Source organism: Streptomyces flavidovirens DSM 40150 (assembly GCF_000429085.1).
In the GTDB taxonomy this organism is placed as follows: Bacteria; Actinomycetota; Actinomycetes; order Streptomycetales; family Streptomycetaceae; genus Streptomyces; species Streptomyces flavidovirens.
Genome location: NZ_AUBE01000002.1, coordinates 40,824 through 271,509, shown reverse-complemented (window position 1 = coordinate 271,509; position 230,686 = coordinate 40,824). Strand labels below are relative to the sequence as shown.

The 230,686-nt window shown below is 70.9% G+C and carries 203 protein-coding genes, 2 tRNA genes, 3 pseudogenes and 1 riboswitch (1 of these 209 running past the window's edge); of the genes and pseudogenes, 128 read left to right on the top strand and 80 right to left on the bottom strand.

The features are described from left to right. Positions 1-477, bottom strand: the beginning of a protein-coding gene (locus G412_RS0103930; protein ID WP_051338149.1) for a potassium/proton antiporter. Its footprint begins 1,032 nt before the window's first position; only the first 477 of its 1,509 coding nucleotides appear in the window; it begins with the start codon at positions 475-477; its stop codon lies off the left edge, out of view. Positions 478-679: 202 nt separating this feature from the next. On the opposite strand from G412_RS0103930, the gene G412_RS0103925 reads away from it, so the two are divergent. Then, the gene (locus G412_RS0103925) at positions 680-3,466 is read left to right on the top strand and encodes a penicillin acylase family protein (RefSeq protein ID WP_028810924.1); all 2,787 of its coding nucleotides are present in this window, start codon (positions 680-682) and stop codon (positions 3,464-3,466) included. Between the two features lie 11 nt (positions 3,467-3,477). Here G412_RS0103925 and G412_RS0103920 read toward each other — a convergent pair whose 3' ends face one another. After that, complete coding sequence (locus G412_RS0103920) at positions 3,478-4,068, bottom strand: 5-formyltetrahydrofolate cyclo-ligase (RefSeq protein WP_279626753.1); 591 nt, start codon at positions 4,066-4,068, stop codon at positions 3,478-3,480. 86 nt (positions 4,069-4,154) lie between these two features. On the opposite strand from G412_RS0103920, the gene galU reads away from it, so the two are divergent. From galU to G412_RS0103885, 7 genes are all read left to right on the top strand, one after another. Then, a complete protein-coding gene (gene galU, locus G412_RS0103915) occupies positions 4,155-5,066 on the top strand; it encodes a UTP--glucose-1-phosphate uridylyltransferase GalU (protein WP_028810922.1) in 912 nt (303 codons plus the stop codon). Then, entirely contained in the window at positions 5,063-6,364 is a 1,302-nt protein-coding gene (glp, locus tag G412_RS0103910) for a molybdotransferase-like divisome protein Glp (RefSeq protein ID WP_028810921.1), read from the top strand. The genes galU and glp overlap by 4 nt, the downstream gene beginning before the upstream one ends. 62 nt (positions 6,365-6,426) lie before the next feature. Continuing rightward, entirely contained in the window at positions 6,427-6,906 is a 480-nt protein-coding gene (gene moaC / locus G412_RS0103905) for a cyclic pyranopterin monophosphate synthase MoaC (protein ID WP_028810920.1), read from the top strand. Beyond that, entirely contained in the window at positions 6,903-7,514 is a 612-nt protein-coding gene (locus G412_RS0103900) for a MogA/MoaB family molybdenum cofactor biosynthesis protein (protein ID WP_078606775.1), read from the top strand. Before moaC ends, G412_RS0103900 begins: the two co-directional genes overlap by 4 nt. Beyond that, a complete protein-coding gene (locus G412_RS0103895) occupies positions 7,511-8,137 on the top strand; it encodes a GNAT family N-acetyltransferase (RefSeq protein WP_028810918.1) in 627 nt (208 codons plus the stop codon). The genes G412_RS0103900 and G412_RS0103895 overlap by 4 nt, the downstream gene beginning before the upstream one ends. A 163-nt stretch (positions 8,138-8,300) precedes the next feature. Beyond that, entirely contained in the window at positions 8,301-9,425 is a 1,125-nt protein-coding gene (sepX, locus tag G412_RS0103890; protein ID WP_028810917.1) for a divisome protein SepX/GlpR, read from the top strand. Between the two features lie 61 nt (positions 9,426-9,486). Beyond that, a tRNA-Ala gene (locus G412_RS0103885) sits at positions 9,487-9,560 on the top strand. Between the two features lie 143 nt (positions 9,561-9,703). Here G412_RS0103885 and G412_RS0103880 read toward each other — a convergent pair. After that, entirely contained in the window at positions 9,704-10,186 is a 483-nt protein-coding gene (locus tag G412_RS0103880) for a GNAT family N-acetyltransferase (protein ID WP_028810916.1), read from the bottom strand. Between the two features lie 65 nt (positions 10,187-10,251). Between G412_RS0103880 and G412_RS0103875 the strand changes: the two genes are divergently transcribed. After that, positions 10,252-11,061: an exodeoxyribonuclease III gene (locus G412_RS0103875; RefSeq protein WP_028810915.1), complete on the top strand. Its 810-nt coding sequence runs from the start codon at positions 10,252-10,254 to the stop codon at positions 11,059-11,061. On the opposite strand, the gene G412_RS0103870 is transcribed toward G412_RS0103875, so the two are convergent. Continuing rightward, the gene (locus G412_RS0103870; protein ID WP_425274441.1) at positions 11,058-11,831 is read right to left on the bottom strand and encodes a MerR family transcriptional regulator; all 774 of its coding nucleotides are present in this window, start codon (positions 11,829-11,831) and stop codon (positions 11,058-11,060) included. The two genes, G412_RS0103875 and G412_RS0103870, sit on opposite strands and share 4 nt — an antisense overlap. Positions 11,832-11,962: 131 nt before the next feature. Between G412_RS0103870 and G412_RS0103865 the strand changes: the two genes are divergently transcribed. The 4 genes from G412_RS0103865 to G412_RS0103850 all read left to right on the top strand — a co-directional run bounded on the left by G412_RS0103865 (position 11,963) and on the right by G412_RS0103850 (position 15,664). Then, positions 11,963-13,510: a flavin-containing monooxygenase gene (locus G412_RS0103865; protein ID WP_028810913.1), complete on the top strand. Its 1,548-nt coding sequence runs from the start codon at positions 11,963-11,965 to the stop codon at positions 13,508-13,510. Further along, positions 13,507-14,463 (top strand): alpha/beta fold hydrolase, encoded by a 957-nt coding sequence (locus G412_RS0103860; protein ID WP_028810912.1) that lies wholly within the window; start codon positions 13,507-13,509, stop codon positions 14,461-14,463. The genes G412_RS0103865 and G412_RS0103860 overlap by 4 nt, the downstream gene beginning before the upstream one ends. Continuing rightward, positions 14,460-15,341 (top strand): SDR family oxidoreductase, encoded by an 882-nt coding sequence (locus tag G412_RS0103855; protein WP_028810911.1) that lies wholly within the window; start codon positions 14,460-14,462, stop codon positions 15,339-15,341. Before G412_RS0103860 ends, G412_RS0103855 begins: the two co-directional genes overlap by 4 nt. Before the next feature lie 107 nt (positions 15,342-15,448). Next, positions 15,449-15,664 carry a hypothetical protein gene (locus G412_RS0103850; RefSeq protein ID WP_028810910.1) on the top strand — a complete coding sequence of 72 codons (216 nt, stop codon included), beginning with the start codon at positions 15,449-15,451 and terminating at the stop codon, positions 15,662-15,664. Positions 15,665-16,390: 726 nt separating this feature from the next. Here the strand turns inward: G412_RS0103850 and G412_RS33185 are convergent. Continuing rightward, positions 16,391-20,026, bottom strand: a complete 3,636-nt coding sequence (locus tag G412_RS33185) for a S41 family peptidase (RefSeq protein ID WP_244282841.1) — start codon at positions 20,024-20,026, stop codon at positions 16,391-16,393. 132 nt (positions 20,027-20,158) lie between these two features. Here G412_RS33185 and G412_RS0103840 point away from each other — a divergent pair, with 132 nt between their 5' ends. After that, a complete protein-coding gene (locus G412_RS0103840; protein ID WP_028810909.1) occupies positions 20,159-20,734 on the top strand; it encodes a TetR/AcrR family transcriptional regulator in 576 nt (191 codons plus the stop codon). 146 nt (positions 20,735-20,880) lie between these two features. After that, positions 20,881-23,091 carry an MMPL family transporter gene (locus tag G412_RS0103835; protein WP_028810908.1) on the top strand — a complete coding sequence of 737 codons (2,211 nt, stop codon included), beginning with the start codon at positions 20,881-20,883 and terminating at the stop codon, positions 23,089-23,091. 141 nt (positions 23,092-23,232) lie between these two features. Here the strand turns inward: G412_RS0103835 and G412_RS0103830 are convergent, their stop codons facing one another. Further along, positions 23,233-23,616, bottom strand: coding sequence for an SsgA family sporulation/cell division regulator (locus tag G412_RS0103830; protein WP_037647593.1), 384 nt, complete (start codon positions 23,614-23,616; stop codon positions 23,233-23,235). Positions 23,617-23,772: 156 nt separating this feature from the next. Here G412_RS0103830 and G412_RS0103825 point away from each other — a divergent pair, with 156 nt between their 5' ends. From G412_RS0103825 to G412_RS0103810, 4 genes are all read left to right on the top strand, one after another. Continuing rightward, entirely contained in the window at positions 23,773-24,846 is a 1,074-nt protein-coding gene (locus tag G412_RS0103825; RefSeq protein ID WP_028810906.1) for an energy-coupling factor ABC transporter permease, read from the top strand. Position 24,847: 1 nt separating this feature from the next. Next, a complete protein-coding gene (gene cbiQ, locus G412_RS0103820) occupies positions 24,848-25,609 on the top strand; it encodes a cobalt ECF transporter T component CbiQ (protein ID WP_028810905.1) in 762 nt (253 codons plus the stop codon). Positions 25,610-25,614: 5 nt separating this feature from the next. Beyond that, positions 25,615-26,364, top strand: coding sequence for an energy-coupling factor ABC transporter ATP-binding protein (locus G412_RS0103815; protein ID WP_425274450.1), 750 nt, complete (start codon positions 25,615-25,617; stop codon positions 26,362-26,364). Between the two features lie 80 nt (positions 26,365-26,444). Beyond that, positions 26,445-27,602 (top strand): serine hydrolase domain-containing protein, encoded by a 1,158-nt coding sequence (locus G412_RS0103810; protein WP_028810903.1) that lies wholly within the window; start codon positions 26,445-26,447, stop codon positions 27,600-27,602. Positions 27,603-27,677: 75 nt separating this feature from the next. Here the strand turns inward: G412_RS0103810 and G412_RS0103805 are convergent, their stop codons facing one another. Both G412_RS0103805 and G412_RS0103800 read right to left on the bottom strand, forming a co-directional pair. Next, the gene (locus G412_RS0103805; RefSeq protein WP_028810902.1) at positions 27,678-29,306 is read right to left on the bottom strand and encodes a penicillin-binding transpeptidase domain-containing protein; all 1,629 of its coding nucleotides are present in this window, start codon (positions 29,304-29,306) and stop codon (positions 27,678-27,680) included. 125 nt (positions 29,307-29,431) lie between these two features. After that, complete coding sequence (locus tag G412_RS0103800) at positions 29,432-31,153, bottom strand: dolichyl-phosphate-mannose--protein mannosyltransferase (RefSeq protein ID WP_028810901.1); 1,722 nt, start codon at positions 31,151-31,153, stop codon at positions 29,432-29,434. 61 nt (positions 31,154-31,214) lie between these two features. Between G412_RS0103800 and rsmI the strand changes: the two genes are divergently transcribed. From rsmI to G412_RS0103725, 15 genes are all read left to right on the top strand, one after another. After that, positions 31,215-32,108 (top strand): 16S rRNA (cytidine(1402)-2'-O)-methyltransferase, encoded by an 894-nt coding sequence (rsmI, locus tag G412_RS0103795; protein ID WP_028810900.1) that lies wholly within the window; start codon positions 31,215-31,217, stop codon positions 32,106-32,108. Between the two features lie 151 nt (positions 32,109-32,259). Beyond that, positions 32,260-32,667 carry a hypothetical protein gene (locus tag G412_RS0103790; protein WP_037647590.1) on the top strand — a complete coding sequence of 136 codons (408 nt, stop codon included), beginning with the start codon at positions 32,260-32,262 and terminating at the stop codon, positions 32,665-32,667. A gap of 116 nt (positions 32,668-32,783) precedes the next feature. Further along, the gene (locus G412_RS0103785; RefSeq protein ID WP_037647589.1) at positions 32,784-33,653 is read left to right on the top strand and encodes a TatD family hydrolase; all 870 of its coding nucleotides are present in this window, start codon (positions 32,784-32,786) and stop codon (positions 33,651-33,653) included. Positions 33,654-33,774: 121 nt separating this feature from the next. After that, positions 33,775-35,130: a resuscitation-promoting factor gene (locus G412_RS33180; protein WP_051338113.1), complete on the top strand. Its 1,356-nt coding sequence runs from the start codon at positions 33,775-33,777 to the stop codon at positions 35,128-35,130. 326 nt (positions 35,131-35,456) lie between these two features. Beyond that, entirely contained in the window at positions 35,457-36,344 is an 888-nt protein-coding gene (gene rsmA, locus G412_RS0103775; RefSeq protein WP_028810897.1) for a 16S rRNA (adenine(1518)-N(6)/adenine(1519)-N(6))-dimethyltransferase RsmA, read from the top strand. Then, complete coding sequence (locus G412_RS0103770; RefSeq protein WP_028810896.1) at positions 36,341-37,240, top strand: 4-(cytidine 5'-diphospho)-2-C-methyl-D-erythritol kinase; 900 nt, start codon at positions 36,341-36,343, stop codon at positions 37,238-37,240. Before rsmA ends, G412_RS0103770 begins: the two co-directional genes overlap by 4 nt. A 77-nt stretch (positions 37,241-37,317) precedes the next feature. Beyond that, on the top strand, positions 37,318-38,652 hold the full coding sequence (locus G412_RS0103765) for an acyltransferase family protein (protein WP_028810895.1): 1,335 nt from the start codon (positions 37,318-37,320) through the stop codon (positions 38,650-38,652). Positions 38,653-39,106: 454 nt separating this feature from the next. Continuing rightward, a complete protein-coding gene (locus G412_RS0103760) occupies positions 39,107-40,906 on the top strand; it encodes an ABC-F family ATP-binding cassette domain-containing protein (protein ID WP_028810894.1) in 1,800 nt (599 codons plus the stop codon). 230 nt (positions 40,907-41,136) lie between these two features. Beyond that, positions 41,137-42,945, top strand: a complete 1,809-nt coding sequence (locus tag G412_RS0103755) for an outer membrane protein assembly factor BamB family protein (protein ID WP_028810893.1) — start codon at positions 41,137-41,139, stop codon at positions 42,943-42,945. An 84-nt stretch (positions 42,946-43,029) separates the two neighbouring features. Next, positions 43,030-44,763: an outer membrane protein assembly factor BamB family protein gene (locus tag G412_RS0103750; RefSeq protein ID WP_028810892.1), complete on the top strand. Its 1,734-nt coding sequence runs from the start codon at positions 43,030-43,032 to the stop codon at positions 44,761-44,763. Between the two features lie 236 nt (positions 44,764-44,999). Beyond that, complete coding sequence (locus G412_RS0103745; protein ID WP_028810891.1) at positions 45,000-45,674, top strand: response regulator transcription factor; 675 nt, start codon at positions 45,000-45,002, stop codon at positions 45,672-45,674. 73 nt (positions 45,675-45,747) lie between these two features. Continuing rightward, the gene (gene galT / locus G412_RS0103740) at positions 45,748-46,794 is read left to right on the top strand and encodes a galactose-1-phosphate uridylyltransferase (RefSeq protein ID WP_028810890.1); all 1,047 of its coding nucleotides are present in this window, start codon (positions 45,748-45,750) and stop codon (positions 46,792-46,794) included. Further along, positions 46,791-47,762: a UDP-glucose 4-epimerase GalE gene (galE, locus tag G412_RS0103735; protein ID WP_028810889.1), complete on the top strand. Its 972-nt coding sequence runs from the start codon at positions 46,791-46,793 to the stop codon at positions 47,760-47,762. The genes galT and galE overlap by 4 nt, the downstream gene beginning before the upstream one ends. Beyond that, positions 47,759-48,925 (top strand): galactokinase, encoded by a 1,167-nt coding sequence (gene galK / locus G412_RS0103730; RefSeq protein WP_028810888.1) that lies wholly within the window; start codon positions 47,759-47,761, stop codon positions 48,923-48,925. The genes galE and galK overlap by 4 nt, the downstream gene beginning before the upstream one ends. 381 nt (positions 48,926-49,306) lie before the next feature. Further along, positions 49,307-50,080: a response regulator transcription factor gene (locus G412_RS0103725; RefSeq protein WP_028810887.1), complete on the top strand. Its 774-nt coding sequence runs from the start codon at positions 49,307-49,309 to the stop codon at positions 50,078-50,080. Here G412_RS0103725 and tamR read toward each other — a convergent pair. Further along, positions 50,039-50,536, bottom strand: coding sequence for a MarR family transcriptional regulator TamR (gene tamR, locus G412_RS0103720; protein ID WP_028810886.1), 498 nt, complete (start codon positions 50,534-50,536; stop codon positions 50,039-50,041). The genes G412_RS0103725 and tamR overlap by 42 nt on opposite strands. Positions 50,537-50,856: 320 nt before the next feature. Between tamR and G412_RS0103715 the strand changes: the two genes are divergently transcribed. Genes G412_RS0103715 through G412_RS0103695 form a run of 5 tightly spaced genes read left to right on the top strand, consistent with a single transcriptional unit; the run spans position 50,857 to position 54,816 of the window. Continuing rightward, complete coding sequence (locus tag G412_RS0103715) at positions 50,857-51,042, top strand: hypothetical protein (RefSeq protein ID WP_028810885.1); 186 nt, start codon at positions 50,857-50,859, stop codon at positions 51,040-51,042. 37 nt (positions 51,043-51,079) lie between these two features. Beyond that, complete coding sequence (locus tag G412_RS0103710) at positions 51,080-51,769, top strand: hypothetical protein (RefSeq protein WP_244282840.1); 690 nt, start codon at positions 51,080-51,082, stop codon at positions 51,767-51,769. Positions 51,770-51,772: 3 nt separating this feature from the next. Then, positions 51,773-52,774 carry a DUF6895 family protein gene (locus G412_RS0103705; protein WP_341860523.1) on the top strand — a complete coding sequence of 334 codons (1,002 nt, stop codon included), beginning with the start codon at positions 51,773-51,775 and terminating at the stop codon, positions 52,772-52,774. Then, positions 52,771-53,700 carry a DUF6895 family protein gene (locus G412_RS0103700; protein ID WP_028810882.1) on the top strand — a complete coding sequence of 310 codons (930 nt, stop codon included), beginning with the start codon at positions 52,771-52,773 and terminating at the stop codon, positions 53,698-53,700. The genes G412_RS0103705 and G412_RS0103700 overlap by 4 nt, the downstream gene beginning before the upstream one ends. A gap of 9 nt (positions 53,701-53,709) precedes the next feature. Then, a complete protein-coding gene (locus G412_RS0103695; protein WP_051338112.1) occupies positions 53,710-54,816 on the top strand; it encodes a serine hydrolase domain-containing protein in 1,107 nt (368 codons plus the stop codon). Here G412_RS0103695 and G412_RS0103690 read toward each other — a convergent pair. Both G412_RS0103690 and G412_RS41530 read right to left on the bottom strand, forming a co-directional pair. Beyond that, positions 54,788-55,375, bottom strand: coding sequence for a Uma2 family endonuclease (locus G412_RS0103690; RefSeq protein ID WP_037647587.1), 588 nt, complete (start codon positions 55,373-55,375; stop codon positions 54,788-54,790). The genes G412_RS0103695 and G412_RS0103690 overlap by 29 nt on opposite strands. A gap of 35 nt (positions 55,376-55,410) precedes the next feature. Next, positions 55,411-56,208, bottom strand: coding sequence for an ATP-binding protein (locus G412_RS41530; RefSeq protein ID WP_157839052.1), 798 nt, complete (start codon positions 56,206-56,208; stop codon positions 55,411-55,413). Between the two features lie 433 nt (positions 56,209-56,641). Between G412_RS41530 and G412_RS0103680 the strand changes: the two genes are divergently transcribed. From G412_RS0103680 to G412_RS0103670, 4 genes are read left to right on the top strand one after another with little or no spacing between them, the layout of a single operon-like run. Continuing rightward, positions 56,642-57,508: a helix-turn-helix domain-containing protein gene (locus G412_RS0103680; protein WP_028810879.1), complete on the top strand. Its 867-nt coding sequence runs from the start codon at positions 56,642-56,644 to the stop codon at positions 57,506-57,508. Continuing rightward, the gene (locus G412_RS37670) at positions 57,505-57,735 is read left to right on the top strand and encodes a DUF397 domain-containing protein (RefSeq protein WP_244282839.1); all 231 of its coding nucleotides are present in this window, start codon (positions 57,505-57,507) and stop codon (positions 57,733-57,735) included. The genes G412_RS0103680 and G412_RS37670 overlap by 4 nt, the downstream gene beginning before the upstream one ends. Continuing rightward, complete coding sequence (locus tag G412_RS37665) at positions 57,735-57,977, top strand: DUF397 domain-containing protein (RefSeq protein WP_078606772.1); 243 nt, start codon at positions 57,735-57,737, stop codon at positions 57,975-57,977. The genes G412_RS37670 and G412_RS37665 overlap by 1 nt, the downstream gene beginning before the upstream one ends. Further along, positions 57,974-58,195, top strand: a complete 222-nt coding sequence (locus tag G412_RS0103670; protein WP_028810877.1) for a DUF397 domain-containing protein — start codon at positions 57,974-57,976, stop codon at positions 58,193-58,195. Before G412_RS37665 ends, G412_RS0103670 begins: the two co-directional genes overlap by 4 nt. 75 nt (positions 58,196-58,270) lie before the next feature. Here G412_RS0103670 and G412_RS0103665 read toward each other — a convergent pair whose 3' ends face one another. Both G412_RS0103665 and G412_RS0103660 read right to left on the bottom strand, forming a co-directional pair. Further along, positions 58,271-58,960, bottom strand: coding sequence for a TetR/AcrR family transcriptional regulator (locus G412_RS0103665; RefSeq protein ID WP_037647586.1), 690 nt, complete (start codon positions 58,958-58,960; stop codon positions 58,271-58,273). Next, positions 58,957-59,940: an acyl-CoA desaturase gene (locus tag G412_RS0103660; protein ID WP_028810875.1), complete on the bottom strand. Its 984-nt coding sequence runs from the start codon at positions 59,938-59,940 to the stop codon at positions 58,957-58,959. Before G412_RS0103660 ends, G412_RS0103665 begins: the two co-directional genes overlap by 4 nt. 224 nt (positions 59,941-60,164) lie before the next feature. Here G412_RS0103660 and ppc point away from each other — a divergent pair, with 224 nt between their 5' ends. Beyond that, complete coding sequence (gene ppc / locus G412_RS0103655) at positions 60,165-62,891, top strand: phosphoenolpyruvate carboxylase (RefSeq protein WP_028810874.1); 2,727 nt, start codon at positions 60,165-60,167, stop codon at positions 62,889-62,891. Positions 62,892-62,959: 68 nt separating this feature from the next. On the opposite strand, the gene G412_RS0103650 is transcribed toward ppc, so the two are convergent. From G412_RS0103650 to G412_RS0103620, 7 genes are all read right to left on the bottom strand, one after another. Continuing rightward, a complete protein-coding gene (locus G412_RS0103650) occupies positions 62,960-63,733 on the bottom strand; it encodes an LPXTG cell wall anchor domain-containing protein (RefSeq protein ID WP_244282838.1) in 774 nt (257 codons plus the stop codon). Positions 63,734-63,932: 199 nt separating this feature from the next. Then, complete coding sequence (locus G412_RS0103645; RefSeq protein WP_028810872.1) at positions 63,933-64,400, bottom strand: hypothetical protein; 468 nt, start codon at positions 64,398-64,400, stop codon at positions 63,933-63,935. 66 nt (positions 64,401-64,466) lie between these two features. After that, positions 64,467-65,057, bottom strand: a complete 591-nt coding sequence (pth, locus tag G412_RS0103640) for an aminoacyl-tRNA hydrolase (protein WP_028810871.1) — start codon at positions 65,055-65,057, stop codon at positions 64,467-64,469. A 102-nt stretch (positions 65,058-65,159) separates the two neighbouring features. Continuing rightward, positions 65,160-65,744 (bottom strand): 50S ribosomal protein L25/general stress protein Ctc, encoded by a 585-nt coding sequence (locus tag G412_RS0103635; RefSeq protein WP_028810870.1) that lies wholly within the window; start codon positions 65,742-65,744, stop codon positions 65,160-65,162. 189 nt (positions 65,745-65,933) lie between these two features. After that, a complete protein-coding gene (locus G412_RS0103630) occupies positions 65,934-66,911 on the bottom strand; it encodes a ribose-phosphate diphosphokinase (protein ID WP_028810869.1) in 978 nt (325 codons plus the stop codon). A 109-nt stretch (positions 66,912-67,020) separates the two neighbouring features. Beyond that, the gene (glmU, locus tag G412_RS0103625; protein ID WP_028810868.1) at positions 67,021-68,472 is read right to left on the bottom strand and encodes a bifunctional UDP-N-acetylglucosamine diphosphorylase/glucosamine-1-phosphate N-acetyltransferase GlmU; all 1,452 of its coding nucleotides are present in this window, start codon (positions 68,470-68,472) and stop codon (positions 67,021-67,023) included. 208 nt (positions 68,473-68,680) lie between these two features. Further along, a complete protein-coding gene (locus tag G412_RS0103620) occupies positions 68,681-69,538 on the bottom strand; it encodes a hypothetical protein (protein ID WP_028810867.1) in 858 nt (285 codons plus the stop codon). Between the two features lie 154 nt (positions 69,539-69,692). Between G412_RS0103620 and G412_RS0103615 the strand changes: the two genes are divergently transcribed. Continuing rightward, positions 69,693-71,036 (top strand): sensor histidine kinase, encoded by a 1,344-nt coding sequence (locus G412_RS0103615; RefSeq protein WP_028810866.1) that lies wholly within the window; start codon positions 69,693-69,695, stop codon positions 71,034-71,036. Positions 71,037-71,248: 212 nt separating this feature from the next. Here the strand turns inward: G412_RS0103615 and G412_RS0103610 are convergent, their stop codons facing one another. Next, positions 71,249-71,791 carry an SUKH-3 domain-containing protein gene (locus G412_RS0103610; protein WP_037647585.1) on the bottom strand — a complete coding sequence of 181 codons (543 nt, stop codon included), beginning with the start codon at positions 71,789-71,791 and terminating at the stop codon, positions 71,249-71,251. A 10-nt stretch (positions 71,792-71,801) separates the two neighbouring features. Next, the gene (locus G412_RS33165) at positions 71,802-72,428 is read right to left on the bottom strand and encodes a YwqJ-related putative deaminase (protein WP_051338110.1); all 627 of its coding nucleotides are present in this window, start codon (positions 72,426-72,428) and stop codon (positions 71,802-71,804) included. A gap of 238 nt (positions 72,429-72,666) precedes the next feature. Between G412_RS33165 and G412_RS0103600 the strand changes: the two genes are divergently transcribed. The 3 genes from G412_RS0103600 (at position 72,667) to G412_RS0103590 (ending at position 77,744) form a co-directional block, all read left to right on the top strand. After that, positions 72,667-73,650, top strand: coding sequence for an SMI1/KNR4 family protein (locus G412_RS0103600; protein ID WP_078606771.1), 984 nt, complete (start codon positions 72,667-72,669; stop codon positions 73,648-73,650). Positions 73,651-73,657: 7 nt separating this feature from the next. Then, positions 73,658-76,567 carry an SUKH-4 family immunity protein gene (locus tag G412_RS33160; protein WP_037647584.1) on the top strand — a complete coding sequence of 970 codons (2,910 nt, stop codon included), beginning with the start codon at positions 73,658-73,660 and terminating at the stop codon, positions 76,565-76,567. A gap of 283 nt (positions 76,568-76,850) precedes the next feature. After that, positions 76,851-77,744 carry a coiled-coil domain-containing protein gene (locus G412_RS0103590; RefSeq protein WP_028810862.1) on the top strand — a complete coding sequence of 298 codons (894 nt, stop codon included), beginning with the start codon at positions 76,851-76,853 and terminating at the stop codon, positions 77,742-77,744. Between the two features lie 496 nt (positions 77,745-78,240). Here the strand turns inward: G412_RS0103590 and G412_RS0103585 are convergent, their stop codons facing one another. Further along, positions 78,241-78,990: an enoyl-CoA hydratase/isomerase family protein gene (locus G412_RS0103585; protein WP_244282837.1), complete on the bottom strand. Its 750-nt coding sequence runs from the start codon at positions 78,988-78,990 to the stop codon at positions 78,241-78,243. Positions 78,991-79,254: 264 nt separating this feature from the next. Between G412_RS0103585 and argJ the strand changes: the two genes are divergently transcribed. From argJ to G412_RS33150, 4 genes are all read left to right on the top strand, one after another. Continuing rightward, the gene (argJ, locus tag G412_RS0103580; protein WP_028810860.1) at positions 79,255-80,412 is read left to right on the top strand and encodes a bifunctional glutamate N-acetyltransferase/amino-acid acetyltransferase ArgJ; all 1,158 of its coding nucleotides are present in this window, start codon (positions 79,255-79,257) and stop codon (positions 80,410-80,412) included. A 547-nt stretch (positions 80,413-80,959) separates the two neighbouring features. Further along, positions 80,960-82,390, top strand: coding sequence for an asparagine synthase-related protein (locus G412_RS0103575; RefSeq protein ID WP_167546438.1), 1,431 nt, complete (start codon positions 80,960-80,962; stop codon positions 82,388-82,390). Beyond that, the gene (locus tag G412_RS33155; RefSeq protein WP_051338109.1) at positions 82,387-83,862 is read left to right on the top strand and encodes a class I adenylate-forming enzyme family protein; all 1,476 of its coding nucleotides are present in this window, start codon (positions 82,387-82,389) and stop codon (positions 83,860-83,862) included. The genes G412_RS0103575 and G412_RS33155 overlap by 4 nt, the downstream gene beginning before the upstream one ends. 48 nt (positions 83,863-83,910) lie before the next feature. After that, positions 83,911-84,735 carry a TauD/TfdA dioxygenase family protein gene (locus tag G412_RS33150; protein WP_037647717.1) on the top strand — a complete coding sequence of 275 codons (825 nt, stop codon included), beginning with the start codon at positions 83,911-83,913 and terminating at the stop codon, positions 84,733-84,735. An 86-nt stretch (positions 84,736-84,821) separates the two neighbouring features. On the opposite strand, the gene G412_RS0103560 is transcribed toward G412_RS33150, so the two are convergent. Genes G412_RS0103560 through G412_RS0103545 form a run of 4 tightly spaced genes read right to left on the bottom strand, consistent with a single transcriptional unit; the run spans position 84,822 to position 89,340 of the window. Next, positions 84,822-86,084, bottom strand: coding sequence for an MFS transporter (locus G412_RS0103560; protein ID WP_028810858.1), 1,263 nt, complete (start codon positions 86,082-86,084; stop codon positions 84,822-84,824). A gap of 3 nt (positions 86,085-86,087) precedes the next feature. Beyond that, positions 86,088-87,287 carry an argininosuccinate synthase gene (locus tag G412_RS0103555; RefSeq protein ID WP_028810857.1) on the bottom strand — a complete coding sequence of 400 codons (1,200 nt, stop codon included), beginning with the start codon at positions 87,285-87,287 and terminating at the stop codon, positions 86,088-86,090. Between the two features lie 38 nt (positions 87,288-87,325). After that, the gene (gene argH / locus G412_RS0103550; protein ID WP_028810856.1) at positions 87,326-88,738 is read right to left on the bottom strand and encodes an argininosuccinate lyase; all 1,413 of its coding nucleotides are present in this window, start codon (positions 88,736-88,738) and stop codon (positions 87,326-87,328) included. Further along, positions 88,735-89,340, bottom strand: a complete 606-nt coding sequence (locus G412_RS0103545; protein ID WP_028810855.1) for a GNAT family N-acetyltransferase — start codon at positions 89,338-89,340, stop codon at positions 88,735-88,737. The genes argH and G412_RS0103545 overlap by 4 nt, the downstream gene beginning before the upstream one ends. Positions 89,341-89,533: 193 nt before the next feature. On the opposite strand from G412_RS0103545, the gene G412_RS33145 reads away from it, so the two are divergent. Continuing rightward, entirely contained in the window at positions 89,534-90,742 is a 1,209-nt protein-coding gene (locus tag G412_RS33145) for an MFS transporter (protein ID WP_051338108.1), read from the top strand. Here G412_RS33145 and G412_RS0103535 read toward each other — a convergent pair. The 3 genes from G412_RS0103535 to G412_RS0103525 form a co-directional block, all read right to left on the bottom strand. Further along, on the bottom strand, positions 90,705-92,012 hold the full coding sequence (locus G412_RS0103535) for an MFS transporter (protein WP_028810854.1): 1,308 nt from the start codon (positions 92,010-92,012) through the stop codon (positions 90,705-90,707). The genes G412_RS33145 and G412_RS0103535 overlap by 38 nt on opposite strands. Next, positions 92,002-92,937, bottom strand: a complete 936-nt coding sequence (locus tag G412_RS33140; protein WP_208857836.1) for a DMT family transporter — start codon at positions 92,935-92,937, stop codon at positions 92,002-92,004. Before G412_RS33140 ends, G412_RS0103535 begins: the two co-directional genes overlap by 11 nt. A gap of 104 nt (positions 92,938-93,041) precedes the next feature. Further along, entirely contained in the window at positions 93,042-94,022 is a 981-nt protein-coding gene (locus G412_RS0103525; RefSeq protein WP_028810853.1) for a TauD/TfdA family dioxygenase, read from the bottom strand. Between the two features lie 422 nt (positions 94,023-94,444). Here G412_RS0103525 and G412_RS0103520 point away from each other — a divergent pair, with 422 nt between their 5' ends. Genes G412_RS0103520 through G412_RS0103480 form a run of 9 tightly spaced genes read left to right on the top strand, consistent with a single transcriptional unit; the run spans position 94,445 to position 104,944 of the window. Next, entirely contained in the window at positions 94,445-95,470 is a 1,026-nt protein-coding gene (locus G412_RS0103520) for an Lrp/AsnC family transcriptional regulator (RefSeq protein WP_028810852.1), read from the top strand. Then, positions 95,467-96,768: a M20/M25/M40 family metallo-hydrolase gene (locus tag G412_RS0103515; protein WP_028810851.1), complete on the top strand. Its 1,302-nt coding sequence runs from the start codon at positions 95,467-95,469 to the stop codon at positions 96,766-96,768. Before G412_RS0103520 ends, G412_RS0103515 begins: the two co-directional genes overlap by 4 nt. Before the next feature lie 51 nt (positions 96,769-96,819). Next, positions 96,820-98,070, top strand: coding sequence for an ATP-grasp domain-containing protein (locus G412_RS33135; protein ID WP_051338107.1), 1,251 nt, complete (start codon positions 96,820-96,822; stop codon positions 98,068-98,070). A 4-nt stretch (positions 98,071-98,074) separates the two neighbouring features. Next, entirely contained in the window at positions 98,075-99,295 is a 1,221-nt protein-coding gene (locus G412_RS33130; RefSeq protein WP_051338106.1) for a lysine N(6)-hydroxylase/L-ornithine N(5)-oxygenase family protein, read from the top strand. Positions 99,296-99,302: 7 nt separating this feature from the next. Next, positions 99,303-99,668 (top strand): cupin domain-containing protein, encoded by a 366-nt coding sequence (locus G412_RS0103500; RefSeq protein WP_051338105.1) that lies wholly within the window; start codon positions 99,303-99,305, stop codon positions 99,666-99,668. After that, positions 99,658-100,767, top strand: coding sequence for an NAD(P)/FAD-dependent oxidoreductase (locus G412_RS0103495; RefSeq protein WP_051338104.1), 1,110 nt, complete (start codon positions 99,658-99,660; stop codon positions 100,765-100,767). Before G412_RS0103500 ends, G412_RS0103495 begins: the two co-directional genes overlap by 11 nt. Next, positions 100,764-102,401, top strand: coding sequence for a class I tRNA ligase family protein (locus G412_RS0103490; RefSeq protein ID WP_028810848.1), 1,638 nt, complete (start codon positions 100,764-100,766; stop codon positions 102,399-102,401). The genes G412_RS0103495 and G412_RS0103490 overlap by 4 nt, the downstream gene beginning before the upstream one ends. Before the next feature lie 55 nt (positions 102,402-102,456). Further along, entirely contained in the window at positions 102,457-103,695 is a 1,239-nt protein-coding gene (locus tag G412_RS33125; protein WP_051338103.1) for an ATP-grasp domain-containing protein, read from the top strand. Beyond that, positions 103,682-104,944 carry an MFS transporter gene (locus G412_RS0103480; protein WP_028810847.1) on the top strand — a complete coding sequence of 421 codons (1,263 nt, stop codon included), beginning with the start codon at positions 103,682-103,684 and terminating at the stop codon, positions 104,942-104,944. Before G412_RS33125 ends, G412_RS0103480 begins: the two co-directional genes overlap by 14 nt. Before the next feature lie 11 nt (positions 104,945-104,955). Here G412_RS0103480 and G412_RS0103475 read toward each other — a convergent pair whose 3' ends face one another. Next, the gene (locus G412_RS0103475; RefSeq protein WP_028810846.1) at positions 104,956-105,981 is read right to left on the bottom strand and encodes a hypothetical protein; all 1,026 of its coding nucleotides are present in this window, start codon (positions 105,979-105,981) and stop codon (positions 104,956-104,958) included. 290 nt (positions 105,982-106,271) lie between these two features. Between G412_RS0103475 and G412_RS37085 the strand changes: the two genes are divergently transcribed. After that, on the top strand, positions 106,272-107,177 hold the full coding sequence (locus G412_RS37085) for a helix-turn-helix transcriptional regulator (RefSeq protein ID WP_157839051.1): 906 nt from the start codon (positions 106,272-106,274) through the stop codon (positions 107,175-107,177). A 53-nt stretch (positions 107,178-107,230) separates the two neighbouring features. Here the strand turns inward: G412_RS37085 and G412_RS33115 are convergent, their stop codons facing one another. The 3 genes from G412_RS33115 to G412_RS0103455 all read right to left on the bottom strand — a co-directional run bounded on the left by G412_RS33115 (position 107,231) and on the right by G412_RS0103455 (position 111,138). Further along, the gene (locus G412_RS33115) at positions 107,231-108,856 is read right to left on the bottom strand and encodes a sodium/solute symporter (protein WP_051338101.1); all 1,626 of its coding nucleotides are present in this window, start codon (positions 108,854-108,856) and stop codon (positions 107,231-107,233) included. Next, positions 108,853-109,257 carry a DUF485 domain-containing protein gene (locus G412_RS0103460; RefSeq protein ID WP_028810845.1) on the bottom strand — a complete coding sequence of 135 codons (405 nt, stop codon included), beginning with the start codon at positions 109,255-109,257 and terminating at the stop codon, positions 108,853-108,855. The genes G412_RS33115 and G412_RS0103460 overlap by 4 nt, the downstream gene beginning before the upstream one ends. Before the next feature lie 246 nt (positions 109,258-109,503). Next, positions 109,504-111,138, bottom strand: a complete 1,635-nt coding sequence (locus tag G412_RS0103455) for an MFS transporter (RefSeq protein WP_078606803.1) — start codon at positions 111,136-111,138, stop codon at positions 109,504-109,506. A gap of 296 nt (positions 111,139-111,434) precedes the next feature. Between G412_RS0103455 and G412_RS0103450 the strand changes: the two genes are divergently transcribed. Both G412_RS0103450 and G412_RS0103445 read left to right on the top strand, forming a co-directional pair. After that, on the top strand, positions 111,435-112,223 hold the full coding sequence (locus G412_RS0103450; protein ID WP_028810843.1) for an ABC transporter ATP-binding protein: 789 nt from the start codon (positions 111,435-111,437) through the stop codon (positions 112,221-112,223). After that, entirely contained in the window at positions 112,220-114,805 is a 2,586-nt protein-coding gene (locus G412_RS0103445; RefSeq protein ID WP_028810842.1) for an ABC transporter permease, read from the top strand. Before G412_RS0103450 ends, G412_RS0103445 begins: the two co-directional genes overlap by 4 nt. 246 nt (positions 114,806-115,051) lie before the next feature. Here the strand turns inward: G412_RS0103445 and G412_RS0103440 are convergent, their stop codons facing one another. Beyond that, positions 115,052-115,303 (bottom strand): type II toxin-antitoxin system RelE family toxin, encoded by a 252-nt coding sequence (locus tag G412_RS0103440; RefSeq protein ID WP_028810841.1) that lies wholly within the window; start codon positions 115,301-115,303, stop codon positions 115,052-115,054. Then, positions 115,300-115,554 carry a type II toxin-antitoxin system Phd/YefM family antitoxin gene (locus G412_RS0103435; protein WP_028810840.1) on the bottom strand — a complete coding sequence of 85 codons (255 nt, stop codon included), beginning with the start codon at positions 115,552-115,554 and terminating at the stop codon, positions 115,300-115,302. The genes G412_RS0103440 and G412_RS0103435 overlap by 4 nt, the downstream gene beginning before the upstream one ends. 165 nt (positions 115,555-115,719) lie before the next feature. On the opposite strand from G412_RS0103435, the gene mfd reads away from it, so the two are divergent. Beyond that, the gene (gene mfd / locus G412_RS0103430) at positions 115,720-119,250 is read left to right on the top strand and encodes a transcription-repair coupling factor (RefSeq protein WP_028810839.1); all 3,531 of its coding nucleotides are present in this window, start codon (positions 115,720-115,722) and stop codon (positions 119,248-119,250) included. A gap of 90 nt (positions 119,251-119,340) precedes the next feature. On the opposite strand, the gene G412_RS0103425 is transcribed toward mfd, so the two are convergent. Both G412_RS0103425 and G412_RS0103420 read right to left on the bottom strand, forming a co-directional pair. Continuing rightward, positions 119,341-120,636, bottom strand: a complete 1,296-nt coding sequence (locus G412_RS0103425; RefSeq protein ID WP_028810838.1) for an SGNH/GDSL hydrolase family protein — start codon at positions 120,634-120,636, stop codon at positions 119,341-119,343. A gap of 180 nt (positions 120,637-120,816) precedes the next feature. Next, positions 120,817-121,419: a TetR/AcrR family transcriptional regulator gene (locus tag G412_RS0103420; RefSeq protein WP_028810837.1), complete on the bottom strand. Its 603-nt coding sequence runs from the start codon at positions 121,417-121,419 to the stop codon at positions 120,817-120,819. Between the two features lie 99 nt (positions 121,420-121,518). Between G412_RS0103420 and G412_RS0103415 the strand changes: the two genes are divergently transcribed. The 4 genes from G412_RS0103415 (at position 121,519) to G412_RS0103395 (ending at position 124,744) form a co-directional block, all read left to right on the top strand. Then, the gene (locus G412_RS0103415) at positions 121,519-122,394 is read left to right on the top strand and encodes an SCO6745 family protein (protein WP_028810836.1); all 876 of its coding nucleotides are present in this window, start codon (positions 121,519-121,521) and stop codon (positions 122,392-122,394) included. A gap of 55 nt (positions 122,395-122,449) precedes the next feature. Further along, complete coding sequence (locus tag G412_RS33110; RefSeq protein ID WP_425274438.1) at positions 122,450-122,770, top strand: hypothetical protein; 321 nt, start codon at positions 122,450-122,452, stop codon at positions 122,768-122,770. 10 nt (positions 122,771-122,780) lie between these two features. Next, positions 122,781-123,551, top strand: coding sequence for an HNH endonuclease family protein (locus G412_RS33105; protein WP_037647581.1), 771 nt, complete (start codon positions 122,781-122,783; stop codon positions 123,549-123,551). Between the two features lie 65 nt (positions 123,552-123,616). Further along, on the top strand, positions 123,617-124,744 hold the full coding sequence (locus tag G412_RS0103395) for a DUF6183 family protein (protein WP_028810834.1): 1,128 nt from the start codon (positions 123,617-123,619) through the stop codon (positions 124,742-124,744). Positions 124,745-124,859: 115 nt separating this feature from the next. Here G412_RS0103395 and G412_RS0103390 read toward each other — a convergent pair whose 3' ends face one another. The 3 genes from G412_RS0103390 to G412_RS33095 are packed head-to-tail and all read right to left on the bottom strand — an operon-like array spanning position 124,860 to position 128,787. Further along, positions 124,860-125,459, bottom strand: coding sequence for a DUF6262 family protein (locus G412_RS0103390; RefSeq protein WP_051338099.1), 600 nt, complete (start codon positions 125,457-125,459; stop codon positions 124,860-124,862). Further along, entirely contained in the window at positions 125,456-127,660 is a 2,205-nt protein-coding gene (locus tag G412_RS37080; RefSeq protein ID WP_051338098.1) for a tyrosine-type recombinase/integrase, read from the bottom strand. The genes G412_RS0103390 and G412_RS37080 overlap by 4 nt, the downstream gene beginning before the upstream one ends. After that, positions 127,657-128,787, bottom strand: a complete 1,131-nt coding sequence (locus G412_RS33095; protein ID WP_051338097.1) for a tyrosine-type recombinase/integrase — start codon at positions 128,785-128,787, stop codon at positions 127,657-127,659. Before G412_RS33095 ends, G412_RS37080 begins: the two co-directional genes overlap by 4 nt. Before the next feature lie 122 nt (positions 128,788-128,909). Here G412_RS33095 and G412_RS33090 point away from each other — a divergent pair. Beyond that, a pseudogene (locus tag G412_RS33090) lies at positions 128,910-129,416 on the top strand (HNH endonuclease family protein); the annotation flags it as partial. 112 nt (positions 129,417-129,528) lie between these two features. Here the strand turns inward: G412_RS33090 and G412_RS0103370 are convergent. Then, positions 129,529-130,374 (bottom strand): DUF4190 domain-containing protein, encoded by an 846-nt coding sequence (locus G412_RS0103370; protein WP_028810831.1) that lies wholly within the window; start codon positions 130,372-130,374, stop codon positions 129,529-129,531. Positions 130,375-130,572: 198 nt separating this feature from the next. Between G412_RS0103370 and G412_RS0103365 the strand changes: the two genes are divergently transcribed. From G412_RS0103365 to G412_RS0103355, 3 genes are all read left to right on the top strand, one after another. Continuing rightward, a complete protein-coding gene (locus tag G412_RS0103365; protein ID WP_028810830.1) occupies positions 130,573-132,654 on the top strand; it encodes an N-6 DNA methylase in 2,082 nt (693 codons plus the stop codon). 123 nt (positions 132,655-132,777) lie between these two features. Continuing rightward, positions 132,778-133,437: a hypothetical protein gene (locus G412_RS0103360; protein WP_028810829.1), complete on the top strand. Its 660-nt coding sequence runs from the start codon at positions 132,778-132,780 to the stop codon at positions 133,435-133,437. After that, positions 133,434-134,969, top strand: a complete 1,536-nt coding sequence (locus G412_RS0103355; protein WP_028810828.1) for a serine/threonine-protein kinase — start codon at positions 133,434-133,436, stop codon at positions 134,967-134,969. Before G412_RS0103360 ends, G412_RS0103355 begins: the two co-directional genes overlap by 4 nt. A 37-nt stretch (positions 134,970-135,006) precedes the next feature. Here the strand turns inward: G412_RS0103355 and G412_RS0103350 are convergent, their stop codons facing one another. Continuing rightward, positions 135,007-135,918, bottom strand: coding sequence for a class I SAM-dependent methyltransferase (locus G412_RS0103350; protein WP_028810827.1), 912 nt, complete (start codon positions 135,916-135,918; stop codon positions 135,007-135,009). Positions 135,919-135,981: 63 nt separating this feature from the next. Then, positions 135,982-138,633 (bottom strand): YfhO family protein, encoded by a 2,652-nt coding sequence (locus G412_RS0103345; RefSeq protein ID WP_028810826.1) that lies wholly within the window; start codon positions 138,631-138,633, stop codon positions 135,982-135,984. Positions 138,634-138,832: 199 nt separating this feature from the next. Here G412_RS0103345 and G412_RS0103340 point away from each other — a divergent pair, with 199 nt between their 5' ends. The 11 genes from G412_RS0103340 to G412_RS0103290 all read left to right on the top strand — a co-directional run bounded on the left by G412_RS0103340 (position 138,833) and on the right by G412_RS0103290 (position 149,394). Beyond that, positions 138,833-139,804 carry a glycosyltransferase family 2 protein gene (locus G412_RS0103340; protein WP_028810825.1) on the top strand — a complete coding sequence of 324 codons (972 nt, stop codon included), beginning with the start codon at positions 138,833-138,835 and terminating at the stop codon, positions 139,802-139,804. Then, positions 139,801-140,259, top strand: coding sequence for a GtrA family protein (locus G412_RS33085; RefSeq protein WP_037647578.1), 459 nt, complete (start codon positions 139,801-139,803; stop codon positions 140,257-140,259). The genes G412_RS0103340 and G412_RS33085 overlap by 4 nt, the downstream gene beginning before the upstream one ends. A 71-nt stretch (positions 140,260-140,330) precedes the next feature. Then, complete coding sequence (locus G412_RS0103330) at positions 140,331-140,981, top strand: SurA N-terminal domain-containing protein (protein ID WP_028810824.1); 651 nt, start codon at positions 140,331-140,333, stop codon at positions 140,979-140,981. Positions 140,982-141,100: 119 nt separating this feature from the next. Continuing rightward, positions 141,101-142,120 carry a nucleoside triphosphate pyrophosphohydrolase gene (locus G412_RS0103325; RefSeq protein ID WP_051338096.1) on the top strand — a complete coding sequence of 340 codons (1,020 nt, stop codon included), beginning with the start codon at positions 141,101-141,103 and terminating at the stop codon, positions 142,118-142,120. Between the two features lie 58 nt (positions 142,121-142,178). Then, a complete protein-coding gene (locus tag G412_RS0103320; RefSeq protein ID WP_051338095.1) occupies positions 142,179-143,411 on the top strand; it encodes a cytochrome P450 family protein in 1,233 nt (410 codons plus the stop codon). 113 nt (positions 143,412-143,524) lie between these two features. Next, positions 143,525-144,517 carry a LysM peptidoglycan-binding domain-containing protein gene (locus tag G412_RS0103315; protein ID WP_028810821.1) on the top strand — a complete coding sequence of 331 codons (993 nt, stop codon included), beginning with the start codon at positions 143,525-143,527 and terminating at the stop codon, positions 144,515-144,517. A gap of 268 nt (positions 144,518-144,785) precedes the next feature. After that, positions 144,786-144,956, top strand: a riboswitch (cyclic di-AMP (ydaO/yuaA leader). Between the two features lie 3 nt (positions 144,957-144,959). Beyond that, positions 144,960-145,643: a LysM peptidoglycan-binding domain-containing protein gene (locus G412_RS0103310; protein WP_028810820.1), complete on the top strand. Its 684-nt coding sequence runs from the start codon at positions 144,960-144,962 to the stop codon at positions 145,641-145,643. A gap of 299 nt (positions 145,644-145,942) precedes the next feature. Further along, positions 145,943-147,223 carry a phosphopyruvate hydratase gene (gene eno, locus G412_RS0103305; RefSeq protein WP_028810819.1) on the top strand — a complete coding sequence of 427 codons (1,281 nt, stop codon included), beginning with the start codon at positions 145,943-145,945 and terminating at the stop codon, positions 147,221-147,223. 117 nt (positions 147,224-147,340) lie between these two features. Beyond that, positions 147,341-147,817 (top strand): FtsB family cell division protein, encoded by a 477-nt coding sequence (locus G412_RS0103300; protein ID WP_028810818.1) that lies wholly within the window; start codon positions 147,341-147,343, stop codon positions 147,815-147,817. 60 nt (positions 147,818-147,877) lie between these two features. Next, the gene (locus tag G412_RS0103295; protein WP_028810817.1) at positions 147,878-148,435 is read left to right on the top strand and encodes a DUF501 domain-containing protein; all 558 of its coding nucleotides are present in this window, start codon (positions 147,878-147,880) and stop codon (positions 148,433-148,435) included. Next, the gene (locus G412_RS0103290; RefSeq protein ID WP_028810816.1) at positions 148,432-149,394 is read left to right on the top strand and encodes a Ppx/GppA phosphatase family protein; all 963 of its coding nucleotides are present in this window, start codon (positions 148,432-148,434) and stop codon (positions 149,392-149,394) included. Before G412_RS0103295 ends, G412_RS0103290 begins: the two co-directional genes overlap by 4 nt. A gap of 26 nt (positions 149,395-149,420) precedes the next feature. Here G412_RS0103290 and G412_RS0103285 read toward each other — a convergent pair whose 3' ends face one another. Continuing rightward, positions 149,421-149,852: an ATP-binding protein gene (locus tag G412_RS0103285; RefSeq protein WP_028810815.1), complete on the bottom strand. Its 432-nt coding sequence runs from the start codon at positions 149,850-149,852 to the stop codon at positions 149,421-149,423. Positions 149,853-150,070: 218 nt separating this feature from the next. Here G412_RS0103285 and G412_RS0103280 point away from each other — a divergent pair, with 218 nt between their 5' ends. The 4 genes from G412_RS0103280 (at position 150,071) to G412_RS0103265 (ending at position 154,468) form a co-directional block, all read left to right on the top strand. Next, the gene (locus G412_RS0103280) at positions 150,071-150,934 is read left to right on the top strand and encodes a DUF5753 domain-containing protein (RefSeq protein WP_028810814.1); all 864 of its coding nucleotides are present in this window, start codon (positions 150,071-150,073) and stop codon (positions 150,932-150,934) included. Next, positions 150,931-151,146, top strand: coding sequence for a DUF397 domain-containing protein (locus G412_RS0103275; RefSeq protein WP_028810813.1), 216 nt, complete (start codon positions 150,931-150,933; stop codon positions 151,144-151,146). Before G412_RS0103280 ends, G412_RS0103275 begins: the two co-directional genes overlap by 4 nt. A 355-nt stretch (positions 151,147-151,501) precedes the next feature. Further along, positions 151,502-152,896, top strand: a complete 1,395-nt coding sequence (locus G412_RS0103270; RefSeq protein WP_028810812.1) for an NAD(P)/FAD-dependent oxidoreductase — start codon at positions 151,502-151,504, stop codon at positions 152,894-152,896. Between the two features lie 261 nt (positions 152,897-153,157). Next, positions 153,158-154,468, top strand: coding sequence for an SAM-dependent methyltransferase (locus tag G412_RS0103265; protein WP_028810811.1), 1,311 nt, complete (start codon positions 153,158-153,160; stop codon positions 154,466-154,468). 67 nt (positions 154,469-154,535) lie between these two features. On the opposite strand, the gene G412_RS0103260 is transcribed toward G412_RS0103265, so the two are convergent. Beyond that, entirely contained in the window at positions 154,536-157,085 is a 2,550-nt protein-coding gene (locus tag G412_RS0103260; protein WP_028810810.1) for an ABC transporter permease, read from the bottom strand. A gap of 63 nt (positions 157,086-157,148) precedes the next feature. Next, the gene (locus G412_RS0103255) at positions 157,149-157,925 is read right to left on the bottom strand and encodes an ABC transporter ATP-binding protein (protein WP_028810809.1); all 777 of its coding nucleotides are present in this window, start codon (positions 157,923-157,925) and stop codon (positions 157,149-157,151) included. A gap of 390 nt (positions 157,926-158,315) precedes the next feature. Between G412_RS0103255 and G412_RS0103250 the strand changes: the two genes are divergently transcribed. After that, positions 158,316-158,400 (top strand) — tRNA-Leu (locus tag G412_RS0103250). Between the two features lie 161 nt (positions 158,401-158,561). Here the strand turns inward: G412_RS0103250 and G412_RS0103245 are convergent. Then, the gene (locus G412_RS0103245) at positions 158,562-158,768 is read right to left on the bottom strand and encodes a hypothetical protein (RefSeq protein WP_028810808.1); all 207 of its coding nucleotides are present in this window, start codon (positions 158,766-158,768) and stop codon (positions 158,562-158,564) included. Positions 158,769-158,958: 190 nt separating this feature from the next. Between G412_RS0103245 and G412_RS33080 the strand changes: the two genes are divergently transcribed. Next, entirely contained in the window at positions 158,959-160,101 is a 1,143-nt protein-coding gene (locus G412_RS33080; RefSeq protein WP_051338094.1) for a helix-turn-helix transcriptional regulator, read from the top strand. Here the strand turns inward: G412_RS33080 and G412_RS0103235 are convergent. From G412_RS0103235 to G412_RS33045, 11 genes are read right to left on the bottom strand one after another with little or no spacing between them, the layout of a single operon-like run. Continuing rightward, on the bottom strand, positions 159,997-160,560 hold the full coding sequence (locus G412_RS0103235; RefSeq protein WP_028810807.1) for a hypothetical protein: 564 nt from the start codon (positions 160,558-160,560) through the stop codon (positions 159,997-159,999). The genes G412_RS33080 and G412_RS0103235 overlap by 105 nt on opposite strands. Beyond that, positions 160,557-160,784: a chorismate mutase family protein gene (locus G412_RS33075; RefSeq protein WP_051338093.1), complete on the bottom strand. Its 228-nt coding sequence runs from the start codon at positions 160,782-160,784 to the stop codon at positions 160,557-160,559. Before G412_RS33075 ends, G412_RS0103235 begins: the two co-directional genes overlap by 4 nt. A gap of 49 nt (positions 160,785-160,833) precedes the next feature. After that, on the bottom strand, positions 160,834-162,165 hold the full coding sequence (locus G412_RS33070; protein WP_078606762.1) for an MFS transporter: 1,332 nt from the start codon (positions 162,163-162,165) through the stop codon (positions 160,834-160,836). Positions 162,166-162,198: 33 nt separating this feature from the next. After that, positions 162,199-162,981: a cyclase family protein gene (locus G412_RS0103220; protein WP_051338092.1), complete on the bottom strand. Its 783-nt coding sequence runs from the start codon at positions 162,979-162,981 to the stop codon at positions 162,199-162,201. 1 nt (position 162,982) lies between these two features. Continuing rightward, positions 162,983-163,930, bottom strand: coding sequence for a branched-chain-amino-acid transaminase (ilvE, locus tag G412_RS0103215; protein ID WP_028810805.1), 948 nt, complete (start codon positions 163,928-163,930; stop codon positions 162,983-162,985). A 30-nt stretch (positions 163,931-163,960) separates the two neighbouring features. Further along, positions 163,961-165,622, bottom strand: coding sequence for an FAD-dependent monooxygenase (locus G412_RS33065; RefSeq protein ID WP_051338091.1), 1,662 nt, complete (start codon positions 165,620-165,622; stop codon positions 163,961-163,963). Continuing rightward, positions 165,619-166,917, bottom strand: coding sequence for a tryptophan 2,3-dioxygenase (locus G412_RS33060; RefSeq protein ID WP_244282836.1), 1,299 nt, complete (start codon positions 166,915-166,917; stop codon positions 165,619-165,621). Before G412_RS33060 ends, G412_RS33065 begins: the two co-directional genes overlap by 4 nt. Beyond that, on the bottom strand, positions 166,914-168,164 hold the full coding sequence (locus G412_RS33055; RefSeq protein ID WP_244282835.1) for an aminotransferase class V-fold PLP-dependent enzyme: 1,251 nt from the start codon (positions 168,162-168,164) through the stop codon (positions 166,914-166,916). Before G412_RS33055 ends, G412_RS33060 begins: the two co-directional genes overlap by 4 nt. After that, positions 168,161-168,958, bottom strand: a complete 798-nt coding sequence (locus tag G412_RS33050; RefSeq protein WP_244282834.1) for a tryptophan 2,3-dioxygenase family protein — start codon at positions 168,956-168,958, stop codon at positions 168,161-168,163. Before G412_RS33050 ends, G412_RS33055 begins: the two co-directional genes overlap by 4 nt. A gap of 10 nt (positions 168,959-168,968) precedes the next feature. Further along, positions 168,969-170,228, bottom strand: a complete 1,260-nt coding sequence (locus G412_RS0103190; RefSeq protein ID WP_028810804.1) for an ATP-grasp domain-containing protein — start codon at positions 170,226-170,228, stop codon at positions 168,969-168,971. After that, the gene (locus G412_RS33045; RefSeq protein WP_051338090.1) at positions 170,225-171,586 is read right to left on the bottom strand and encodes a hypothetical protein; all 1,362 of its coding nucleotides are present in this window, start codon (positions 171,584-171,586) and stop codon (positions 170,225-170,227) included. The genes G412_RS0103190 and G412_RS33045 overlap by 4 nt, the downstream gene beginning before the upstream one ends. 426 nt (positions 171,587-172,012) lie before the next feature. Between G412_RS33045 and G412_RS0103180 the strand changes: the two genes are divergently transcribed. The 9 genes from G412_RS0103180 (at position 172,013) to G412_RS0103140 (ending at position 181,037) form a co-directional block, all read left to right on the top strand. Further along, positions 172,013-172,582: an NADPH-dependent FMN reductase gene (locus G412_RS0103180; protein WP_028810803.1), complete on the top strand. Its 570-nt coding sequence runs from the start codon at positions 172,013-172,015 to the stop codon at positions 172,580-172,582. Positions 172,583-172,593: 11 nt separating this feature from the next. Further along, complete coding sequence (locus G412_RS33040; RefSeq protein WP_078606761.1) at positions 172,594-173,928, top strand: ATP-grasp domain-containing protein; 1,335 nt, start codon at positions 172,594-172,596, stop codon at positions 173,926-173,928. Next, the gene (locus tag G412_RS33035) at positions 173,847-175,433 is read left to right on the top strand and encodes an anthranilate synthase component I family protein (protein ID WP_078606800.1); all 1,587 of its coding nucleotides are present in this window, start codon (positions 173,847-173,849) and stop codon (positions 175,431-175,433) included. The genes G412_RS33040 and G412_RS33035 overlap by 82 nt, the downstream gene beginning before the upstream one ends. Continuing rightward, complete coding sequence (locus G412_RS33030; protein ID WP_051338089.1) at positions 175,430-176,065, top strand: anthranilate synthase component II; 636 nt, start codon at positions 175,430-175,432, stop codon at positions 176,063-176,065. The genes G412_RS33035 and G412_RS33030 overlap by 4 nt, the downstream gene beginning before the upstream one ends. Next, positions 176,062-177,087, top strand: coding sequence for an anthranilate phosphoribosyltransferase (trpD, locus tag G412_RS0103160; RefSeq protein ID WP_106964002.1), 1,026 nt, complete (start codon positions 176,062-176,064; stop codon positions 177,085-177,087). Before G412_RS33030 ends, trpD begins: the two co-directional genes overlap by 4 nt. A gap of 28 nt (positions 177,088-177,115) precedes the next feature. After that, positions 177,116-177,943 carry an indole-3-glycerol phosphate synthase TrpC gene (gene trpC / locus G412_RS0103155; protein WP_425274437.1) on the top strand — a complete coding sequence of 276 codons (828 nt, stop codon included), beginning with the start codon at positions 177,116-177,118 and terminating at the stop codon, positions 177,941-177,943. After that, a complete protein-coding gene (trpB, locus tag G412_RS0103150; protein WP_028810800.1) occupies positions 177,940-179,199 on the top strand; it encodes a tryptophan synthase subunit beta in 1,260 nt (419 codons plus the stop codon). Before trpC ends, trpB begins: the two co-directional genes overlap by 4 nt. Continuing rightward, positions 179,196-180,026 (top strand): tryptophan synthase subunit alpha, encoded by an 831-nt coding sequence (gene trpA / locus G412_RS0103145; RefSeq protein ID WP_028810799.1) that lies wholly within the window; start codon positions 179,196-179,198, stop codon positions 180,024-180,026. Before trpB ends, trpA begins: the two co-directional genes overlap by 4 nt. A 123-nt stretch (positions 180,027-180,149) precedes the next feature. Next, positions 180,150-181,037 (top strand): Bax inhibitor-1/YccA family protein, encoded by an 888-nt coding sequence (locus G412_RS0103140; RefSeq protein WP_028810798.1) that lies wholly within the window; start codon positions 180,150-180,152, stop codon positions 181,035-181,037. A gap of 95 nt (positions 181,038-181,132) precedes the next feature. Here the strand turns inward: G412_RS0103140 and G412_RS0103135 are convergent, their stop codons facing one another. Beyond that, positions 181,133-181,363, bottom strand: a complete 231-nt coding sequence (locus tag G412_RS0103135; RefSeq protein ID WP_028810797.1) for a DUF4287 domain-containing protein — start codon at positions 181,361-181,363, stop codon at positions 181,133-181,135. Positions 181,364-181,463: 100 nt separating this feature from the next. Between G412_RS0103135 and G412_RS0103130 the strand changes: the two genes are divergently transcribed. Then, on the top strand, positions 181,464-181,787 hold the full coding sequence (locus G412_RS0103130) for a hypothetical protein (RefSeq protein ID WP_028810796.1): 324 nt from the start codon (positions 181,464-181,466) through the stop codon (positions 181,785-181,787). 27 nt (positions 181,788-181,814) lie between these two features. Here the strand turns inward: G412_RS0103130 and G412_RS0103125 are convergent, their stop codons facing one another. From G412_RS0103125 to G412_RS0103115, 3 genes are all read right to left on the bottom strand, one after another. Next, on the bottom strand, positions 181,815-182,654 hold the full coding sequence (locus G412_RS0103125; RefSeq protein ID WP_028810795.1) for a hypothetical protein: 840 nt from the start codon (positions 182,652-182,654) through the stop codon (positions 181,815-181,817). 247 nt (positions 182,655-182,901) lie between these two features. Further along, the gene (locus G412_RS0103120) at positions 182,902-184,122 is read right to left on the bottom strand and encodes an acetyl-CoA C-acetyltransferase (protein ID WP_028810794.1); all 1,221 of its coding nucleotides are present in this window, start codon (positions 184,120-184,122) and stop codon (positions 182,902-182,904) included. Positions 184,123-184,398: 276 nt separating this feature from the next. After that, on the bottom strand, positions 184,399-185,400 hold the full coding sequence (locus G412_RS0103115; protein WP_028810793.1) for an SGNH/GDSL hydrolase family protein: 1,002 nt from the start codon (positions 185,398-185,400) through the stop codon (positions 184,399-184,401). Between the two features lie 174 nt (positions 185,401-185,574). Here G412_RS0103115 and G412_RS0103110 point away from each other — a divergent pair, with 174 nt between their 5' ends. After that, entirely contained in the window at positions 185,575-186,972 is a 1,398-nt protein-coding gene (locus G412_RS0103110) for a cystathionine beta-synthase (RefSeq protein ID WP_028810792.1), read from the top strand. Between the two features lie 313 nt (positions 186,973-187,285). On the opposite strand, the pseudogene G412_RS33025 reads toward G412_RS0103110, so the two are convergent. The 5 genes and pseudogenes from G412_RS33025 to G412_RS33020 all read right to left on the bottom strand — a co-directional run bounded on the left by G412_RS33025 (position 187,286) and on the right by G412_RS33020 (position 192,179). Continuing rightward, positions 187,286-188,709 (bottom strand): annotated as a pseudogene (locus G412_RS33025) (purine-cytosine permease family protein). Between the two features lie 13 nt (positions 188,710-188,722). Then, positions 188,723-189,658: an ABC transporter substrate-binding protein gene (locus tag G412_RS0103100; protein WP_028810791.1), complete on the bottom strand. Its 936-nt coding sequence runs from the start codon at positions 189,656-189,658 to the stop codon at positions 188,723-188,725. 11 nt (positions 189,659-189,669) lie between these two features. Then, entirely contained in the window at positions 189,670-190,341 is a 672-nt protein-coding gene (locus G412_RS0103095; RefSeq protein ID WP_028810790.1) for an ABC transporter permease, read from the bottom strand. 3 nt (positions 190,342-190,344) lie between these two features. Continuing rightward, complete coding sequence (locus G412_RS0103090; RefSeq protein WP_028810789.1) at positions 190,345-190,989, bottom strand: ABC transporter permease; 645 nt, start codon at positions 190,987-190,989, stop codon at positions 190,345-190,347. Further along, positions 190,986-192,179, bottom strand: a complete 1,194-nt coding sequence (locus tag G412_RS33020) for an ABC transporter ATP-binding protein (RefSeq protein ID WP_425274436.1) — start codon at positions 192,177-192,179, stop codon at positions 190,986-190,988. Before G412_RS33020 ends, G412_RS0103090 begins: the two co-directional genes overlap by 4 nt. A 104-nt stretch (positions 192,180-192,283) precedes the next feature. Between G412_RS33020 and G412_RS0103080 the strand changes: the two genes are divergently transcribed. The 3 genes from G412_RS0103080 to G412_RS33015 all read left to right on the top strand — a co-directional run bounded on the left by G412_RS0103080 (position 192,284) and on the right by G412_RS33015 (position 195,378). Next, a complete protein-coding gene (locus tag G412_RS0103080; protein ID WP_037647569.1) occupies positions 192,284-193,750 on the top strand; it encodes an aromatic amino acid ammonia-lyase in 1,467 nt (488 codons plus the stop codon). Positions 193,751-193,823: 73 nt separating this feature from the next. Beyond that, the gene (locus tag G412_RS0103075) at positions 193,824-194,660 is read left to right on the top strand and encodes a MurR/RpiR family transcriptional regulator (protein WP_028810787.1); all 837 of its coding nucleotides are present in this window, start codon (positions 193,824-193,826) and stop codon (positions 194,658-194,660) included. A gap of 103 nt (positions 194,661-194,763) precedes the next feature. Continuing rightward, entirely contained in the window at positions 194,764-195,378 is a 615-nt protein-coding gene (locus G412_RS33015) for a hypothetical protein (RefSeq protein ID WP_051338087.1), read from the top strand. Here the strand turns inward: G412_RS33015 and G412_RS0103065 are convergent. The 6 genes from G412_RS0103065 to G412_RS0103040 form a co-directional block, all read right to left on the bottom strand. Next, complete coding sequence (locus tag G412_RS0103065) at positions 195,347-195,721, bottom strand: hypothetical protein (protein WP_028810786.1); 375 nt, start codon at positions 195,719-195,721, stop codon at positions 195,347-195,349. The two genes, G412_RS33015 and G412_RS0103065, sit on opposite strands and share 32 nt — an antisense overlap. A 65-nt stretch (positions 195,722-195,786) precedes the next feature. After that, on the bottom strand, positions 195,787-196,212 hold the full coding sequence (locus tag G412_RS33010) for a roadblock/LC7 domain-containing protein (RefSeq protein WP_051338086.1): 426 nt from the start codon (positions 196,210-196,212) through the stop codon (positions 195,787-195,789). A gap of 40 nt (positions 196,213-196,252) precedes the next feature. Then, complete coding sequence (locus G412_RS0103055) at positions 196,253-197,014, bottom strand: hypothetical protein (protein WP_028810785.1); 762 nt, start codon at positions 197,012-197,014, stop codon at positions 196,253-196,255. Further along, positions 197,011-197,385, bottom strand: coding sequence for a roadblock/LC7 domain-containing protein (locus G412_RS0103050; RefSeq protein ID WP_028810784.1), 375 nt, complete (start codon positions 197,383-197,385; stop codon positions 197,011-197,013). The genes G412_RS0103055 and G412_RS0103050 overlap by 4 nt, the downstream gene beginning before the upstream one ends. 132 nt (positions 197,386-197,517) lie before the next feature. Beyond that, the gene (locus tag G412_RS0103045; protein WP_028810783.1) at positions 197,518-198,870 is read right to left on the bottom strand and encodes an APC family permease; all 1,353 of its coding nucleotides are present in this window, start codon (positions 198,868-198,870) and stop codon (positions 197,518-197,520) included. A gap of 78 nt (positions 198,871-198,948) precedes the next feature. After that, positions 198,949-200,331 carry a type III PLP-dependent enzyme domain-containing protein gene (locus tag G412_RS0103040; RefSeq protein ID WP_028810782.1) on the bottom strand — a complete coding sequence of 461 codons (1,383 nt, stop codon included), beginning with the start codon at positions 200,329-200,331 and terminating at the stop codon, positions 198,949-198,951. A gap of 119 nt (positions 200,332-200,450) precedes the next feature. Between G412_RS0103040 and hutU the strand changes: the two genes are divergently transcribed. From hutU to hutI, 4 genes are all read left to right on the top strand, one after another. After that, a complete protein-coding gene (gene hutU / locus G412_RS0103035) occupies positions 200,451-202,109 on the top strand; it encodes a urocanate hydratase (RefSeq protein WP_028810781.1) in 1,659 nt (552 codons plus the stop codon). Between the two features lie 53 nt (positions 202,110-202,162). Then, positions 202,163-203,362, top strand: coding sequence for an allantoate amidohydrolase (locus G412_RS0103030; RefSeq protein WP_028810780.1), 1,200 nt, complete (start codon positions 202,163-202,165; stop codon positions 203,360-203,362). Continuing rightward, positions 203,353-204,687, top strand: a complete 1,335-nt coding sequence (locus tag G412_RS0103025) for a formimidoylglutamate deiminase (RefSeq protein WP_028810779.1) — start codon at positions 203,353-203,355, stop codon at positions 204,685-204,687. Before G412_RS0103030 ends, G412_RS0103025 begins: the two co-directional genes overlap by 10 nt. 466 nt (positions 204,688-205,153) lie before the next feature. Next, on the top strand, positions 205,154-206,353 hold the full coding sequence (hutI, locus tag G412_RS0103020; protein WP_028810778.1) for an imidazolonepropionase: 1,200 nt from the start codon (positions 205,154-205,156) through the stop codon (positions 206,351-206,353). 84 nt (positions 206,354-206,437) lie between these two features. On the opposite strand, the gene G412_RS0103015 is transcribed toward hutI, so the two are convergent. After that, positions 206,438-207,355, bottom strand: a complete 918-nt coding sequence (locus G412_RS0103015) for an RNA polymerase sigma factor SigF (protein WP_028810777.1) — start codon at positions 207,353-207,355, stop codon at positions 206,438-206,440. 251 nt (positions 207,356-207,606) lie between these two features. On the opposite strand from G412_RS0103015, the gene G412_RS0103010 reads away from it, so the two are divergent. The 6 genes from G412_RS0103010 (at position 207,607) to G412_RS0102985 (ending at position 213,178) form a co-directional block, all read left to right on the top strand. Beyond that, positions 207,607-207,975 (top strand): STAS domain-containing protein, encoded by a 369-nt coding sequence (locus G412_RS0103010; RefSeq protein WP_028810776.1) that lies wholly within the window; start codon positions 207,607-207,609, stop codon positions 207,973-207,975. 196 nt (positions 207,976-208,171) lie between these two features. Beyond that, positions 208,172-208,663: an ATP-binding protein gene (locus G412_RS0103005; RefSeq protein ID WP_028810775.1), complete on the top strand. Its 492-nt coding sequence runs from the start codon at positions 208,172-208,174 to the stop codon at positions 208,661-208,663. Between the two features lie 150 nt (positions 208,664-208,813). Beyond that, positions 208,814-209,515 carry a hypothetical protein gene (locus G412_RS0103000; protein WP_028810774.1) on the top strand — a complete coding sequence of 234 codons (702 nt, stop codon included), beginning with the start codon at positions 208,814-208,816 and terminating at the stop codon, positions 209,513-209,515. Positions 209,516-209,523: 8 nt separating this feature from the next. After that, a complete protein-coding gene (locus G412_RS0102995) occupies positions 209,524-210,477 on the top strand; it encodes a COG1470 family protein (RefSeq protein ID WP_051338143.1) in 954 nt (317 codons plus the stop codon). Positions 210,478-210,749: 272 nt separating this feature from the next. Continuing rightward, a complete protein-coding gene (locus tag G412_RS0102990; RefSeq protein ID WP_028810772.1) occupies positions 210,750-211,799 on the top strand; it encodes a hypothetical protein in 1,050 nt (349 codons plus the stop codon). A 14-nt stretch (positions 211,800-211,813) separates the two neighbouring features. Then, complete coding sequence (locus tag G412_RS0102985; RefSeq protein ID WP_028810771.1) at positions 211,814-213,178, top strand: hypothetical protein; 1,365 nt, start codon at positions 211,814-211,816, stop codon at positions 213,176-213,178. 219 nt (positions 213,179-213,397) lie between these two features. On the opposite strand, the gene G412_RS0102980 is transcribed toward G412_RS0102985, so the two are convergent. Then, a complete protein-coding gene (locus tag G412_RS0102980; RefSeq protein WP_028810770.1) occupies positions 213,398-213,622 on the bottom strand; it encodes a hypothetical protein in 225 nt (74 codons plus the stop codon). Between the two features lie 119 nt (positions 213,623-213,741). On the opposite strand from G412_RS0102980, the gene G412_RS0102975 reads away from it, so the two are divergent. Beyond that, complete coding sequence (locus G412_RS0102975) at positions 213,742-214,566, top strand: helix-turn-helix domain-containing protein (RefSeq protein ID WP_028810769.1); 825 nt, start codon at positions 213,742-213,744, stop codon at positions 214,564-214,566. After that, positions 214,553-214,861, top strand: a complete 309-nt coding sequence (locus G412_RS0102970) for a DUF397 domain-containing protein (RefSeq protein ID WP_037647566.1) — start codon at positions 214,553-214,555, stop codon at positions 214,859-214,861. The genes G412_RS0102975 and G412_RS0102970 overlap by 14 nt, the downstream gene beginning before the upstream one ends. Positions 214,862-214,954: 93 nt before the next feature. On the opposite strand, the gene G412_RS0102965 is transcribed toward G412_RS0102970, so the two are convergent. Next, the gene (locus G412_RS0102965) at positions 214,955-216,454 is read right to left on the bottom strand and encodes a peptide MFS transporter (protein WP_028810767.1); all 1,500 of its coding nucleotides are present in this window, start codon (positions 216,452-216,454) and stop codon (positions 214,955-214,957) included. Positions 216,455-216,829: 375 nt separating this feature from the next. On the opposite strand from G412_RS0102965, the gene G412_RS0102960 reads away from it, so the two are divergent. Both G412_RS0102960 and G412_RS0102955 read left to right on the top strand, forming a co-directional pair. Beyond that, entirely contained in the window at positions 216,830-217,507 is a 678-nt protein-coding gene (locus G412_RS0102960) for a response regulator transcription factor (protein WP_028810766.1), read from the top strand. A 15-nt stretch (positions 217,508-217,522) separates the two neighbouring features. Further along, positions 217,523-218,812 (top strand): ATP-binding protein, encoded by a 1,290-nt coding sequence (locus tag G412_RS0102955; protein ID WP_028810765.1) that lies wholly within the window; start codon positions 217,523-217,525, stop codon positions 218,810-218,812. 33 nt (positions 218,813-218,845) lie between these two features. Here G412_RS0102955 and G412_RS0102950 read toward each other — a convergent pair whose 3' ends face one another. Beyond that, complete coding sequence (locus G412_RS0102950) at positions 218,846-219,361, bottom strand: GtrA family protein (RefSeq protein WP_028810764.1); 516 nt, start codon at positions 219,359-219,361, stop codon at positions 218,846-218,848. 173 nt (positions 219,362-219,534) lie between these two features. Here G412_RS0102950 and G412_RS0102945 point away from each other — a divergent pair, with 173 nt between their 5' ends. The 5 genes and pseudogenes from G412_RS0102945 to G412_RS37655 form a co-directional block, all read left to right on the top strand. Next, a complete protein-coding gene (locus G412_RS0102945; protein WP_028810763.1) occupies positions 219,535-220,653 on the top strand; it encodes a 5-(carboxyamino)imidazole ribonucleotide synthase in 1,119 nt (372 codons plus the stop codon). Then, positions 220,650-221,222, top strand: a complete 573-nt coding sequence (purE, locus tag G412_RS0102940) for a 5-(carboxyamino)imidazole ribonucleotide mutase (protein WP_051338085.1) — start codon at positions 220,650-220,652, stop codon at positions 221,220-221,222. The genes G412_RS0102945 and purE overlap by 4 nt, the downstream gene beginning before the upstream one ends. Then, positions 221,219-222,424, top strand: coding sequence for a dipeptidase (locus G412_RS0102935; protein ID WP_244282833.1), 1,206 nt, complete (start codon positions 221,219-221,221; stop codon positions 222,422-222,424). The genes purE and G412_RS0102935 overlap by 4 nt, the downstream gene beginning before the upstream one ends. Before the next feature lie 928 nt (positions 222,425-223,352). Further along, positions 223,353-224,555, top strand: coding sequence for a dipeptidase (locus G412_RS0102930; protein WP_028810760.1), 1,203 nt, complete (start codon positions 223,353-223,355; stop codon positions 224,553-224,555). A gap of 33 nt (positions 224,556-224,588) precedes the next feature. Continuing rightward, positions 224,589-224,726: pseudogene (locus G412_RS37655) on the top strand (CGNR zinc finger domain-containing protein); the annotation flags it as partial. 87 nt (positions 224,727-224,813) lie between these two features. On the opposite strand, the gene G412_RS0102920 reads toward G412_RS37655, so the two are convergent. Beyond that, positions 224,814-226,160 (bottom strand): UDP-glucose dehydrogenase family protein, encoded by a 1,347-nt coding sequence (locus G412_RS0102920; protein ID WP_028810759.1) that lies wholly within the window; start codon positions 226,158-226,160, stop codon positions 224,814-224,816. A 176-nt stretch (positions 226,161-226,336) separates the two neighbouring features. On the opposite strand from G412_RS0102920, the gene G412_RS0102915 reads away from it, so the two are divergent. After that, complete coding sequence (locus G412_RS0102915; RefSeq protein ID WP_028810758.1) at positions 226,337-227,494, top strand: acyl-CoA dehydrogenase family protein; 1,158 nt, start codon at positions 226,337-226,339, stop codon at positions 227,492-227,494. Here G412_RS0102915 and G412_RS39545 read toward each other — a convergent pair. Then, on the bottom strand, positions 227,440-227,916 hold the full coding sequence (locus tag G412_RS39545; RefSeq protein WP_157839049.1) for a hypothetical protein: 477 nt from the start codon (positions 227,914-227,916) through the stop codon (positions 227,440-227,442). The genes G412_RS0102915 and G412_RS39545 overlap by 55 nt on opposite strands. 197 nt (positions 227,917-228,113) lie before the next feature. On the opposite strand from G412_RS39545, the gene G412_RS0102910 reads away from it, so the two are divergent. The 3 genes from G412_RS0102910 to G412_RS0102900 are packed head-to-tail and all read left to right on the top strand — an operon-like array spanning position 228,114 to position 230,552. Then, positions 228,114-229,379, top strand: coding sequence for a hypothetical protein (locus G412_RS0102910; RefSeq protein ID WP_028810757.1), 1,266 nt, complete (start codon positions 228,114-228,116; stop codon positions 229,377-229,379). After that, positions 229,376-229,861: a hypothetical protein gene (locus G412_RS0102905; protein WP_028810756.1), complete on the top strand. Its 486-nt coding sequence runs from the start codon at positions 229,376-229,378 to the stop codon at positions 229,859-229,861. The genes G412_RS0102910 and G412_RS0102905 overlap by 4 nt, the downstream gene beginning before the upstream one ends. A 25-nt stretch (positions 229,862-229,886) precedes the next feature. After that, on the top strand, positions 229,887-230,552 hold the full coding sequence (locus tag G412_RS0102900; RefSeq protein WP_028810755.1) for a vWA domain-containing protein: 666 nt from the start codon (positions 229,887-229,889) through the stop codon (positions 230,550-230,552). Positions 230,553-230,686 lie beyond the last annotated feature (134 nt).

Below are 230,686 nucleotides of genomic sequence, written 5' to 3'. Positions count from 1 at the left end.
GCCCGACTCCGCTTCCAGCACCCCGGTGATCCGTGACGGCAGGGGCACCTTGCGCAGTACGGAGAAGACCGCGGCGGCGTCCGTCGAAGAGACGACCGCGCCGATGATCAGTGACTGCCGCCAGTCGAGACCGACGAGATAGTGCGCACCGGCCGCCGTGACGCCCACGCTCACCGCGACACCGACGGTCGACAGGACGACCGCGGCGGGCAACGCGGGTTTGACTTCCTTCCACTTCGTGCCCAGGCCGCCCTCGGCCAGGATCACCACAAGCGCGGCATAGCCGATCACCTGCGTCAGTTCGGCGTTGTCGAACTTGACGTCGAAGAAGCCGTCCTGCCCTATGGCGATCCCGATCCCGAGGTACAGGAGCAGGCTGGGAAGCCCGCTGCGGGAGGAGATGCGTACCGCCGCGACGGCGATGAGCAGAACGAGCGAGCAGATGAGCAGCAGTTCATTGAGCTGGTGGACAGTCAGCGGCCGTTCCTTCCCTCGCACGCCTGCCGGATCGTTCCTCCGGCGGCCGGTACTTCGTTACCTTACCTAATCTTTAACGCTTCCTTGACGCGCCTGATCGTCCGTACGATCGCCGTTGGAGGCACCGCGTCCAGGCCGCCGGAGCGCTGCGCCTATGGTTGCTCCAGCACTCAAGGACCACCCTGCCCCTCGAAGGACAGCGATGCCCGCCAACACCACCGCCTCTTCCGGCAAGAAGAAGAAGGGGCGTCGCGCCCGCCTGATCGTGATCGTGCTGGTGTTGGCCCTTGTCGCGGGTGTCGGCTACGGCACGTACTGGAGCATCAGCACGGTGCGTGCCTCCTTCCCGCAGACCACGGGGTCGATCGAGCTCGACGGTCTCTCGGGGCCCGTCGACGTCAAGCGCGACAGTTACGGCATTCCGCAGATCTACGCGGACACCGATGAAGACCTCTTCCGCGCCCAGGGCTTCGTCCAGGCGCAGGACCGCTTCTACGAGATGGACGTCCGCCGTCACATGACGTCGGGCCGGCTGTCCGAGATGTTCGGTTCCGACCAGGTCGACACCGACGCGTTCCTGCGCACGCTGGGCTGGCGCCAGGTCGCACAGCAGGAGTACGACACCAAGCTGTCGCCGGAGACGAAAAAGAACCTCCAGGCGTACGCGGCGGGCGTCAACTCCTACCTCGAAGGCCGCGAGGGCAAGGACATCTCCGTCGAGTACGCCGCTCTGGGCTTCGTGAACGACTACAGGCCCGAGAAGTGGACGCCGGTCGACTCGGTGGCCTGGCTCAAGGCGATGGCCTGGGACCTGCGCGGCAACATGAAGAGCGAGATCGACCGTTCGCTGATGACGAGCCGGCTGAGCGCGAAGCAGATCAAGGACTTGTACCCGCCGTATCCGTACGACCGGAACAAGACGGTCGTCGAAGAGGGCGCGGTCGACGAGACGACGGAGAAGTACGACCCGAAGGCCACCGGCACCTCCGGCACGGGCACGGGCTCCGGTACAGGCACGGGCACCGGCACCGGTACGGGCACCGGCACCGGCGCCGGCACCGCGGGCAACTCCGCCGCCGGCGCCACCCAGGGCCTCCAGTCCCAGCTCTCCGGCATCTCCGACGCCCTCGACGAGATCCCCGCCCTGTTCGGCCCGAACGGCAGCGGCATCGGCTCCAACTCCTGGGTCGTCTCGGGCCAGTACACGACGACCAAGAAGCCGCTGCTCGCGAACGACCCGCACCTCGCGCCGCAGTTGCCGTCGCTCTGGTACCAGATGGGCCTGCACTGCCGGCAGATCTCCAGCACCTGCAAGTACGACACCGCGGGCTACACGTTCTCCGGAATGCCCGGCGTGATAATCGGTCACAACCAGGACATCGCCTGGGGCTTCACCAACCTCGGCGCCGACGTCAGCGACCTCTACCTGGAGAAGGTCTCCGACGAGGGCTACCTCTACGACGGCAGCACGAAGCCCTTCAAGACCCGCGAGGAGACCATCAAGGTCGCCGGCGGCAAGCCGAAGAAGATCACCGTCCGCTCCACCGGAAACGGCCCGCTCGTCTCCGACCGCAGCGACGAACTCGGCAAGGTCGGCGAGAAGGCCCCGGTCAACAACGCCGCCCCCGACCGCGGTGACGGCTACGGGATCTCCCTCAAGTGGACCGCGCTGATGCCCGGCAAGTCCATGGACGCCGTGTTCGAGCTGAACCGTGCCACGGACTTCAAGAGCTTCCGCGCCGCCGCCGCCCACTTCGAGGTCCCGTCCCAGAACCTCATCTACGCGGACACCAAGGGCCACATCGGCTACCAGGCCCCCGGCCGCATCCCGGTCCGCAACGCGGGCGACGGCACCATGCCCGCCGCCGGCTGGGACTCGCGCTACCGCTGGAAGGGCTTCATCCCGCAGGACGAGCTGCCGTACGAGTACGACCCGGAGCGCGGCTACATCGTCACCGCCAACCAGGCCGTGACCGACAAGGAGAAGTACCCCTACCTCCTCACCGAGGACTGGGGCTACGGCGCCCGCAGCCAGCGGATCAACGACCTCATCGAGTCGAAGATCGCCGACGGCGGCAAGATCTCCACCGACGACATGCGCACCATGCAGATGGACAACAGCAGCGAGATCGCCAAGCTGCTCACGCCCCACCTGCTGAAGATCGACGTGTCGGACCCGAACGTCCGCGAGACGCAGAAGCTGCTCGAAGGCTGGGACTACACCCAGGAGCCGGATTCGGCGGCCGCCGCGTACTTCAACGCGGTGTGGCGCAACGTCCTCAAGCTGGCCTTCGGCAACAAGCTGCCCAAGGAGCTGCGGGTCAAGGGCCAGTGCCTCTCCGTCCGGCCCGCCGACAGCACGGGGCCGCTCGACGACCTCAACGAGCGGGTCCGCGAATGCGGTCAGCGCGCCAAGGACTCGGCGCAGCCGGACGGCGGCGACCGCTGGTACGAGGTCGTCCGCAAGATGCTCAAGGACGAGAAGAACGAGTGGTGGCGGGCGCCGAGCACCCGCCTCGACAAGGCCGCGGACACCCGTGACGAGCTGCTCGCCCGCGCCCTGAAGGACGCCCGCTGGGAGCTGACCGCCAAGCTCGGCAAGGACGTCGACTCCTGGAGCTGGGGCCGCCTGCACCAGCTTGAGCTGAAGAACCAGACGCTCGGTACGAGCGGCCCCGGCCTCGTCCAGTCGCTGCTCAACCGCGGCCCCTGGAACCTGGGCGGCGGCGAGGCCGCGGTCAACGCCACCGGCTGGAACGCGGCGGGCGGCTACGAGGTCATCTGGGTGCCCTCCATGCGCATGGTCGTGAACCTCAACGACCTCGACAAGTCCCGCTGGATCAACCTCACCGGCGCGTCGGGTCACGCGTACAGCGCGCACTACACCGACCAGACCGACAAGTGGGCGAAGGGCGAGCTGCTCGACTGGTCGTTCAGCGACGAGGCGGTCGAGAAGAGCACCACCGACAAACTGGTGCTCAGGCCGTAGCAGCGCGGGTGTCAGGCCGTGAAGCGCCTGACACCGCCCGGCGTCACCACGGCGCTCACGGGGTGGTCGTGCGGTTCCCTCGGGACCCGCGCGACCACCTCTTCGTCGTACAGGAGCACCACCAGGTGAGGCCGCGCGCCCGCCGCCTCCAGCCGGGCGAGCACCCGGTCGTACGAGCCGCCGCCCCGCCCGAGCCGCGTCCCGCGCCCGTCCACCGCCACGCCGGGCAGCAGCACCGCGTCGGCCTCCAGGACGGCCTGTACGCCGAGCCGCGCGCCCTGCGGTTCGAGCAGCCCGAGCCGGGCGCGCGCGAGCCGCTCGGCGCCCTCGTACTCGGCCCAGTCCAGATCGTTGTCCGCCAGGAGCACGGGAAGCAGCACCCGTACGCCCCGCTCGCGCAGCGCGTCGAGCAGCGCGCGGGTGCCGGGCTCACTCCCGATGGAGACGTACGCGGCGACTGTCCCGGCGTCCGCGAGCTCCGGCAGCTCCAGTGCCCTGCGGGCCAGAACCGTTCCGGCCTTCTCGACGTCATCCCTGGTCAACCGGGACCTCATGCCGAGGAGTTCTTCTCGCAACCCGGCCTTGTCAGGCTCGTCAGACAACACAGCGGCTCCACAAAACGCCTCGTATGAGAATTTATTGACCGGAGCCTAATCTTCCGCCCATACGCAACGGATATCGTTCGCCCATGACTCAGTCGCACTCCGGGATCAGCAAGGCTGTCATCCCTGCCGCCGGCCTCGGCACCAGGTTCCTGCCGGCGACAAAGGCCACTCCAAAAGAGATGCTGCCTGTCGTCGACAAGCCGGCCATCCAGTACGTGGTCGAGGAGGCGGTGACCGCGGGTCTCTCCGACGTCCTCATGGTCACCGGCCGCAACAAGCGTCCCCTTGAGGACCATTTCGACCGCAATTACGAGCTGGAATCGGCCCTCGGCCGCAAGGGTGACGCCGAACGGCTGGCCCGGGTGCAGGAGTCGAGCGACCTCGCCACCATGCACTACGTCCGCCAGGGCGACCCCAGGGGCCTCGGCCACGCCGTCCTGTGCGCCGCGCCGCACGTCGGCGACCAGCCCTTCGCCGTACTCCTCGGTGACGACCTGATCGACCCGCGCGACCCCCTGCTCTCCCGGATGATCGAGATCCAGGGGCAGTACGGCGGCAGCGTCATCGCCCTCATGGAGGTCGACCCCGCCCAGATCCACATGTACGGTTCGGCGGCCGTCGAGCCGACCGCCGAAGGCGATGTCGTACGGGTCACCGGCCTGGTGGAGAAGCCCGAGCCGGCCGACGCGCCCAGCAATTACGCCATCATCGGGCGCTATGTGCTGGATCCGGCTGTTTTCGAGATACTGCGCAAGACCGAGCCGGGCCGTGGCGGTGAGATCCAGCTCACCGACGCCCTCCAGCACCTGGCCGAGGACGAGAAGGTGGGCGGCCCCGTGCACGGCGTCGTCTTCAAGGGCCGCCGCTATGACACCGGCGACCGCGGCGACTATCTGCGTGCCATTGTCAGACTCGCGTGCGAACGTGAAGACCTGGGGCCGGAGTTCCGGACCTGGCTTCGCAGTTATGTGACCGAGGAGATGCAGGCACCTTGAGCAGCACGATCTGGTCTGTCGACGAGCACCTTGAGGACATCCTCGCCGCGGTGAGCCCGCTCGAGCCCATCGAGCTGCAACTCCCCGACGCGCAGGGCTGTGTCCTCGTCGAGGACATCACGGTCCAGATCGCCCTGCCGCCTTTCGACAACAGCTCGATGGACGGTTACGCGGTCCGTACGAGCGATGTGGCGGGCGCCAGCGAGGAGTTCCCCGCCGTCCTCACCGTCATCGGTGACGTGGCGGCGGGCAGCGGCCGGACGCTCACCGTCCGCCCCGGCGAGGCAGCCCGCATCATGACCGGCGCCCCGCTGCCGCCCGGCGCCGAAGCCGTCGTCCCGGTCGAGTGGACCGACGGGGGTACGGGCGGCGGCCCGGCCGCCACCATGCGCGCCGCGAGCGGCGCCCCCGAGGGCGCGTCCGGCGAGGTCCGCGTCCACCGCCCCGTCGAGGCGCGGGCACATGTCCGCGCGCGGGGCAGCGACGTCCAGGCCGGCGACCTGGCCCTGGAGGCCGGTACGGTCCTGGGCCCGCCCCAGATCGGCCTGCTCGCCGCCATCGGCCGCGCCACCGTCAAGGTCAGGCCCCGCCCCCGCGTCGTCGTCCTGTCGACCGGCAGCGAACTCGTCCAGCCCGGCGAGCCGTTGGCGGCCGGCCAGATCTACGACTCCAACAGCTTCGCGCTGACCGCCGCCGCCCGCGACGCCGGAGCCATCGCCTACCGCGTCGGCGCCGTCACCGACGACGCCGAAACGCTGCGCGCCACCATCGAGGACCAGCTGATCCGCGCCGACATGATCGTCACCACCGGTGGCGTCAGCGTCGGCGCGTACGACGTCGTCAAGGAAGCACTGTCGTCCGTCGGCGGCGAGGACGAGCCCGGCAGCGGCGTCGACTTCCGCAAGCTCGCCATGCAGCCCGGCAAGCCGCAGGGCTTCGGCTCCATCGGCCCCGAGCACACCCCGCTGCTCGCCCTGCCGGGCAACCCGGTCTCGTCGTACGTCTCCTTCGAGCTCTTCGTACGCCCGGCGATCCGCGCGCTGATGGGCCTGAAGGACGTGCACCGTCCGTTGGTCCGCGCGGCCCTGAGCGCGGACAAGCCCCTTTCCTCCCCGTCCGGGAAGCGCCAGTTCCTGCGCGGTACGTACGACGAGGAGTCGGGCACCGTCACCCCTGTGGGCGGCGCCGGATCGCATCTGATCGCGGCCCTCGCCCGCGCCGACGCCCTCATCACCGTCCCGGAGGACACGACCGAGGTCGAGCCCGGCACCGAGGTCGACGTGGTCCTGCTCGGCTGACCGGGGCCCGGCGGGGGTACCGTGTCAGGTCTCACAGGCCCTGACCGGGAGCGCCACACGTAATGAGTACGCACGAACGGCTCACGCACATCGACGAGGCGGGAGCTGCCCGCATGGTCGACGTCTCGGAGAAGGACGTCACCGCGCGCACCGCGCGCGCCACCGGACGCGTCCTCGTCGCGCCGCGCGTCGTCGAGCTGCTGCGCGGCGAGGGGGTCCCCAAGGGGGACGCCCTCGCCACCGCCCGCATCGCGGGCATCATGGGCGCGAAGCGCACGCCCGACCTGATCCCGCTCTGCCACCCGCTCGCCCTGTCCGGCGTGAAGCTCGACCTCACGGTCGCCGACGACGCGGTCGAGATCGCCGCGACCGTGCGTACGACGGACCGTACGGGCGTCGAGATGGAGGCACTGACCGCCGTCACGGTCGCCGCGCTCACCGTGATCGACATGGTGAAGGCGGTCGACAAGGCCGCGGTCATCACCGACGTACGGGTCGAGGAGAAGACGGGCGGCAAGTCCGGCGACTGGAGCCGGGCATGAGCCCCGCTCCCCGCGCCGGAGAGGTGTACAGCCACAGCCACGAGTCGGCCGCCGGGCCCGCCGCCCCCGCCCCGGACGCGTCCGCACCCCGGCCGCCACGCCGCGCCCTGGTGGTGACGGCCTCCAACCGGGCCTCCGCCGGCATCTACGCCGACCGGGGCGGCCCGATCCTCGCCGACGGCCTGCGCGGCCTGGGCTTCGAGGTTGAGGGGCCGCAGGTGGTGCCCGACGGTGACCCGGTGGAGCAGGCCCTGCGCGCCGGGGTCGCCGCCGCGTACGACGTCATCCTCACCACCGGCGGCACCGGCATCTCACCGACCGACCGCACCCCCGACGCCACCCGCCGCGTCCTCGATTACGACATTCCGGGCATCCCGGAGGCGATCCGCGCCGAGGGCCTCGCGAAGGTCCCGACCGCCGCGCTCTCCCGAGGCCTCGCGGGCGTCGCGGGCCGGACGCTGATCGTGAACCTGCCGGGCTCCACGGGCGGCGTGCGGGACGGACTCGCGGTCCTGGAGCGCCTCGTGCTCCACGCGGTGGACCAGATCCGGGGCGGCGACCACCCCGGTTCCGGATCCGGCTCCCCCCGACCCGGGAGCCCGAGCTGAACGTCTCGTCCTGGCCCGTCGAGCTGGTGGACGGCGATGTCACCCTCCGCCCGATAAGGCTGCGCGACCAGCGGGCCTGGCGCGAGGTGAACCGGCGCAACCGCGACTGGCTGCGCCCCTGGGAGGCGACGATCCCGCCGCCCGCGCCCGCGGGCCCGGTGGCCCAGCGCCCCACGTACCGTCAGATGGTCCGCCACCTGCGCTCGGAGGCGAACGCCGGGCGGATGCTGCCCTTCGTCATCGAGTACCGGGGGCAGCTCGTCGGCCAGTTGACGGTCGCCGGGATCACCTGGGGGTCGATGTGCTCGGGGCACGTCGGTTACTGGGTGGACCGGGAGGTGGCGGGCCGCGGCGTAATGCCGACGGCGGTCGCGCTCGCCGTCGACCACTGTTTCCGTACGGTCGGTCTGCACCGCGTCGAGGTGTGTATTCGCCCCGAGAACACGCCCAGTCGCAGGGTCGTGGAAAAGCTCGGATTCCGCGAGGAAGGGCTGCGTCCCCGATACCTTCACATCGACGGTGGGTGGCGTGACCATCTGGTCTACGCGCTGACGGCTGAGGAAGTGCCCGAGGGGCTGCTGAACCGCTGGCACCAGGCACGACCCGGCACCTCACATAAATGAGATAAGTGTTCGAATTTAAAGGGCCGTACTGACCGCGAGGGAACTCCCAAAGCGGTTCGTTGATCCGATCAGCAACAAAAAAGTTCGAGTTATCAGCCAGATCGTGCGACACACCGGCTCAATTGGCGGATGGGCTTGCGCGAACCCCTCTACGGTGTGGGGTGTGAGCAGCAGCGGCCTGATTTACGCAGTCATCGTCGGGGCCTGGGCCGCCTATTTGGTGCCGATGTGGCTCCGCAGGCAGGACGAGCTCAACGAAGCCCGTCCGACGGAACGCTTCAGCACCGCCATCCGGCTGCTGTCCGGACGGGCGGCAATGGAGCGCCGATATGCCAGGGAGCTGCGGGAGCGCGCCGCGGATGAGGCGGAGCCCGACGTGGACCCGGACGCCGTCACGGACCGGTTGAGTTCCGTGGACGTCCGGGCCTTCGCCGTGCCCCCGACGCAAACGGAGCGCCCGGCTGCGCGGCAGGACGTACGGCAGGACGCGCGGCAGGATGCACGGCAGGACGCGCGCGAGAGTGCCCGCGAGAGCGTCCGCGAGGAACGGCGCGTGCGCACCGCGAGTGCCGCCGCCGAACGCGCCCGGCGCTCGAAAGTCCTCGCGCGCCGTCGGCGCACCACTGTGATCCTCTTCCTCGCCTTCACCCTCGGCGCGATCGTCGCGGCGGTCGGCGGGCTCCGGTTCCTCTGGGCGCCGGCCGTCCCCGCCGTACTGCTGAGCACGTACATCGTGCATCTGCGGGCCACCGAGCGGCGGCGCTTCGCCTTCACCATGGACCGGCGCAGGGCGGAAGCGGCGGCGCAGCGGCTGCGCGAGCGCCGCCCGCACCCCGGCCGCCGGCCGGTCTCGGCAGACCCGGACGAGGAGCCTGTCGTACGCCCCGAACCCGAGCCGGCGCCCGCGGTCTCGCCGCAGGAGGCGGGCCGCCGCGCGCTGGTGGAGCAGACCGACCATGCGGAGTGGGTGGACCAGCAGCGCGAGCGTGAGCGGGGTTCGGCCCGCGGCGAGAGCTGGGACCCGGTCCCGGTCCCGCTGCCGACGTACGTCACCGCTCCCGTCGCCCCGCGCGCCACCGGCAGCGTCGACTTCGGCGACCCGGGCACCTGGAGCTCGGCCCGCTCCAGCACCGCCGAGCCGACCCCCGCCACCGACCCCCCGCCCGCCGCCGAACCGGCCCCGGCCCGCCGCCCCGCGAACCCCGCCCGGCGCGACCGCGGCCACGGCCGCACGCCGCTCTTCGACCAGTACGAGGAAGGCGACCGACCGCGCGCGGCCAACGAGTGACCTGCGAAGGAACGGATTACCGAGCACCCCGATCGAGGTGCTAAAGTTTCACTCGTTGCAAGGGCCTGTGGCGCAGTCTGGTAGCGCACCTCGTTCGCATCGAGGGGGTCTGGGGTTCAAATCCCCACAGGTCCACCGCAGCTCAGAACCCCTGCCGGGGAAACCCGGCAGGGGTTCTTCGGCGTTGTGCGGTGCGATCGATTCGTGGCTGTCACCTTGTCAGGTCGCGGTGGGTTGTGGCACGGCGGGAGTCGTGGGCGTGGTGCGCGTGGTGTGCGTCACGGCTTCAGTGGCTTGGCGAAGCAGCGGCTGTCTTCGTACGCGCGGAAGTGGCCGAACTTCTTGGCCGGGGCGTAACCGCTCGACGTGTAGAGGCTGATGGCCTCCGGCTGTTGCGTGCCCGTCTCCAGGACCATCCGGCTGCGGCCGGCCGTGCGGGCGTCTGCCTCCAGGGCGGCGAGGATGCGGCGGGCCAGGCCGAGGCCGCGGCACGCGGGGACGACGTACATGCGCTTGAGTTCGGCGTCGCCGTCCGAGTAGCCCTCGCCGTTCTCGTCCTGGGTGCGCCAGGCGCCGGTGGCGACGGGGCGGTCCTGGTCGTCGTACGCGATGAGGAAGAGGCCGCCCGGCGGCCGGAACATGGCGGGGTCGAGCGGCGTCGTGTCGCCGTCGCCGTTGTAGCGCTCGATGTACTCCTGCTGCACTTCGGCTTCGAGCTTGACGGCGTCGGGGTGGTTGTACGGGCGCGGGCGGATATGCATGCGGAAGAGCGTACTTCTATGCGGTGCGCTGCGGCGAGCGGCTTCGGTGTCTGTATTGTGCCGGGATGCTCACTGTGACCTCCGTGAATGTTAACGGCCTGCGCGCCGCCGCCAAGAAAGGCTTCGTGCCGTGGCTGGCCGGGACCTCCGCCGATGTGATCTGCCTCCAGGAGGTACGGGCCGAACCGCAGCAGCTCCCGGAGGAGGTCCGGGACCCCGAGGGCTGGTTCGCCGTGCACGCCCCGGCCGCGGCCAAGGGGCGGGCCGGTGTTTCGCTTTACACGCGGCGGGAGCCGGAGCGGGTGCAGGTCGGGTTCGGCAGTACCGAGTTCGACGGGAGCGGGCGGTACGTCGAGGCCGACCTGCCCGGCGCCACGGTCGCCAGCCTGTATCTGCCCTCCGGTGAGGTCGGTACGGAGCGGCAGGACGAGAAGCTGCGGTTCATGGGGGAGTTCCTGCCGTACCTGAAGGGGCTGAAGGAGCGCGCGGCGGCGGACGGGCGCGAGGTGCTGGTGTGCGGCGACTGGAACATCGCCCACCAGGAGGCCGATCTGAAGAACTGGAAAGCCAACCGGAAGTCCTCCGGATTCCTGCCGGAGGAGCGGGCCTGGCTGACGCGGGTGTTCGAGGAGGCGGAGTACGTCGATGTGGTGCGCGCACTGCATCCGGACCAGGACGGGCCGTACACCTGGTGGTCGTACCGGGGGAAGGCCTTCGACAATGACTCGGGATGGCGCATCGACTACGCGGTGGCGACGCGGGGTCTCGCGGGCCGGGCGGTCAAGGCGTACGTGGAGCGGGCGGCCAGCTATGACCTGCGCTGGTCGGACCATGCTCCGGTGACAGCGGTGTTCGAGCAGCCGCTCGGGGGTTAGGCGTCCTTCTCGGCCCTGACCAGGCGGTCCAGGGCCATGGAGAGTTCCGCCTCGACGACGCTCTTGGCGAGCGGGCGCAGGCGTTCCAGGGCGGCGGCGGGGGTGGCGGGAGTGGCTGGGGTGGCTGGGGTGGCGGGAGTGGCTGGGGTGGCTGGGGTGGCGGGCGCGGTGGGGGCGTCGCTCGTCGCTTCCTCGCCCAGGTGGTTGCGGACCATGGTCGCGAAGATCTCCGCCATGGCCGTCGTGTGCTCCCGCACCTCCCTGCCCGCCTGGAGTACGGCGGCCAGCGGGACGCCCTCGCGCACCAGGGCCGCCGACACGTCCAGCAGGCGGCGGCTGATGTGGACGATCTCCTCGCCGTCGATGGCCAGGTAGCCGAGGTCGAGTGCGGTGGCCAGGTTCTCCGTGGTGACCTCGCCCGCGAAATAGTCGGCCAGGTCCTCGGGGGTGAGGCGGACCGGGGTCTCCTCGGTCCAGGTGGCGGGGGCGGCGTCCTCACCGAGACCGAAGAGCTCGCCGACGTCGCGGCCGCTCTCGAAGGTGGTGGCGAGGTCCGCGATGCCGTTCAGGGTGTGGCCGCGCTCCAGCAGGGCGGCGATGGTGCGCAGCCGGGCGAGGTGGCGGTCGTCGTACCAGGCGATGCGGCCCTCGCGGCGGGGTGGCGGCAGCAGTTTGCGCTCGCGGTAGAAGCGCAGGGTGCGCGCGGTGATGCCGGCCTTCCTGGCCAGCTCCTCCATGCGGTACTCACGGGCTTCTGCGGCTTTGTCCACGGCAGAACCCTATGTCGTACCGGCGGTAACTTTCTGGCGTCCGACCCCTACCCATCAGTACGCCCCTGCTCTACTCTCCCAATCGTGCCAGTGATTGCTGGCAGAGTCGTGGGATTGCGGGAGGCGTCGGCATGGCCGAGCACGAGCACGTACGAGTGGCGGTGATCGGATCCGGATTCGGTGGCCTGGGCGCTGCCGTCCGGCTGCGCCGCGAGGGGATCACCGACTTCGTCGTCCTGGAACGCGCCGATGCGGTGGGCGGCACCTGGCGCGACAACAGCTATCCGGGGTGCGCGTGCGACGTACCGTCCCATCTGTACTCGTTCTCGTTCGCGCCCAACCCCGACTGGCCGCGCACCTTCTCGGGACAGGAGCACATCAGGGCGTACCTGGAGCACGTCACCGACACCTTCGGGCTGCGGCCGCACATCAGGCTGAACCACGAAGTGAAGATGATGCGCTGGGATGGCGACGAGCTGCGCTGGGAGATCGAGACCGCGCAGGGGACGATCGCCGCGGATGTGGTGGTGTCCGCCACCGGGCCGCTGTCCGATCCCAAGATTCCGGACATTCCCGGCCTCGACGGCTTCCCCGGCAAGGTCTTCCACTCGGCGCGGTGGGACCACGACTACGACCTGCGCGGCAAGCGCGTCGCGATGATCGGGACGGGCGCGTCCGCGATCCAGATCGTGCCGTCGATCCAGCCCGACGTCGCAAAGCTGACGGTATTTCAGCGAACGCCGCCGTGGGTGATGCCGCGCATGGACCGGGCCATCACCGGGCCCGAGCGGTGGCTGCACCGGCAACTGCCGTTCACCGGGAAGGCGCGGCGCGGACTGCTCTTCGGTATACGGGAGTTGCAGGTCACCGCGTTTACGAAGCATCCGAACCAGCTGGGTGCCATCGAGTCGCTCGCCAAGGCCAACATGACCAGGGCGATCAAGGACCCTGAGCTGCGGGCCAAGCTGACGCCGTCGTACCGGATCGGCTGCAAGCGCATCCTGCTGTCGAGTTCGTACTACCCGGCGCTCGCGAAGCGGAATGTGGATGTGGTGGCCTCGGGGCTCAGGGAAGTGCGCGGCTCCACGGTCGTGGCGGCCGACGGGACCGAGAGCGAAGTCGACGCGATCATCTTCGGGACGGGCTTCCACGTCACAGACATGCCGATCGCCGAGCGGGTCGTGGGCGCGGACGGCATCACGCTCGCAGAGGCGTGGAAGGACGGGATGGAGTCGCTGCGCGGCGCGACGGCGGCGGGCTTCCCCAACTGGATGACGATCATCGGCCCCAACACGGGGCTCGGGAACAGCTCGATGATTCTGATGATCGAGTCCCAGCTCAACTACATGGCCGACTATCTGCGGCAGTTGAGGGTGCTGGGCGGCAGGGCGGCTCTCGGGGCGCGCGCTTCGGCTGTGCATGCGTGGAACCGGCGGGTGCAGGACCGGATGAAGCGGACCGTGTGGAACACGGGCGGCTGCGATAGCTGGTATCTGGACGCGAACGGTCGCAACACCACCATCTGGCCGGGCACGCCGAGCGAGTTCCGGCGCGCGACGCGGCAGGTGAACCTCGCGGAGTACGAGGTCATCAGGGTGCGGGGGGCTCAGGAGGCGGGCGGCGACAAGGCTGGGGCTGGGGCCGGGGTCGGGGCCGAGGGCGCGGAGGTCGTCGCGTGAGCCGGCTGATGAGTGTTGTGGGGCAGCCGCTCGTCGCCTCGCGCGAGCTGACCGCCGTCTCCGCCGACGGATCGCGCCTGCATGTCGAGGTGTACGGGCCCGAAGGTGCCCCCGCGCTCGTCCTGGCGCACGGCTGGACCTGCTCGACGCTCTTCTGGTCGGCGCAGATCCGGGAGCTGGCCGGTTCGGGTGCCGGTGCGTACCGGGTCGTGGTGTACGACCAGCGGGGGCATGGGCGTTCGCCGGCCGTCGGGCGCGACGGTTACAGCACCGACGCTCTCGCCGACGACCTCGAAGCAGTGCTAGCCGCCGCACTCGCGCCCGGCGAGCGGGCCGTGGTGGCCGGGCACTCCATGGGCGGCATGACGATCATGGCTGCCGCTGGGCGGGCCGGGTTCCGCGAGCACGTGGCGGCCGTTCTGCTGTGCAGTACGGGCAGTTCGCGGCTGGTCGCGGAGTCGCTCGTACTGCCGATGCGGGCGGGGCGGCTGCGGACGCGGATCACGCGGGCGGTGCTGGGGGCGCGGGCGCCGCTGGGGCCAGTCACGCCGCTGTCGAAGAAGATCCTCAAGTACGGGACGATGGGGCCCGGGGCGTCGCCGGAGCGGGTGGCTGAGTGCGCTCGTATCGTCCACGCCTGTCCGCGTGCGGCGCGGGTGGCCTGGTCGCATGTGCTCGGGGAGCTTGACCTCAGCGCGAGCGTACGGGAGTTGACCGTACCCACCGCCTTCATCGCGGGGTCCGCCGACCGGCTGACGCCGCCTGTCCACGCCCGCGAGATTGTGGCCGCGCTGCCGCATTCGCTGGGGCTCACCGAGCTGACCGGCGTCGGGCACATGACGCCGGTGGAGGCGCCGGAGGCCGTCACGGCGAAGCTTCGGGAGCTTGTGCGCACGTACGTCGCCGTTCCGGTTGTGGTGACCGAAGAGGGAGAGAAGGAGCAGGCCGTATGAGCAGCAGGCAGAGTCTCGAAGGGCAGGTCGCGGTCGTCACCGGCGCGGCGCGCGGAGTCGGCGAGCTGCTGGCCCGCAAGCTGTCGGCGCGCGGCGCGAAGGTGGCGCTGGTCGGCCTGGAGCCGGACGAGCTGAAGCAGGTGGCGGGGCGGCTGCACTCCGAGGCGGACTGGTGGTACGCCGATGTCACGGACCACGAGGCGATGGCGCAGGTGGCGCGGGAGGTGAAGGAACGCTTCGGGAAGGTCGACATCGTTGTGGCCAATGCGGGCGTTGCGGCTGGTGGGCCGTTCGTGGACTCCGATCCGGTCGCCTGGCGGCGGGTCATCGAGGTTAATTTGGTGGGCGGGGCGGTGACGGGGCGGGCGTTCCTGCCGGTGCTCATGGAGAGCCGGGGCTACTTCCTCCAGATCGCGTCGCTGGCCGCGATCACGCCGGCGCCGATGATGACGGCGTACTGCGCGTCGAAGTCGGGCGTCGAGGCGTTCGCGCATTCGCTGCGGGCCGAGGTCGGGTATCGCGGGGTGCGGGTCGGGGTCGGGTACCTGTCGTGGACCGACACGGACATGGTGCGGGGCGCGGACCAGGACGACGTGATGCGGGAGTTGCGGCAGCGGCTGCCGTGGCCGTCGAACCGGACGTATCCGCTCGGTCCGGCGGTGGACCGGATCGTCGCCGGGATCGAGCGGCGGTCGTCGCACGTGTACGCGCAGTGGTGGCTGCGGGGTATGCAGTCCGTGCGTGGGTATCTGCCGGCGGTCATCGGGGCGGTGGGACAGCGGGAGATGAAGCGGTTCGAGCCTCGGCTGGCGGGGGTCTCGAAGGGGCTTGTGGGGGCGGGGGGCGAGGCGGACGAGAAGGCGCGTACGCAGCGTTAATGATCGAAATGCGTTGAATGTCGCGTCGTGTCAGTCTGGTCGAGGCCCAGGGGTGCTACGCCCCGGAGTCATCCCTTCACAACCCGTCCCCAGTAGGAGTGAACCTCATGGGTATCAAGGACCAGTTCAAGGACAAGGCGCAGGAGCTCGCGGACCAGGCGAAGCAGGCCAAGCAGGGTAAGCAGGGCGGTCAGTCCTCGCGCGGTACGCAGGACGAGGCGTCGGAGCGGCTGCGCAGGGCGCGCGAGGACCGGGACCTGGGGCAGGGCCGGGACGTGCTTGACGACGACACGGGCGAGGGTCCGGAGCGCTACCGGGCTTGATGGCGGGGCGGCTGCGGATCGCGGATCGCGGATCGCGGATGGAAGGGTGCACCCGGTTCATTGCCGGGTGCGCCCTTTGCGCGTGGCGGGGCGGTGGGGTGGCGTAGGGGTGGCCGACCGCTGCGCGGGCCGGCTGCGGGGCGGGGCTTCGCCCCACGCCCCGCCCCGCGTGCACGGCGCTGCGCGCCGGATGCGACCCCGGCGCTACGCGCCGGCCCTGCCCCACCCCGCCCACCCGTTGGAAGAGAGCTGCGGGAGGTGCGGGTTTCCGGTGGGTGGCGGGGGCATCGTCGGCGGGTGCGGGTGCGGGTGCGGGTGCGGGTGCGCCCGGCCGTCGGCGGTGCGGGTGCGGCGGCCGCAGGCGGTGCGGGCGGAGCGTCGCCGGTGGGTGCGGGTGGGGTGGCCGTCGGCGGGTGGGGGCGGGCGTCGTTGGTGGGTGCGGGTTGTGGGCGGGTTTCAGCGCTGGGTGACTGCGACGCGGCGGCGTGCCGCACCTCAGCGCGGCGCGATGCGCCGTCGGAGCCGGTGCCGACGTGGCATCCCCCCGGTGGTAGCCGACCGTCCCTACGGGCGGGGGCTTTGGCATTTACCTTGTGGTGGCCGATGGTCCCCACGGGCTGGGAGCTTCGTGGTGCGCCTTGCGGTAGCCGACAGCCTTCACGGACTGGGGACCTGAGCTTCCCCCGCGCCCCGTCCCCGTCCCGCGCAGGGGGCCTTTGCCTTTGGTCACCTTGGCCGCGGGGGTAGGTTCGGGCGGGTTTTGCTGGGGACGTTTGTGTATGTGGGTGGGGTTGCTGCTGGGTGGGTGGACAGGAGGTCCAGGGCTACCTCGACCGCGTCGGCCAGTTGGGCGTGGCGGCCCTCCGCCCAGTCGAGTGGTGTGCGCAGTATGGCGATGTCCGGTTCCACGCCGTGGTTCTCCACCGACCAGCCGTACGCGTCGAACCACGCCGCGTTCATCGGCACCGTGATCACCGTGCCGTCGCCCAGCGTGTGGCGTCCTGTCATGCCCACCACGCCGCCCCACGTGCGCTGGCCCACCACCGGGCCCAGGCCCAGGAGTTTGAACGCCGCCGTGATCATGTCGCCGTCCGACGACGTCGCCTCGTCGGCCAGGGCGACCACCGGGCCCCGCGGGCCGTTCGAGGCGTACGACACCGGCTCCGCGTCACGCGTGAGGTCCCAGCCGATGATGGTGCGGGTGAGTTTCTCGACGACCAGTTCGCTGATGTTGCCGCCCGCGTTGCCCCGTACGTCGACGATCAGTGCGGGGCGCGACACCTCCATCCGCAGGTCGCGGTTGAACTGCGCCCAGCCGGAGCCCCCCATGTCCGGGATGTGCAGGTAGCCGCACGTGCCGCCGCTCAACTCCCGCACCACTTCCCGGCGTTTGGCCACCCAGTCCTGGTAGCGCAGCGGACGCTCGTCGATCAGCGGGACGATCGCGACGCGGCGCGCCGGGCCGTCGCCCTCGGCCGGCTTGAACGTCAGCTCCACCGTCGTGCCCCCGGCCGCCGCGAGGAGGGGGGACGGGCCCGCCACCGGATCCACCGGGCGGCCGTCCACGTGGGTGAGTACGGCGCCCTCCCTGATGCCCGTACCGGCGAGTGGCGAGCGCGCCTTGGAGTCGGACGACTCGCCGGGGAGGATGCGGCGTACCAGCCACTTCCCGTCACGGCACACGAAGTTCGCGCCCAGCAGCCCCATCGCCCGCTGGTAGTGCGGCGGTCCTTCGTTGCGGCGCGCGGCGGCGACGTACGCGTGCGACGTGCCCAGCTCGCCGAGGACCTCGCGGAGAAGGTCGGCGAACTCGTCGGGGGTCGCCACGCGTTCGAGGAGCGGGCGGTACTGGTCGAGGATTTCGTCCCAGTCGATGCCGCACATGTGCGGCTCCCAGAAGTACGCCCGTACGATGCGGCCCGCTTCCGCGTACGCCTGCCGCCACTGCGCCTCCGGGTCGACCTGGTGCAGGATGCGGCGCAGGTCCAGGTAGACCGTCGAGTCGCTGTCGCCGGTCTCGGTTGCGGGTACGGCGCGCAGTTCGCCCTCGTCCATCACCACCAGGCGCGTACCGTCGCCGCTCACCGCGAACCAGTCCAGATGGTCGACAAGTTCCGTCTTGCGCGCCTTGGTGAGGTTGAAGTGTTCGAGGGTGGGGCGGCCCGACATGTCCGCCGGGTTCGCGAACGTCTCGCCCAGCGCGCCCGAGATCGGCCAGCGCAGCCAGACGAGGCCGCCGCCGGAGACGGGTTGTAGTCCCGAGTACTTGGAGGCGGACACCGGGAACGGCGTCACCCGGTTCGGCAGGCCCTCGACCTCCACCAGCACCGTCATGCCGTCGGCGCTCTCGGCCTCCTCGCCCTCCACCGGGTCGAGGCCGCCCGCCGCCGGGCGGCCTTCCGCGGACAGGGCGAAGGGGGACGGCGTCGCCGAGGAGAGTGGGACCAGGTAGGGGCGGCAGCCCAGGGGGAACGACAGGTCGCCGGTGTGGACGTCGTACACCGGGTCGAAGCCGCGCCAGGAGAGGAAGGCCAGGTAGCGGCCGTCGCTCGTGAAGACCGGGTTCTCGTCCTCGAAGCGGCCGTTCGTGACCTCGATGATTTGCTTCGTCTTGATCTTCGCCAGTTTGATCTGGCGCAGGGAGCGGCCGATGCCGGGGTGGGACCAGGTCAGCCAGGCGCCGTCCGGGGAGAAGGCGAGGTCGCGGACCGGGCCGTTTGTGGAGCGGGTCAGTTCCGTTACGCCGGTGACGCCGGTGTTGGGTTGGGTTGCCTCTGGGTCCGTTACGCCGGTGTTGGGTTGGGTTGCCCCTGGTTCCGTTACGCCCGTGCTCGGCTCGGCTGCTGTGGGTTCTTGCACGGTGTCCACCAGGAGCAGGCGGCCGTCGTGTGAGGCGATCGCCAGGCGTTCGCCCTCCGGGTCCGACACCATCTCGTGTACGCGCCCGAGTTGCCCGGACGCAAGTCGGCGCCGCTCGCGGTCGCCGCTCGCGCGCGGCAGGTACGCGATCTCGATCGCGTCCTCGCCCTCCGCGTCCGTGATGTACGCAACCTGGCCGCCGCCGCCGAGCATCTGGGGCAGGCGGGCCCGTACGCCGGGAATGTCCGTGATCGTGCGGGCCGGGCCGTCGCGGTGAGTCAGCCAGTACAGGCTGCCCCGGACGACCACGGCGCTGGCGCGTCCGGTCGTGTCCACGGACAGGCCGTCCACGTTGGTGGCCGCCGGGACGTGGTACTTGCGCCGGCCGGCGCGGGGGCCGCCGACGCGGACGTCCAGGCGGCGCGGCTTCGCCTCGGGAGACAGGTCGTCCACCAGCCACAGGTCGCCCGCGCACTGGTAGACCACGCGGGTGCCGTCACTGGAGGCGTGCCGGGCGTAGAACGCGTCGTGGTCGGTGTGGCGGCGGAGGTCGGTGCCGTCGTACGCGCAGGAGTAGAGGTTGCCCACGCCCTCGTGGTCGGAGAGGAACGCGATGCGTCCGTTTATGAACATGGCGCAGTCGAGGTGGCCGTTGAGGTCGGGAAGCAACTGCTTGCCGTGCAGCCACAGGCGGCCTGTGGCGCCGCCTCGGTAGCGCTTCCACGCGGCGGGCTCGTGCGGGGGCTTTCCGGTGAGCAGGAGCGTACGGCGCTCGCCCTCGATGTCCGCGACCGCGATGTCGGAGACCGGGCCCCAGGGCAGCTTCGCGCCGGGGCTGCCGTCGGTGGGGAGGGTGTACGCCCAGGAGAAGTGCGAGAACGGCTGGCCGTGCGAGGCGACGGCGAGGATGTGCGGGGGGTGGTCGGGGGATTCGGGGGTCCAGCCGCAGACGCGGGTGTCCAGCGAGCCCCAGTGGCTGAGCCTGCGGGCGGGGCCGCCGTCCACCGGGGTGAGGTGGACCTCGGGGTCCAGGCTGCGCCAGGTCGTGAACGCGATGTGGCGGCCGTCGGGGGAAAAGCGGGGGTGGGAGACCTTCGTACGGTCGACGGTGATGCGCCAGGCGCGGTCCGGCTGCTTGCCGGCGGGGACGATGGGGGCGAGCCAGAGGTCGTCCTCCGCTGCGAAGCAGAGGAGGTCGCCGTGGAGGTGCGGGAAGCGGAGGTACGCGGAGGTGTGGCCGGGGGTCGCGTGCGCGGTGGCTTCGGGGGCGGTGCCGCGCCGGGGCGTCTCCTCGGGCGTCGAACGTTCGGGTACTGCGTTGGATCGTTGGCGGTGGTTGCGTTCAACGCCCTGCGGGGAGCGCCCCGACACGTCCCCGCCCGGCACCGTGGCTTGTGCGGCGGGGGTGTGGGGGGAGCGGGCCGGGGTGTCCCCTCCCGGCACCGTTGGCTGGTGGGCGGGGGTGGGGTCTTGTGGGCCGGTGGGTCCGGGTGCGTCGCTCACCCCACAATGCTTTCCCCGGCGAGGGGGCGCGGCAACTTGTGGCGCAGGACACCATCGAAACGGTTTCGTTTCGGTGGGTGGGGGCGTACCGTGGGGGCGTACGAAACGGTTTCGTTCAGTTGGAGGGTTGCAATGGCGCGTACGCGGCTCACGGCTGAGCGTGAAGGCGAGTTGTACGACGCCGTGCTGGACATGCTGCGTGAGGGCGGTTACGACGGCCTCACCATGGACGCCATCGCGTCCCGCACCCGGTCCAGCAAGGCCACCCTCTACCGCCAGTGGGGAAGCAAGCCCGAACTCGTCGTGAGGGCGCTGCGCCACAACAAGCCCGTCAGCGTCGGTGACATCGACACCGGCACGCTGAGGGGTGACTTCCGTGCCCTGGTGGAGCGGACCGACGACTGCCGGCTGGAGAGGGACTCCGCGCTGATGCGGGGTCTCGCCCAGGCCGTGCACGAGAACCCCGATCTCCACCAGGCGCTGCGGGAGCAGCTCATCGCGCCCGAGCTCACCGGGCTGGACGGCATGCTGCGGCGTGCTGTCGACCGGGGGGAGATCCCCGCCGAGACCGCCGCCCTGCGGTACGTCCCGCACATGCTGGTCGGCGCCTTCGTCGCCCGGGAACTCATCGAGGGCCGGTCGCCCGACCGGGCCTTCCTCTCCGACTACATCGATGCCGTGGTGCTGCCCGCCCTGGGTGCCGCCTGACGTGTAGTGCCATCGCGGCGCCGTGGAGTCCCCACCCGGCGTTCGTCCCCGCAGCAAAGCTCCACCTGACGCGTACCGCTCTCGTCGTCGGGCTGGTCACACCCATGCCCTGTACGTACCAACGACCTGACCGGGAGTACGCCCTCGTGGCCACATTCCTTTACAAGATGGGCCGGTTCGCCTTCCGCCGCCGCCCCTTCGTCGCCCTCGCCTGGATAATGCTGCTGGTGCTGGCCGGTGTCGGCGCCGCTTCGGCGTCCACCGCTACCTCCAGTTCGTTCTCGATACCGGGGACCGAGGCTCAGAAGGCATTCGATCTGCTGGACGAGCGCGTTCCCGGTGCCGCCGCGGACGGTGCCACCGCCCGCGTGGTGTTCAAGGCTCCCGCGGGGGAGCGGATGACCGACGCCGGCCACCGGGCGGAGGTGGCGAACGTCGTGGCCGGCCTGAAGTCGGGGGCCGGTGCCGATCAGATCGCCTCGGTCGTCGATCCGTACGCGGGCAAGGCGGTGAGCCGTGACGGTACGACCGCCTACACCCAGGTCTCGTACAAGGTCAGCGGCATGGAGCTCACCGAGGCGGCGCGGGAGGCCCTGGTCGAAGCCGGCGACGAGGCGCGGGACGCCGGGCTGACCGTCGAGATCGGCGGTGACGCTCTGCAGGCCGTGCCCGAGACCGGGGCGGGGGAGATCGTCGGCGTCGTGGTCGCCGCGATCGTGCTGGTGATCACCTTCGGGTCGCTGGTCGCCGCCGGGCTGCCGCTGCTCACCGCGATCATCGGTGTGGGTATTGGTGTCTCCACCATTACCGCGCTCGCCCGTGTTCTCGATCTTGGATCTACCACCTCGACGCTCGCGATGATGATCGGCCTCGCGGTCGGCATCGACTACGCGCTGTTCATCGTTTCGCGTTATCGCGCCGAGCTGGCCGAGGGGCGTGAGCCCGAGGACGCCGCCGGGCGGGCCGTCGGGACCGCTGGGTCCGCCGTGGTGTTCGCCGGACTGACCGTCGTGATCGCGCTGGTGGGGCTCGCCGTTGTCAACATACCCATGCTGACGAAGATGGGCTTCGCCGCGGCCGGGACGGTCGTGATTGCTGTTCTCATCGCGCTCACGCTGGTTCCGGCGCTGCTCGGGTTCGCCGGCAGGAACGTCTTCGGGCGTAAGGAGCGGAAGCGGCAGGGGGGTGGTGTTGCTGAGAGTAAGGCCAATATGGGGACGCGGTGGGCCCGGTTCGTGCTGCGCCGGCCGGTTGCCGTGCTGGTCACCGCCGTCGTGGGGCTGGGCGTGGTCGCCGTACCCGCCGCCTCGCTGGAGATGGGGCTGCCCGACGACGGGTCGCAGCCGGTCAGTACCACTCAGCGCAAGGCGTACGACCTTCTGTCGGAAGGGTTCGGGCCCGGTTTCAACGGGCCCTTGATGCTCGTGGTCGACGTTGAGGGAGCCGAGCGGCCGCAGGACGCGGTCGGGCGGGTCACCGACCTCGTGAAGGGCATGGACGGCGTCGCCGCCACTGTGCCGGGGCCGCTGAACAAGGCCGGTGACACGTCGGTCATCACGGTCGTGCCCAAGGACCGGCCCAGCTCGCAGGGGACCGAGGATCTCGTACGCTCCATCCGCGGGGCCGGTGCGGGGGTCGAGGAGGAGACCGGCGCCCAGGTGCTGGTCACCGGGGCCACGGCCATGAACATCGACTTCTCGCAGAAGATGAACGACGCGCTGCTGCCCTACCTCGCGCTCGTCGTCGGTCTGGCGTTTCTGCTGCTGATGCTGGTCTTCCGTTCGGTTCTCGTCCCGCTCAAGGCGGCGCTCGGGTTCCTGCTGTCCGTGGTGGCGGCGCTCGGCGCGGTGGTCGCGGTCTTCCAGTGGGGCTGGCTGGCGGACGTGATGGGTGTTGAGCAGACCGGGCCCGTGATGTCGATGATGCCGATCTTCATGGTGGGCGTCGTGTTCGGTCTCGCCATGGACTACGAGGTCTTCCTCGTCACGCGCATGCGTGAGGCGTACGTCCACGGGGAGCGGCCGGGGCAGGCCATCGTCACCGGCTTCCAGCACGGCGCGCGCGTCGTCACCGCGGCGGCCGTGATCATGATGGCCGTCTTCGCCGGGTTCATCGGGTCCAGCGAGTCGATGGTCAAGATGATCGGTTTCGGGCTGGCGATCGCCGTGTTCTTCGATGCCTTCGTCGTACGGATGGCCATCGTGCCCGCCGTGCTGGCGCTGCTCGGCAAGAAGGCGTGGTGGCTGCCGCGCCGGCTGGACAAGGCGCTGCCGAATGTGGACGTCGAGGGCGAGCAGCTGCGCAAGGCGCTGGGTGACGGTGCCGACGAGGGGGAGCGGGAGCTGGTACGGGCGTAGGCGCTGGGTACGTCGCGGAATGAACTCCGGGGCCGCTCCTTGAGCGGAGGGCGGTCCCGGTCGCGCACCGGCTCGTGGGGACGGGTTCCGGTGCGGCGGTGAGGTCCCCCCGGCCGAAAAGGCTGGGGGGACCTCACCGTTTCAGTGGGTGACCTCAGGGGTGACGGGCTCCTCGGCCGCGTGCGTACGGCGCAGGAAGCGGAGCAGCGGCTTCCGGTCGAACTGGATCACGGCCATGCCCTGTTCCGAACGCAGTTCCATCACGGCCTGCACCCTGCCGCACGGCCACACCCGTACATCACCGCTCTCGGTTTCGGCCGGACGGGTCATGCCCGCCTCCAGCAGGGCCCGGGTGAAGACCCATTCGTTCTCCGCGCCGTCGGGCGAGACGTCCGGCGGGAAGGTCAGGCGCACCGCGCGCGGGTCCTCCTCCGGGTCGTAGCGGAGGGCGACGGGGACGGCGTGGCGCTGGGGTCCGTCCGTGACGAGGCAGGCCCGTGCGTGGTCCTCAATTACTGGATGCATCGGGCTGCTCCTCAGGTTCGGGGGCTTTTGACCTCTAATGTCCCATATTTTGGGGCGCGCGTTCCGCTCTATTCGTGACCTGTGCGCTCTTGCGACCTCTTTGCAAGAGGGCAATCATCGAACGGTTAATCACACCGCAGGAAGCGGAGCCTCCCCATGCATGTCCCCGACGGATTCATCAACACACCTGTCTCGGCTGTGGCGGGTGTCGCAGCGGTGGGCGCCGTCGCCGTCAGCCTGCGCGGCGCACGCCGTGAACTGGACGAGCGAACGGCCCCGCTCGCCGGGCTCGTCGCCGCGTTCATCTTCGCCGTACAGATGCTCAACTTCCCCGTCGCGGCCGGCACCAGCGGGCATCTGCTCGGGGGCGCGCTCGCCGCGATACTCGTCGGCCCGTTCACCGGTGTGCTGTGTATCTCCGTCGTGCTGCTGATGCAGGGCATCCTCTTCGCGGACGGCGGGCTCACCGCGCTCGGCGTCAACATCACCGTCATGGGCGTGGTGACGGTCGTCGTCGCCTATGCGCTCTTCCGTGGACTCGTGAAGGTGCTTCCGCGCCGCCGCTCGTCGGTCACCGCCTCCGCGTTCGTCGCCGCCCTGGTGTCCGTCCCCGCCGCGGCCGCCGCCTTCACGCTGATCTACGCCGTCGGAGGCACTACGGACGTGCCGATCGGGAAGGTGCTGACCGCCATGGTCGGCGTACACGTCCTCATCGGCATCGGCGAGGCCGCGATCACCGCGCTGACCGTGGGCGCCGTCATCGCCGTACGCCCCGACCTGGTGCACGGCGCGCGCGGGCTCTCCGCGCCGCTCAAGCTGCTGGTGGGCGGTGAGCTGGTGGACGCGGCTCCCGCGCAGGCCCCGGCTCCGGCCGCCGCCCGCTCCACCCGCAAGGTGTGGGGGGCGGGGCTGGCCGCCGCCCTCGTCCTGGCGGGGTTTGTCTCCTTCTACGCCTCCGCCAGCCCCGACGGTCTGGAGAAGTTCGCCGCCGACCAGGGCATCGACAAGAAGGCCGAGGACCACGCCGCCGCGGACTCCCCGCTCGCCGACTACAGCATCAGCGGCATCAGCGACGGCCGGATCTCCGGCGGCCTCGCGGGCGTCGTAGGCGTCGGCGCGACCGTCCTCGTCGGCAGCGGTGTCTTCTTGACGGTGCGGCGCCGGCGCGGGCAGCAGCAGCCGGCGGTCGTGGCCACGTCGGCCCGTACCGGGGCAAAGGAAACGGCCTGACATGGGCGCGGGGCACGCACACAAGCTCTACCGCCACGGGCACAGCGTGGTGCACGCCCTGCCGCCGCACTGCAAGCTCGCCGCCGTCTTCTGCTTCGTGCTCGTCGTCGTCTCCACGCCGCGCGAGGCGATGTGGGCGTTCGCGCTGTACGCCGCACTGCTCGGCGGGGTCGCGTACGCCGCGCGCGTGCCGACCGGGTACCTGCTCAAGCGGCTGCTCATCGAGGTGCCGTTCGTGGCGTTCGCCGTCCTGATGCCGTTCGTGGCCCAGGGGGAGCGGGTGGAGGTGCTCGGCATGTCGCTGAGCGTCTCGGGCCTGTGGGGCGCGTGGAACGTCCTGGCCAAGGGCACGCTCGGCGTCGCCGCGTCCGTGCTGCTCGCGTCCACGACGGAGCTGCGGTCTCTGCTGCTGGGGCTCCAGCGGCTGAAGCTGCCGCCGCTGCTCGTGCAGATCGCGTCGTTCATGATCCGCTACGGCGATGTGATCACGGACGAGATGCGCCGGATGTCGATCGCGCGGCGCTCGCGCGGATTCGAGGCGCGGGGCGTGCGGCACTGGGGCGTGCTCGGCAAGACGGCGGGTGCGCTCTTCATCCGCTCGTACGAGAGAGGCGAGCGGGTGCATCTGGCCATGGTCAGCAGGGGGTACACCGGCACCATGCCGGTGATCGACGAAGTGACCGCGACGCGGGCGCAGTGGTCGTACGCTGCGGCGCTCCCGGTGTCCGCGCTGGCCGTCTGTCTGCTGGGATGGAACCTATGACCCCCATGACCATGTCTCTTGAGGTGAGCGGCCTCGCGTACGCCTATCCGGACGGCCACCAGGCGCTCTTCGGCGTCGACCTGAACGTCGCGCGCGGCGAGCGGGTCGCGCTGCTCGGCCCGAACGGCGCGGGCAAGACCACGCTCGTACTGCACCTCAACGGCATCCTCACGGCCGGCGCGGGTTCCGTGACCGTGGCGGGGCTGCCGGTCGGGAAGCGGCACCTCGCCGAGATCCGGCGCCGGGTCGGCATCGTCTTCCAGGACCCCGACGACCAGTTGTTCATGCCGACGGTCCGCGAGGACGTGGCCTTCGGCCCCGCGGCGGCCGGGATGCGCGGCGCGGAGCTGGAGGCGTGTGTGACGGCGGCGCTGGAGCGGGTGGGCATGGCGCGGTACGCCGACCGGCCGCCGCACCACCTGTCGTTCGGGCAGCGGCGCCGGGTGGCGGTCGCGACCGTACTGGCGATGGAGCCGGAGATCCTGGTGCTGGACGAGCCGTCGTCCAACCTGGACCCGGCGTCCCGGCGCGAACTGGCGGACATCCTGCGGTCGTTGGACGTGACAGTGCTGATGGTCACGCACGACCTTCCGTACGCCCTTGAGCTGTGCCCGCGTTCGGTGATCCTCAGTGGCGGAGTGATCGTGGCGGACGGGCGGACGCAGGAGCTGCTGTCGGACGAGGCGGTGATGCGGGAGCACCGGCTGGAGCTGCCGTTCGGGTTTGACCCGGCTTCGGTGCGGGTGGAGGTGTAGGGGGGCGGGCGGCGGCAGGGGGTGCGTACCCCGTCCGCCGGGGCCATTGTCACCATGGGGGCATGAGCGCGAGCGCAGTAGTGGATGCACAGGGCACGGTGGCTGCCGGATTCGAACCGGTCAAGGACGCGTTCGTACGCAACTTCGGGCAACGCGGCGAGCGCGGCGCCGCCGTCGCCGTCTACCGGCACGGCCGCAAGGTCGTCGACCTGTGGGCCGGGACCCGCGACGTGGACGGCGCGGAGCCGTGGGCGGTCGACACCGCGCAAGTCGTACGGTCCGCCACCAAGGGGATCGCGGCGGCGGTGCCCCTGCTGCTCCATCAGCGCGGGCAGATCGACCTGGACGCCCCCGTGGCCACGTACTGGCCGGAGTTCAAGGCGAACGGCAAGGAGCGTGTGCTCGTACGGCATCTGCTGTCCCACCGGGCGGGAGTGCCGGTGCTCGACCGCCCGTTGACGCCCGCCGAGGCGATCGACGGCGTCAGCGGCCCGCGCGCCGTCGCCGCCCAGGCGCCCGCCTGGGAGCCCGGCACCGACCACGGCTATCACGCGCAGACGTACAGCTGGCTGATCGGTGAGCTCGTGAAGCGCGTGACGGGGCGAACCGTCGGACGCTGGATCGCCGAGGAGATAGCCCGGCCGCTGGGGCTCGACTTCTGGGTCGGGCTGCCGGCGGACGAGGCGCACCGCGTGGGCCGGGCCGGACCCGTCGAGGCGCCGCCCCTGGACGGCGGGGCGCTGCGGCTGCGGCCCAAGCGGAGCGTGAGCGAGGCGTACGCGGACCCCCAGTCGCTCACCCGGCGCGCGTTCGGGGCGATCGATCCGCTCGCGGACGAGAACGCCCCGGCGTACCGGGCAGCCGAACTCCCCGCGTCGGGCGGGATCTCCACCGCGCGGGCGCTGGCGCGGTGTTACGCCGCGATGATCGGCGAGGTGGACGGGCTCCGGCTGTTCGCCCCGGCGACGCTCACGCTGGCGCGCACCGAGGAATCCTCGGGCCCGGACCGGGTCCTGATCGTCAACACCCGCTTCGGGCTCGGCTTCATGCTGCACGGCTCCGGCGCGCCGCTGCTCGCCCCCGGCTCGTTCGGGCATCCGGGGCGCGGCGGCTCCCTCGGGTTCGCCGATCCCGAGTCGGGGATCGCCTTCGGATACGTAACCAACGGGCTCCAGAAGGGAGTCACCGCCGACCCGCGCGCCCAGGCGCTGGTCCGGGCGGTGCGTTCCGCTCTGTGACCGGCTGACGCGGACGACACGTTTTGAGGGGTACGGCGGTCTGCGGGCCAGGTGAACCGGTGGTGCCGCCGTCCGTCAGCCGGCGCGCAGCACCGACGCCACCAACGGGCCCGCCGCGTCGCCGCCGTGGCCGCCCGACTCGACGGACGCCGCCGCCGCCACGTCGTCGCTGAACCCGGCGAACCAGCTGTTGGACTTGCCCTGCCCGTCGACCTCCGCCGAACCGGTCTTCGCGCCCTTGTCGCCGCCGACCGAGGCCATCGCCTTCGTGCCCGTGCCCCAGGAGGCCATCGCCGTCTGGCGCATCATGCCGACCAGCTGGCTGTGCACGGAGGGAGACATGGAGCGGGACGCGACGGCCACCTCCCGGTGGTCCAGCGACCGTGGCACGATGATCGGCTGCCGGAACGTACCGGCCTTGGCGGTGGCGGTGACCGACGCCATGTTGAGGGCGTTCATCTGGATCGTGCCCTGCCCGATGTACTGGGCCGCCGCCTCGCCGCCGGTCGCCTCGGGCACGGAACCGTCGGCGGTGGCGATCCCGGTCTGCCAGTTGTCGAGGCCGAGACCGAAGACCTCACGCGCGGTCTTGGGGAGCGCCGCGTCGTCCTTGGCGTCGTCGATCAGCTTGATGAAGGCGGTGTTGCAGGACCGGGCGAAGCTGGTGGCGAAGGTGCCGTCCGGGATGTCGAAGCCGTCCAGATTCCTGAAGGTGTTGCCCTGGTACATCGCGGTCTTCGGGCACTCCACCTTCTGGTTCGCGCCCGTCAGGCCCTTCTCTATCAGCATCGCCGCCGTCACGATCTTCATCGTCGAGCCCGGTGCCTGCTTGCCCTGGACCGCCGCGTTGAAGCTGTCGGAGCGGTTGTTGGCGATGGCCAGGATCTCGCCCGTACTCGGCTTGACCGCCGCGACCGACGCCTCGCTGTGCTGCTTGACCGCCGTCTCGGCCGCCGCCTGCACGCCCGCGTCCAGCGTCGTCGGCAGCTTGCCCGGCTTGCCCTTGGTGAGGGTGAGCAGGGTGCGCGGGGCGGCACCGCCGCTGCTCTCGATCGCCAGCTCGACGCCGGGTTTCCCGCCCGCGTGGTCGCCGTACTTCTCGCGCAGCGCGTCCAGGACGGGCCCGAGCGACGGGTACTTCTCCTTCGTCAGCTCGGTGCCGTCGCGGTCGACGGCCTTGACGGGCGGGGCCGAGGCCTCGCCCGCTCTCAGTACCTCGCCCTCCCGCAGGTCGGGATGGACGACCGACGGCTTCCAGTCGACCAGCGCCTTGCCCGAGGTCAGGCCGCGCACGACGGTCAGCTCCGACGCGTACGAGAAGGGCTTGCTCCGGCCCTTGTACGTCACCGTCGCGTCGGCGGTGAACGGCACCTTCGCACCCACCGCCGTGCCCGGCGTCAGCTTCACCTCGCTGATGCGCGCCTCGTCGCGGTAGGCGAACAGCGCGGGCTGCGCCTCGGCGGCGTTGTTGGTCAGATCGGCGGCCAGCCGGGCGTCGCCCTTCGCCCAGGCGGCGAGGAAGTCCTTCGCGGTCTGTCCGACCTCGTCCGCGCTCGGCGGACCCGACTTCTTCGGCGCCGCGAGAGTCTCGGCGTCCGGACCGCCGCTCTCGCCGCTCACCACGGAGTACGCCCCGTAGCTCACCCCTGCGGCCATGGCCAGGAACACTCCGCCGACCACGACGACTTTCGCTCCGCTGCGCATGCTGTGCAGTCCCCTCCCCAGGAGTCCCCGCTGAACTGAACGTGTTCAAGAGGTCTTACCGCACTGTACGGGACGGTAGGGGCACCTGAGGTGACTGTTACAGGACCGGGACGGACGCCGGTTCGTCACACCCAGGTGTCGAGCCAGATGCGGTCGCGCCACTCGTCTATCGGGAGGGTCTGGCCGGTGTAGATGGGCCAGAAGTAGATGAAGTTCCAGGCGATGAGCAGTACGAGCACTCCCGCGCCCACCGCCCCCGCCACCCGCCGCCGCTCGTGCGCGCCCGGTGGCCCCAGCATCGCGCCGATCATCATGGCCACCGCCAGGCACAGGAACGGCAGGAACACGACGGCGTAGAAGAGGAAGATCGTCCGCTCCTGGTAGAAGAACCAGGGCACCCAGCCCGCCGCGATCCCGCAGGCGATCGCCCCCGCCCGCCAGTCGCGCCGAAACGCCCAGCGCCACAGCACGTACACGACCGCGAAGCACGCCGCCCACCACAGCAGCGGGGTGCCGAGCGCCAGCACCTCCTGGGCGCAGTCGTTCGTCTCGCTCGCCGGGCAGCCCTCGTGGCCGGGCTTCGGCGACTCGTAGAAGTACGACACCGGGCGGCCCAGGACGATCCAGCTCCACGGGTTCGACTGGTAGGTGTGACCGGACGTCAGGTTGATGTGGAAGTTGTAGACCTCGGTCTCGTAGTGCCACAGGCTGCGCAGCCAGTCGGGCAGCCACGTCCAGTTGCCGCCCTTGCCGTCACCCCGGGCCCAGTTCCGGTAGTAGCCCTCCTTCGTGACGATCCAGCCCGTCCAGGAGACGACGTACGTCACGACGGTGACCACGACCGTTGCCACGAACGCCGGCGCGACGTCCCGCTTCAGTACCGCGGCGTACGGCCGCACCGCGCCCGCCGTCCGGCGCGCGCCCACGTCCCACACCACCGTCATCAGGCCGAACGCCGCCAGGATGTACAGGCCGTTCCATTTGGTCCCGAACGCCAGGCCGAGGCACACGCCCGCCGCGATCCGCCACGGCCGCCGGCCGAGCCGCAGCCGCTCCGCGACTTCGGAGTCCGGGCGCAGTACGCCCTCGCCGTCCGACGGGAGCGCCGCCGCCAGCCTGCGCCGCGCCCAGTCCCGGTCGATCAGCAGACAGCCGAACGCGCCGAGCACGAAGAACATCAGCACCTGGTCGAGCAGCGCCGTGCGGCTCATCACGAAGTGCAGGCCGTCCACCGCGAGCAGCGCGCCCGCCAGGCACCCCAGGAACGTCGAGCGGAAGAGGCGGCGTCCGATCCGGCACAGCATCAGGACCGACAGCGTGCCGAGTACGCACACCATGAAGCGCCAGCCGAAGGGCGTGAACCCGAAAAGCTGTTCGCCGGCACCGATGACCCACTTGCCGACCGGCGGATGCACCACATAGCCGGGGTCGGCCGGGACCGTGACCGACGACGGATCGGCGAGGATCGACTTGTCGATGTCCTTCGGCCACTGTCCCTCGTACCCCTGGTGAATGAGCGCCCAGGCGTCCTTGGCGTAGTACGTCTCGTCGAATATCACCGCCTTGGGGCTGCCCAGGTTCCAGAACCGCAGCAGCCCGGCGACGAGCGCCACCAGCAGCGGCCCGCCCCACGCGGCCCACCGCAGCAGGTGTCCGGCGAGTACGGGCGGCACGCCGAGCACGTGCCAGATCTGGGTGCCGGGCCTGCTGTACGGCGGCACGAGCCGTTCCCGCAGACCGATGACGGGCCGGGGCGCGTAGCCGAATCGGCGCAGCCGTCGCTGCCACGACGGTAGCTGTTCCCCCGGGGCCCGGCTCTGCTGGGCTTCTGACGCGGTACTGGTCACCGCGCCATCGTAGGGAACACATCTGTGCGCGTCGTGTGCGCGCCCTGCGAGGATGGCTCATGTGACTGGAACGACTGGAACGACTGGAACGCTTGTACTCGCCGGGACCCCCATCGGCGACGTCGCCGACGCGCCGCCCCGCCTCGCCGCCGAACTCGCGACGGCCGACGTCGTGGCAGCCGAGGACACCCGGCGGCTGCGCCGCCTGACGCAGGCGCTCGGGGTGCAGACGACGGGGCGTGTCGTGTCGTACTTCGAGGGCAACGAGAGCGCCCGTACGCCCGAACTCGTCGAGGCGCTGGAGGACGGGAAGCGGGTGCTGCTCGTCACCGACGCCGGCATGCCGTCCGTCTCGGACCCCGGCTACCGGCTGGTCGCCGCCGCCGTCGAGAAGGACATCAAGGTCACGGCGGTGCCCGGCCCGTCGGCCGTGCTCACCGCCCTCGCCCTGTCCGGGCTGCCCGTCGACCGTTTCTGCTTCGAGGGCTTCCTGCCGCGCAAGGGCGGCGAGCGCCTCGGCAAGCTGCGCGAGGTCGCCGGTGAGCGGCGCACGATGGTGTTCTTCGAGGCCCCGCACCGGCTCGACGACACCCTCGCCGCGATGGCCGAGGTCTTCGGCGACGAGCGCCGGGCCGCCGTGTGCCGCGAGCTGACCAAGACGTACGAGGAAGTGAAGCGCGGCCCGCTGAAAGCGCTCGCCGAGTGGGCGGCCGAGGGGGTGCGGGGAGAGATCACCGTCGTGGTGGAAGGTGCCCCCGACGTCGCCCAGGAGCTCGATCCGGCGGAGCTGGTGCGCAGGGTGCGGGTGCGCGAGGAGGCGGGGGAGCGGCGCAAGGAGGCCATCGCGGCGGTCGCCGCCGAGGCGGGACTGCCCAAGCGCGAGGTGTTCGATGCCGTTGTCGCGGCAAAGAATGCGGCACGGACAGGCTCCGCGGACGGCAAAGGACTATCGTGAATAGCTAAAGCCGGACCTAAAGACGGCTAAAGGACAGACCGCGCACCGGGCCTTTTTTCCATGGAAAGGCTAAGACCGGTCCATGTATTGACAGAGACCGATGCGCTCCCGCCTGAACAGGCGTCCACTGGACCAGTGGAAAGGAGCTGGCATGAGCGAGATCGCAGACACCGCCGGCGCAGGAACCACCGTTCACGAGGCCTACGCCTTCGCCTGCATGAGGTGTGGGCACGGGTGGGAGCAGTCCTTCGAGATACATCACCACGTCGACGGCAACGGCCACGCGTTCGTGACCTACACGGCTGACGGCGAGCGCGTTCCCTCGCCGCTGTCCCGCCCCACCTGTATCAACTGCGGCGGACATGTCGTACGGATCATGAAGGCGGGCCAGGTCTCGTCGATCAGGGAGATGCTGCGGGCGGCCGTGGTGGACGCCCCCATGGGCGGACCGGTCGTGGGCATCGCCGGGCCGGCCCTTGAGGACGCACCCGGCCCGGTGCGGGTGAAGCACGAGTGGCACCTGTCCGATCTGCTGCATCCCCTGAAGCGCCGGAAGTAGACGCCGCCGCGCCGGCTCGCACGCACGGGGGCGCGACCTCCGTACAGGGGGGACCTCCGTACGGGGGCGCGACCTCCGTACGGCTTTCGTACGGCGGCTTTCGTACGATCGTGACCATGAGCCCCAAGGACGCACCTCCGCCGCTGCCCGAGCCTCTCCGGGGAGAGGTAGCCGATTCACACACCCACCTGGACATGCAGGACGGCACCGTCGAGGAGGCCCTGACGAAGGCCGCCGCGGTCGGTGTCACGACCGTCGTCCAGGTGGGCTGCGACGTGAAGGGCTCGCGGTGGGCGGCCGAGACAGCGGCGGCGTACGAGAACGTGCACGCCACCGTGGCCCTGCACCCCAACGAAGCCCCCCGCATCGTCCTGGGAGACCCCGACGGCTGGTCGCGCCAGGGCGCACGGCCAGGGGGCGGGGACGGCGCCCTGGACGACGCGCTCACCGAGATCGACCGGCTGGCTTCCCTGCCGTACGTACGGGGGGTGGGCGAGACCGGTCTCGACTACTTCCGTACCGGCCCCGAGGGCATGGCCGCCCAGGAGCGGTCCTTCCGGGCCCACATCGAGATCGCCAAGCGGCACGGCAAGGCGCTCGTCATCCACGACCGCGACGCGCACGAGGACGTACTGCGGGTCCTCGACGAGGAGGGCGCGCCCGAGTGCACCGTCTTCCACTGCTACTCGGGTGACGCCGCGATGGCCGAAATCTGCGGGCGCAAGGGCTACTTCATGTCCTTCGCCGGAAACGTGACCTTCAAGAACGCCCAGCCGCTGCGGGACGCGCTCGCCGTCGCGCCGCTGGAACTGGTGCTCGTGGAGACGGACGCGCCCTTCCTGACGCCGGCGCCGTACCGCGGACGGCCCAACGCGCCCTATCTCATCCCGGTCACCGTGCGCGCGATGGCGGCGGTCAGGGGCATCGAGGAGGACGTCCTGGCGACAGCGCTGGCCGCGAACACGGCACGCGCGTTCGACTACTGACGGCGGTTGAGGCAACCGACTACGACGCTGTGTAGTCGTGTTGCTTTGGAGAGTGACGGCCGCTCCGCTAGTGTCCCGGCCCGCAGCGTCATCGGTGGGCGGACCGGACTTCTGGAGCGTCGTGGGCAATTCGCAGGGCAGTCACCGGGCGGCGCGTCGCGGCAGTGGCCGCCACACGGTGGAGTACGTGGAGGTCGCGGCGTACGCCGACACCTATGCGCCGTCGTACGAGCTCCAGCAGCCGCGGCTGCCGCACCAGAACCCCGGTGCGGTCGCGGCGGCGGACACGGTGGGGGGTGGCGCGCGGGGTGACGCGCGCGGCGGCGGGCACGGTGGCAGGGCGGCGGCCCGCCGGGCCGCCCGGCACCGCAAGGAGGCCGGGCGGCCCGAGGCGCTGCGCCGGCTCGTGCCCCGGGCGCTGGTCGTCGCGTTCCTGGCCGGTGGCACCTCGGCGTTCGTCGCCAGCGACAAGGCGGTCAAGCTCAGCGTCGACGGCGTACCGCGCACGATGCACACCTTCGCCGACGACGTCACCGAGCTGCTGGAGGACCAGGGGGTGGAGGTGGGGGCGCACGACCTCGTCGCGCCGGCCCCCGGCACGGAGCTGGCCAGCGGTGACGAAGTCGTCGTCCGGTACGGCCGCCCCCTGACGCTGACCCTGGACGGGCGGCGGCACCGCGTGTGGACCACCGCCCGTACGGTCGAGGGCGCACTGCGCCAGCTCGGGGTGCGCGCGGAGGGCGCGTACCTCTCCGTCTCGCGCTCCCTGGCGATCGGGCGGGCGGGCCTGGCGCTGGACGTACGCACCGAGCGGACCGTGACGTTCATGGCGGACGGGCGCGAGCGGACCATCCGTACGAACGCCGCGACGGTGGGGGCCGCGCTGGCGGAGGCCGGCATCAGCCTGCGCGGCCAGGACACCACCTCGGTGCCGGCCGAAAGCTTTCCGCGCGACGGGCAGAGGGTCACCGTGATGCGGATCAGGGGGGCGAAGGAAGTGCGCGAGGAGCCGATCCCCTTCGAGGTGATCAAGACCGAGGACGCTTCCCTCTTCAAGGGCACCGAAGTCGTGGTCCAGCCGGGTGAGGTCGGGTCGAGGAGGGTGACGTACTTCGTGCGTACGGTCAACGGGGTGCGGCAGAAGCCGAGGAAGGTCGCGGAGGAGATCGCGCGGGAGCCGGTCGCGCGGCGGGTGATGGTCGGCACGAAGGAGAAGCCGGCGTTCGTGGCCGGGGCCGACGGGCTCAACTGGAACGGGCTCGCCCAGTGCGAGTCCGGGGGGCGGCCCGGCGCGGTGGACCCCACGGGCAACTACGGCGGGCTCTACCAGTTCGACACGCGGACCTGGCAGTCGCTGGGCGGCAGCGGGCGGCCGCAGGAGGCGAGCGCCGAGGAGCAGACGTACCGGGCGAAGAAGCTGTACGTGCAGCGGGGGGCCAGCCCTTGGCCGCACTGCGGCGACAGGCTGCGGGGCTGAGGCGAGTGCGCCGGGGCCGGGGTGGAGCGGTGGCTTCGGGGTCGGTGCCGCGGGTCCTTGAACGGCGCGGGCGGCGGAGCGGTGGCTTCGGGGTCGGTGCCGCGGGTCCTTGAACGGCGCGGGCGGCGGAGCGGTGGCTTCGGGGTCGGTGCCGTGCCGGGGCGTCTCCTCGGGTGCCGAACGGGCGGGGGGTTGCTTCGCGATGCCCAAACTGTGTTCGACACCCTGCGGGGAGCGCCCCGGCACGTCCCCTCCTGGCACCTCGGGTCCTTGAACGGCGGCGGGCGGGGGGCCAGGCGGGTGCCGGGGACCTTTACGCTTGAGCGGTGAGCAGCACTGAGCCTTCTGAGACGCCTCCCCCGCATGACCTGCTGGGTCCCGCCGACATCCGGGAGCTGGCGGCGGCGCTCGGCGTACGCCCGACCAAGCAGCGCGGTCAGAACTTCGTCATCGATGCCAATACCGTGCGGCGGATCGTGCGGACGGCCGGTGTGCGGGCCGATGACGTGGTGGTCGAGGTCGGGCCCGGCCTGGGGTCGCTGACTCTCGCGCTGCTTGAGGCTGCCGAGCGGGTGGTGGCGGTCGAGATCGATGAGGTGCTCGCCGCCGCGCTGCCCGCGACGATCGCGGCGCGGATGCCGGAGCGGGCCGACCGTTTCGCCTTGGTGCACTCGGACGCGATGCACGTCACCGAGCTTCCCGGACCGCCGCCCACCGCGCTGGTCGCGAATCTTCCGTACAACGTCGCGGTGCCGGTACTGCTCACCATGCTGGAGCGTTTCCCCAGCATCGAGCGGACGCTCGTCATGGTCCAGGCCGAGGTCGCTGACCGGCTCGCGGCCCGGCCCGGCAACAAGGTGTACGGCGTGCCGTCGGTCAAGGCCTGCTGGTACGCCGACGTCAAGCGGGCCGGGGCGATCGGGCGCAACGTCTTCTGGCCCGCGCCGAATGTCGACTCCGGGCTGGTGTCGCTCGTGCGGCGGGCCGAGCCGGTCAAGACCTCTGCCTCGAAGGAGGAGGTCTTCGCGGTGGTCGACGCTGCGTTCGCGCAGCGCCGCAAGACGCTGCGGGCCGCGCTTGCGGGGTGGGCGGGATCGGCCCCGGCGGCGGAGGCGGCGCTGGTCGCGGCCGGGATTTCGCCCCAGGCGCGGGGCGAGTCGCTGACGGTGGAGGAGTTCGCCCGTATCGCGGAGAACAAGGGGGTGGCGGCATGACGGTCACCGTCCGGGTCCCGGCGAAGGTCAACGTCCAGCTCGCGGTGGGCGGGGCGCGGCCCGACGGCTTCCACGACCTGGCGAACGTGTTCCTGGCGGTCGGCCTGTACGACGAGGTCACGGTCACGCCGGCGGATTCCCTGCGGGTCACCTGCTCGGGGCCCGACGCGGGGCAGGTGCCCCTGGACCGTACGAACCTGGCGGCGCGGGCCGCGATCGCGTTGGCCGAACGCCGGGGTCTGTCGCCCGATGTGCACATCCACATCGAGAAGGACATCCCCGTCGCGGGTGGCATGGCGGGCGGCAGCGCGGACGGCGCGGGTGCGCTGCTGGCGTGCGACAGGCTGTGGGGTACGGAGTGCTCGCAGACCGAATTGTTGGGTATTTGTGCGGAATTGGGTAGTGACGTGCCGTTCAGTCTGGTGGGCGGGGCGGCGCTGGGTACGGGGCGCGGCGAGAAGCTGACGACTCTTGAGGTAAGTGGGACGTTCCACTGGGTGTTCGCCGTGGCGGGCGGCGGGCTGTCGACACCGGCGGTGTACGGCGAGTTCGACCGTCTGACGGCGGGGAGTGACGTTCCGGCCCCCGAGGCTTCCCCGGTTCTGCTGGACGCCCTGCGTGCGGGTGATGCGGCGCTGCTGGCGGGCGCCCTGGTGAACGACCTCCAGCCCGCGGCCCTGTCCCTGCGGCCCTCCCTGGCCGCCACTCTTGCGGCGGGCACGGAGGCGGGCGCGCTGGCGGGCCTGGTCTCGGGGTCGGGCCCGACCACGGCGTTCCTGACCAAGGACGCGGAGGCGGCCGAGGCGGTGGCGGCGGCCCTCATCGCTTCGGGCACCTGCCGTACGGCGCGGGTCGCCCAGTCCCCGGCGACGGGTGCGACGGTCGTCGGAGCCTGAGCACGGGCGCTGTACTCAGAAGGAACTGAGTACGGGCGCCCTGCCGGGAGGCTGTGCGGGGGCGGGAGCGTACCCGCATGGGAAACAGTGTTCGCGAGCTCGCCGACCGGACGCCCGCAGGGCGCGACCGGTACGTAGACCTGCTGCGCGTCGCCTCACTCGGCACCGTCGTCGCCGGGCACTGGCTGATGGCCGCCGTATCCGCCGACGGCGGGGTGGGCAATCTTCTCGCCGTCGTGCCGGGGCTTCAGATCCTCACGTGGGCGTTGCAGGTCATGCCTGTGTTCTTTTTCGTCGGCGGGTTCTCGCACGCGCTGTCCTATCGGTCGCTGAGTCGCAGGCACGAGGCGGTGTACTCCGTGTTCGTACGGGCCCGTCTCCAGCGGCTGCTGCGGCCCACCATGGTGTTCGTGCTGGTCTGGGGCGCCGCCGCGCTCGTACTGCAGCTCCTCGGCAGTCAGCAGGGGCTGACCGGTGTCGCTCTTCGCCTCGTCGCTCAGCCGCTCTGGTTCATCGGGATCTACCTGGCGATGGTGGCCTTCACCCCGCCCCTGCTGAAGCTGCACGAGCGGTATGGCTGGGGCGCCTTCGCCGCGCTCGCCCTCGCCGCCGCGGGCGTCGACGTGCTGCGCTTCGCGTTCGGCGTGCCGTACGTCGAGTTCCTCAACTTCGCCTTCGTCTGGCTCGCCGTCCACCAACTGGGCTTCCTGCGCGCCGACGGGCGCATCCGCAGGCCCGGTGTTCTCGCGGCCGCCGGGTTGGCCGCTGCCGCCGCGCTGGTCGCCTTCGGGCCGTATCCGCTGAGCATGGTGGGAATGCCCGGCGAGAAGGTCAGCAACATGGCCCCGCCCACGCTCGCGCTCCTCGCCCACGGCCTGTGGCTGGCCGGCGCGGTCGAGCTGCTGCGCGCTCCCGGCGCACGCCTCGTCGCACGGCCACGCGTCTGGCGGACCGTCGTCGCCGCGAACGGTGTCGCGATGACGGCGTTCCTGTGGCACCTGACGGCGATGCTCGGCCTGTACGGCGCGATGCTCGCCCTGGACCTGCCGCTGCCCGCACCGGCGAGCGGGGCCTGGTGGGCGCAGGTGCCGCTGCGGTTCGCCGCGGCGGCGGCGCTGACCGCGCTGTGCGTGGCGGCGTTCCGGGCCTTCGAGCGGCCTGCGGGGGGCGGTGGTCTGCCGGCGGCCTCTCCCGGTCGCCTGGCGGGCCCCGCTGCCGCGGCCGGCGTCACGCTGTGCCTGCTCGGGGTGCTGGGACTGTCGATGGTCGGCTTCGCCGGCCTCCTCGAAGGCCGTACGGCCCTGCTCATCGCCGTACGGATCAGCGCTCCGGTCGCGGTCCTCATGGCCCTCGCGGGCTGGCTCCTGGTGGAGACGGCGGCCCGCCCCCGACCCGCCCCGCTCACCCGCTGACTTTCACCCCGTCCGGCGTCCGAGAACCGGAGCCCGGGGCGGCACCCGGTGACGGCACCTCCGCGCCCACCGGTGCGGCACCTCGGCGTTCACGGGGGCGGCCGCCGCGCGCCCACGGGGCGGGATGCGCGCCCACGAGGCGGGACCCGCGCGCCCACGGGGGCGGGACCCGCGCCACCACGGGGGCGGTGGCCGCGCGCCCACGGGGGCGGGACCGGGGCGCCCACCGGGGCGGTGGCCGCGCGCACACGGGGGTGGTGGCCGGGCGCCCACGCGGGTGGGATCCGGGCGCCCACCGCGGTGGGACCCGGCGCCCACCGGGGCGGTGCCCCCGCGCCCACCGCGCGGCCACCACGCCCCCCGCCGGTGGCGGGGACCGGGTGGTCGTCGGAGGGGTTCGGTGGGCGACTACGCTTGAGCGTCTGTCCCTTTCCCGTCCCTGGAGCGCGCACCCATGGCCGTCAACCTGGTCAATGTCGAGGCAGTCAGCAAGGTGTACGGCACCCGTGCCCTGCTCGACGGCGTGTCCCTCGGCGTATCGGAGGGCGACCGGATCGGTGTCGTCGGCCGTAACGGCGACGGCAAGACGACCCTCATCCGCATGCTCGCCAAGCTGGAGGACGCCGACGGCGGCCGCATCACGCACAACGGCGGCCTGCGTCTGGGCGTACTCACGCAGCACGACTCGCTCGACCCCGCCGCGACCGTCCGCCAGGAGATCATCGGCGACCTCGCGGACCACGAGTGGGCGGGCACCGCCAAGATCCGCGACGTGCTGAACGGTCTCTTCGGCGGCCTCAGCCTGCCCGGCTTCGAGCACGGCCTGGAAACGGTCATCGGGCCGCTGTCGGGCGGTGAGCGCCGTCGTATCGCGCTCGCCAAGCTCCTCATCGAGGAGCAGGACCTGCTGGTCCTCGACGAGCCGACCAACCACCTCGACGTCGAGGGCATCGCCTGGCTCGCCCAGCACCTTCAGGACCGCAGGTCCGCGCTGGTGTGCGTGACCCACGACCGCTGGTTCCTCGACCAGGTCTGCACCCGCATGTGGGACGTGCAGCGCGGCGCCGTGCACGAGTACGAGGGCGGTTACTCCGACTACGTCTTCGCCCGCGCCGAGCGCGAGCGCATCGCCGCCACCGAGGAGACCAAGCGCCAGAACCTGGTCCGCAAGGAGCTGGCGTGGCTGCGCCGCGGCGCCCCCGCCCGTACGTCGAAGCCGCGCTTCCGCGTTGAGGCGGCCAACGAGCTGATCGCCGACGTACCGCCGCCCCGCGACACGTCCGAGCTGATGAAGTTCGCCAACTCGCGGCTCGGCAAGACCGTCTTCGATCTTGAAGATGTCACCGTCCAGGCCGGGCCGAAGGTGCTGCTCCAGCATCTGACGTGGCAGCTCGGGCCCGGCGACCGCGTCGGCCTCGTCGGCGTGAACGGCGCGGGCAAGACGTCGCTGCTGCGCGCCCTGGCCGACGCGGCGCGTACGCAGGGCGACGCCCAGCCGGTGGCCGGCAAGGTCGTCGTGGGCAGGACCGTGAAGCTCGCGTACCTCTCGCAGGAGGTCGGCGAGCTCGACCCGAAGCTCCGGGTGCTCGAAGCCGTTCAGCGCGTACGGGACCGGGTGGACCTCGGCAAGGGCCGCGAGATGACGGCGGGCCAGCTCTGCGAGCAGTTCGGGTTCACCAAGGAGAAGCAGTGGACGCCGGTCGGTGACCTGTCCGGTGGCGAGCGGCGGCGGCTGCAGATCCTGCGGCTGCTGATGGACGAGCCGAACGTGCTGTTCCTGGACGAGCCGACCAACGATCTCGACATCGAGACGCTGACGCAGCTCGAGGACCTGCTCGACGGGTGGCCGGGCTCGATGATCGTCATCTCGCACGACCGGTTCTTCATCGAGCGGACCACGGACAAGGTGTACGCCCTCCTCGGCGACCGCACGCTGCGCAACCTGCCGCGCGGTATCGACGAGTACCTGGAGCGCAGGCAGCAGATGATCGAGGCCGCCACCCCGGCGCCCGCCGCTGCCGCCCCCGTGAAGAAGAAGGCCTCCGGCGACGCCCGCGCCGCGCAGAAGGAAATGCAGAAGATCGAGCGACAGCTCGGCAAGCTCTCTGACAAGGAGACCAAGCTGCACGCCCAAATCGCGGAAAACGCGACGGACTTCGAGAAGGTGGCCCTGCTCGACGCCGAGTTGCGCGAACTCGTCGCCGGGCGCGACGAACTTGAGATGCGCTGGATGGAACTCGCCGAGGACGCGTAGCGATTGGGCGAAGCCGAATAACGAGCGCGTCACGGGCCGGTCCTCCCTTGGGAACAGGGGCGGGGCCGGGCCCTCGTCCGAGGGGGGCCGAGTGATAGAAAGAAGCCCCGCTCGACTGACGTAGACCTGCGGGGCTCAAGCCCGATTCGCTCCATTCTGGGGGAGTTACGCCGCCGGAATCGCGGGGGAGACCGAACGGGCGGCGGTCTCGTGTGAAGAGGTAAGCGCTGATGTCTCAGCCGCCCAACCAGCCGCCGCAGGGCGGCTTCGGAGCCCCCCAGGACCCCCGGCAGCAGCCGCCCCAGCCGCCTGCCCAGCCACCGCAGATGCCCCCTGCCCCGCCCGGCCCGCCGGCCCCGCCCCAGCAGCCCCCGGCGCAGCCCGGATACGGCTACCCGCAGGCGCCGCCGCAGCAGGCGCCGCAGCCGGGGTACGGCTACCCGGGCCAGCCGGGTCAGCAGCCGGGCCAGGCGGGCCCGTACGGCCAGCAGCAGCCCGGACCGTACGGCCAGCAGCCCGGTCCGTACGGTCAGCAGCAGCCGGGTCCTTACGGCGGCTTCCCCGGTGCGCCCGCACCGGGCACCGGCGGCAGCGGTGGCCCCTTCAAGGGCAAGACCGCCGTCATCATCGGCGCGGCCCTCGCCGCGGTCCTCGTCGTCGGCGGCGGCATCTACTACATCGCCACCAGCGGTGACGGCGGCAAGGAGAAGCCCGTCGCCAACGGCAACAAGGAGAACGGCAAGCCGGGTGGTCTGCCCTCCGGCGACACCGGTGACGACTCGGCCGGCGGCCGCGACGCCGGTGACGACCTCAACGCGGGGCGCCAGGCGGGCGAGGCCAAGGTCCTGTGGCTCCAGAAGAACAGCGTGGACCTGCCGCGCAACGGCGCCGACGTGTACGGCCCGTGGTTCACCGACGGCCTCGTCGTCAAGGCGATGTACAAGACGGTCGCCGCCTACGACACCACCGACGGCAAGGAGAAGTGGAACCTTCCGCTCGCCACCGAGATCTGCGCGGCGCCCGTCAAGGCCGCCGAGGACGGCAAGATCGTCATCGGTGTCAAGGGCGGCACCACCGAACGGGCCAAGTGCAGCCGGCTCCAGATGGTCGACCTCAAGACCGGCAAGGCGGGCTGGCAGGCCGAGGTGAAGAAGGCGGGGGCGTTCGACATCCTCTCCGACATCACGCTGGCGATCAGCGGCAACACCGTCACCGCCGGCCGCACCGGCCACTCCACCGCCTTCAGCATGACGGACGGCAAGGAGCTGTGGGGCAAGCTCCCCGGTGAGTGCCAGCCGTACGCCTTCACCAGCAGCACCAAGCTGATCTCCGCCGCCGCCTGCTCCACCGGCGAGGCCGCCAGGAACCACGAGCGGATCCAGGAGCACGACCCGGCCACCGGCAAGGTCAAGTGGAGCTACCCGCTGGCCAAGGGCTGGCAGGTCGACAAGGTCTACTCCGTCTCGCCGCTCGTCGTATCCGTGCAGGAGCGCCAGAAGAAGACCTGGAGCGTCATCGCTCTGACCGACAGCGGCAAGCTGCGCTCGGAGATCGACGGCGGCAAGGACAAGTTCCAGCCCCGGTGCGGCGGCAGCTTCGTCGTCTTCGGCCGCAACCTCGAAGGCTGCACCGGCGTCGCCGCCGACGCGGACACCTTCTACATGGCGACCGCCGAGAAGACGAGCGGCCTTCAGCGCACCAACGAGGTCGTCGCCTTCAACCTCGACACCGGCAAGCCCAAGTGGCGTTCGGCGGGCGAGCGGGCCATGATGCCGCTGAAGATGGAGGGCGGAGAGGTCCTGGTCCACACGGCGGCGTCGTACGACAAGGGCGGCGCACTCGCGACCATCCCTTCGTCGGGCGGCAAGCCCAAGACGCTGCTCCAGAACCCGCAGTCGACCGCCCAGATCGAGAACGGCTTCTTCACGACGAAGATCGCCTACGAGGACAGCCGGCTCTTCATCGTCAACTCCCGCGTCAGCGCCTCCAACGACGAGGAGGAGAAGGAGACGAAGACCATGATGGTCTTCGGCAAGTGACGGCCAGTGACTGAGCGGGCCAGTGACTGAGCCCAGGGTCTTCTCGCACGTCTTCGACTCCCCTTCTCCAGAGGTACGCACGCCATGACGCAGCCACCGCCCCCGCCGCCGAACGAGCCCCCGCAGGGCGGCTTCGGCGCACCGCCGACCCCACCCGCGGGCGGCTTCGGCGCCCCGACTCCGCCCCCGCCCGCCGATCAGCCGGGTTACGGCTACCCGCAGGCGCCCCCGGCGCCACCCGCCCAGCCCGGCCAGCAGCCCGGTTACGGCTACCCGGCCCAGTCCGGCCAGCCCCATCCGTACGGGCAGCAGCAGCCGTACGGCCAGCAACAGCCGCCGTACGGCTACCCGCAGGGCATGCCCCCGCAGGGCGGCGGCGGCAAGAAGGTCAACACCACCACGGCCGTCGTCATCGCGGCGGTCGTCGCCGTGGCGCTCATCGTCGGTGCCGGCGTCTGGTACGTGTCCGGCAGTGACAGCGGCAAGGACGATCCGGCCCAGAACTCCTCCGCGGGCTCGACCGGCGGCGCAGGCGGCGACGACGCCAAGCCCGCCCCGGACGGCGCGGGCAAGGAGGAGCAGCCCTCCAACACCAACTCCAAGTTGCTCTTCCAACTGCCCGCCCCCGAGGTGACGGGAACCGTCGCCGGCGTCAACGGCTCCTGGATCACCGACAAGGCGTACGTCAAGAGCGGCCTCAACGAGGTCGTGGGCCGTGACCTGGACAAGGGCACGGAGCTGTGGACGATCCCGCTTCCGGGCGAGGTCTGCGCGGCGACGCCGCACGTCACCAAGGACAACAAGACCGCGATCCTCTTCGCCGGGCCGATGCCGGCGGGCGCCACGTATTCCCCCTGCACCGAGGTCGGTGTGATCGACATCGACGCGGGCAGGCTGGTGTGGCAGAAGTCGGTCAAGGACGGTGACGACAAGGTCATCTTCGGTGAGGTCACGATCGGCGGCGACGCGGTCGGCGCGGGCGGCACCCGAGGCGGCGCGGCCTTCGACGTCAACACCGGCAAGGTCCGCTGGCAGCCGAAGGCCAACGCCGAACAGTGCCGCGACGTGGGCTACGCGGGCGGCGAGGCACTCGCCACGGTGCGCAGCTGCGGTTCGGTCAGCTCCCCCCAGCTCTCCATCGAGTACCTGAACCCGAAGACCGGCGCCCCGCTCGCCAAGTACAAGATGCCCAGCGGTGTGGACCAGGCGAGCATCGTCTCCACCAAGCCGCTGGTGGCCGCCGCCGACGTCGGTGACACCGCCGGTGACGGCAGCGGCGTGTCCGACTTCTTCTCGATCGACGAGAAGACCGGCAAGCTGCGTGCCAGGATCCCGGCCGATGCCGAGAAGTACGCCCCGAGGTGCCGGGACACCGAGGGCTGCACCAAGGTCGTCGTCGGCAACGGCAGGATCTACCTGCCGACCGAGGAGCACGAGGGCGGCACCGAGGGCGGCCGTACGAACGAGATCGTCTCCTTCGACCTCGCGACCGGCAAGCTGACCAGCGACCGGGCCGACGCGGGCGACCGCTACACGATGCACCCGATCCGCATGGACGGCGGCAACATCATCGCGTACAAGTACCCGCCGTACGACAAGGGCGGCCAGGTGGTGAGCCTCAACGGCAGTTCCATGAAGGAGACGCTGCTGCTGGAGAACCCGGCCGACCGGGCGGTCCGCGAGGTGTCGACGAGCTTCACGGTGGACGCCGCCGAATTCCGGTACGCCGACGGCCGCCTGTTCATGGCGACGCGCCTCATGAGCGCGCAGAGCGCCGGCTTCAAGCGGTACCTTGCGGTCGGCTTCGGCGCCCGCTGAAGCGCCTGGCACAACTGACCCACAGGTCACAGCGGCCCCGGCAGTGGTTTGTTTCCACTGCCGGGGCCGTCCCATGTCACATCCGGCCCGGCAAGTAGTCCTGAATCGCGAGGAATTCGACAATCCGGGGGGCTTCTTACCAGTAAGGGGCGCGCACCGTCGAACAAGCGTGTAGCTTGCCGGGGCAGGAGGGCCGGGGGGCCAGCTCCAGGGGCAGGGGTATGGGGGGTTTCTCTATGGGCGTGCGGCTCATGGTGGTTGACGACCACCGACTGCTCGCCGAGGCGCTCGCCTCGGCACTCAAGTTGCGCGGGCACCGGGTGCTCGCCGCGGCCGCCCCGACCTCGGGGGCGGCGGAACTGGTCGTCAGCAGGGCCCCCGAGGTCTGTCTCTTCGGTACGGCGGCTCCCGCCGAACCAGGGGTGTTCGACCCAATCGTCCGGATCAAGCGCGAACGGCCGCAGGTGGCCGTCCTCGTGCTCGGCCCGGTGCCCAGCCCGCGCGGCATCGCCGCGGCCTTCGCCGCCGGGGCGTCCGGTTACGTACGCCACGACGAGCGCATCGAAGGTGTCGAGCGCGCCATGGTGAAGGCACGCGCGGGGGAGACGGCGGCGGCGCCGCAGCTGTTGCAGGGCGCTTTCGCCGAGCTGCTCAACCCCGCCGCGCAGCCCGACGACGAGGGCCAGCGGCTGCTCCAGATGCTGACGCCGCGCGAGGCCGAGGTCCTGATGCGGGTCGCGGACGGCGAGGACACGCGGCTGATCGCGGCCGGCATGGGCATCGCGCCGAGCACCGCCCGTACGCACGTCCAGCGGGTCCTGATGAAACTGGGCGTCGGCTCCCGCCTGGAGGCGGCGGCGCTCGCGGCACGCACGGGGCTGCTGGACCGCGCGGAGACGGACCACCATTGACGCCCACTGTTGAGACATGATTGATTGTGTTCAATTATGTTGTTCGGTGGTGGGTGTGATGAGGAGCCTGCGTGTGAAGAAGACGTCGACTCGGCTGGCCGACGGTCGCGAGCTGCTCTACTACGACTCCCGCGACGACGCCGTGCGCGATGCCGTTGATCCGCGGCCCCTCGACCCGGTCGCGACCACCTCGCAGATTCGCCGCGACCCGCTCCTCGGAGACTCTGTCGCCATCGCCTCGCACCGCCAGGGCCGCACCTACCACCCGCCCGCCGACGAGTGCCCGCTCTGCCCCTCGCGCGACGGCCGGCAGAGCGAGATCCCGGCCGCCGAGTACGAGGTGGCGGTCTTCGAGAACCGCTTCCCGTCGCTGGCCGGGGACGCGGGGCGCTGCGAGGTGGTCTGCTTCACCTCCGACCACGACGCGTCCTTCGCCGACCTCACCGAGGAGCAGGCCGCTCTCGTACTGGAGGCGTGGACCGACAGGACGGCCGAGCTGGCGGAGCTGCCCGGAGTCCGGCAGGTGTTCTGCTTCGAGAACCGGGGCGCGGAGATCGGCGTCACCCTCGGCCACCCGCACGGCCAGATCTACGCCTACCCCTTCGTCACCCCGCGCACGGCCCTGATGCTGCGTTCCCTGGCCGCGCACCTCGCGGAGACCGGCCGCAACCTCTTCGACGACGTCGTGGCGCGGGAGCGCGCCGAGGGGACGCGGGTGGTCCTGGAGGGCGAGCACTGGGTGGCCTTCGTGCCGTACGCCGCGCACTGGCCGTACGAGGTGCACCTCTACCCGAAGCGGCGCGTGCCCGACCTGCGCGGACTCGACGACGGCGCGCGCACAGAGTTCCCACAGATCTATCTGGAACTGTTGCGCAGGTTCGACCGGATCTTCGGCCCCGGCGAGCCGCCGACGCCGTACATCTCCGGATGGCACCAGGCACCGTTCGGCACCTCCGGCTTCGCACCCGAGTTCGCACTGCACCTCGAGCTTTTCACCGTCCGACGTACTTCGGGCAAGCTGAAGTTTCTCGCGGGTTCCGAATCCGGCATGAATGTGTTCATCAACGATGTGCCGCCGGAGACCGCGGCAGCGCGACTGCGAGAGGTAGCGAGCGAGTGAGTCAGCACAAGTACTTGGTCACGGGCGGTGCGGGGTACGTCGGCAGCGTGGTCGCGGCCCATCTCCTGGAGGCCGGCCACGAGGTGACCGTCCTCGACGACCTCTCCACCGGCTTCCGCGAGGGCGTCCCGGCCGGCGCGGCGTTCATCGAGGGCCGCGTCCAGGACGCCGCGCGCTGGCTGGACCCCTCGTACGACGGCGTCCTGCACTTCGCCGCGTTCTCGCAGGTCGGCGAGTCCGTCGCCGACCCGGAGAAGTACTGGACGAACAACGTCGGCGGGACCATGGCGCTGCTCGCCGCGATGCGTGGCGCGGGCGTGCGGAAGCTGGTCTTCTCCTCGACGGCGGCGACGTACGGGGAGCCGGTCTCCACGCCCATCACGGAGAGCGCGCCGACCGCGCCGACCAGTCCGTACGGCGCCTCCAAGCTGGCCGTCGACCACATGATCAGCGGCGAGAGCGCCGCGCACGGCCTGGCGGCGGTGTCGCTGCGCTACTTCAACGTCGCCGGCGCCTACGGCACCTGCGGTGAGCGCCACGACCCCGAGTCCCACCTGATCCCGCTCGTCCTCCAGGTCGCGCAGGGCCGGCGCGAGTCGATCGCGGTGTACGGCGACGACTACCCGACGCCCGACGGCACCTGCGTCCGCGACTACATCCACGTCGCCGACCTGGCCGAGGCACACCTGCTGGCACTGGACGCCGCCGAGCCGGGAAACCACCTGATCTGCAACCTCGGCAACGGCAACGGCTTCTCGGTCCGCGAGGTCGTGGAGACCGTACGGAAGGTCACGGGGCACCCGATCCCGGAGACCCCGGCGCCGCGCCGGGCCGGCGACCCCGCGGTGCTCGTCGCGTCCGCCGACACGGCGCGCGAGAAGCTCGGCTGGAAACCGTCCCGCGCCGACCTCGCGGGCATCGTCGCGGACGCGTGGGCGTTCGCCCGCCGGGAGGAACAGGACGTATGACCGACGACGCAGTCGCCGCCGCCGTCGCGCGGGCGTTCACCGAGCTGTACGGCGCCGGGCCGGACGGGGTGTGGGCCGCCCCCGGCCGGGTCAACCTCATCGGCGAGTACACCGACTTCAACGACGGCTTCGTGATGCCGCTGGCGCTGCCCCACACGGCGGTCGCGGCGGCCCGGCGCCGCGACGACGGCGTGCTGCGGCTGCACTCGGCGGACGTCGACGGCGGCATCGTCCAGTTGCGCACCGACGAGCTGGCGCCGCCGCTCGCCGGCGGGAGCTGGGCGGCGTATCCGGCCGGTGTGGTGGGGGCGCTGCGGGAGGCGGGCCACGCGGTCGGCGGCGCGGACATCCACCTGACGTCGACGGTGCCGACGGGGGCGGGGCTCTCGTCGTCCGCCGCGCTGGAGGTGGTCACGGCGCTGGCTGTGAACGACCTGTACGAAATCGGGCTTTCCGGCGCCGAACTGGCGGTCGTCGCCCAGCGGGCCGAGAACGCCTTCGTCGGGGTGCCCTGCGGGATCATGGACCAGACGGCGTCGGCCTGCTGTACGGAGGGCCACGCGCTGCACCTGGACACGCGGGACCTCACGAGCCGTCAGGTCCCGTTCGACCTGGCCGCCCACGGCCTCGAACTCCTCGTCGTCGACACGCGCGTCAAGCACGCGCTGGGCGACGGGGCGTACGCGGAACGGCGCGAAGGGTGCGAGGCGGGGGCCCGGGCGCTGGGGGTGGCGGCGTTGCGTGATGTGCCGTACGCGGGGCTGGCGGAGGCGCTGGCGTCACTGGGCGACGAGCGGATACGCCGCTACGTACGCCACGTGGTGACCGAGAACCACCGGGTGGAACGGGTGATCGCCCACCTGGACGCCGGCGCCCCGCGAGCGGTGGGCCCGCTGCTGACCGAGGGGCACGCGTCGCTCCGCGACGACCTGCGGGTCTCGTGCGCCGAGCTGGACCTGGTGGTCGAGTCCGCCGGTGCGGCGGGGGCGCTGGGGGCGCGGATGACGGGGGGCGGGTTCGGTGGCTCGGCGATCGTCCTGGCCGAGTCGTCGGCGTCGGACACGATCACCAAGTCGATCGGGGCGGCGTTCGAGGCGACCGGCCTGACGCCACCGCGCGTCTTCCCGGCAGTGCCGTCCCGCGGAGCGCGCCGCGTGGCGTGAGGCGGGATTTCCGGGGCTTCCCCCAGCCCGCCCCGTGCGGCTCGGGCTCGTTCGCCCGGCACAGTGTGTCGTTCTTTGTCGACTTCTGTCTCCATACGAAACAGGAGACACACCTTGAACACCGCCGCCCATCAGTTCTGTGATTTACCTTCCGCTCCCCGCCCCCGGCCGTACGCTGAAGCAGAGCGCCGGTGGGGGCCGGTGCTTGATCAGGGGGCGAGGCAGTCGGGTACGTCGTCCGGGGTGGGCAGTGGTCAGTGCGTCACGGCGGCGGCCGTGCGCGCCTGAAGTGCCGTCCCTCCGGGCGTCGTACCCGCACACGGTCCGCCTCTCCGGGGGTCCACGGGGGACACTTCGGAACGATGCGGCATGGGGGTGTCTGTGGCTCGTATCCGGGTACTGGTGGTGGACGATCACCGCATCTTCGCCGAGTCGCTCGCCGCGGCCCTCGCCGCCGAGCCCGACGTCGACGTGTCCGCGGCCGGCAGCGGCCCGGCCGCCCTGCGCACGCTGGAGCGGGCGGTGGCGGAAAGCCGCAGATTTGACGTGATGCTCGTCGACGCCGACCTCGGCACCTGCGCCGCGCAGCCCGCCCGCGCCGTCCACGTGCCGGAGCCGGGCGACGACAGCCTGGTGGACGGCATCTCCCTGGTGGCGGGCGTCCGGTCCGGACAGCTCGCTGTCCGGACGGTCGTACTGGCCGAGAAGGACGACCCGCGCCGTGCCGCCCTCGCCCTCCAGGCCGGGGCCGCCGGCTGGGTCGCCAAGGACTGCTCGCTGCAACGCCTGCTCACCGTCATCCGCGGCGTACTGCGCGACGAGACCCACCTGCCACCGGCGCTTCTGACGGGCGTACTGCGGGAGTTGACGGCCGCCCGCAAGCACCGTACCGAGAGCGAGCGGCTCGTCGAGTCGCTGACTCCGCGCGAGCGCGAGGTGCTGCGGTGCATGGTGGCGGGGCTGGGCCGCAAGGCCGTCGCCGAGCGGCTGTTCCTCTCCCCGCACACCGTCCGCACGCACATGCAGAACGTGCTGGGCAAGCTCGGCGTGCACTCCACGCTCGCCGCCGTCGCGCTGGCGCGCCGCGCCGGAGTCGGCCCGGCGGACCTGGGGCTAGCCGGGGATGTTGTCGAACGGGGCGGTCAACTGGCGTAGCAGCCCGGCCAGTTCGCCGCGCTGCGCGCGTGAGAGCTCGCCGAGGATCGCCCGCTCCTGCGCGAGCAGCCCGGCGAGCGCCTGGTCGGCCCGGTCGCGCCCTTCGGCGGTGAGCCGTACGAGCACGCCGCGGCGGTCGCTCGGATCGGGCAGCCGCTCGACGAGGCCCTTCTTGGCGAGCCGGTCGATGCGGTTGGTCATGGTGCCGGAGGTGACCAGGGTCTGGGTCAGCAGCTGGCCCGGCGAGAGCTGGTAGGGGGAGCCCGCCCGTCGCAGTGAGGTCAGTACGTCGAATTCCCATGGCTCGAGCTGGTGCTCGGCGAACGCTATGCGGCGGGCGCGGTCGAGGTGACGGGCCAGCCTGGAGACACGGCTGAGGACCTCGAGTGGTTCCACGTCGAGGTCGGGGCGCTCGCGGCGCCATGCAGCGACCAGTCGGTCGACCTCGTCCTCCATGACGATCAGTGTAGTTGGTGTGTCGACATGAAGTCTCTTGAGGTCAAGCATCTCGACATCGAGAGACCTGCCTCGCCGCGCTGCGAGGCCGATGTGCGGGAGTCGACGTACGGGAGTCGACGTACTTTCAGGTCCGCTGGGCGAGGCTCCGGTCCTGAAGGGATTGGCATATGCCAGCGGCCTACGCGCCGCGTATTCGCTTGGCTCGCAGGGTGTGCGCAACCCCCTGAATCCATGCGCCCGATATCCCCCACTTGCACCCAATTGTGACTCATGTAAGCCTAGTTACACCAGCCGAGCCGCAATAAGGAGATGGTCCAATGCTTAAGGACCGGACTTTGGTCGAGTCGGGCACCTTGACCGACGAGGTCGAGAGCCTGCTGGACCCAGCCGAGCCAGAGGGCGTCTTCCACGACACCCGCGAGTGCGCAGCCAAGACATTGCTTCTCGGCGCGCTGCTGGCTTCACCGCCCACGCCGCGCCCGAAAAAGACGGAAACCCGTTAAGGGGCAGGCGTTGGACGAGAAAGCGGCGCAGGAAACCATGCCACTGAGTGCCGTGGTCGCAGACGTCGCAACGGGAGTCGTCCTCGCCCTTCGGGGTGGGGGCGACCCTTATGCGCTCTCCCGCGTCCTCCCGCAGGACGACCCGCTGGCGCCGGCCGCGATCCGGGTGCTGGGCGCCGACGTGCTCGCGCCGTACGCACTGGATCACCGATCCGCACCCGCCGGCGCGGACGACGAGACGGTGGTGCGGCAGGCACTCGCCGCTTACCCGCCCGGACCTGACGCCTCGGAGGTGTCGGTGTGGACGTACCGGGGCCTGATCGAGGCCTCGCGCGCCCTTCTTCCCGGTGACCCCGGCGACGCGGACCGTGCCTGGCCGCAGGTGCCGCGCGCCGGAGCCGCCTGGATCACCACCGATCCGTGGCCGAAGCTCGCCTTCCGGGCCTCGCAACTGGCCGCGCTCGCGTTCCCGGGCCTCGCACCGGACCTGGCCGACGGGCTGGCGGCGCGTACCGACGACCTGGCTCGCGGATTCGTCCGGGCGGTACGCCGCCGGGACTGGCTCCAGGCGGCGGGTCTCGGGCGTTGGCTGGCCCGGCTGCCACATGTGCCGCCGACTCTCGGCCTCGACAGCGGGCTGGTGTTCGTGCAGCAGATGAGCGACGGCGACGCCCGGGTGGCGCTGCACGTCGTGGCCGCCCGGCAGTTCTACGGCCGGGGCGGCTGACCGGTGACAGCGACAGCCGATCGCGGCGCCGCCCACGCCGCCGCAGCGACACTGCTCGACCGTATGGTCCGCGACAGCCTGCGCTGGCTGGACGGAGCGCGCCCGCATTTCCGGCTGCCTCCCGACGTGGCGACGGGCGCCGATCCCAACCTCACCCTCAAGCCCCTCGGCGAACTGGCCGAACTGACGCACCTGATCCGCACATCGCACCCCCGCGCGGACATCCGGGCGGCGGCGGACGGTCTGTTCACCTTCGCCTGGAACGAGACCCGGGAGGGCGAGCTGTTCGCCGAACTCGTCCGCGGCGAGCCGCATGCGACGTACCCGCTGGAGATCTACGGCGTCTTCGCGTATGCGGGGCTGCGCAACACCGCCGTGGAGGCGATACTGCCGACGACCACAGGGCTGCGCAGCTGGCGGGTGGCCCGCGAGGACCACACCCGTACGCTCAGTGTGCTCGACGCTGAGCGGCGGACAGGTCTGCGCCAACACGCCGATTTCGACACCGTGCTGGGCCTCACCGGCCTGGGCCTCATGGCGGAGCCGTGGGCGCTGGACCGCATGGCGGTGTACGGCATCACCCATGACGTCTTTCACCTCACCGATTGGGGGCGCGAGCGCCGGCGGGTGCCCGCGGCGTTGGCCGACTACCTGCGTCTGTGGCTGCCCTCCTGGCTGGACAGCTGGCTGGAGGAGCAACTGTGGGACCTGGTCGGCGAACTGCTGGCCGTGGCCGCCTGCCTGCCGTCGGCTCCGTACGATCCGGTGGCCTGGCAGCGGCTGGCCGAGGCACAGGCGGCCGACGGCAGCGTGCCGGAAATGGGTGCGGCGCCGGAATCGGGCGACGCCGCCGAGGTGTTCAAGGCCTGTTACCACTCCACCCTGGTGACTGCCTTCGCGGGAACGCTGGCCCGGACCGGGTTGGAGGTGTCGGCAGCGGCGGAGGCGGGGCAGGCGCAGGCGGTGGCCGGGCGGACCAGGTACAAATCGGAGGAGCCTTCATGACAACAGCCGCAGTCGCCGCAGCCGCACCCCCCGCGCTGCTGCACGCTGTCGGTGACCGGGCTCTGACCTGGCTCGACAACCACCGTGAATTCTTCCGGCTGACCGCCGAAGAGCGCGCCAGCGGCACCGTCTTCGAGCGGCTCAAGCCCATCGGGGAGTTGGCGCTCATCATGCAGGTGCTGTTCCGGGAGGGCGTGGCAGGCTCGCGCCAGCACACCCGCGCAAGCCGCCTGCTGGACTTCGCCTGGCGCGAGCTGCTGGACGGCGGCACTGTACTGACTGAGCTCCAGCGCGACGAGCCGGTCTCTCCCGTGGCCCTGGAGGTCTACGCGACCTTTCGCCAACTGGGCTATCGCGCCCCCGCTCTGGAGGCGGCGGTGGAAGTCAGCCGGCGCACCACCACGTGGAAGACGCTGGAGATGATGCCCAACCGACGACTCGGCGTGCTCAACGCCGAGCGCAAAGCGGGCCTCGCGCCCAGCGAGGACTTCGACGGGGCAGTGAGCCGTACCTGGCTGGGCCGGCTGCCCGAGCCGTGGACGGTGCAATACAACATCGCGTACGACATCACGCACACCGTCTTCCACCTCACCAACTGGGGCGAGGCACCGGACCGTATCCCTCCAGAAATCGCCTCCTACCTCACGCTGTACCTGCCCGCCTGGATGGAGGACTGGCTGGACGCCGAGAACTGGGATCTGCTCGGCGAACTCCTCGTCGTCGACACGTGCTTGCCGCACCCCACGCTGGACGCGCGGATCTGGGAGCGGTACGCCGCCGCACAGTCCGACGCCGGGGCGATGCCCGCTCAGCGGGGCATGCCGGAGGGCGACACGTCGGATGTCTTCGACGACGTCCACCACCCGACGCTGATCGCGGTGTTCGCCTCCGCGATGGCCACCTCCCGTGCCCTGCAGTCGGCCTGAGGGACACTCATGAGCACCCACGCGAGGACGCCCGCCACCACCGCTGCGGATGACCGCCTCCCGATCAGTGTCACGAACCGCGTCGCGGACGCGCTGGCCGTGATCGAAGCGCCGGACGTGGTGCTGGCGGTCTCCCGCCGAGGCCGACGGACCATGATGACCGCCGGTACCCGCACACCCCCCACAACGACCCCACCGCGCACCCCACGGGACGAACTGCGCTATGAGATCGGCTCACTGACCAAGACCTTCACCGTCCTGCTCCTCGCCGACCTGGCCCGCGCCGGTGTCCTGTCCCTCGACGACCCGCTCGCCGCCCACCTGCCGGCCCTGCCGCTGCCCCACCCCGACTCGCGGCGGATCACCCTCCGCCACCTGGCGACCCATACCGCTGGCCTGCCCCGTATCCCGGCCGACCTGGTGCCCGGCGCCCTGCTGCACCCGTACACCAGCGGCTACGCCCGATACGACACCGAGCGCCTGCTGCGGACCTTCGCCCGCACCCGCCCCCGCCACCGGCCCGGAACCCGCTGGCACTACTCCAACTTCGGCGTCGCGCTGCTCGCCCCCGCGATGGCCACAGCCTCGGGCACCGACTACCCCACGCTGCTCACCACCCGTGTGCTGCACCCCCTGGGCCTGACCGGCACCACTCCGGGCCCCGCCCCCACCGCCGGCGCCGTCGGCCACCGCAGGGACGGCCGCACACCGGCCCCCGCCATGGACATGGGAGCCTTCACCGGCTGCGCGGGGGTGCACTCCACCCCCGGAGATCTGCTCACCTACGCGGAAGCGCACCTGACCCCCGAGGCCACACCGCTGTCCCTGCCCCTGCGAGACGTCCAGATCCCGCAACTGCGCTGCGGCTGGCGGCATCGCGAAACCCACACGCTGACCTGGTACCACCACCCGACCCCGAACGGCCCGTTGCTCTTCCACAGCGGAGCCACCTTCGGCCAGCAGACCTTCCTGGGTTTCCACCCGCCGACCCAAACCGCCGTAGCCGCCGTCGCCACCCGCCGGGGCGGCCGCTGCCGCCTGGTAGAAACCGCGTACGGCCTGCTCTACGAACTAGCCGCCGACCCGCTCAGAGCTGATGGAGTGCGTCCAGCGTGATGTCGATGTCGATCGTGTACGGGACACCGGTCTTGACCCGGTCGTGGTGGATGCCGGACACGGCGTACGTCTTGGACAGCGGGTCGAGTTCGTAGACGCGTACAACGGGGTGCTGGTCGGCTCCGGCCATCTCGACCAGCCAGAAGTTCGGGATGCCTGCCGCGGCGTATTTGCGGGGCTTGGTGTCGCGGTCGCGCGCCTCGGAGTCCGGGGAGACCACCTCGATGGCGAGAAGGATGTCGGCCGCCTGGAAGCGGGTCTGCTCAAGACCGGTGACCGCCTCGGCGCGGACGACGCAGACGTCGGGCTCGGGGCCGTTGCGACGGTCCAGGACAATGGTCATCTCGCGCTCGATCTTCAGTCCCTCGGCGACGGTGTGGCGCAGACCGTTCATCAGCAGGTCGATCATGCGGCTGTGGAAAAGTCGCTGCGGACTGACGAAGACGAGGCTCCCGTCGATCAGCTCGGTGTGCGGCGGGAGATCGGGCAGCGTGTACAGGTCGTCCACGGTGTAGCCGTCCTGCGGCGGCACCGGCCAGCGGCAGCCCGGCTCGGTCATGGTTCCTCCCACAAGCGGGATTCTGACCTGTTCCCTCACGGTAACGGTTGGAACCCAACCGCGTCATCACAAAGAGTGATGACGGGCCCGGCTGTGGTGATCTCGGCCCAGACCGTGAGCCCGCCGCGTGTCCGCCGTTGCCCCCAGCGGGCGGCCAGCGCGCCGACGATCAGCAGCCCTCGCCCGCACTCCTGCTCAGGCCCCGGCGCATCCGGCACGGACACGCACTCCTGGCCTTCGTCGCTCACGCTGACGACGACCGCCGAGGCGGTACGGGACAAGGCGACGGTGATGGAGAGGCTCGCGCTGTACTCCAGTGAGTTGGCGGCGAGCTCCCCGGTGATCGTTTCCAGGGCATCTGCCGTGTCCGGCGGCAACCCCCACGCCACCGTTACCACCCGTACATAGCGCCGTGCGGCGCCCGCCGAGGCGAGGTCCCCGCCGGGGAGCGAGAGCAGGCTCAGAGCTTGCGGCGCGGCGGGACAGTGAACCAGTGCGTCCTGGGCGACCTCGACGAGTGGGGGCACGGCGGGAACTCCTTCAGGGGCGAGGCGGGCGCCACGGCTCTCCGCGATGAGCAGCGCGTCGCCCAGGGCGTCCGTCAACCGGCTGACCAGAAGGCGGAGTTCCGTGGCGGTGGCGGGCCCGGCTTCGGCGATCCGACCCCGCGCGTGGTCGAGAAGCCGGCCCGCGAGGCCGAGCTGTACGAACTCGACACGGTCGGCGAGCCGGGACAGCGGGCCGTCGCCGTCCGTGGAGAGGTAACAGGGCCGGCCGTCCTCACCGGTCCAGGGAAGCAGCCGGTCGACTGCGCGGGCGGCGAAGTTGGTCATGAGCCCAATTCCCCTTCTGTGGGGTGAGTAAGGGGACAGCCTTCGCAGACCTTCACGGCCCATCCGAGCCGCCCGCCGCCGGGGCTGCGGGTGTACGCGTGGCCGCCGGGTCGGAGCGGGGCGGTACTGCCGCACCGGGCGCAGGCGAGTCCGGCGAGACGGAGGTGAGCCTCGGTAGTGAGGGAGAGAAGGTCCAGGACCTCGGTGCGGAGGTCCGCAGGGGTGTGCAATGCCATGGCCGCTCCTCTTGGCGCACCGCAGACGCTCACTTTGAGCTATTGCGTCAGCTCCTTGTGTTACGGCAATGAGCTTGGCGGCGAGAAAGGTTTCTCGGCAAGATGCTGGGGGAGCTTTCATTCGAGTGGGTGAAGATGGCATATGCCGGGTGGGGGCGTGTGTGTAAAGTCCCCGCCAGAGAGGCGGTGATTGACGCATGGCTGATGCTCGTCCGAACCTGATGCGTCGTCGGCTTGGCCTCGCGCTGCGCACACTGCGCCAGCGCGCGGGTCTCAACCTCCCTGATGCGGTAGCGAGATTGGGCCTCTCCGGCCCGTCCGCGCTCAGTAAGATCGAGAACGGTAAGCAACGCGTCCCCTCGGCGGCCCTGGGAAAGTACTTCGACGCCTACGGTGTCGAAGACGCCCAGCGCATCGAAGAAATCCGGAAGTTGGCGTCCCTCGCTTCGTCATCGCGCAGTACCAACCTGTTCAACCAGTACCGCGACGCTGTCCGTGATCCCTTCGCCGACTACCTCGAACTCGAAGAGTTGGCCGCGCACGCGGACTGGTATGCGGTCCAGCTGATTCCCGGACTGCTCCAGACCCCCGAATACGCGCACGCAGTCGTCGACGGAAGCGGCAAGTGGCGCACGGCACGAGAGGTACGCACTTTCGTCGAATTGCGCATGAAGCGCCAGGAGGTCCTGCGCCGGGAGAGCCCTCTGTCCCTATGGTGCGTGCTGGACGAAGCTGCGTTGCGCAGGGCGATTGGCGGGCCGCAGGTGATGGCCGGGCAACTACGCCACTTGCTCGACGTCACCGAAGAGTTGCCGGGGGTCGAGATCCAGGTGCTGCCGTTCAGCGCTGGTGTACATGCGGGAATCGACGGTGCCTTCACTGTCTTCCGGTTCGACTCCGGGGACCCGTTGGCTGTGGTGGAGCCACTGACAACCTCTCTCTACCTGGAGGAAGATGTTCACGTGGGTCGCTACGACGTCGCCTTCAATCACCTGCGTGCCCGAGCACTGGACATCCCGGCATCACGCGACTTCATCAAAGACCTCACCAAGGAGGAAGCGTGACTGGTAAGACTGTCGGCCTGAGCGCCGCCAACTGGACAAAAAGCAGCTTCAGCTCAGGAGGAGACAACTGCGTCGAGGTTGCCTTCGCTGACGGCACGACCGGCATCCGAGACTCGAAGGTCGTGCAAGGCCCGGTTCTTGCTGTCACCGCCGATGCGTTCACGGCGTTCCTCGGAGGGGTCAAGCGCGACGAGCTGTCGGTCATAGCGCGACAAGGGCGCCCTTGATGAACAAAGCACCAACCGCCGCTCAGCTCGCGGCTGCGGGCTGGTTCAAGAGCAGCTACAGCGGTGGCGAGGGAAACGAGTGCGTAGAAGTTGCTGCCCTTGGCTCCCGAGTAGCCGTCCGTGACTCCAAGATCACACAAGGCCCCGTGCTCGCCGTCACCGCCTATGCCTTCGCGGCGTTCCTTGGAGGGGTCAAGGGTGACGAGCTGTCGGCCGCAGCACGACAGGAGCTCCCTCGATGAGCAAAGCACCAACCGCCGCTCAGCTCGCGGCTGCGCGCTGGTTCAAGAGCAGCTACAGCGCGGCCGACAACGAGTGCGTCGAGATCGCGCATGCCCGGTCGTGGGTCGGGGTTCGTGACTCCAAGATCACGCAAGGCCCCGTGCTCGCCGTCACCGCCGCTGCCTTCGCCGCGTTCCTCGGCGGAGTCAAGGGCGACCGGGCGGACCGTACCGTCTGACGCGAACGCCTTCGGAGGCAGGCGACGTGAGCGGGCCGCCCCCCGGCAGGGCGGCCCGCTCACACGGTTCGGGGGTCAGCTCTTCCTGTGGCCTATCAGGCGGGGCTTCGCCTCCAGGTTCTCCAGGCCGTGCCAGCACAGATTGACCAGGTGCGCCGCGACCTCCGCCTTCTTCGGCTTGCGCACGTCCAGCCACCACTGGCCCGTCAGCGCGACCATGCCGACCAGGGCCTGCGCGTACAGCGGGGCCAGCTTGGGGTCGAAGCCGCGGGCCTTGAACTCCAGGCCCAGGATGTCCTCCACCTGGGTGGCGATGTCACTGATCAGGGAGGCGAAGGACCCGGTCGACTGGGCCACCGGCGAGTCGCGGACCAGGATCCGGAAACCGTCCGTGTACGTCTCGATGTAGTCGAGCAGGGCGAACGCGGCCTGTTCGAGAAGCTCACGCGGATGGCCCGCCGTCAGCGCACCGGTGACCATGTCGAGCAGGCGGCTCATCTCACGGTCGACCACCACGGCGTACAGACCCTCCTTGCCGCCGAAGTGCTCGTACACGACCGGCTTGGAAACCCCCGCCTTCGCCGCGATCTCCTCCACCGACGTGCCCTCGAAACCCTTCTCGGCGAAGAGGGTGCGGCCGATGTCCAGCAGCTGTTCGCGGCGTTCCTTGCCGGTCATCCGGACGCGTCGGGCACGCCGGCTCGGAGTGGGCCTGCTCTTCTCGCTGTTCGTACTGCTGCCGTCGATCGCCACGTCACCCATCATGCCGCTTCGGAGGGCTCACTCTTGCGCCGGGAGTCGATACGGTCCGCGCTCGGCCACCGCACGTCGTACGCCCAGCCGGCCTGCTCGAACCAGCGGATCAGGCGGGCACTGGAGTCGATCTGCCCCCTCATCACACCGTGGCGCGCCGACGTCGGGTCGGCGTGGTGCAGGTTGTGCCAGGACTCGCCGCAGGACAGTACGGCCAGCCACCACACATTGCCGGACTTGTCGCGCGACTTGAACGGGCGCTTGCCCACCGCGTGGCAGATCGAGTTGATCGACCACGTGACGTGGTGCAGCAGGGCCACCCGCACCAGCGAGCCCCAGAAGAACGCCGTGAACGCGCCCCACCACGACATCGTGACCAGGCCGCCCACCAGCGGCGGAATGGCCAGCGACAGGATCGTCCAGTACGCGAAGTCGCGCGAGATGCGGCGGATCGCCGGGTCCTTGATCAGGTCCGGTGCGTACTTCTCCTGCGACGTCTGCTCCTCGTCGAACATCCAGCCGATGTGCGCCCACCACAGGCCCTTCATCAGCGCCGGGAGCGTCTCGCCGAACCGCCACGGGGAGTGGGGGTCCCCTTCGGCGTCCGAGAACTTGTGATGCTTGCGGTGATCGGCGACCCACCGGACCAGCGGGCCCTCGACCGCCATCGAACCCATGACCGCCAGGGCGATACGCAGCGGGCGCTTCGCCTTGAAGGAGCCGTGGGTGAAGTAGCGGTGGAAGCCGATCGTGATGCCGTGGCACCCGAGGTAGTACATGAAGACCATCAGGCCCAGATCGAGCCAGCTCACACCCCAGCCCCAGGCCAGCGGCACAGCCGCCAGCAGGGCCAGGAAGGGGACGGTGATGAAGAGGAGAAGCGCGAGCTGCTCGATGGAGCGCTTGGACTCCCCACCGCGCGTCGCGGAGGGGGCCGAGGTGTCGTCGCCCGCCTCGCGGGCATCTTCGAGCACGTCGGAACGAGTGGTCATGGGGTCCCCTGTGGGGTGAGGGAAGTGGTGGAAGCGGAAACTCTTACCGCGCAAGCTTTGGCTACGGATGCGTAACCTACGGCGTCGTAAGTATGGCAGCGCTTTGCCCGGCGGCAAGAGGCCGCGGGGAAAGGGTTCGGCCGCGCCGCATATCCTGGGTGCCGTCGGACAGCGTGGTCCACAAAACCTCCAGACGTGCTCAAACACTGCAAGGAGCCGCACCTGTGAGCAGTGCCGACCAGAACCCCAACACCAGCGCTGAGCTGCGTGCCGACATCCGCCGTCTCGGCGACCTGCTGGGCGAGACCCTCGTACGGCAGGAGGGCCCCGAGCTCCTTGAGCTGGTCGAACGGGTGCGCGCCCTGACGCGCACCGACGGCGAGGCCGCCGCGGAACTGCTCGGCGACACCGACCTGGAAACCGCAGCCAGGCTGGTGCGCGCCTTCTCGACGTATTTCCATCTTGCCAACGTCACCGAGCAGGTGCACCGCGGTCGCGAGATGCGCGCCAAGCGCGCCGAAGAGGGCGGACTCCTCGCCCGTACGGCGGACAAGCTCAAGGACGCCGACCCCGAGCACCTGCGCCACACCGTCAAGAACCTCAACGTCAGGCCCGTCTTCACGGCGCACCCGACCGAGGCCGCGCGCCGGTCCGTACTGAACAAGCTCCGGCGCATCGCCGAGCTTCTCGAAACCCCCGTCATTGCCTCCGACAGGCGACGGCACGACCTCCGTCTGGCCGAATCCATCGACCTCATCTGGCAGACGGACGAACTGCGCGTCGTACGCCCGGAGCCCGCCGACGAGGCGCGCAACGCGATCTACTACCTGGACGAGCTGCACGCCGGCGCGGTCGGTGACGTCCTGGAGGACCTCGCCGCCGAGCTGGAGCGGGTGGGCGTCGAGCTGCCCGCCGGCACCCGGCCGCTCACCTTCGGCACCTGGATCGGCGGTGACCGCGACGGCAACCCGAACGTCACGCCCGCCGTCACCTGGGACGTGCTGATCCTTCAGCACGAGCACGGCATCACCGACGCCCTGGCGCTCGTCGACGAGCTGCGCGGCCAGCTCTCGAACTCCATCCGCTACACCGGCGTCACCGACGAGCTGCTGGCCTCCCTCCAGGCCGACCTGGAGCGGCTGCCCATCAGCCCCCGCTACAAGCGCCTGAACGCCGAGGAGCCCTACCGGCTCAAGGCCACCTGCATCCGGCAGAAGCTCGTCAACACCCGCGAGCGCCTCGCCAAGGGCACCGCGCACCAGCCCGGCATCGACTACCTCGGCACCGGCGAACTGATCGCCGACCTCGCGCTCATCCAGACGTCGCTGCGCCAGCACCGCGGCGGCCTCTTCGCCGACGGCCGCATGGACCGTACGATCCGCACCCTCGCGGCGTTCGGCCTCCAGCTCGCCACCATGGACGTACGCGAGCACGCCGACGCGCACCACCACGCCCTCGGACAGCTCTTCGACCGCCTCGGCGAGGAGTCCTGGCGGTACGCCGACATGCCGCGCGAGTACCGGCAGAAGCTCCTCGCGAAGGAACTGCGGTCCAGGCGGCCGCTGGCCCCCACCCCGCCGCCGCTGGACGCCGCCGGGCACAAGACGCTCGGCGTGTTCACCACGGTCAAGGAGGCGCTGGAGCGCTTCGGGCCCGAAGTCATCGAGTCGTACATCATCTCGATGTGCCAGGGCGCGGACGACGTCTTCGCCGCTGCCGTCCTGGCCCGCGAGGCGGGTCTGGTCGACCTGCACGCGGGCTGGGCGAAGATCGGCATCGTGCCGCTCCTCGAAACCACGGACGAGCTGCGCGCCGCCGACGTCATCCTCGACGAAATGCTCGCCGACCCGTCCTACCGGCGGCTCGTGTCCCTGCGCGGCGACGTGCAGGAGGTCATGCTCGGCTACTCCGACTCCTCCAAGTTCGGCGGCATCACCACCAGCCAGTGGGAAATCCACCGCGCCCAGCGCCGCCTGCGTGACGTCGCGCACCGGTACGGCGTACGCCTGCGGCTCTTCCACGGCCGCGGCGGCACCGTCGGCCGCGGCGGCGGCCCCTCGCACGACGCGATCCTCGCCCAGCCGTGGGGCACGCTGGAGGGCGAGATCAAGGTGACCGAGCAGGGCGAAGTCATCTCCGACAAGTACCTCGTGCCGTCCCTGGCCAGGGAGAACCTGGAGCTGACGGTCGCCGCCACACTCCAGGCGTCCGCCCTGCACACCGCGCCCCGCCAGTCCGACGAGGCACTCGCACGCTGGGACGCGGCGATGGACACGGTGTCCGAGGCCGCCCACACGGCGTACCGGCGGCTCGTCGAGGACCCGGACCTCCCGGCGTACTTCTTCGCCGCGACACCCGTCGACCAGCTCGCCGACCTGCACCTGGGCTCGCGCCCCTCGCGCCGCCCCGACAGCGGCGCCGGACTCGACGGCCTCCGGGCCATCCCGTGGGTCTTCGGCTGGACCCAGTCACGGCAGATCGTGCCGGGCTGGTACGGCGTCGGGTCCGGCCTGAAGGCGCTGCGCGAGGCGGGCCTCGACACGGTCCTGGAAGAGATGCAGGAGAACTGGCACTTCTTCCGGAACTTCCTCTCCAACGTCGAGATGACGCTCGCCAAGACCGACCTGCGCATCGCACAGCACTACGTCGACACGCTCGTCCCGGACGACCTCAAGCACGTCTTCGAGACGATCCGCGCCGAGCACGAGCTCACGGTGGCGGAGGTCCTGCGGATCACCGGCGGTGAGCGGCTGCTCGACTCCAACCCCGTGCTCCAGCAGACGTTCGCCATCCGCGACGCCTACCTGGACCCGATCTCCTACCTCCAGGTCTCGCTGCTGGCCCGCCAGCGCGCGGCGGCCGAGCGCGGCGAGGAGGCGGACCCGCTGCTGGCCAGGGCCCTGCTGCTCACGGTCAACGGCGTCGCGGCGGGCCTGCGCAACACGGGCTGACACGGCGGTACGGACAACACGAACGGCGGTGGTCCCGGAGGGGGACCACCGCCGTTCGCGTTTGCTGATCAGCTCTGCTGGGCGGCCTTGCGGCGGCGCATCACCAGGTAGCCACCGGCGCCGAGCAGCGCGGCGGCGACGGCGGAGAGAGCGGCGACGGGCGCGCCCGAACCGGTCTCGGCGAGGTCACCGGAGGGATCGTCCTGACCGGCCGGGGCCGGCGACGCCGGTGCGGACTCCGCCGGGGAGACGTCCCCGGTCGGCTGCTCGGCGGCCGGGGCGGGCTCGGCGGAGGGCTTGTCGGCAGGCTCGGCGGCCGGCTTGTCGGCGGGCTTGTCGGCGGGCTTGTCGGCGGGCTTGCCGGGCTTGTCACCGGCCTCGCCCTGGTCCTCACCGGCCTCGTCGTGGTCCTGACCGGGCTCGTCCTGGTCCTGACCGGGCTCGGCCGGAGTGTTCTCCTGAGCCGGGCAGGTGTGCGACAGGTTGAACTTCTTCAGAGCGCCGCCCTCAACCTCGGTAACGACGGAGGTGAGCGTGGCCCCCGGCGCCGAGGCCACATAGGCGTGCTTGTCGGAGGGCGGACCGAAGGCGGTAACAACCTGCTGCCCGCCGGGCTCGAACGTCACCGTCAGCTTGACGAAGTGCGAGTCGTTACCGGGCAGCACGAAGTGCCAGCCGTCTTTGTCCTCCGGGATGCCGGGACAGTTGCTCTCCTGCGGAGCGCCACCGTCCTGCGTGGTTGCGGTACGCGGAAGCTGCTGACGCAGCTCGACGGTGTACGTGTGGTCAGTGGCGAGCGCGGGGGAAGCGGTCAGCAGGGAGAAGGCCGCTGCCGTCGCCACAGCGCCAATGGAAGAACGAACGCGCATGGGCAAGTCCATCGTGAGAGGGGAGGGTGCCGTGGGGGGCGGCTCAGCCTCCTGTTAACGTGCCGGGCCCGTCAAGGTGCGTTGTGACGCTTCCGTACCCAGAACGTCCACTCGTCCGGGTAGTCCTCGATAACGATCGGGTGAATGCGGCACTCCGCTTAACCGGACCGGCTCAGAGTGCGATGAACGCCGCCCCCAGCAGTGCCCCGCCCGCCAGGGCCGACGCCCACGCCAGCCGGGTCAGCCGCAGGCCGCCCGCGATGACCAGGGCCGCGAGCAGCAGGGCGCCGCCCAGGGGCGCCCAGGCGTGCAGAAGGCCCCCGGGTCCCGTGCGTACCGCTTCGGTCGTGCCGGGCTTCAGGACGACCAAGAGCGTTGCCCCCTTCTTCACGGCGATCGACTTGTCGATGGACACGCGCGGGTGGTCGGGCGTACGGCCATCGGGCGTGTACGCGCCGGTGCACGTCTCGGCGTCGCACTCGGCGACCCTCATCGTGCCGTGCTCACGCCCCTTGGCGAGCATGACGTGCTGGGCCGCGCCCCAGGACGAACGGACGCCCGCGACGAGCAGCAGCAGGGCGACGCCGGCCATCGCCGCACGTCGGGCGTACAGGAGGGCTAGAGTCCGCTTCGAGGCCATGGACCGCGATCCTTGGCCATATGACCGCGCTCGGTCAACCTATGGCCAAGGTGGCTGAGCCGATTGTTATGAGTTGTACGCGCTCTGCGCGCGCTCAAGCCCCTCGGCCACCAGACACTCCACCGCGTCCGCCGCCCGGTCCACGAAGTAACCCAGCTCCTTGCGCTCCGTCGACGAGAAGTCCTTCAGCACGAAGTCGGCCACCTGCATCCGACCCGGCGGCCGCCCGATCCCGAAGCGCACCCGGTGGTAGTCCGGCCCCATCGACTTGGTCATCGACTTGAGGCCGTTGTGCCCGTTGTCGCCGCCGCCCAGCTTGACGCGCAGCGTCCCGTAATCGATGTCCAGCTCGTCATGGACCGCCACGATGTGCGCCGTCGGGACCTTGTAGAAGTCACGCAGCGCGGTGACCGGGCCACCGGACAGATTCATGTACGACTGCGGCTTGGCCAGCACCACACGCCGGTTCGCGGGGCCCGGCGCACCCATGCGGCCCTCGACGACCTGGGCCCGCGCCTTGTGCGCCTTGAACGGCGCCCGCATGCGCTCCGCGAGCAGGTCGACGACCATGAAGCCGACGTTGTGCCGGTTGGCCGCGTAATCAGGACCCGGATTGCCCAGACCCACGATCAGCCAGGGATCGGCTGCGTCCGTCATCTGCATGTCTCCTTCATACGCCGGTTCCATACCGGTTCATACGCCAGCCGCCGTCCCGCGCGCAGAGGCGCGGAACGGCGGCTGGACGGTGAGCAGCGAGGCTCAGGCCTCGGAGCCCTCGGACTCACCCTCGGCCGGGGCCTCCTCGGCCTGCGGGGCCAGAACCTGGATGACGATGGCGTCCGGGTCGGTGACCAGGGTCGTGCCCTCGGGCAGCGGAACGTCCTTGGCGTGGATCGAGGCACCGGCCTCAAGGCCCGCGATGGAGACCGTGACGGACTCGGGGATGTGCGTGGCCTCGGTCTCGACCGACAGCGTGTTCAGCACGTTCTCCAGCAGGTTGCCGCCCGGGGCCAGCTCGCCCTCGGTGTGCACCGCGACCTCGACCGTGACCTTCTCGCCCAGCTTGACCGCGAGCAGGTCGACGTGGGTGATGGTGCGCTTGATGGCATCACGCTGGACGGCCTTGGGGATGACGAGCTCGGTCTTGCCGTCCACGTCGAGGCTCAGCAGCGCGTTGCTGGTCTTGAGCGCCATCATGAGCTCGTGACCCGGCAGGCTGACGTGTACGGGGTCGGCACCGTGGCCGTAGATGACGCCGGGAACCTTGTTGGCGCGGCGGGTCTGACGGGCAGCGCCCTTGCCGAACTCGGTACGGACTTCAGCGGCGATCTTGATCTCAGCCATGGCTGCACTCCTCGCGGGTGACGAAAAAACGGATGGGTCACCCGGCCACGAAACGGCCTGCTACGAAGAGCGCGTCGATAACGGATGCGCCGTACTGAAATGAGTACGGCCTCCCTCGCCGAGCAACTCAGGGAGTCTACCCGGCGGGAAGGCCGTACCAGAAATCGATCTACGGATCAGACGACGGCGTTACGACTGCTCCTCGAAGAGGCTCGTCACCGAACCGTCCTCGAAGACCTCACGCACTGCACGCGCGATCGTCGGCGCCATCGACAGCACCGTGATCTTGTCGAGCTCCAGCTCGCCCGGCGTCGGCAGCGTATTCGTCAGCACGAACTCGCTGACCTTCGAGTTCTTCAGCCGGTCCGCCGCCGGACCCGAGAGGATGCCGTGCGTCGCGGTGACGATGACGTCCTCCGCGCCGTTGGCGAACAGCGCGTCCGCGGCGGCGCAGATGGTGCCACCCGTGTCGATCATGTCGTCGACCAGGACACACACCCGGCCCTTGACCTCACCGACAACCTCGTGGACGGTCACCTGGTTGGCGACGTCCTTGTCGCGGCGCTTGTGAACGATCGCCAGCGGCGCGTCCAGCCGGTCGCACCAGCGGTCCGCGACCCGCACCCGGCCGGCGTCCGGGGACACGATCGTCAGCTTGCTCCGGTCCACCTTCGCGCCCACATAGTCCGCGAGGACCGGCAGCGCCGACAAGTGATCGACCGGGCCGTCGAAGAAGCCCTGGATCTGGTCCGTGTGCAGATCGACCGTGAGAATACGGTCCGCGCCCGCGCACTTGAGCAGGTCAGCGATCAGGCGGGCCGAGATCGGCTCACGGCCACGGTGCTTCTTGTCCTGACGGGCATAGCCGTACGACGGGATGATCACGGTGATGCTCCGCGCGGAAGCCCGCTTCAGAGCATCAACCATGATCAACTGCTCCATGATCCACTTATTGATCGGAGCCGTGTGGCTCTGGATCAGGAAGCAGTCCGCACCACGCGCCGACTCCTGGAAGCGGACGTAGATCTCACCATTGGCGAAGTCGAAAGCCTTCGTCGGCACGAGGCCGACACCCAGCTGATGTGCGACCTCCTCGGCCAGCTCGGGGTGGGCGCGGCCGGAGAAGAGCATGAGCTTCTTCTCGCCGGTCGTCTTGATCCCGGTCACAGCACTGTCTCCTCAGACGTGTCCTCTGGCCGCGAGCCACTTTCGCGCGAACCAGCCGAATTTGTGTGCACGTATCACGGTACGCCGAGTTCGACGCACCTGTTCCCGGTCAGCTTTCGCCGTCGGCCTGTTCGGTCACGGCGGAAGCCGCCTGCGCGGCGGCACTTCCCGGACGCTTGCGCGCCACCCAACCCTCGATATTCCTTTGCTGCCCACGGGCGACGGCGAGGGAACCAGGCGGCACATCCTTGGTGATGACAGAGCCGGCAGCGGTGTACGCTCCGTCCCCCACCGTGACAGGCGCCACAAACATGTTGTCCGAACCCGTCCGGCAGTGCGAACCGATCGTCGTGTGGTGCTTGGACTCACCGTCGTAGTTCACAAAGACGCTCGCAGCGCCGATGTTCGTGTACTCGCCGATGGTCGCGTCGCCGACGTACGACAGATGCGGCACCTTCGTGCCCTCGCCCACAACGGCGTTCTTCATCTCCACGTACGCACCGGCCTTCGCCTTCGGGCCGAGCCTCGTACCGGGCCGCAGGTAGGTGTACGGGCCGACCGTCGCGCCCTCACCCACCTCTGCGCGCTCCGCCACCGTGTTGTCCACCCGGGCACCCGCACCGACGACCGTGTCCGCCAGCCGCGAGTTGGGACCCACCTCACACCCCTCACCGAGGTGCGTCGTACCGAGCAACTGCGTACCCGGATGCACAACCGCGTCCTGATCGAACGTCACCGTCACGTCGATGAACGTCGACGCCGGGTCGACAACCGTCACACCGCCGAGCATCGCGCGCTCAAGCAGCCGCACATTGAGCAGCCTGCGCGCCTCCGCGAGCTGAACACGGTTGTTGATGCCCAGGATCTCCCGGTGATCGGCCGCCACCGCGGCACCCACCCGGTGACCGGCCTCACGCAGGATGCCGAGCACATCAGTGAGGTATTCCTCACCCTGGCTGTTGTCCGTACGCACCTTGCCCAGCGCGTCCGCGAGCAGCCGCCCGTCGAAAGCGAACACCCCGGAGTTGATCTCACGGATCGCACGCTGCGCGTCGGTGGCGTCCTTGTGCTCGACAATCGCGGTGACCGCGCCGCTGTCCCGGTCCCGCACGATCCGCCCGTACCCCGTCGAATCGGGAACCTCGGCGGTCAGCACGGTGCAGGCGTTGCCGTCGGCGGCGTGCGTCCGCGCGAGGCGGGCCAGGGTGTCACCGGTCAGCAGCGGGGTGTCGCCACAGACGACGACGACAGTCCCGTCGATCCCACTGCTGCCGAGCTGCTCAAGCCCCATACGGACGGCGTGCCCGGTGCCCTTCTGCTGCTCCTGGACGGCGGTACGGACCTCGGCGTCGATCTCGCCGAGGTGAGCGGCGACCTGCTCGCGGGCGTGGCCGACGACCACGACGAGGTGCTCGGGGTCCAGCTCACGGGAGGCGGCGACGACGTGGCCGACGAGCGAGCGCCCGCTGATCTCGTGCAGGACCTTCGGGGTGGCCGACTTCATGCGGGTGCCCTCACCCGCTGCGAGGACGACGACGGCGGCCGGGCGGTTGGCGCTCACGGTGATGCCCTTCGGCTTCGGGTGGTGGACATCCGCAGGATACCGGGGGGTGTCATGCCCGAAACGCGGGCGGGTCCTGACCTGTGTGGTCAGGACCCGAACCTAGAAGCTCCCCCACCAGGATTTGAACCTGGACATACAAGACCAAAACTTGCAGTGCTGCCTGATTACACCATGGGGGATAAACCCGGCTAAACCGGACACTAGGTCAGGTCGCCGGACCGGCACCACACACTATGCCGTACCAAGCCCCTTCCATGCGACGGTAGAGATCGGCGCTTTTGGTGACGTAGATGATGAGGCAGCCTCGGTATGCCTCGGCGGTGTTCTTTCGCGTCGTCCTCGGGTTGTGCCTCTTGAGCGTTGCCCTCTGGAAGACGGAAACGTCGACGCCTGCCAGGTCTGCCCAGAAGCTTTCGGCATCGAGGACGTTCGCCGACTCGTGGATGCTGACGCGGAAGTGCATGCGCTTGCGGGTGACCCCGAGAATTTCGAGCCAGCGTAGATACACCCGGATCATGTTGGGGTCACTGTTGATGAACTGGAGCTTCTCCGAGCGTCGGTAGTCCTTGTCCTTGGCTCCCTCGGCCCAGTACAGGCCGACGCCGACCAGGAACAGCTCCCGATCGGAGAGCTCGCCGACCTCGTCGCGGGCCTTGCGCTTCGTTTCCTGACGCTCTTGGTCTTGGGCTGAGCGCAGATGGGCGAGACCCGCGTTCATACGCGTGCGGCGCTCCTCGTCTGTGAAGCGCGGCTCCGGCTTCGGCAGGTCCCGTACCCACAGCGAGATCGAACTCTTCGAGCAGCCCAGTTCCACCTGGATCTGGTCGTACGTGAGGCCCTGGAGGCGCAGCTCTCGCGCCTTCGCCCGGAGGTCGTCCTTCGCGTTCGGGCGCTTCGTCCATTCCGGGGCGGGTTCGCCGTCGAGGAGGCGGTTGAGGATGTCGTTGTTGTCGACCTGGATGCGATCGCGGATCTGGCGGCGGCTGAGGCCCTCGCGGCGGAGCGCGATCGCCTGCTCGCGGAGGCCTTCGAAGTCGGCGTACTTGCCGAGGATTTCCGTCATGCGAGCAGCTTTGTTCGGTATGCGGACTCGCGGGCCGAAAGCGCGGTCGATTCAACAGTTCGTGTGGACAACACATGTTTCGTGAGCCAACGGCTGTTTCCGCACTCATCCGGTCGCCGGATATTGGGTGGTGGGCGCCCGTAGGGTGGATGGCATGACCGTAACGGGGGCAGAACAGGACGCCACGGGCATGACCGCCCGGCGTTACTGGTGGTGGGACAGGCGGCGCGGTGTCGTTCTGGATGTGGGGCTGGCGCTGGCTTCGGCGCTTGAGTGTGCGTTGGAAGGGGTGGGGTTCGCGGGGGATGCGGGGCTGCCGGTCCCGTTGGGGGTGGTGTTCGGGCTGGTCGTGGGGTCCGCGCTGGTGGTGCGGAGGCGGTGGCCGATCGCCGTGGTGCTGGTGTCGATCGCCGTGACGCCGGCCGAGATGGGCTTCCTGATGGGCATCGTGTCGCTGTACACGCTGGCCGCGTCGGAGGTGCCGCGCCGGATCACCGTGGTGCTGGCGGGGATGTCCTTCGCCGGGACGCTGATCGTGACGTTCGTACGGACCCAGCAGGACGTGGCGAACGCGGCGGACGGGGACTTCCGGCCCGGTCCCTGGTACGTGCCGCTGATGTCGCTCTTCATGTCGCTCGGACTGACCGGGCCGCCGGTGTTGTACGGGCTCTATATAGGGGCGCGCCGGCGGTTGATGGAGAGCTTGCGGGAGCGGGCCGATTCGCTGGAGCGGGAGCTGTCGCTGCTGGCGGACCGGGCGGAGGAGCGGGCCGAGTGGGCGCGTACGGAGGAGCGGACGCGGATCGCGCGTGAGATGCACGACGTGGTCGCGCACCGGGTGAGCCTGATGGTGGTGCACGCGGCGGCGATCCAGGCGGTGGCGCTGAAGGATCCGGCCAAGGCGGTGAAGAACGCGGCGCTGGTCGGTGACATGGGGCGGCAGGCGCTGACGGAGCTGCGGGAGATGCTCGGCGTGCTGCGTTCGGGGGACGCGGGGAGCGCGAGGGAGCGGCAGGGGCCGGTGGCGTCTGCTGTGCCGCTGGCGGCGGTCGGTGTCGCGGCTGCGGCCGCTGCGGCGGCCGAGGCGGAGGACGGGCCGTGTCTGGTTGATCTCGATGCGCTGGTGGGGCAGTCGCGGCAGGCGGGGATGGTCGTGGAGCTTTCGGTGGAGGGTGACCCGGTTGCCTGCGGGCCGCTGGTGGAGCAGACGGCGTACCGCGTGGTGCAGGAGGCTCTGACGAACGTGCACAAGCATGCGGCCGGTGCGAAGACGTGGGTGCGGGTGGCGCACCGCGGCTCGGAGGTCGCGATGCAGGTGGAGAACGGGCCGTCGGACGGTGGGGCGGCGGACGCGGGGCTGCCGAGCGGGGGGAATGGTCTGGTGGGGATGCGGGAGCGGGTGACGGCGCTGGGGGGTGTCTTCGTGTCCGGCCCGACGGACGCGGGCGGCTTCCGCGTCTCGGCGGTTCTCCCGGCCCGGCCGCGCGGGGTGGCGTAGTCCGTTTCCGGGTGGGGTGCGAGCTGCTTCCGGGTGGGGTGTGAACTGCTGCTACTGGGTGCGGTGTGAGCTGGCGTGTGCGGGCCGCTGGTACGGCCTGGTTACGGGCTGTCGCCTCCCGGCGCGGGGTCGCGCGGGGCCTGCCAGGGTCTGCCGGGCGGGGGTACGTCGGTTCCCGCCCGGCCCCGCCGCCCCGCCCCCCGCCGTGGGGCTTACGCCGGGGTCAGGCGGCTTGGCTGGGTGCCGGTGATCAGGGTGGACAGGGCCTGGTCGAGGTCGGGGCCCAGGTACCAGTCGCCCGTGTGGTCCAGGCTGTAGACGCGGCCCTCCACGTCGATCGCGAGCACTGCCTGGCCCTCGTCCCCCTCGCCGCCGAGTTCCGTGCCCAGTGGGCAGACCTCTGTGCCGAGTGCCCGGCCGAGGTCGGCGAGCGTACGGGCGTGGTGCAGCCCGCTCAGGGGATCGAAACGTACCGGTGTGGGAGCGATCTGCCGGCCGGGCCCGGGCGGCGTGATGTGCAGTCCGCCGAATTCGGCCCATGCCTCGACCGCCGCCGGAAAGACGGCGTGCCGGTGGCCCGCCGGGGAAGTGTGCGCGCGCAGGGTGTCGGCCCAGTGCTCCGCCTGCCGTATGTCCCAGCGCCCCGGCTGCCAGCCGGCTGTGCGCAGGGCGACGTCCACGGCCACCGGGAAGCGGGTGGTGCTGGTGTTGGGGTGGGCGGGGCCGCTGGTGTTGGTGTGGTGGGGGGCCGGCATCGGCTGCGGGTCAGCCCTTCTCGGTAGTGGTCGCGGTCAGGTCTACGGCACGTACACCGAAATGGGCGAGCATGGGCGTACAGGAGCGGCACGGCGGCGCGTAACTGCCGTGCAGCGGGTCCCCGTCCTCGCGGATGCGGCGCGCCGTGAGCTTGGAGTGCTTCAGGGAGCGGCGGGCCTCGCCTGTGGTGAGGGGCTTGCGGGAGGCGCGCTTGGAGCGTGATCCCTCGGTGGCGGTGATGTGGCGGGAGAGGAGGATCGCTTCCGGGCAGCGGCCGGTGAAGCGTTCCCGTTGGCCGCTGCTGAGGGTGTCGAGGAAGTCTTGGACGAGCGGGTGCAGCGGGGGCGGCTGGTCGCCTCTGCCCGCGGTGCACGTCAGCGTGTCGGTGCCGCGCACGGAGAGTGCGGCGGCGACTGTCGGGAGGATGCCGTCGCGGCGGTGGCTGATCGCGGGCACGCGGGTGGGTTCGGTGCTGCTCCAGGTGAGGCGCGGGTCTCCGGCGGTTCCTGTGGCCGTGCCCGATCCTGTGCCTGCGTCGGCGCCTGTGGCCGTCGCTGTCGCCGCCGTCGGTGTCGCTGTCGTCGTCGTGGCCGTGCCCGTCGGTGTCGTCGTAGCGGCTGTCTGTGCGATGTGCATGGTGGTGCTCCCCTCCCGTGCCCGCGACGGTAGCCGCTGGTGTGCACGCCCCCGCGTTGCTGGACAGCCTGCCAAATGTGTCCAGTGGTACGGAAGCTGGGTCAGTGAATCTTGTACGTGTGTGGCCGGGTGGTGACCTCGGTGTGACGGTTCGTTACGCAAGGCGAGGGGCGGGACCGCCTGGTGCCCCACCGCATAGGCTGTGCGAACCAGCCAGACGCAGCAGGGGGCATCCGCCATGACGACAGGTCGGCTCGGGCAGCAAGCCGCGCCACCGAACGCGGCCTACGCCGGGCAGCTCGTGCATTTCCCGGATCCGGTCCGGGCTGCCCGCCACCCGCGGGGTGTGCGTGTGGACGACGACGGCTTTCCGGTTTTCACGCCGTACGCGCGTGCCGCCGCGGAGATCGCCGAGCCCCCGGAGGGCTTCGGTGTCGACGAACTGCGGCTCACCGACTACGTGTCCGCCAACGCGGCGCTGGCTGCCGCCGGGCACGACCTGTGGGACACCATTCCGGCGGTCGCCACTCCGCACGGCTGGACCTGGCACCACGTGCCGAACACCCGGCGGATGGAACTCGTACCCGTAGAGGTGAAAGCGCTGCTGCGCCACCACGGCGGGCTCGCGACGGCTGCCGTCGATCAGGAGAAGCGGGGCACGCGCCCGTTGCAGGAGACGCGGCCGGCCCATTTCGGGCTGCCGAAGGGTTCTGTATCGGTGACTGAGCAGCAGATCCTGGGCGTGGAGGAAGACCTCGGTTACCGGCTGCCGGGTGCGTACCGGTCCTTCCTGAAGGCGGCGGGCGGCTGTGCGCCGGTGGGCGCGGCGCTGGACGCGGAGCTGGGGCTGCTGGTCGACCAGCCGTTTTTCACGGTGCGGGACGAGGCCGCTGTGAACGATCTGGTGTACGTCAACAAGTGCCTGCGCGACCACATGACCAAGGACTACCTGGGTGTCGCCTTCGTGCAGGGCGGTCTGCTGGCCGTGAAGGTCAGGGGCGAGGGTGCCGGGTCGGTGTGGTTCGTCGCGTACGACGACGCGCGGGACCGCGACGGCTGGACGGTGCACGAGCGCGTGGAGCGGCTGCTGCTGCCCTGCGGCGACGACTTCGACGCCTTTCTGCAGCGGCTGGCGGGCAACCCGCCGGAGCTGGAGACCGTGGCGAACCTGATGGTCGACGGCGGCTTCGCGCGCGCCGTCCCGGTTTCGGACGAGGGGTGACGGTCCGGTGGTGACCTTCGCGCAGGCGCAGGAGCGCGCGGAAGAGTGGGTCAACGGGGACGTGCCCGTGCCGTCGCACCGTGAGGTGCGGGTGCGCGAGTTCGAACTCGGATTCGTGGTCTGGGCGGAGGACCGTGCGGGTGGTCCCGCCTCCGGCGGCAGGCAGCGCCTGGTCATCGCGCGGGACAGCGGCGAGGCCACGCTGTGGCCCGGTCTGCCGGTGGGTGAGGTGATCCGCCGGTACGAGGAGGAGTACGGGGCGCCGGGCACGTCACCGGCGGCGGACGTGGGGCCGGCTCCGGCGCAGCGGGTGGATCTGGAGCAGACGTCGTTCCTGTTGACGCCGCCGGAGTGGCTCCAGGACGCGGCGGACAAGATGGGCATTCCGGATCGTGGCGGGGCGGGGGCGGACGCGCCTGCTATGGGGGCGGGGGGTGCGGGTGGGGCCGGTGCGCGTGCGTCTTCTTCGGCGGATGGCGACTGGCCTCTCGCCGGTTCCGCCGGATCTGCTGGATCTGACGGTTCTTCCGGTGCTCCCGGTTCTGCCGGTGTGGTCGGCAACGGGCCGCAGGGCGGGGCCGGTTCGGCGTCGTCGCGCGGTGACTGGGCCGACGCCTTGAGTGCGGGGGCGGCTTCCGCCACGGCGGGTGGGGACTTGGGCGGTACGGGGGGTGGGCGCGGCTCGTCCTCCGGTGCCGGTTGGGGCGGCGCCGGTGGCCAGGTGGCACCCGGTGACGCCCGTTCGGTGCCCGTCGGTGGGAATTTGGGTGGGGCCGGTGTCCGCGGGGTGTCGGGTGACGCCAGTTCGACGGCCGGTGCCGGGAGTTGGGGCGGCGTCGGAAGTGAGAACGCTTCGCAGGCCGAACGCGGGGCCAGTGGTACTTCCTGGCCCACCGCGGGCCAGGGTGACCATGAGCCGACCGCTTCCGACGGGGTCCCCGCGGCGCCCGCCGGGGCGACCCCCTGGGCCGGGACCGACACCAACTCGGCCACCGGCTCCGACGACGCGTCCGTTCCGCTGCCGGCGACGGTTTTCGCGCCGCCGCTCAGCGGGTCCGACGAGGACGACACCCCGCCGCCCGGCGTGCCGCCGGAGGCCAAGACGGCGCTGATGTCCGGCGGCAGTGGCTTGCCCTCGACCACGGTCGCCCCCGCGGTGCCCGGTGCGGCTCCGCAGCCGCCCGCGACGCCCGTACGCCCCGGTGGGCCCCGGTCCGACGCCGAGGAGATCGCCGACGCCGCGACCGGCAAGGCCGCGGTGCCGGGCGCCGGGCGTGGGAGCGGTTCGACGCCTCCGCCGCCGCCTGGCGCCCCCGGTACGCCGGGCGCGCGCGCCGGTGCCGTTCCGCCGCCTCCCTCGGGGCCGGGCACGCCCGGTGCCCCGGCGGGTGGGTACGTACCGACGCAGTTCGTTTCGTCGTTGGGTCCCGAGGGGGCGCAGCCGCCTGGTGCGCCTGGTGCGACTCCGCCGCCTGGTGGGGGCGTTCATCATGCGGCGACGATGCTGGCCGGCCCGAGCCAGGGTGGCGGCATGCCCGGCGCCCCGCAGCCTCCTGGGCCGCCGGGTGCTCCTGGTCAGCCGACTCCGCCCGGTCCGCCTGGTCCGCCCGGACCGCCCGGTGCGCCTGGTTCGACTCCGCCGCCCGGTGGAGGCGTTCATCATGCGGCGACGATGCTGGCCGGCCCGAGCCAGGGTGGCGGCATGCCCGGCGCCCCCCAGCCTCCCGGCCCGCCCGGCGGCGGTGTGCATCACGCGGCGACCATGCTGGCCGGTCCCGGCCAGGTCGGTCCGCCGCCCGGCGCGCCGCAGCCTCCGGGGCCTCCCGGCCCGCCCGGCCCGCCGGGAATGCCGCCCGGCGCCGCGCCGATGCCGCAGCCTCCGCAGCCGCAGCGCCAGGGCTACGGCTATCCGCAGCCCCAGCCGACCGGGCTGCCGACGGTCGGCCCCGGCTATCAGGCCGTATTGCGCTACCGCGCCCAGGACGGCAGCGAGCAGCAGCTCATCCGCCGCTCCGCGCCCGGCACCCCGCACCCGGAGTGGCAGATGCTGCACGAGCTGCGCGCCATGAACGTGCCGCCGCAGCAGGTGCTGGAGCTGCACACGGAGCTGGAGTCGTGCGAGCTGCCCGGTGGTTACTGCGCCCGCATGATCCGCGAGACCTGGCCGCAGGTGCGGATCACGAGCGTGGCGCCGTACGGGAAGGATCACGCGAGCCGCCAGCAGGGCATGCGGCATCTCCTCACCCATCAGGGGGAGTTGCACCAGGTCGCGGACGGTCCGGCGCGCCCGGCGCCGGTGCGCGTGCCGTTGCCGCCGCCGGGTCAGCTGATGCAGGCGCCGCCGATTCCGCCCGAGGGCATCGCGCACGAACTGCTGGGGGCCTTCGGGCCGCAGGGCATCTTCCGCTTCGACCAGGCGGCGGTGTCGCGTCAGGGCGTACCGGAGATCGTGGCCCGCACGCTTGTGTGGGCGGGTCTGCCCGTCGATTTCGGGCCGTTCTTCTGGGCGCAGGCGGTGCCGGGCCAGCCGGTGCCGACGCTTGCGGAGCTCGCGGCGCAGCGCGGGGTGCAGGCGGCCTCGGACGCGGGCTCGTACCTCGTCATGGGCAGTGACTTCGGCAGGGCGGTCTGCGTGCAGTACGGCACGGCGAACATCGTGGCCGTACCGGTGGAGGCGGGTCCGGGCGGGCAGCCGGTGCCGCCGCAGTTCGTGAACACCGGGTTGCCGGAGTTCACCCGTTCGCTGGCGCTGCTCGGGCACATGTGGCGACTGCGCTTCGGCCTCACGCCCGAGCAGGCCGGACGCTGGACGGTCGACTTCCAGGCGCAGCTGGCCGCGCTGGACCCGGCGGCGCTGGCGTCGCCGGAGAGCTGGTGGTCGGTGCTGCTGGAGCAGATGTGGGACGGACTGCTCTGAGCGGACGACTGACGGTCTGAGGCCTGACGGATCGTGGAATTCGGGGCGCTCGACCCGCATGGCGGGTCGGGTGCCCTGGTCATGTTCTTATGGCGCGCCGTCGGGCGAGTCGGCGGCCGAAAAGCTCTTCGGCGCGTCGCCCGACGACGTACCGATTCGGACTTCTGACGGTAAATGGCGCACGCTTGACCGGAGCGATCAGGCGGAGTGTCGGGTTTTGGGCGCTTGAGTGTGATCCGCCAAGATGACGACGGATTGTGTCGTGCGTCGAAGGGGTTCAAGGATGAGTGCATCGGTTTCACCGTCACCTCACGGCTTCGTCGCCGGACGGGGCCGCGGCTACCGTCCGGACCAGGTGGAGCGGTACGCCGCCGGGCTCTCCCAGGACCGCGACGCCGCATGGGAGCGCGCCGCGCGCCTCACCGTCCTGACCAGGGAGATGGAGGCGGAGGCGGCGCGGATGCGCGAACAGGCCGACGGGCTCCCTCCGCAGACGTACGAGGCGCTTGGTGAGCGCGCCCAGCACCTGCTCGCGGTGGTCGAGGAAGAGGCGGCGCAACTGGCGGCCGCGGCACGCGACGAGGCCCAGGCGCTGCGCGACGAGGCTGCGGCGGCGGCCGCCGCGGCCCGTGACGCGGCCCGTGAGCACGCCCAGACGGTACTGGCGGACGCCGAGACCCGCGCCCGGCAGATCATTCTCGGAGCCCAGGGCGCCGCCGACGAGATCAGGACCGGGGCACGCCGGGACGTGAAGGAGTGGCGGGGCGAGGCCGTCGCGGCGCTCAAGGAGATGCGGCAGCGTACGGCCGCCCTGCTCGCCGAGCAGGAGAAGGAGCACGCGGAGCGCTGGGAAGGCGCCGAGCGCGAATTCGCTGGGCGGGCGGCGGAGTTGGACGCCCGCCACGCCGAGCTGACTGCTCTGGCGGAGGCCGGCCTCGCTGACGCGAAGCGGGCCATGACGGAGGCGGAGGAGGCGGCCCGTCACGACCAGGAGAACGCGGAGGCGCAGGCCGCCGAGATCCTCGCCCAGGCGCGGGTGCGCGAGGAGCGCGTCGTACGGGAGACGGAACGCGTCCTGCGCGAGCACGAAGACGCACGCGAGGAGATGCAGGCCCACATGACCCACGTCCGCACCAGCCTGGCCACCCTGACCGGCCGCGCCCCGGCAGAGGGCTGACCGGGCACGCGGCGCAGGCGGCGACGTTCGGCACCGTTCCGGGCGCAGCCCGACGCGCGCGCACGGCTCGCGCCCCTCGGACCGCCCCCGCGTCGGCCTGCGGCGGGTGGGCCTGCGGAGGGGTTGATCTGAGCCTGCGTCGGCCTGCGGCCGGGTTGGTCTGTGCCCGCGTCGGCCTCCGCCCGCGTTGGCCCGCACCCGCGTCGGCCTGCGGCGGGGTTGGTCTGTGCCCGCGTTGGCGTGCGGCCGCGTCGGCCTGCGGCCGGGTGGGCCTGCGACGGGTTGGTCTGGGCCCGCGTCGGCCTCCACCCGCGTCGGCCTCCACCGGCGTCGGCCTGCGGCGGGGTTGGTCTGTGCCCGCATTGGCCTGCGCCCGCGTCGGTCTGCGCCTGCGTCGGTCTGCGGCCAGGTGGGCCTGCGCCCGCGTGTGGACGTGGAGGGTGGGCAAGAGGGCCCGGTCGGCGAGGGGTCGGACCGTCGCGTCGGGGGTCGGGCTTCAGGTCTTGCCGATGATGCGGCGCATACGCTGTTGAGCTTCGCCGGTCGAGAAGGCTGTGCGGTGCGAGCGCTTGCCCTCCTCCCGTACGCGCATCAGGCCCTCGATGTAGGGGCCGTTGACGCGGGGGCGGGTGGAACGGACGGCTGCGGCGGTGTAGCCGGCGATCCGCCGTGCGTGGGTGATCGCGCGGTCCAGCAGGGCGGCGGGTTCCGTGACCTCGTGGAGGAGGCGGTCGGCGAGGGCGCGGTCGGCGGGCCACTCGGCGCAGGTGTACAGCATGTCCTGCATGACGCTGCGGCCCACCACGGTCTCCAGCATGTAGCCGCCGAAGTTGCAGGCGATGCCCACCCGGAACTCCGGCATCACGAGTTTCGCTTCGCGGCTGCCGATACGGAAGTCGCAGCAGAGCGCGATCTGGAGGCCGACACCGATCGCGTAACCGTCGATCGCCGCCACGACGGGCTTCGATATGCCGGCGATGGTCGTGTACAGGTCGGTGATGTCGTCGATCCAGCCGTCGACCTCGTCTCCGCCGGTGAACTCGGACACCTCGTTGAAGTCGCCGCCGGCACCGAAGGAGCGCCCCGGTCCGCCGGTGAGGACCACGCACGCCACCGAGTCGTCCGCGTCCAGCGAGCGGAGCAGACGCGTGAGTTCCCGCATGCGGGCCCTGCTGAACGGGTTCTGTTCGTGTGCTTCGGAGAACTCGACGAGAGCCACCGCTCCGGGGAGTGTCTCGCATCTCATGCTCATCGTCTCAGGATTGCTCGTAGGCACGCGGCCTCCCCTTTCGGAGGATAAGTATGCGGCAGTCAGCATGCTCAATCGGGTGGGCGGTCAAACGCAATGGGCGTCCACCATGCGGACCGGCGTGGGTAGTTGGCCTCCGGTGGCCGTTTTGGACTGGTCGACGCAGGAGTGGAAACGTACGGTGCCTGGAATTTTCATGCGTTATGGTCGGGCGCATCGCACTCGTACGGCCGCCTCGGCGGCCACGCATGGAGGTCGGCCATGGACGACGCCGCGGTCCCCCGGGGCTTTCGCAGCATCACGCAGAACATGGGGCTCAAGGACATCGGCGACGACTTCGCGGTCGTCGTCTCGGAGGTTCCGGCTAGGTCGGCGGCGGTGTTTACGCGCTCACGCTTCGCCGGGCCCAGCGTTGTGCTCAGCCGGGAGGCCGCGGCTGCCCGGCGGGGCCGGGGCATGGTCGTCCTGTCGCGCAACGCGAACGTCGCGACGGGCCGGGCCGGGGCCGAGCACGCCGCCGAGGTCCGGCAGCGGGTCGCGGAGATCATCGGTATCGCCCCCGAGGAACTGCTCATCGCCTCGACCGGCGTGATCGGCCGCCGCTACCCGATGGACAGCATCCGAACCGGGCTTGACGCGCTGCGCTGGCCATTTCCGGACGCGGACTTCCGCAAGGCAGCCGGCGCCATCATGACGACGGACACCCGCGCCAAGCACTGCTCCGTACCGTGCGGCGAGGCCGTGATCACCGGGATCGCCAAGGGGGTGGGCATGATCGAGCCCAATATGGCCACCCTGCTGACGTTCTTCTTCACCGACGCCGACGTGCCCGCCGACCAGCTCGACGCCGTGTTCCGGCGGGTCATGGACAGGACGTTCAACGCGCTCAGCATCGACACGGACACCTCGACGAGCGACACCGCCGCCATCTTCGCCAACGGCCTGGCGGGGGGCGTCGACCCGGACGCCTTCGAGGAAGCTCTGTACCGCTGCGCACTCAGCCTCGTGCGGGACATCGCCTCCGACGGCGAGGGGGCGTCCAAGCTCATCGAGGTGCACGTCACCGGTGCCCGTGACGACGCCCAGGCCAAGCGGGTCGGCAAGAGCGTGGTCAACTCCCCGCTGGTCAAGACCGCCGTGCACGGGGCCGACCCCAACTGGGGCCGGGTGGCGATGGCGGTCGGAAAGCTGCACGACGAGACGGACATCGACCCCGAGCGCCTGACTATCCGCTTCGGTGACCTCCCGATGTACCCGCAGGAGCCGGACGACGCCCTGCTGGCGAAGACCTCCGCGTACCTGAGGGGGAGCGAGGTGGTCATCCAGGTGGACCTGGGGATCGCCGACGGCGCCTTCACCGTGTATGGCTGCGACCTCACCGACGGGTACGTGCGGATCAACGCCGACTACACGACCTGACGCACCGGCCGACTACACGACCTGACGCGCCGGCCGGCTTCACGCGCCGGCCGACCTGCCGGCTGACCTGACGCGCCGGCCGACCTGACGGCTCACCTGCCGGCAGGCCGGTCGGCGTTTTCCGTGGACGGCCGCCGGCGAGTGGGGACGGAAGGGCACGGCCGGATACGCCGGCCGCCGCACGGTGACCTCACCCGGCGGCGGTCACGCGAGCGGGAGGCGGGGCTGTCAACCTCAGGCCACGGCACCAAGTGGACAGGGTCACGCCCTTGATGGGGCAGCCGTACCGGACGAGAGTTGCTGCGTGCACGCATGCCGACGCGGCCACGCCCGGCAGCCCGGGCGGCGCGCCCGGTGCCACGCTGCGGGAACGCCGGGCAGTGCCGGCGACGCCGCGTTCAGCATGCGGATCGCTTCCTCACCGGACGGGTCCTGGGAACCGTGGTACCACGCCGGGCGGCGGAACGTACCGGCGCTCCATCCCGCGCCGGCGGTTCGCCCACAGCAGCGTGCGCCCCCTTCACGAACCGAGCTGAAAGGTTCCTTCATGGCAGCCAGTACATGGGTCGTAGTGGCGAACTGCAAGATTCCCGAGCTGGAGGGCATCTCCACCCGGATCGACGCGGACCGGTTCCACCTCTACCACCAGGGTCTCGAACTGCCGACATCCGTGCTGCCGTCTTTCGACGTGGACGTACGCACCATGCGCGCCGCCGCGTCGGACCACCTGCCCTACAGCGCGCCCCGGATGGCGCACACCAGCATCCGGCTGGACGAGGACGTGGTCGCTGTCGCGACGTCGGCCTTCAACGAGGACCCCGTCTACACCGCTTCGGGACGGCTGAACGGACGGTTCGCCTACTTCACCGATCTTTTCCTCGCCCCGCTGATCCTTCCGTCGCTCGGACTGCCCGTCGTACAGCGGCACGTGGCCGCCGCGCCCGTCGAGGACGAGACCCTGATCGAGCACGTCCGCCGCGTCAGCTACAACACCGTTCAGGAGACCCGGCGCACCAGCCGCGGGTGGGTGACCAGGACGGTGCACGGCGACGATCCGCTCAACCGCTACTGGCGGCCCACCCGGCACAACCCCATGCGGGCCGGCAACGATCAGCTCCAGGCCCTGCGGCAGGTCATCGGTGACTACGCCGCCGCCTCGCCGCACACCGCGTTCACCACGCTGCTCTCCGGCGGTATCGACTCCGGCGCCGTGACGTTCCTGGCGGCCGAACTCGGCCTTCCCGTCGTGGCGTGCAGCGTGGGATCCACCTGGGGCAACGAGTTCGAGGGGGCCAGGCAGCTTGCCGGACTGGCCGGTGTGGAGCTGATGGAGGCGGAGCTGTCCGAAGACGCCTTCGTCAGGGCGATACCCGACACGGTGCGCTGGCTCGGCGGCATCGCGCCGGAGGTCGTGGAGGTGGCCCTGACCGCCACAGCGGTACACCGCGACGGCGTACTGCCCCCGGACCGGGCTCTGTTGACCGGGTACGGCAGCGACCTGATCAACGCCGGCCTGTATTCCCCGTACGACTCCGACAAGGAACTGATAGCCCAGGTGCTGGAGGCCGTGCACCGTACCCGGTTCACGGAGGAGCTCAACAGCCGGTCGGCGCTCGCCCATGGGCGGCCGGTGTTCCATCCGTTCTGGGAGTGGCCGGTCATGAAGGTGGCGCTGGAGACGGCACCGGGCTGCAAGGTCCGTGAGGGCCGGGAGAAGTTTCACCTTCGCACCGCTTTCAACGCGTCCGTGCCCTACGAGGTGGCCTGGCGGCAGAAGATCGCCGTACACCACGGCGGCGGGTTGCAGGCCGGTGTCGCCCGCAGACTGGCGGCCGACACCGGCCACGACGACCGCCGGCGCGTCTACCACCACTGCTTCGCCCTGCTCCTGGAGAGGGCGGCGGACGGCCACCTCGACGACTGGGAGTCCGAGGACATCTACGAGCGTGCCGCGCACGCGGCCAAGGCGACGCTGTGAACCGCGACGTGAACCGCGACGTGAACAAGGAGCAGTCCGTGCTGTTCGACGCCTTCCGCGAGATGGCCGCGGAACGTCATGACCAGGTGGCCGTCCGCACGACGAGCGGCGAGATTCTCACGTACGGGGAACTGTCCGTGTACGCCCAGCGCCTGGCCCGGGGCCTGGCGCGGCACGGCGTGCTGCCGGGCACCGTCGTCGCCACGCGACTGGAGAACAGCCCCGGTTACGTCGCCCTGATGCTCGCCCTGTGCCGGCTGGGCGCCGTCCACCTGCCGATCAGCCCCGCGTCCCCGCCCGCCCGCGCCCAGTGGCTCGCCGACCAGGCGCGCCCCGCGCTGCTCGTCACCTCCGGCGATCCCGCCGCCGCCCCGCACGGCCCGCGGGCCGTCGCGTTGGCCGGGATACGGCAGGCGGGCGAGGGAGCACCCGAGGTGCCGCCGGTGCTGCCGGATGCCGGGGACGTTCCGTTCCGGCTTCTCGAAACGTCCGGGTCGACCGGCAGGCCCAAGTTGGTCGCCTGGCGCCAGCCGGACCTGCTGAGCGACCGGACCGAGTGGATTCGGCTCCTCGGTATCGCGCCCGGCGACGTGCTGGGCTGCATGCACCCGCTGGACGTGGCGCACGGGACGGACGTCCACATGTGGCCGGCCCTGCTGTCCGGCGCCGAACTGCTCCTGGTGTCGCCCGCCGCCCCCAGCGACGTACTGGCCGCGTTGCGCGAGCACGCGGTGACGGTGTTCAGCGCGCTGCCCCGGCACTACGAGCAACTGGCCGAAGCGGCCGGCGCACTGGGTGGCGTACCGCTGCCCCACCTGCGCCTGCCGCTGTCCGGCGGCGCCTACCTGGGCGGCTCGACGGTGCGGCGGGTCAGGAAGACCCTCGGGGTGGGCATGCGGCGGATCTACGGGTCCACCGAGTTCGGCATCGTGCTGGGCAACTTCGACGGCGAACACCAGGAGGAGCGGGGCATGCGCCCGCTGCCGGGGGTCGAGGTCAGGCTGGCACCCCTGCGGCCGGGCACCCCCCGGCTCGGGGAGCTCATCGCCAGGTCGGCGGCCACGGCCTCGGGTTACTACGGGAACCCCGAGGCCACCGCGGCTTCCTTCCAGGACGGCTGGTACCACACCGGGGACGTGGCCGAACTGGGCGCGGACGGGGAGTACCGCCTGCTCGGCCGGGTCGGTGACGCGATCGCGGCCGGTGACGGGGTGGTGTTCGCACCCCCGTTGGAGGAGACCCTGGCGGACCGCTGCCCGGTGCGCGAAGTGGTCGTACTGGCCGGTGCGACGGGCGGCGTGCTGATCGTCGCGGCGCCGTCGCCAGGTGTGCCGGCGAACGAGGCGGCCGACAGCCTGACGGCGGTACTGGAGGACGTCGGGATCGCGGCGCCCGTCCGCATCGTCGACGAGATCCCGCACACGCCGGTGGGGAAGCCGGACCGGCCACGTGCACGCGAACTGTACGGCTGACCGGCCGGGTTCGATGCGAGGAACGCTGCTGACAACGAAGGAGATGGCATGACCAGCCAGTCCGTACAGTCCCGCCGGCTCACGGAGTCGGGCATGGGAGAGCTGCTGTCCCTGCCGCCCGCGGTGACCCCCGAGGACATCGGCAAGCAGGTACGGGAAGCCGCGGTCAGCTCGGGGTGTGTCCTGGTCCGGGAGCGGTCGCTGGACCAGGACGAGTTCCTGCGGCTGGTGGCGGCCGTGGGCGACAAGGTGGAGTACAAGCTGGGCGAGGGCCGGTCGGACCTGCTGATGCTCAACGCCTCCCGCGACAAGGACAAGGTCGTCACGGGGCGGGGGCCGCTGCCGCTGCACACCGACGGGGTGCTCGTGGGCACCCGTACCGACCTGATCATCCTGTACGCGGTCGACTTCAAGGACACACCGGGCTCCGGCGAGACCTACGTCGTCGACCAGATGGCAGCCTGGAAGGAGATGCCCGAGTCCCTGCGGTCGGTCGTCGAGGAGCGCGATTTCGAGTACCGCGTCGAGGAACCGGACTTCTACCCCACCGCACCGGCGGGCTGGTACGCGGTTCCCAACTTCCGTACCTACGGGGACGGTCACCGGGCGCTGAACCTCTCGACCGGTTACCAGGCGGACGCACAGCCGCGCTCCTGGAGCGTCAGAGTGCCCGGAATGACGGCGGAGGAGTCACGGAGCTTCCTTGCGGAGCTCGACGGCTTCCTCAGAAGCCCCCGCTACACCTACCAGCACCGCTGGCAGAGCGGTGACCTGCTGCTCATCAACAACCAGCGCACCATGCACGGCCGCACGCCGATCAGCCCGGACGGCGTCCGGCTCCTGTGGCGCGGTCAGGTCGCCGAAGTGGCCTGACCGGCACCGAACGTCGCCGCCGCGGCGGGACGCCCGTACGCCGGCCCCCTCACCACAGGGGAGTGAGGGGGCCGGCGGAAGCGGGGTCACTGATCACGGCCGGCGACGGCGTCGGTGGGCACCGGCTCACGACCGGGCCCGCCGACGCCCACCACGGCCTTTCCACGGCCGGCCGCGAACGCTCCGGCGGTCACCACCAGGGCCACCAGCCACAGGGCTGTCAGGGACCAGGGCATGCCGTCGACACCCAGCCAGTCCGTCGCCGCTCCGGTGTACGGCGGCCCCAGTACTCCGCCCACGCCCCAGACGATCGCGAAAGCCGTGTTGGCCAGCAGCAGGCTGGTACCCCGCAGCCCCTCACCCAGGAGCGTGAGCACCAGTGGGTACCCGGCGAAGGCGATGCCTCCCCACAGGGCCACCGTCGGGTACAGCCACCCCGGCCCGCCGTCGACGGCGAAGGGCAGCAGCAGCGCGCCCAGCGCGCCGACCAGGAGTGAGAGCAGCAGCGCGGTCCGTGCCCCCAGCCGGTCGGCGAGCCAGCCCAGCGGGAACTGGAAAAGTATCTGCCCGATGAGCAGCGCGGTCAGGGCGAACGCCGCCTGGCCGGAGGTGAGTCCCGCCGCCTCGCCGTAGAGCGGCAGGAACTGGAGCGTGACGGCGTCGAAGACCGACACGGTCAGCACCGCGACGAGCAGCACGGACAACTGCCGGGCGAGCGCCCCGACGGGTACCGCTCCGCTCGCCGCCATGCCCGGTACTCGGCGGCGGCCGGTGCACAGAGGCCACAGCGCCAGCAGCGGGCTGGCGACCGCGACGGTGAGCGCGGGACCCGGAGCGTTGCCGGACACGGTCAGCACGGCCGGTCCGATGCAGAAGCCGAGGGCGAGCACGGAGGTGTACGCCGTGAACAGCCTCGCCCGGTTGGCGTCGGAGGCGATCGCGCTGATCCAGGTCTCGCTGAGGATGAACATGGCGACGGCGCAGGCGCCCAGCACGAAGCGCAGGACGAACCACAGTCCCAGGCTGTCGGTGAGCGCCAGTACGGACAGGATCGCCGACGTGCCCACCGACGCGCTCACCATGACCGTCCACGGGCCCCATCTGCGTACCGCCGCCGGGATCAGCGCGGCGGTCAGGACCATGCCGAGCGGCGTCATCGCGCCGTTGAGGCCCACGACGGTGCCGGAGACCCCCTGCCGCTCCAGCATGAGGGCGAACAGGGGGTACGTGATGCCGAGCGTCACACCGAACACGCCGATGATGACGACAGGACCGACGGCCCCGGCAGCCCCGGCGGCGCCGGGGCGAGCGGTGGTGGCGGGGCGCCGCCCCGGCGGGTTGTCACTCATGAGTCAGCCGTTCACCTGGTTCCACACCCGGCTGGGCAGCCCGAAGATGTCGATGAAGCCCTCGGCGCTGGCCTGGTTGAAGGTGCAGTCCGATCCGTACGTCACCAGCTCGTGCTGGTACATCGCCCGCTCCGCGACGCGCGATGCGATCGTGGCCCGGCTCTTGAAGAGGCGCAGGGTGATCTCCCCGGTGACGTACTGCTGGGTGGAGTCCATGAAGGCGTCGAGGGCCGCACGGAGCGGGCCGTGCCACAGACCGTCGTACACGACCTTGGCGTACGCGGTCTCCAGGGGCTTCTTGTGGGCGAGGACGTCCGCCGGCAGGACCAGGCCCTCCAGCTCCCGGTGTGCCTGGATGAGCAGCAGCATGCCCGGCGCCTCGTACAGCTCACGGGACTTGACGCCGACGACCCGGTTCTCCAGCATGTCGATCCGGCCGATGCCGTGGCGCCCGCCCAGCGTGTTGAGCCGGGCTATCAGCTCACGTGGTGCCAGTGGAGTCCCGTCCAGGGTTACGGGGACGCCTTCGGCGAACCCGATCGTCACGTACTCGGGGGTGTCGGGCGTCTCCTCGACCGGGCGGGTCAGGCTCCACACCTCCTCCGTGGGTTCCCAGGTGAGGTCCTCGATCAGCCCGGCCTCGACGTTGCGGCCCAGGACGTTGAGGTCGATCGCCCACGGCTTCTCCTTGGTGACATGGGGTGCGATCCCGTGCTTCTCGGAGTAGGCGATCGTGTCGGCGCGGCTGAACTTCCACTCCCGTGCCGGGGCGAGGATCCGCAGGGAGGAGTCCAGGAGTGCCACGGTCAGGTCGATGCGCACCTGGTCGTTGCCCTTGCCGGTGCATCCGTGGGCGACCGCGCCGCAGTCGTACGCGTGCGCCGCCTCCACCAGCAGGTCACCGATGAGCGGGCGGCCGAGTGCGGAGGACAGCGGGTACTGGCCGTCGTAGAGCGCGTTCGCCTTGACCGAGCGGAACCCGTAGTCGCGTACGAAGCGGTCCTTGGCGTCCACGACGATCGACTCGTCCGCGCCGGCCTGTAGCGCCTTTTCACGCAGGGCCTCCAGCTCGTCGCCCTGGCCGAGGTCCGCGGCCATGGCGACGATGTACGAACAGCCCATCTCGTGGCGCAGATAGGGAATGCAGGCAGTGGTGTCCACACCACCCGAGTAGGCGAGTACCACGCGGTCGGTGGAAGCCATGAGAACTCCTGTGTGTGCTGAGGAAAGAGGGACCGGGGTCAGGGGGAGGGAACGAGCCGCTCGTTGCGCCGGCGCAGTTCCGCGGCCGCCTCCCGTACGAGAGCGGGTGCGGTGCCGCCGGGTGAGCGGCGGCGGTCCACCGCGTGGTCGACGGTCAGCACCTCGGCGGGCAGCCCCGCGAGGCGGGAGTCGAAGGAGGCGAGCTCCTGCGGTGAGGCGTCCTTGAGTTCCTTGTCCCGCGCCTGGAGCCAGGCGACCAGGCCGCCGACGACGCTGTGGGACTCGCGGAAGGGCAGTCCCTTCTCGGTGACCAGCCAGTCTGCGAGATCGGTGGCCACGGTGTTGCCCAGCTCGGCGTCGTGCCTGGTCTTGGCGGGGACGAAGGTGATGCCCTGAAGCATGGCCGCGGTGGCGCGTACGCACAGTTCGAGGTGGTCCGCGGAGTCGAAGAGGGCTTCCTTGTCCTCCTGCATGTCCCGGCTGTACGCGAGCGGCAGGCCCTTCATCACGGTGAGCAGGGCCATGAGATTGCCGAAGATCCTCCCGGACTTGGCCCGCATCAGCTCGGGCAGGTCGGGGTTGCGCTTCTGCGGCATGATCGACGAGCCGGCGCAGAGGTCCTCGGGGAGCTTGATGAAACCGAACTGCGGGGTGCTCCACAGGACGAGTTCCTCCCCGAGCCGTGAGATGTGCACGGCAAGGGTCGCTCCGGCGGACAGGTAGTCGAGGACGAAGTCACGGTCGGAGACGGCGTCCAGCGAGTTGCGTGCCGTCCGCTCGAAGCCCAGCCGCCGTGCGGTGGAGGCGGGGTCGATGGGGTAACCCGTGCCAGCCAGGGCGGCGGCGCCCAGCGGGGATTCGTCCAGCCTGCGGCGGGCGTCGCGGAGCCGGTCGCGGTCCCGGAGGAACATCTCGCCGTACGCCAGCAGATGGTGGCCGATGGTGACCGGCTGCGCGCACTGGAGGTGGGTGAAGCCGGGCATGACGTCGGCGTGGTGGACCGCTGCCCGGTCCGCCAGGATGCCGATCACCCCGGCCAGCAGGGCGTCCATCCGGTCGATCGCGTCCCGTACCCACAGCCGGGTGTCGACCGCGACCTGGTCGTTGCGGGACCGGCCGGTGTGCAGGTGCCCGGCCGCCGGGCCGATCAGCTCGCGCAGCCGGGACTCGATGTTCATGTGTACGTCTTCGAGAGCCGGATCGAAGACGAAGGTGCCCGCCTCGATTTCGGCCTGTACCTGTTCCAGTCCGGAGATGATGGACGCGGCGTCCGCGGCGGAGATGATCGATTGTTCACCGAGCATGGCGGCGTGCGCCTTGGATCCCTCGATGTCCTGTGTCGCGAGCCTCCGGTCGAAGCGGACCGAGGCATTCATCTCTTCGAGGAGGGAATGCCCACCGGTGAGCCAGCCGTCCCAGATTCCGGATTCCTGCGGGGGTTTGCTGCTCATTTCTTGATTCCTTCGGTGTGGAGGAAGGCGACCTTGAAGTCGAAGGTGCAATCCAGTTCCCGGCGTTTGCGCCGCATTTCGCGAATGCGGTAGAAGCTGCACAGCCACTGGAATTTGTAGATGTATTTGAGAAAGACGCGTCGCCCCGGCATCCCCCGTACGAACGCGTCTTCGCCGGCATGGATCTCGAATCCGTGGTCCCGGGCCAGAGCGCCCATCGGACCGCCCTCCGAGTAGAAGAGGAGCAGTCGCTTCCTGGTGCCCGCCATCATGTCCAGCGCGCCCGCCAGGAGCTGTCGGCCGTACCCTCTGCCCCGGTGTTCCTCCAGCACGAACACCACTGCTATCTCGGCCCACCGGCCCGCCAGGTGGTGGACGAGCAGGGCGCCGACGAGTTCGCCCCCGTCCCGGCGGACCAGTGCGAAGGTGTCCCGGCGGCCCTGCCACTCGGACCGGCTGTAACCGGTGATCTTCGGTGAGCGCCGGATCTGGGCGACGACCTCGTCTGCTTCCGCACGGGTCAGCGGACGCCTTTGGAGTACGCATTCCACGGGGACCGGACCGGCGGCACCGATGCTGACCGAATCGCTGTACGCGGGCACGGAGTTGACTCCCTCTCGGGCGTGGACAATGGCATCGAGTCATCATCCTTTCGCCGCTCATCGGGGGCGTCCACACAGGCGGCTGGCCGGAATGCGTCATGTCCGCGAACGGACAGGCTTACGGCGCTTCGCGTCTCGCCATATGAGCAAGACTTGACCTTCCGTTGCTGAACGCCCCGAGGGAGTGGGAAATTTGAGGGAAAGGGGCGGTGAACCTCACTGGTCCGTATTCGCCGCTGCCGGGGCGGCGATCATCGCGGTGTGCTACGGGTTCGCGCGGTACGCCTATGGACTCTTCGAGCCGACATTCCGTGAGGTCTTTTCGCTGTCGGGCGCGGGGCTGGGACTCCTGAGCGGTCTCGCCACGACGGGGTACGCCCTCGGACTGCTGCTCGGGCCGGTGGTGGCCGGCCGTTCGCCCAGAGGAACGGTGCTGGCCTCGGGGGCGCTGGCGGCGGGCGGAGTGGCGACGGTGGCCATGGCACAGCGGGTACCGGTGCTGGCGGTGGGCGCCGTGCTCGCCGCGAGCAGCGCGGGGCTGGCGTCGACCGGGGTGGCACAACTGATCAGCCGGCGCGTGGCCGGCGCCGGTCACCGGCCGGCGCAGACCTGGGCCAACACGGGGACGAGTTTCGGGCTGGTGCTGTCGGCGCTCACCCCCCTGATCTCAGTGGGCTGGCGCTGGAGCTGGGCGTCCTTCGCGGTGATCGCCGCCCTGGCGACGGCGGTGACGTGGCTCGTGCTGCCCGCACGCCGGGACGCCGGGCAGCACGAACCCGAAGGCCTCCCGGTCTCCGCCGGCGGTGGCCGGGGACCGGCCTGGCGGGACTGCGATGTACGGCGGCTGGTGGCCAGCTCGCTCGTCCTGGGCGCGACGTCCGCCCCGTACTGGAACTTCTCGCAGGGGCGGCTGGTGGAGGCCGGTCTGGCGGGGGTGCCCGCCGCCGTCTGCTGGTGTGTGATCGGCGTCGGCGGTCCGCTGGGCGGACTGACCGGCCGGCTGACGCAGGCGGCCGGCCCGCGCCGCGCCGCGGTGATCCTGTGGCTGCCCTGGTCGCTCAGCCTCGCCCTGCCGGCGCTGCCGGGGCCGGTCCTGCCCGTGGCGCTGGTATCGGCGGCCCTGTTCGGCGCGGCCTACATGGGGCTGAGCGGACTGTTCATCCTGTGGGCGGTGGAGCTGTTCCCCCGCGCCTCGCAGGGGGTCACCGTGTCCTTTCTCGCGCTGGCCGCGGGGCAGGCCGCGGCGGCCCCGGTGGCCGGCCTGCTGGGTGACCGGGTGGGCCTGGGCCCGGTGTTCGGGCTGGCGGCGGTGGGCGGGCTCGCCGGTCTCGTACTGCTGCCACGGCGCAGGCGGCAGCCCGGACTCACCTCGGCTCCGCCCCCTTCGTCTCGCGCATGGTGACGTAGACGACGGTCGAGATCAGCGTCAGCCCGGAGACGTACCAGCCGAACCACTCGCCGTGGCCGCTGTCCATCAGGGCGGTGGCCAGGTACGGGGCGGTGCCGCCGAACGCGGCGACCGTGGCGGCGTACGGCAGACCGATGCCCGCGGTGCGCACGCGGGCGGGGAACAGCTCCGCCATCACGGCCGCGCTCACCGCCGTGTAGCCGGTGAGCAGCACCATCCCCGCACAGCTGATCAGCAGCAGGCTCCAGAAGGAGTCGCTCAGCAGCTCCAGCATCGGCACGGTCAGGACGGTGAAACCGGCGCCGAAGGTGATCAGCAGGGGCTTGCGGCCGATCCGGTCCGACAGCAGTCCGGCCAGCGGCTGGATGGCCGTGAAGAACGCCAGCGCGAGGGTGCTGACCGTGAGTGCTGAGGCCGGGTCGAAGCCGACAGCGAGTTCGGCGTACGTGGGCAGGAAGGTGGTCCAGGTGTAGAAGGTGACCGTGGCGCCCAGGGTCATGCCGACGATCAGCGCGGCTTCCCGTGGATTGCTGCGCAGGAAGTCGAACAGCCGCGGCCGGGCGGCCCGCTCCGCGAGGGCGGGGTGGGTCTCCTCCGTACCGTGGCGTACCCAGAAGCCGGTCAGACAGGCGACCACGCCGATACCGAAGGCGACGCGCCAGCCCCAGGAGTGCATCTGCTCCGTACTGAGCTGCGCGGCGAGCAGTGCGGCGACGCCCGCCGCCAGGAGCTGACCGAGGTTCGCGCTCACGTAGCTGACGCTGGAGTAGAGGCCGCGGCGCCGGGGCGGGGCCGACTCCACGAGGAAGACCGCGGCGACGGCGAACTCACCGCCCACGGAAAGCCCTTGGACCAGTCGGATGACGACCAGCAGCACCGGCGCGGCCATGCCGATCTGGTCGTACGTCGGCAGCACGGTCATCGCGAGCTGTCCGGCACCCATCAGGGCGATCGTCGCGGTCATCGCCGTGCGGCGCCCGTGCCGGTCGGCGAGGACACCGAGCAGCAGGCCGCCGGCCGGACGGGCGGCGAAGCCCACCGCGAAGACCGCGAAGGAACTCAGCGCCAGTACGACCGGTCCGCCGCCGGGCGGGAAGATCTGGTCGGCGAAGTAGGTGGCGAGGTAGGCGTAGGCGAGCCAGTCGTACCACTCGACGAGGTTGCCGGCGGAAGCCGCGAGCAACTGGCGCCTGCGGTTCCTGACCGGTGGCGGGGCGCCCGGTGGCGAGGCGGGGGAAGGTCCGGGTGCGGCGTCAACGCTCACGGGGCGTCTCCGTGGCCGGGGCGGCGGCGGTCGTGGTCAGTTCGCGGTCGGCGGCGGCTGGGGCCATCTGGTCCGCGAGCTCCGGTTCGGATCCGCCGCCGCCCGCCGAACCGAGCTCGATGACGTACATCGCCGCGAGCACGAGGGCGGCGCCCAGCAGTTGGAAGGCGGTGAGCTCCTCGCCGACCAGCCGCCCGATGAACGCGGCGAACACCGGCTCCATGGTCATGACGATGGCGACCCGCGTGGCACTGATCCGGGTCTGCGACCACGTCTGGATGACAATGCCGACGGCCGTCGCCAGGACGCCGGTGTACAGCACGCCGAACCAGGCGCCCGCGTCCGGCGGGACCATCTCCAGACCGCCCGGCGCCGCGGCGACCCCGCACACCACGGCGACGGTGGCCATCTGCACCAGGACCAGGGCGTACGGATCGCGTCCCCCCACCCACTCGCCGGTGCCGACGATCTGCAGGGCCAGACACAGGGCGCAGCCCAGGGTCAGCAGTTCCCCGATCCCGATGGAGAAACCGCGCAACGTCAGCAGCGCCAGGCCGGCCAGGGCGAGCACCATGGCGGCCCAGGTGCCCAGTGACAGCCGGCGGCGCAGGACGACGGCGGTGATCAGCGGCGTGAACACCACGAACATGCCGGTCACGAAGGCCGACACCGTCGTGGAGGTGTAGAGAAGGCCGTACGTCTGGAACAGGTAGGTGCCCGCCAGCGCCAGGCCGAGCAGCACACCCCGCACCAGCCCGCCGCGGTCCAGCGACCACAGCGCCCGCGGCCTGATGACCACCAGGACCAGGGCGGCGACCGCGAACCGCGCGGCGGTGAAGTCCAGCACCGGCATGCGGTCGATCGAGTCCTGGATGATCACGAAGGTGGAGGCCCATACGGCCGTGACCGCCACCATCAGGAGCACGGCACTGGACGCTCCGCGTGACCGTGGTGCCGGAGCCGTGGTGTCAGGAGTCATCCGAGGGTCTGTCCTTCGTACGGGGGCGGGGTGCGGACGCCGGGAACGGCTCAGGCCAGCACGCGGGAGCGGGACCGCTCGTGCACGTAGCTGCGCCGCAGGTCGCGCACCATGCTGGTGCGCTTGAGCCAGCGGTCCTCGCCGTCGTAGCGGGGGGTGAAGACCTCGCGGCCGTGTATCACCCGGTAGTTGTCGAGGAAGGCCGCCTCGCCCGGCTCCAGCACCAGCCGCTCGGTCGCCGCGGCCAGCGCCTGCGAGCAAAGGCGCAGCGCCTCTTCGGCCTCAATGTCACCGGGTACGGCGACGGTGAAGTCCGGGTCGATGCGCAGGTAGTGGTCGTCGGCCGGGCCGAAGAGCACCGGTCCCTGCTCGTACGGCCGGTCCGTGAGCGCCACCGCCGGCGCGGCCGCGTCGGCCGGGACGGTGATGTGCGAGTCGTCGGGGTAGAAACGGAAGCGGCTCTGCCGCAGCACGTCCATGACCCCTTCCGGCAGCATGCCGGGCAGGACCCGGGCGACGGTGGTGCCGACCGCGTCGGGATTGCGCAAGCACATCAGGGCCACGTAGTCACCGCGGCAGGCGTGGAAGACGTCTTCGGTGTGCAGGGTGAGCTGCGTCTGGCTGCTCGCGCTGGTCAGTGAGTCCTCCAAGCCCTTGGAGGGGCAGACGTCGTGGACCAGCCGGCCGTCCTGCTGGTTGGCCCACGAGAAGGGGTCGCCGAGAAGCGAGGCGCACAGCAGCAGCGTGACCTCCTCCAGCCGGCCGGCGTCCGCACGCTCGGCGTCCCGCCAGTTGGCGGGCGTCGGTGCCAGGTCAGGGGAGACCGGCAGATTCGCGAGCGTGATGACGGCGTCTTCCCTCGTCCGCGCGTCCACGAGGAACTTCCGTACCCCCACGGGAAGCTCCTCGGCCTCGGTGCGCAGATCGTCGATGGCGGCCAGCGGACGCCAGGGCTGCTTGTTCCGCAGGAACTTGTCGGCGATCTCCGCGATGTGTGAACTCTCACTGTTGTCAAGGACGTAGCGGCTCATGGCAAATCACCTCTCTGGTGTGCGGGTGCGTGGCATCGGAAAGGGGCTCGCCGGAGCATCAGTTGTCCCCGTTTTTCAGGTGTGCGTATGCGGACATGACGACGCGGCACCACTGGCGGTCCGCGAGACGATGCTCGCCGGGTCTGGTCAGGATCCGGGGCGCCCATGCCGAAAAGCGATTGGAGCATCACCCTAGGCTTGACGATCTGTCAACCCCCTCTCTCGGTCCGTGAACACCGCGCCGCCAGGAGGCGTCGGCCCAGTGGTGCGGTGTCGCGAAGGTCATGCCGCGGCGCCACCTGTGTGTCATCTCGCTCTCGCCATAAGTTCGTTAGGATCCGTCGCCAAGACGCGCATGACATGATAGAAATCGCCACCGGACGCTCTTTCGATTGAGGAAAGCGCTACGGAGGAAGACGCGGATGTTCGGCACGGAAACGCTCGACGCGCTCGATCAGCGCATTCTCAACGCCTTCCAGATCGATCCGCGCGTCAGCTGGGGCAAGCTGGCGGAGGTACTCGGCGAGAACGACCGCACCGTCGCCCGCCGGGCGCAACGCCTGCTCTCCGGCGGGGTGTCGCGCATCACCGCGATCCCCGACGACCAGCGGTACGGGAGCCGCGTTCCGATCCACATCTGCGCCCAGACCCCCATGGGCGAACTGGACCGCGTAGCCGAGGAGTTGGCACAGCGCGGCGATGTCCGGACCGTGCTGGCGACGACCGGTGACGAGGGCCGGCTGTGGTTCGAACTGGTCGTGCCGGAGCGCGCCCTTATCCACTCGATCCTCGCCGACGAGCTTCCCGCGCGGTTCCCGCTGCGCGGCATGCGCTCGCACGTCGTCCTGCGGATGTTCAGCGCCACGAGCCAGTGGTACGCCCGCCATCTCACCGACGAGGAGATCGCGGCTCTGCGCCGCGGATCCCCCGCGTACCAGGACGACACGCAGCCGTCCCCCGCCACCGGCACCGGCCGGGACCGGATGGACGAGCTGGACGTACGGATCGCCAAGCTGCTCCAGCGCAACGGCCGGGCGACGATCAGCGGAATCGCCGAGGAGCTCAAAACCTCAGTGCCGACGGCGAGCCGCCGGCTGGAGGCCATGCTGGCCCGCCGGCATGTCCAGCTCCGCGCCGAGATCGCGTCCACACACCTGGGCCTGTCCGTGGAAGCCCAGCTTCACCTGACGGTCAACCCCGGGGCGGTCGAGGAGACCGGGCGTTACCTGGCCACCCTGCCCGAGGTGCGCTACTGCGTGGCGGTGACGGACAGCCGGGCGCTGCTCCTCGACATCGCCGTGGCCACGGAAGAGGACGTCTACCGGTTCATCAGCCATGTCTCCGGCGAGCTGCCGGGCATCGTCGGCTTCGAGGTGTCGCTGATCACCAGGACCTACAAGCGTGGTGGCCTCCGCAGGGACGGCTCACTGATACAGGAGTACGCATGATCACAGGCGAGGATGAAGTCGCCCGCCTCTGCTCGGAACTGATACGCATCGACACCTACAACCACGGCGACGGCCGTGGCGCCGGGGAACGCCTCGCCGCCGAGCAGGTCGCCACCTGGCTGACCGAGGTGGGACTGGACCCCGTCTACGTCGAAAGCGCCCGGCGGCGCGGCAACGTCGTCGTCCGCCTTCCGGGCACCGACCCCACCCTGCCGGGGCTGCTGATCCACGGTCACCTGGACACGGTGCCCGCCATCGCCGGAAGCTGGACCGTTCCGCCGCTGTCCGGCGAGATCATCGACGACTGCGTGTGGGGCCGCGGCGCGGTCGACATGAAGAACATGGACGCGATGATGCTCGCGGTCCTGCGCGATCTCGTACGCAGTGGCCGCCGCCCCCGGCGGGACCTGGTGTTCGCCTGGCTGGCCGACGAGGAGGCGGGTGGCGAGTTCGGCGCCCGCCACCTGGTGGAGCACCGGCCCGATCTCTTCGAGGGTGTCACCGAAGCCATCAGTGAGGTGGGCGGCTTCTCCGTCCAGGTGGACGCCGGAGTGCGGCTGTACTTCATCGAGACGGCGCAGAAGGGACTGCTGTGGCTGCGCCTGACGGCCGAGAACCGGGCCGGACACGCGTCGCTGATCCACCCGGACAACGCCGTGACCGAACTGTGCGCCGCGGTCGTCCGGGTCGGCCGCCACCCCTGGCCCTTCCGGCTCACCCCCGCCAGCCGCACGCTGCTGCGGGAGCTGTGCGACGCGTACGGGCTCGCGTACGACGAGGAGGACCCCGGCCCCGCGCTGGCGGCCCTGGGCCCACTCGCCCGGCTCGTCGGCGCCTCCCTCACCCACATCTCCAACCCCACCCGCCTGCACGCCGGTTACGCGACCAACGTCATTCCGGAGACGGCGACGGCGGAGGTGGACGGCCGCTTCCTGCCCGGCGCCGAGAAGGACTTCCTGGACACCCTCGGCGAGCTGCTGGGCCCGGGCGTGCGGCACGAGGTCATCGACCGGGACCCCGGCATCGAGGCCCCGTTCGACGCACCCCTGGTGGACTCCATGCTCACCGCCCTGCAGAAGGAGGACCCGGGCGCCCGGATCGCTCCCTACTGCCTGCCGGCCGGCACGGACAACAAGGCCTTCCACCGGCTGGGTGTGCGCGGTTACGGATTCGTTCCGCTGCGCCTGCCCCCGGAGCTGGACTTCGCGTCGATGTTCCACGGCGTGGACGAACGGGTGCCCGTGGAGGCCCTGCGCTTCGGGGTCCGCGTTCTCGACCGGCTGCTGACCACCTACTGAGTACGGACCGAACACCGCCTGACCGGCAACCGACCGCAGTGAGGAAGAACGATGCAGCATCTCTCCACCCGGCGCGTACTCGTGATCGAGGCGATCTCCGCCGGTGCCGCGGTCACCAGGACCGCACACGCCCTGGGCATACCCGTCGTTCTGTTCTCCCACGACGCGGGTGACCGGAAGGTCCCCGACGATCTGCGGGAACTCGTCGACACCCTGGTCGTCGTCGACACCAACGACCGCGCCGCCCTGGAGCGCGCCGCCAAGGAACTGCACGCCCGTACGCCCGTCTCGGCCGTCCTGCCCGGATGCGATGTGTACGTGCCGGCCGCGGCACGTGTGGCCGCGGCGCTGGGGCTTCCCGGACTGGCCGCCGACACCGTGGACGAGGTCAGGGACAAGGCCCTGATGCGGGCGCGCACCGCCGCCGCCGGGCTGCTGGTGCCCCGCCACGCCGAGGTCACCTCCGCCGATGAGCTCGCCGCGGCGGCCGCGGTGACCGGGTTCCCCTGCGTGCTGAAGCCGGTGGACGAATCGGGCAGCATCCACGTCAGCCGCGCCGACGACCGGGCCGCGCTGGCCGCCGCGTACGACCGGCTCGTCACGGACCCCCGGCTCGACCTCGGCCGCCCGCTGTCCGGACGGGCGCTGGTGGAGGAGTACGTGAGCGGCGACGAGTACAGCGTCGACGGCTATGTGCACGACGGCGACGTCCATGTCCTGGCCGTCACCCGCAAACTGCTCGGCCCCGAACCGTACTTCGTCGAGACCGGCCACCTCACCCCCGCGCGGCTGGAGCCGTCCGTGGCCGACGAGACACACGCCTATGTGCGCCGGGTCGCCGAAGCGGTGCATCTGACCACCGGTCCCTTCCACTGCGAACTGCGGCTGACACCCAGGGGCCCGGTGCTCATCGAGATCGGCGCGCGGCTGCCCGGTGACTACATCACCGAGCTCGTGGAGCTGACCACCGGTGTGGACCTGTCGAAGGTCGCCCTCGCCACCGCGCTGGGCGTCGACCCGGACGAGCTCGGCGCGCGCGGCCCGGCGCGGGTGCCCAGTGCCGGAGTACGGTTCTTCACCGCACCGCCCGGCACGCACCACTACCGGGAGCTGACCGGATGGCAGGAACTGGGGCGGCGGGCCGAAGTGCTGCGCACCGCCCTGGCGATCGGCCCGGGCGAGCCCATACCCGAGCCCGGGGACTTCCGGTGCCGCATCGGGCACGCGCTGTTCACGGCCGGTTCCCCGGCGGAGGCCGAAGAGACCTGGCAGGCGCTCGGCGCCGCCGTCACGGTGGTGTGACCTGATGGACGAGACGGTTTACGACTACGTCGCGGTCGGTGTCGGTCCCGCCAACCTGAGCCTGGCGGCGCAGGCCTACCAGTGGGACACGGTGTGCGGGCTGCACCTGGAGCGCAAGGAGTCCTTCTCCTGGCACCCCGGTCTGCTGCTGCCGGAGGCCACCTTGCAGATATCGCCGCTGAAGGACCTCGTCACCCCGGTCGATCCCACCAGCCCCTTCTCCTTCCTCGCCTTCCTGGCCGACCAGGACCGGCTGTACGAGTTCCTCACGGCCGACTTCCCCGCCGTGTACCGCACCGAGTTCAACCAGTACCTGACCTGGGTGAGCGAACGGCTGCCGAGCCTCAGGTTCGGCGCGGAGGTACGGGAGGTGAGCTTCCGCGACGGTGCCTTCGTCATCCGTACCGACGACGCGCAGACCCGTTCACGGCACCTTGTCCTGGGCACCGGCCTCACACCGCGGGTCGACGAACGCTTCCGGACGCACCTGGGGCCGACGGCCTTCCACGCCGGGGAGTTCCTCACCCGCGGGCCACGGACGGCGGGCCGGCAGGTGGCCGTGGTGGGCGGCGGCCAGTCCGGCGCCGAGATCGTCCGCCACCTGATGACCCGGCCGGACCCGCCGCGCGGCATCACCTGGATCAGCCGCCGCCCCTCGTACCTGCCGCTGGACGACTCGCCCTTCACCAACGAGTTCTTCTTCCCCGACCGGGCTCGCGCGTTCCACCGCCTGACCCCGGAGCACCGCGCGCGGCTGCTGGGCGAGCAGAAGTACGCCAGCGACGGCATCGACCTGCCCACGCTGGAGGAGATCTACCGGCGGCGCTATGTGGCCGAGCGGATCGAGGGCCGCACGGACTGGCTCACTCTGCTGCCCGCCTGCGAAATGACCGAACTCGCCGGGGAGCAGGGCCACTGGAAGCTCACCGTCGAGGGGGCCGACCCCGCCGACTCGCGGGTGCTGGACGCCGACCTCGTCGTGTTCGCCACGGGCTACGGCTACGAGCTGCCCGCCTTCATGGCCCCGCTCGCCCCGCGGCTGTCCCGTACCGGCGGACTGCTCGACGTCCACGACGACTTCCGCGTCGGATGGGACGGGCCGGCGGCCAACCGGATCTACCTCCAGAACGGAGCGCGGCACGCCTGGGGCATCGCCGACCCCAACCTCAGCCTGCTGGCCTGGCGCAGTTCCCTCATCCTGCACAGCATCCTCAAGGACCGGTGAGACGCACATGACCGACGCCGCCCGGAGCACGTACGGTCCGGCCGTACCCTTCCTGCCCACCGAGACCGACCCCTGCGGGATGATCCTCAACGAGGCCGACTTCTCCCGCTCCGCCGTGCCCGACGCCCCCTTCAAGTCCGCCCGTTTCACCCTCCCCGCCGGAAGCAGCACCCCGCCGGACGCGCACGACGAGTCGGAGGTGTGGTTCGTCGTCGCCGGTGCCGGGTCCGTCGCGGTCGACGGAGTACGGCGTCCCGTGACGGCGGGGGACATGGTGTCCTTCGCCCCCCGCCAGGGGCACGTGGCGGCCGCCGACGCCGGGGAGGACCTGGTGGTGCTGTCGATGTGGTGGGGCGGCCCCGATGACCGGTGACACGCCGGCGGGGGCCGTGCCCTTCGACCTCGCCGTCGTCGGCACCGGCATCCTCGGGGCGATGGTGGCCTACCGGGCGATGCTGCGGCACCCGCAGTGGCGGATCCTCGCCGTCGACCGGCAGCGGGTGGGCGCCGGGGCGACCGGCATGTCCGCCGGGTTCGACGTGCCGACCGGACGCGGCGAACGGCAGCGCTCGATGGCGGCCAGGAGCACCGCGTTCTACGCGGAGCTCGCCGGCCGGCGGGCGGCGTCGGCCCGCCGGGCCGTCGACGTGTTCTGGCTGGTGAGCGCGGGCGGCCGGCAGGCCCTGGCGGACACCGTGCACGGCAGCCCTCCCGAGGAGGTGGGGGCGGCCCGCGCGAAGGAGCTGGCAGCCGTCTTCCCCGGACTGGCCCCCGGCCCGGAAACCGTTCTGCTCGCCACCGGTCCGGGCAGCAGGGCCGTACCGGCCACGGTGGCCCGCGACCTGCTGCGCGAGGTGCGCGGCACACCGGGCAACGCCGTCCGGGACGGCTGGCACGTACGGGCCGTCGAACCGGCGTACGACGGGCTTGCCCTGCTGAGCTCGGACGGCACCGGCGTCACCGCCCGGCGCGTGGTGGTGGCGACCGGCCCCTGGGCGGTGGACGGACCGTACGGGGACCGGGCGGCCGCTCACGGCGTGCGGACCAAGAAGGTCGTGGCCTTCCACGTCCAGTCACCGCCACCGGCCGGGGCTCCCGCGCTGGTCTTCGAGGACGAGGACGCCTTCCTGCTGCCGCAGCCCGAGCACGGGCGGTGGCTGCTGAGCATCACCTCCCAGGAGTGGGACGTCCCGGCCACCCGGCCGGACCGCCTCGTTCTGACCGCGCAGGACCGGGACATCGCACGGGCCGTCCTGGACCGCCATGTGCCCGGCTTCGGCGCCGGCCTGGCCGGTGGCCAGGTGCACTGCGACAGCTATCCGCCGGACGGCCTGCCGCTGGTGACGCGCGCCGACGACACCGGAAGGGCCGTGCTGGCCGTCGGCGGCGCCGGAGCGGGGTACCGCCTGGCTCCGGCCGTCGCCGAGGACGCACTGAACCTTTTCGAACCCGAGGGACCTGATACCGCATGAACGCCAAGCTGGGCGCGGACTCCCGCCCACCCCGGAACTACCTGCTCACCCTGCCCGAGCCGACCCCGAACGGGCCCTTCCACCTGGGTCACATCGCCGGGCCGTACCTGCGCATGGACGTCATCGCGCGCTTCCTCCGGTGCCGCGGTGACCGGCCCGTCGTCGTCTCCGGCAGCGACGTCTACGACCCGTGGGTGCCGCTCAAGGCAGGGGAGGAGGGCACCACCCCGCGCGAGGTGTCGGCGCGGTACCACGCCCGTATCTCCAGCGACCTGGCCGACCTGGCGATCACGACCGACGCGTTCATCAACGTGGCGGAGGAGCCCTGGCGCGAGCGCTTCGAGCGGGAGGTCGATCACTCGCTGGCCCACCTCCGCGGCCGCGGAGCGGTCGTCGAACGCACCGAACGGGTCCTCTACAGCGAGTCGGCACGACGCCACGTCGTCGGCGCGTGGCTGCTGGGCCGATGTCCCGACTGCGGTGCCGGCACCGCCAGTTACTTCTGCGAGGAATGCGGTGCGCACTTCCTTCCGGAGAACGTTGTCGAACCGCGCTCCCGCAACGACGACGGCCCCCTTGCCTGGCGTGAGATCGACAGCCTCTTCCTCGCCCTGCCCGACGCCGAGCGGCTCGACGCCCGGCTGGCACGGATGTCGGTGCCCGAGCGGTACCGCGCCACCGTCCGGCGCTTCCTGGCCAGGGAAGGTCTTTCCGTACGGCTGAGCGCTCCCCAGGAGTGGGCCGTCGACCTCGGGCGCACCGAACCGCAGGTGCCGCGCGGACTGTTCTCGTACACCGGCACGTTCATGTTCACCCGCCTCGCCGGGGAGATCCACGGCATGCTCACCGGCACCGGTGTGAACGCCTTCGCCCCGGAGTCCGACGTGGTCACCGTCACCAGCCTGGGCATCGACAACGTGATTCCGGTGCTGGTGGGTATCGTCGGCACCTCCCTCATGTATGAGGACATGCGGACCTACGACCGGTGCCTCATCACCGACTTCCACCAGCTCGCCGGAGAGAAGTTCTCCACGAGCAGGCGGCACGCCATCTGGGTGGCCGACATCGCGCGGGCCCGCAACGTCAGCGTGGACGCCGTGCGGTACTTCCTCGCCAAGGTCAACCCCGAGGCGGGCCCGGCGAGTTTCGAACCGGCGGAATTCCTCGCGGAAGCGGGCGACCGGCTGAGCGGACGGTTCGGCGCGAGCCTCGCCGCCTGCCACAAGCGGCTGCCGGAGCGGCCCGGCGCCCCCGACGGCAGACTGATGGCACGGCTGGACGCGCTGCTCGGCGACCAGGAGCGGGCACTGGACTCGCCCCAAGTGTCGACCGCCGCCGCGGTACGCGCCTTCGACACCTGGTGCGACACCGCTCCTGGCCCCGACGCGCACCCGGACACCGCCTATTGGTGGCTCAAGGGAGCGGCGGTGCTCGGCTGGCCGGTCATGCCCGGCTTCGCCCAGCAGACCTGGACCACCCTGGGCGGCGACGGCGAGCCGAGGCTCAGCGCCTTCCTCCACCCCACGGCGCCGGCCACCGCCGGCGGGCCGGTGGTGTTCCCCCGGCCGACCGCCGCTGATCTGGCGCCCTGCCTGCCGCAGACGCTCGCGAGCCCGGCGAACCCGGTCTCGTGACCGCTCCCGCCGCGAACGGTCCCGCGCCCACCAGCCCCGCACGGAAGGCACAGCCATGACAGGTCCTGCCGCACCGACCGCCCGCTACCTCGTCCTCAACCGCTTCGACGACGAGTTCGGCGCCTACCACCGGTACCTCGACACCACCCGGTTCGCGCTGGCGTACCTCACGCTGGCCGACTGTGCCGGCGTACTGGACCGCGACAACGCGCTCGACACCGTCGTGGTGCCCGACCTCGCCTTCGAAACCCTGCTGCCGGAGGCCCGCAGGCTCCACGAGCGCCACGGCTTCGACGGGATCGTCGGACTGTCGGAGTACGACCTGCTGACGGCGGCCCTCCTGCGGGCCGAGCTCGGCGTGAGCGGGTGGAGCCCGGATTTCGTACGCGACTTCCGGGACAAGCCCCGGATGAAGCAGCGGGTGCGTGCCGCGGGCCTGCGCGTACCGCGCTTCCTCGAACTGGACGCCGATACCGGTGCCAACCGGGTCATCGACGAGCTCGGCCTGGCCGTCGTCCTCAAGCCACGGGCCGGCGCCGCCTCCCAGGGGGTGGTCCTGGCCACCGGGCGCAACGAGCTCGCCCGGGCCCTGGCCTCGGTCGACCCGGCCGAATACCAGTGTGAGGAGTTCGTGGCGGGTTCGATCCTCCATGTCGACGGTGTCCGGCGCGGCGGGGGCTTCCACTTCGTCAGCGCCTCCCTGTACGTGAACACCTGCCTGGCGTTCGCCGCCGGAGAGCCGCTCGGCTCGGTTCTGCTGGACGACGGGCCACTGCGCCGGCGCGTGGTGGAGTTCGCCGCCGCGTGCCTCGACGCTCTCAACCTGTCCGACGGAGCCTTCCATCTCGAACTGCTCCACAGCGCGTCGTCGGACGAACTGTTCTTCATGGAGGTCGGCCTGCGGCCCGGTGGCGCCGAGATCCCCCTGCTGCACCGCGACCTGTTCGGCGTCGACCTCATGGGGGAGGCGTTCCGGGCGACCGTGGGGCTGCCGCCCGTCGGCGACCCCGCCGACTTCCGTACCGCCCCCGGTGGCGGCTGGGTCCTCATCCCCGAGCCCCGGCCGTTCCCCAGCCGCATCCTGTCCCGCACCCCGCTCGTGGGCAAGCTGCCCGAGGTGTACGCGGAGACCGTGCCCGAGGTCGGGGAGGTGTTCGACGGGGACGGCGGGTACCTCCACGTCGGCGGATCGTTCCGGTTGCGCGGGCCCGGACAGGCGGCTGTGCACCGTGCCGTCCTCGACGTCATCGACCGCTACGAGCTGATCGCCGAGCCGGTCCATGACCACGGCTGAGCGTCTCCCCTCGCCGCTGCGGGTCCCGGCGTTCCGCAGCCTGTGGCTCGGTGAGACCGTCGCCGGACTGGGCTTCCAGAGCACGCAGTTCCTGCTGCCGCTGCTCGCGCTCACCGCGGCGGGCAGCAGCGCGACGGGCGCGGGACTGGTCTCCGCCGCGCAGTTCCTGCCGGTCGTCGTGTTCTCGCTGGTCGCGGGCGCCGCCGTCGGCAGGGTCTCCGTGAAGGCGCTGCTGATCACGTGCAACGTACTGCGCGGCCTGACCATGGGTGTGCTGGGCATCGTCTGCCACGCCGCCGGGCCGGGCATCGGGCTGCTGATGGCGGTGGCTTTCGTCATCGGCGCCCTGACGGTCTTTCACGACATCGGACACCAGGCTGCCGTGCCCCACTCGCTGGCGGCCGGCCGACTCACCGAGGGCAACGGGCTGCTGGAGGCGAGCTACTCGGTGGCGCAGATGGCCGGCCCCGCCGCCGCCGGGTACACCGTCCAGGAATTCGGCCTTCCGGCCACCGCGGCGGCCACCGCCGTGGTGTTCACCGTCGCGCTCCTGTGCTTCCTGCCCCTGCGCCTGCCGACGGTGGCGGGCGCTGAGGCGGCGCCCGCTGTGCGGTCGGTGCTCAAGGGGCTGCGCTTCACCTGGCGCCACCGTGCGCTGCGCGACCTGTGTGTGCAGTCCGCCCTGTTCAACCTCCACGAACAGGCCCTCGTCACCGCGTTCATGGTGTTCGCGGTGCGGTCACTGGGCCTGTCCAGCGGCATGGTGGGCGTCATCGTCGGACTGGGGAGTGTGGGCGCGCTCGCCGGGTCCCTCTGGGTGGGGCGGTACGCCGCCCGGCTGCACGTCGGCGCTGCCGTCACCTGGTCGCTCACCGTGTCGGCGCTCTCGCTGCTGGCGGGCGTGCTCCTGGCCCTGACCGGGCCGGCCGTCCCCGCGCTGGCCGGGGCCTTCGTCGTCAACGGTCTGGCGCTCGCCGTCTACAACGTCTACGCCCTGAGCCTGCGCGGGGTGCTCGCGCCCCCCGAGCGCCTGGGGGTCGTCATGGCGGGCTACCGGCTGGTGTCGATGGCCCCGATCCCGCTGGGCGCGCTCATCGGCGGTGCACTGGCCCAGTCCGCCGGACCGGGCGCCGCGATGGTCGTCATCACCGCATCCCTGACGCTGGCCTCCTTCGCGCTGCGACGCTCACCACTGCGTCGCATCCGGCGGCTGACCGACCCTGCCGAGCCGTCCCTGGAGCGAAGATGACCTGCCGGCCCTCACAGCCGCCGGCTCAACTGGAAGACGACGGAACCGTCTCCGGTCGCCCGCTCGGCCACCACCTTCATTCGCCCGGACGCCTCACGCAGTTTCCGGTATTCCTCCGCGGCGAATTTCAGGCAGTAGTTCGTCACGAACACCTCGTTCACCCGCGTCCCGTTTCCGGGAATGACCTGGGCGGTCACCGCCGCCATGGTGGGCGCGCCGTCGCCGCTCAGCGCGAGTGGCGTCAGGTAGACACCGTATTGGGATTTCCGTACGCCGGGCCGGCTGCGCTCCAGCGCGAGCTGGGAGAAGCGGCGCATCAAGTCGCACTGGTAGAAATTGAATACGTGCTGCCAGCCGGCTTCGGAAAGCACCTGCATTTCGGAGAGGAAGAGGTCGCCGGGCCGCAGGATCTCGTCGAGCATCGCGCTCACCGCCGCCGGGTGCTCGTTCCCCTCCTCGAACCCCAGCATGGTGACCAGATTCCTGGTGCCCGGCAGCCGGTAGTCGAGCCGCCCGAGTTCCTCGAAGAGCGTGTGATGGTAGGTGAACCGGCCGGCCGCGAGCACCGGCGCGAGTTCCCGCTCCATCGTGGCGCGCGAGGCCGGGTTGATGTCGACGCCGTTGTAGCGCCGGACGTCGACGCCGCGCTCCCGCAGCCGCCGCAGGACGAGACCCGTCTTGACCGGCTCCGGCCCCAGCTCCGTGTACTGGATCGGTTCCCCCTCCAGGCCCTGGCAGAGGTCGTCGACCACGTGCTTGAGAGCGCTCCTGAGCGAGTGGCCGTCGCCCTCCGCGCACCCCAGGCGGGCATCCGCCATGCCGCGCTCATTGAGGGACCGCATGAGGTGGAACACCTCCTCCAGGGAGGTGCCGGCGGTGCGGGGCGCGGCCTCGTCGTAGTACTTCTCGGCGTTCTCCGGAACCGTGACGCGCGATGCGGGGACCCGCAGCAGCGCCGCCAGGGAGTTCCGTATCCGTTCGGTCAGAGGCTCGGCCCGGAGGACCGGTTCGAGCGGGTGCACAGACGACGACTTCACAGACGACGACACCACAGACGAATGCACAGAGCGGCTCCGGGAGATCGAGGACTGTTGACCACGCCGCCGAAAGGCGGTTGGAGAAAGCCTGTTGACTTCCCAGCCACCCGTCTACGCATGACAGGAGGCCGACTCCGGACATGTCCAGTGCCGGACAATCGACCCTTCGCGACATGAGACAACCAGGGGGATTTATGACCAACGACGCAGTTGTTCAGGCACAGCGGTTGTTCCGATTCATTCTGACCTCACCGGAATGGTCCGCCACGACGGCCCGCGAGAAACTCGGCATGACCCAGTTGCAATTCGACCTGGCCCAGTACTTCCTCGTGGAGGCCGGCCTCCTGCGCGCATCGGACGAGCCGTCCGGGTACACCCCGGTCTCCCCGGAGGCCGCGGTCGCGCGGCTGCTGGAATGGGAGGAGCAGGTCGCCACCCATCAGCTCTCCACGGTGCGGGAACTGCGCTCCACCATGTCCACGCTCGCCGCCAACCTGACGCTGCTCCAGGCCAACGCACGCGGTGAGACCGGGGCCAAGCTGCTGATCGGGGAGGAAAACATCTGCGCGGCCCTGGAGAGCGCTTGCGTGCGGGCCCGTACCGAGGTGCTGAGCATGTGGGCACACCCCGCCCCGGCCCAGGACGCGCTCGACGACGTCGTGCGGTGCACCCGCCTGGCGCTGGACCGGGGGGTCGTGGCGCGCACGATCCACCTGGAGGCGATGACCAAGGTGCCGCACGGCATGTCGTATCTGGAGGAGCTCCGGGCCTCGGGGTGCGAGGTGCGGCTCGCCGCGGTCCTGCCGTTCCAGCTCATCCTGGTGGACGACTCCCTGGCGTACGTCTCGACTTCGTCGCGCGAGGGCTGGAGCGCGGCCCTGGAGGTCGAGTCCCGCGAGCTGGGCCGGCTGATGCGGCACACCTTCGAGTACTGCTGGGTGCACGGTTCGACCCCGCTGGAGCCCGTCGACCGGCCGGACAGTCCCCTGGAGCCGTCCGCGCGGGAGGCGGCCGTTCTCCGGATGCTGGCCATCGGCAGGACCGACGAGGCCATCGCCCGGTCCCTGGGCGTCTCCACCAGGACTCTGCGCAGGATGATGACGGGGCTCATGGACAAACTGGGGGCCGAGAGCCGCTTCCAGGCCGGCGTGCAGGCGGCGGCCCTCGGGCTCGTCGACTACGCCCACAGCCGGTGACGTACCTGCGGTCTCCCCGGTCGCGGCGGCCGTAGCGGTGTCGGCGCACTCGCTCATTCCGCGGGGGATCTGCCGGGCGCGCCGTCCTCCGCGCCCGCCAGAATCCACGCCTCCACCGCCTCGTACCGGCGCCGTTGCCGCTCGCCCGAGCCCCGGTGGCTCAGGAACGTACCCAGCCAGCCCATGAAGAAGCCGAAGGGGATCGACACCAGGCCCGTCGTGGTGAACGGGTACCAGTTGAAGTCCTGGGCGGGGAACACCGATTGCGGGGAGCCCGAGACCAGGTTGGTGCCCGTCATGAGGACCATCACGCACAGCGTGCCGCCGATGAGCGTGCACATCAGGCCCGTGCGCGTGAAGCGGCGCCAGAAGAGGCTGAAGACCAGGGCCGGGGCCAGCGCGGAGGCGCCGATGCAGAAGGAGAGGGTGACCAGGGGCTGTACGTTCCCGTGACGGGCCAGCACGCCGAGGGCGATCGCGGGGATGCCGACGGCGACCGCCGCCGCTCTCGCCACCGCCATCTCGGTCGCGCCGCCGGCCGTGGACGTGCGGACGCCGTGCGCGAAGAGGTCGTGGGCAAGCGAGTTCGCGCAGGCCAGGATCATTCCGGCCACCGAGGCGAGCAGCGTCAGGAAGATCGCTGTCGTGACGCAGGTGAAGACGAGGGTTTCGAGCGAAGACGTGTCGCCGCCCACCAGCGCCTGGCTGAGCAGCAGGATCGACGTATCACCCTGCGGGTCGGACGCGGTGATCGTCTCGCGGCCGACGAGCGCCGCCGCGCCGAAGCCGATCACGGCGATGAGCAGGCAGAAGACGACTACGGCCGAGACCGCCCAGGACATCGAGCGGCGTACGGCGAGCGCGTTGCGCGAGCTGTACATGCGCATCGTGATGTGCGGCAGGCACGCGGCGCCGAGCACCACCGTCAACTCCGAGCTGATCATGTCGAGTTCGTTGCCGCCGAACTGAAGACCCGACATCAGGAACGCGTCGCCCACCCCGCTGCCGTCCTTCGCCGCGCCGAGGAGTCGCGCCGTACTCCAGTCGAAGCGGCCCAGGATCAGCACGCAGAGGATGACGCCGGTGCCCAGCAGGAACACGGTCTTGATGATCTGGATGAGGGCCGTGCCCTTCATGCCGCCGATGGCGGCATAACTGATCATCAGTACGCCGAGGACGACGATGCAGCCGGTCCGGAAGCCCGAGCCCTCGAAGCCGAGAATGAAGGAGAGGAGATGGCCCGCCCCGGCGAGCTGTACGACCATCATCGGGAGCAGCGCGGCGAGGGTGACGGCGCTCGCGGTGATGCGTACGGCGCGGCTCGGCGCGCGGTGGGCGAAGGCGTCGCCCATGGTGAACCGGCCCGCGTTGCGCAGGGGTTCGGCCAGCAGGAACATCAGGAGGACGAGGGAGAGTGCTGTGCTCAGGGCCAGCACCACGCCGTCGTAGCCGGTGAGGGCGATGACGCCGATGGTGCCGAGGACGGTGGCGGCCGAGATGTAGTCGCCGGCGATGGCGAGGCCGTTGCGCATGGGCGAGAGCGAGCGGTAACCGGTGTAGAACTCGGCGAGGTCGTCGCGGTCGGGCCCGGTCATGACGCACAGGAGGAGCGTGACCGTGGCCACCGCTATGAAGGCGACCAGGGACGTCTCCTGGGCGGAATCGCTGAATCCGGTCACTGGGCTGCCCGCCGGACAAGGCGCTGCCGGCGGAGGTTCTCGGCGAGCGGGTCGACGCGGTGGCGGGCGGACTGCTCGTACACGGCGATGGCCACGAGGGTGACGGGGAGCTGGCACAGGCCGAGCAGGAGGCCGGTGTTGAGGCTGCCGGGCAGCTCGCTGCCCATCAGGCCGGGTGCGAGGCCGGAGAGGAGGAGGAAGAGCGTGAAGTAGCCGAGGGCGGTGAGGCTCGCCACGCGGCGCAGCCGGCGGTACGCCGAGCGGAGCCTGCGCAGGTCGCTGTGGCGGCCGGGGACGTACTGGTGGACGGGGGCGGGCTGTGGGGGGAGGGGGTGTGGGGGGAGCGGCGGTGCGGGCGGGGAACTCTGCCAGGGGTACAGGTATTCCGGGTAGTGCGACATGTGCGGGCTGCTCCTTGCGCGGCTGGGTCCCGAGCGGACTGCAGGGAGAAGCGCGACCGGGGCCGGGGAGCGGCGGCGGGGCGCTCGGGCCGCGTACGTTACCCATCGGTATCCCCGCCGGGGAGGCTTTCGTGCGAACTGGCGTGGCGGATCGGGCCGTTACCGCGGGTAATCCGATCGGCACGGTTCCTTACTGGCGGTAACGGGGGCGGCCCACCGGGGAAGACCCACCGGGGAAGACCGCTTTCAGTCGGCTGGTGCTTCCTCGGTGATGACGGGGAAGCGGCGCGGAGCCACGAAGACAAGGGCGAGCAGGGCCAGCACCGCCGCGATCGCCGCGCCGATGTAGACGTGGTCGACGGCCGTGTCCACGGCCCGGCGCAGATAGTCGGCCGCCTCCGCGGTGAGCGAGCCCGGATCGGCCAGCGCGTGCGAGACGGAGTCGAGGTCGCCGGGGAGCCCCTCCCGTATGCCGTCGGGTGCGGCGGCGAGCCTGGACGCGAGGGTGGCGTTGGCGACCGCGCCGAAGAGGGCCGCGCCGACGGACTGGCCGACCTGGCGGCAGAAGAGTACGGACGCGGTCGTCGTACCGCGCTCCGCGTACCCGACCGTCGACTGGACGCCGACGATCAGGGGGAGTTGGAAGAGGCCGAGCGCCGCGCCGAGCAGCAGCATGATCAGGGCGGGCTGCCAGGCCGCGCCGGGGAACGGGAGGAGCGGGAAGGCGAGCAGGATCAGCGCCGAACAGGCGATGCCGATGATCGCCGTGAGGCGGAACCCGATGCGGTTGTACGCGTGCTGGCTCAGCGCCGCCGACACCGGCCAGCTCAGCGTCATCACCGACATGACGAAGCCGGCGGCGATCGGGCCGAGTCCGAGGACCGCCTGCGCGTAGGTGGGGAGGAAGACCGTCGGCGCGACCATGAGCAGGCCGAGCGCGCCGAGGGCGAGGTTGACGGCGGCGATGGTGCGCCTGCGCCACACCCAGCCGGGGATGATCGGCTCGGCGGCGCGGCGTTCGATGGCGACGGTGGCGGCGGCCAGCAGCGCGCTGGCGCCGAACAGGGCCAGTGAGGGCGCGGAGAGCCAGGGCCAGGCGACGCCGCCCTGGACGAGGGCGAAGAGCAGCAGGCCGCCGCAGGCGAACACGGCCAGGGCGCCCGCCCAGTCGATACGGGGGCGGGAGGCCGCCGCGGTCTTCGTGCGGGACGGTTCGTGCAGGTGACGGGCGATCAGCCACAGGGCCGTGGCGCCCACCGGCAGGTTGATGAGGAAGATCCAGCGCCAGTCCGCGTACGCCGCGAGCAGCCCGCCGACCGCCGGTCCTGCGACGGCCGACACCGCCCACACGGTCGACAGTTTCGCCTGGATCTTCGGGCGTTCCCTGAGGGGGTAGAGGTCGGCGGCGATCGTCTGGACCGTGCCCTGGATGGCGCCGCCGCCGAGGCCCTGGACGACGCGGAACGCGATCAGGCTGCCCATGTTCCAGGCACAGGCGCACAGCAGTGAGCCGATGAGGAAGAGGACGATGCCCGCGATCAGCACCGGCTTGCGGCCGAAGGTGTCGGAGAGCTTTCCGTACACGGGGAGGGTGACGGTGACGGCGAGGAGGTAACCGGAGAAGAGCCACGAGAAGACGGCGAAGCCGCCGAGGTCGCCGACGATCTGGGGGACGGCGGTGGAGACGATCGTGCCGTCGAGCGCGGCGAGGGCCATGCCGAGCATCAGCGCGGCGACGACGGGGCCGCGCCGGGCGTTCGCGTGCGCGGAAGTCCCTCCGGCCACCGCCGGCCGGCCGGGGGCGCCCCCGCCGCCGGGTATCGCGCTGGTGCTGTCCGCGTTTCCGGTACTGCCGCCCGCACTGCTTCCGGTGCCGCTCACCAAGATCCCTTCACCGTGCACGTATCTGGCCCCCGACACCTTCTCACTTGCAGGTCACGCAGGGGGAGGGTGCAGGCTGCCCGGAGTCGGGGTCCACCCGAGGGTGGAGAGCCCCTAGGGAGTTCTCCTTACTTCTGGCCAGAGGGTGTTCGTCCCGGTGGAGGACGAGGCGCACGCGTCCGTTCTTTAGCTTGGTTTTACGGCGGCCTTACGGACCACCGCCACCGCACCTCGGGGGGTGCGGCTGGGGTTACCGCCGGGCGTTTTCGCTGCTCACACGACTTAGGAGACCGACCGTGACAACGGCTATGACCATTCCCAGGCACGGGGGCACTGGAGGGCGTACGGCCGTTGCCGCGAGCGCGCGGCAGGTCGTCAAGGCGTACGGGTCGGGGGAGACCCGTGTCGTCGCGCTCGACCACGTCGATGTGGACATCAACCGGGGGCAGTTCACCGCCATCATGGGCCCGTCCGGCTCCGGCAAGTCCACGCTCATGCACTGCCTCGCCGGTCTGGACACCGTGACGTCGGGCGAGATCCACCTCGACGAAACCGAGATCACCAAGCTCAAGGACAAGAAGCTCACGCGGCTGCGCAGGGACCGGATCGGCTTCATCTTCCAGGCGTTCAACCTGCTGCCGACGCTGAACGCCCTGGAGAACATCACGCTGCCGATGGACATCGCGGGCCGTAAGCCGGACGCGCCGTGGCTGAACCGGGTGGTGGAGACGGTCGGCCTCGCGGACCGGCTCAGGCACCGGCCCACCGAGCTGTCCGGCGGTCAGCAGCAGCGGGTCGCGGTGGCGCGGGCGCTGGCCGCCCGGCCCGAGATCATTTTCGGTGACGAGCCGACCGGAAACCTCGACTCGCGGGCCGGCGCCGAGGTGCTGACCTTCCTGCGGAAGTCCGTCGACGAGCTGGGCCAGACCATCGTGATGGTTACGCACGACCCGGTCGCCGCGTCCTACGCGGACCGGGTGCTGTATCTCGCGGACGGCCGGATCGTGGATGAGATGTTCTCGCCGACCGCCGACCAGGTCCTCGACCGCATGAAGGACTTCGACGCGCGCGGGCGGACGTCATGACCGTCCTCAAGACCTCCATGCGCAACTTCGTCGCGCACAAGGGACGCATGGCGCTCTCCGCCGTCGCGGTCCTGCTCTCGGTGGCGTTCGTGTGCGGCACGCTCGTTTTCACCGACACCATGAACACGACCTTCGACAAGCTCTTCGCCGCCACCTCGGCCGACGTAACGGTCACGCCCAAGTCGGCCGAGGGCGATGACCAGGGCCCGCGGACCGGCAGGCCCGAGGCGCTCCCCGCGTCCGCCGTCCAGCAGGTGACGAAGGCGGACGGCGTGAAGTCCGCCGAAGGCGCCGTCGTCAGCCTGTCGGTGACCGTCGTCAACAGCGACAACAAGAACATGGGCTCCGACAACGGCGCCCCGACGATCGCCGGCAACTGGACGCACAACGACCTCAAGTCGATGGACATCACCTCCGGGCACGCCCCGCGCGGACCCACCGACGTGATGGTCGACGCCGACACCGCCGACAAGCACGGCCTCAAGCTGGGCGACGAGCTGCGCACCATCGCCGTCACCGGCGACATCACCGCCAGGATCTCCGGCATCGCGTCCTTCAAGATGACCAACCCGGGCGCGACCGTGGTCTACTTCGACACCGCGACCGCCCAGCGGCGGCTGCTGGGCAAGCCGGACACCTTCACGCACATCGCCGTGACCGCCGAACGGGGCGTCAGCGACACGCGGTTGAAGCAGGAGGTCGCCGGTGTGCTCGACGCGGCCGCCGGTGGTCCGTACAAGCTCCAGACCGCGAAGGAAGCGGCGGACTCCGGCCGTGAGGAGCTCGGCTCCTTCCTCGACGTGATGAAGTACGCGATGCTCGGCTTCGCCGGAATCGCCTTCCTCGTCGGCATCTTCCTCATCGTCAACACGTTCTCCATGCTGGTCACCCAGCGCACCCGCGAGATCGGCCTGATGCGGGCCATCGGCTCCAGCCGCAAGCAGGTCAACAGGGGCGTGCTGGTGGAGGCGCTGCTGCTCGGCGTCGCCGGCTCGGTCCTCGGTGTCGGCGCCGGTGTCGGCCTCGCCGTAGGCCTGATGAAGATCATGGGGTCGATGGGCATGGAGCTGTCGACGAAGGACCTGACCGTCGCCTGGACGACCCCGGTCGTCGGGCTCGCGCTCGGCATCATCGTCACGGTCGTAGCCGCCTACGTCCCGGCCCGGCGGGCCGGCAAGGTCTCCCCGATGGCCGCGCTGCGCGACGCCGGGACTCCGGCGGACGGCAGGGCCGGCTGGATACGGGCCGGAATCGGCCTGGTCCTGACCGGTGCGGGCGGCGCGCTGCTCTACGTGACGACACAGGCGGAGAAGGCGAGCGAGGGCTCGCTGTTCCTGGGCGGCGGTGTCGTTCTCACCCTCATCGGCTTCATCGTCATCGGTCCGCTCCTCGCGGGCGTCGTGGTACGGGCGATCAGCGCGGTGGTGCTGCGGATGTTCGGCCCGGTCGGGCGGATGGCCGAGCGCAACGCGCTGCGCAATCCGCGGCGTACGGGAGCGACGGGCGCCGCGCTGATGATCGGCCTCGCGCTGGTCGCCTGCCTGTCGGTCGTCGGGTCCTCGATGGTCGCCTCGGCCACGGAGGAGCTCGACAAGTCGGTCGGCGCGGACTTCATCATCCAGAGCGGCCCCAGCGGCCCGATCGTGCCCGAGGCCGAGAAGGCGCTGCGAGCGGCTCCCGACATCGAGCACGTCACCAGCTACAAGATGATCAAGGCGGAGCTGACCTCCCCCGACGGGAAGAGGGAGACGGAGGAACTGGCGGCGGCAGACCCGACGTACGCCCAGGACCTGCGGCGCGAGACCGTCGCGGGTGAGCTGAGCGCGGCGTACGGCAAGAACGCCATGTCCGTCGGCAGCGACTACGCCGAGCGGCACGGCATCGAGGTCGGTGACACGATGACCGTCGCGTTCAACGGCGGCGAGACCGCGAAGCTGAAGATCGCGGCGATCACCTCGGACGAGTCGAACGTCGACAAGGGGGCGATGTACACCAACGTCACGACCGCCGCTCAGTACCTGCCGGCCGACCGGGTGCCGCCGAACCTGATCATGTTCGCGAAGGCGGTGGACGGCAAGGAAGACGCGGCGTACGCCGGGCTCAAGAAGGCGCTGGCCGAGTACCCGCAGTTCACGGTGCAGGACCAGACCGACTTCAAGCAGGACCTGAAGGACGAGGTCGGCCAGCTGCTCAACATCGTCTACGGCCTGCTGGCCCTCGCGATCATCGTCGCGGTCCTCGGTGTGGTGAACACCCTCGCCCTGTCGGTCGTCGAGCGGACCAGGGAGATCGGCCTGATGCGGGCCATCGGCCTCTCACGCAGGCAGCTGCGCCGCATGATCCGCCTGGAGTCGGTGGTGATCGCCCTCTTCGGCGCGCTGCTCGGCCTCGGCCTCGGCATGGGCTGGGGGACGGCGGCGCAGAAGCTGCTGGCGCTGGAGGGCCTGGGCGTGCTGGAGATCCCGTGGTCCACGATCCTCACGGTCTTCGTGGGCTCGGCGTTCGTGGGTCTGTTCGCCGCCCTGGTCCCGGCCTTCCGGGCGGGTCGGATGAACGTACTGAACGCGATCGCCACGGAGTAGCGGAGTAGCGCAGTGGTGGTGGCGGACCCGGCCCAGGGGTGTTCCTGCGAACACCCCTGGGCCGGGCTTGCTTATTCGTCTTTGCCGAAGAATTCGTCCCAACCTTCAGGCATGTCATCGAAGTCTTCGGCGATGCGGATCTTTCCGCGGAGCGAACCACGATCTGTCCGATTGACCTTGGGCCGAGGCTGATCGTCCTCGTGAGCAGGTTCAGCGGGGGCAGCTTTTTCCGGTGGTTCGGCGCTCTCAGGCGATCCGGCCAACGTTCATCACCACAATCGTGACCGTGGACTCTGTGATCTCGTAGAGGATGCGGTATCGGCCCACGTGCATACGGCGCAGGTCCGGCGAGCCGTATGCGGTGGAGCCCGTCGGCCTGGGGTCGTCGACCAGCAGATCAACCGCTGCGAAGACTTGTCGCAGGCCGTCGGGGTCGTCCTTGAGGTAGCGGGTGGCGGCATCGGTTGCCCCGAGCCGCCAGATGATCTCGTAGCTCACTCACGCCCCAGGCCCAGTCGCGCACGGACTTCTTCGTGCGGGACGCCGACGAACGTCCCAGCTGCCTGTTCCGCCCGGTACTCCGCGAGGGCCAGGGCATCCTCGAGGTCGGCCAGTTCCTGCGGGTTTATCAGCACGGCCGCAGGCTGGCCGTGGTCGGTGATCATGATGCGCTCGCGGGCGTGTGACGTCCGGCGGACCAGCGAACCGAAGCGGGCGCGGGCTTCGGTGATGGGCAGCGTGTCATTCATGTAAGGAACTGTACACTTCGCGCTGGTTCTGGGGGTGCGGATCCCCGGAGCGGTTGTCAGCGGCGGGCCGTAGGCTAGAAATCCCCCGGCCCGTGAGACGTGTCGGGCCCTTCGCGTTGTCCACCACGTCACCACGTCACTTCGTTACCTGGACGGAAGCCCTTCATGAGCCTGCACGGTCTGCTCGATGCCGTAGTACGAGACCCGGCGCTCGCCGAAGCGGTGAAGGCCGCCACCGACGGCAACCGCATGCACATCGACCTGGTCGGCCCGCCCGCCGCGCGTCCCTTCGCGGTGGCCGCGCTGGCCCGCGAGAGCGGGCGTACCGTGCTTGCCGTCACCGCGACCGGCCGCGAGGCCGAGGACCTGGCCGCCGCGCTGCGCACGCTGCTGCCGGAGGAGGGGATCGTCGACTACCCGTCGTGGGAGACGCTGCCGCACGAGCGCCTGTCGCCGCGCAGCGACACGATGGGCCGGCGCCTCGCCGTCCTGCGCCGCCTCGCGCACCCCCGCGCCGACGACCCGTCCGCGGGCCCGGTGAGCGTGATCGTGGCTCCCGTACGGTCGGTGCTCCAGCCGCAGGTCAAGGGGCTGGGGGACCTGGAGCCGGTGTCCCTGCGGACCGGGCAGAGCGCGGACCTGGGGGACGTGACCGCCGCGCTCGCGGCAGCGGCGTACCAGCGCGTCGAACTGGTCGAGAAGCGCGGCGAGTTCGCGGTGCGCGGCGGCATCCTCGACGTCTTCCCGCCGACCGAGGAGCACCCGCTGCGCGTGGAGTTCTGGGGCGACGACGTCGAGGAGATCCGTTACTTCAAGGTCGCCGACCAGCGCTCGCTCGAAGTGGCCGAGCATGGCCTGTGGGCGCCGCCCTGCCGTGAGCTGCTGCTGACCGACAGCGTGCGGGAGCGGGCCGCCGCCCTCGCCGAGGCCCACCCCGAGCTGGGCGAGCTGCTCGGCAAGCTCGCCGAGGGCATCGCCGTGGAGGGCATGGAGTCCCTCGCCCCGGTCCTCGTGGACGACATGGAGCTGCTGCTCGACGTACTGCCCATGGGCTCCATGGCGCTGGTGTGCGACCCCGAGCGGGTACGGACCAGGGCGGCGGACCTGGTGGCGACCTCGCAGGAGTTCCTCCAGGCGTCCTGGGCGGCCACGGCGGGCGGCGGCGAGGCCCCGATCGACGTGGGCGCGGCCTCGCTGCGGGGGATCGCGGACGTACGGGAACGGGCCCGTGAGCTGGACATGCTGTGGTGGTCGGTGGCGCCGTTCGCCGCCGGCGAGGAGCTTTCCGCGGACACGCTCAAGCTGGGCATGCACGCCCCCGAGGCGTACCGCGGCGACACGCAGAGAGCGCTCGCCGACACCAAGGGCTGGCTGGCCGACGGCTGGCGCACCGTGTACATCACGGAGGGCCACGGCCCGGCGGCCCGCACCGTGGAGGTCCTCGGCAGCGAGGGCATCCCGGCCCGCCTGGAGGCGGACCTCGCCGAGATCACCCCGTCGGTCGTCCATGTCGCGTGCGGCCTGATCGACCACGGCTTCGTCGACCCCGGCCTGAAGCTGGCCGTACTGACCGAGACCGACCTGACCGGCCAGCGCACCGCCAGCAAGGAACTGGGCCGCATGCCGGCCCGCCGCCGCAAGACCATCGACCCGCTGACACTCCAGGCCGGTGACTTCATCGTCCACGAGCAGCACGGCGTCGGCCGCTACATCGAGATGGTCCAGCGCACGGTCCAGGGCGCGACCCGCGAGTACCTGCTCGTCGAGTACGCCCCCGCCAAGCGCGGCCAGCCCGGCGACCGCCTCTACATCCCCACCGACCAGCTGGAGCAGGTCACCAAGTACGTCGGCGGCGAGGCCCCGACCCTTCACCGGCTCGGCGGCGCGGACTGGACGAAGACCAAGGCGCGCGCGAAGAAGGCCGTCAAGGAGATCGCCGCCGACCTGATCAAGCTGTACTCGGCGCGCATGGCGGCCCCCGGCCACACCTTCGGCCCCGACACCCCGTGGCAGCGCGAGCTGGAGGACGCCTTCCCGTACGTCGAGACGCCCGACCAGTTGTCCACCATCGCCGAGGTGAAGGAGGACATGGAGAAGTCCGTCCCCATGGACCGCCTGATCTGCGGCGATGTCGGCTACGGCAAGACGGAGATCGCGGTCCGCGCGGCCTTCAAGGCGGTCCAGGACGGCAAGCAGGTCGCCGTCCTCGTCCCCACGACGCTGCTGGTGCAGCAGCACTTCGGGACGTTCTCCGAGCGGTACGCCCAGTTCCCCGTCGTCGTGAAGGCGCTCAGCCGCTTCCAGTCCGACACCGAGGCGAAGGCGACCCTGGAGGGCCTCAGGGAGGGCTCGGTCGACATCGTCATCGGCACCCACCGGCTCTTCTCGTCCGAGACGAAGTTCAAGGACCTGGGCCTGGTCATCGTCGACGAGGAGCAGCGCTTCGGCGTCGAGCACAAGGAGCAGCTGAAGAAGCTGCGCGCCAACGTCGACGTACTGACGATGTCCGCGACCCCCATCCCCCGTACGCTCGAAATGGCGGTCACCGGCATCCGCGAGATGTCGACCATCACGACACCGCCCGAGGAGCGCCACCCGGTGCTGACCTTCGTCGGCCCGTACGAGCAGAAGCAGATCGGCGCCGCGATCCGCCGCGAACTCCTGCGCGAGGGCCAGGTCTTCTACATCCACAACCGGGTCGAGTCGATCGACCGGGCGGCCGCGAAGCTGCGCGAGATCGTGCCCGAGGCGCGGATCGCGACGGCACACGGGCAGATGGGCGAGAGCGCGCTGGAGCAGGTCGTCGTCGACTTCTGGGAGAAGAAGTTCGACGTACTGGTCTCGACGACGATCGTCGAATCGGGCATCGACATCTCCAACGCCAACACCCTGATCGTCGAGCGCGGCGACAACTTCGGGCTGTCGCAGCTCCACCAGTTGCGCGGCCGGGTCGGCCGTGGGCGCGACCGTGGTTACGCGTACTTCCTCTACCCGCCGGAGAAGCCGCTGACCGAGACCGCGCACGAGCGGCTCGCGACGATCGCCCAGCACACCGAGATGGGCGCGGGCATGTACGTGGCGATGAAGGACCTGGAAATCCGCGGCGCGGGCAACCTGCTGGGCGGCGAGCAGTCCGGGCACATCGCGGGCGTCGGCTTCGACCTGTACATCCGCATGGTCGGCGAGGCGGTCGCGGACTACCGGGCGGCGGTGGACGGCCAGGCCGAGGAGGAGCCGCCGCTGGAGGTCAAGATCGAACTCCCGGTGGACGCGCACGTTCCGCACGACTACGCGCCGGGCGAGCGGCTGCGTCTCCAGGCGTACCGGGCGATCGCCTCGGCGAACTCCGAGGACGACATCAGGGCCGTACGCGAAGAGCTCACCGACCGCTACGGCAAGCTCCCCGAGCCGGTGGAGAACCTGCTCCTGGTCGCCGGCCTGCGCATGCTGGCGCGCGCCTGCGGCGTCGCGGACATCACCCTGGCGGGCCCCAACATCCGCTTCGGACCGGTGGAACTGCGCGAGTCGCAGGAGCTGAGGCTGAAGCGCCTTTACCCCCGTACGGTGCTGAAGCCGGCCACGCACCAGATCCTGGTGCCGCGTCCGACGACGGGGCAGATCGGCGGCAAGCCGGTGGTCGGACGGGAACTGCTGGCTTGGACGGGCGAGTTCCTTACGACGATCCTGGGGTCGTAGCAGGCAGATAGCAGGCAGGTAGCGGGCCCGTAGCAGCCCGCGAAGCCGGTCGTGCCGCGAGTCGGCAGGCACGGCCGGCTTCGCAGTCCGTCAGAGCGTGTCGAGGTCGAGCGCCCCGGCCATCACCCGGAACCCGGCGTCGTTCGGGTGCAGGGCGTCGCCCGAGTCGTAGGCGGGGAGCATGCGGTCCCGGTCGGCGGGGTCGGCGAGGGCACGGTCCAGGTCGACCACTTCGTCGTACTCACCGGACGTACGGATCCACTGGTTGACCGCGTCCCGCTTGGCCTCGTTGGCCTCGGTGTAGTACGCGGAGCCCTTGACGGGGGTCAGGGTGGCGCCGACCGCCTTGATGCCCTTGGCGTGTGCCTGGCGGATCAACGTGCGGTGACCTTCGATCAGCTGCTTCGCCGACACCTCGGGTGTCGGTCCGCCCGGAACCCCCTGCCAGCCGCTGCCACCGATGTCGTTGATGCCTTCCAGCACGATGACCGTGCCGATGCCCGGCTCGCTGAGGACGTCCTTCTTGAAGCGGGCCACAGCCTTCTCGCCGGCCCAGGCCGTGTCGTTGGTGACCTGGTTGCCGCCGATCCCGTGGTTGAGGACGCTGCGCGGCTTGCCGGTGGCGGCGAAGCGCTCGGCGAGCTCGTCGGGGTAGCGGTTGTCCGTGTTCAGGCTGGAGCCGACACCGTCGGTGATGGAGTCGCCGAAGGCCACCACACCGTCGCGGCGCCCGGACCTCTCCCCGCCGCTGACCTCGACGCCGGACAGGTAGTACCAGGAGTCGCTGGTCTCCTTGAACGCCGTACCTTCGCGGTCCGAACGGTGGTCGCCGTCGGCCCGGTAGCTGGTCGCGGACGAAAAATGGTGGAACGTGGCAGGTCCCGTCGGCCCGGCCAGATACAGCGTGACGGTCACCGACTCCAGCGCCTTGACCCTGAACGGCACCCCGTCGCTGAGCACCTTGCCACCCGCCGGGATGGTCACCGACCGGCCCTTCCCGAAGGACAGCTCCCGGACCGAACCGGCCCGCACCGCGGCGCCCTTGTCCGTACGGGCGACCGTCGCGCCGGTGATGCGCAGCGGGGTGGAGCCGTAGCGGTTGGACAGTTCGATACGGGCCTTGGTGCCGCCGGTGCTGACCCGGACCACCTGCCGCACCGTGTGGTTCGCGAAGCCCTGCTCGGACCAGTTCGGCCCGAACGGCGTCGTCGGAGCCTGCGGCGAAGCGGCCCAGCCGCCCTGCCACACCGTCCCGCCGCGCTGTTCGGCCGCGACGGCGACGCCGGATCCGGTGAACCCCTGCGCGCCGACTACCGGCAGAGCCGCCAGCACGGCCGCGGAGAGCACAGCAACACTCGTACGCCGTACAGAACTTGAGGAACTCATCTTGTCCCGCCCCTGGTTGTCTTCCGATGTCCATGTCGTTGATCACGTGCACGCGACACGGTCAAGCACGGATCGGCTTCGGCTATTCCCGCGGGCGGGACAGGATGCGCGGCGTCGCCCGGCCGCTACCGGACGTCGACGAAGTCCTGGCGGCCGTAGTCGGCGTAGTGCGACGTTGATCTATCGCAGGTCTGTCCTCCCGGCCGCCCCGGTGGTTGTGCTGCCGCTCTTGAACAACGCGGCGGTCAGGGCCCGGAACACCTCGTCCGGGGTGCGGTCGGCCAGGGCGAGGTCCAGGTTGTGGGTCAGGAGCAGGGTGGCGAAGCCGTGGGCGGCCGACCAGGCGGCGATGCCGGTCAGCTCCGGGTCGGTGGTGCGGTCGCCGGGGAGGGCGGCTACAGCGGCGCGGAGTTGTTCGTACGAGCGTGCCTTCGCGGCCAGGAGTTCCGGGTCGTCGGCGCGGAGCAGGTCCGGCTGGAACATGACCTGGAAGTGCGCCGGGTGGTCGACCGCGAAGCGGACGTAGCGAACGCCCGCGTCGCTCAGGTCTGCCGCGTCGCAGAGCGCTGCCGTCAGCAGGTCGTGGCCCTCGGTGGCGATCGCGGTCAGCAGGCCTGTCCGGTCCTTGAAGTGGTGGGCGGGGGCCGCGTGGGAGACGCCCGCGCGGCGGGCGAGGTCGCGGAGCGACAGGGCTGCCGGACCCTGGGTGCGGATGACGTCGAGGGCCGCGGCGAGGAGCGCCCGCCGCAGGTCGCCGTGGTGGTACGTGTCGCGGCTGCTCATGGTCAGCAGATTACGCCGGATCTAGCCGTTGACAAGTTTGGTGCTGACGAGGAATCTAGTCGGTGCCTAGATGGGCGGGGTGCGGCCGGAGGAGGAGTCATGGCTGAGGAAGTTGTGGAGCTGGGGCGTGTGCGGCAGATGTGGCACCTGCTGGAGCCGCTGCACGCCGTCGTCTACTACGCGCCCGAGGTCTTCGAGGAAGCCGAGAAGCTGGGGTACGCGACGGATGTCCGCTGGCCGGGTTACTTCGCCTGGCGCCCCGCACCGCTGGGGGCCGTGAGTGCCGACGTCGTCGCGGCGGCCTTCTACAGCTTCAGCCCCGCGATGGTCGCGGAGTACGTCCCGGCGGGATGGGGCATCGCGGACCCGGCCGAGGTCCTGGCCGCGCGGACGCGCGGCATGGACGGGGCGTACCGCGCGCTCTTCGGCGAGCGCGTCGACGGGCCCGAGATCGCCGAGGCCGCCGCCTTCGCCCGCCGGGCCGCCGAGGCCGCGAACACCGCGGGCCGGCCGCTCGCCGCCGCCAACGCGTCGCTGCCCTGGCCGGACGCCCCGCACCTCGTCCTGTGGCAGGCGGCGACCATCCTGCGCGAGCACCGCGGCGACGGGCATGTCGCGGCGCTGCTCACCGCCGGGCTCGACCCGGTCGAGGCTCTCGTCAGCTTCGCGGGCATCGGAGCGGCTTGCGCCGATACCTTCCGCAGCCGGGGATGGGGCGACGGACAGTGGGCCGCCGCGCGTGAACGGCTTGTCGAGCGCCGGTTGTTGGACGGGGAGGGTGTGGCCACTGAGGCGGGTCGCGCGCTGCGCGCCGAGGTGGAGCGGGTCACCGACGAACTGGCCGCCGCGCCCTGGCGGGCCCTCGGCTCGGAAGGGACCGCGCGGCTGGCCGAGTTGACCGGTCCCTTGTGGGTGGACGTGCTGGGCTCGGGACTGCTGCCGTCCGAGAACACGTTGGGTATCGGCAAGGTGTAGTGCGCGCCGTGGGACTCTGGGGGGCATGCACACCGACCCGCCAGGACGGATCGCCTTGACAGGTATACGTACGCTCAGGACCGCTCTTCCCGCAGCCGCCCTGGTCGCGGCCCTCGCCGCTACTGGCTGCACCCCGGAGGGGGCGGGCGGCAGTAGCGGAGGGCAGGCTTCCGGGTCGGCCGGGTCGGCGCTCGCCGCTGTTGAGGAACTCACCGTCAAGGGGCGCGCCCCCAAGACCGGTTACGAGCGGGAGGCTTTCGGGAGCGCCTGGGCCGACACCGACGAGAACGGGTGCGGCACCCGCGTTATCTCTACGCTTCGCGCCGTGACGGGCATGTTCTCGCAGTGTATGCAGGGTGTGGTCAGCTGTGCGTAGTGAGAGGCACATGAGTCACGGTCTCCTGCGGACTCGCAAGAAGACAGCCGTGCTCACGGTCGTCGTTGTCGCCGCGTTCGTCGCGGGCTGTGATGGTCTGGAGCCGGGCGGAAGCTCCGCAGGGTCCGGACTGGACGCAGCTGCCGGCCAGGCGGTGAGCCCGCTGACGAATCCCGACGGGACGAAGCCGGGGCTCGCCGCGCTCACGTCGGAAGCGGACAAGGCCGACGCACGCAAGCTCATCCAAGGGCTCACCACAAAGGGGCGCGGGCCGAGGACGGGCTATGAGCGGGATGAGTTCGGCTATGCGTGGATGGACACGGCGGACGGGGTACCGCTGGCGAGGAACGGTTGTGACACGCGGAACGACTTGCTGAAGCTCCACGGCCGGGATGTCCGGTTCCGGGATGGTTCCGACTGCGTAGTCGTTGCGATGGACCTGTACGACCCGTACACCGGCAAGGACATCGCCTGGAAGAAGGCGAAGGCGGCCGAGGTGCAGATCGACCACGTGGTCCCGCTGTCCTACAGCTGGCAGATGGGCGCCGCCCGATGGACGGAGAGCAAGCGCGAGCAGCTGGCGAACGACGTGCTCAATCTGCTTCCTGTCGAAGGGCGCGCCAACTCGGCGAAGCGGGACTCGGGGCCCGCGTCCTGGCTGCCGCCGAACAAGAAGATCCGCTGCTCGTACGCGGTGCGGTTCGCGCAGGTCGCCGATAAGTACGAGCTCCCGGTGACGACGACGGACAAGGCGATGATGCTGAAGCAGTGCGAAGGCTGATCGAGCCGCAGCGACCTGGGAAAATGCCATCGCTTCCGGCCTGTGGGACACATACGCTGCCTACCGTGGCTGACCCCATACAGAAGATCGTGACGAAGCTGCCGGGACTGAAGAGCGTCACCGGCATATGGGAGACGGCTGACCGCAGTCTGGCGCGGGGTGATGCTGCCTTCCTCGCGGATCTCGGCATAGCGCTGGCCGGCGCTTACGCCTCCGACGCCGGGCGGATTTGGCAGTACGGGAGCGTCTTCGACTACCTGCTCCGGTTGCTGTCCACCATGCCCGGCCCCGGGAACGTCGCCGCGGCGCTGCGGCTGGTCTCCTTGACGCAGACCGCTGACAGGAAGCTGGACCGTTATGCGGCCTCTCTGCTGGCCTCAAGCCAGCCGGTGGAGGAACTGGCCGTGGCGTTCACCGGGCACGCCTCGGAGGAACTGCGCGCCTGCCTCCTCCACGAACTGGTGCTCAGGGGCGCCGACGTCACGGAGACTCCGGGGATCGCAGGATGGGCGACGTCGCCGCACTGGAGGCACCACCCGCTGGGGTGGCTGCCGTTGGCGCTGTCCGATGTGGAAGGACAGCCGGATCTGCCGAGCTACAGCGCTCGCGGCGGCAGCCACTCGATGCCGTTCGGCTCGCCGGCGAATCGCGCGATGCGGGCCGATGCCGGGGCGCATGTGCCGTCGGTCGAGGAAACGACGACCGAAGCCGCCACCAAGGGCATCGGCACCGCCGTGGCGAACTGGGCTGAGGAGTCGAACGGCCGGATCGAGGCGCGGGTCTTCGACCTGGCAACTCCTCTGGTAGCCGAGTCGGTACCGAGCATGTTGCTGGGACTGGGCCTGGAATGCCTGAAGGGTGCAGGGAAGAAGACCACCTTCTCGGTCGCGGCCTGCCCGCCGGACCAGGCATGGAGGGTCCTCTTCGCCGCCGCGTCCAGGGGAGGTGCCTATAACTCCGGCGCACGCGGTGCTTACGGACGGCTGGCCGCGTGGCAGTCCCTGGCAGGCCTCTCCGGTACTGCCGAGGGCGCCCCCGCGGAGGAGGTCGAGGCATGTGCACGGGAGTGCGCCTGGTACAGCTTCGGGGCCGACACCAAGTGGTTCGAGCGCGTGGCCTGGGACATCGGCCTGACCTCGGTCTCTCCAGGACGCCGACGACTGGCGGTGTTGGCCGCGACGGACACCGATTGAGCATGCCCGGAGCCCGCTGCGGTGAAGTTCTCACCGTGGGGACGTCGTGCCTTGTGGCTGTCCGGTCAACGGGGTGAGAGCCGGACAACCACAAAGCGGGGCCATGCAGCACGGGTTACGGGGTCGGAACGGACCGCATGGCACGGCGGAGACTGGCTCGTGCGGCGGTGAGGTCGTCCTCCGCCCCACGCAGTTGGCCCTCCAGGGCCGCGATCTGATCCCTGGCCTCTGACAACGCTTGCTCCAACGCAGTATTCCGCTGTTCGATCTGCTGTACCCGCTCGATCAGCTCATTCCGGTTCACGCCCTCCAACTCGGCGCCGAGAGACAGCCTGACCCGGTTACGGAGCCGATCGCGCTCCTTCTTGAGGTCCTTGATCTCTTCGCGGGCCAGTGCAAGATCCGTCCGCAACCCGGCCGGAGACACCTGAGATGCCTCAGGAGCGAGGGAGTTCTGGCGCCCCCGCGCTCGCTGGGCGGTGATGCCGTCCTGAACGGCCTGGTGCACCTGAGGCTGGTTGTAGACGAACCACGTGGACACCGAGGCTTCCCGCGCCACTTGGGTGACGGTGATCCGTCGTCCCGAGCGGAGAAGGCCCTCTACGGCTTCGAGCGCACGCCTGGTCTTGTCTTCGCTGTCCTTGGCGCGGCTGACGCGCAGGCGCTCGACTCGGGCGTCCCTGTCGTTGCCGCCGGAAGCGGCGGGGCGCGTCATTCGGAACTCCGTGTGGTCAGTGCCTGCAGAGGGACGAAGGCCGCAGCGGAACGTGCCTTGCGCAGCTCACGCGAGGCGGATTCGACGGCGGCCCGCTCCTCGAGGGGCAGCGCGTCGAGTTTCCGCCGCATCTCGTCGGCCGACTTCGAGTAGGCGCGGATCTGGTCGTCGAGATTGCGCACGACCCAGTCGGCGGCCTCCATCGCGAGGGCGGCTTCCTTGTCGGCCCGCAGGTCCGTGATCTGCTGTTCCAGGGCAGGCAGGTAGGAGGGATCAGGCCGGTAGAAGTCGCATCCGGCGCACTGGAAGCGGATGCGGCAGTGGCCACCGCCGGCCTTGACGTTGCTCGGTTCGGTGCAGCCGCCGTACGGAACCCCGACGCTCTCCACCTCGTAGGCGAGGGGATCGCTGAAGCCGTGGGCTGTGCCGTGCCGGTCGACGGCGAGCGCCGCGACCGTTCGTACGGCCTCCTGTTTCCGGGTGAGGGAGACCTTGTAGTAGCCCATGGTCACGTCCAGTGAACGGTGGTCCATGAGTTCCCGCAGGACATCGGGGCGGGTGCCCGCGTCCGCATGGCGCTGGGCGTACGCGTGGCGGAAGCCGTACGGGACGATCTGGGTGCGGTCGTAGGCGAGCGGGGCGCCGTCCTCGTCGAGCCTGTCGTCCACGAGGTCCGGGATCAGCTCATCGACCCAGTCACGGAAGATCCGGTTGCAGAACTGCGCGGCCTTCAGATGACCGCGGCGTGGCCGATTGCGCTGCCCCGGCGAGGGGAACAGCCACTGGCCACACCCCGGTACGGCTGGCAGCGCATCGAGTTCCTTCTGCCAGGTTTCGATCAGCTGGGCGGTGCTTTCGGAGACAGGCAGGCGGCGGCCGTGGCGCCGCCGCTTGTGGTTGTCATAGATCAGCGTCGGCTTGCCGTCCACCCGCTCCAGGCAGTCGCGGCGCAGGCTGGTGGCCTCCCCTGGGCGCCGGCCAGTGTCCCGAAGGACCGCGTAGACCACCTGGTACATCCGCGCGAAGTCGGCTGCCGCCCAGCCGCCGCTCGCGTATGCCGTCGAAGTGCCCAGCAGGGCGAGGTGCGCATCGAGCTGAGCGATGACGTGCTCGGGGATCGCACGGCCGAGATCGTCCTCGGTCACCTCTGCGGCGGCGATGGTGTGGAAGCGGGGATTCACCGCGAACCCACCCGGCACATGATCCATCATGCCGGCCTGGCGGGCGTAGTCCAGAAACGTGCGCCAGTGGCGGAGCAGTGCCCTGCGGTGGCTGGTGGAGTAGTCGTGACCGTCCTCGGGCCGCTTGGTGATCCGGAAAAGGTCCACCACAGCGTTTATGTCGGCCATGGTGAGCGCCTCAGGCTCCTCGCTGTGCGGCCTGCCCGCCAGCGCGGAGGAGGCGATGGTGGCTGCATATACGGTCTGCCGGAGATCGAGGACCGCCGGGCGCGCGGTGCGGCCGTATTCCTTGACCAGTTCTCGCAGCCAGCGCTGCTTCACCGGACGGAAGTCGATGTCGCCGTGCACAGCGGCGTACTTGCGACCGCGACCGGCCGTCAGCCCGATGAGCGCGCACTCCCATACGTCGCCCGAGGTCGGATCGGTGCCCTCGAACCCGACGCGTGCACGGCGGACGTGCAGAAGAACCCCGTTCAGCACACCGGCGCTCGCAGCCGGAAGCCTGGTGGGGAAGGAGGTGTCCAAGTCGAGGAGCGAGCCGAGTCCGGCGGGGAGGCCGGCCACAATGCGGCGTACCCGTTGGGGGACCAGGCTGATCCCGGCGTCGTCTCGTTGTTGGAGCCCGTACAGGAGTTCCTGGCGGACCGTAGGGCTCACCCCGGCGAGCGAGAACTGGGAGACGCCCGGCATCGCCCCGTCAGCGGAGGTGTTGGGCCTGCGGAGGGACGGATCCGGGGCGTGCGTGGTGTCGAAGTCCGAGGGGTTCCCCAGGAGGTAGCGGGCCTTCCGGCAGGCGTCGCAGCGGGTTCCGTTGCTCGCCACATGGGTGGCGCAGGCGACCACGGAGCAGACGAACACGTTGGTTGCCGAGTTGCCGGGATCGGCAGTGAACAGTGCCTGTACGGGGTCCCACTCACCCGTGCGCCAGCCCGAAGGCAGGCGTGCCGCGAGCCACGACGGCCACTCCGGGGTACCGGAAACGGAGGGAACGGCAGCGGAGCGGAGGAGCGCAACGGTCATCGCAACAGCTCCGGCGCGAGGCTTTCGACGGCCGCGACGGCTGCGCGGAGGTCCTCGTCCTGGGCGTGCAGGTACACGGCCGTGCTCGCCGAGGAGGCGTGCCCCAGGAGGGTCTGCACGACGTCCGGGGCGACCCCGTTGCGGATCCAGCGGGTGGCGGCTGTGTGCCGCATCATGTGCGGCCGGGCGGTCAGACCACAGCGCCTGCCGATCCGTTCAATCACTTGCTTGGTATTGGAGTACGAGAGCGGACGCCCCGCGTGGACGCCGACGAGGTTGAGGAAGACGTAGTCACAGTCGGCGGCACCGACCACCTGTTCACGCTCGGCGAGATGATCGCGGTATCGGTGCACCACTTCCGGTGTGAGTGGGACCATGCGAGGGCGCCCGGCCTTGGCCCGCGCCCCGTTGACGTTGTCCTGACGGGGCCTGACGTGCAGGTGCGCGCCACCGGTTCGGCAGCCCAAGTGCGTGGAGTCGGGGAGTAGATGCATGTCCTCACGCCGCAGTCCAAGGGCTTCGCCGATGCGAAGGCCCGCTTCCACCAGGACGGTCAGCAGCAGCCGGTCACGCGCAGTGCGAGCGGCGTCGATGACCTGCTCCGTCTGGACGCCAGTGAGCGTCTGTGGTGCCCGCTCGATCTCCGGCGCCTTCAGGACGCGGGCTTTGACCATCAGGTGCTGGCCGCCCTCGCCGGGATCGAAGCCGGCCGGGGCGTGGGCGAGGAAGCGCGGCTCGCTGAGACGCGCGGCGACTTCGTGATCCACGTGCCCCTGGACGGCGCAGAAGCGGAGGAACTCACACACCGCCGTGAGCGTGGCGTTGACGGTCTTGCCGGACGGAGGCCGTCCGTACTGGGTCGGTGTCCGTTCGATGTGGAACTTGAACAGACTCATGTCCCCGAGCCGGACGGTCCTCCAGTCGGTGACCCGCTCTGCGCACCAATTGAGGAAGCGGCCGATTCTGGGGATGTACGCGCGCTGTGTCTGCGGTGACCGCCCGGCTCCGCGCAGATACAGGGAGAACTCACGGGCTTCGGGGTGAGGTGCGTACGTTTCTTCGTCGACCAGGAGCCAAGTGGTCTCGCCGGTGGTGGGCGAGACGGCCTTCTCTGTGCATAACGTCATGGATCTGCTTCCTGTCTCCGATGTCGCTCATGTGCCTCACGGCATGACCGATAACGGCGAGGGACAGGAATGGGTTACGGCTGTGCCTCATGTGCATCGCATCGATGAAGGGGCTGCAGATAACCCGCGACGACATACTGAAGCGGGATCTGGCCGGCGTGCGGTTCAGGGGCGGTGGTGGTGACAGCGGCGGTGCGGCGGCCTGCAAGGTGGCCGCCGGGACGCTCACCGAGGACCCGTACACCGGGCGGCGCGTGGAGTTCGTGCGCGGGCGCAGCAAGGTCGACATCGACCATGTCGTCGCCCTCTCCGACGCCTGGCAGAAGGGCGCCCACACGTGGCAGCGCCGCAAGCGGGTCGCCTTCGCCAACGACCCGCTGAACCTGCTGGCCGTCGACTCCTCCGCCAACCGCCGCAAGAGCGACGGCGATACGGCGACCTGGCTGCCCGGCAACAAGGCGTACCGCTGTGTGTACGTGGCCCGTCAGGTGTCCGTGAAGAAGAAGTACGAGCTGTGGGTGACCGGCGCCGAGCGGGATGCGATGAGGCGTGTGCTGTCGCGGTGCCCGGACGAGCGGCTGCCGTCCGGCGGCGGTCCGACCGAGGCGCCGACCCGTTTCGGGCGGTGAGGCGCGAGAAGAGCCTGAACGCGTGAGGCATGGAAGTGTCCGGCCCACTCGCGGGGGGTGCGCGAGTGGGCCGGACGGTCTTCGGTGATACGAGTGATGCGGTGATGCCTGATCAGAGCTTCAGGTTCCACTGCGACGTGTCGTGGGAGAAGTCGGGGGAGATCTCGACGAGCAGGGTCTTGGCGTCGGCGGGGGTGTCGAAGGCGTACACCACGGTGGCCTTCTTGCCCGGCATGACCGTGCCGGTGAAGACCTCGCCGACCTCTTCGTCGAAGATCTGCTCCGCCTTCACGCCGTCCTTGCCGGCGCGGGCCTCGGCGGTGACGAGGGCGGCGTCGAACTTCTCCTTGCCGGCGTTGTCGATGACGACCGTGACCTTGTAGGCCTTGTTGCCCTTGGTGTGGCCGATCGCGTACTCGCTGGGGGAGTACGCCTCGGGGGCGGACATGGTGACGGTCAGCTTGTCGTCGTAGACGGCCGAGTCGCCGGCTTCCAGCGTCTCGGCGTCCTTACCCGTGTCGCTGCCCGCGCTGCCGCCCTTGCCCTGGTTCTTGCCCTTGTCCTTGCCGCTGCCCTTTGCCGAGCCGTCGCCCGGCTCCTTGCTCGCCGACGAGCCGCTGGTCGCCTTGTCGATGTCCTTCACCGCGTCGTCCACGGCCTTGAAGAGGATCACCGCGCCGACCACCGACATGATCAGCGAGATCAGGCCCAGGATGGCGCCCGCCAGGGCGACCCCCTTGTTGGTGGCACCGCCGCGCTTGGCGCGGCCCCGGCCGGCCAGGCCCATGATCAGGGCGATGACGCCGAGGATGCCGGCGAGCCAGAAGAAGAACGGGATCAGACCCGACAACGCGCCGATGATGCCGAGGATCAGGGCGGCGGTGCCCAGGCCGTTGCGGGCCTGTGCGGCCGGCGTCGGTCCCTGCGGGAACTGCGGCTGCTGCGTGTACTGAGACATGGATGTCCTCCGGACAAGGGTGTGCGGGACTGCCTTGCCGCCCCGTTCTGCTGCGATGGGTCAATCACAGCAGAGCTTGTGAACCGAGTCAACACGATTCACGCTTGGACTTGGATTCACGCCGTGAAGCGGCCCGTCTTGCGGGCATGGGTATGCTCGGTGCACAAGCAGGCGCAGGTGTACGAGGGGAGCCGGCCGGTGCCGGACAACGCAGCAGAAGTGACCGCCGCCCAAATCGCCCGGCTCGCCGGCGTCGGCCGCGCCGCCGTGAGCAACTGGCGCCGTCGCCACCCCGACTTCCCCAAACCCGTGGGCGGCACCGAGACGAGCCCCTCGTTCGCCCTCGCCGAGGTGGAACAGTGGCTGCGCGACCAGGGGAAAATCGCCGAGGTTCCCCTGCGCGAGCGGGTCTGGCAGCAGCTCGCCGGCCACCCCGCGGGCGCCGCCCCGGCCCTGATCCACGCGGGCTGCGTGCTCCTGCTCGTACGCGACAGGCCGACCGCCTGGCTCCAGCTCTCCGCCGTCTCCGACGAGAAGCTCGCGTTCCTGCTGTCGGCCGCCCTGGAGGAGATCCTCGCCCCCCGCTTCGGCCCGCACCGCGCCGTTCACACGCCGGGCCAGCCCGAGCTGACCCCGTCCGTCCCCCTGCTGCGCGCGACCGCCGAGCTCGCCGCCGAGCTCGGCGCCGGTCAGACGTACGAGTTCCTGCTCGGCCGCCACCTCGACGCCAACCCGCGCCAGTACACACTCACCCCGCCGGGCCCGGCGGCCCTGATGGCCGCCCTCACAGGCAGCCCCCGCACCGTCCTCGACCCGGCCTGCGGCACCGGGACCCTGCTGCGCGCCGTCGCCAGTGCCGCCGGGGCCGCATCCGCCGATGACCGGTCCGCCGGCACCCGGGAAGCGCGGGCCGTCCACGGCCAGGAAACCGACCCGGACCTGGCCGCCCTCGCCGCCCTGCGCCTCGCCCTCCAGACCGAGACCGGCACCACCGAAGTGCGCGTCGCCGCCGCCGACGCCCTGCGCGCCGACGCCTTCCCGCACCTGGCCGCCGACGCCGTGCTCTGCCACCCGCCGTTCAACGAACGCAACTGGGGCCACGACGAGCTGGCGTACGACGCCCGCTGGGAGTACGGCTTCCCCGCCCGTACGGAGTCCGAACTCGCCTGGGTCCAGCACGCACTCGCCCGGCTGCGCGAAGGCGGCACCGCCGTCCTCCTCATGCCCCCCGCCGCCGCGTCCCGCCGCTCCGGCCGCCGCATCCGCGCCGACCTGCTGCGCCGCGGCGCCCTGCGCGCCGTCGTCTCGCTCCCGGCCGGCGCCGCACCCCCGTACGGCATCCCCCTCCACCTGTGGGTGCTGCGCAAGCCCGCGCCCGACGGGCGGCCCTCCCACGAGCTGCTGCTCGTCGACACCGCCGACCTCTCCGCCGCGGGCCGCGACAAGCTCGACTGGCAGGCCCTGCACTCCACCGTCCTCGACACCTGGCAGGCCTTCGACCGCCACGGCACCGTCGAGGAACGGCCGGGGATCAGCCGCTCGGTGTCCGTCATCGAACTGCTCGACGACGACGTGGACCTCGCTCCCGCCCGCCACCTGCCGCCCCCGGCCGCGGGCGGAGGCGCCGCCGAACTCGCGCGCGTACGGGAGCGGCTGGCCGAAACACTGCGGCAGACCACCGATCTCACGCCCCCCGCCGGGGAGCCCGCGCAGCCCCCGCGCTGGCCCACCACGACCGTCGGCGAACTCGCCAGGGCGGGCGCCCTCGTGCTGCGCGCGGGCGGCGCCGGAGCCGGTTCCGGCGGACGGGTCCTCACCGAGCAGGACGTGCTCGCCGCGACCGCGCCCTCAGGCACCCTCCCCGAAGGCCCGGCGGAAGACCCCGTTCTCGTGGAGACGGGCGACGTGGTCGTGCCCGTGCTCGGCGGCGGCACGGTCGCCCGCGTCGTCGACGAGGCCACCGCGGGCGCCGCTCTCGGCCGCAGCCTCCAACTGCTGCGCCCCGACCCGGCGGCCCTCGACCCCTGGTTCCTCGCCGGATTCCTGCGCGGCACCGCGAACAACCGCCAGGCCAGTAGCTACGCCTCCACCTCGACCCGGCTCGACGTACGCCGCCTCCAACTGCCCCGGCTGCCACTCGCCGACCAGCGGCAGTACGGCGAACGCTTCCGCACGCTGGCGGAGTTCGAGGAAGCGCTGCGGCGAGCGGGACGGCTCGGCGAACAACTCGTGCAGGGCCTGTACGACGGCCTGACCGACGGGACCGTACGCCCGCAGTGAGCCGCGCCATATTCGATCCGTACAACCCGTGGGCCGTTGTCGGTGTCGGTGTATACGCTCAAAGCGCTCACCGCACCGAGTGTCTGTCCCCACGTACGTCTCACCAGGTCTTCAGGAGCAGCCATGCACGGCTCCGGCACCACGCCGCCAGTCCGCAGTGACGGCGTCGTCATCACCATGCGCGTGCTGTTCCTCATCTGTGCCGTCTTCAGCTGCGGCGTCCTGTCCTGCGTTCCGCTGCTGCGCATCGCGATCCTGCGCGGGCGCTGGTACGACTGGGCGGCAGCCTGGGCGAGCATCCCGGTGGCGATCGCGGCCTTCGCGGTCGTCGGTTCGCTGCCCGAGGGTGACGTGAGGACCGACATAGCCCTGGCGTGCGTCCTGCTCCTCGGAGCCGTGACCGCCGGTTACTTCCTGACCTTCGACATCCGGCACTACGCGCGGCTCTCGGCCACCGGCGGCCCGCACACCGCCACCGCCCCACGCGCGCCCTACGGCCCGTACGCCCCGCAGCCGCAGCAGGCACCGCAGCCCCCGTACGTCCAGCCGGCCCCGCAGCCGCAGTACGGCTACCCGAACCCGTACGCGAGCACTCCGGCGGTCAACCCGGCCCCGTTCCCACAGCCGCAGCAACAGCCGCAACAGGAGCAACCACAGCCGCACCAACACCCCCACCGCATGGACCAGGTCCGCGCCGAGCTCGACGAGCTCAGCGACCTCCTGCGCAGGGACCAGCAGGACCAGCGGGACCAGCCGGACCAGCGGGGTGACCGGGACCGGTGAACGGACGGATCATCGCGGGCCGTTACGAGCTGTCCACCGTCATCGGCCAGGGCGGCATGGGCCAGGTCTGGACGGCGTACGACCAGCGCCTCGACCGCCGCGTCGCCGTGAAGCTGCTGCGCCCCGACCGGATGGCCGCCGCCACCGCCGCCGACGAGATGCGCCGCCGCTTCGTCCGCGAGTGCCGCGTCACCGCCCAGGTCGACCACCCGGGCCTCGTCACCGTCCACGACGCGGGCAGCGAGGACGACGACCTCTACCTCGTCATGCAGTACGTCAAGGGCGCCGACCTCGCCGACCACCTGGCCGAGCACGACCCGTACCCCTGGCCCTGGGCCGTCGCGGTCGCCGCCCAGCTCTGCGCCGTGCTGTCCGCCGTGCACGCCGTGCCGATCGTCCACCGCGACCTCAAGCCGCGCAACGTCATGATCAAGCCCGAAGGCACGGTCACCGTCCTCGACCTCGGCGTCGCCTCCGTACTCGACACCGACACCACCCGCCTCACCCACACCGGCTCACCCATCGGCAGCCCCGCGTACATGGCGCCCGAGCAGGCGATGGGCGGCGCGGTCGGCCCGTACACCGACCTCTACGCGCTCGGTGTCCTCCTGCACGAACTGCTCAGCGGCAACGTCCCGTTCGCCGGATCGACCGTCCTCGGCGTCCTCCACCGTCACCTGTACGAGCCGCCGCTCCCCGTCCGCCAGCTCCGCCAGGACATCCCCGAGCCGCTCGAAGCCCTGGTCCTGCGGCTGCTCGCCAAGGACCCGCAGCACCGCCCGTCGTCCGCCCAGGAGGTCTACGAGGCCCTGGCCCCGCTGCTGCCGGCGCACGGCGGCGCACCGTCGGGCCCGCTCGACCCGACCCGCCCGTTCCTGCGCCCGCACGCCCCCTGGCCCGACCGCGCCACCACCCCGCCCGTCGCGCAGCCCACACCCGCGCAGGCGCAGCCGGACGTCGCGGGCGCCGTCGACGAGGTCAAGCAACTCCTCGGCGAGGGGCGCATCACCCAGGCCGTCGACATCCTCGGCGGCATCCTCCCGGCGGCCGCCGCCCAGCACGGTGAGCGCTCCCCGGTCGTCCGCATCCTGCGCAAGCAGTACGCCGCGACGCTGCTGGACGACGGGCAGTACCGCCGCGCCCTGCCCGAGCTCCGCCGCCTCGCCGACGACCGCGCCGCCGAGTCGGGCCTGGCCGATCCACAGGCGCTCCAGTTCCGGTACGACGCCGCGCAGTGCCTGGAGCAGCTCGGCGAACCGGCCGCGGCACTCGCCGAGTACCGCGGCCTGCTCCCGTACTACGAGAACCAGTACGGCACCGGCGTCGCCACCGCGCCCGACGCCGTCGCCCGCGCCTTCGACATCCGCCACCGCACAGCGAACCTGCTGCTCGCGATGGGCGACCACACCGCCGCGCACGCCCAGTTGCAGAGCCTGCTGTACGACGCCGAGCGCACGTACGGCCCGTACCACCCGCTGCCGGCCGAGCTGCGCCGCGCCCTCGACCGGCACCAGCGGATGCGGGACGTCTGAGACCCCACCCGAGCCGGGGCGGGACGCCGCGGCCGCCTCAGCCGGCCCGCAGGAAGGCGGAGGTGGCGACCCGGCCTGCCATCGTGAGCCGGCTGTCGCCGCCCGCCAGGTGCTTGTCCAGGGCTTCCTTGACGCCGGGCCAGCGCGCGTCGCCGTAGTCGTCGAGGACGACGACCGCGTCCGGCGCGGCGATCTGTTCCACCCACTCCAGATCGGCGAGGACGCCCTCGAAGGAGTGGTCGCCGTCGACGACGATCACGCCGTACTTCCGGTCGGACACCTCCGCCCGCACCCGCGGGTCCCCCGAGAAGCCCTGGCGGATCCGCGCGCCGGTGCCCGGACGGCCGCCGCCGAGTGCCAGGTTGGCCCGTACGACGTCCTCCCGCACCGGCGTCCCCGTCGGCTCCTCGTGATCGGTGGTGCCCGGCTGGAGCTGCGAGCCCGCCAGCGGGTCGACGATCGTCAGCGTCGCCTCGATGCCCGTCCGGTGCAGCATCCGCATCAGGGCTGCCGCGAACAGGCCGTGCAGGGTGCCGATTTCGAGCACTTCCAGTACGTGGCGGTCCTTGCCCTCCGGCCGCGCGAGCAGCGGTATCGTCGCCAGCTTGCCGCACACATTGGACGTACCGCCCGCCATCCGGCCGACGCCCAGCGCCTCCAGTGCCACCACATTGCGGTAGGCGACGGTCACATTGCGGCGGGCCCGCTCGCCCGCGTCCGTCGCGGCGTCGACCTCACGTACCAGGGTGTCGATCTGGTCGGGCGTGGGCATGCGGTGCTGGCCGCGACCGGTGCGGTCGAGCAGCATGCTGACGCCGTGCTGTTTGCGCCGCAGTTCGGTGACTTCGCGGCGGAGCCCCGCGGTGTGACGTGAGATGCGCTGGTCGACGAGCGCGGCGACGGGGCGCAGGGCCCACTTCGTCAGCCGGTTGCTCAGCAGAGATGGCATGCGGATTCGCCTCTGGCCTCGGTCCTGTGGGTGGGGGGCAGGCGGCCGACCGTACGCCGCAGCTCATGCCGTGCGGGCCACGAGCCGATGGTCGTCGGGTGAAGTCTTCGTGTGGCTCCTGCGACGCCGGGCCGGCGCACGGGGCAGCACGCCCACCACGATGAGCACGAGCAGCGACAGTCCGCCGGCGAGCCCGCCGATGCGCAGCCCAGGTGGAGTGAAGTCGCAGGTCACAGCAGATGTGCGGCCGTCCAGGGGGACGGCGACCAGGCCCAGGTAGGAGGCGGCGGGGCGGGCCTTCGCGCCGTCCGTGCGGCAGCTCCAGCCGGTGATGCGCGGCATGGCGAAGACGGCCGTTCCCCTCGCGCCGGGCGGCAGCGCGGCCCGTACGCCGCTGTCGGTGACGCGTACCGTGGTCGCGCCGCCCGAGCGCAGGCCGTCGACCGCGTCGGCCAGCCGGTCCCGGTCCAGGCATCCGACGCTCTCGCGCGGAAGCTTGCCGGCTCCCGCGCCCTTCAGCGTGATCACGACGCGGCCGTCTTCCCCGGCCGCTCCGAGCGGCTGCATCGCGGCCCGCCGCGCGGGGAGGCCGCCGCGCAGCTCGGCCGCCGTACCGCCGCGTCCGAGTCGCGCCGTACCCAAGAAGCCGGGAGCCCAGAGGAAGACCTCGCTGCGGGCGGGGCAGGCGGCGGTCAGCGTGCCGTCGCGCAGGGCGGTGCGCGGGAGGGTGTAGACGCGGGCGCCGAGGAGCTTCTCCTGGTTGTGGAACGGGGAGGCGGCGAAGCGCGGCTCGGGGCCGGGCGGGCGCACGGTGACCAGTTGCGGCGTCGCGGCGCGCGTGACCGTCATCTTGCGGTCGTCGGGCGTTGACCAGCGCTGATGCGGGTCGCGCGGCATGTGCACGCGCGCGCCGACGGAGAAGAGGGCGTCGGTCACCGGGTTGTCGAGGCTCTGGACGGCGCGGCCGTTGGACGTCCAGCCGGCGCCGAGGGCGGCGAGTGTGCGGGTGAGGACGTCGGGGGTGTGGCTGCTGTAGTACGCCGCCCCCTGGCCGCCCACGGCCAAGGGGTCGTTGGCGGTGGTCTGTTCACGGCCCGGCTCGGTGCGGTAGGCGGGCCACCCGTCCGCCTCCGCGACCGCGTCCGCCTGGGCCTGCTGCCGGTCGCCCCACGGCGCGTAGTCGTCGAGCTTCGCGAGACGCCGGCGGTCGGCGTACGCGGTGGTGAGGGCGGCCTGCGCGACCTGCGCACCGACCAGCAGCAGCGCGGCGGCTACGGCGAGCGTCTTGCGGTTGCGGCGGGGTGCGGTGCCGGGGCTGTGCCCTGCCGGGCGTTCCCCCACCCGCCCCTTCCCGGAACGGGGGCCCGGCCCAGGCCCCCGGTCCTCGGACGCCGGACGGGCCGCGGGCGTGTCCGCGGACGCCGGACCGGCCGGATGTGCCCGCCGTGCCAGCATCACCGCCCCCACCGTCGCCGCCACCCCCGCCACGACCAGCGGGTACGTCCACGACGTGATCCGGGGGCTCGCCGCCGCGCCCACCGCCACGAGCGCCACCACGCCCGTCCCGCCGAGCAGCGCGCGCCGCCCCGGCCAGCCGTACGAGAGCGACACCCAGGCCGCTATCACCAGCACCCCGGCCAGCACGAACGTCTGCCGGTACGGGCTGCCGTTCGGCGTGGCGAAGGCGTGCCACACCAGGTGCGTCGGCCCCCACTGCATCGACACGGCCACCGCGACCACGAGCAGCGTCCACGCCCGCCTCTCGCGCCGGGGCACCGCCCGGTTGAAGAGCAGCGTGCCGGCGAGCACCAGCCCGCCGGTGCCGAGGAAACCGGCGGGCGTGAAGAAGCTGTACGTCGCGGGCAGCGCCCGCGCGAACACGTCCGTCCAGCCCGACGGCGCGAACTCCCGCGCCCAGCCCGGATAGGCCTGCTTCGACCCGGCGAAGACGACCGCCAGCACCGGCGCCGCCAGGCCGATTCCGAGCAGCGTGGTGCCGGCGGCACGCAGCAGTACGCCCAGCCGCTCCCGTACTGGCGCCGAGCCGTCGGCGGTCAGCACCCGCATCAGCAGGACGAGCCCGGCCCCCAGCGTCGCCATGTACGCCGTGTAGAAGTTCGCGGCCCACGCCAGAGCCACGAGCACCGGACCCAGGAGGCGATGACGGCCCGTACGCACCCACTCGCCCACCAGACACAGCAGCGGGAACGCGATCAGGCCGTCCATCCACATCGGGTTGTACACCGCCTCGGTGACCGCCCACCCGCACAGCGCGTACGACGACCCGAGCACCCCCGCGGCCCACCACGCGCCCGCGCCCCCGCGCAGCGCGAGCAGCAGCACGGTCATGGCGGCCGCCGCGGCGGCCATCTTCAGCACGGTGATCACGTACACGGCGAGGTCGATCTCGTCACGCGGGAAGAGGCCGACGAGCAGCGCGAAGGGACTGCTGACGTACGTACCGAGGTCGGGCAGGAAGCTCGTGCCGTATCCGGACTGCCAGTTGACCAGCGCCCCGCCGTCCGCGCGCCCGTGCAGCAGGTCCCACAGACGGGCGTGGTACGGCACGAACTGGTTGCCCAGGTCGTTGACGGCGCGCGTGCGCGGCCCGAAGGGGAAGGAGCGGGCGATCGCGTCACCGGCGCACACCGAGACCACCGTGATCAACGCGGACAGCGCCGCCGCACGGCCTCTGGCCGCTTCCGTAATCGACATGTTGATCCTTCTACTGGGCCCGATACCGAATAAGCCAGCATGTGACGGAAAAAGAGACCTCAATGACACTGCGGCTGCCCAAAAACGCACAAAGCGCGGCGAGTTCACTCGCTGGTTGCCGACACGTCATGTGGAGAGTCGGACTCCGCCATATCCGACGGCTGTTCTTCGCTGAGCTGACTGCCTGGAGGAGAGAGCCGTGCTCATCTCGATCGTCGTCCCGTGCTTCAACGAAGAGGAGATCATCCGTCGTTTCCACGAGCACGTGACGGAAGAACTCGGCAGCCTCGGCCACCCCGTCGAGCTGGTTTATGTCGACGACGGAAGCAAGGACCGTACGCTCGCAATCCTCCAGGAGATCGCGCGATCCGATCCCCGCACCCGCTATGTCTCCTTCAGCCGTAACTTCGGCAAGGAAGCGGCGATGCTGGCCGGTCTGCGCAATGCCTCGGGGGAAGCCGTCGTCATCATGGACGCCGACCTCCAGCACCCGCCGGAGCTGGTCCGCCGCATGGTGGCGCTGCACGAGCAGGGCTTCGACCAGGTCGTCGCCCGGCGCACCCGGAAGGGCGACAGGGTCACGCGTACGCTTGCCGCCCGTGCGTACTACCGGCTCATCAACCGCCTGGTCGACGTCGAACTCGTCGACGGCGTCGGCGACTTCCGCATGCTGTCGCGCCGCAGCGTCGACGCCGTACTCGAACTCACCGAGTACAACCGCTTCTCCAAAGGCCTTTTCGCCTGGGTCGGATTCAGCACCGTCACCTTCGAGTACGAGAACGCGGTACGCGAAGAAGGCCGCTCGAAATGGACCTTCTCGAAGCTGCTCAACTACGGACTCGACGGCCTCATCTCCTTCAATGACAAGCCACTGCGGGCCGCGCTCTATCTCGGCCTGCTACTGGTCACCGTCGCCATGGCCTATTCGACATGGATTGTCGGTGTCGCCCTCGTGAACGGTGTGGAAACCCCCGGCTTTGTGACGCTGCTCGTCGCCGTCACGGCGCTCGCCGGAGTGCAGATGCTGATGATCGGTGTCGTCGGCGAATACGTCGGCCGTATCTATTACGAGGTGAAACGCCGCCCGCACTTCCTGGTGAAGGCGACGAATGTGGAGACGGCGCCCGCCGCGCCCGCCCTCGTGAGGGACCGGGAGCTCGTACGCCGATGATCCGTCGCCAGCTGGTCATGTTCGCCCTGGTGGGAGTGGTGAACACCGGGACGTACTACGCCTGCTACCTGCTGCTCCTGCCCTGGCTGCCGTACGTCGGCGCGCACGTCCTGGCCTTCGCCCTCAGCATGACCGGCTCGTTCTTCCTCAACTGCCGCTTCACCTACAACACGCGCCCCACCTGGCGGAAGTTCCTGCTCTTCCCGCTCACCAACGCGGCGAATTTCGTGATCACCACAGCGGGCGTGTATCTCCTCGTGGACGTCCTGCGGCTGAACAGCACGTACGCCCCGCTGATCGCCGCGGCCGCCGCGATCCCGATCACCTTCGTCGTCTCCCGCATGATCATGCTCGGCGGTCCCGCTCCCGACTCCCGGTCCCTCCGGGGCAGCGCATCCACGAACACGAACGAATCGTTGGGCGAATCAGTGGCCCGGACCACTCCGACTGCCTAACATCGATCACCGCAAGGTCGTTCGTCGCACTTTCGTTGTTATGCCGCACGATCACCGCCGGGAGGCACCCTTTGCACCGCCGCCGTCGCACCGCGCTCTCCGTTACCGCCGCGCTTCTGGCCGCGGCGCCGTTCCTCTCCGCGTGCGGCAACGAGGCGCATCCAGGAGCCGCGGCCGTCGTGGGTGGCGGCCGTATCGAGGTCGCCGCACTCCAGACGCAGGTCAGGGACGTACGCCAGGCGCAGCAGGCATCGCCGCAGTCCGCCCAGCTCATCGGCTCGACCGGGCAGCTCGGCCGCGCGAAGCTCTACGACCTCATCGTGGACAAGATCGTGCAGCGGGCGGCGGACGACGCCGGTGCGACCGTGAGCCGCAAGGAGGTCCAGCGGGCGCGGGGCGAAGCGGTCGAGCAGGCCGGCGGCGCCGAGCAGCTCGCCGCGATGTACCTCCAGCAGCGCGGCGTCGCCCCGGACCAGATCGACGCGGCCCTGCGCAGGGACGTGCTGGTCGGCAAGCTGGCGGCGAAGATCGGCGCGACGAACACGCCGGAGGGCCAGCGGAAGGTGAACGAGGCGTTTGTCGACGCGTCGAAGGCGCTCGACATCGACGTCAACCCGCGCTACGGCACGTGGGACGACGAGAAGATGCAGCTTGGCGACTACAAGACCCCGTGGATCACCCAGGTGACGAAGGAAGCGGCGGCACCGGAGGCGGGCGCGTAGCGGCGGGGCGCCGGGGCCGGGGGCTCAGACCTTCCGGCCCCGCTCCGGCCCGCCCCCAGAGGGCGTCCGGACCGGGGGGCCGCGCCGCCGCCCGCTGCCTCCGAGGTACGTTCGACAACGTGACCAGCGAAGCATCCGCATCCGCATCCGCATCCGCACCGGCAGCCCCCGGCCGCATCGTCCTTCTCACCGCCAGCCACCGCGTCGCGCCAGGGCTCCTGTCCTGGCCCGCCTGGCAGACGCTGCGCGCCGCCGACCGCGTGGTGTGCGCCGACGCGGAGCACCCGCTGCTGCCGTACCTGCGCGAGGCGGGAGTCACCGTCGAGCACGCGGCCCCGACCGCCCAGGAGCTGGTCGACGCGTGCGCGGGTGACCGCACGGTGGTGGTCATTCCTTCCGGCCCGTCGGGGGAGGGCGACCAGGCCCTGACCGACGGCCTCGCCAGGCTGGCCGGCTCCGGCCGGGTCCAGATGCCCGACCTGGAGCTGCTGCCCGGCTCGTACGACCTGCCGGGCGCCCGCCTCCTCGACCTGGTCCATGTCATGGACCGCATCCGCCGCGAATGCCCGTGGTCCTCGCAGCAGACCCACAAGGGCCTCGCGAAGTACGGCATCGAGGAGGCGTACGAACTCGTCGAGGCCATCGAGGACGGCGACCGGGAGGAACTCCGCGAGGAGCTCGGCGACGTACTCCTCCAGGTGGTCTTCCACTCACGCATCGCCCAGGAAGGCCGCCCGGAGGACGGAGCCGAGCCCTTCTCGATCGACGACGTCGCCGCAACGATCGTCGAGAAGCTCATCCACCGCCACCCCCACGTCTTCGGCGACGACACCGCCGAGACCCCGGAGGACGTCAAGGAGCACTGGCTCCGTACGAAGGCGATCGAGAAGCAGCGCGACTCGGCAACCGACGGCGTCCCCCTCGGCCAGCCCGGCCTTGCCCTCGCCGCGAAGCTCTCCTCCCGCGCCCGCCACGCGAACCTCGACGTCCCCCTCCCGGCGGGCGAAGGCATCGGTTACGAACTGCTCGCCATGGCGGTACGCGCGGAACAGTCCGGCGTCGACCCGGAAGCAGCCCTGCGAGCCGCCGCCCGCACATACCGAGACGCGATCCGCACGGCAGAGGGCCACACCGCCTAGCTTCACCGGACGGGTTACGGTCGAGCGCGTGCCGCATGATCTGAACCCACGTGACCCCATGCCCGAGCTCTTCACCTGGGAGTTCGCCACTGATCCCTATCCGGCGTACGCCTGGCTGCGGGAGCACTCGCCCGTGCACCGGACGGTGCTGCCCAGTGGGGTAGAGGCGTGGCTGGTGACGCGGTACGCCGATGCGCGGCAGGCGCTCGCCGATCAGCGGCTGTCCAAGGACCCGGCGCACCACGCCGGCTCCGCGCACGCCAAGGGCAAGACCGGCATTCCGGGCGAGCGCAAGGCCGAGCTGATGACGCACCTGCTGAACATCGACCCGCCGGACCACACGCGCCTGCGGCGTCTGGTGTCGAAGGCGTTCACACCGCGCACGGTGGCGGAGTTCGCGCCGCGTGTGCAGGAGCTGACCGACCAGCTCATCGACGCCTTTGTGGAGAAGGGGGAGGGGACGGCTGACCTTATTCATGACGTCGCGTTCCCGCTGCCCATCTACGCGATCTGCGACCTGCTCGGCGTACCGCGCGAGGACCAGGACGACTTCCGCGACTGGGCCGGGATGATGATCCGCCATGGCGGCGGGCCGCGTGGGGGAGTCGCGCGGTCGGTGAAGAAAATGCGCAACTACCTCGCCGAGCTCATTCACCGTAAAAGGGAAGAGCCGGGTGAAGATTTGATTTCCGGGCTGATCCGGGCCAGTGATCACGGCGAGCACCTCACCGAGAACGAGGCCGCCGCGATGGCCTTTATCCTGCTGTTTGCCGGATTTGAGACGACGGTCAATTTGATCGGAAACGGGGTGTACGCGCTCCTGCGCAATCCGGAGCAGCGTGAGCGCCTCCAGCGCGCGCTCGCCGAAGGGGACACGGAACTGCTCGCCACCGGCGTCGAGGAACTCCTGCGCTACGACGGGCCCGTGGAGCTGGCCACCTGGCGGTACGCCACCGAGCCGCTGACGCTCGGCGGCCAGGACATCGCCGCCGGCGACCCCGTACTCGTCGTACTCGCCGCCGCCGACCGGGACCCCGAACGCTTCACCGAGCCGGACACCCTCGACCTCGCGCGCCGTGACAATCAGCACCTCGGCTACGGGCACGGCATCCACTACTGCCTCGGTGCCCCGCTGGCCCGCCTCGAAGGGCAGACCGCCATCGCGACGCTGCTGCGCCGCCTTCCGGGCTTGCGACTCGCGGTAGAACCTGACGATTTGCGGTGGCGTGGCGGTCTCATCATGCGCGGACTGCGCACCCTGCCGGTGGAGTTCGGCACCGAAAAGAAGTGACGCTGCGTCACATCGAGACCTTCACGTGATCTGCGCTGCATCGACTTGTAACAAACGATCGAGTGCCGCTACGTTCACCGTCAACCTCAGCCGTCACTCGAAAGGCCCACCGCATGCGCTCCGGGAACGGTAGACACCGCCGCCCCCGTCAGGCTCCAGCGTTCGTCGTCGCGGCAGGAGTAACCGGATCGGCCATCGCCATCCCGCTGCTCGGCGCGACCGGCGCGAACGCCGCCGAAGCCACGACCTGGGACCGCGTCGCCGATTGTGAGAGCGGCGGCACGTGGAGCGCCGACCTCGGCAACGGCTACTACGGCGGACTTCAGTTCTCCCCGGAGGTCTGGCAGAAGTTCGGCGGTACGGCGTACGCGCCGCGCGCCGACCTGGCCAGCCGCTCCCAGCAGATCCAGGTGGCCGAAAAGGTACTGGCGGAGGAGGGGCCGCAGGCGTGGCCGAGCTGCGCGCTCATCTCCGGCCTGACGCAGGGTGACGCGGAGGGCGGCGACGCCGCGCCGGGCGACGGTGGCGCGAGCGCCGAGCCGGCGCCGGCCCAGACGCCCGAGAGCTCCGAGACCCCGCAGTCGGCCGGGACGCCCGCCGGGACCGACGGTGGAAGCGCGGAGTCCGGTGCGGCCGACGGGACGGTGAAGTCCGCCGATCCGACAGCTCCCCCGGAGTCCGGGACGCCGTCCGAGGGCGCCAAGACCCCTGGCGCGCCCGCCGGGGAGCCCACTGCCCCCGCCACCGGGGAGGGCGCCCCCAAGGGCAAGCACCGCGGCGAAGAGGCTCGGGAAGGCGCCGGCGCCGTATCCGGCGAGGCGGGCATCGACCGCGAATCGGGCCGCCATGCCTCCCGAGGTGACGGACCGACACGTGAGGCCGCCAAGGCCGGGGATGCCGAGGGTGCCGAGGAGGCCGAGGGTGCCGAGGACGCTGAAGGCGTCGACGGCGGCGCCTACACCGTCCGTACCGGCGACAGCCTCTCGGCCATCGCCGACGCCCACGACGTGCGCGGCGGCTGGACGGCGCTCTATGCCGCCAACGAGGAGACCGTCGGGTCCGACCCGGACCTCATCCTCCCTGGCCAGAGCCTCGATCTGGGGTGATTTCGGAGGGTAGTTCGGGCCGCTATGTCCTGGTTGAAGTAAGTGAGACAAGGGTCTCTTTGCCTCAACTGGCCTGCGTGGCCCGGACGATCCCACCGATCCGCCTCTGACCTGCGCGGATGTGGACCGCGCAGGGGTCGGGAAGGGCGATATCTCCCCGATGAGCCTTTTTGAACATCAAGGGTTCATGTGTTTACGGTCGAACCGCTCGCCACCGCGGGCCCCGTCGACCGTCACGCCGAATCCTGCCGTCGGTCGGGGGGAACTGACGCGTAAAGCGCCGTAGGCAGGAGCGGGGGACCCAGGTAGGCGCCGGGCCCGGACGTCGGAAGACGGACGGAACCGGCTTGGGGTTAAGCCGCGTGACGCAAGTCGCGCGCCGGGCACTCACTTGGCCCGAACCCGACAGCTCACCTCGTAGGCGTCGGTGAGGAGATGTCGCATGCTGTTTTCCAGCAACGCCAAGCACCGCCGCCCGTCCAGGGCCACCCGGCTCGCCGCGCTCGCCGGTGTCGCCGGCGCCGCTGTCGCCGTCCCGCTGATGGGCGCGACTTCGGCCTCCGCCGCCTCCGTCGAGACCTGGGACGCTGTCGCCCAGTGCGAGTCCGGCGGCAACTGGTCCATCAACACGGGCAACGGTTACTACGGCGGCCTGCAGTTCTCCGCCTCCAGCTGGGCCGCGGCCGGCGGCACGCAGTACGCCCCGACCGCCGACAAGGCATCCAAGGCACAGCAGATCGCCACCGCCGAGAAGCTGCTCGACATGCAGGGCCCGGGCGCCTGGGCCTGCGCCGGCGCCGGCGGTCTGACCAACGACGGTGTCGACCCGGGTGTCGACACCTCGTCCGGTTCCGCCACGGAGCAGGCCGCCCCGCGCGCCGCCGAGCAGCCCGCCTCGCGCAGCGAGGTCCGTGCCGAGCCCAAGGCCGAGACCGCGAAGCCCGCCGCCCCCGCCAAGATCGAGAAGGGTGACGGCGAGTACAAGGTCAAGGCCGGCGACACCCTCGGCAAGATCGCCGAGGCGAAGAAGGTCAAGGGCGGCTGGCAAAAGCTCTTCGAGCTGAACAAGGACATCGTCAACGACGCCGATGTCATCCACCCGGGTCAGCAGCTGCACCTCGGCTGACCCGGCCCGCGGCGCCCCGGCCGGATTCCGGCCGGCGCCGCGGCACTCCGGACCACCCCGGCCCGGCGCGCTTCCCCCGTGCGCGCCGGGCCGGGGTTTCCGGTTGCGGTTACTGCCCGGTAGTCCCAGTACGTGGCAGCTTCCCCCAAGACTTACGTCCGCTATTGCGGGTATTCGGACCTCTTCTTGTCCCAGGGGGCGGGCGAACGGCCGACCGATGCCCCCGAGCCGGTTAGGCTCTTGTCGCAAGGCCAAAGTGACCCTGCACCCCTAGCGTCACATCCCAGAAGGAGATGCTCGTGCCGTCCATCGACGTCGTCGTAGCCCGGGAAATCCTGGACTCCCGAGGCAACCCCACGGTCGAGGTCGAGGTCGGCCTCGACGACGGCAGCACCGGTCGTGCTGCTGTTCCGTCCGGTGCCTCCACCGGAGCGTTCGAGGCCATCGAGCTTCGCGACGGTGACCCGAACCGCTACCAGGGCAAGGGTGTCGAGAAGGCCGTCCTCGCCGTCATCGAGCAGATCGGCCCGGAGCTCGTCGGTTACGACGCCACCGAGCAGCGCCTGATCGACCAGGCCATGTTCGACCTGGACGCCACCGAGAACAAGGCCTCCCTCGGCGCCAACGCCATCCTCGGCGTCTCCCTCGCCGTCGCGCACGCCGCCTCCGAGGCGTCGGACCTGCCGCTCTTCCGTTACCTCGGCGGCCCGAACGCGCACCTGCTGCCCGTTCCGATGATGAACATCCTCAACGGTGGGTCGCACGCCGACTCCAACGTCGACATCCAGGAGTTCATGATCGCGCCGATCGGCGCCGAGTCGTTCTCCGAGGCCCTGCGCTGGGGCACGGAGGTGTACCACACCCTCAAGGCCGTCCTGAAGTCCAAGGGCCTGTCCACCGGTCTCGGCGACGAGGGCGGCTTCGCCCCGAACCTGGACTCCAACCGCGCCGCGCTCGACCTCATCGTCGAGGCCATCAAGCAGGCCGGTTACGTCCCCGGCGAGCAGATCGCGCTCGCGCTCGACGTCGCCGCGTCCGAGTTCTACAAGGACGGCGCGTACGAGTTCGAGGGCAAGTCCCGCTCGGCCGCCGAGATGACGGAGTACTACGAGGAGCTCGTGGCGGCGTACCCGCTCGTCTCCATCGAGGACCCGCTGTTCGAGGACGACTGGGCCGGCTGGAACACCGTCACCGCGAAGCTCGGCGACAAGGTGCAGCTCGTCGGTGACGACCTGTTCGTCACCAACCCGGAGCGCCTGGCCCGCGGCATCGAGGAGAAGTCGGCCAACGCCCTTCTCGTCAAGGTCAACCAGATCGGTTCGCTGACCGAGACCCTGGACGCCGTCGAGCTGGCCCAGCGCAACGGCTTCAAGTGCATGATGTCCCACCGCTCCGGTGAGACCGAGGACGTCACCATCGCCGACCTCGCCGTCGCCACCAACTGCGGCCAGATCAAGACCGGCGCCCCGGCCCGCTCCGAGCGCGTCGCCAAGTACAACCAGCTCCTGCGCATCGAGGAGATCCTCGACGACGCCGCGGTGTACGCGGGCCGCAGCGCGTTCCCTCGGTTCAAGGGATAAGGCACAGCAAGGGCTGAGCCCGGCCAAGGGCTGAAGTCCCCAGCCTCCCTGCGTCCCCGCACCCGGTCCCGTACCGTGTGCGGGGACGTACGCGCGTACAGGGGAGACGGGAGAGACATGGCCGGGAAGGACCGGGACCGGTTCTCCACTGCGACCAGGCTGCGGCTGCTCGGCGAGCAGACCGCCGCCCGTGTCTACCGCTCGCAGACCCGCCGTCAGGCCCGCCGGTCCCGGCTCACCGGACGGGCCGCGCTGCTCGTCCTGGTCGTGTGCTCGCTGATCGTGGCCCTCGCCTACCCGATGCGGCAGTACGTGTCGCAGCGCGGCGAGATCGCCGACCAGGAGCGGAAGATGCGGGAGGCCGGCCGGCGCGTCGAGGAGCTGCGCGACGAGAAGGCCCGGCTCAAGGACGACGCGTACATCGAGCGCCTCGCCCGCGAGCACCTGCACCTGGTGCGGCCGGGGGAGACGGGCTTCACCGTGTACGACCCGGACGCCCGCGACCAGCGCCGCGTCGACCAGGGCGGCGCCGACCGCCCCTGGTACACGAACCTCTGGGACGGCGTCGACCAGGCCGACCGCCCGGACAAGTAACGAGCCACCCGCACGTCATTGACCCGTAGTCACCACACACACGAAGGCACGAACGCACGCATGGACGCCGCACCCCCGACCACCCCGCGCACCGAGCCCACCGAGGCGGACATCGACGCGTTCAAGCTGCAGCTCGGCCGCCCGCCGCGCGGACTGCGCGCCATCGCGCACCGCTGCCCCTGCGGACAGCCCGACGTGGTGGAGACGGCTCCGCGTCTGGAGGACGGCACGCCGTTCCCGACGCTGTACTACCTCACCTGCCCGCGCGCTGCCGGTGCGATCGGCACCCTTGAGGGCTCGGGCCTGATGAAGGAGATGCAGGACCGCCTCGCCGAGGACCCGGAGCTGGCCGCCGCCTACCGCGCCGCCCACGAGGACTACATCCGGCGCCGCGACGCGATCGAGGTGCTCCAGGGCTTCCCGAGCGCGGGCGGCATGCCGGACCGCGTGAAGTGCCTGCACGTCCTGGTCGGCCACTCGCTGGCGGCCGGCCCCGGCGTCAACCCGTTCGGTGACGAGGCGCTCGCGCTGCTGCCCGAGTGGTGGGCGAAGGGCCCGTGCGTGACGCCGTGCGGCGAGGACAAGACCGCCGGGAGCGGCCAGGAGGACGGCAAGTGAGCAGCAGCACCAGGGTCGCCGCCATCGACTGCGGTACGAACTCCATCCGCCTGCTCGTCGCCGAGCACGCCCCCGAGTACGGCGAGCTGTACGAAATCGACCGTCGCATGCGGATCGTGCGGCTCGGCCAGGACGTCGACCGCACCGGCCGTCTCGCCCCCGAGGCACTGGAACGTACCTTCGCCGCCTGCCGCGAGTACGCCGAGGCCATCAAGGCGCACGGCGCCGAGAAGATCCGGTTTGTCGCCACCTCGGCCACCCGCGACGCCGAGAACCGCGACGAGTTCGTCCGCGGTGTCCTCGACATCCTCGGCGTGGAGCCCGAGGTGATCACCGGCGACCAGGAGGCCGAGTTCTCGTTCACCGGCGCCACCAGGGGGCTGGCCGACCGGGACGACCTGCTCAAGCCCTACCTCGTCGTGGACATCGGCGGCGGCTCCACGGAGTTCGTCGTGGGAGACGACCACGTGCGGGCCGCCCGCTCCGTCGACATCGGCTGCGTACGGATGACCGAGCGCCACCTGGTGCGGGACGGCGTCGTCTCCGACCCGGCCACCCCCGGCCAGATCGCCGCCATACGGGCCGACATCCGCGCCGCGCTCGACCTCGCGGAGGAGACCGTGCCGCTTCGCGAGGCGCACACGCTCGTCGGGCTCGCGGGGTCGGTCACCACCGTGGCCGCGATCGCGCTGCGCCTGGAGGCGTACGACTCGGCGGTGATCCACCACTCCCGCATCCCGTACGAGTCGGTCAAGGAGATCACCGGCGAGCTGCTCGCCGCGACCCACGACGAGCGGGCCGCGATCCCCGTGATGCATCCGGGCCGGGTCGATGTGATCGGGGCCGGAGCGCTCGTACTGCTGGAGATCATGGAGCGGACCGGGGCCCGAGAAGTCCTGGTCAGCGAGCACGACATCCTCGACGGAATCGGTTGGAGTTGTGCGCTCGGCGACGAGTGACGTCGCGCCGGTCGCCGGCCTTACGTTCACAGCTCCGCCCAGACGAACTTGCCGAACGGGCGGTCGTCGACTCCCCAGCGAGCGGCGAGCACGCGAACGATGGATAAGCCGCGCCCACGCTGTCGTTCCTCGGATTCCGGCTTCGGGCGGGGTCGGCGGCGGCAGGGATCGTGCACCTCGATGCGGGTACGGCCGGGCTCCGCGCTGAGGACGACGAGGATCGAGTCGCCCGGCGCGGTTCCGTACCGGATCGCATTGGTGACCAGCTCGCACGCGACCAGCGCGATGTCTGACAGGTGGTCCTCGCTGACGTCGGGCACGTGGTGCGTGACGAACTCACGTACGTAGACGCGGGCAGCGCGGGCGGACTGTGGATCGCCGGCGAGGAGGAGCTGCGACGGCGGTCCGCCGGGCGGTTCACAACAGGCGGGCGGCGCGCTTCGCCGGGCAGGCGTCATGGGAATCCCCTCGAATCTTCACGTGAGTGACGGCATGACCACGCTTCGTAGCGACAGAGTGCTCCAGCGTCCCGCCCATGCGCAATACGTTTCGCGAAAGAGTGGAAAATTACGTTCGCTCTCGTAACGGCGTGGGGTGCAGGGGGGTGGTTCAGGTGACACGGCCAGATCGGGCACGGCAGACTGTGAGTCAGGACATTGGCCTGGGAGGGGAATCTGTGAGCGCGCCCACCGTGCGCCGACGAAGGCTCGGCGCGAAGCTCCGCGCTTTGCGTGGCGAGCTCACCCTCGAGGATGTGGTCGAGAAGTCGGCAGGGCGGTTCAACAACGCCAAGCTGTCGAGGCTGGAGACAGCCAAGAGCGCGGCCAAGCAGCAGGACGTCAACGACTTGCTCGACCTGTACGTCGACCTCGGCCGGGAAGTCAGTGACGAACTGAGGGCGGCCCTGCTCACGTTGACGCGTGAGGGTGCTCAGCGCGGGTGGTGGCACTCGTACCGAGGTGTTCTGACTCCGGTGTACGAAGACCTGATCAGCCTTGAAGCGGAAGCGACGTCGCTTGCGACGTGGCAGTTGGGCGCCATTCCGGGGCTCCTGCATACGAGCGAATATGCTCGGGAGATCATCACGACGACTGCCATGTCAGCGGCCGTCGAGGCGAAGATCGATGCACTGGTCGAGGTGCGGCTCGCGCGACAAGCGGTGCTCACGCGAGACGAGCCGCTGCATCTGTGGGCGATCATCGCCGAAGGCGCGTTGCGCACGCAGTGCGTCGGCGAGGGCGTCATGCGGGACCAACTGGGGCGGCTGCAAGCGCTGGGGAAGCGGCCGAACATCAACATTCAAATCCTGCCGACCGACAGCCCGCCCCACGTCGGGCAGATGGGCTCTTTTACGGTCCTCGGCTTTGACCAGCATGCCGACCTTGACGTCGTTCACGCTGAGAGCCTGACGACTGCCCTCTACGTCGAGGACCGGGATCAGGTCGCTGTCTACCGTGACGCCTTCGAGCGGTTGCGTGCGACTGCCCTGTCGGTCGAGGCGTCGATGGATCGCATCGTAGAGATAAGGAAACAAGCATGAGCCACATTGCCGACGCGTCCACCCTGCGCGTGACCTGGTGGAAGTCGTCGCGGTCCGACACCGGTGCCCAATGCGTCGAGTGCGGCATCGTCGACGCGGAGCGTCAGGTCGTAGCCGTGCGGGACAGTAAGAGCCCGAGCGGGCCGGCGTTGCTGTTCGGCTATGCCGCCGTTGGAGATCTGGTCGGTGCGCTGCGCAGCGGCGCCCTGTAGCCGACCGGACGAGGAACTTCGTGAAGTTCTTCACAAGGAATTGGGGTCTCCTGGCCTGCGAAAGTGGGTCCGGAGCCACTCCTGAGCCTCAACTCCACCGTGCCGCTCGGATTTCCGACCGTTCCCGGCGCGTTGCGCCAAGGTGAAACGGGCCCGTAGCGGGCCGGTGGTCCACCCCCCGAAACCCCCCGTGCGTCCAGCTCACGGGGGGTTTCCAACGTCCGGCTGCATACCGTGGTTCCCCTGCCGCGCCATGACCTGGATCACGTGGGCGGCGGAGTGTAGCAGAGGTGTCCAGAGAGCTTGTGAAGGGGCTCACGAGCCACCCCCCTCCGAGGGGTGGATACTCGATGGCATGAGCACCACGGAGCGTCCCAGGATCCTCGTAGTAGGCGGTGGGTACGTAGGCCTGTACGCAGCACGACGCATCCTCAAGAAGATGCGTTATGCGGAAGCGACCGTCACGGTCGTCGACCCGCGCTCGTACATGACGTACCAGCCCTTCCTCCCCGAAGCTGCCGCCGGCAGCATCTCGCCGAGGCACGTCGTCGTACCGCTGCGACGCGTCCTGCCCAAGGCCGAGGTGCTCACCGGTCGGGTCACGACTATCGATCAGGACCGCAAGGTCGCCACCGTCGCGCCGCTCGTCGGCGAGGCGTACGAGCTGCCCTTCGACTACCTGGTCGTCGCCCTCGGCGCGGTTTCCCGCACCTTCCCGATCCCCGGCCTGGCCGAGCAGGGTATCGGCATGAAGGGCGTGGAGGAGGCCATCGGCCTTCGCAACCACGTCCTGGAACAGCTGGACAAGGCCGACTCCACGACCGACGAGAACGTCCGCCGCAAGGCGCTGACCTTCGTCTTCGTGGGTGGCGGCTTCGCCGGCGCCGAGACCATCGGCGAGGTCGAGGACATGGCCCGCGACGCGGCCAAGTACTACACCAGCGTCAAGCGCGAGGACATGCGCTTCCTGCTGGTCGACGTGGCCGACAAGATCCTCCCCGAGGTCGGGCCCGAGCTCGGCAAGTGGGGCAAGGAGCACCTCGAGGCCCGCGGCATCGAGGTCTACCTCAAGACCGGCATGGACTCCTGCGTGGACGGCCACGTGGTGCTGAACAACGGCCTCGAGGTCGACTCCAACACCATCGTGTGGACCGCCGGCGTGAAGCCGAACCCGGCCCTGGCCCGCTACGGCCTGCCGCTCGGCCCGCGCGGTCACGTGGACACCCAGACGACGCTCCAGGTGCAGGGCTCGGACTACATCTGGGCCGCGGGCGACAACGCCCAGGTCCCGGACGTCGCCGCCCGCAAGGCCGGCGTCGAGAACGCCTGGTGCCCGCCGAACGCCCAGCACGCGCTGCGCCAGGCCAAGGTCCTCGGCGACAACGTGGTCTCCGGCATGCGGGGCTTCCCGCAGAAGGAGTACAGCCACGCCAACAAGGGTGCGGTCGCCGGTCTGGGCCTGCACAAGGGTGTCGCGATGATCGTCATGGGCAAGATGAAGATCAAGCTCAAGGGCCGTCTCGCCTGGTACATGCACCGTGGCTACCACGGTCTGGCCGTGCCCACCTGGAACCGCAAGATCCGCGTCGTCGCCGACTGGACTCTCGCCATGTTCCTCAAGCGCGAGGTCGTCTCGCTCGGCGCCATGGAGACTCCCCGCGAGGAGTTCTACGAGGCGGCCAAGCCCGCGCCGGCCCCGGCCGCCAAGACCAGCGCGAGCGCCGGCAGCGAGAAGGCCAAGGCGTCCTGACGGCCGTCCGGCAGCCCTGACGCTCCACCAGCGGTAAAAGCAGCAAGCAAGCAGCAAGTAAGCAGTAAGCGCAGCCCGAAGGGGCCGCCCGCCATCCGTGGTGCGGGCGGCCCCTTCGGCGTCTCCGGGGCGCAGTGCATGCAGGTGCCATTCACTTTGCTGATCTCTTACCCGGCAACGGGATGCTCCGCGGTGTCCGCCGGTGTTATCTGGGGTGAACGCTCAGTAATCCGGGCAACACTTGTCACGGAGGTGTGCACCATGGCCGACGCCGCCCTGCGGCTGACCACGCTTGCCGAGGAGCTCCTCGGGTCTGAACTACCTGTCCGTATCCGCGCCTGGGACGGAAGCGAATCCGGCCCTTCCGATGCCCCGCTCCTCGTCGTCCGAAGCCGCCGCGCGCTGCGCCGCCTGCTGTGGAAGCCCGGCGAACTCGGCCTGGCCCGCGCGTGGGTGGCAGGTGAGCTCGACGTGGAGGGCGATCTGTACGAGCTCCTCGACCGCCTCGCCGGGCTGCTCTGGGAGCGCGGCGCCGAGACCAAGTCCCGCGTCCACCCCGTGCGCGACCCGCGCCTGCGCGCCGCCGCCCGCGGCCTGATCGCCATCGCGGGCCCCTGGCCGCCGCCGCCCCCGCCCCCCGAGGAAGTCAGACGCCGCAGCGGACCGCTGCACACCAAGCGCCGCGACAAGGAGGCGATCAGCCACCACTACGACGTCGGCAACGACTTCTACGCACTCGTGCTCGGCCCCTCGATGGTCTACTCCTGCGCGTACTTCGACGATTCGGCCGAGGGGCTGACCCTCGAAGAGGCCCAGCACGCCAAGCTCGAACTGATCAGCCGCAAGCTGGCGCTCAGGGAAGGGACGCGGCTGCTGGACGTGGGGTGCGGCTGGGGCTCGATGGCGATGCACGCGGCGCGCGAGTACGGCGCCCGCGTCACCGGCGTCACCCTCTCCGCCGAGCAGGCGGCGTACGCCCGCAAGCGCATCGCCGACGAGGGCCTGACCGACCGCGTCGAGATCCGGGTGCAGGACTACCGGGACGTCAGGGACGGTCCGTACGACGCCATCTCCTCGATCGGGATGGCCGAGCATGTCGGCTCGGTCCAGTACCGGGAGTACGCCGACGACCTGTTCGCCCTGCTCAAGCCCGGCGGACGGCTGCTCAACCACCAGATCGCGCGGCGTCCCGAGCCCAACGAAGAGGCCTACCACGTCGACGAGTTCATCGACGCGTACGTCTTCCCGGACGGCGAGCTGGCTCCGCTCGGCCGGACCGTGGGGACGCTGGAGGAAGCGGGCTTCGAGGTCCGCGACGTCGAGTCGATCCGTGAGCACTACGCCCTGACGCTGCGCCAGTGGGTCGCCAACCTGGAGGCCAACTGGCCACAGGCCGTACGGGCGACCTCGCGGGGACGGGCCCGCGTCTGGCAGCTCTACATGGCGGCCTCCGCGCTCTCCTTCGAGCACAACAAGATCGGCGTCAACCAGGTCCTCGCCGTACGGCCGGGGGAGGGCGGTGCGTCAGGGATGCCGCTGCGCGCCCGGACCTGGAATCCGACCCCCCGATAACGCGCACGGCAAAGGGCCGGCCCCCGTGACGGGGACCGGCCCACTTCCGCGCGTACCGCCCAGGCCGCTACTCGGCCTTGATCGCCGCCAGCGGGTTCAGCCTGGCCGCGCTGCGCGCGGGCCACATCGCGGCGAGCACGCCCACCAGCGCGGCGGCCACCATGAAGACCGCGATCCGGCCGGCCGGGATCTGCATCGAGTACGTCTTCACCGAGTCGGCGATGCCGCTGCCCGCGGCCCAGCCGAGGAAGATCCCCAGGCCTACGCCGAGCACCGCGCCGAACAGCGAGATGACGACCGACTCAAGCCGCACCATCTGCTTGACCTTCGAGCGGTCGAGGCCGATGGCCCGCAGCATCCCGATCTCGTGCTTGCGCTCGAAGACCGACATGGCGAGGGTGTTGACGACACCGAGCACCGCGATCAGGACGGCCATGCCCAGCAGTCCGTACAGCATGTTCAGCATCAGGTTGATCGCGCCGCCGACCTCGTCGCTGATCGCCTGCTTGTCCTGGATCTTGATGGCGGGGTTGTCACCGAGGGCCTTGACGATGGAGGCCTCGGCCCGGTCGGACGTGCCGCCCTTCATCTTCACCAGAACCTGCTGGTCGGTGATCTTCTCCAGATGCGGGTCGACCACGGCGGTCGGCGTGAAGAGGCCGTTGATCATCTCGTTCGGCTCGTAGATGCCGATGATCTTCAGCCGGACGGACTTGCCGTCGTCGAACTTCACCGAGGCGGTGTCGCCCCGCTTCAGACCCTCCTTTTCGGCGGTCGTCGTGTCCACGACCGTGGTGTTGCCGGTCAGGCCGTCGAGCGAGCCACTGGTGAAATCGAGGCTCAGCAGGTCGCCGACGCGCTTCCCGTCGACACCGTTGACGCTGCTGAAGACGCCGCCGATCTCGCCGTACGCGGTGCGCATCGGGCTGCTCGCGGCCACCTCGGGCAGCGCGGCGAGCTTCTTGTGCACAGCCGGGGAAAGCGGCTGGTAGTTCGCCATCGAGACGGTGTAGTCGGCCTTCAGGGAGGCCGTGGCCATCTTGTTGATGGCGTTCTGCATGGACAGCGCGACGACCGTCATCGAGGTGATGAGGGTGAGGCCGATCATCAGCGCGGAGGCGGTGGAGGCGGTGCGCCGCGGGTTGCGCAGCGAGTTCTGCCGGGCCAGCTTGCCCGTGACACCGAACGGCTTCAGCAGCGGCGTCACGGCGGCGATGAACGGGCGGGACAGCAGCGGCGTGAGCACGATGGCGCCGATGAGGATCAGCGCGGCGCCCAGCGCCATGAACGGCATGCCGTCCGAGCCGCCGGTGGCCACGCCCATGAAGAGGGAGCCCGCTCCGAGCGCTGCGACGACCGAGCCGATGGTGTTGCGCACGACCAGGCCGCGCACGGTCGGGGAGGCGTGCACGCTGTTCATCGCGGCGACCGGCGGGATCTTCGCGGCCCTGCGGCCGGGCAGCCACGCGGCGAGCATGGTCACGACCACGCCGATGATCAGCGCGACGAACCCGGTCATGGGGGCGATGACGAGCGGGCCGTCCGGCAGCGAGCCGCCGAGGCCGTTGATCGCCGAGCGCAGACCGATGGCGATACCGATGCCCAGCACGAAGCCGGCCACCGCGGCGATCAGGCCGACGAGCAGCGCCTCGATCAGTACGGACCGGGTCACCTGGCGGCGCGAGGCGCCGATGGCGCGCAGCAGCGCCAGTTCCTTGGTGCGCTGGGCCACCAGCATGGTGAAGGTGTTGGCGATGATGAAGATGCCGACGAAGAGCGAGATGCCCGCGAAGTACAGCAGGACCTGGCTCATCGTGCTGGTCTGCTGGGTGATCATCGCGTCCTGGTCGGCGGCCAGGGAGTCGCCGGTGACGGCCACGGTGTCCTTGGGCAGGATCTTCTCGACCGCGCTCCTGAGCGCCTGCTGGGAGGTGCCCGCGGCGGCCTTGACGTCGATCTCGTCGTACTCGGTCTTGCCGAGCGCCTTGGCCGCGGTCGCGTTGTCGAACAGCACCAGGCTGCCGCCGGCCACCACACTGCCGTTGGAGGTGTCGAAGATGCCGCTGATCGTCTGCTGGGTCACGCGGCCGTCGGTGGACAGCCGGGCGGACTCGCCGACCTTGTAGCCGGTGCGCTCGGCGGTGCGGCTGTCCAGCGCGATCTCACCGGCCCGCTTCGGGGCCGACCCCTCGGTGAAGTCGTAGCGGACGTCCTTGCCGTCCGGGCCGGGGAAGTGGTTGGCGCCGGTGGTGCCCCAGTCCTGGCCGACGAGCTTGCCGTTCTTGTCGGCGAGCGCCGTGAAGCCGGAGACGTCACCGATCACGGACGCGGCGCCGGGGAGGTCCTGGACCTTCTTCAGCAGGGCGTCGGTGAGGACGGGCTTCTTCTTGGCGTCCTGGGCGCTGCCGGAGGAGTCGGACGGGCGGGAGTGGTCGGGCTGAATGGCGACCGACACATGGTCGAAGCTCTTCGCGGACTTGTTCTTGAAGGCGTTGCCGACGGTGTCGGAGAAGACCAGGGTGCCGGAGACGAAGGCCACGCCGAGCATTACGGCGAGCACGGTCATCAGCAGCCTGGCCTTGTGCGCGAGCACATTGCGCAGGGCGGTACGGAACATGTTTCTGTCAGTCCTGGGGTGGGGGCGGCCGGAGGGAAGCGAGCGCGTACGGACTCGTGCGGGTCAGCTGGTGCGGCCCTTGGAGTCGAACTCCTTCATCCGGTCGAGGACGCCGTCCGCGGTCGGGTGCAGCATCTCGTCGACGATCCGGCCGTCGGCCAGGAAGATCACGCGGTCCGCGTAGGAGGCGGCCACCGGGTCGTGGGTGACCATGACGACGGTCTGGCCCAGCTCGCGCACGGAATTGCGCAGGAAGCCCAGCACCTCGGCGCCGGAGCGCGAGTCCAGGTTTCCGGTGGGCTCGTCGCCGAACATGATCTCGGGACGGCTGGCCAGCGCGCGGGCCACCGCGACGCGCTGCTGTTGGCCACCGGAGAGCTCCGTCGGGCGGTGCTTGAGGCGCCCGGACAGGCCCACCATCTCGATGACCGTGTTCAGCCACTCCTTGTCGGGCTTGCGGCCCGCGATGTCCATCGGCAGCGTGATGTTCTCGGCGGCGGTGAGCGTCGGCAGCAGGTTGAACGCCTGGAAGATGAAGCCGATCTTGTCCCGCCGCAACTGCGTGAGCTGCTTGTCCTTGAGGGTGCCCAGCTCGGTCTCGCCGATCCGTACGGAGCCGGAGCTGAAGGAGTCGAGACCCGCGACGCAGTGCATCAGCGTCGACTTTCCGGAGCCGGACGGGCCCATGATCGCGGTGAACTCACCCTGACGGAAGTCCACGGTGACCCGGTCCAGGGCGACCACCTGGGTCTCGCCCTGCCCGTAAACCTTTGAGAGTTCCGTGGCGCGTGCGGCCACCGCGGTGGTGCGGTGGGCGGTGGCGGTGGGGGTGGTGGTCACGAGATGGCGCTCCTGTTTGGGACGTTTGAAGGGACCCCTTCATCGTCCCGTCCGTCCGGCGCCCGCGGATCAGCCCTCGTGCCCGTTCGGGTGGCCCTCTTGAGTCGCATCGCCGGGCACGCCCGTCCTCCTTTGGTATGACGTCGTCCCTGACGCCGTGCCGGGGGCCGTCCCTGAGCCCGGGCGAGGTGCGCGCAGTCGAGTTTGCGCCTTTCCCGCAGGCGGCCCTTTGTGCCCGTACACCGCCTCCGGCATGTGCCGACAGCGCATTGCCTGCGCTGACACACCCTCAGGCGCCCATAAAATAAGACAACATCGACCGGGTGTTCCGCTGTTCGGGGGAAGCGTCCGGATAGGCTCTGACCCGCGAATTGTGGAGCCGCGCACCTTGCCCGGATGGTGGAATGCAGACACGGCGAGCTTAAACCTCGCTGCCCTCACGGGCGTGCCGGTTCAAGTCCGGCTCCGGGCACCAGCCGTCGTAGGGCCCGACTCGGGCACCGGAGCCGGATGCCGTCGGAAAGGGCCACGGCCCGTCCGGGCTTCGGACGGGCGGGCCAGTCACACGATCCCTGATCTCTGACTCTCTGATCCCTGATCGCCGCGACCGCTGATGTTCCGTTCGAGACGACTGGTCTAGGACCAGCCGTTGTCGAGCATGACCGCCGGGCCGGGGGCGGACCAGCCGTTGTCGAGCTTGACCGCCGGGTCGGTGGTGGACCAGCCGTTGTCGGCAACAGTCCGGCCGGGGGTGGACTCCACGGCAGAGTGGCCGATAATGAGCGCCAGTGCCGTGGCGAAACCAGAGACAATCAGGGCGATTCGAGCAGTGAACGACTGCATGTGGAGTGTCCTTTAGTGAGAAGCCTGAAGGTGCGGACAGAGCGTCGCTGTGCGTCGTTGAGCGGCAGATTCCGATCCGGCCGGGTCCCGGTTGCCTTCGACGCCGTCAGCTTGCCGTCATCGCGGGCAGCCCGGCAGAGCATCTGACCCGCTGTATTCACGCCTGTCGCAAACACGAGGGGGGAACGCGATGGAGACGTTCGAGGAGGGAGCGCCGGCCGCGGAGCTGACCAGCGACGGCCTGAGGCTCTATGAGTACGCGGCCGGAGTGCTGTCGTTCACCCCGGAGGAGGCCCGCTGCGCGCTCGGCCTGGACGAGACGGAGCTGTCCTCGGCCGTCGCGCGGCTGGAGGGCCTGCGGCTGCTGCGGCGGGACGCCGACCACCCGGACCGGCTCACCGTGGTCTCGCCGCAGTTCGCGGCCGGGCAGTTGCTGTGGCCGATGGAGCGCCAGATCCGCCAGCAGTCCGAGAGCGTGGAGCGCATACGGACGGCCCTGTCCGCGTTGGGCCCCTGCTACCAGAACGGCCGGCAGCGCCAGCAGTCCAGGGAAGTGGAACTGCTGACCGATCTGGCCGACGTACGGCGGCTGATCGACCAGCTCACGGACAACTGCCGGACCGAGGCGCTCCATGTGCAGCCCGGCGGCGCCAGGGACCCGGAGGCGCTGCTCAAGGCGCGTGGCAGCATGGGGCGGCTGCTGGACCGCGGAGTCAGCAGCCGTTCGATCTATCAGCACCCGGCCCGCTACAGCCAGCACACGGTGGAGTTCGCCGAGTGGATGATGGAGCGCGGGGCCGAGGTGCGGACCCTGGCGGACGGGCCCGACCGGATGCTGATCTACGACCGCAAAGCGGCCGTGGTCAGCGTGCAGGGCGACTCCGCGCACGCTGTCGTCGTGTACGAGCCCAACCTGGTGGCGTTCATGGTGTCGTCCTTCGAGACCGCCTGGCGGGCAGCCGAACCCTTCCCGGTGGGCTTCGACCGCGAGTGGGCCAAGCAGGTCTCCGACGATCTGCGTCAGTCGATCGTCCGGCTGCTGACCGAGGGTCTCGACGACAAGGTCATCTCACGCCGGCTGGGCATGTCGGTGCGGACCGTGCAGCGTCACGTGGCCGAGATCATGCGCTCACTCGACGCGAAGAGCCGCTTCCAGACCGGCTATCTGATCGGTCTGGACAGGGGAGGCGCCCCGCTCGTGGAGCCGGGCGCGGTCACGACGGGCGGCTCACCACGGCGCGGCGGCGCTGCTCCTGGGGCGGCCCACGCCCCGGCGGCTGTGTCCGAGGGTCATCGCACGAATCACACTCGGGGTGATCTTTCCTTCGAGTAGCGGCTCCAGGACCGTGCCGAGCGCCGTCGCGAGGTGCAGGTTCTCGTCGTCCTCGGCGTGTGCCCGGGCCCGGGCGGCGGCCAGTTCCTTCCAGGCCAGGCCGGCCGGCGGGGCGCCGGGCAGGGTCATCACGTACTCGTACTCGGTCTCGTAGGGGCCGCTGTGCGGCGCCCGGATCCACCACGGCGGCGGGAACAGCGGCTCGGCCGCGCCCGGCTGCCCCAGCGGCGGCACCGGCGGGACGACCAGGCGAGGGGCCCGGCCGGTGAGCCGGGCCACGGCGCGCAGGGCCGCGTCGGCCGGGGCGGCGTCCCCGGCCAGGCGCTCGCTGGGCAGTTCGAGGCCGCCGCCGGGCAGGACGCCGAGGAGCCAGGGCTGCCGGCCGTCCGGGCCGGGGCCGGGCGTACGGGCGTACACGAAACAGCGCAGGCCGAGGGCGGCGGAGTGGACGGGGATCACCGGGCGGGCAGCCGGTCGGAGAGGCCGAGCACCAGAAGGGCCAGGTTGACCCCGGGCCTGCCGAGTTCCTCGCTGTAACGGTCGATGACCACGTTCTCCTCGGCCAGCGAGGTCCGGGAGCTGCCGGAGCTCACGCGGGCGCGGGTCTGCTGCCGGGCGGCTGCCGCGCGGCGGCCGACGAGGCGGATGATCTGCTCGTCGAGGGTGGCGATGTCTTCGGACATGGTGCGCTCCAGTTCCGGTTCCTGGTCTTGGCGGTGAGGTCGGTGGGGGTCAGCCGGCGGGTACGAGATCCGGGTCGGTGGGGGCGGAGGTGGTGCCGCGGGTCCCGCGGCGCAGGGTGGTGAGGGCGACGAGGCCGCAGAGCGCGGCGAGGGGCAGCCAGACCCAGGCCGCGTGGTCCGTGGTGATCAGGGCGATGCCGATCGAGGGGCCGAAGAGCATGCCGACACCCATCATCGAGTTGCACAGGGCGCTGGCGCGAGTGAGCTCGCCGTCGGGCACCTTGGAGATCAGCCAGGGGTGGAAGGAACAGGAGTACGCGCACTCGCCCAGGGCGAAGAAGACGGCGTACAGCAGCAGTCCGGCGAGCTGGAGCGGGCCGGCGCCGAAGGCGGTGACACCGGCCAGGACGAGGCCGGTGGCCCACAGGGCGACGGCGATGCGCAGTCCGTGCTCCTCGGGGCGCTTCTCCAGCAGCTTGGTGATCGGGCGCTGGCAGCCCACGATGACCACGACGTTGAGGGTGAGCATCACGGAGATCCAGCCGATGCCGGTGTCCATGAGCTGGTCGGCGACCAGCGGCGCGGTGGCCTCGAACTGGCTGTAGCCGATGAGGTAGGCGCCGAACTGGAAGAGCGCGGCGCCGAGGGCGGCCCGGACGAGCAGGGCGGTGCCGAGCGCGGGGGCGGCGGGGGCCGCCGGGACCTCGGTGTCGCCGGCCTTGCCGTCCTCGGCGCTCTGTACGCTTTCGGCGCTCTCTGCGCTCTCGGCGTTTTCGGGGGCCTCGGTCACCTCCGGGACCCGGCGGGCCAGTCCCAGGGCGAAGGCCACCGGGAGGTAGCCGACCGCGTTGGCGATCAGCAGCCAGGTGATGGCCTCGCGGGAGAAGACGGTGAGGAAGAGCCCGGCCACCAGGGACCCGGCGGCCAGCGTGGCGTTGAGGATCTGGTAGCGGCGGGCGAAGACCTGGCGCCGTTCCCCGGGCGGCACCAGGGAGTTGACGATCGGGATGATGGCGGCCATGAAGCAGCCCTGCCCGGCACCGCCGAGGACGGCCGCGGCGCCCGCGGCGACGAGCGTGTCGCCGCGGGTCAGCAGGAGGAAGCAGCCGAGCCACAGGAGCAGGCCGGTGATGCCGAGGGCGTGTCGCGGAATCCGTACGGCGGCCGAGGCGAGCAGCAGCGAGACGGCGAGGTTGGCGATGCCGGAGACGCCGTAGTAGACGGCGACGCCGGTGGTGCCGATGCCGGGCTGGGCGGCCAGGTGGATGCCGATGAACGGGAAGACCATGCCGTAGCAGAACGACGACAGGCCGTGCAGGACCAGGATGCGGTTGACCGACCTGCGGCGCAGAGCGGGCAGGTCGCCGGACGTCTGGGGCATGCGGGTACGTACCTTCCGGTGAGATCAGCGGGATCAGCGGGATACGAGCGCGAGCACCCGGGCCGGGCTGCCGGAACCGCCGACGATGGGCAGCGGCGCGGCGATCAGCACGGCGCCCTGCGGGGGGAGCCGGTGCAGGTTGCGGAGCTGGGTGACCCCGTACTTGCCGGCGCCGTGGAAGTACCAGTGGCAGGGGTACGGCTGGTCCCCGAACTCGCCCGCCTGGCCCGCGTCCGTACCGACGGTCTCCACGCCGATGCCGATGATCCCGGTCTCCTCGGCCAGCCACTGGGCGCAGGAGGGCGAGATGCCGGGCGTGTGCCGGTCGTTGAGGAAGGCCTCCTGGGAGCCCTGCCGGGACTCCCAGCCGGTGCGGTAGAGCAGCCAGCCGCCGGGGGCGAGCGGGCCGTACCGCTCCTGCCATGCCTCGACGTGGTGGCGCTCCAGGAGGAAGTCGGGGTCGGCGGCGGCCTCGGCGGAAAAGTCCAGTACGGAGGCCGGGCCGACCAGGCGCTGCGGGGGGACCTGGGAGACGTCGTCGAGGTCCTTGCCGGTGAGCCAGTGGATGGGGGCGTCGAAATGGGTGCCGGTGTGCTCGGAGAGGCGGATGTTGTTCCAGTAGACGGTGGGGCCGGCCTCGTCGTAGTGGGAGATGACCTCGCGCTCGAAGGCCCAGGGCTGGCCGCGCTCCGGCGGGAGCTGGATGAGCGGGGTCTCCTCGGAGAGCGGCGAGGTGAGGTCGACCACTTCCACCGAGCCGTCGAGCAGGCCGGTCAGCAGGGGGGCGAGGGTCTGGGTGTCCACGGAGGCGGGCATGTCACTTCTCCCCGGTCGTGCGGGCGATGGTGGACCAGTGCCGGTAGTCGGGGTGCTGTCCCCGGACGACCGAGTCGTACAGCTCCTGGAGCTTGCGGACCGTCACGCCCGGGCTCCCGTCGCCGACCGGTATGCGGTCGAGGCTGGTGACGGGGGCGATCTCGGCGAGGGTGCCGGCGACGAAGATCTCGTCGGCGGTGTAGAGCTCGGTGCGGTCGATCTCACGGCGCTCCATGGGGATGCCGAGTTCCCGCCGGGCGAGCTCGCCGATGGTGGCGACGGTGATGCCTTCCAGTACGCCGCTGGTGCCGGGCGGGGTGATGAGCTTGCCGTCGTGCAGCATCGCCACGCAGGAACCTGGGGCCTCCGAGACGCTGCCGCGCTGGTTGAGCAGGAGGGTGGTGTCGTAGCCGTTGCGGATCGCCTCGTGGTGGGCGAGGCGGCTGTTGTGGTAGTTGGCGCCCGCCTTGATGCGCGGCGGCATGGAGTCGTCGCTGATGCGGCGCCAGGAGGAGACGGTGGCGGACAGGCCGCTCTCGAAGCCACGGCCGCGCGGGGCGCGGGTGGTGGTGATGTGGACGCCGGCGTCGTCGGTGTGGCTGAGCGGGTCCGCGTTCGGGCCCATGTTGAAGTACGAGACGACGCAGATGTGTGCGTCCTCCTCGAAGCGGTTGGCCTCCAGGACGTCGAGCACGCCCTGCTTCAGCTCCTCGTCGGAGAAGGCGATCTCCATGCGCAGGCTCTTCATCGAGCGGCGCAGCCGGGCCAGGTGCTCGTCGATCCGGAAGACCGCGAGGCCCTCGCCGTCGGGGCGGCGGTAGGCGCGCAGCCCCTCGAAGACGTTGGCGCCCCAGAAGGCTCCCTGGGAGCGGGCGTGGACGGTGCACTGGTCCCAGTCGACGACGGTGCCGTTGAGCCAGGCGTGGGTGGGCAGTTCGGGTGTGGTCACTTCATGCTCCTGCGCGAGGGTGAGGGGCGGTCAGACGGTGGCGGGGACGCGCGGCGCGGCGGCCGGGGCGGCAGCGGGAGCGGCGGCCACGGCGCAGCGGGCGAGGGCGGCGCCGAAGGTCTCGGGCCGGCCGGCGTCGGCCAGTGCGCCGAGGTGGCCGTCGGGGCGGACGATCAGGCAGGTGCCCTCGTCGGCCCGGTACGCCCCGCGCAGCACGCTGTCGCGGTCGCGCAGCACGGTGACGCCCTCGGGCATGTCCGCCGCGGAGCCGGCGGCCGGTACGGCGAGTTCGCCCTCGCGCAGGACCACGATCAGGTTCGCGGTCAGGCCGCGGGTGTCGGCGAGCGCCCGCTCGGCGAAGGCGCGCGCGGCGTCCCGGTCCGGGGCGAAGTACAGGCCGGTGAAGCCGGCGCCGTACAGCTCGCGGACGCGGCCGGCGCCGGGGGCGTCGATCCGCGCGTCGGGGGCGAAGGCTCCCATCAGCGGGTGGCGGCCGGCGGACTCCACGACGGGGGAGTCGACGTAGGTGTGGGGCTCGGCCATCCTGCCGCTGTTGACCTTGTCGCGGGCGCCCTGGAAGGGCTGGGAGAGGAACAGCAGCGCCTTGCGCGCGAGCCGGCGCGCCAGATTCGGCGGCACCATGAACTTGATGGTGGCCTCGGTGACGGCGAGGTTCTCCCTGGCGGCCGCGTAGCGCTCGTCGTGGTAGGTGTCGAGGAGCGCGTCCCCGGCTTTGTCCTGCATGACCAGGGCCAGCTTCCAGGCCAGGTTGTCGGCGTCCTGAATACCGCTGTTCATGCCCCGTGAGCCGTACGGCGGCAGGGAGTGGGCGGAGTCGCCGGCGAAGAAGATCCGGCCGATGCGGAACTTCTCGACCACGCGCTGGTGGAAGCGGTAGGTGGACAGCCAGTCGATCTCGTAGTCGACGTCTCCGATGACGGCGCGCACCCGCCGGTCGAAGCGGCCGTCCGCGCGCTCGGCCTCGATGTCGGTCTCGGGGGCGAGCTGCCAGTCGATGCGCCAGATGTCGTTCGGCTGCGGGTGCATGACGAGCTGACGGCCCGGATTGAAGGGCGGGTCGTAGTGGAAGTGGCGCTCCTTGGCGAGCGGCAGTTTCACCTTCAGGTCGGTGATCAGGAAGCGGTCCTGGTGGCTGTAGCCGGTCCACTCGACGCCGGTGAGCTTGCGCATCGGGCTGCGGACGCCGTCGCAGGCGACGACGTACTGGCAGCGGTAGTCGCGCGGGCCGTCCGGAGTGTCGGCGACGACGGTGACGGTGTCGCCGTCCTGCTCGACGCCGGTGATCTCGTGGGCCCAGCGGACCTCGGTGAGCGGGTCGGCCTCGACCTTCTCCAGCAGCAGTTGCTCGATGCGGAACTGGGAGATGTTCACGAACGGGCCGTAGCCGATCCGGCGGGTGTACTCGGCGGCGCGGATCTCCTTGCCGCGCACATAGGTACGGGCCGTGGTCCAGGTGACGCCCTCGGCGCCGATGGTCTCGGCGCAGCCGAACTTGTCGAGTACCTCCAGCACGTCGCCCTGGATGAGGCACGCCTTGGAGCCCTGCTTGCGCAGCTCGGGGTCGCGCTCGAAGAGGACGCTCGGGATGCCGAAGGAGGCCAGGCGGGCGGCCAGGGCCATACCGACGGGCCCGGCACCGACGATGCCTACGGGGATCAGGTCGCTGTTCATGCTGCCTCTTCGCTCTCTGTACGGGGTGCGGCGGCGGTGGGGGCGTCGGTGCCAGGGGCGTCGGCGTCGGGCGTTTCGGTGACGCTGCGGAAGACCGGGATCTTCCGTACCGAGCTGAGATACGGGGTGCCTTCGGTCGCGCCGGTGCCCGAGCGGGTGCCGAGCATCCGGACGGCGATCCGGTAGTGCGTCTGGCGCCAGCGGCGCAGGGCGCCGGCGAACCCGAGCATCGAGGCGGTCAGCAGGTCGCGGTCGGCGGCGCTGAAGCGGATGTCGGTGAGGGCGGCGCCGCAGGCTTCGTCGAGGGTGGGCTGGCCCGCCAGGATCCGCCCGCGTACCTCGGGGGTGGAGCGGTAGGCGGGGGAGTCCAGCCGGTCCTGGTCGGGGACCCGGCACAGGGACTCGACCAGTTTGTAGTTGCGGGACTGGATGGCGCTCGCGCCGTCGGTGAACTCGCGGAAGACGCGGAAGGATTCGACCTGCATGGTGGCCAGCAGCGAGAACAGCGGGGCCGACTCGGCGAGAACGGTCTCGGCGACCGCGAGGTGCCCGGTCGCGTCCCCGGTCCGGGCGCCGTCCAGGTCCCCGATGGCCGTACGGATGCTCAGGGCCAGCAGCGCGAAGGTGGTCTCGAAGGTCTGGAGCACCCGGATGAACATGTGCTCGTCGTGCGATATGTAGACCGGCAGCATGCTGAGCTTCAGCACCTGGCGCTCGTGCGGGTCCAGCAGTTCGCCGTCGACGAGCTCCCACAACTGGGCGGCCTGGCCGGCCGGGTCGGCGGCGGTGAGCCGCTCGCCGTACCCGAGCCTGGCCAGTGCGGGCTTGGCCACCCGGACGGCGAGCCGGCAGCGCTTCTCCACCATCCGGGCGTCGGGCCGCATCTCCGGGAGCCACGCGGTGCGCCCCTCGGCGGCGGCCAGCTCGAACCGCAGCAGGTCGGCGAGGAGCTGGACGGTCAGCCGGTCACGGGTGACACGGGCGGCCGGGACGGCGCCCGGCCCGTCGTCGGCGGTCGGCAGGCCGAGCACGCTGAGTGAGGTGTACGTGGGGTAGTCGTACCGGCCGTCCCACTTGTCGAGCGCGGTGTCCAGGAACCGGTCGAGCAGCAGCCGGTGGGCCGCGTCGGCGGGTGTGGGCGCCAGCGGGGGGAGCCGCTCCCTGGCCAGGGCGAGGGACTTCAGGATCTCGTCACAGACGAAGTGCTTACCGACGCGGTGGAACTCGTGGGTCACCGCGGGGTACGGAAACCGGCTGGGTACGGGATCGGCCAGCCAGTCGGTCAGCTCTTTCACGCTGCGGGTCTCACCTTCGGGAGTGGGACGGAAAGGGCGGGGCCGGTCAGTGCGCGGAACTCGCGCATGGCCTGGCAGAGGGCCTCCACGTCGTCCGTGGAGTTGTAGTAGTGGAAGGACAGGCGTACGACGGGCCCGCGCGGGCTTACGGCGATGCCCTGGCCGGCCAGCCAGCCGGCGAGGGCGCGCGGGTCGGCGTCGTACAGGCCGAGGTGGGCGCCCTGCAGTTCCGGCGTCTCGGCCTTGCGGACCCGTTCGCCCTGGGCGACGAGGGTGCGCGCGGTGCGGTCGGTCAGCGCGGAGATGTGGCGCCGTACGTCGGCCAGGTCGACGCCCCGGAACAGCTCCAGCGCGGCGTTGGCGGCGTACACGGCGGACACCGCGGGGGTACCGGTCTCGAAGCGCCGGGCGATGGCCGGGAAGTCGAGCCGCAGCGGGTTGAACGCCATCGGCTCCCCCCGCCCGAACCAGCCGGTGAGCTGCGGGTCCTGATCTCCCGTCAGGCCGGAGCGGGCGTAGAGGAAGGCCAGGCCGGGGAGTCCGGCGAGGTACTTCATCGTCCCCGCGACGAGGTAGTCGCAGCCGATGTCGGCGACGTCCACCGGCATCACGCCGACGGCCTGGTAGGCGTCGACGAAGGTCAGCGCCCCGGCGGCCCGGCCGGCTTCGACGATCTCCGCGACCGCCGGCCGCTCGGCGAACTGGTAGGTGGACATGGGGACCGACACCAGCGCGGTGCCGTCGCCCACGGCCGCCAGGTAGTCGGCGGGCCGGATGCGGCCGGTTCCCTGGTCGCCGGTGAAGATCACCCGGGCGCCGCGCGGCTGCTGGGCGAGCCAGACGTGCGCGACGGACGGGAACTCCTCGACGGTGGTGACGATGTCGACGCGGGTCTCCAGGGAGAGCGTGGAGACCACTTGGTAGGCGCCGATGGAGGCGTTGGGCAGGATCGCGATCTGGTCCGGGCCCGCGCCGATCAGGGCCGCGAAGCGCTGCCGGGCCTCCTCGATCTCCTCCTCGAACCGGGCCCAGGGGGCGCCGTGGGCCGCGACCGCCTCCTGCATCCGCTCCAGCGCCTCGTCGACGGCGTCGGACCGGGCACCGAGACTGCAGCTCGCCAGGTGGACCGTGCGCTCCAGCATCGGGAAACCGCGGCGGAAGGCGGCGGCCGTGACGGGTGCGACGGCGGGGGCCATGGGGGCCTTGGGGGCCGGGGAGGGCGCGGTGGCCGCGCCGGCGCGGCTCATGCCGTACTCGCTGCGGCGGGCGGCACGCCCCCGCCTCCGGTCACCGGACAGACCGGCGGCGCGACCTCTTCGGCGTATTCGGGAGCCGGTTCGGCGTCACCCATGGGGCCGGTCAGGGTCAGCTCGGTCCGCAGTTCCCACAGTCGCGGGAAGAACTTGTGGCTGATCAGCTTGGCCAGGAAGTCGACCGGCGCGCCCTTGGTGCCGACCACGGAGTGGCCGATGACCCGCGTGGCCATCTTGTAGTGCTGGGCGCGCCACAGCGAGATCCGCTCGTCCCAGTCGATCATCGCCTCGGCCAGCCGGTACTCCGCGGTGTCGTGGCCGTTGGTGTAGACCTCCACGAGGTCGGTGCCGCGAGCCTCGATCAGCCGGTGGAAGGACTTCTCCAGGTCCTGGCTGACCAGCCGGGCCGTCTTCCAGCCCGGAGACTCGAAGCCCGAGCCGTGGCCGAGGACGGTGCGGATGATCTGGAAGTCCGAGGGCGCGAGGTGCCGCATCATCTCGAGCTGGTCGGCGGTCATGCGTACGCCGAGTGAGGCGCGGCCGAGCAGCCGGGCCGCGGTGTCAAGCTGCCCCGCGTCGATCTGCCGGCCCGCCTCCGCGACCTCGTAACAGGCGAGCTTGAGCCACAGCTCGGTCGACTGGTGGACGACCTGGAAGAGCATCTCGTCCCGGTGGATCATGTCCTCCGGGCGGCGCTGAAGCGACAGCAGAGTGTCGGTGCGCATGTAGCGCGTGTAGTCGTTGTCCCCTTCTCCGGCGAGTACGGGAACCGAGTAGTCCTTGGACACGATGCTCCTGTCAGGCGTTCGTCGTGGACAGCGCGAGCGGCTCGGCGCGTACCCGGAAGTCCGTGGCGGTGGCGGTGATGGCGGCCTCGGCGGCCGCTCCGTCGGCAGCCCGGAACCGGAAGCGGCCGCCGACGTGCTCGTAGTAGGCGTCCGCGTCGGGCAGTACCTCGCCCGGATGCAGGACGACCTCGGCGTACGGGCCCCGGGCGCGGCCGGTCATGGAGGTCGACTCGGTGATCCGGCACGGCCGTTCGGCCGGGGCGGGCACGAGCATCCAGCCGGCCACCTCGTCGGCGGCGTACGGCGCGGCGGCTGCCCGCGGCACCGGCGGCAGCGGGCGGTCGAGCTGGAGCTGCCAGGCGGCGTGCATCAGGTCGTAGCCGTGCACCTCGCGCCAGAGGAAGGGGATCTCGGCGCCGCCGACGCGGGCGCCGCACTCCAGGAAGCGGCATACGGTGCGCCCGTCCGGGCCCCGGTCGATGAACAGTTCGAGGTGGAAGACGGTGGCGCGGTCCGGGGAGAGTGCGCCGAGGTAGGCGGTGGCGGCCCGGTCGATGGCCGCGTTGACCTCCGGGTCGTCGATCTCGACGGAGCCGAGGAAGGTGCCGCCGCGGAAGCCCAGGCAGGTGTTGAGGTAGCGGGAGGCCCGCCAGGCCAGCAGCCGCTCCCCGTCGAAGACGCCGTCCACATGGGAGATCGGGGCGTCCACGAAGGCCTGCACCAGCATCGGTTCGCTGTCCAGGTCCAGGCCGGCGACCTGCTCGGGGCCGTCCACCCGGACCACGCCGGCGCTGGAACTGCCCGTGCGCGGCTTGACGATGACCGGCCAGCCGGCGGCCGCGCCGAAGGCGAGGACCGCGGCGGTGTCGGTGGCGGCGGCGAACGCCGGCACGTCCAGGCCGGCGTCCGCGACGGCCCGGCACATCACGTACTTGTCGCGGAAGACGATCTGCGACGGCTGACGGGGGCCCGGAACGTCCCACTCCTCGCGGAGTGCCGCGCCGACCAGCAGGTCGTCCTCCTTGAGGGCGACGATCGCGGCGGGCGGGCCGTAGCGGGCGGCGAGCGCGCGGACTTCGGCGCGGACCCGCTCCAGGTCGTCGGTCGCGGGAACCAGCACGACCTCGTGGGCCTCGACCGGTACGGAACCGGTCCCGACCTCGGTGGTCACATAACTGACCCGGTTCTCGGCGTGGTCGATATAGCTGGTGAATTCCGCGTATCGCTCGCGCCAGCGGTTGATCACGACAATGTGTGGACGGTCGGTCATATCCGGGACTCCTCGAATTCGACTTCCGGGCAGGTGAATACGCAGGTGCCGCGGGTTCCGGGATTCGCGTACGTGATGACGGAGCCGTCCTTTGGCTGCAGGGCGCGGCAGAACGCGCCACCAAATCCCCGGGGGGTGACGAAAATCCCCCAGTTCGCGACCCATTCCCCGGTGCGCCCGGTCTCCGGGTCGACGACCGGCTCCAGGGCCGGTACGACCAGCTCCTGCGCCACGTAGTCCCGTACGGCGGTCGCCTCCAGGGCCGCCTCCCACTCGGCGTCGGTGACATCGCGGCCGATGACGACGCCGTCGGCGCTGTAGCCGATGCCGGGCTTGAGGACGAGCGCAGCGCGGTGCGTACGGGCGTGGGCGAGGGCCTCCTCGGAGCCCTCGGTGCCGAGCACCCAGGTGCGCGGCAGCACCCGGTCGACCAGCTCCCGCTCGCTCTCGCTCAGTGCGGCGCGGACGGCCGGCAGGTGCAGCAGGCCGAGCGCGGCCTTGCTGGTGAACAGGGCTCCTTCGAGCGGGGTGAACAGGGCGCTGCGGCGGGCCGCGTGGGCGCGGTTGACCCGCGTCAGGGCGGCGCGGGCGACCGGGTCGCCGGCGATCTGACCGGCGGCGAAGTAGCGCAGGACGACATCGACGGGGCGGCCGCGCAGGACGAGCTTGCCGTCCGCGCCCTCGGTCAGCTCCTGGATCTCGCCGAGCAGCAGCTCGATGCCGTGCCGGCTCATGTCCTCCTGGATGGAGAGGAACACGCTGTCGTGGTCGCCGAGCGCGCCCGGCCCCTCGATGAGCGCCACCACCGGGCTCACCGGGTCGGCGCCCACGCCCGCGGCCGCCGCGCGCAGCTCGGCCACCAGGTGGTCCATGGTGTCGGTGTGCCCCAGGGCGTTGGCCTCGGCGAAGGAGCGGAAGGCGGGCACGTCCAGGAAGGCGCGGTTGAGCTGGGCGCTGTCGACGCCGCCGAGCTCGCTGCCGACGTTCAGCTCCAGCAGCCGGAAGCCGGTGCCGTCGTGGAAGGCGTCGGCGCGGGCGTACAGCAGGGGGTCGCCGGTCGCGCCCTCGCTCATCACCTCGATCAGCTCCGGCGGCAGTCCGATGGCCGCGCCGTAGCGCGCCAGGTCGCCGTCGAAGCAGCGGCGCGGCAGCGAGACGAGGGTCCGGAAGACGGCGGCGAGGTCGTCGGCGAAGGCGCGGATCTCACGCTCGGAGACGAAGATCGGGCGGGGCAGCAGCACGTGCCCGTACGCCTTGTCGTATTCGGCGGGGACGGTGGTCTGCGCGGTGAGGGTGCGCAGTCCGCTGTCCGGGTCCGCTGATTCAGAGAGGTAGCGGACGGTGGCTGAATTCTCCATGGGCGGTCTCCATTTCTGCCGGATCAGGGCATGCCGGATCGCGGCGCGAAGGGGAAGCCGCCGAATGCGGCGGCGGCACCGGAAATACCGGGTGGACGGGAAAACGGGGCAATGGGGAATCGCGTGAACGTGAAGAACGCGAAATGGATGCGAGCGTTGGGGCGATCCGCGGTGACGTGATTTCACTGTGGCACCGGGCGCGGCCGCCGGCGCCGCCTGCCGGGCCGCGCGTTTACGGCTGTCGTGAATACGCCAGGGAGGTCCCGGCGGACAGAACGGGGCAGAAAGGGGCGTACCGCGAGGGTGGCGGGTCGCGCCGGTTGCGCACCGCCCGGCCTGCTGCTTACCTACTGCTCACTGCAGGGGCCCCGCGCCCCTCCGGACGATCCGCGGTGACACCGGACCGTCCACAAGGGAGAACAGCCCATGCCCCGCCTGCAGTTCGTCATCGCCAGCACCCGCCCCGGCCGCGTCGGCCCCTCCGTCGCCGCCTGGGCCATCGAAGAAGCCCGCCGCCACGGCGGTTTCGACATCGAGACCCTCGACCTCGCCGAGATCGGCCTGCCCTTCCTCGACGAGCCCGAGCACCCCTCCGAAGCCGCGTACGTCCACCAGCACACCAAGGACTGGAGCGCCACGGTCTCCCGCGGCGACGCCTACGTCTTCGTGATGCCGATGTACAACGGCACCTTCACCGCACCGCTGAAGAACGCCGTCGACTTCCTCCACCACGAGTGGCAGGGCAAGCCGGTCGCCCTCCTCAGCTACACCGCCGGCCCCTCCGGCGGCGCACCCGCCGTCGAGGCACTCCGGCCGATCCTCGCCCGCATCGGCTTCCGCCCCACCGAGCGCAGCATCTCCGTCCCCGGCATCGCGGACCTGACCGGCCCCGACGGGTTCCGGGCCCCGGCCGGTCTCGCCGGCGAACTGACCGGCGTACTCGACGAGCTGGCCAAGCTGCTCGCCGACACCGACGCCGCCCCGGCCCAGGCCTGAGAGGAGCAGCCATGACCGCACCGTCCCTGCCGTCACCGTCTCTGTCGTCACCGTCCCCGCCGTCACCGTCCCCGCAGTCCGCGCCTGTTTCCGCCGGTGTCTCCGCCGAGCGCCTGGTCGTCGTCGGCAGCGGCGGCCGCCCGTACCGCGAGTACTCCTTCCAGTCCCTGCACGCGCACTACACGCTCTGCGCGGTGCTTTCCGCCGAGCCGACCTGGCAGCGCGACTACCTCGACTCGTACGTCGTCACCGACCTGTCCGATCCGGTCGCGATCGCCGATGCCGTACTCCGTCTCGCGGGCCCCGAAAACGCCCCCCTGGCCCTGCTGACCTGGGACGAGACCGCGGTCGAAGCCACCGCCGAGGCCGCCGCCAAGCTCGGACTGCCCCAGCTCTCCGCCGAGGCCGCCCGCCACTGCCGCGACAAGTACGCCACCCGCTCGCTGATGGCCGAGGCCGGCCTCCCGGCCGTCCGCCACCGGCTCGTCACCACCGCGGACCAAGCCGTCGCCGCCGCCGGCGAGTTCGGCTATCCCGTCGTCCTCAAGCCCCGCGCCCTCGCCGGGAGCATCGGTGTGACCCGCGCCGACGACGAGAGTCAGGTACGGGAAGCCTTCGCGCTCGCCGACGGTGCCGCCTTCGCCACGCTCCCCACCGGCCACGGCATCCTCGTCGAGGAGTACCTCGACGGCCCCGAGATCAGCATCGACAGCGCCGTCCACGACGGCGGCGTCCACATCGTCCACATCGCCCGCAAGCGGCTCGGTTTCACGCCGTACTTCGAGGAAGTCGGCCACCTCGTCACCGCCTCGTACGACGACGAACCATGGGCGGACGAGGTACGCGCCCTGGTGACCGGCGCCCACCAGGTGCTCGGCGTCACCACGGGCGTCACCCACGCCGAGGTCCGCCTCACCTCACGCGGCCCGCGCCTCATCGAGCTCAACGCCCGGCTCGGCGGCGACCTCATCCCCTTCATCAGCACCTTCGCCACCGGCATCGACCTGGTGAGGGCCGCCGCCGAACTGTCCTTCGGCCGCCTTCCCGACCTCACCCCGACCCACGACCGCACCGCCGAAGTCCGGTTCGTCTACGCCGACACCGACGGCGACGCCCGCGCGCTCGACCTCACCGACGCCGCGGCCGTACCCGGCATCGCGCACACCGCCGTCCTCGCCGAGCCCGGCACCACGCTGCTGCTGCCGCCCCGTCAGGCCATCCCGCGGCTGGCCGCGCTGATCGCCACCGGACCGGACGAGGACGCCTGCGGGCAGGCCCTCGACCGTGCCGAAGCCGTCGTGGACCGTGCGGTGGACCCGCTACCGAGAGCGGAGGCCGGCGCGTGACCTCTCCTGTCGCCTTTTCCGCCCCTGTCGTCGCGGGCGTCGTTCCCGGACCCGAAGCTGCACGTGTCCTGGCCGCCGCGCACGCCTACGTTCCGCTCTACATCGAGCTGCTCGCCGACACCCTCTCCCCGGTCACCGCGTTCGCCCGGCTGTGCGGCCCCGGCCTGGAGGAGCCCGGTCTGCTGCTGGAGAGCGTCATCGGGACCGACAACAGCGTCGCGGTCGCCCGCTACTCGTACATCGCGCACCACACCCGCCCGGTCCCGCTCGGCGACGGTGACCCGCTCGTCGCACTGCGGCCACTGGCCGACCGCGACGTCGCGCGCGTCCCAGGCCTGCCGCCCTTCCACGGCGGCGCAGTCGGCTACCTCGGTTACGAGAGCGCCCGCCACTTCGAGAGCCTCCCCACTGCCGCCGGACCCGGTCCGGGCATGCCGGAGTCGGTGTTCCTGCAGGCCGACGACCTGGTCGTGTTCGACCACGCCACCCGCCGGCTGCTGATCACCACACTCCACGACACCGCCGCCGAGACGTACGAGGACGCCGCCGGCCGGCTCGCCGCCACCCGCGACCGGCTGTTCACCGACCAGCCGCACCAGCCTCACGGTCCGGGCGGCGGCGGGGCGAGACCGCTCGCCCCCGCCCGTACCGCCGAACAGCAGGACCGTTCCGCCTGGCGCGCGCACACCAGCGAGGAACGCTTCCTCGACATGGTCGAAACCGCCCGCGAGTACATCCGGGCCGGCGACATCTTCCAGGTCGTGCTCTCCCAGCGGTTCACCAAGCCGCTCGCCGCCGAACCCCTCGACGTCTACCGCCACCTGCGCGCCGTCAACCCGTCACCGTACATGTTCCACCTCGCCGTCGGCGGCGGCCGACACGTCATCGGCGCCTCACCGGAACTGCTGGTGAAGGTCGAGGACGGCAGGGCGCAGACCCGCCCGCTCGCCGGTACCCGCTGGCGCGGCACCGACGCCGCGACCGACGCCGCCCTGGAGGCCGAGCTGCTCGCGGACGAGAAGGAACGCGCCGAGCACGTCATGCTCGTGGACCTCGGCCGCAACGACATCGGCCGGATCGCCGCGCCCGGCACCGTACGGGTGGACAAGCTGATGGAGGTCGAGCGCTACTCGCACGTCATGCACCTGTCCTCGACCGTCAGCGGAGACCTCGCCGACGGCCGCACCCCGCTGGACGCGCTGCGCTCCACCTTCCCGGCGGGCACCGTCTCCGGCGCCCCCAAGATCCGGGCCATGGAGATCATCGCCGAGCTGGAGGACGAGCGGCGCGGCGTCTACGGCGGCGCCCTCGGCTTCATCGGCACCGGCGGCAGCCTGGACACGGCGATCGCCCTGCGCACCCTGGTCATCGCCGACGGGAAGGCCTGGGTCCAGGCCGGCGCCGGGGTGGTCGCCGACTCCGACCCGGCCGCCGAGTACCGCGAGACGCTCAACAAGGCGCAGGCCCTGTTCGCCGCCGTGGAACGGGCGGAGGCCTCCGCATGAGCCACCTCCGCACGAGCCGGCAGGCCCGTGTCCCGGTCCGCGTCGCCGTCGTCGACAACTACGACTCCTTTACGTACAACCTGGTCCAGTACCTCGCGCAGGCCGGCGCCGAACCCGTCGTCCACCGCAACGACAGCGTCACCACCGGTGAACTCGCCGCCCACGACGCCGTCCTGATCTCGCCCGGCCCCGGCACCCCGGCCCGGGCCGGCGTCAGTCTCGCCGCCGCCCGCGACCTCAGCGGCCGCCTCCCCCTGCTCGGCGTCTGCCTGGGCCACCAGTCCATCGCGGGGGCATTCGGCGCCGACGTGGCGCGGGTGGGCCCGGTGCACGGCAAAACGGAACGTGTACGGCATGACGGCACCGGCGTCCTCGCCGGCCTGCCCGACCCGTTCACCGCCACCCGCTACCACTCGCTCGCCGTCGACAGCACGACCCTTCCCGACGAGCTCATCGCCAACGCCTGGGCCCAGGACGGCACGGTCATGGGTCTGCGCCATCGCACCCATCCGACGTACGGGGTGCAGTTCCACCCCGAGTCCGTCCTCACCGAGCAGGGCATGCGCATCGTCGTCAACTTCGTCGAGTCCGTAGAACAGCTCCACTCACACCCACTTGAGGGGGTCCGGTGAAAACCGCGCTGCGCACCCTGGCCGAGGGCGGCCGGCTCACCCGCGAACAGGCCGGCCGGGCCATGGCCGCCGTACTCGGCGGGCAAGCCACCCCCGGCCAGATAGCCGGCTTCGCCATGGCGCTGTCCGCCCGGCGCGCCGACATCGAGGAGATCGTCGGACTGGTCGCCACCGCCCGCGCCTTCGGCGCCCGCCTGACCGGCGACGGCCGGGTCCTGGACACCTGCGGCACCGGCGGCGACGGCCACGACACGTTCAACATCTCCACCACCGCGGCCGTCGTCGCCGCGGCCTGCGGCGTCCCGGTCGCGAAACACGGCAACCGCAGTGCTTCCTCCACCTGCGGCAGCGCCGACGTCCTCGAAGCGCTGGGCGTACGCATCGACCTGGGACCGGCCGAGGCCGCGGCCTGCCTGGCCGAGGTCGGCATCACCTTCCTGTTCGCGCCGGTCTTCCAGCCCGCCTTCCGGTACGCGGCCGGGCCCCGCCGGGAACTGGGCGTACGGACCGTCTTCAACGTGCTCGGGCCGCTGTGCAACCCGGCCGGCGCCCGCTACCAGACCCTCGGGGTGTCCGACCCGGCCCTGCTCGAAGTGATGGCCGAAGTCCTGCACCGGCTCGGCACCGAACGCGCCCTGGTGTTCTGCGCCGACGACGGCCTGGACGAGCTGAGCACCTGCTCGCCGTCGCGCGTGGTGGAACTGACCGACGGCAGCACCACCTCCTACCGGCTCGACCCCGCCGACCTGGGCCTCGCCCGCGCCACCCTGGCGGACCTGCGGGGCGGCGACGCGGCCGCCAACGCGGAGACCGTACGCCGGATCCTCGCGGGCGAACCCGGCCCGCGCCGGGACATCGTGCTGCTCAACACGGCCGCCGCACTGCGCGCGGCCGGGCAGTGCGAGGACTGGCAGGCGGGCATCGCACGGGCCGCCGAGGCCATCGACAGCGGCCACGCGGCCGCTGTCCTGGACAGGTGGGTGGCGGCGGGCGCCCGGCCCGCCGCACAGGCCGCCGCATGACACCGCGACGCGAACAAGGAGCACCACGTTGACCAGCCAGTCCGTCATGCCCGACCTGCTCGGGGAGCTGATCCGGGCCGCGCACCGCCAGACGGCGGCCCGCAGGGCCGAGGTCCCTCTGACCGAGGTGGAGAGCAGAGCACAGGCCGCCCCCGCCGTACGGGACTTCGGCGCGGCTCTGCGGGCTCCGGGGCTGGGCGTCGTCGCCGAGCTCAAGCCCCGCAGCCCGCTGAAGGGCCCCCTCACCGACGACTACCGGCCCGCCGAGCTGGCCCGGAGTTACGAGGCCGGCGGCGCCTGCGCCCTCTCCGTCCTCGCGCACACCGAGGGCTTCGGCGGCCACCCGGCGGACCTCGCGACCGCACGGGAGGCCGTGGGCCTGCCCGTCATGCGCAAGGACTTCATCGTCGACGAGTACCAGATCGCCGAGGCCCGGGCGTACGGCGCGGACGCGGTCCTGCTCGTGGTCGCCGCCCTCACCGAGGACCGGCTGGCCGAGCTGTACGCCTACGCCGAAGACCACGGCCTGCACGTCCTGGTGGAGGTCCACGACGAGACCGAGGCGCGCACCGCGGTCGGCCTCGGCGCCCGCAACATCGGCGTCAACCACCGCGATCTGCGGGACTTCCGGATCGACCTCGGCCTCACCGGCCGGCTCCGGGCGCAAGTCCCGGCGGACCGTGTGCTGGTCGCGGAGAGCGGCGTACGAAGCCCGGCGGACGCCCGGCGGCTGCGCGCCGACGGGGCGGACGCGGTGCTGGTCGGGGAGACCTTGATGCGCTCGGCCGACCCGGCGGCGGCGGTGGCGGAACTGAAGAACTCGCAAGCGCACGGAACCACTCAGGAGAGGTCATGACGACGACCACCGACACGCCGGCCACCTCGTTCGTTCCCGCACCGGAGGGGCACGTTCCCAACGCCGGGGGTTACTTCGGTGACTTCGGCGGCAAGTTCATCCCGGAGGCGCTCGTCGCCGCGGTCGACGAGGTCGCCGCCGTCTACGACAAGGCCAAGTCCGACCCGGAGTTCGCGGCCGAGCTGAACGATCTGCTCGTCAACTACACCGGCCGCCCCAGCTCCCTCACCGAGGTGCCCCGCTTCGCCGAACACGCGGGCGGCGCGCGGATCTTCCTCAAACGGGAGGACCTCAACCACACCGGCTCGCACAAGATCAACAACGTTCTCGGCCAGGCGCTGCTCACCAAGCGCATGGGCAAGACGCGTGTGATCGCGGAGACCGGCGCCGGACAGCACGGGGTGGCCACCGCCACCGCGTGCGCCCTGTTCGGTCTCGAATGCACCATCTACATGGGCGAGATCGACACCCAGCGCCAGGCGCTGAACGTGGCCCGGATGCGGATGCTCGGCGCCGAGGTCGTCGCCGTGAAGTCCGGCAGCCGCACCCTGAAGGACGCCATCAACGAGGCGTTTCGCGACTGGGTCGCCAACGTCGACCGTACGCACTACCTCTTCGGCACGGTCGCCGGACCGCACCCCTTCCCCGCCATGGTCCGCGACTTCCACCGGGTCATCGGCGTCGAGGCCCGCCGCCAGATCCTGGAGCGCGCCGGACGCCTGCCCGACGCCGTCGCGGCCTGCGTCGGCGGCGGCTCCAACGCCATCGGCCTCTTCCACGCCTTCATCCCCGACACGGGCGTACGCCTGGTCGGATTCGAGCCCGCCGGGCACGGCATCGAGACCGGCGAGCACGCGGCCACCCTGTCCGCCGGTGAGCCCGGCATCCTGCACGGCTCGCGGTCGTACGTCCTCCAGGACGAGGAGGGCCAGATCACCGAGCCGTACTCCATCTCGGCGGGTCTCGACTACCCCGGCATCGGCCCGGAGCACGCGTACCTCAAGGACACCGGACGCGGCGAGTACCGCGCGATCACCGACGACCAGGCGATGCAGGCCCTGCGCCTGCTCTCGCGCACCGAGGGCATCATCCCGGCGATCGAGTCCGCGCACGCCCTGGCCGGCGCCCTCGGCCTGGGCAGGGAGCTCGGCAAGGACGGCCTGATCGTGGTCAACCTGTCCGGGCGCGGCGACAAGGACATGGACACGGCCGCCCGCTACTTCGGGCTGTACGACTCCGAGGGAGAGAACAAGTGAGCACGGCCAGTGACAAGACCGGACGCATCCAGTTGCTGAGCGACACGCTCGCCAAGGCCGGGTCCGAGGACCGGGCCGCCCTCATCGCCTACCTCCCGGCCGGGTTCCCGACCGTGGACGGCGGCATCGACGCGGTCAAGGCGGTCGTCGCGGGCGGCGCGGACATCGTCGAGATCGGGCTGCCGCACAGCGACCCGGTGCTCGACGGCCCGGTCATCCAGACCGCCGACGACATCGCCCTGCGTGGCGGGGTGAAGATCGCCGACGTGCTGCGGACGGTTCGGGAGGCGCACGAGGCGACCGGGGCGCCGGTGCTCGTCATGACGTACTGGAACCCGATCGACCGCTACGGCGTGGAGCGCTTCACGGCGGAGCTGGCGCAGGCGGGCGGCGCGGGCTGCATCCTGCCCGACCTGCCGGTGCAGGAGTCCGCGCTGTGGCGCGAGCACGCCGAGAAGCACGGCCTGGCCACGGTCTTCGTGGTCGCACCCAGCAGCAAGGACGAACGCCTGGCGACCATCACCGCGGCCGGTTCCGGCTTCGTCTACGCCTCCTCGCTGATGGGCGTCACAGGGACCCGCGAATCGGTGGGCGACCAGGCCCAGGAGCTGGTGCGCCGCACCCGCGCCACCACCGGGCTTCCGGTCTGCGTCGGGCTCGGGGTCTCCAACGCCGTACAGGCCAAGGAGGTCGCCGCCTTCGCCGACGGCGTGATCGTCGGCTCGGCCTTCGTGAAGCTGCTCCTTGACGCGCCGGACCTGCCCGCCGGGCTGGCCGCCGTACGGGCGCTGGCGGGCGAGCTCGCCCAAGGGGTACGCGGGAGCTGACTCAGGCATGCCTCCGGTTCGCCATCGGCCGGGTGAAAGATCCTCCCCTGGCACTAGGGTGTTCCTTTTGCTTTCCCATTACTCTTGTCCCAAGGCCACGCAGGGTGGCCATGGAGGAGTGAGATGAGGAGCAGCAACCCGGTCTTCTCGCGACGGGGCTTCAGCCGCGACAACGGCACTGCGGGCTTCAACGCGGCACCGCAGGCCGGGGGCCCCGCCGTCGGTACGGCGCAGGGCAACCCGTACGCCCAGGGCGCCCCGGCGAACCCGTACGCGACGAACCCTTACGCGACGAACCCCTACGCCCCCCAGGACACGCAGTACGGCGCCCCGCAGGCGCCCGTACGCGGCAACGTCATGACGATGGACGACGTCGTCGCGCGGACGGGCATCACGCTTGGCCTCGTGGTCGCCGGCGCCACCGTCGCATGGGTGATGAATGTCGGCCTCGGCCTGGCCATCGGCGCCGCTCTCGTGGCGATGGTGCTCGGGCTGGTCCAGTCCTTCAAGCAGAAGCCCGTTCCGGCGCTGATCCTGGCGTACGCCGCTTTCGAGGGCATCTTCCTCGGCGCCCTCAGCAACTACGTGAACACGTACGTGGCCGACGGCGCGCCGATGCAGGCGGTGCTGGGCACGATGGCGGTCTTCGTCACCATGCTCTTCCTGTACAAGACCCGGATCATCCGGGTCACCCAGCGCTTCACGCGCTACCTGATGATCGCCGCGATCAGCTTCATCGTCCTGACCTCCGTGAACCTGCTGTTCATGGTGTTCGGCGGCGGTGACGGCCTCGGCTTCCGCAGCGGTTGGATGGGCGTCATCTTCGGGGTCGTCGGTGTCCTGCTCGGCGCGTTCTTCCTCGCCATGGACTTCAAGCAGGTCGAGGACGGCGTCGCGTACGGCGCTCCGCGCGAGGAGTCCTGGATGGCGGCCTTCGGCCTCACCCTGACCCTGGTGTGGATCTACCTGGAGATGCTGCGGCTGGTCTCCATCCTCAGCGGCGACGACTAGCACAGCCAGTCGCCCCCGGGCACATGCGGAAGGGCCCGTCCGGCATTCGCCGGGCGGGCCCTTCCGCATGCCGACGGCCGCGAGGGCCGACGGATCTAGAGCAATCGGCGGGCGGCGCGCCTCAGGTCGTACTCGTGGATGATCGCTTTCGCGTGGCCGTAGGCGAGATTGTGTTCACTGCGGAGCCAGCTCACCTTCTCGTCGAAGCGGAAGAGGGCTGGGCCGTCGTCCACGGCGCGGAGCCAGTCGGACACTTCACGACCGGTGCAGTGGGGGATTCGGGAGAGCAGGTTCTGATGGGTCTCTTCGGAGAAGACTTGGGACATTCGGCGCCTCCGGACGCATTGCGCGAGTGCTCCTTCATGTCACCGTGCCTGAGTGTTCGCCCGTTGGCAACAGTCCCGTGTGGGCGCGTAGGGTCGCGGCGTGCTCGATACAACGCCCCTGACCGCCGCCGTGGACCGATTCGCCGACCGGCTGCGCGCCGCCCCGCAGAGCCGCCTGCAGCGCGGCGCCGCCGCCGAAGGGCTCGCTCTGGCCAGGGAATTGTCCGTACGGGCGCAGCGGGTCGAGGAGCCGGGGGCAGAGCCGCGGATCATGCCGGACGCCGGCGTGTTCGCGGTGGCCGACCAACTGACGGTCGCCGGTCATGATGTGGCTCAGGCGCTGGAAACGGCCCCGTCGGCCGAGGCCGGACTGGACGAGGCCGTGCGTCTGGTGAAGGCCGCGGCGGCGCGCGCCGGGGTCTGAGCGCCGGGGTCTGAGCGGGGCGGAAAGCTAGATCGACGCGATGACCCGGTCGGCGAGGATGTAGACGCTTTCCTCGCCGCAGGAGAAGGTCAGGGCGTACGCACCGGAGATGCCGGAGCCGCCGAGCAGCACCGGGGACTCGCCGCCGCGTACGAACTCGGCGAGGCGCTCGGCGGTCTCGCGGTGGCCGGGGGTCATACAGAGCGTCGTACCGTCAGTGAAGACGTACACGTCGAGGGTGCCGAGGGGACCGGGGCGCACGTCGGCGAGCGCGGTGCGGGCGGCCGCGAGCTCTTCCAGGCGGGTCACGGTGCGCTCGTGGTCGGCCACGACGGGTGTCTGGACCGGTACGAAGTCGGGGTGCGAGGGGTGGCGGCGGCGGGCGGCCGCGAGCTCGGCGGAGTCCTCGGGGAAGGCGTCGGCCGGCTCCAGGTCGTCGAGAGCGTCCAGGGCTTCCATGGCGTCGGGGCCGTCGAGGGATTCGAGCGCCTCGTACGCGTCGAACGACTCAAGGCCGGTGAAGTCCGCCTGGCGCGGGACGAAGAACGGGGGCGTCTCGTCCCCGAGACCGGTCAGACCGCCCAGCAGCGAAGGGGCGTCCGCGGCGTCGCGGGCCTCCTGCGCGGCCCAGAAGGCACGGGCCTCGGCCAGCTCGCGCTCACGCTCCTCGGCGAGCGCTTCGGCTACGGCCTCCCGTATGCCCTCCGCGTCGGCGGCACGGGTCTGCTGGGGGACGGCGGCCCCGGAACGGCCGAACGCGGCCGCGGCCGTCAGCTCGGTACGCAGGGCCTTGACCTGCTTGCGCAGTCCGTGGACTGCGTGCAGAGCAGCGGCGCCCACGGCCGTGGCGGCGGCTGTGGTCAGCAACAGGGCAAGAGGCATGGCGCTCACTGACGTACTCCCGGTTTCATCGATCCCCCGACTTCCTACATCAGCTTGAGGTGAGTGCGCGCCATCTGTCAGTGCATTACGTCACGAAATGGACAGGTCTTTTGCTTGGCGGTTTCGCCAGTAACCACCCTTGACCTGGGGGTATGCCTCTCCCCCAGGAGATACATCACATCCTGGGGGAGATTGGGTTACGAACCGGGTGCGGCCGGGGTGGCGGGGACGGTCAGCTGAGGCGCTCGATGACCATGGCCATGCCCTGGCCGCCGCCCACGCACATCGTCTCCAGGCCGAACTGCTTGTCGTGGAACTGGAGGCTGTTGATCAGCGTGCCGGTGATGCGCGCGCCGGTCATGCCGAAGGGGTGGCCGACGGCGATGGCGCCACCGTTGACATTGAGCTTGTCCAGGTCCAGGCCGAGGTCCTGGTAGGACGGGATGACCTGGGCGGCGAAGGCCTCGTTGATCTCCGCGAGGTCGATGTCGCCGATGCTCAGCCCGGCGCGCTTGAGCGCCTGCTTGCTGGCCTCGACCGGGCCGTAGCCCATGATCTCGGGCGACAGCCCCGAGACACCCGTCGAGACGATCCGCGCCAGCGGCGTCAGCCCCAGCTCCCGCGCCTTGGTGTCGCTCATGATGACGAGGGCGGCGGCGCCGTCGTTGAGCGGGCAGCAGTTGGCGGCGGTGACACGGCCGTCGGGGCGGAAGACGGGCTTGAGGCCCTGGACGCCTTCGAGGGTGACGCCGACGCGCGGCCCGTCGTCCTGCGACACGACGGTCCCGTCGGGGGTCGTGACCGGGGTGATCTCGCGCTCCCAGAAGCCGTTCTTGATGGCCTGCTCGGCGAGGTTCTGCGACCGTACGCCGAACTCGTCCATCTCGGCGCGGCTGATGCCCTTGAGACGGGCGAGGTTCTCGGCGGTCTGGCCCATGGCGATGTACGCGTCCGGGACGAGACCGTCCTCGCGCGGGTCGTGCCAGTCGGCGCCCTCGCTCTGCGCGACGGCGGCGGTACGGGCCTCCGCCTCGGCGAACACCGGGTTGTGGGTGTCGGGCATGCCGTCCGAGCTGCCCTTGACGGAGCGGGACACCATCTCGACACCGGCGGAGATGAAGACGTCGCCCTCGCCGGCCTTGATGGCGTGCAGCGCCATGCGGGAGGTCTGGAGGGAGGAGGAGCAGTACCGGGTGATGGTGCAGCCCGGAAGGTGGTCCATGCCCATCTGTACGGCGACGATCCGGCCCAGGTTGTGCCCCTGCTCGCCGCCGGGGAGGCCGCAGCCGAGCATGAGGTCGTCGATGTCGCGGGGGTCGAGCTCGGGCACCTTGGCGAGGGCGGCCTGCACGATGGTGGCGGTCAGATCGTCGGGCCGCAGGTCCTTCAGCGAGCCCTTGAAGGCGCGGCCGATGGGCGAACGGGCGGTGGAAACGATCACGGCTTCGGGCATGACGGCTCCATGAGGGCGAGGCGAGTGGGCACGGCTGATTGGGAAGTTACCCGCACGTATGGCTCGGGTCATCGTGCGGACGATGTGATGCGGGCCTCTTTTCTAAGCGCCCGCTCAGTGGGGCGTGGGTTGTTTCCCCTCCCCGCCCCTTCCCACTGTGACATTGTGCGGCTCCGCCGTGAGAGGGGCGCTGCCCCAGCCCTCCCCCGCAGCGCCACAGGCAACCCGCGCCACAGGCAACCCGCGCCGGACCCGCCCCCGCGCGCCCCCTCCCCCTCAAAGCGCCCGGCGCGGCTCCGAGGGGGAGGGGGCCGGTTCCGTTGTGGCCGGGAGGCGCCGGCGGCGGCGGTGCTTCAGGAGGGCCCAGGGCGCGCGGGCGGCCGTAACCTCCGTGCCGGCGGCAGACGCCGCCTCCGCCGCCGCCTTCGCCACCGGCAGCATGTCCTCGTCCCGCGAGGCGTCCAGCCGGTCCGACTCCGGCCACAGTCCGAGCGCCGCGCACACCGTCGGCAGTACGGCCATCGCCGCGGTCGCGTAGCCCTCCGCCGAGGGGTGGTAGTTGTCGGGGCCGAAGAGCTCGCGGGGGTTCGCGAGGAACTCCGGCCCCAGCAAGTCGCCCAGCGACACCGTCCGCCCGCCCTGCTCCACCGCCCCGATCGTCTGCGCCGCCGCGAGCTGCCGCGACACCCGCCGGGCCAGCCACCGCAGCGGCTGGTAGACGGGTTCGATCGTGCCCAGGTCGGGACAGGTGCCGACGACCACCTCCGCCCCCGCCGTGCGCAGGCGGCGTACCGCCGAAGCGAGATAACGGACGGACTGCGTGGGCGGCATCCGGTGCGTGACGTCGTTCGCGCCGATCATGATCACGCAGACGTCGGGAAGCCGCTCCCGGTCCGCCAGTACGACCGTGACCTGCCGCTCCAGGTCGTCCGACTGCGCTCCGGGCTGCGCCACATTGCGCAGCACGACCGGCCGTTCCGCCACCGCCGCCAGACCGGACGCGAGGAGCGCCCCCGGCGTCTGCCCGGCCCGGCGCACGCCCTGCCCGGCCGCCGTCGAGTCCCCGAGCATCGCGAGCCGCAGCGGGGCGTCCATGGGATACCCGGCCAGCGGCATCCCGTACAGACCGTCCGCCAGTGGCGGTACGGGCGCCCGCCCGCCGCCCACCGACCGCTTGGCCAGTTGCACCTCGGCAAGGAAGATCCCGACCGCCGCCGCGCCGACCAGCCCGATCCCGCCCCCTCCGTACGCCGCGCCAGCGGCGATCCGCCGTGCCACCCTTGCTCTCGACACAGTCGCAGCCACCTCCTCCAGGCCTCGAAGCCTCCCGCTCGCTCCGCTCAAGTGCTTACTGCCCGGTAGTGGGCGCTCTTCAATCGCGCCCGAACGTGAACGCGCCGTTGTCGGCCCTTTACGCTGGGCGGCACCATTACGGAGAACCCGGAGCGCATCGTGCAATTTCACGACTCGATGATCACCCTCGTCGGCAACACCCCGCTTGTGAGGCTGGGCAGCGTGACGGCCGGCATCCAGGCAACAGTCCTGGCCAAGGTCGAGTACTTCAATCCCGGCGGATCCGTGAAGGACCGGATCGCCCTGCGCATGATCGAGGCGGCGGAGGAGAGCGGCGCGCTCAAGCCCGGCGGCACGATCGTCGAGCCGACGTCCGGCAATACCGGTGTCGGCCTTGCGATCGTGGCCCAGCAGAAGGGTTACAAGTGCATCTTCGTCTGCCCGGACAAGGTGTCCACGGACAAGATCAATGTGCTGCGCGCGTACGGCGCCGAGGTCGTCGTCTGCCCCACCGCTGTCGACCCCGAGCACCCCGACTCGTACTACAACGTCTCCGACCGGCTGGTCAGCGAGACGCCGGGCGCCTGGAAGCCCGACCAGTACAGCAACCCGAACAACCCGCGCTCGCATTACGAGACGACCGGTCCCGAGCTGTGGACGCAGACGGACGGGAAGATCACGCACTTCGTCGCGGGCGTCGGCACCGGCGGCACGATCACCGGGACCGGCCGCTACCTGAAGGAAGCCAGCGGCGGCAAGGTCAGGATCATCGGCGCGGACCCCGAGGGCTCGGTGTACTCGGGCGGTTCGGGGCGGCCGTACCTCGTCGAGGGTGTCGGTGAGGACTTCTGGCCGTCGGCGTACGACGCGAGTGTCACGGACGAGATCGTCGCGGTGTCGGACAAGGACTCGTTCCAGATGACGCGCCGCCTCGCCAAGGAGGAGGGACTCCTTGTCGGCGGCTCCTGCGGCATGGCGGTCGTCGCCGCGCTGCGGGTGGCCGAGCGGCTCGGCCCCGACGACGTCGTGGTCGTACTGCTGCCGGACAGCGGCCGCGGCTACCTCAGCAAGATCTTCAACGACGAGTGGATGGCGGACTACGGCTTCCTGGAGGAGTCGGGGCCGCACGCGAGCGTCGGTGACGTCCTGCGGTACAAGGAGGGCGACATGCCGAGCCTGGTGCACATGCACCCGGAGGAGACGGTGGGTCAGGCGATCGAGGTACTGCGCGAGTACGGCGTCTCGCAGATGCCGATCGTGAAGCCCGGCGCGGGCCACCCGGACGTGATGGCCGCGGAGGTCATCGGCTCGGTCGTCGAACGCGAGCTGCTGAACGCCGTGTTCGCGCAGCGCGCGCAGCTCGGGGACCGGCTGGAGCAGCACATGAGCCCGCCGCTGCCGCAGGTCGGCTCCGGCGAGCCGGTGGAGGACCTGATGGCCGTGCTGGGCGGCAAGGGGCAGCACGACGCGGCCATTGTGCTGGTCGAGGGGAAGCCGACGGGTGTGGTGAGCAGGCAGGACCTGCTGGCCTTCCTGGCGAAGCCCCAGGGGTCGTAGCGGGAGTTGGGCCAGGGGGGCGCCGGGGATCTGGGCCGGGCTCTGAGCCGGGAGGCCGGACGCCGCAGCTTCGCGAAAGTGGTACGAGGGTGACACGTCCGCGCAGCACTGGCTTAACACGCCTCGGGCACCTTGGTTGTTGTCGGCGTCAAGGACAACGGAGCGGCTCCCGGAACTCCATGGACGCCTGGACACGAAGCCGGCCCTGAACCCGGCCCGTGTCCCTCGCGGGGACCGCCGTCGTCCCGCCCCCTGGGCAACCGGGGGTGCGGCGGTCCCCGCGATATCTTTTTGGCCCCCCTCCCCGAGAGCCTCAAGCCGGCGGCAGCAGCGTCCGGTCCGGGATGTGCGACGTGTCGCGCCGCGCCAGCAGCCAGTACAGCAGTGCCGGTACGGCCAGGCCCACCACCCACGAGATGTCCGCGCCGCCCAGTGGGGCCACCAGCGGCCCGGTGTAGAAGTGGGTGACCAGGAAGGGGAGCTGGACGGCGATGCCCACGGCGTACACCGCCAGCGCGTCCCAGCGCCACGCGCCGTAGCGGCCGTCCGGGTCGGACAGGGCCGGGATGTCGTAACGCTCGCGCGAGATCAGGTAGTAGTCGACCAGGTTGATCGCCGACCACGGGGTGAAGAACGTCAGCAGGAAGAGCAGGAAGTCCTTGAACGACGTCAGGAAGGTGTCCTTGCCGAGCAGCGCCACCGCCGTGCCCGCCACCATGATCGCCGCGATGTACGCCGCCCGGCCGCGCGGCGAGAGCACGCGCTGACCCCGGAAGCCGCTGATGCCGGTCACCATCGACATGAAGCCGCCGTACGTGTTGAGCACGTTGATCGTCAGCTTGCCGAGCGCGATCACGAAGTAGAGGAACGACGCGACCAGGCCGGTGCCGCCGAGCGCCACGACGTAACTCACCTGCCCCGCCAGGAACGCGTCCCCCGCCGTCGCCGCCACCAGCACCCCGAACGTCATCGACCTCCCCCACAGCCTTAAGGGCGTGGGGGCACCCCCTTCGACCCCAGCGCCGAGCCGCCGAGCGTCCACCAGAAGGTGGCGCGGCCGCTCGTCGTGCGCGGGAGGTAGCGGGAGTAGTCGGCGACGTACGGGCCGAACGCGAGTTGCCAGGACGCGGACAGCGACACCGCCAGCAGGAACATGGGGAGGGAGAAGGAGTGGTCCGCCAGGACCTCTGCGAGGTCGACGCGGTCCAGCAGGCGGAAGCCCAGATACACGAACGCCAGCGCGCAGACGACGCTCGCCACCCGCCCGAGCGCGTGGATGACGCGGTAGCCGATGGCGGCCATCACGGCGGTGACCGCCGCGAAGATCACGATGCCCGCCGTGTCACCGAGGCGGGTCAGTTCACCGACCGCCTGGCCGGCCAGCACGCTGCCGCTGGCGAAGAAGCCGACGTACATGACGATGACCAGGAGGAGGGGGACCACGGCTCCCTTGACGCCGAACTGGGCGCGGGACTGGATCATCTGGGGCAGGCCCAGCTTCGGGCCCTGCGCCGAGTGCAGGGCCATCACGGCGCCGCCGAGTACGTTGCCGACGAGCAGGCCGACGGCCGACCACAGGGCTCCGCCGCCGAACACGACCGCGAGCGCGCCGGTGACGACGGCGGTGATCTGGAGGTTCGCGCCGAGCCAGAGGGTGAACTGGCTGAAGGCGGTGCCGTGCCGTTCGCTGTCCGGTACGCCGTCGATCGAGCGGCGCTCGACCAGGGAATCGGCCATGGAGAGACTCTCCTTACTTCGTGAGGCGGTGGGCGGCGGCCCAGGCGTTCGCGACGTCCTCCGGGTCCTTCTTGTCCTTGTCGACCTGGCGGTTGAGCTCGGTCAGGTCCTCGGTCGTGAGGGCGTTGCCGAGGCGGGCCAGTGCCTTGCGTACGGTCGAGTCCGCCTTGCGGTCGGCGATCAGCGGCACGACGTGCTGGCCGGGGATGAGGTTCTTGGGGTCGGTGAGGACGACCCAGCCCTCGGCGAGGATGTCCGTGTCGGTGGTGAAGAGGTTCGCCACGTCCACGTCGCCCTTCTTGAGCGCGCCCTTGACCAGCGGGCCCGAGGAGTCCAGGGACTTGAACTCCTTGAACTCCACGCCGTATTCGTCCTTCAGGCCGACGGCCCCGACCGTGCGCTTCTTCACCTCGGGGGCCGCGCCGATGACGAGCTTCCCGTTGTGCCTGGCCAGGTCGGCGAGGGATTTCAGCCCGTACTTCTCGGCCGTCTCGCGGGTGACGGCGAAGGCGTCGGAGTCCTCCGCCCTGCCGTACGGGAGGATCTGGAGGCCCCTGGGGAGCGCGACGGCGAGGGCGTTCTGCATTTCGCCCTCCTCCGTCTCCTTCGCCTTCGCGTCGAGGTAGTGCAGGAGCGCGCCCTGGTATTCGGGGAGCAGGTCGATGTCGCCGCCCTTGAGGGCCGGGATGAGGATTTCGCGGGTGCCGAGGTTCGGACGGACGGTCGTCCTGATCCCGGCGGCGCCGAGCACGGCGGCGTACAGGTGACCGAGGATCTGGTTCTCGGTGAAGTTGGCGGTGCCGATGGTGACGCCGTCGGCGCTGGAGCCGCCGCCCCCGGCCCCGGCACCTCCCTCGCCTTCGAGGGAGGTGATGCCGCTGCTGCACGCGGCGACGGCGGGGACGGTGGCGGTGGCGAAGAGGCCGCCGAGCAGGGTCCTGCGGTTCATGGAGGGCTCCATCAGTGGGCTGCGTGGTGGCGGTGGCGGAACAGGGCGCGCTGGAGTCCGGCCAGGACCAGGTCGAGTACGACGGCGATGACGGCGACCAGCACCGCCCCGCCCAGCACCTGCACGAGGTCGCGCTGCGCGAGCCCGTCGAAGACATACCGGCCCAGGCCGCCGAAGCTGACGTACGCCGCGATGGTGGCGGTGGCGACGACCTGGATCAGGGCCAGGCGCAGCCCGGTCATGATCAGGGGGAGGGCGAGCGGCAGTTCGACCTGGAAGAGGACCTGGTGGGCGCGCATGCCCTGCCCACGGGCCGCGTCCTTCACGTCGGCGTCGACGGCGGTCATGCCGGCGTACGTGTTGGTCACGATGGCGGGCACGGCGAGGGCGACCAGCGCGACGTACACCGGGGTCATGGACAGACCACTCGCCAGGAAGACCAGCACGACCAGGCCGACGGTGGGCAGGGCGCGCCCGAACGACGACAAGTTGATGGCGAGGAAGGCGCCCCGGCCGGTGTGGCCGATGAGCAGGCCGACGGGCAGCGCGATCACGGCGGCCACGAGGGTGGCGATGAGCGAGTACTGGAGGTGCTCGGCGAGGCGGTGCGCGATGCCGTCGGGGCCTGCCCACTGCTCGCCGCTGGTCAGCCAGGAGCCGAGGTCGGAGAAGAGTTCGTACATGATTCAGGCCCCGCGCTTCCTGGTCCAGGGAGTGAGCACGTACTGGACGGCGACCAGCAGCGCGTCCGCGACCAGCGCGAGCAGGAGGGTGAGCACGACACCCGTGATCACGGGGGTGGGGAAGTTGCGCTGGAAGCCGTCGGTGAAGAGCTGGCCGAGTCCGCCGTCGCCTATGTACGTCGCGACGCTCACCAGCGAGATCGACATGACCGTCGCGATGCGTACGCCCGCCATGATCACCGGGAGCGCGAGCGGCAGCTCGACGGTGAGCAGGGTGCGCAGGGGGCGGGTGCCCATGGCCCTGGCGGCCTCGCGGACCTTGACGGGTACGGCGTCCAGGCCCTCGACGGTGTTACGGAGCAGCACGACCAGCGTGTAGACGGTCAGGCCGACGACCGTCGTCGTGCGGGTGAGGCCGGTGACCGGGAGCAGCAGCACGAAGATCGCGATGGAGGGGATGGTGAACAGGACGTTGGACAGGCCGAGCAGCAGCCCGCGCAGGGGCCGGATGCGGTGGGCGACGACGGCCAGCGGGAGCGAGATCAGCAGGCCGAGGGCGACGGCGGTGAGGGCGGCCTGGAGGTGGGAGACGGTGAGGGTGGCGAGGTCGCTCGCGTGGTCGGATATCCACGCCCACTCGACGGTCATGCGGTACGCCGCTGGAGTGCCGCGTGGGACGCGGGGGCCTCGTCCGCAGCCCGTGACGCCGGGCGGGTAGCTGTGGCGTGCGCCGTGCCCGCCCGGTCGTGGATCTCCTCGCGGGAGGTGACTCCGGTGAGGACGCCCTCCGCGTCCACGCGGGCCACCAGACCGCTGGGGGACGCCACCGACTCGTTGAGCGCCGACAGGAGGGAGTCCCCGTCGGACAGCGGCCGTACCGGTACCAGCGCGGCCTCACCCGCCGTGCCGCCGGTGCCGGACATGGCCGCTGTCGCCGGGTCCAGCCAGCCCAGCGGCCTGCCCTCGGCGGAGGTGACAAGCTGCCAGCCGGCCTGCGGCGCCGGCTTCTCGCCGGCCCGTACCGTCGTCGCACGCCGCTGCGGGACATCAGCCAGTGTGGTCAGCGACAGCAGCTTCAGGCCCCGCTCGGCGCCCAGGAAATCGGCCACGAAGCCGTCGGCCGGGCGGGCCAGCAGCTCGGCGGGCGGGGCGCACTGGACGAGGTGGCCGCCGGTGCGGAAGACGGCTATGCGGTCACCGAGGCGCACCGCTTCGTCGATGTCGTGCGTGACGAAGACGATGGTCTTGCTCAGCTCTCGCTGGAGGCGCAGCAGCTCGTCCTGGAGCTGGGTGCGCACGACCGGGTCCACCGCGCCGAACGGTTCGTCCATCAGCAGTACGGGCGGGTCCGCCGCCAGCGCCCGCGCGACGCCCACGCGCTGCTGCTGGCCGCCGGAGAGCTGGTGCGGGTAACGCCTGCCCGCGCCGGCGGTGAGGCCGACGGTCTCCAGGAGTTCCGAGGCCCTGGCCCGCGCCTTCTTGCGGCCCCACCCCAGCAGCAGCGGGACGGTGGCGATGTTGTCGAGGACGGTGCGGTGCGGGAAGAGCCCCGATTGCTGGATGACGTATCCGATGCCGCGCCGCAGCTCGGCGGCGTCTGCTTCGAGGATGTCCCTGCCCGCGACCCGGATGGTGCCCGAGGTCGGGTCGACCATGCGGTTGATCATGCGGAGGGTGGTCGTCTTGCCGCATCCGGACGAGCCGACCAGGACCGTGATGCCGCCTTCCGGCATCTCCAGGCTGAGGTTGTCGACCGCTGTCGTGCCGTTCGGGAAGCGCTTGTGGACTGCGTCAAATTTGATCATCGGCCATCCCTTGCCGGGGCTGTATATGGTCATGCAGAGTTCTTGGTGTCTGAATAGATGTCAATGCTCTGAGGTAAATCACTGGTTACGGCCGACCGGTGGGCGAGACGAGCTGTCCGAAAAGGAGGCGTTTGCGAATGAAGTCGTCCCACATGGTGGTCGTCCTGGACGGGCAGAGCCTCCCCGTCGCCGACGTCGTCCGCCTCGCCGACGGCGTCGCGCGCCCCGTCCCCGGCACCGAGGCCATGAAGCGCGTCGAGGACTCCTGGCACGCCGCCCGCGAGCTCGCCGCGTCCGGCCGCGTCTACGGCCGCTCCACCGGCGTCGGCGCCAACCGCTCCGAGGCCGTGCCCAGCGAAGCCGCCGCCGACCACGGCCTGCGTCTGCTGCGCAGCCACGCCGGCGCGATCGGCGCCACGCTGCCCGCCCGCGAGGTACGCGCCATGCTCGCCGTCCGCGCGAACCAGCTCCTCGCGGGCGGCGCGGGCCTGCGCCCCACCGTCGTGACCGCCCTGTGCGAGGCGCTGGAGTCCGGCGCGTACCCCGTCGTCAACGAGTACGGCTCCGTCGGTACGGGCGACATCGCGGCCCTGTCCCAGGTGGGCCTCGCTCTGGCGGGCGAGCAGCCCTGGCTCGGAAGCGGTACGCCGCCCGAGGCCCAGCCGCTCGACAACAACGACGCCCTCGCCCTGATCAGCAGCAACGCCCTCACCCTCGGCCAGGCCGCCCTCGCCCTCGACGAACTGCGCCGCCTCATCACCGCCACCCAGGTCGTCGGCGCGCTCTCGCTCCTCGCGGTCGACGGCTCGTACGAGGCGTACGCCGAACCCGTCCACGCGGCCCGCCCGCACCCCGGTTCGTACGCCGTCGCCGCCACCATGCGACGGCTCCTCGGCGCCCCCGAGCGGCCCACGCCGCCACTGGGCCGCATCCAGGACCCGTACGGCTTCCGCTGTCTGCCGCAGATACACGGGCCCGCGCAGGACGCGGCCGACCTGCTGGAACGTACGCTCGCCGTCGAGATCAACGCGGCCGCCGAGAATCCGCTGATCTGCCCCGAAGACATGTCCGCCTACCACCACGGCGGCTTCTACCTGTCCCAACTGGGCCTGGCCCTCGACCATTTCCGGCTCGCCGTCACGCAGACCGCCCGGCTGTCCACCTCCCGGCTCTCCGCGCTCAACGAGCCGGCCTTCACCCGACTGCGCCCCTTCCTCGCCGACGGCGAGCCGGGCAGCTCGGGCGTGATGATCCTGGAGTACGCCGCCGGGGCCGCCCTCGGCGACCTGAGCGCCCTCTCCGCCCCCGCCTCGCTCGGCCACGCCGTGCTCTCGCGGGGCGTCGAGGAGCAGGCCAGCTTCGCCTCGCTCGCCGCACGCCAGGCGCTGCGCGCCGGCGACGCGTACCGGCATGTCGTCGGCTGCGAACTCGTCGGCGCCGTCCGGGCCTTGCGCCAGCGCGACCTGCGTCCCGACCCGCAACTGCCGGTCGGCCGGGCCTTCGCGCTCGCGGACGGCGCGCTCGATTCCGACCAGGTGGACCGCCCGCTCACCGATGATGTGACTGCGGCGGCCGCGCTGCTCGACCAGTTCACGGACCTGTGATGCCGGACCTGAGACGCAGGGACTTGTGATGCGCGGACGCACGGATGATGTAGGGAACTCTGAGGGGGATGGCATGAGCGACAGCCCTGCCGCACGACTGCAGCAGCTCTTCGACGGGCACCGGCTCACGCCGACCCAGCGGCGCATCGCGCACTGCATGGTGCGCCGGGCCGCCGATGTGCCCTTCCTGTCGAGCGTGGAGCTGGCCGAGCTGGCCGGCGTCAGCCAGCCGTCCGTCACACGCTTCGCGGTCGCGCTCGGCTTCGACGGCTACCCGGCCCTGCGCAAGCACCTGCGCGAGGTCGCGCCCACCGAGCCCTCGCGGGGCGAGGACAAGTACAACGAGTACCAGCAGGCGGTCCAGGCCGAGATCGAGAACCTCAAGCACCTCTCCGAGCTGCTCGCCGACCCCCGCCCCGTCGAGGAGGCGGGCCGTATCCTCGCCGCCTCCCGCCCGCTGCCCGTGCTCGGCCTGCGTGCCGCGTCCTCGCAGGCGCGCGGCTTCGCGTACTTCGCGGCGAAGGTCCACCCCGACGTACGCCTCCTCGACGAGAGCGGCTCGATGCTCACCGACCGCATCGACGGGGCCCGCCGGGCGGGCGCGAGCGCGCTGCTGTGCTTCGCCCTGCCGCGTCATCCGCGCGAGGTCGTGGACGCGCTGGCGTACGCGCAGGAGCAGGGCCTGACGGTGGTGACGGTCGCCGACTCCGCCTTCGCGCCCGTGGCCGCCCACAGCGACCTGCTGATCCCGGCGGCGGTCGGCACGGGCCTGGCCTTCGACACGGCGTGCGCGCCGATGCTGCTGGGGCGGGTGCTGCTGGAGGCGATGTGCGACGACCTGCCGGACGCGCAGGCGCGGCTGGAGGAGTTCGACGCGAAGGCGGCGGCGCGCGGACTGTTCGTCGAGTAGGGCCCCGCCCCGCGCGTTCTCGGCGGTTTTTCACCCGGCGCTCAGAATCCGGCATTACCCTCCCCGACTGGAAACAGTCGAACCCGGCAGGGAAGAGGCGGTCGTGGGGCGCGCAGAGCAGGCGCAGTCGTTGGCGAGGGTGGCGGTGGTCGTACGGGCCGGGGCGGCGCCGCTGTGGTGGCTCGGGCTCCTGGCCGCCGGCATCGGAGCGCTCGTCCCCGGACTGACCGGGCGCAGGATCGGGCTCCTGGCCGGAGCCGCGCTCTTCGTGGTCGCGGCCGCGGCCACCGCACTGGCCCGCAGGGGCCGTTACGCCGCACTGGCCGCCACCGCGACCCGCGCCGCCCGCCGCGACTTCCTCCAGGACCGCTCCGTGACGGCGCGGGCCTGGCGCCGCAACCGCCGCTGGTGGCTGGCGGCCGCCTTTCTCGCCGCCGTGGGAAGCGCCTTCGCGCTGCCGGGCGCGGGCGGACTGCTGATGGCGGGCGCCGGCGCCGGGCTGTGGCTGAAGGCCGGTTGGATCGGCCACCGGGAGCGCGCGGAGGAGACCCTCCTGTGGGTACGTACCGACTGGCTCGGCAGCGGTCCCGCGGCCAAGCGGGTCACGACGTACCGCACCACCGGCATCGCGGCGGGCGACGCCGCGCCGGGCGGCGCGCGGCGTCGCCCGGCAGCGGCGGCGGTGGTCACACGTCGAGTTCGGCCTCGATCTTCCTGAGCTGGTGGCGGGCCATCGCGAGGTTGGCCCGCGCCTTGTCGAGCGCCAGGTAGAGGAACAGGCCGTTCGCGCCGCGCCCCTTGAGGAGCCGGATCAGGTGGTACTGGCCGCCCAGGGTGATCAGGATGTCCTCGATCTCGTCCTTGAGGCCCAGGTGTTCCATGGTGCGCACCTTGGCGCGCACCACATCGGTGTTGCCCGCGGCGGCCACCGCCAGGTCGAGGTCCTTGCCGCCGCCGAGCGTGCCGAGGGCCATGCCGCTGGTGTAGTCGACCAGGGCGACACCGAGAGTGCCCTCGATGCCGGTCATCGCTTCCTTGAGCGCGGTTTCGGTGTTGGCCATGAGCGTCGCACTTCCTTTTCGTCCGGTGGGGTTCTTGGCTGCTGCTGTGGTGCGTTTGGTCGCGGTCATGCGTTCTCCCGCGCGCTGTCGACCAGGGCACCGATGCGGGCGCCGGCCCGGCGGCCCTCCAGGTGCAGCCGGCCCACGTTGGCGCGCGGCTCGGCGAGGAGCGTGAGGACGGCGGACGATCCCGCCGCGTAGGTGGCCACGTAGCCGTCGTCGCCGCGCACCAGCAGCTCGCGGAAGGCGCCCCGACCGGTCGCCTCCGTCAGCCGCGTCGCGACACCGAGCGCCGCGGCGGTGAGCGCCGCGACCCCCTCGGCCTCCACGGCCGGGGTGTCCTGGGCCAGTACGAGGCCGTCGACGCTCGCCGCCAGTGCTCCCGTCACGTGGGGCACCCTGGCTGTCAACTGGCGCAGCTCGTCGAGCACTTCCGGTTCGGCCGTCATCAGCTTTCTCCTTTCCGCGCGTTGTCTCAGGGCGCGCCTCATGACGCGGCGACGGGGGCCGCGACGCCGACAGACCGGGGAATCACAGGCTTGCCTCCAGGGCGTCGCGCAGCCGGCGCAACAGGGCGGTGTCCGGGTCGTCGCCGGTCCGCGCGACCCGGGCGGGCACGGGCGGCGGGGGCGCTGGGGTGTCCCGTGGGGTGGCGACCGTGCCCGCCGCAGCGAGCCTTCGTACGTCGATCAGCGTGTGGAACGCCGGCCGGCCCAGGGCCCGCGCGATGTCCCCCGGCGTGCGTTCGCCGTCCGCCAGGTCGAGTACGGCGCGCTGCCTGGGGGTGACGGGCTGCTCGGCCGGGCCGGTACGGCGTACGACAGGGGCGGTGTCGGTGTCCGGGTACGGCCAGAGGTCGTCAAGGAGCTGTCTGCGCCGCCGCGATTCACGCTCGACCACGGCGGCGGGGACCGGGCGTATGCGGCCCAGCCAGTGCGCCGCCCCGTACCGGAAGCGGGTCGGGCCGCTGCCGGGGGCCAGCGCGAAGAAGGCGGCGTCGAACAGCGCGCTCAGATGGCAGAGTTCGAGCTCGCCGCCGGCCAGCCGTCCGCTGTCGACGAGGAAGCGCCCGACCCCGCCCCGGCTGCCCGCCCGGTCGACGGCCTCCCGCCAGTCCTCGGCGGGCAGCCGCCCGGCCGACGTCAGCAGTACGTCGATGCCGGGCGCGGCCGGGCTCTCGGCGTGCACGACCTGCCCCTCGACGAGGTAGAGGGTCCCGTGGTCCCGCAGCAGGGCGCCGGTGGCGCGCTCGGCGGCCAGCCGGACCAGCATCGGGGACACGGCAGCGGTCATCCCAGGACCAACTGCTCTGCGAGGCCGCGCAGGCGTAATCGGGCCAGGGCCAGATTGCCGTCCTCGCGGTCGAGCCACAGGTGCAGGAAGACGCTGCTGTCGAAGGCGGTTTCGACGTAACGCAGCAGGTGGTAGCCGCTCGGGGCGGTGATGATGACGTCCTCGACGGGCCGTCCGTCGGTGGAGAACGCCCGCTGCTCGGCGGCCATCCGGGCCAGTTCCGCCGTCTGTGCCGCGGTGGCCTCGTGGTCGCCGTCCGGCGAGTCCCCGACCGTGCCGAGCGCGAGCCCGCTCGTCCAGTCCACCAGGGAGGCTCCGCGGGCGCCGGGCACGACCATCGCCGCGAGCAGACATTCGTCGATTCCGGGCATGCGGAACCCCCCTTCCGGTGTGGCACACGGATGCGGACTGCCGGACACATGTTCTGCGGCAGTGACGAGGAGACTACGTACAGGGAGATGTCCCGGCACCTGGTTCTGGCATTTTCCATACGCACATGCCAGCTAGCTTTCGCCTCGTGCCTTCATTACTGCTTTATTGATCGCCCAGAGACCGATTCCGATCAGAATGAGTACGCCTGCGCGGATGTAGACGTCCGCGGGCCGGTCCGCCAGCGGGCTGGCGAGGATGATCGCGGTGATCGCGCCGAGCACGGGCAGGGCCGTCGGCGTACGGAAGTGCTGGTGCGCGACGCGGTCCTTGCGCAGGACCAGTACCGCGACATTGACCACGGCGAAGACGCACAGCAGAAGGAACGCCGTCGTGTCGCCGAGCCCCTCGATCTCGCCGGTCGACACCAGCCCGATCGCGAGCAGCGACACGAACACGATGCCGACGACGGGCGTCCGGCGCCCGGACAGGACCCGGCCCATGGCGCGCGGCAGGATGCGCTCGTTGGCCATGCCGTAGCAGAGTCGCGAGGCCATCATGATGTTGATCAGCGCGGAGTTGGTCACGGCGAACAGCGCGATCAGCGCGAAGAGCTTGGGCGGGAAGTCGACCCCGCCCGCCTTCACGACCTCAAGCAGCGGACCGCTGGATTTCTGGAGCGTCGTGTAGTCGACGAGCAGCGAGGACACCAGGGCGACCAGGACGTAGATGGTGCCGGTGACCGCGACGCCGATGAAGATCGCCTTCGGGAAGGTGCGGTGCGGATCCTTCGTCTCCTCCGCCATGTTGACCGAGTCCTCGAAGCCGACGAAGGCGAAGAAGCCGAGCGCGGTGGCGCCGAGCACGCTGGTGAGCAGTGCGTAACCGGTGCCGGACGCCTGGAACTCGCCGAGCCGGGCGGGCTCGCCGCCGCCGGTGAACACGGCGTACGCGCCGATCACCAGGATGATCGCCAGGCCGGTCACCTCGACGAGCGTCAGCACCACATTCGTCTTCACCGACTCCGACACGCCGCGCAGGTTGAGCGCGGCGAGTGCGACGACGAAGAGGATCGCGACGAGCGTCGGCGGCACGGCGTCCGTGAACTCCGCCAGGTAGTCGCCGCTGAAGGCGCGGGCGGCGGCGCTCGCGGACGACAGGCCCGAGCACATCACCATGAAGGCGATGATGAAGGTGAGGAACGGGACCTTGAAGGCCTTCTGGGTGTAGAGCGCGGCGCCGGCCGCCTTCGGGTACTTGCCGACGAGTTCGACGTACGACGCCGCCGTCAGGATCGCGACGACGAAGCCGATCGCGAAGGGCAGCCACAGCGCGCCGCCGACCTTCCCCGCCACTTTGCCGGTGGTGGCGTAGATGCCGGTGCCCAGGATGTCGCCGATCACGAAGAGGATCAGCAGCTTGGGCCCGAGAGCCCGCTTGAGCGGCGTGTCGTCGACGGTGCCGGATGCTTCGGAATTGCTGGTCATGGGAGCTCCCCCGATGTCGGTGTGGGGGAGTTTCTGCCCGGTGCGAGGCGACTGATGCCAGGGCCGGGGCCAGGCGGACTACAGCAGCGCGTCGGCGTGTGCCCCGCCCGACTCGGTGACGATCTCGGCGAGGGTCTGCGGCGGCCGTACGACGCTGAAGCGGACGCCGCCGGGGCCGGCGGTGAAGCCGTGGATGCCCGCCCTGGCCAGGCTGTTGTAGGCGTAGTGCGCGGCCATGTAGTACGCGCCGGTGTCCAGCACCGCCGCGTAGTCGCCCTGGCCGAGGAGCGGCAGCAGCCGGTTCTCGGCCAGCAGGTCGCCCGCGAAGCACGCCGGGCCCGCCACGTCCTGCGCGACCGGCGGACCGGCCTTCGGCAGGCCCTTCGCGTCGTACGCCGCGATCCGCAGCGGCCAGGACTCCGGGGCGTACACGGTCCGGGTCGCGATCTGGACGCCGGCGTGGGTGATGGCGATCGGCCGGTCGCCGGAGGTCTTCGCGTACTCGACGCGGGCGAGGACGGTGCCGTGCTTGGCGAGCAGCGAGCGGCCGAATTCGGTGACCAGGCCGTAGCGCCCGTCCAGCAGTCCGGGGACGTGCTGCTTGAGGAGGCGGGCGTAGTCGGCGTACGTCGGAGTCGCGGCGTCGGAGGCGAAGTTGACAGGGAGGCCGCCGCCGATGTCGACGGTGTCGATCTGCCGCCGTCCGGCCGCCGCGTTGATCTCCTCGGCGAGTTCGTACGCCGCCGCCACGCCCCGCGCCATCAGCTCCAGCGGCAGCCCCTGCGAACCGGAGTGCGTGTGCAGCCGGGTCAGCCACGGCCGGTCCAGGTAGGCGCGTACGACCCACGCACGGGCGCCGGGGTCGCGCAGCGCCACGCCGAACTTGGAGGTGGCGGTGGCGGTGGAGAGCGCGCCGATGGAGCCGCCGCCGAGCTGCGGATTGACGCGCAGGCCGACGGGGGAAGTGATGGGGCCCGCCTGGGCCAGCGCGTCGATGCGCGCCAGCTCCTGCGGATTGTCGGCGTTGACCGCGATGCCCAGCGCCAGGGCCTCGCTCAGCTCGGCGGGGGTTTTGGCGGGGGAGTCGAGGACGGTGTGCGCCGGGCGTACGCCGGCGGCGCGGGCCAGGGCCAGCTCGCCGGGGCTCGCGACTTCGGCCCCGATGCCGCCGTGCTCGTACAGCAGCCGCAGGACGGGGACCAGCGGCGTGGCCTTGACGGCGAAGGCGTGCAGGACCGGGGTGCCGGGCGGGGTGACCTCGTCGAACGCGGCGCGCAGTGCGGCGGCCGAGGCGCGGATGCCGGTGACGTCGAGCAGGCCGGCGAGGGGCAGGCCGGGGCCGACGACGCCCTGCTCGACCGCGGCGCGTACGGCCTGCTCGCGGCGCGCGGCGGCTGCCGTGCCGGGGCCGGTGTCCGAGCCCGTGCCGGGGCCCGTGTCGGGGCTTATGTCCGAAGGCATGTGTTCAAGCCAACCACCCACTCGAACGCCGCGCAGGCGCCCAGACGTATTGACTAGCTCTATTCATCTCGCCAGGATGTGAATAGACGCCAATGCAGTCACTCGCGAGGAGGCACACCATGTCAGGACCCCGACCCGTACGGGCACCGCGCGGTACGGAGCTGAGCGCCCTGGGATGGCAGCAGGAGGCCGCCCTGCGCATGCTCCAGAACAACCTCGACCCCGAGGTCGCCGAGCACCCGGACAAGCTCGTCGTCTACGGAGGCACGGGCAAGGCGGCCAGGGACTGGCGCTCGTTCGACGCCATGGTGCGCACCCTGAAGACGCTGAAGCAGGACGAGACGATGCTCGTCCAGTCCGGGCGGCCGGTCGGCGTCATGCAGACCCACGAGTGGGCGCCGCGCGTGCTCATCGCCAACTCCAACCTGGTCGGCGACTGGGCGAACTGGGAGGAGTTCCGCCGCCTGGAGGCGCTCGGCCTGACCATGTACGGCCAGATGACCGCCGGGTCGTGGATCTACATCGGCACCCAGGGCATCCTCCAGGGCACGTACGAGACCTTCGCGGCCGTAGCGGCCAAGAAGTTCGGTGGCAGCCTCGCGGGCACCATCGCTCTCACCGCCGGCCTCGGCGGCATGGGCGGCGCCCAGCCGCTCGCCGTGACCATGAACGACGGCGTCGCCATCTGCGTCGACGTCGACCCGCGCGCTATCGAACGCCGCATCGAGCACCGCTACCTCGACGTGAAGGCCAACAGCCTGGAGCACGCCCTCCAGCTCGCCGTCGAGGCCCGCGACGCCCGCAAGCCGCTCTCCATCGGCCTCCTCGGCAACGCGGCGGAGCTGCTCCCGCGCATGCTCGCCGAGGGCGCCCCGATCGACATCGTCACCGACCAGACGAGCGCCCACGACCCGCTCGCGTACCTCCCGGTCGGTGTCGACTTCGACGACATGGCGTCGTACGCCGCCGAGAAGCCCGCCGACTTCACGCTGCGCGCCCGCGAGTCCATGGCCAGGCACGTCGAGGCCATGGTCGGCTTCATGGACGCCGGCGCCGAGGTCTTCGACTACGGCAACTCGATCCGCGGCGAGGCCAAGCTGGCCGGCTACACGCGCGCCTTCGACTTCCCCGGCTTCGTACCGGCGTACATCCGCCCGCTGTTCTGCGAGGGCAAGGGCCCCTTCCGCTGGGCGGCCCTGTCCGGCGAGGCGTCGGACATCCACAAGACGGACAAGGCGCTGCTCGACCTCTTCCCGGAGAACGAATCGCTGCACCGCTGGATCAAGATGGCCGGCGAGCGCGTCCACTTCCAGGGCCTGCCGGCCCGTATCTGCTGGCTGGGCCAGGGCGAGCGTGACAAGGCGGGCGCCCTGTTCAACGACATGGTCGCCGACGGCACCCTCGCCGCCCCCCTCGCGATCGGCCGCGACCACCTCGACTGCGGCTCCGTCGCCTCGCCCTACCGCGAGACCGAGGCCATGCTCGACGGCTCCGACGCGATCGCCGACTGGCCGCTGCTCAACGCCATGGTCAACGTCGCCTCCGGCGCCTCCTGGGTCTCCATCCACCACGGCGGCGGCGTCGGCATGGGCCGCTCCATCCACGCGGGCCAGGTCTCGGTGGCCGACGGCACGAAGCTCGCGGGCGAGAAGATCCGCCGCGTACTGACGAACGATCCGGGCATGGGCGTGATCCGCCACGTGGACGCGGGCTACGACATCGCGGAGAAGACGGCGGACGCGCAGGGCGTACGTGTCCCGATGCGGGAGGGCGAGTGACCTCCGTGGCGCCCACCGACGGCCCGCCGCACACCTCCACCTCGTTCCACGAAATGTGGGCGGACCTCAAGCCCATCGGCCGTAACGCGATCTCCGGCGGCTACCGCCGCTACGCCTGGACGGCAGCCGACCAGGACTGCCGCGCCTGGTTCAGGGCCCAGGCCGAATCCCGTGGCCTGACGTACGAGCTGGACCGCAACGGCAACCAGTGGGCCTGGCAGGGCGACCCCCTCGCCGGGGACGCGGTCGTCACCGGCTCGCACCTCGACTCCGTCCCGGACGGCGGCGCGTTCGACGGCCCGCTCGGAGTCGTGTCGTCCTTCGCCGCGCTCGACGAACTCCGCCGCAGGGGAGTGGAGTTCACCAAGCCGCTGGCCATCACCAACTTCGGTGACGAGGAGGGCGCCCGCTTCGGGCTGGCCTGCGTGGGCTCGCGCCTGGCGGCCGGGCAGCTCACGGTCGCCAAGGCCCACGAGCTCCGCGACGCGGACGGAACGACCCTCCCGCAGGCCATGGAGGCGGCGGGCTACGACCCGGCCACCATCGGCCCGGACCCGGAGCGCCTGGCCCGTATCGGCGCGTTCGTCGAACTGCACGTGGAACAGGGCCGGGCCCTCGACCTCACCGGCCACCCCATCGGCATCGCATCCGCCATCTGGCCGCACGGCCGCTGGCGGTTCGACTTCCATGGCGAGGCGAACCACGCGGGCACCACCCGCCTGGAGGACCGCCGCGATCCGATGCTGACGTACGCCGAGACGGTCGTCGCGGCCCGCCGCGAGGCGCGCCTGGCAGGCGCCCTCGCCACCTTCGCGAAGGTGGCGGTCGAACCGAACGGCGTCAACGCGATCCCGTCCCTGGTGCGCGGCTGGCTCGACTCACGCGCCGTTGACCAGGAAACTCTCGACCAGGTCATCGCCGGCATCGAGCGGGCGGCACGCGAGAACGCCACCCGCTCCGGCACCGACCTGCACATCACCCAGGAGTCCTTCACCCCGGTGGTGGAGTTCGAGCACGCCCTGCGCGACGAGCTCGCGAAGCTCCTCCACAGCGAGCGCGGCGACATTCCCGTCCTCGGCACGGGCGCGGGACACGACGCGGGTATTTTGTCCGCTTCGGTCCCGACCGCCATGCTGTTCGTACGGAACCCCACGGGCATCTCGCACTCTCCGGCCGAGTACGCCGCCGAGGACGACTGCGTCGCGGGGGTCATCGCACTCGCCGACGTACTGGAGGGGCTCGCGTGCACGTGACCTACTGGCTGGAGCACGCCTGGCTCGAGACTTTCGTCGAGCCGGGCGTGGCCCTGGACGTCGTGGACGGCCGGATCACAGCCGTACGCAAGGACGTCCCCGCCCCGCCGCCCGGCGCCACGGTCCTGCGGGGCCTGACCCTGCCGGGCTTCGCCAACACCCACTCGCACGCCTTCCACCGGGCTCTGCGCTCCACGGTGCAGGTGGGCTCGGGCACGTTCTGGACCTGGCGGGAGGTGATGTACGGGGTGGCCTCACGGCTCACCCCCGAGACGTACTTCAACCTGGCCAGGGCCGTGTACGCCGAGATGGCGCTGGCCGGGGTCAGCGCGGTGGGGGAGTTCCACTACCTCCACCACGCACCCGGCGGCACCCCCTACGCCGACCCCAACACCATGGGCGAGGCGCTGATCGCAGCCGCCGCCGAGGCCGGCATCCGCATCACGCTCCTCGACACGGCGTACCTCGCGTCGGGCTTCGGCACGCCGCCCAACCGCCAGCAGCAGCGCTTCTCCGACGGCACGGCCGACGCGTGGGCGGAGCGCGCCTCGCTGCTGAAGGACCGCGAGCACGCGCGGATCGGTGCGGCCATCCACTCGGTACGCGCGGTTCCGGCGGACCAGCTCGCGACGGTGGCCGCCTGGGCGCAGGCCCGCGTGACACCGCTCCACGTACACCTGTCGGAGCAGACCGCCGAGAACGACGCGTGCCTGGCCACGCACGGCCGCACCCCGACCCGCCTGCTGGCGGACCACGGTGTACTGGGCCCGCGCACCACGGGCGTCCACAACACCCACCTCACCGACGAGGACATCGCCCTCCTCGGCAGCACCTCGACCGGCACCTGCATGTGCCCCACGACGGAACGCGACCTGGCCGACGGCATCGGCCCGGCGACCCGCCTCCAGAAGGCCGGCTCCACGCTCTCCCTGGGCAGCGACAGCCACGCCGTGATCGACATGCTGGAGGAGGCGCGGGCGATGGAACTGAACGAACGCCTGCGCTCGCGTACGCGCGGCCACTGGACGGCGGCGTCGCTGCTGCGCGCGGCTTCCGCCGACGGCCACGAGGCGCTGGGCTGGCACGACGCGGGCACGATCGAGACCGGCGCCCTGGCGGACCTCACGACGATCGCCCTGGACTCGGTCCGGACGGCGGGCCCGCTGCCGCGGCTGGGGGGCGAGACGGCGGTCTTCGCGGCGTCGGCGTGCGACGTACGCCACACGATCGTGGCGGGCCGCCACATCGTCCGCGACGGCACCCACACCATGATCCCGGACGTCCCCAGGGCCCTGTCCGAGGCGATCACCGCCGTCTACAAGTAACGGTGGGCGGGCCGGGGGACGCCTGCGGCGGGCTTTCCCCACCCCGCCCCTTCCCGAACCGGGGGCAAGCCCCCAGACCCCCGGACGCCCTACGGGCGTGTCCTCAAACGCCGGACGGGCTGAATGGTTACCGCAACCCAATCCAGCCCCCCGGCGCGTGAGGAGCGGGGGCCTGGGGCGGAGCCCCAGCAACCCCCGACCACCTCCAGCCCTCCGGCGTTTGAGGAGCGGGGCCTGGGGCGGCGCCCCCGCACACCCCGGCCACCTCCAGCCCTCCGGCGTTTGAGGACCGGGGACTGGGGCACCTCCCCGACCCACCCTGGCCGCCTCCAGCCCGTCCGGCGTTTGAGGACCGGGGTCTGGGGCGGCGCCCCAGTTCGGGAAGGGGCGGGGTGGGGAAGAAGCCCCGCGCAGCGGCCCGCCCCCGCACCGCCCCGCGCAACGTACGCAACCGGGAGAAGACCCAGTGAGCACCACCCTCGTCACCAACATCGGCACACTCGTCACCAACGACCCCACCCAAACCCCAACCCAAACCCAAACCCCCACCCCCCTCGGCCTCATCCACAACGCCGCCGTCCTCATCGACGGCCCCCGCATCGCCTGGGTCGGCAGCGCCACCACCGCACCCCCCGCCGACACCGCCCACGACGCCCGGGGCCGCGCCGCGATCCCCGGCTTCGTCGACTCGCACTCCCACCTCGTCTTCGCCGGCGACCGCACCCAGGAGTTCAACGCCCGCATGTCGGGCCGCGCCTACTCCGCCGGCGGCATCCGCACCACCGTCGCCGCCACCCGCGCCGCGACCGACGAGGCGCTCGAAGCGAACGTCACCCGCTACCTCCGCGAGGCCCTGCGCCAGGGCACGACCACCTTCGAGACCAAGTCGGGCTACGGCCTGACGACCCACGACGAGGCCCGCGCCCTGCGCATCGCGTCGCGGCACACCGAAGAGGTCACCTACCTCGGCGCCCACATCGTGTCCCCCGACTACGCCGACGACCCAGCGGCGTACGTCGAACTCGTCACCGGCGAGATGCTCGACGCGTGCGCGCCCCACGCCCGCTGGATCGACGTCTTCTGCGAGAAGGGCGCCTTCGACGGCGACCAGGCCCGCGCCATCCTCACCGCCGGCAAGGCGAAGGGCCTGCACCCCCGCATCCACGCCAACCAGCTCAGCTACGGCCCCGGCGTCCAGCTCGCCGCCGAGCTCGACGCGGCCAGCGCCGACCACTGCACGCACCTCACCGACGCCGACGTGGACGCCCTCGCGAACAGCGACACCGTCGCCACGCTGCTCCCCGGCGCCGAGTTCTCCACCCGCGCTGCCTGGCCGGACGCCCGCAGGCTCCTCGACGCGGGCGCGACCGTCGCACTGTCCACGGACTGCAATCCGGGCTCGTCGTTCACGTCCTCCATGCCCTTCTGCATCGCACTCGCGGTACGCGACATGGGCATGACCCCCGACGAGGCCATCTGGTCGGCCACAGCGGGCGGCGCGCAAGCCCTGCGCCGTACGGACATCGGCCGCATCACCCCCGGCGCCCGCGCCGACCTGGTGCTCCTCGACGCCCCGAGCCATGTCCACCTGGCCTACCGGCCCGGCGTGCCGCTCGTATCCGAGGTCTGGCAAAGGGGCGTGCGTACGACGGGACACGCCGGGTAGGCGTCACCACGTAGAGGAGGGCCTGCCCCGGATAGCGCCTGGGGCAGACCCTCACTCACCTGCACGGCTTGAGTCGACGCGGTGTCACTCCTCCACCGTCAGGCCCTTGCGCAGCTTGTTCAGCGTGCGCGACAGCAGTCGCGACACGTGCATCTGTGAGATGCCGAGCTCTTCGCCGATCTCCGACTGCGTCATGTTGGCGACGAACCGCAGCGAGAGGATCTGCCGGTCGCGCGAGGGGAGTTCGGCGATCAGCGGCTTGAGGGATTCGACGAACTCGATGCCTTCGAGGCCGTGGTCCTCGTAACCGATGCGGTCGGCCAGCGCGCCCTCGGAGTCGTCCTCCTCGGGCTGGGCGTCCAGTGAGCTCGCGGTGTACGCGTTGCTCGCGGCCATGCCCTCGACGACCTCTTCGTTGGTGAGGTCGAGGCGCTTCGCGAGCTCGCTCACCGTCGGGGCGCGGTCGAGCTGCTGGGCGAGCTCGTCACCGGCCTTCGCGAGGTCCAGGCGCAGTTCCTGGAGGCGGCGCGGGACGCGGACCGACCAGGACGTGTCACGGAAGAAGCGCTTGATCTCGCCGACGATCGTCGGCATCGCGAAGGTGGGGAACTCAACACCTCTGCTGAGCTCGAAGCGGTCGATCGCCTTGATCAGGCCGATGGTGCCGACCTGGATGATGTCCTCCATCGGTTCGCTGCGGGAGCGGAACCGGGAAGCGGCGAACTTGACCAGGGCCAGGTTCAGTTCGACGAGCGTGTTGCGAACGTACGCGTACTCGTGCGTTCCCTCTTCGAGGGTTTCGAGGCGCCCGAAGAGCGTCTTCGACAGGGCCCTGGCGTCCAGCGGCCCCACCTCGGCGTACGGGGGGATCTCGGGGAGGCCTTCGAGCCCCTCCGGTCCGGTCTCGGTCTGCTCGGGGAGGGCGGGCGGGGCGGGCGGGGTTGCCGACGGCGCGGTCTGCCGCACGGGGCGCGTACGCGCTTCGTCGAGCCGGGGTGACATGGTCTCCTCCATCGTTCTCGGCATATGGCTGCCGATGCCGATACGTCTGCGTGCGATGTGCGGCGCCTCCATAGCCGGTCGTGTTGGTTGTGTCCCTACTAGCCCTACCCGCTCTCGACCGGCACTTGCAAGTCCCGTATGTCTGAATTGGTGGGTATTGGAGGGTTCTTCGGGTACCGATCGGCGTGCAGAAGGCGTAGTGTTCTGGCACGTCAATGACAGGCACGACTGCGAAGAGGGACGAGACGGACATGGAGCGCGGTACGGTCGGCAGCGCGAACCGGGGTCGGCTCCGGGTCGCAGTTCGGACCGAGGGCGAGAGTGAGATTGTCACGCCGGCGGGTGAGCTCGATCACCACACCGCCGAGCTGCTCCGTGAACCTCTGGACCATGCACTCGAAGCAGGGCGTGCGCGGTTGGTCATCGACTGTTCCGCGCTTGAATTCTGCGATTCCACCGGGCTCAATGTGCTGCTCGGTGCGCGCCTCAAGGCCGAGGCGGCCGGGGGAGGGGTTCATTTGGCCGGGATGCAGCCGGTAGTGGCCAGAGTCTTCGAGATCACCGGGGCCGAGGCCGTCTTCACCCTCCACGAGTCGCTCGAAGACGCGATGGAAGAGTGAGTTCCGGTCGCAGTGGCGCCTCCTGCTGACCGTTTTCGTCGGCCGCGTCACTGGTCCGTACCGAAAAGTGGGTGTTCTCACCGTTCGGTCGGGCAGGAGGTCTCTGACCCTGTCGGCCCCAGGGAGCTCAGAATGCTCCCGCAGTCCTTGCAGCGATGAATTTGATGAATTGGCGAATCGGTGAGGTGAAGCGCTGATGAGCACCACCCGGCAGCCTCGGTCGGGCGACTCCGGCCCGGAGTCGGCGAGCCACGGCCCGGCCTCCGCCGCGTCCGCCGTCGGCCAGGCGCGTTCTCTGGCGCTGAGCAGTGCGAGCGGCATCGTGCCGCTCGCTCGCGACTTCACCCGCCAGGCGCTGTACGACTGGGGCTGGCTCCCCGCCTCGTCGGCCGACCGGCGGGCCGCCGCCGAGGACGTCCTGCTGGTCGTCTCCGAGCTGGTCACCAACGCCTGCCTGCACGCCGAGGGGCCCGAAGAGCTGCGCGTCGCCTGCGACGGCAAGGTGCTGCGCCTCGAAGTCGTCGACCGGGGCGCGGGCCAGCCCGCCCCGCGTACACCGCACCGGGCGGGGCGGCCCGGCGGGCACGGCATGTTCATCGTGGAGCGTCTGTGCCTGGACTGGGGGGTCGAGCGGGCCCCGGAGTCCGCCGGCAAGACCGTCTGGGCGGAACTCGCCGCTCCGGCGTAGTCCGCCCGGAGTTACCGGCGGTTCGTAGTCCCTCCCGCGCACGCCGATCCGGCGTGCGCTTTGTCTTCCCTCGGCAAGACCGCAGGCGTACCTTGACGCCCAATCTGATGTGTCGTCAGTAACGTGTCTTCCGGTATAAGGGGACTTGAGGTGTCGTACCAGAAGCGGACAACTCTCGTGCTGACGGCGGCGGTTGTGGCCTCGGTGGTGCTGCTGGCAGCCCCCGCGGCCCATGCCGACGTCGTGGACGTCAACTACCAGTGCAAGACGCCGATCGGGAACAAGGGAGCCGTCTCCCCGATCGACATCAAGGGCGTCAGGAGCGGCAGCGCGTACAAGCTCACCATGTCCTTCCAGAAGGGCGTCTCGTCCAGCCCCGTGGAGCTGGGCAAGGGAGCGATGAAGCCGAGCGCCGTCATCAGGCTGGGCGGCGCGGAGAGCGGCACCGTGCCGGTGTCGGGCCCGCCGAATCCGGCCGCCATCCCCGCCAACACCCCCATCAAGATAAGCGACTTGACCGGTACGTACACGCCCGGCAAAAGCGGCAAGGTCACCTTCACGGCGTCCGTCCTGACCATCAAGGCGCTCGGTACGACCACCACCTGCACCCCGTCCAACAACCCGAAACCGTCGCTCGAACTCGACGTCAAGGGCTCGGGCGGCGGCGGCGGCTCGGGCGGCTCCTCGGGCGGTACGTCGCCGAACACGGCCGGCGGCTCTCCGGGCGAGCTGCCGAAGACCGGACCGCTGGACTACGCCCTGGCGCTCGGCACGCTCGGCGGCACGGTCCTGCTGACCGGGGCGGCCGGGGCGCTGTGGCTGACCCGGCGCGGCCAGCGGCCCACGGGCTGAAGCGGCCCGTGCAGTCGCCGCGCCGGGCCCGTCACACCGGCCGCCTCGTCGCCGCCGCGGCCGTGGCGGTGCTGTGTGCCGCCCCGCTGTCCCCGCCCGCCGCCGCGTCGGACGACGCGCCGGCCTGGACGGCGTCCCCCAGCGGCGGCGGTGGTGGCGGTGGTGACGGCGACGGCGACGGAGAAGGCAGGCCGTACTTCTACCTGGAGGGCGTGGCCGGCACCGTCTTCGAGGACAGACTGGCGCTGACCAACCCGGGCAGGAAGGCCGCCACAGTCCGCCTGCGCGGCAAGGGGAATGAGGGCAGCGGGAGCTGGATCGCGCTCGCCACGGCCGAGGTGAGGATCCCGCCGCGCACGCGCGCGGAGGTCCCCTTCACGGTGACCGTGCCACCGGGCGCGGCGCCCGGCGAGCACCCCGGCGCGATCGCCGCCTCGGACGGCGGCCGCACGACGGACGTACCCGTCCACCTGCGCGTCAGCGGCCCCACGCTGGCGGCGCTCACGGTCGAGGACGTGACGGTACGGGGGCAGGGCGACGGCGCCGTCATCCGGTACGCCCTGGTCAACCGGGGCAACACCGTACTGACCCCGCGCCTGGCCGTACGCGCAGAAGGCTTCCTCGGCGGCGAGATCCTGCGCCGCGCTTCCCGCACCCTGCCGGAGCGCCTCGCCCCCGGCGAACGCGTGGAGCGCACCGAACCCTGGCCCGGCGCCCCGGCCCTCGACGCGGTGGACGTCCACCTGACCGCGACGGCGGCGGGCGGCGCACGCGGCGAGGCGACGGCGACCGCGTCGTTCGTGCCCCTGGGCGCGGTGGCGGGCACGGCGCTGCTGGTGGTGGTGCTGGTCGCGGGTGGAACAGCGGTACGGCGCGTACGCCGCAGCGCGAGACCACTGACCCCGGACCCGGACTCGACGCGGCCCGAACGACCTCTGGCGAAGGCAGGAGCAACAACGTGACCCCCGCCACACCGGCCACCACCCCCGCCCCTGCCGGCCGTCCCGGACCCCGGCCCGCTGTCCCCGCGGGCCCGGGCGGCGCGCAGTCGCCAGGCGGCGCCTTCGGCTCTTCACGCGGTGCGAAGCAGCCGCGCGCGGGGGTGTGGGGGCGGCGCACCCACGGCTTCTTCCCGCCCGCACAGCGGGCACAGGGGGTCTGGGGGCCCGCCCCCAGTTGTGGGAAGGGGCGGCGTGGGGCAAGACCCCCGGCCCGCGCCCCGAGGGCGGTAGCGGTGTTGCTGGCCCTCCTGACCGCGCTCGTCCTCATCCCCACCGCCCCCGCCGGCGCCGACCCCGACAAGCCGCCCGAGGTCACACTCAGCGAGCAGGAGGCCGGCAAAGGCGGTGACATCACCGTCAGCGGGACCGGCTGGCGGCCCGGAACCCTCCTCATGATGCTGATCTGCGGCCAGTCCTCACCCGGCAGAGGCGTCATCGGCGGCACCAACTCCTGCGCCAACTCCGACGGCCGCGCGGTGACCACCGACTCCAACGGCGGCTTCCGCAAGAAGATGCCGGTGGCCGAGCCGCCCAGGCCGTGCCCGTGCGTCGTACACGTCGCCACCGTCACCGGCGGCGAACCGGCCGCCGTCGACGCCCGGTTCGTGGTCGCCGGCCACCCCGTCGAGCCGCTTCCGGAGCCCGGCGAGGGCGGAAAGCTCGCCGTGCTCGCGGCGGCCCGGCTCGACGGTTCGGGCTCCGTACTGACGTGGTTCGGCGCCCCGCAGGCCCGCAGACTCGTCGTCACCGTCGGCAATCTCGGCTCCGACCCGGTAAAGGACCCCGTCTTCCGCATCGGCACCTCGCACGGCGTCTTCGCCCCCCAGTGGGAGGAACGCCAGTGGCGGGGCACCATCCAGCCCGGCAGAAAGGCCCGCGTCGAGCTCGACGTACAGCTTCCGCCCGGCGCGCACGGCGACTACCTCGTCTCGCTCAAGTACGGGCAGAAGGTACTGGCCGAGCAACCGTGGGGCGTGGGGCGGCCATGGGGCGTCACGCTCTTCTGGGTCCTGCTGTGCGTGGTCGTCCCGGCCGCGGTGTTCCGTATCGGCATGGCGGTCGTCGACAAGGTCCGGCCGCCGCGCGGACCGAGCGGCCGCCACCGCCCGGCGGGCCCCGCGGCCCGGACCCGTACGCCACGCGCACAGTCCGCCCCGTCCCCGCCCTCCACCGCAACCACGGCCCTCCCCTGGTTCACCCCGGACAACGCGCCGGGCCCGCACCCCCGGATCTCCGCACCGTCCCAGCCTCAGAACAGTCCGACGACGAAGGGAAATTCGTGACCACGCAACGGAGGATGAGCGCGGCCGGCGTCGCGCTGATGCTCGGCGGCGCGGGAATCCTGCTCGCGGCGAGCCCCGCGCAAGCAGCCGAAGTCTCGTACAAGACCGAGTGCATACCCCCACCCATCTCCGGCATGCCGCCCGTACAGGGCACCACGAAGGTGCTGATCACCGCACCGGCGGAGGCCAAGGTGGGCGACGAGGTCGAGGTGGTGTGGAAGACGGTCGAGGCCGCTTCCAAGAACCCCGACGTCATCGACCTGGAGAAGAACACCGTCAAACCGACCGGCACGGTCAAGGTCGGCGGCGCGGCGACCGCCGACCTGAAGATGGAGGGCCCGCGCCAGAACCCGCCGATCCCCAAGAACAGCCCGATGGTACTGCCGGACATGAAGGGCACCCTGAAGCTGGAGAAAGCCAGCGAGATCACGCTGACGCCCGACGCGTACAACATCAACGTCAGCAAGCCGATGTCCACGGACACCAAGTGCACCCCGAAGGAGACGGTCAAGGCCGCCGCGACCATCAAGGTGACGGAGGGCGGCGGCAGTACGGGCGGTACGTCGTCCAGCGGCGGTACGTCGTCGTCCGGTGGCGGTACGGCTTCCGGTGGCGGCACGGCATCGTCCGGCGGCAGTACGGCGTCCGGCGGCACCAGCACGTCCGGCGGTGGCGGCGACGGCGGCCAGAGCGACTTCCCCGGCAAGGAGGTCACCGTCGCCTTCGCGTGCAAGTCGCCCGGCCCGGCGAACATCAACTCCAAGGTGACCATCAACGCCAAGAAGAACGGCGGCAGTTACGACCTCGTCGTCAAGACGGCCAAGGGTGTCATGGACAGCCCTGCCGCACTCCCCGCGGGCGCCCTGAAGCCGTCCATGGCGGTCCTCCTGGGCGGCGCCGACAAGGGCGTCGTCCCCGTGACCGGGCCCCCCAACAAGGACCCGCTCGAACAGGGCAAGCCGGTGGACCTGCCGGACATGACAGGTACGTACAAACCCGGCGCCAGCGGCAAGACCACCCTCAGCCCCGGCACGCTCACGATCGACGTGACCCTGGGCGGCCAGAAGATCACCATCCCCTGCACGGTCCAGGGCAAGGCGGAGGTCTCCCTTGAGCTCGACACCGCCGCCCAGCCGGGCGGCGCGTCGGGCGGCGGCTCCACCGGCGGCTCGGCGGGCGGTTCGGCTGGCGGCTCGCCCGGCGGCGGTGACGCGGCGGCCGGCGGAGGCGGCACCGACTCCGGCGGCGGCCTCGCCGACACCGGCGCAGCCGACAACGGCGGCCTGCGCGCGCTCGGCCTGGTCGCCGGCACGGTGATCCTGCTAGGCGGCGCGGTGTTCACGTTCACCCCGTGGCGCCGACTGCGCGGCATGCGCTGACCCGTGGCGTACGTACACGGGTGTCCGGGACCGCCTCGCGCGTCCCGGACACCCACCCCCGCCGCTAGGCGGTACCCGTACGGCAACGAGGGCAGGCGCAGACCGGAAACCGCTCCATCGGCTCGATCGGCACCACGTCGCGCGCGGGTGAGTACGTCGTACGCCGCCCCCAGGTCAGCCCGCTGTCGCGCGACACGCGCAGCGTCATCGACGCGCCCGCTACCACTGGCCGCCGTACCTGGCCTGCTTCTGCCTCAGCCATTCCCTCACCTGTTCTGTCTCGGACGCGGAGGCGGCGCGCAGGTCGTCGGCGCGGATTGTGGCGACGAAGTACACGAACCTCACTCGCCGCCACTCACCTTCGACGCCGATGACTTTGCCGGGGCCGTAGACGTCGGTCCCGGTGTGGGCGACGTAGCAGCCCTGCTCGTACGGCGTTTGCATAGCGCGCTGCCTCTCGATTTCACTCTGTGTGTCGAATCGTTCACAGCGTGAGGCCGTCCCGAGTAGGCTCGCCAGTGGTTGAGGCGTGACAACGCCCATGGCACCTGCGGGAGTTGCTGATGGCCATCGAGGACAATCCCGAAGTCCGGGTCCGTTACGGCGAGGAACTGCGCAACCGCCGCGAAGCGGCCGGGCTCACCCAGGAGGAACTGAGCGTGCTGGCGATCATGTCGCGCACGCACATCGCCCACATCGAGGCGGGCCGCCGCCGCCCGAGCCTTCAGGACGCGCGGCGCCTGGACCAGGTTTTGGAAACGGGCGGACTTTTCGAGCGCTTTCTGCCGACGCTGGACGGCCGCAAGGTGGCCGAGCACTTCAAGGAAGCGTTGGAGTTCGAGGGGCAGGCGACATCGATCCGGGTGTACGCACCGAAGTTGATCCCCGGCATTCTTCAGACGAAGCGGTACGCATGCGAAGTGCTCAGCTCGGGCCATTCGCCACAGAGCGATGAGGAGCGTGACAGCCTGCTGGTCACGCGACTGGAGCGGGGGCGCATACTCGAAGACTTTCACTCGCCGGTGGTCTGGGCGATGTTGGACGAAGCGGTGCTGCGGCGCCCCATCGGCGGTCCGGCGGTCATGTGCGAACAGCTCCGGCACGTAGTGGCCTTGGGAGAGAGCCGGCGCATTCGTGTGCACGTGCTGCCGTTTTCAGTGGGAGCTCACGCTCTGCTGGAGGGAGTTGTCTCACTCATGTGGTTCGAGGAATTGCCGCCCGTTGCGTACGTGGAAGGCCTGAACACGGGCCGAGTGTGGGAACTGCCGTCGATGGTGCGTGACTGCCAGGTGGCCTACGATCACGCCATGAGCGACGCGCTGTCGCACCGTAAGTCCCTGGCACTGATCAGGTCCGTCGCGGAGGATTACGACCATGAAGCGCAGTAGGCACATCATCCCCGACGCCTCGGTACTGCCCGTGTGGCGCAAGTCCAGTTTTAGCGGCGGCGAAAGCGGGGCTTGCCTCGAAACCAGCGACCCCGCCGCCTACGCCGCCTGGCGCAAGTCCACCCACAGCGGGGGCGAAAGCGGCGAGTGCCTCGAAGTCAACGACGCCGCCTGCCCCGCCCACGTCCCCGTCCGCGACAGCAAGAACCCCCACGGCCCGGCAGTCGCCTTCGCCGCCCCGGCCTGGACGACGTTCGTGACCGCCGTCCGCGCGGGCGACCTCGGCCCCCGCTGACGCCGAAGGGCGCGAAAAGGCCGGGTGCGGCACGCTGTCGCGTGCCGCACCCGGCCTTTGTTCCGTGAGTGACCGGCGTCAGGTCGGATCAGGTCAGTGCACGCCGCCCATGAGCGGCTGCACCTTCCTGCGGTACATGAAGATCGCGAACCCGCCGAGCATCGCGATGGCGCCCTGGCTGGCGAACCACCACGTGGTGTCGGTCGGCGCGCCGACCAGTTGGAGCAGGGCGATCACCGAGGACCCCGCGGTCACGGCGAGGAACCAGACACCCATCATCTGGGACGCGTACTTGGCCGGGGCCAGCTTCGTCGTCAGTGACAGGCCGACCGGGGAGAGGGTGAGCTCACCGACGGTCTGGATCAGGTAGACCGCGCACAGCCACAGCGGGGTGACCTCGACGCCGCCCGCGGACGCCGCCTGGGCGAGCATCATCACGAAGAACGAGGCGCCGATCATCACCAGGCCGAAGGCGAACTTACTGAGGGTGCTCGGCTCCTTGGCGCGGCGGGAGAGCGCCACCCAGAGCCAGGCGAAGACCGGGGCGAGCGCCATCACGTACAGCGGGTTCAGCGACTGGAACCAGCTCTCCGGGAAGGAGAAGCCGAGCATCGAGCTGGCGGTGTTGTTCTTGGCGAACAGGGTCAGCGTGGAGCCGGTCTGGTCGTAGATGCCCCAGAAGGCGGCGGCGGCCACGAAGAACCAGACGTACGCCGACACCCGCGACCGCTCGACCGCGGTCAGGTCGCTGTCGCGCTTGATGCGGATGATGTAGAACGCGGGCAGGACCAGACCCAGGATGGTCAGCGGCCACAGGACCCAGTCGATGGTGAACTGGCCGCTGAGACCGACGAGGGTGTACGCGACGGCCGCGACGGCCAGCCAGATCAGTGCCTTGCGGATGATGCCGGCGCGGTCCGCGTCCGACAGCGGGGCCGGGACCTCACTCGACTCGGGCGCCAGGTTGCGGAAGCCGAGGAAGTAGAAGGCCAGGCCGATGGCCATGCCGACACCGGCCATGGCGAAGCCGTAGTGCCAGTTGACCTTCTGGCCGACCCAGCCGATGGTCAGCGGGGCGACGAAGGCACCGAGGTTGATGCCCATGTAGAAGATCGTGAAGCCGCCGTCACGGCGCGGGTCGTTCTTGTCCCGGTACAGGTGGCCGACCATCGTCGAGATGTTGGCCTTGAGGAGACCGGAACCGGCGGCGATGAACGCCAGGCCGATGAAGAACGACACCACCGTCGGCAGGGCCAGCAGGAAGTGGCCGACCATGATGATCGTGCCGGAGACCGCCACGGTCTTGCGGGCACCCCACACGCGGTCGCCGAACCAGCCGCCCGGCAGGGCCAGCAGGTAGACCATCGCGTTGTACACCGAGTAGATCGCGATGGCGGTGCCCGCGTCGAAGCCGAGACCGCCGTCGGCCACCGCGGCCGACAGGTAGAGCACGAGCAGGGCGCGCATGCCGTAATAGCTGTAGCGCTCCCACATCTCGGTCATGAACAGGTTGGCCAAGCCGCGGGGGTGGCCGAGGAAGGTTTTCTCGACGGCAGGAGTACTGGCCGAGTCCTTCGTCAGGCTGGACGCCATGGTCGATCCTTGCTTGCTCGGGACGCGTCGGCCTCGTGAGCGGTACGCGCCCGGTGGGGGGCGGCCGGCGTCGCGCGAGGGCCCGGCCCATGGTCATTCACCGTGCGGGACGGCGATACCGATCCCGCGCAGAAATCGAACCCTTTGGCGTGTTTCGCTGTCCAAAGGGCTCAGAGTCCTGCTACAGACGACTCGCCACGATACGCCACGACACCGGCGCATATGGAAGTACTTGAGAGATGGATCACAGGTTGCGCCGGAACCAACAGACGTAATTCGAAGGTCGATACCAGGATCACATCCCACGGCCGCAGGACAGAACGATCATGTGGTGACCGGCCGCGGCCTGTCCTCCTCGCGGACTACCATCACTCCATGACCCGTGTACTGCTCGCCGAGGACGACGCATCCATCTCGGAGCCACTGGCCCGCGCCCTGCGTCGGGAGGGTTACGAGGTCGAGGTGCGCGAGGACGGCCCGTCCGCGCTCGACGCCGGTCTCCAGGGCGGCGTGGACCTCGTGGTGCTCGACCTGGGGCTGCCCGGCATGGACGGCCTGGAGGTCGCCCGCCGGCTGCGCGCCGAGGGCCACGCCATCCCGATCCTGGTACTGACCGCCCGCGCGGACGAGGTGGACACCGTCGTCGGCCTCGACGCGGGCGCCGACGACTACGTCACCAAGCCGTTCCGGCTCGCCGAGCTCCTTGCCCGCGTACGGGCCCTCCTGCGGCGCGGCGCCAGCGAGCCCGCCCCCGCGCCCTCGACCCACGGCGTACGGATCGACGTGGAGTCGCACCGCGCGTGGATGGGCGAGGAGGAACTCCAGCTCACGGCAAAGGAGTTCGACCTCCTGCGGGTCCTCGTCCGGGACGCCGGCCGCGTCGTCACCCGCGACCAGCTCATGCGCGAGGTCTGGGACACCACCTGGTGGTCGTCGACCAAGACCCTCGACATGCACATCTCGTGGCTCCGCAAGAAGCTCGGCGACGACGCCGCCAACCCGCGCTACATCGCCACCGTGCGGGGCGTCGGCTTCCGCTTCGAGAAGAGCTGACGTACACACACAGCCATGCGCCGCCGCCTGATCAACTCCACGCTCGCCGTAGTGCTCGTCGTCATCGCCGTCTTCGGCGTCTCCCTCGTCATCGTCGAGACGCGCACCATCAGCAACAGCGCCCAGGAGAGCGTCGACTCCGAGGCGGTGCGCCTGATCAGCGTCGTGGAGAGCCGCGTCCTCGGTGAGGAGAGCGTCAATCCCAGCGTGCTGGGTGATCAGATCCACCCCAGGCGGTACGCCCGCATCGAGCTGCCGGGCCGCGCGCCCATCGAGATCGGCGAACGCCCCCGTGGCAGCGTCATCACGGGCGTCGAGCGGGGCGATTCCGGCGAGGTCGTCACGGTCATGGAGTCCCGCTCCACCGTCACCGACGAAGTCGGCCGTACGCTCATGATCATCGGGGCGGTGGCGCTGCTCGCCGTCATCGCCGCGGTCCTGCTCGCCGTACGCCAGGCGAACCGGCTGGCCTCCCCGCTCACCGACCTCGCCGAGACCGCCGAGCGCCTCGGCTCGGGCGACCCGCGCCCCCGCCACAAGCGGTACGGCGTACCCGAGCTCGACCGGGTCGCCGACGTGCTCGACTCCAGCGCCGAACGCATCGGCCGGATGCTCACCGCCGAGCGCAGGCTCGCCGCCGACGCCTCCCACCAGCTCCGTACGCCGCTGACCGCCCTGTCCATGCGGCTGGAGGAGATCACCCTCACCGAGGACCTGGACACGGTGAAGGAGGAGGCGACGATCGCGCTGACCCAGGTCGAGCGGCTCACCGACGTCGTGCAGCGGCTGCTCACCAATTCCCGCGACCCGCGCACCGGCTCCGCCGTCGCCTTCGACCTCGACGAGGTCGTCAAGCAGCAGATCGAGGAGTGGCGCCCGGCCTACCGCAGCGCGGGCCGCGCCATCGTGCACTCGGGCAAGCACGGCATGCGGGCCTTCGGCACGCCGGGCGCGGTCGCCCAGGTGCTCGCCGCGCTGATCGAGAACTCCCTCATGCACGGTGGCGGTACGGTCGCGCTGCGTACCCGCGTCACCGGCAATCAGGCCGTCATCGAGGTGACCGACGAGGGTCCCGGCGTGCCCGCCGACCTCGGCGCGCGGATCTTCGAGCGCAGCATCAGCGGCCGTAACTCCACCGGGATCGGCCTGGCCGTCGCGCGCGACCTGGCGGAGGCGGACGGCGGGCGCCTCGAAATGCTCCAGCAGCAGCCGCCGGTGTTCGCGCTCTTCCTGAGCAGGGTGACGCGCCCCAAGGGGGAGGAGGAGCCGCCGCCGGAGCCGCCGCCCGAGCCGACGGTGAGGTGACGTCAGGTGACGTCAGGTGACGTCAGGCGTACGTCAGGTGACGCGGTCGCCTTCGACGACCCGCGGGTCGTCCAGGAACGGACCCGCCGCCTGCCGGGCGTCGCGCGCCACCGGCAGCTTCTGGAAGACCCAGGTGCGGTACGACCAGAACCGGAAGACGGTCGCGATGCCGATGCCGAGGAACTTGAAGGCGTTGCTCTGGAGCGGGCTGTCCCAGCCGAAGCCGGACGTCGCGACGTACAGCACACCGCTCTGGATCACCAGGCCGATCGCGCTGAACAGCAGGAAGAGGGTCAGCTCCCGGCTCTTGTGGTCCTTGTCGCGCTCCCGGTACGTGAAGTAGCGGAAGCCCAGGTAGTTGAAGCCGATCGCCACGACTGTGGCGATGATGCCGCCGGGGACGACCGGGACGTCCATGAAGTGGCACAGCAGGTTGAACAGCCCGAGGTCCACCAGGAGCCCCAGCCCGCCGACGGTGCCGAACTTCGCGAACTCGCGCGCGAGCCGCTCCAGGCGCCTGCGCATGGGGCCGCCGTCCCGTCCACTCATGGTGTTCGCAAGCCCCGTTTCGGTCGAAGTCGTCGACGTTCGGTCATGTCGTCAACCCAGCCATGCTAACCAGCGGCTTCCGGGGATGTCCGGCGCGAGGGTGAGAGCCGGGCGCGGACAGGGGCCCGCGGGCCTGCGGATACCCTGGAGGAGTGACGTTCCCCGTAGTCGGCATGGTCGGTGGCGGTCAGCTCGCCCGTATGACCCACGAGGCTGGTATCCCCCTCGGCATCAGATTCAAGCTCCTCAGTGACACCCCCCAGGACTCGGCGGCCCAGGTCGTCAGCGATGTCGTCATCGGCGACTACCGCGATCTGGATACCCTGCGCGCTTTCGCGCGCGGCTGTGACGTGATCACTTTCGATCACGAGCACGTCCCGACCGAGCACCTGCGGGCCCTGGAAGCGGACGGCATCCCCGTCCGGCCGGGGCCCGACGCACTGGTGCACGCCCAGGACAAGGGCGTGATGCGAGCGAAGCTCACGCAGATCGGAGCGCCTTGCCCGCGCCACCGCATCGTGAGCGACCCGGCGGACGCGGCGGCGTTCGCCGCCGAGACCGGCGGCTTCCCGGTGATCCTCAAGACCGTGCGCGGCGGATACGACGGCAAGGGCGTCTGGTTCGTACGCGGCGAGAAGGACGCGGAGGAGCCCTTCAAGGCGGGCGTCCCGGTCCTCGCGGAGGAGAAGGTCGACTTCGTACGGGAACTGGCGGCGAACATCGTCCGCTCCCCGCACGGCCAGGCCGTCGCCTACCCCGTCGTCGAGTCGCGGCAGGTCGACGGAGTCTGCGACACCGTGATCGCCCCGGCGCCCGGCCTCTCGGAGGAGCTCGGCGGCCAGGCGCAGGCGCTGGCGCTGCGCATCGCCAAGGAGCTCGGGGTCGTCGGCCACCTCGCCGTCGAACTCTTCGAGACGGCCGACGGCCGCATCCTCGTCAACGAACTGGCGATGCGCCCGCACAACTCCGGGCACTGGACGCAGGACGGCGCGATCACCTCGCAGTTCGCCAACCACGTGCGGGCCGTCCTGGACCTGCCGCTCGGCGACCCGCGCCCGCGCGCGAAGTGGACGGTCATGGCGAACGTCCTCGGCGGCGACTACCCGGACATGTACCAGGCGTACCTGCACTGCATGGCGCGCGACCCGCAGCTCAAGATCCACATGTACGGAAAGGACGTGAAGCCCGGCCGCAAGGTCGGCCACGTCAACACCTACGGCGACGACCTCGACGACGCGCTGGAGCGCGCCCGTCATGCCGCCGGCTACCTGCGAGGAACGATCACCGAATGACGACCTCTGCTGCTCCGTCTGCTGCTCCGTCTGCTGCTTCGTCGCCTTCCGCTCCCGTAGTCGGCATCGTGATGGGGTCGGACTCCGACTGGCCCGTCATGGAGGCGGCGGCCAAGGCGCTGGACGAGTTCTCGATCCCGTACGAGGTCGACGTCGTATCGGCGCACCGGATGCCGCGCGAGATGATCGCGTACGGCGAGGATGCGGACGGCCGCGGCCTCAAGGTGATCATCGCGGGCGCGGGCGGGGCGGCGCACCTGCCGGGCATGCTGGCGTCGGTGACGCCGCTGCCGGTGATCGGCGTACCGGTCCCGCTCAAGTACCTCGACGGCATGGACTCGCTGCTGTCCATCGTGCAGATGCCGGCGGGTGTCCCGGTCGCCACGGTCTCGGTGGCGGGCGCGCGCAACGCGGGGCTGCTGGCGACCCGCATGCTCGCGGCGCACGACCCCGAACTCCTCGCCCGCATGCGGGAGTTCCAGCAGGAGCTGAACGACCAGGCGACGGAGAAGGGCAAGCGGCTGCGCGCGAAGGCGCAGGGCGCGGACTCCTTCGGCTTCGGCAAGTGACGCCGGTGGGGGCGGAGTACGGCCACCTGGTCGCGCGGGCCCGCGAGCTGCTCGCCGCGTACCCGGTGGTCGACGGGCACAACGACCTGCCGTGGGCGCTGCGCGAGCAGGTCCGTTACGACCTGGACCGGCGGGACATCGCCACCGACCAGTCGGCCTGCCTCCACACCGACATTCCCCGCCTGCGGGCGGGGGGTGTCGGGGCGCAGTTCTGGTCCGTGTACGTACGCTCCGACCTGGCCGGGGACGACGCGGTCAGCGCGACGCTGGAGCAGATCGACGTCGTCACGCAACTCCTGGCGCGCTACCCGGAGCACCTGGTGCGGGCGGTGACGGCCGACGACATGGAGGCGGCGCGCGCCGACGGGCGGATCGCCTCGCTGATGGGCGCCGAGGGGGGCCACTCGATCAACAACTCCCTCGCCACGCTGCGCGCGCTGCACACGCTGGGGGTCCGCTACATGACCCTCACCCACAACGACAACATCGCGTGGGCGGACTCGGCGACGGACGAGCCGGGGGTGGGCGGGCTCTCGCCGTTCGGCCGCGAGGTGGTCCGCGAGATGAACCGCGTCGGCATGCTGGTGGACCTGTCCCACGTGGCGGCCACGACGATGCGGGCGGCGCTGGCGGTGTCGGTGGCCCCGGTGATCTTCTCGCACTCGTCGGCGCGGGCGGTGTGCGATCACCCGCGCAACATTCCGGACGACGTACTGGGGCTGCTTCCGGGGAACGGGGGTGTGGCCATGGCGACGTTCGTGCCGAAGTTCGTGCTGCCGGAGGCGGTGGAGTGGACGCGGCGCGCGGACGAGAACATGCGGGCGCACGGCTTGCACCACCTGGCGACTACGCCGGACGCGATGAGGGTGCACGCCGCGTTCGAGGAGGCGAACCCGCGTCCGGTCGCGACGGTGGCGACGGTCGCCGACCACCTCGACCACATGCGCGAGGTCGCGGGCATCGACCACATCGGCATCGGCGGCGACTACGACGGCACGGCGTTCACCCCGGCCGGCCTGGAGGACGTGGCGGGCTACCCGAACCTGATCGCGGAGCTGCTGCGGCGGGGCTGGTCGGAGGGCGACGTAGCCAAACTGACGTGGCACAACGCGGTACGTGCGCTGCGCGACGCGGAGTCGGTCGCGAAGTCCCTGCAACACCGCCCGCCGTCGAACGCGACCCTGGCGGAACTGGACACGTAGCGGGGTCTGGGGTCGCCTTTTGCGGGGGCGTTGGGGTCGGTGCCGCGCCGGAGCTTCTGGGGGTCGCCTTTTGCGGGGGCTTCGGGGGCGGTGCCGCGCCGGGGCGTCTCCTCGGGTGCCGAACGTTCGGGTAGGTGTTGGTTCGTTCGCGGTGGTTGCGTTCGACACCCTGCGGGGAGCGCCCCGACACGTCCCCTCCCCGGCGGCCTGGCAAGCGAAGCGGGGTGATACGCCCCCCGGCACGACTGAGGCGCCCCCCTTGCGGGGGTCCGAGGGCTTGCCCCCGTTTTGGGAAGGGGCGGGGGTCCGGGGGTCTGCCCCCGTTTCGAGGAGGGGCGGGGTCGCCGTGCCGCCTGCGCGGCGACCCCTAGGCCCCAGCCTCCGGGGGTCCGGGGGCTTGCCCCCGGTTTCGGGAAGGGGCGGGTAGGGGAAGCCCCGCGCAGCGGCCCCCGGCCCCCGCCCACGCGCAGCGGCCCCGGCTCCGCCCCGTGCTGCGGCCCTACGACCCCGCCACGCGCTGCGGCTCCCGGCTGCGCCCGGTGCTGCGGCCCCCGGCCCCGCCCCGTGCTGCGCCCCCGGCCCCGCCCCGTGCTGCGCCCCCGGCCCCGCCCCGCACTGCGGCCCGCCTCGCCCCGCCCCGCGCTGCGGCCCCCCGGCCCCGCCTACGCTGCGCCCCCGGCCTCGCCTACGCTGCGCCCCCGGCCCCGCCTCGCCCCGTGCTGCGGCCCCCGGCTGCGCCCACGCGCTGCGGCCGGCCCGTGCTGCGGCCCCCCTGGCTTCGCCCGCGCTGCGGACCCCGGGCCCCGCCCACGCGCTGCGGCCCTCCGCCCCCCGCAAGGCCCGTACCCCGAACGCGCCATCCGCCGTGAAGCCTCGGCGTTGTCGTGTCACCGTGGCCGTACTTCGTCCATGAATTCGGAGTCCCGTCATGGCAGATCTGCAGGACGACCCGCACACCTCGTCCACCGCCGCGGTCGGCGAGCTCGACCGAATAGCGCGGACGGTCGTTCCGGAGCACGCGGAACCCGCGCCTCCGGAGTCCTTGGCCCAGGCCGCGCCGCCCGACGAGCTCGACGAGATCGTGTTCGAAGGGGCGGCGTTCGATGAATCCGAGCCCGCCCCACCACCCGCCCCCGAGGACAGCCTCGGCCGCGCCCGCGCGCTCCTCGTCGAGCACCCCGTCGCCGACGGGTACAACCACCTCGCCTGGACCCTCGGCCAGCGCCAGTGGCACGACCTCGAACTGGGCGAGACCACCCTGGACACCGACATCCCCCGCCTGCGCACCGGCGGCGTCGGCGCTCAGTTCTGGTCCCTCCACGTCCCGGCTGAGTACGCCGGCGACCGGGCCATCAGCGCCACCCTCGAACAGATCGACCTCGTCAAGAAGGTCGTGGCCGCCTACCCCGAGGGCCTGCGTCTCGCCCTCACCGCCGGTGACATGGCCGACGCGCGCAACTGCGGACGCATCGCCTCGCTCCTCGGCCCCGTCTCCGGTCACGCCCTGGGCGATTCCCTGGGCACGCTCCGCGCGTACCACGCACTCGGCGTACGCAGCCTCGCGTTCGCCGGCACGCGCTGGGCGGGCGCGAAGGGGGAGGGGCTGACCCCCTTCGGGCAGGAAGTCGTACGGGAGATGAACCGCCTCGGCGTACTCATCGACCTGACCGGCGCACCCGCCGAAACCGTGCACGGCGTGCTGTCCTTCAGCCGCGCCCCGGTGGTCCTCTCGCACTCGGGCGCCCGCGCACTCACCGACACCCCGGCGAACGCCTCCGACGACGTACTGCGCGCCCTCACCCCCGACAAGGGCGTCTGCATGGTCGGCTTCGCCCCCGAACAGACCGTGCGCCGGGTCGCCGACCACCTCGACCACGTGCGCGAGGTGGCGGGCCGGGAGTGCGTCGGACTCAGCGGCATGTACGGGGCGGATGTGGCCGACGTACCGCACGGAGAGGACCTCCGGGACGTCTCGTGCTACCCGCATCTCATCGCGGAGCTGTTCGACCGCGGCTGGGACGAGGCCGACCTCGCCCTGCTGACGTGGGGCAACGCGGCACGGGTGGTACGGGACACGGAGTTCATCTCCCGCGCCACCCGCCGTCGCCGCCCCGTCCCCGTCACCCCGTGACGCCGGCCGCTCAGCAGCGACTCCGGCCCGCCGTGCGAGGCCGAGGGCTGCCGGTGGGCGTACTACGACCGCAGCCCGGCGGGCCGGAGCCGCTGGTGCACGATGGCGGTCTGCGGCAGCCGCGCCAAGATGCGCAAGTACCGCGCCGGCCGCGCCCCCAAATCGTCCTGACGGGCGGCGGTAAGCGAAAGGCGGCCTCCCGACTACGCGACCGTGATCGGCGTACTCGGGAGGGCGCCCCACCCATGCCTGGAGGCGTTACGCCTTCGGCCGCCCCATCGCCCGGTACGTCCAGCCCGCCCCACGCCACAGCTCCGGGTCCAGCGCGTTGCGCCCGTCCAGGATCAGCCGCTCCGAAGCCACCTCGCCCAGCACCTCCGGGTCCAGCTCCCGGAACTCGCGCCACTCCGTCAGGTGCAGCACCACGTCCGCGCCGCGCACCGCGTCCACGGCCGTCGGCGCGTAACCCAGGGTCGGGAAGAGGCGCTGCGCGTTCTCCATGCCCTTGGGGTCGTAGACCGTGACCTGGCCGCCCTGGAGGTGGATCTGCCCGGCGACGTTGAGCGCCGGCGAGTCGCGTACGTCGTCCGAGTCCGGTTTGAACGTCGCACCCAGCACCGCGACCCGCTTGCCCAGGAAGCCGCCGCTGCCGCCGACCGCCTCGCGCGCCAGCTCGACCATGTGCCCGCGCCGCCGCATGTTGATCGAGTCGACCTCGCGCAGGAAGGTGAGTGCCTGGTCGGCGCCCAGCTCACCGGCGCGCGCCATGAACGCCCGGATGTCCTTCGGCAGGCAGCCGCCGCCGAAGCCGATGCCCGCCCGCAGGAACTTCTTCCCGATCCGCTCGTCGTACCCGATCGCCTCGGCCAGCTTCAGCACGTCGCCGTCGGCCGCCTCGCACACCTCCGCCATCGCGTTGATGAACGAGATCTTGGTAGCCAGGAAGGAATTGGCGGATGTCTTCACGAGCTCGGCGGTCGGGAAGTCGGTCACCACGAAGGGAGACCCCTCCTCGATCGGACCGGCGTACACCTCGCGCAGCAGCTTCTCCGCGCGCTCGCTCTCCACGCCCGCCACGATCCGGTCCGGGTGCAGCGTGTCCTGTACGGCGAACCCCTCGCGCAGGAACTCCGGGTTCCACGCGAGCTCCGCGTCCGCCCCCACGGGGGCGAGCTCCGCGAGCAGCGCGGCAAGCCGGGCGGCGCTGCCGACCGGGACGGTCGACTTGCCGACGACGAGGGCGGGGCGCGTCAGGCGCGGCGCGAGCGAGGCGAAGGCGGACTCGACGTAACTCATGTCGCACGCGTACTCACCGTGCTTCTGCGGCGTGTTCACGCACACGAAGTGCACGTCGCCGAACGCGCCGACCTCCTCCCACGAGGTGGTGAAGCGCAGCCGGCCGCTCGACCCTTCGATCCCCGCGACATGCTTGCGCAGCAGGTCTTCGAGCCCCGGTTCGTACATCGGGACCTTGCCGGCCGCCAGCATCTCGATCTTCTCGGGCACGACATCGAGGCCGAGGACCTCGAATCCCAGCTCAGCCATGGCCGCGGCGTGGGTGGCGCCGAGGTACCCGGTGCCGATCACGGTGATCTTGAGGGCCATGGAGTGCTCCAGAGAGGTGCGGGCAGACATTCGGCGACCGAGCATAGTCGGGCGTGCCCACGGGAACCTGTTCCCGAGTTCCCGCCTGTCGGCAAGCTCACGTATCCCTGCGGGCGGCCTGCCCCCTAAAATTGGGTTACTTAACGGTAGTTAGCATCCTTGGGGAGTGAGAGACCTTGGCAGGCTCGCCTGATTTCGACCTGTACCGCCCGTCCGAAGAGCACGACATGCTCCGTGACGCGGTGCGCTCGCTCGCCGAGGCGAAGATCGCGCCGTACGCCGCAGAGGTCGACGAGGAGGCCCGCTTCCCGCAGGAGGCGCTGGACGCCCTGGTCGCCAACGACCTCCAGGCCATCCACGTCCCCGAGGCCTACGGCGGCGCGGGCGCGGACGCCCTGGCCACCGTCATCGTCATCGAAGAGGTCGCGCGCGCCTGCGCCTCCTCCTCCCTGATCCCGGCGGTCAATAAGCTCGGCTCGCTCCCGGTCATCCTGTCCGGCAGCGAGGACCTGAAGAAGAAGTACATGACGCCGCTCGCCAAGGGCGAGGGCATGTTCTCGTACGCCCTGTCGGAGCCGGACGCGGGCTCGGACGCGGCGGGCATGAAGACCAAGGCCGTCCGCGACGGCGACCACTGGGTGCTCAACGGCGTCAAGCGCTGGATCACCAACGCCGGCGTCAGCGAGTACTACACGGTCATGGCCGTCACCGACCCGGCCAAGCGCTCCAAGGGCATCAGCGCCTTCGTCGTCGAGAAGTCGGACGAGGGCGTCTCCTTCGGCGCCCCGGAGAAGAAGCTCGGCATCAAGGGCTCGCCGACCCGCGAGGTCTACCTCGACAACGTCCGCATCCCCGCCGACCGCATGATCGGCGAGGAGGGCACCGGCTTCGCCACCGCGATGAAGACCCTGGACCACACCCGCATCACGATCGCGGCCCAGGCCCTCGGCATCGCCCAGGGCGCCCTCGACTACGCCAAGGGCTACGTCCAGGAGCGCAAGCAGTTCGGCAAGCCGATCGGCGACTTCCAGGGCGTCCAGTTCATGCTCGCCGACATGGCCATGAAGCTGGAGGCCGCCCGCCAGCTGACGTACGCGGCCGCCGCCAAGTCCGAGCGCGTCGACGCCGACCTCACCTTCTTCGGCGCCGCGGCCAAGTGCTACGCCTCCGACGCGGCCATGGAGATCACCACAGACGCGGTCCAGCTCCTCGGCGGCTACGGCTACACCCGCGACTACCCGGTCGAGCGCATGATGCGCGACGCCAAGATCACGCAGATTTATGAAGGCACGAACCAGGTCCAGCGCATCGTCATGGCGAGGAACCTTCCGTAGCCCGGTTTCCGCAAGTCAGGTGCTCGTGACGGCATCGGCACGACGAACGTCCCCCGGCGTCCCGCCGGGGGACGTTTCGCATCGGCGGGCAGGTTCACCCGCAACGTCTCGCCGTCGGAGGACTCCCCGGTCCGGTCGTCGTGATCGAGGGCGACGTAAGGCCATGAAGTGAGCGAGCCGTAGTCGTCCCCCAGGGCCTGCACGACCGTGGTGGAGCCGTCCGTGAATGACACCAGGCAGCACAGGTTCAGGTCCGCGCCGGCACTGGGCAGCCAGTTGAGATTGGCCTGTAGGACCCCTCGCCCGGCGATCCGCGCTTGCGGATCGGCCCTGGTCAACGCGCGCGGTGGCGAGTCGGTCCCGGCCGGGGGTCGCGGCCCGCGCAGCCGGATCACTCCTCGCGGGCGGTCGTCGGCGCTCATGAGCCCCCAGTCGGCACGTGCCCTCGGTTACGTGGGTCAGGATTGTATGCCTGGTGTCACAGGTGTGGGGTACGCTCTGCGCCCACGGCGGCACGTTCCGTACGGTGGTGCTGTGAGGGGGCGAAGGCGCTTCGAATCGCTGGGGAGCGAGGAGCGCGCGGCGGGGAGCCCCCCGTGTTTCTCTCATAGGGGTGGGCATGCCCGTAGGGGCTTTGGCGGACCGTCACACGGTCTCCCAGCAGATCAAACAGCTTGCGGACGAGTCGGGACTCCTTCCCCGGCGTGCTGAACTCGCCGCTCTCGCCGATGCGTTAGGCGCGAAGGATGCCGCCGCGCTCGACCCGTGGGCGGACCTCGATCTGCTGCACGCCTACGCGAGACCGGAGAGCATCCGCCCGGCCGCCGGTGCCGGGGAAGAACACAAGGCGTGGTCCTGGCTGGAGGCGGTGCTCGGTGCGCTGGTCTTCGCGCCTCTGATGCTGACCTGGTACGGACTGACCCAGGCGTCCAGCGCCTACCAGGCCTTGACGGGAGCCGATCCGAAGGCCGCTGCCCGGCCGTTCCTCCAGTTGTGGCAGTCCGGTTTCGAAGGACACCTGACCGGTGCGTTCACCTTCGGTCACGTCGCGATGGGAGCCACCGTCGCGATCGCGTTGCTGTTCGCGCTCGTGCTCGTGCATGGCTTCCGGCGGGCCGCGGTCACCCGCCGGGAGGAGGCCGCGCAGCGAGAGGCGGAGAGGCTGATACGCCGTCTCGTACCGGTGCTGACGCAGGCACAGCTCGTACTGAACGTGCACCGCATGGCCTCGCCGCAGCGGTTCGCCGCCGAACTGGCCGGCGCCGCGGCCACGCTCACCCGGCTCGGGACTCGCTCGGCCAAGGCGCAGAAGGAACTGTCTGCCGCGGCCGTTGTCGTGGGCGAGGCCGTTGAGCAGGCCGAGCGCCGCCTCGCCGGTATCGACACGTCGGTACGCCCCCTGGAGGACGCGGCCGAGCGCATCGAGGAGGCCGTACGGGGGAGTGGCAAGGATGTCGAGGCCGCGTTGAGCGGCAGTGGCGTCATGGTCCGAAACGCCCTGGAAGACGTACGGGGCACCAGCGGCGAGGTGCGTGATGTCATCGGCCGGGCCGGTGACCGGGTCGAGGATTCGGTCACCGCGCTCGCCGCGTCGCAGCGCTCGTTCACCACCGGCATCGAAGTGGTCGCCGATGTGTCCGCCCAGGTGCTGGCGCGGCTTGGCGATGTGGCTGAGGAGTCCGCCCGGAGCGCGGCGCAATCGCAAGCGGCCGTACGTCAACTGGCCGAGCACGCCGCGGCGTTGGGTGAGGTGGCGGAGCGGTTCGGCCACCTCGTGGATGCTCTGCGCGACGTACCGCTGCCGGCGCCGCCGCCCGCGCGGGACACTGCGGCGCTGGAGCGGCTGCCGGAGGACGCCGCACCGTACCGGGCCGACGCGCGATGAGGGCGCCGAGATTCAACCCGCTGCATCTGGCCGGCTGGCTCTTCGCGGACATGCTCCTGGTCCTGGCCCTGGTGGCGATGGGTGACCAGGGTGACCCCCTGGCGTCCGAGGCCGCGGCGAAGCCTTCCGCTTCCCCCTCCGCGAAGCCGAAGCCTTCGAAGCCTGCGAAGCGCACAGGTCCCCGAGCCGTGATGAACAAGCCGGTGAAGGTGGCCATCGACGCGGCCCCCGGCGACAAGGACCGCATCACACAGCGGCTGCGCGCGGTAACCGCCCCGCATCGGGGCCGGCAGGCGGCGTTCGTCCTCACCTTCGGGCGCCATGCGGATCCCGGTGCGGGAGGCGATTACGCCCACGAGGTCAACTCCCTCCTGAAGAAGGCCCGGCCGGACATGTTCAAGGACGCCACCACGCGTGACTTCTGGAAGGGCGGGGCCTCCGCGGGGCACGCCGACATCGAAATTTACTTCTACACCTACTGACCGGCACCACCGGAGGTACGAGACCGTGCAGATTCTCCCGTTCTACCTGCTCTGTGACGAGTCGGGCTCGATGTCCGGCGACCCGATCGAGGCGATCAACGAGGCCTTGCCCGAGCTGCATCACGAGATCAGCACCAATCCGACGGTCGCGGACAAGACGCGGTTCTGTCTGATCGGCTTCTCCAGCAGCGCCAATGTGCTCCAGCCGCTCGTCGACCTGAGCGACATCGACGAGGTTCCGGCACTGGCGGCCGGCGGGCTGACGTCGTACGGCGATGCCTTCCGTACGCTGCTGCGGTGCATCGAGGCGGATGTGGCCGCGCTCAAGGCGGAAGGGCACGAGGTCTACCGCCCGGTCGCCTTCTTCCTCTCCGACGGAATCCCCACGGACGACGGCTGGGAGCAGGCGCACAAGGAACTGACCCAGTCGCGGTTCTGCCCGAAGATCATCGCTTTCGGCATCGGGGACGCGGAGGCCGCGACCATCGGTCAGGTGGCCAACTTCCGTGCCTTCATCCAGCAGGAGGCCAAGGTGTCACCGGCCCAGGCTCTGCGCGAATTCGCCTCCAGCCTGACCCGTTCCATCGTGCGGTCCGCGAGCAGCATCGCCGCCGACGGAGGGTCCGGCTTCTCCCTGGCCGTGGACGAGACCGTACCCGGCTTCTCGACCGTGTCCCTCGACAAGCTCTGAGGGCGACGATGCAGCAGGAGAGTGCGGACGGGGTTGCGGAGTGCGGCGACCCGTTGCACGAGACGTGGAGTTCGGTGGAGTCGATCGTGTCGCACGGTCCCTCGCAGCCGCAGCCGCAGCCGCAGCCGCAGCCG

Bases quoted from the DNA above. Each gene is read 5' to 3' on its own strand.
- G412_RS0103900 (WP_078606775.1), top strand. From the start codon at position 6,903: ATGAGCCCCGCTCCCCGCGCCGGAGAGGTGTACAGCCACAGCCACGAG.
- G412_RS33150 (WP_037647717.1), top strand. From the start codon at position 83,911: ATGACCAGCCAGTCCGTACAGTCCCGCCGGCTCACGGAGTCGGGCATG.
- pth (WP_028810871.1), bottom strand. From the start codon at position 65,057: ATGACGGACGCAGCCGATCCCTGGCTGATCGTGGGTCTGGGCAATCCG.
- G412_RS0103350 (WP_028810827.1), bottom strand. From the start codon at position 135,918: ATGCCATCTCTGCTGAGCAACCGGCTGACGAAGTGGGCCCTGCGCCCC.
- G412_RS0103600 (WP_078606771.1), top strand. From the start codon at position 72,667: ATGACGACAGGTCGGCTCGGGCAGCAAGCCGCGCCACCGAACGCGGCC.
- G412_RS0103880 (WP_028810916.1), bottom strand. From the start codon at position 10,186: ATGCATATCCGCCCGCGCCCGTACAACCACCCCGACGCCGTCAAGCTC.
- G412_RS33130 (WP_051338106.1), top strand. From the start codon at position 98,075: ATGGACGAGACGGTTTACGACTACGTCGCGGTCGGTGTCGGTCCCGCC.
- G412_RS0103415 (WP_028810836.1), top strand. From the start codon at position 121,519: ATGGCTGAGGAAGTTGTGGAGCTGGGGCGTGTGCGGCAGATGTGGCAC.
- G412_RS0102930 (WP_028810760.1), top strand. From the start codon at position 223,353: ATGGCAGATCTGCAGGACGACCCGCACACCTCGTCCACCGCCGCGGTC.
- cbiQ (WP_028810905.1), top strand. From the start codon at position 24,848: ATGGGCGCGGGGCACGCACACAAGCTCTACCGCCACGGGCACAGCGTG.
- G412_RS0103490 (WP_028810848.1), top strand. From the start codon at position 100,764: ATGAACGCCAAGCTGGGCGCGGACTCCCGCCCACCCCGGAACTACCTG.
- galK (WP_028810888.1), top strand. From the start codon at position 47,759: ATGACCGACGACGCAGTCGCCGCCGCCGTCGCGCGGGCGTTCACCGAG.
- G412_RS0103075 (WP_028810787.1), top strand. From the start codon at position 193,824: ATGAGCGACAGCCCTGCCGCACGACTGCAGCAGCTCTTCGACGGGCAC.
- G412_RS0103190 (WP_028810804.1), bottom strand. From the start codon at position 170,228: ATGACCGACCGTCCACACATTGTCGTGATCAACCGCTGGCGCGAGCGA.
- G412_RS0103260 (WP_028810810.1), bottom strand. From the start codon at position 157,085: ATGTTCCGTACCGCCCTGCGCAATGTGCTCGCGCACAAGGCCAGGCTG.
- G412_RS0103925 (WP_028810924.1), top strand. From the start codon at position 680: ATGCCCGCCAACACCACCGCCTCTTCCGGCAAGAAGAAGAAGGGGCGT.
- G412_RS0102960 (WP_028810766.1), top strand. From the start codon at position 216,830: ATGACCCGTGTACTGCTCGCCGAGGACGACGCATCCATCTCGGAGCCA.
- G412_RS0102905 (WP_028810756.1), top strand. From the start codon at position 229,376: ATGAGGGCGCCGAGATTCAACCCGCTGCATCTGGCCGGCTGGCTCTTC.
- G412_RS0103310 (WP_028810820.1), top strand. From the start codon at position 144,960: ATGCTGTTTTCCAGCAACGCCAAGCACCGCCGCCCGTCCAGGGCCACC.
- G412_RS0103825 (WP_028810906.1), top strand. From the start codon at position 23,773: ATGCATGTCCCCGACGGATTCATCAACACACCTGTCTCGGCTGTGGCG.
- G412_RS0103010 (WP_028810776.1), top strand. From the start codon at position 207,607: ATGGAGCGCGGTACGGTCGGCAGCGCGAACCGGGGTCGGCTCCGGGTC.
- G412_RS0103095 (WP_028810790.1), bottom strand. From the start codon at position 190,341: ATGTACGAACTCTTCTCCGACCTCGGCTCCTGGCTGACCAGCGGCGAG.
- G412_RS33125 (WP_051338103.1), top strand. From the start codon at position 102,457: ATGACAGGTCCTGCCGCACCGACCGCCCGCTACCTCGTCCTCAACCGC.
- G412_RS0103750 (WP_028810892.1), top strand. From the start codon at position 43,030: ATGACGCAGCCACCGCCCCCGCCGCCGAACGAGCCCCCGCAGGGCGGC.
- G412_RS0103805 (WP_028810902.1), bottom strand. From the start codon at position 29,306: ATGCGCAGCGGAGCGAAAGTCGTCGTGGTCGGCGGAGTGTTCCTGGCC.
- G412_RS0102950 (WP_028810764.1), bottom strand. From the start codon at position 219,361: ATGAGTGGACGGGACGGCGGCCCCATGCGCAGGCGCCTGGAGCGGCTC.
- G412_RS0102985 (WP_028810771.1), top strand. From the start codon at position 211,814: ATGAGCGCGGCCGGCGTCGCGCTGATGCTCGGCGGCGCGGGAATCCTG.
- G412_RS0103425 (WP_028810838.1), bottom strand. From the start codon at position 120,636: ATGAGTTCCTCAAGTTCTGTACGGCGTACGAGTGTTGCTGTGCTCTCC.
- G412_RS0103840 (WP_028810909.1), top strand. From the start codon at position 20,159: ATGGCGCGTACGCGGCTCACGGCTGAGCGTGAAGGCGAGTTGTACGAC.
- G412_RS0103180 (WP_028810803.1), top strand. From the start codon at position 172,013: ATGCCCCGCCTGCAGTTCGTCATCGCCAGCACCCGCCCCGGCCGCGTC.
- G412_RS0103855 (WP_028810911.1), top strand. From the start codon at position 14,460: ATGAGCAGCAGGCAGAGTCTCGAAGGGCAGGTCGCGGTCGTCACCGGC.
- G412_RS0103745 (WP_028810891.1), top strand. From the start codon at position 45,000: ATGGGCGTGCGGCTCATGGTGGTTGACGACCACCGACTGCTCGCCGAG.
- G412_RS0103515 (WP_028810851.1), top strand. From the start codon at position 95,467: ATGATCACAGGCGAGGATGAAGTCGCCCGCCTCTGCTCGGAACTGATA.
- G412_RS0103080 (WP_037647569.1), top strand. From the start codon at position 192,284: ATGAAGTCGTCCCACATGGTGGTCGTCCTGGACGGGCAGAGCCTCCCC.
- G412_RS33165 (WP_051338110.1), bottom strand. From the start codon at position 72,428: ATGCACATCGCACAGACAGCCGCTACGACGACACCGACGGGCACGGCC.
- G412_RS0103360 (WP_028810829.1), top strand. From the start codon at position 132,778: ATGCACGGCTCCGGCACCACGCCGCCAGTCCGCAGTGACGGCGTCGTC.
- moaC (WP_028810920.1), top strand. From the start codon at position 6,427: ATGAGTACGCACGAACGGCTCACGCACATCGACGAGGCGGGAGCTGCC.
- G412_RS0103245 (WP_028810808.1), bottom strand. From the start codon at position 158,768: ATGCAGTCGTTCACTGCTCGAATCGCCCTGATTGTCTCTGGTTTCGCC.
- G412_RS0103265 (WP_028810811.1), top strand. From the start codon at position 153,158: ATGGCCGACGCCGCCCTGCGGCTGACCACGCTTGCCGAGGAGCTCCTC.
- G412_RS37665 (WP_078606772.1), top strand. From the start codon at position 57,735: ATGAACAAAGCACCAACCGCCGCTCAGCTCGCGGCTGCGGGCTGGTTC.
- G412_RS0103590 (WP_028810862.1), top strand. From the start codon at position 76,851: ATGAGTGCATCGGTTTCACCGTCACCTCACGGCTTCGTCGCCGGACGG.
- G412_RS0103645 (WP_028810872.1), bottom strand. From the start codon at position 64,400: ATGGCCTCGAAGCGGACTCTAGCCCTCCTGTACGCCCGACGTGCGGCG.
- G412_RS0103665 (WP_037647586.1), bottom strand. From the start codon at position 58,960: ATGATGGGTGACGTGGCGATCGACGGCAGCAGTACGAACAGCGAGAAG.
- G412_RS0103460 (WP_028810845.1), bottom strand. From the start codon at position 109,257: ATGTCGCACTACCCGGAATACCTGTACCCCTGGCAGAGTTCCCCGCCC.
- G412_RS39545 (WP_157839049.1), bottom strand. From the start codon at position 227,916: ATGAGCGCCGACGACCGCCCGCGAGGAGTGATCCGGCTGCGCGGGCCG.
- G412_RS0103495 (WP_051338104.1), top strand. From the start codon at position 99,658: ATGACCGGTGACACGCCGGCGGGGGCCGTGCCCTTCGACCTCGCCGTC.
- G412_RS0102975 (WP_028810769.1), top strand. From the start codon at position 213,742: ATGGCCATCGAGGACAATCCCGAAGTCCGGGTCCGTTACGGCGAGGAA.
- G412_RS0103850 (WP_028810910.1), top strand. From the start codon at position 15,449: ATGGGTATCAAGGACCAGTTCAAGGACAAGGCGCAGGAGCTCGCGGAC.
- G412_RS0103690 (WP_037647587.1), bottom strand. From the start codon at position 55,375: ATGACCGAGCCGGGCTGCCGCTGGCCGGTGCCGCCGCAGGACGGCTAC.
- tamR (WP_028810886.1), bottom strand. From the start codon at position 50,536: ATGGAGGACGAGGTCGACCGACTGGTCGCTGCATGGCGCCGCGAGCGC.
- G412_RS0103345 (WP_028810826.1), bottom strand. From the start codon at position 138,633: ATGTCGATTACGGAAGCGGCCAGAGGCCGTGCGGCGGCGCTGTCCGCG.
- G412_RS0103480 (WP_028810847.1), top strand. From the start codon at position 103,682: ATGACCACGGCTGAGCGTCTCCCCTCGCCGCTGCGGGTCCCGGCGTTC.
- G412_RS0103435 (WP_028810840.1), bottom strand. From the start codon at position 115,554: ATGAATGACACGCTGCCCATCACCGAAGCCCGCGCCCGCTTCGGTTCG.
- G412_RS0102955 (WP_028810765.1), top strand. From the start codon at position 217,523: ATGCGCCGCCGCCTGATCAACTCCACGCTCGCCGTAGTGCTCGTCGTC.
- G412_RS33070 (WP_078606762.1), bottom strand. From the start codon at position 162,165: ATGCCCCAGACGTCCGGCGACCTGCCCGCTCTGCGCCGCAGGTCGGTC.
- G412_RS0103005 (WP_028810775.1), top strand. From the start codon at position 208,172: ATGAGCACCACCCGGCAGCCTCGGTCGGGCGACTCCGGCCCGGAGTCG.
- G412_RS0103715 (WP_028810885.1), top strand. From the start codon at position 50,857: ATGCTTAAGGACCGGACTTTGGTCGAGTCGGGCACCTTGACCGACGAG.
- G412_RS0103575 (WP_167546438.1), top strand. From the start codon at position 80,960: ATGGCAGCCAGTACATGGGTCGTAGTGGCGAACTGCAAGATTCCCGAG.
- G412_RS0103285 (WP_028810815.1), bottom strand. From the start codon at position 149,852: ATGACGCCTGCCCGGCGAAGCGCGCCGCCCGCCTGTTGTGAACCGCCC.
- trpB (WP_028810800.1), top strand. From the start codon at position 177,940: ATGACGACGACCACCGACACGCCGGCCACCTCGTTCGTTCCCGCACCG.
- G412_RS0103135 (WP_028810797.1), bottom strand. From the start codon at position 181,363: ATGTCCCAAGTCTTCTCCGAAGAGACCCATCAGAACCTGCTCTCCCGA.
- G412_RS0103585 (WP_244282837.1), bottom strand. From the start codon at position 78,990: ATGAGATGCGAGACACTCCCCGGAGCGGTGGCTCTCGTCGAGTTCTCC.
- G412_RS0103275 (WP_028810813.1), top strand. From the start codon at position 150,931: ATGAGCCACATTGCCGACGCGTCCACCCTGCGCGTGACCTGGTGGAAG.
- G412_RS0103030 (WP_028810780.1), top strand. From the start codon at position 202,163: ATGTGGGCGGACCTCAAGCCCATCGGCCGTAACGCGATCTCCGGCGGC.
- G412_RS41530 (WP_157839052.1), bottom strand. From the start codon at position 56,208: ATGACCAACTTCGCCGCCCGCGCAGTCGACCGGCTGCTTCCCTGGACC.
- G412_RS0103695 (WP_051338112.1), top strand. From the start codon at position 53,710: ATGAGCACCCACGCGAGGACGCCCGCCACCACCGCTGCGGATGACCGC.
- G412_RS0103865 (WP_028810913.1), top strand. From the start codon at position 11,963: ATGGCCGAGCACGAGCACGTACGAGTGGCGGTGATCGGATCCGGATTC.
- G412_RS0103615 (WP_028810866.1), top strand. From the start codon at position 69,693: ATGACCGTAACGGGGGCAGAACAGGACGCCACGGGCATGACCGCCCGG.
- G412_RS33040 (WP_078606761.1), top strand. From the start codon at position 172,594: ATGACCGCACCGTCCCTGCCGTCACCGTCTCTGTCGTCACCGTCCCCG.
- G412_RS0103785 (WP_037647589.1), top strand. From the start codon at position 32,784: ATGAGCCCCAAGGACGCACCTCCGCCGCTGCCCGAGCCTCTCCGGGGA.
- G412_RS0103390 (WP_051338099.1), bottom strand. From the start codon at position 125,459: ATGACGCGCCCCGCCGCTTCCGGCGGCAACGACAGGGACGCCCGAGTC.
- G412_RS0103320 (WP_051338095.1), top strand. From the start codon at position 142,179: ATGCCCGAGCTCTTCACCTGGGAGTTCGCCACTGATCCCTATCCGGCG.
- G412_RS37085 (WP_157839051.1), top strand. From the start codon at position 106,272: ATGACCCAGTTGCAATTCGACCTGGCCCAGTACTTCCTCGTGGAGGCC.
- G412_RS0102965 (WP_028810767.1), bottom strand. From the start codon at position 216,454: ATGGCGTCCAGCCTGACGAAGGACTCGGCCAGTACTCCTGCCGTCGAG.
- G412_RS33020 (WP_425274436.1), bottom strand. From the start codon at position 192,179: ATGACCATATACAGCCCCGGCAAGGGATGGCCGATGATCAAATTTGAC.
- G412_RS0102980 (WP_028810770.1), bottom strand. From the start codon at position 213,622: ATGCAAACGCCGTACGAGCAGGGCTGCTACGTCGCCCACACCGGGACC.
- G412_RS0103270 (WP_028810812.1), top strand. From the start codon at position 151,502: ATGAGCACCACGGAGCGTCCCAGGATCCTCGTAGTAGGCGGTGGGTAC.
- G412_RS33065 (WP_051338091.1), bottom strand. From the start codon at position 165,622: ATGAACAGCGACCTGATCCCCGTAGGCATCGTCGGTGCCGGGCCCGTC.
- G412_RS0103090 (WP_028810789.1), bottom strand. From the start codon at position 190,989: ATGACCGTCGAGTGGGCGTGGATATCCGACCACGCGAGCGACCTCGCC.
- G412_RS0103055 (WP_028810785.1), bottom strand. From the start codon at position 197,014: ATGACCGCTGCCGTGTCCCCGATGCTGGTCCGGCTGGCCGCCGAGCGC.
- G412_RS0103420 (WP_028810837.1), bottom strand. From the start codon at position 121,419: ATGAGCAGCCGCGACACGTACCACCACGGCGACCTGCGGCGGGCGCTC.
- G412_RS0103045 (WP_028810783.1), bottom strand. From the start codon at position 198,870: ATGACCAGCAATTCCGAAGCATCCGGCACCGTCGACGACACGCCGCTC.
- G412_RS33075 (WP_051338093.1), bottom strand. From the start codon at position 160,784: ATGTCCGAAGACATCGCCACCCTCGACGAGCAGATCATCCGCCTCGTC.
- G412_RS33010 (WP_051338086.1), bottom strand. From the start codon at position 196,212: ATGAGGCGCGCCCTGAGACAACGCGCGGAAAGGAGAAAGCTGATGACG.
- G412_RS0103815 (WP_425274450.1), top strand. From the start codon at position 25,615: ATGACCATGTCTCTTGAGGTGAGCGGCCTCGCGTACGCCTATCCGGAC.
- G412_RS33055 (WP_244282835.1), bottom strand. From the start codon at position 168,164: ATGAGCCGCGCCGGCGCGGCCACCGCGCCCTCCCCGGCCCCCAAGGCC.
- G412_RS0103295 (WP_028810817.1), top strand. From the start codon at position 147,878: ATGGACGCCGCACCCCCGACCACCCCGCGCACCGAGCCCACCGAGGCG.
- G412_RS0103140 (WP_028810798.1), top strand. From the start codon at position 180,150: ATGAGGAGCAGCAACCCGGTCTTCTCGCGACGGGGCTTCAGCCGCGAC.
- G412_RS0103315 (WP_028810821.1), top strand. From the start codon at position 143,525: ATGCGCTCCGGGAACGGTAGACACCGCCGCCCCCGTCAGGCTCCAGCG.
- G412_RS33095 (WP_051338097.1), bottom strand. From the start codon at position 128,787: ATGACGTTATGCACAGAGAAGGCCGTCTCGCCCACCACCGGCGAGACC.
- G412_RS0103670 (WP_028810877.1), top strand. From the start codon at position 57,974: ATGAGCAAAGCACCAACCGCCGCTCAGCTCGCGGCTGCGCGCTGGTTC.
- G412_RS0103760 (WP_028810894.1), top strand. From the start codon at position 39,107: ATGGCCGTCAACCTGGTCAATGTCGAGGCAGTCAGCAAGGTGTACGGC.
- G412_RS0103445 (WP_028810842.1), top strand. From the start codon at position 112,220: ATGACCGTCCTCAAGACCTCCATGCGCAACTTCGTCGCGCACAAGGGA.
- mfd (WP_028810839.1), top strand. From the start codon at position 115,720: ATGAGCCTGCACGGTCTGCTCGATGCCGTAGTACGAGACCCGGCGCTC.
- G412_RS0103830 (WP_037647593.1), bottom strand. From the start codon at position 23,616: ATGCATCCAGTAATTGAGGACCACGCACGGGCCTGCCTCGTCACGGAC.
- G412_RS0103040 (WP_028810782.1), bottom strand. From the start codon at position 200,331: ATGCCTTCGGACATAAGCCCCGACACGGGCCCCGGCACGGGCTCGGAC.
- G412_RS0103765 (WP_028810895.1), top strand. From the start codon at position 37,318: ATGGGAAACAGTGTTCGCGAGCTCGCCGACCGGACGCCCGCAGGGCGC.
- hutU (WP_028810781.1), top strand. From the start codon at position 200,451: ATGTCAGGACCCCGACCCGTACGGGCACCGCGCGGTACGGAGCTGAGC.
- G412_RS0102970 (WP_037647566.1), top strand. From the start codon at position 214,553: ATGAAGCGCAGTAGGCACATCATCCCCGACGCCTCGGTACTGCCCGTG.
- G412_RS0103635 (WP_028810870.1), bottom strand. From the start codon at position 65,744: ATGGCTGAGATCAAGATCGCCGCTGAAGTCCGTACCGAGTTCGGCAAG.
- G412_RS0103555 (WP_028810857.1), bottom strand. From the start codon at position 87,287: ATGGCTTCCACCGACCGCGTGGTACTCGCCTACTCGGGTGGTGTGGAC.
- G412_RS33045 (WP_051338090.1), bottom strand. From the start codon at position 171,586: ATGGAGAATTCAGCCACCGTCCGCTACCTCTCTGAATCAGCGGACCCG.
- G412_RS33030 (WP_051338089.1), top strand. From the start codon at position 175,430: ATGAGCCACCTCCGCACGAGCCGGCAGGCCCGTGTCCCGGTCCGCGTC.
- G412_RS0103560 (WP_028810858.1), bottom strand. From the start codon at position 86,084: ATGAGTGACAACCCGCCGGGGCGGCGCCCCGCCACCACCGCTCGCCCC.
- G412_RS33135 (WP_051338107.1), top strand. From the start codon at position 96,820: ATGCAGCATCTCTCCACCCGGCGCGTACTCGTGATCGAGGCGATCTCC.
- G412_RS0102945 (WP_028810763.1), top strand. From the start codon at position 219,535: ATGGTCGGTGGCGGTCAGCTCGCCCGTATGACCCACGAGGCTGGTATC.
- G412_RS0103220 (WP_051338092.1), bottom strand. From the start codon at position 162,981: ATGCCCGCCTCCGTGGACACCCAGACCCTCGCCCCCCTGCTGACCGGC.
- G412_RS0103100 (WP_028810791.1), bottom strand. From the start codon at position 189,658: ATGAACCGCAGGACCCTGCTCGGCGGCCTCTTCGCCACCGCCACCGTC.
- G412_RS0103700 (WP_028810882.1), top strand. From the start codon at position 52,771: ATGACAACAGCCGCAGTCGCCGCAGCCGCACCCCCCGCGCTGCTGCAC.
- argJ (WP_028810860.1), top strand. From the start codon at position 79,255: ATGGACGACGCCGCGGTCCCCCGGGGCTTTCGCAGCATCACGCAGAAC.
- G412_RS0102910 (WP_028810757.1), top strand. From the start codon at position 228,114: ATGCCCGTAGGGGCTTTGGCGGACCGTCACACGGTCTCCCAGCAGATC.
- G412_RS0103770 (WP_028810896.1), top strand. From the start codon at position 36,341: ATGACGGTCACCGTCCGGGTCCCGGCGAAGGTCAACGTCCAGCTCGCG.
- galU (WP_028810922.1), top strand. From the start codon at position 4,155: ATGACTCAGTCGCACTCCGGGATCAGCAAGGCTGTCATCCCTGCCGCC.
- G412_RS0103050 (WP_028810784.1), bottom strand. From the start codon at position 197,385: ATGCCCGGAATCGACGAATGTCTGCTCGCGGCGATGGTCGTGCCCGGC.
- G412_RS0103520 (WP_028810852.1), top strand. From the start codon at position 94,445: ATGTTCGGCACGGAAACGCTCGACGCGCTCGATCAGCGCATTCTCAAC.
- G412_RS0103525 (WP_028810853.1), bottom strand. From the start codon at position 94,022: ATGAGCCGCTACGTCCTTGACAACAGTGAGAGTTCACACATCGCGGAG.
- G412_RS0103500 (WP_051338105.1), top strand. From the start codon at position 99,303: ATGACCGACGCCGCCCGGAGCACGTACGGTCCGGCCGTACCCTTCCTG.
- purE (WP_051338085.1), top strand. From the start codon at position 220,650: ATGACGACCTCTGCTGCTCCGTCTGCTGCTCCGTCTGCTGCTTCGTCG.
- G412_RS0103790 (WP_037647590.1), top strand. From the start codon at position 32,260: ATGAGCGAGATCGCAGACACCGCCGGCGCAGGAACCACCGTTCACGAG.
- G412_RS33085 (WP_037647578.1), top strand. From the start codon at position 139,801: ATGATCCGTCGCCAGCTGGTCATGTTCGCCCTGGTGGGAGTGGTGAAC.
- G412_RS0103610 (WP_037647585.1), bottom strand. From the start codon at position 71,791: ATGCCGGCCCCCCACCACACCAACACCAGCGGCCCCGCCCACCCCAAC.
- G412_RS33105 (WP_037647581.1), top strand. From the start codon at position 122,781: ATGAGTCACGGTCTCCTGCGGACTCGCAAGAAGACAGCCGTGCTCACG.
- G412_RS0103620 (WP_028810867.1), bottom strand. From the start codon at position 69,538: ATGACGGAAATCCTCGGCAAGTACGCCGACTTCGAAGGCCTCCGCGAG.
- G412_RS0102920 (WP_028810759.1), bottom strand. From the start codon at position 226,160: ATGGCCCTCAAGATCACCGTGATCGGCACCGGGTACCTCGGCGCCACC.
- G412_RS0103015 (WP_028810777.1), bottom strand. From the start codon at position 207,355: ATGTCACCCCGGCTCGACGAAGCGCGTACGCGCCCCGTGCGGCAGACC.
- G412_RS0103120 (WP_028810794.1), bottom strand. From the start codon at position 184,122: ATGCCCGAAGCCGTGATCGTTTCCACCGCCCGTTCGCCCATCGGCCGC.
- G412_RS33080 (WP_051338094.1), top strand. From the start codon at position 158,959: ATGGAGACGTTCGAGGAGGGAGCGCCGGCCGCGGAGCTGACCAGCGAC.
- argH (WP_028810856.1), bottom strand. From the start codon at position 88,738: ATGAGCAGCAAACCCCCGCAGGAATCCGGAATCTGGGACGGCTGGCTC.
- G412_RS0103710 (WP_244282840.1), top strand. From the start codon at position 51,080: ATGCCACTGAGTGCCGTGGTCGCAGACGTCGCAACGGGAGTCGTCCTC.
- G412_RS0103065 (WP_028810786.1), bottom strand. From the start codon at position 195,721: ATGGCCAACACCGAAACCGCGCTCAAGGAAGCGATGACCGGCATCGAG.
- G412_RS0103680 (WP_028810879.1), top strand. From the start codon at position 56,642: ATGGCTGATGCTCGTCCGAACCTGATGCGTCGTCGGCTTGGCCTCGCG.
- G412_RS0103300 (WP_028810818.1), top strand. From the start codon at position 147,341: ATGGCCGGGAAGGACCGGGACCGGTTCTCCACTGCGACCAGGCTGCGG.
- G412_RS0103875 (WP_028810915.1), top strand. From the start codon at position 10,252: ATGCTCACTGTGACCTCCGTGAATGTTAACGGCCTGCGCGCCGCCGCC.
- G412_RS0103755 (WP_028810893.1), top strand. From the start codon at position 41,137: ATGTCTCAGCCGCCCAACCAGCCGCCGCAGGGCGGCTTCGGAGCCCCC.
- G412_RS37080 (WP_051338098.1), bottom strand. From the start codon at position 127,660: ATGACCGTTGCGCTCCTCCGCTCCGCTGCCGTTCCCTCCGTTTCCGGT.
- G412_RS0103370 (WP_028810831.1), bottom strand. From the start codon at position 130,374: ATGTCTCAGTACACGCAGCAGCCGCAGTTCCCGCAGGGACCGACGCCG.
- G412_RS0103660 (WP_028810875.1), bottom strand. From the start codon at position 59,940: ATGACCACTCGTTCCGACGTGCTCGAAGATGCCCGCGAGGCGGGCGAC.